General features: G+C 40.2%; 170 protein-coding genes, 1 tRNA gene, 6 pseudogenes and 1 other annotated feature. Of the genes and pseudogenes, 105 read left to right on the plus strand and 72 right to left on the minus strand.

Going from position 1 to position 183,283, the window contains the following annotated elements; all coding sequences use genetic code 11:
* Nucleotides 1-151: 151 nt before the first annotated feature.
* The 3 genes from MTN96_RS15625 to MTN96_RS15635 all read right to left on the minus strand — a co-directional run bounded on the left by MTN96_RS15625 (nucleotide 152) and on the right by MTN96_RS15635 (nucleotide 2,378).
* A complete protein-coding gene (locus MTN96_RS15625) occupies nucleotides 152-574 on the minus strand; it encodes a hypothetical protein (protein WP_248532185.1) in 423 nt (140 codons plus the stop codon).
* A 237-nt stretch (nucleotides 575-811) separates the two neighbouring features.
* Entirely contained in the window at nucleotides 812-1,114 is a 303-nt protein-coding gene (locus tag MTN96_RS15630) for a hypothetical protein (RefSeq protein ID WP_248532186.1), read from the minus strand.
* 310 nt (nucleotides 1,115-1,424) lie between these two features.
* On the minus strand, nucleotides 1,425-2,378 hold the full coding sequence (locus MTN96_RS15635; RefSeq protein WP_248532187.1) for a DUF2971 domain-containing protein: 954 nt from the start codon (nucleotides 2,376-2,378) through the stop codon (nucleotides 1,425-1,427).
* 446 nt (nucleotides 2,379-2,824) lie between these two features.
* On the opposite strand from MTN96_RS15635, the gene MTN96_RS15640 reads away from it, so the two are divergent.
* Genes MTN96_RS15640 through arsJ form a run of 5 tightly spaced genes read left to right on the plus strand, consistent with a single transcriptional unit; the run spans nucleotide 2,825 to nucleotide 7,378 of the window.
* The gene (locus tag MTN96_RS15640) at nucleotides 2,825-3,586 is read left to right on the plus strand and encodes a metalloregulator ArsR/SmtB family transcription factor (RefSeq protein ID WP_036983716.1); all 762 of its coding nucleotides are present in this window, start codon (nucleotides 2,825-2,827) and stop codon (nucleotides 3,584-3,586) included.
* Nucleotides 3,587-3,597: 11 nt separating this feature from the next.
* The gene (gene arsB / locus MTN96_RS15645; RefSeq protein WP_028835005.1) at nucleotides 3,598-4,620 is read left to right on the plus strand and encodes an ACR3 family arsenite efflux transporter; all 1,023 of its coding nucleotides are present in this window, start codon (nucleotides 3,598-3,600) and stop codon (nucleotides 4,618-4,620) included.
* A gap of 14 nt (nucleotides 4,621-4,634) precedes the next feature.
* Nucleotides 4,635-5,138: a cyclin-dependent kinase inhibitor 3 family protein gene (locus MTN96_RS15650; protein ID WP_016898911.1), complete on the plus strand. Its 504-nt coding sequence runs from the start codon at nucleotides 4,635-4,637 to the stop codon at nucleotides 5,136-5,138.
* Nucleotides 5,139-5,140: 2 nt separating this feature from the next.
* A complete protein-coding gene (locus MTN96_RS15655; RefSeq protein ID WP_016898910.1) occupies nucleotides 5,141-6,151 on the plus strand; it encodes an ArsJ-associated glyceraldehyde-3-phosphate dehydrogenase in 1,011 nt (336 codons plus the stop codon).
* Between the two features lie 9 nt (nucleotides 6,152-6,160).
* Nucleotides 6,161-7,378 carry an organoarsenical effux MFS transporter ArsJ gene (gene arsJ, locus MTN96_RS15660; RefSeq protein WP_096038704.1) on the plus strand — a complete coding sequence of 406 codons (1,218 nt, stop codon included), beginning with the start codon at nucleotides 6,161-6,163 and terminating at the stop codon, nucleotides 7,376-7,378.
* Between the two features lie 50 nt (nucleotides 7,379-7,428).
* On the opposite strand, the gene MTN96_RS15665 is transcribed toward arsJ, so the two are convergent.
* The gene (locus MTN96_RS15665; RefSeq protein WP_096038705.1) at nucleotides 7,429-7,647 is read right to left on the minus strand and encodes a GDCCVxC domain-containing (seleno)protein; all 219 of its coding nucleotides are present in this window, start codon (nucleotides 7,645-7,647) and stop codon (nucleotides 7,429-7,431) included.
* A gap of 904 nt (nucleotides 7,648-8,551) precedes the next feature.
* Here MTN96_RS15665 and MTN96_RS15670 point away from each other — a divergent pair.
* From MTN96_RS15670 to MTN96_RS37140, 5 genes and pseudogenes are all read left to right on the plus strand, one after another.
* Nucleotides 8,552-8,938 (plus strand): hypothetical protein, encoded by a 387-nt coding sequence (locus tag MTN96_RS15670; RefSeq protein ID WP_248532188.1) that lies wholly within the window; start codon nucleotides 8,552-8,554, stop codon nucleotides 8,936-8,938.
* A 384-nt stretch (nucleotides 8,939-9,322) separates the two neighbouring features.
* Nucleotides 9,323-9,739 carry a hypothetical protein gene (locus MTN96_RS15675; RefSeq protein ID WP_248532189.1) on the plus strand — a complete coding sequence of 139 codons (417 nt, stop codon included), beginning with the start codon at nucleotides 9,323-9,325 and terminating at the stop codon, nucleotides 9,737-9,739.
* A complete protein-coding gene (locus MTN96_RS15680) occupies nucleotides 9,732-10,427 on the plus strand; it encodes a hypothetical protein (protein WP_248532190.1) in 696 nt (231 codons plus the stop codon). Before MTN96_RS15675 ends, MTN96_RS15680 begins: the two co-directional genes overlap by 8 nt.
* Before the next feature lie 425 nt (nucleotides 10,428-10,852).
* The gene (locus tag MTN96_RS15685) at nucleotides 10,853-11,149 is read left to right on the plus strand and encodes a hypothetical protein (RefSeq protein ID WP_248532191.1); all 297 of its coding nucleotides are present in this window, start codon (nucleotides 10,853-10,855) and stop codon (nucleotides 11,147-11,149) included.
* A 77-nt stretch (nucleotides 11,150-11,226) separates the two neighbouring features.
* Nucleotides 11,227-12,238, plus strand: a pseudogene (locus MTN96_RS37140) (sensor histidine kinase).
* Here the strand turns inward: MTN96_RS37140 and MTN96_RS15700 are convergent.
* Nucleotides 12,138-12,359, minus strand: a complete 222-nt coding sequence (locus MTN96_RS15700) for a hypothetical protein (RefSeq protein WP_248532194.1) — start codon at nucleotides 12,357-12,359, stop codon at nucleotides 12,138-12,140. The pseudogene MTN96_RS37140 and the gene MTN96_RS15700 sit on opposite strands and share 101 nt — an antisense overlap.
* Nucleotides 12,360-12,531: 172 nt before the next feature.
* Between MTN96_RS15700 and MTN96_RS15705 the strand changes: the two are divergent.
* Both MTN96_RS15705 and MTN96_RS15710 read left to right on the plus strand, forming a co-directional pair.
* Nucleotides 12,532-12,864: pseudogene (locus MTN96_RS15705) on the plus strand (DUF1499 domain-containing protein); the annotation flags it as partial.
* 120 nt (nucleotides 12,865-12,984) lie between these two features.
* Nucleotides 12,985-14,031 carry an NAD(P)-dependent alcohol dehydrogenase gene (locus MTN96_RS15710; protein WP_248532195.1) on the plus strand — a complete coding sequence of 349 codons (1,047 nt, stop codon included), beginning with the start codon at nucleotides 12,985-12,987 and terminating at the stop codon, nucleotides 14,029-14,031.
* A 54-nt stretch (nucleotides 14,032-14,085) separates the two neighbouring features.
* Here MTN96_RS15710 and MTN96_RS15715 read toward each other — a convergent pair whose 3' ends face one another.
* Complete coding sequence (locus MTN96_RS15715) at nucleotides 14,086-15,291, minus strand: MFS transporter (RefSeq protein ID WP_036956818.1); 1,206 nt, start codon at nucleotides 15,289-15,291, stop codon at nucleotides 14,086-14,088.
* 340 nt (nucleotides 15,292-15,631) lie between these two features.
* On the opposite strand from MTN96_RS15715, the gene MTN96_RS15720 reads away from it, so the two are divergent.
* The 3 genes from MTN96_RS15720 to MTN96_RS15730 all read left to right on the plus strand — a co-directional run bounded on the left by MTN96_RS15720 (nucleotide 15,632) and on the right by MTN96_RS15730 (nucleotide 18,463).
* Nucleotides 15,632-16,054, plus strand: a complete 423-nt coding sequence (locus MTN96_RS15720) for a hypothetical protein (RefSeq protein WP_028835426.1) — start codon at nucleotides 15,632-15,634, stop codon at nucleotides 16,052-16,054.
* On the plus strand, nucleotides 16,051-16,248 hold the full coding sequence (locus MTN96_RS15725) for a helix-turn-helix transcriptional regulator (RefSeq protein WP_013464415.1): 198 nt from the start codon (nucleotides 16,051-16,053) through the stop codon (nucleotides 16,246-16,248). The genes MTN96_RS15720 and MTN96_RS15725 overlap by 4 nt, the downstream gene beginning before the upstream one ends.
* Before the next feature lie 88 nt (nucleotides 16,249-16,336).
* A complete protein-coding gene (locus tag MTN96_RS15730; protein WP_248532196.1) occupies nucleotides 16,337-18,463 on the plus strand; it encodes a TonB-dependent receptor in 2,127 nt (708 codons plus the stop codon).
* A gap of 463 nt (nucleotides 18,464-18,926) precedes the next feature.
* Here the strand turns inward: MTN96_RS15730 and MTN96_RS15735 are convergent, their stop codons facing one another.
* Entirely contained in the window at nucleotides 18,927-19,805 is an 879-nt protein-coding gene (locus tag MTN96_RS15735; protein WP_248532197.1) for a LysR family transcriptional regulator, read from the minus strand.
* 108 nt (nucleotides 19,806-19,913) lie between these two features.
* On the opposite strand from MTN96_RS15735, the gene MTN96_RS15740 reads away from it, so the two are divergent.
* Entirely contained in the window at nucleotides 19,914-20,894 is a 981-nt protein-coding gene (locus MTN96_RS15740) for a TDT family transporter (protein WP_248532198.1), read from the plus strand.
* Nucleotides 20,895-20,897: 3 nt separating this feature from the next.
* Here the strand turns inward: MTN96_RS15740 and MTN96_RS15745 are convergent, their stop codons facing one another.
* Nucleotides 20,898-21,080, minus strand: a complete 183-nt coding sequence (locus MTN96_RS15745; RefSeq protein ID WP_069440312.1) for a DUF2986 domain-containing protein — start codon at nucleotides 21,078-21,080, stop codon at nucleotides 20,898-20,900.
* 161 nt (nucleotides 21,081-21,241) lie between these two features.
* Here MTN96_RS15745 and MTN96_RS15750 point away from each other — a divergent pair, with 161 nt between their 5' ends.
* Entirely contained in the window at nucleotides 21,242-22,729 is a 1,488-nt protein-coding gene (locus MTN96_RS15750; protein WP_248532199.1) for a dipeptidase, read from the plus strand.
* 70 nt (nucleotides 22,730-22,799) lie between these two features.
* Here MTN96_RS15750 and MTN96_RS15755 read toward each other — a convergent pair whose 3' ends face one another.
* The 6 genes from MTN96_RS15755 to MTN96_RS15780 all read right to left on the minus strand — a co-directional run bounded on the left by MTN96_RS15755 (nucleotide 22,800) and on the right by MTN96_RS15780 (nucleotide 27,367).
* Complete coding sequence (locus tag MTN96_RS15755; RefSeq protein ID WP_248532200.1) at nucleotides 22,800-23,561, minus strand: EAL domain-containing protein; 762 nt, start codon at nucleotides 23,559-23,561, stop codon at nucleotides 22,800-22,802.
* Between the two features lie 254 nt (nucleotides 23,562-23,815).
* Complete coding sequence (locus tag MTN96_RS15760; protein ID WP_248532201.1) at nucleotides 23,816-24,244, minus strand: OsmC family protein; 429 nt, start codon at nucleotides 24,242-24,244, stop codon at nucleotides 23,816-23,818.
* 192 nt (nucleotides 24,245-24,436) lie between these two features.
* Nucleotides 24,437-24,922: a hypothetical protein gene (locus MTN96_RS15765; RefSeq protein ID WP_248532202.1), complete on the minus strand. Its 486-nt coding sequence runs from the start codon at nucleotides 24,920-24,922 to the stop codon at nucleotides 24,437-24,439.
* Between the two features lie 27 nt (nucleotides 24,923-24,949).
* Complete coding sequence (locus MTN96_RS15770) at nucleotides 24,950-25,414, minus strand: hypothetical protein (RefSeq protein WP_248532203.1); 465 nt, start codon at nucleotides 25,412-25,414, stop codon at nucleotides 24,950-24,952.
* A gap of 286 nt (nucleotides 25,415-25,700) precedes the next feature.
* Nucleotides 25,701-25,835 carry a DUF2256 domain-containing protein gene (locus MTN96_RS15775; protein WP_010391223.1) on the minus strand — a complete coding sequence of 45 codons (135 nt, stop codon included), beginning with the start codon at nucleotides 25,833-25,835 and terminating at the stop codon, nucleotides 25,701-25,703.
* Nucleotides 25,836-25,837: 2 nt separating this feature from the next.
* Complete coding sequence (locus MTN96_RS15780; protein WP_248532204.1) at nucleotides 25,838-27,367, minus strand: cryptochrome/deoxyribodipyrimidine photo-lyase family protein; 1,530 nt, start codon at nucleotides 27,365-27,367, stop codon at nucleotides 25,838-25,840.
* 101 nt (nucleotides 27,368-27,468) lie between these two features.
* Here MTN96_RS15780 and MTN96_RS15785 point away from each other — a divergent pair, with 101 nt between their 5' ends.
* A complete protein-coding gene (locus MTN96_RS15785) occupies nucleotides 27,469-28,077 on the plus strand; it encodes a flavin reductase family protein (RefSeq protein ID WP_036983276.1) in 609 nt (202 codons plus the stop codon).
* An 18-nt stretch (nucleotides 28,078-28,095) separates the two neighbouring features.
* On the opposite strand, the gene MTN96_RS15790 is transcribed toward MTN96_RS15785, so the two are convergent.
* The 6 genes from MTN96_RS15790 to MTN96_RS15815 all read right to left on the minus strand — a co-directional run bounded on the left by MTN96_RS15790 (nucleotide 28,096) and on the right by MTN96_RS15815 (nucleotide 33,488).
* A complete protein-coding gene (locus tag MTN96_RS15790) occupies nucleotides 28,096-29,397 on the minus strand; it encodes an MFS transporter (RefSeq protein ID WP_248532205.1) in 1,302 nt (433 codons plus the stop codon).
* Nucleotides 29,398-29,464: 67 nt separating this feature from the next.
* A complete protein-coding gene (locus MTN96_RS15795; RefSeq protein WP_248532206.1) occupies nucleotides 29,465-29,977 on the minus strand; it encodes a response regulator in 513 nt (170 codons plus the stop codon).
* A gap of 455 nt (nucleotides 29,978-30,432) precedes the next feature.
* Nucleotides 30,433-30,705, minus strand: coding sequence for a hypothetical protein (locus MTN96_RS15800; RefSeq protein ID WP_248532207.1), 273 nt, complete (start codon nucleotides 30,703-30,705; stop codon nucleotides 30,433-30,435).
* A 517-nt stretch (nucleotides 30,706-31,222) separates the two neighbouring features.
* Nucleotides 31,223-32,065 carry a glutathione-dependent disulfide-bond oxidoreductase gene (gene yghU / locus MTN96_RS15805; RefSeq protein ID WP_248532208.1) on the minus strand — a complete coding sequence of 281 codons (843 nt, stop codon included), beginning with the start codon at nucleotides 32,063-32,065 and terminating at the stop codon, nucleotides 31,223-31,225.
* An 18-nt stretch (nucleotides 32,066-32,083) separates the two neighbouring features.
* On the minus strand, nucleotides 32,084-32,689 hold the full coding sequence (locus tag MTN96_RS15810; RefSeq protein ID WP_069440305.1) for a rhomboid family intramembrane serine protease: 606 nt from the start codon (nucleotides 32,687-32,689) through the stop codon (nucleotides 32,084-32,086).
* A gap of 115 nt (nucleotides 32,690-32,804) precedes the next feature.
* A complete protein-coding gene (locus tag MTN96_RS15815; protein ID WP_248532209.1) occupies nucleotides 32,805-33,488 on the minus strand; it encodes a type 1 glutamine amidotransferase domain-containing protein in 684 nt (227 codons plus the stop codon).
* A gap of 156 nt (nucleotides 33,489-33,644) precedes the next feature.
* On the opposite strand from MTN96_RS15815, the gene MTN96_RS15820 reads away from it, so the two are divergent.
* Nucleotides 33,645-34,562, plus strand: coding sequence for a LysR family transcriptional regulator (locus MTN96_RS15820; RefSeq protein ID WP_248532210.1), 918 nt, complete (start codon nucleotides 33,645-33,647; stop codon nucleotides 34,560-34,562).
* Between the two features lie 6 nt (nucleotides 34,563-34,568).
* Here the strand turns inward: MTN96_RS15820 and MTN96_RS15825 are convergent, their stop codons facing one another.
* The 4 genes from MTN96_RS15825 to MTN96_RS15840 form a co-directional block, all read right to left on the minus strand.
* A complete protein-coding gene (locus tag MTN96_RS15825; RefSeq protein WP_028835409.1) occupies nucleotides 34,569-35,303 on the minus strand; it encodes a dienelactone hydrolase family protein in 735 nt (244 codons plus the stop codon).
* A gap of 71 nt (nucleotides 35,304-35,374) precedes the next feature.
* Nucleotides 35,375-36,700 carry a glycerophosphodiester phosphodiesterase family protein gene (locus tag MTN96_RS15830; RefSeq protein WP_248532211.1) on the minus strand — a complete coding sequence of 442 codons (1,326 nt, stop codon included), beginning with the start codon at nucleotides 36,698-36,700 and terminating at the stop codon, nucleotides 35,375-35,377.
* A 69-nt stretch (nucleotides 36,701-36,769) separates the two neighbouring features.
* Nucleotides 36,770-37,615: a carboxylate/amino acid/amine transporter gene (locus tag MTN96_RS15835; protein WP_200882089.1), complete on the minus strand. Its 846-nt coding sequence runs from the start codon at nucleotides 37,613-37,615 to the stop codon at nucleotides 36,770-36,772.
* Nucleotides 37,616-37,724: 109 nt separating this feature from the next.
* A complete protein-coding gene (locus MTN96_RS15840) occupies nucleotides 37,725-39,860 on the minus strand; it encodes a M3 family metallopeptidase (RefSeq protein WP_069440301.1) in 2,136 nt (711 codons plus the stop codon).
* A gap of 340 nt (nucleotides 39,861-40,200) precedes the next feature.
* Between MTN96_RS15840 and MTN96_RS15845 the strand changes: the two genes are divergently transcribed.
* The 7 genes and pseudogenes from MTN96_RS15845 (at nucleotide 40,201) to yegD (ending at nucleotide 47,488) form a co-directional block, all read left to right on the plus strand.
* On the plus strand, nucleotides 40,201-41,073 hold the full coding sequence (locus tag MTN96_RS15845) for a mechanosensitive ion channel family protein (RefSeq protein ID WP_069440300.1): 873 nt from the start codon (nucleotides 40,201-40,203) through the stop codon (nucleotides 41,071-41,073).
* A gap of 349 nt (nucleotides 41,074-41,422) precedes the next feature.
* Complete coding sequence (locus tag MTN96_RS15850) at nucleotides 41,423-43,702, plus strand: TonB-dependent receptor (RefSeq protein WP_248532212.1); 2,280 nt, start codon at nucleotides 41,423-41,425, stop codon at nucleotides 43,700-43,702.
* A 115-nt stretch (nucleotides 43,703-43,817) separates the two neighbouring features.
* Nucleotides 43,818-44,117 (plus strand): hypothetical protein, encoded by a 300-nt coding sequence (locus tag MTN96_RS15855; RefSeq protein ID WP_016899420.1) that lies wholly within the window; start codon nucleotides 43,818-43,820, stop codon nucleotides 44,115-44,117.
* 80 nt (nucleotides 44,118-44,197) lie between these two features.
* Entirely contained in the window at nucleotides 44,198-44,485 is a 288-nt protein-coding gene (locus MTN96_RS15860; protein WP_248532213.1) for an HAD hydrolase-like protein, read from the plus strand.
* Between the two features lie 268 nt (nucleotides 44,486-44,753).
* Nucleotides 44,754-45,167 (plus strand): annotated as a pseudogene (locus MTN96_RS15865) (HAD family hydrolase); the annotation flags it as partial.
* A gap of 34 nt (nucleotides 45,168-45,201) precedes the next feature.
* Complete coding sequence (locus MTN96_RS15870; RefSeq protein ID WP_069440298.1) at nucleotides 45,202-46,044, plus strand: DNA ligase; 843 nt, start codon at nucleotides 45,202-45,204, stop codon at nucleotides 46,042-46,044.
* A 79-nt stretch (nucleotides 46,045-46,123) separates the two neighbouring features.
* On the plus strand, nucleotides 46,124-47,488 hold the full coding sequence (yegD, locus tag MTN96_RS15875; RefSeq protein WP_069440297.1) for a molecular chaperone: 1,365 nt from the start codon (nucleotides 46,124-46,126) through the stop codon (nucleotides 47,486-47,488).
* 4 nt (nucleotides 47,489-47,492) lie between these two features.
* Here the strand turns inward: yegD and MTN96_RS15880 are convergent, their stop codons facing one another.
* From MTN96_RS15880 to MTN96_RS15890, 3 genes are all read right to left on the minus strand, one after another.
* Entirely contained in the window at nucleotides 47,493-47,957 is a 465-nt protein-coding gene (locus MTN96_RS15880; RefSeq protein WP_069440296.1) for a methylglyoxal synthase, read from the minus strand.
* 15 nt (nucleotides 47,958-47,972) lie between these two features.
* Nucleotides 47,973-48,605: a LysE family translocator gene (locus MTN96_RS15885; protein ID WP_036983259.1), complete on the minus strand. Its 633-nt coding sequence runs from the start codon at nucleotides 48,603-48,605 to the stop codon at nucleotides 47,973-47,975.
* Nucleotides 48,606-48,757: 152 nt separating this feature from the next.
* The gene (locus tag MTN96_RS15890; RefSeq protein WP_248532215.1) at nucleotides 48,758-49,933 is read right to left on the minus strand and encodes a multidrug effflux MFS transporter; all 1,176 of its coding nucleotides are present in this window, start codon (nucleotides 49,931-49,933) and stop codon (nucleotides 48,758-48,760) included.
* A 184-nt stretch (nucleotides 49,934-50,117) separates the two neighbouring features.
* On the opposite strand from MTN96_RS15890, the gene MTN96_RS15895 reads away from it, so the two are divergent.
* The gene (locus MTN96_RS15895) at nucleotides 50,118-50,591 is read left to right on the plus strand and encodes a hotdog fold domain-containing protein (RefSeq protein WP_248532216.1); all 474 of its coding nucleotides are present in this window, start codon (nucleotides 50,118-50,120) and stop codon (nucleotides 50,589-50,591) included.
* A 76-nt stretch (nucleotides 50,592-50,667) separates the two neighbouring features.
* On the opposite strand, the gene MTN96_RS15900 is transcribed toward MTN96_RS15895, so the two are convergent.
* The 5 genes from MTN96_RS15900 to MTN96_RS15920 form a co-directional block, all read right to left on the minus strand.
* Nucleotides 50,668-51,150, minus strand: a complete 483-nt coding sequence (locus tag MTN96_RS15900) for a polymer-forming cytoskeletal protein (RefSeq protein ID WP_138626839.1) — start codon at nucleotides 51,148-51,150, stop codon at nucleotides 50,668-50,670.
* Nucleotides 51,140-52,303, minus strand: a complete 1,164-nt coding sequence (locus MTN96_RS15905) for a M23 family metallopeptidase (RefSeq protein ID WP_248532217.1) — start codon at nucleotides 52,301-52,303, stop codon at nucleotides 51,140-51,142. Before MTN96_RS15905 ends, MTN96_RS15900 begins: the two co-directional genes overlap by 11 nt.
* Nucleotides 52,304-52,446: 143 nt before the next feature.
* A complete protein-coding gene (gene fahA, locus MTN96_RS15910; protein WP_248532218.1) occupies nucleotides 52,447-53,760 on the minus strand; it encodes a fumarylacetoacetase in 1,314 nt (437 codons plus the stop codon).
* A gap of 143 nt (nucleotides 53,761-53,903) precedes the next feature.
* Nucleotides 53,904-54,950 (minus strand): 4-hydroxyphenylpyruvate dioxygenase, encoded by a 1,047-nt coding sequence (hppD, locus tag MTN96_RS15915; protein WP_036983253.1) that lies wholly within the window; start codon nucleotides 54,948-54,950, stop codon nucleotides 53,904-53,906.
* A 538-nt stretch (nucleotides 54,951-55,488) separates the two neighbouring features.
* Nucleotides 55,489-56,988 (minus strand): peptide MFS transporter, encoded by a 1,500-nt coding sequence (locus MTN96_RS15920; RefSeq protein WP_013464455.1) that lies wholly within the window; start codon nucleotides 56,986-56,988, stop codon nucleotides 55,489-55,491.
* A gap of 742 nt (nucleotides 56,989-57,730) precedes the next feature.
* Between MTN96_RS15920 and tyrR the strand changes: the two genes are divergently transcribed.
* Nucleotides 57,731-59,287, plus strand: a complete 1,557-nt coding sequence (gene tyrR / locus MTN96_RS15925) for a transcriptional regulator TyrR (RefSeq protein WP_069440291.1) — start codon at nucleotides 57,731-57,733, stop codon at nucleotides 59,285-59,287.
* A gap of 112 nt (nucleotides 59,288-59,399) precedes the next feature.
* A complete protein-coding gene (locus tag MTN96_RS15930; protein ID WP_069440290.1) occupies nucleotides 59,400-59,960 on the plus strand; it encodes a thioesterase family protein in 561 nt (186 codons plus the stop codon).
* 29 nt (nucleotides 59,961-59,989) lie between these two features.
* Here the strand turns inward: MTN96_RS15930 and MTN96_RS15935 are convergent, their stop codons facing one another.
* Nucleotides 59,990-60,643 carry an OmpW family protein gene (locus MTN96_RS15935; RefSeq protein ID WP_013464458.1) on the minus strand — a complete coding sequence of 218 codons (654 nt, stop codon included), beginning with the start codon at nucleotides 60,641-60,643 and terminating at the stop codon, nucleotides 59,990-59,992.
* A gap of 273 nt (nucleotides 60,644-60,916) precedes the next feature.
* Between MTN96_RS15935 and MTN96_RS15940 the strand changes: the two genes are divergently transcribed.
* Both MTN96_RS15940 and dapE read left to right on the plus strand, forming a co-directional pair.
* On the plus strand, nucleotides 60,917-62,335 hold the full coding sequence (locus MTN96_RS15940; RefSeq protein ID WP_069440289.1) for an MATE family efflux transporter: 1,419 nt from the start codon (nucleotides 60,917-60,919) through the stop codon (nucleotides 62,333-62,335).
* A gap of 71 nt (nucleotides 62,336-62,406) precedes the next feature.
* Entirely contained in the window at nucleotides 62,407-63,615 is a 1,209-nt protein-coding gene (gene dapE, locus MTN96_RS15945; protein ID WP_069440288.1) for a succinyl-diaminopimelate desuccinylase, read from the plus strand.
* A gap of 80 nt (nucleotides 63,616-63,695) precedes the next feature.
* Here dapE and MTN96_RS15950 read toward each other — a convergent pair whose 3' ends face one another.
* Nucleotides 63,696-65,426, minus strand: a complete 1,731-nt coding sequence (locus tag MTN96_RS15950) for a lysophospholipid acyltransferase family protein (protein ID WP_069440287.1) — start codon at nucleotides 65,424-65,426, stop codon at nucleotides 63,696-63,698.
* Nucleotides 65,427-65,586: 160 nt separating this feature from the next.
* Here MTN96_RS15950 and MTN96_RS15955 point away from each other — a divergent pair, with 160 nt between their 5' ends.
* Nucleotides 65,587-66,507 carry a glyoxylate/hydroxypyruvate reductase A gene (locus tag MTN96_RS15955; protein ID WP_069440286.1) on the plus strand — a complete coding sequence of 307 codons (921 nt, stop codon included), beginning with the start codon at nucleotides 65,587-65,589 and terminating at the stop codon, nucleotides 66,505-66,507.
* Between the two features lie 257 nt (nucleotides 66,508-66,764).
* Here the strand turns inward: MTN96_RS15955 and smrA are convergent.
* The 3 genes and pseudogenes from smrA to MTN96_RS15970 all read right to left on the minus strand — a co-directional run bounded on the left by smrA (nucleotide 66,765) and on the right by MTN96_RS15970 (nucleotide 68,248).
* Nucleotides 66,765-67,347: pseudogene (smrA, locus tag MTN96_RS15960) on the minus strand (DNA endonuclease SmrA).
* A gap of 130 nt (nucleotides 67,348-67,477) precedes the next feature.
* The gene (locus MTN96_RS15965) at nucleotides 67,478-67,723 is read right to left on the minus strand and encodes a hypothetical protein (RefSeq protein ID WP_069440285.1); all 246 of its coding nucleotides are present in this window, start codon (nucleotides 67,721-67,723) and stop codon (nucleotides 67,478-67,480) included.
* Between the two features lie 222 nt (nucleotides 67,724-67,945).
* On the minus strand, nucleotides 67,946-68,248 hold the full coding sequence (locus tag MTN96_RS15970) for a hypothetical protein (RefSeq protein ID WP_248532219.1): 303 nt from the start codon (nucleotides 68,246-68,248) through the stop codon (nucleotides 67,946-67,948).
* Nucleotides 68,249-68,357: 109 nt separating this feature from the next.
* On the opposite strand from MTN96_RS15970, the gene MTN96_RS15975 reads away from it, so the two are divergent.
* A complete protein-coding gene (locus MTN96_RS15975; protein WP_008114419.1) occupies nucleotides 68,358-68,741 on the plus strand; it encodes a response regulator in 384 nt (127 codons plus the stop codon).
* A gap of 66 nt (nucleotides 68,742-68,807) precedes the next feature.
* On the opposite strand, the gene rpsT is transcribed toward MTN96_RS15975, so the two are convergent.
* On the minus strand, nucleotides 68,808-69,068 hold the full coding sequence (gene rpsT / locus MTN96_RS15980; RefSeq protein ID WP_008114420.1) for a 30S ribosomal protein S20: 261 nt from the start codon (nucleotides 69,066-69,068) through the stop codon (nucleotides 68,808-68,810).
* 295 nt (nucleotides 69,069-69,363) lie between these two features.
* Here rpsT and murJ point away from each other — a divergent pair, with 295 nt between their 5' ends.
* The 13 genes from murJ (at nucleotide 69,364) to MTN96_RS16045 (ending at nucleotide 84,277) form a co-directional block, all read left to right on the plus strand.
* Entirely contained in the window at nucleotides 69,364-70,902 is a 1,539-nt protein-coding gene (murJ, locus tag MTN96_RS15985) for a murein biosynthesis integral membrane protein MurJ (protein WP_036983507.1), read from the plus strand.
* 74 nt (nucleotides 70,903-70,976) lie between these two features.
* The gene (ribF, locus tag MTN96_RS15990) at nucleotides 70,977-71,903 is read left to right on the plus strand and encodes a bifunctional riboflavin kinase/FAD synthetase (RefSeq protein WP_024602833.1); all 927 of its coding nucleotides are present in this window, start codon (nucleotides 70,977-70,979) and stop codon (nucleotides 71,901-71,903) included.
* A 29-nt stretch (nucleotides 71,904-71,932) separates the two neighbouring features.
* Nucleotides 71,933-74,761 carry an isoleucine--tRNA ligase gene (ileS, locus tag MTN96_RS15995; RefSeq protein WP_069440284.1) on the plus strand — a complete coding sequence of 943 codons (2,829 nt, stop codon included), beginning with the start codon at nucleotides 71,933-71,935 and terminating at the stop codon, nucleotides 74,759-74,761.
* 12 nt (nucleotides 74,762-74,773) lie between these two features.
* Nucleotides 74,774-75,274: a signal peptidase II gene (gene lspA, locus MTN96_RS16000; RefSeq protein ID WP_069440283.1), complete on the plus strand. Its 501-nt coding sequence runs from the start codon at nucleotides 74,774-74,776 to the stop codon at nucleotides 75,272-75,274.
* Nucleotides 75,271-75,711 carry an FKBP-type peptidyl-prolyl cis-trans isomerase gene (gene fkpB / locus MTN96_RS16005; RefSeq protein WP_004588360.1) on the plus strand — a complete coding sequence of 147 codons (441 nt, stop codon included), beginning with the start codon at nucleotides 75,271-75,273 and terminating at the stop codon, nucleotides 75,709-75,711. Before lspA ends, fkpB begins: the two co-directional genes overlap by 4 nt.
* Nucleotides 75,711-76,640 carry a 4-hydroxy-3-methylbut-2-enyl diphosphate reductase gene (ispH, locus tag MTN96_RS16010; protein ID WP_036983242.1) on the plus strand — a complete coding sequence of 310 codons (930 nt, stop codon included), beginning with the start codon at nucleotides 75,711-75,713 and terminating at the stop codon, nucleotides 76,638-76,640. The genes fkpB and ispH overlap by 1 nt, the downstream gene beginning before the upstream one ends.
* A 31-nt stretch (nucleotides 76,641-76,671) precedes the next feature.
* A complete protein-coding gene (locus MTN96_RS16015) occupies nucleotides 76,672-77,706 on the plus strand; it encodes a sensor histidine kinase (RefSeq protein WP_069440282.1) in 1,035 nt (344 codons plus the stop codon).
* Entirely contained in the window at nucleotides 77,703-78,407 is a 705-nt protein-coding gene (locus tag MTN96_RS16020; protein WP_069440281.1) for a LytTR family DNA-binding domain-containing protein, read from the plus strand. Before MTN96_RS16015 ends, MTN96_RS16020 begins: the two co-directional genes overlap by 4 nt.
* A gap of 114 nt (nucleotides 78,408-78,521) precedes the next feature.
* Complete coding sequence (pilV, locus tag MTN96_RS16025; RefSeq protein ID WP_069440280.1) at nucleotides 78,522-79,085, plus strand: type IV pilus modification protein PilV; 564 nt, start codon at nucleotides 78,522-78,524, stop codon at nucleotides 79,083-79,085.
* 1 nt (nucleotide 79,086) lies between these two features.
* Entirely contained in the window at nucleotides 79,087-80,097 is a 1,011-nt protein-coding gene (locus MTN96_RS16030) for a PilW family protein (RefSeq protein ID WP_069440279.1), read from the plus strand.
* Entirely contained in the window at nucleotides 80,085-80,615 is a 531-nt protein-coding gene (locus MTN96_RS16035; protein ID WP_069440278.1) for a pilus assembly protein PilX, read from the plus strand. The genes MTN96_RS16030 and MTN96_RS16035 overlap by 13 nt, the downstream gene beginning before the upstream one ends.
* Nucleotide 80,616: 1 nt before the next feature.
* Nucleotides 80,617-83,835: a PilC/PilY family type IV pilus protein gene (locus tag MTN96_RS16040; RefSeq protein ID WP_069440277.1), complete on the plus strand. Its 3,219-nt coding sequence runs from the start codon at nucleotides 80,617-80,619 to the stop codon at nucleotides 83,833-83,835.
* Nucleotides 83,836-83,851: 16 nt separating this feature from the next.
* The gene (locus tag MTN96_RS16045) at nucleotides 83,852-84,277 is read left to right on the plus strand and encodes a type IV pilin protein (RefSeq protein WP_069440343.1); all 426 of its coding nucleotides are present in this window, start codon (nucleotides 83,852-83,854) and stop codon (nucleotides 84,275-84,277) included.
* 6 nt (nucleotides 84,278-84,283) lie between these two features.
* Here the strand turns inward: MTN96_RS16045 and MTN96_RS16050 are convergent, their stop codons facing one another.
* Nucleotides 84,284-84,814: a GspH/FimT family pseudopilin gene (locus MTN96_RS16050; protein ID WP_069440276.1), complete on the minus strand. Its 531-nt coding sequence runs from the start codon at nucleotides 84,812-84,814 to the stop codon at nucleotides 84,284-84,286.
* Between the two features lie 79 nt (nucleotides 84,815-84,893).
* Complete coding sequence (locus MTN96_RS16055) at nucleotides 84,894-85,463, minus strand: GspH/FimT family pseudopilin (protein ID WP_069440275.1); 570 nt, start codon at nucleotides 85,461-85,463, stop codon at nucleotides 84,894-84,896.
* Between the two features lie 160 nt (nucleotides 85,464-85,623).
* Between MTN96_RS16055 and MTN96_RS16060 the strand changes: the two genes are divergently transcribed.
* A complete protein-coding gene (locus tag MTN96_RS16060) occupies nucleotides 85,624-85,962 on the plus strand; it encodes a P-II family nitrogen regulator (protein ID WP_013464483.1) in 339 nt (112 codons plus the stop codon).
* 55 nt (nucleotides 85,963-86,017) lie between these two features.
* Here MTN96_RS16060 and MTN96_RS16065 read toward each other — a convergent pair whose 3' ends face one another.
* Nucleotides 86,018-86,782 carry an outer membrane protein assembly factor BamD gene (locus tag MTN96_RS16065; RefSeq protein WP_013464484.1) on the minus strand — a complete coding sequence of 255 codons (765 nt, stop codon included), beginning with the start codon at nucleotides 86,780-86,782 and terminating at the stop codon, nucleotides 86,018-86,020.
* Nucleotides 86,783-86,923: 141 nt separating this feature from the next.
* Here MTN96_RS16065 and rluD point away from each other — a divergent pair, with 141 nt between their 5' ends.
* From rluD to clpB, 3 genes are all read left to right on the plus strand, one after another.
* Nucleotides 86,924-87,901: a 23S rRNA pseudouridine(1911/1915/1917) synthase RluD gene (gene rluD, locus MTN96_RS16070; protein WP_013464485.1), complete on the plus strand. Its 978-nt coding sequence runs from the start codon at nucleotides 86,924-86,926 to the stop codon at nucleotides 87,899-87,901.
* Nucleotides 87,902-87,903: 2 nt separating this feature from the next.
* Nucleotides 87,904-88,635: a peptidoglycan editing factor PgeF gene (gene pgeF, locus MTN96_RS16075; protein ID WP_069440274.1), complete on the plus strand. Its 732-nt coding sequence runs from the start codon at nucleotides 87,904-87,906 to the stop codon at nucleotides 88,633-88,635.
* Between the two features lie 95 nt (nucleotides 88,636-88,730).
* Nucleotides 88,731-91,307, plus strand: a complete 2,577-nt coding sequence (gene clpB, locus MTN96_RS16080; protein ID WP_036983227.1) for an ATP-dependent chaperone ClpB — start codon at nucleotides 88,731-88,733, stop codon at nucleotides 91,305-91,307.
* Between the two features lie 62 nt (nucleotides 91,308-91,369).
* Here the strand turns inward: clpB and MTN96_RS16085 are convergent, their stop codons facing one another.
* Nucleotides 91,370-92,917 (minus strand): PAS domain-containing methyl-accepting chemotaxis protein, encoded by a 1,548-nt coding sequence (locus MTN96_RS16085; RefSeq protein ID WP_069440273.1) that lies wholly within the window; start codon nucleotides 92,915-92,917, stop codon nucleotides 91,370-91,372.
* 425 nt (nucleotides 92,918-93,342) lie between these two features.
* Here MTN96_RS16085 and gshA point away from each other — a divergent pair, with 425 nt between their 5' ends.
* Together gshA and MTN96_RS16095 are read left to right on the plus strand one after the other, a co-directional pair.
* Nucleotides 93,343-94,920, plus strand: coding sequence for a glutamate--cysteine ligase (gshA, locus tag MTN96_RS16090; protein WP_069440342.1), 1,578 nt, complete (start codon nucleotides 93,343-93,345; stop codon nucleotides 94,918-94,920).
* 435 nt (nucleotides 94,921-95,355) lie between these two features.
* Entirely contained in the window at nucleotides 95,356-95,964 is a 609-nt protein-coding gene (locus tag MTN96_RS16095; protein ID WP_013464490.1) for a transglycosylase SLT domain-containing protein, read from the plus strand.
* A gap of 41 nt (nucleotides 95,965-96,005) precedes the next feature.
* On the opposite strand, the gene MTN96_RS16100 is transcribed toward MTN96_RS16095, so the two are convergent.
* Both MTN96_RS16100 and MTN96_RS16105 read right to left on the minus strand, forming a co-directional pair.
* Nucleotides 96,006-97,274: an HlyC/CorC family transporter gene (locus tag MTN96_RS16100; RefSeq protein ID WP_013464491.1), complete on the minus strand. Its 1,269-nt coding sequence runs from the start codon at nucleotides 97,272-97,274 to the stop codon at nucleotides 96,006-96,008.
* A 61-nt stretch (nucleotides 97,275-97,335) separates the two neighbouring features.
* Entirely contained in the window at nucleotides 97,336-98,142 is an 807-nt protein-coding gene (locus MTN96_RS16105; RefSeq protein ID WP_069440272.1) for an inner membrane protein YpjD, read from the minus strand.
* A 223-nt stretch (nucleotides 98,143-98,365) separates the two neighbouring features.
* On the opposite strand from MTN96_RS16105, the gene ffh reads away from it, so the two are divergent.
* From ffh to tyrA, 7 genes are all read left to right on the plus strand, one after another.
* Nucleotides 98,366-99,745 carry a signal recognition particle protein gene (gene ffh, locus MTN96_RS16110; protein WP_008464738.1) on the plus strand — a complete coding sequence of 460 codons (1,380 nt, stop codon included), beginning with the start codon at nucleotides 98,366-98,368 and terminating at the stop codon, nucleotides 99,743-99,745.
* A 261-nt stretch (nucleotides 99,746-100,006) separates the two neighbouring features.
* On the plus strand, nucleotides 100,007-100,255 hold the full coding sequence (rpsP, locus tag MTN96_RS16115; protein ID WP_008114468.1) for a 30S ribosomal protein S16: 249 nt from the start codon (nucleotides 100,007-100,009) through the stop codon (nucleotides 100,253-100,255).
* 17 nt (nucleotides 100,256-100,272) lie between these two features.
* Nucleotides 100,273-100,809: a ribosome maturation factor RimM gene (gene rimM, locus MTN96_RS16120; protein WP_008114470.1), complete on the plus strand. Its 537-nt coding sequence runs from the start codon at nucleotides 100,273-100,275 to the stop codon at nucleotides 100,807-100,809.
* Nucleotides 100,809-101,576: a tRNA (guanosine(37)-N1)-methyltransferase TrmD gene (gene trmD, locus MTN96_RS16125; RefSeq protein WP_248532220.1), complete on the plus strand. Its 768-nt coding sequence runs from the start codon at nucleotides 100,809-100,811 to the stop codon at nucleotides 101,574-101,576. Before rimM ends, trmD begins: the two co-directional genes overlap by 1 nt.
* Before the next feature lie 33 nt (nucleotides 101,577-101,609).
* On the plus strand, nucleotides 101,610-101,969 hold the full coding sequence (gene rplS, locus MTN96_RS16130; protein WP_008114473.1) for a 50S ribosomal protein L19: 360 nt from the start codon (nucleotides 101,610-101,612) through the stop codon (nucleotides 101,967-101,969).
* A 192-nt stretch (nucleotides 101,970-102,161) separates the two neighbouring features.
* A complete protein-coding gene (locus MTN96_RS16135) occupies nucleotides 102,162-103,031 on the plus strand; it encodes an MYG1 family protein (RefSeq protein WP_248532221.1) in 870 nt (289 codons plus the stop codon).
* Nucleotides 103,032-103,346: 315 nt separating this feature from the next.
* Nucleotides 103,347-104,480 (plus strand): bifunctional chorismate mutase/prephenate dehydrogenase, encoded by a 1,134-nt coding sequence (gene tyrA / locus MTN96_RS16140; RefSeq protein WP_248532222.1) that lies wholly within the window; start codon nucleotides 103,347-103,349, stop codon nucleotides 104,478-104,480.
* Between the two features lie 49 nt (nucleotides 104,481-104,529).
* Here the strand turns inward: tyrA and MTN96_RS16145 are convergent, their stop codons facing one another.
* Both MTN96_RS16145 and MTN96_RS16150 read right to left on the minus strand, forming a co-directional pair.
* Nucleotides 104,530-105,603 (minus strand): hypothetical protein, encoded by a 1,074-nt coding sequence (locus tag MTN96_RS16145; RefSeq protein WP_248532223.1) that lies wholly within the window; start codon nucleotides 105,601-105,603, stop codon nucleotides 104,530-104,532.
* Between the two features lie 101 nt (nucleotides 105,604-105,704).
* The gene (locus tag MTN96_RS16150) at nucleotides 105,705-106,862 is read right to left on the minus strand and encodes a chorismate mutase (RefSeq protein ID WP_036983218.1); all 1,158 of its coding nucleotides are present in this window, start codon (nucleotides 106,860-106,862) and stop codon (nucleotides 105,705-105,707) included.
* Nucleotides 106,863-106,906: 44 nt separating this feature from the next.
* Nucleotides 106,907-107,026: a sequence feature (Phe leader region), on the minus strand.
* Between the two features lie 299 nt (nucleotides 107,027-107,325).
* Between MTN96_RS16150 and MTN96_RS16155 the strand changes: the two genes are divergently transcribed.
* A complete protein-coding gene (locus MTN96_RS16155; protein WP_282447282.1) occupies nucleotides 107,326-110,220 on the plus strand; it encodes an EAL domain-containing protein in 2,895 nt (964 codons plus the stop codon).
* A gap of 14 nt (nucleotides 110,221-110,234) precedes the next feature.
* Here MTN96_RS16155 and MTN96_RS16160 read toward each other — a convergent pair whose 3' ends face one another.
* Nucleotides 110,235-110,564 carry a translation initiation factor SUI1 gene (locus tag MTN96_RS16160; RefSeq protein WP_069440267.1) on the minus strand — a complete coding sequence of 110 codons (330 nt, stop codon included), beginning with the start codon at nucleotides 110,562-110,564 and terminating at the stop codon, nucleotides 110,235-110,237.
* A gap of 245 nt (nucleotides 110,565-110,809) precedes the next feature.
* Between MTN96_RS16160 and MTN96_RS16165 the strand changes: the two genes are divergently transcribed.
* Complete coding sequence (locus MTN96_RS16165) at nucleotides 110,810-111,469, plus strand: GAF domain-containing protein (protein WP_036983502.1); 660 nt, start codon at nucleotides 110,810-110,812, stop codon at nucleotides 111,467-111,469.
* A gap of 78 nt (nucleotides 111,470-111,547) precedes the next feature.
* Nucleotides 111,548-112,738 carry an amino acid aminotransferase gene (locus tag MTN96_RS16170; protein ID WP_248532224.1) on the plus strand — a complete coding sequence of 397 codons (1,191 nt, stop codon included), beginning with the start codon at nucleotides 111,548-111,550 and terminating at the stop codon, nucleotides 112,736-112,738.
* Between the two features lie 75 nt (nucleotides 112,739-112,813).
* On the opposite strand, the gene MTN96_RS16175 is transcribed toward MTN96_RS16170, so the two are convergent.
* Genes MTN96_RS16175 through MTN96_RS16210 form a run of 8 tightly spaced genes read right to left on the minus strand, consistent with a single transcriptional unit; the run spans nucleotide 112,814 to nucleotide 121,030 of the window.
* A complete protein-coding gene (locus MTN96_RS16175; RefSeq protein ID WP_010391327.1) occupies nucleotides 112,814-113,566 on the minus strand; it encodes a DUF3379 family protein in 753 nt (250 codons plus the stop codon).
* Nucleotides 113,566-114,123: a sigma-70 family RNA polymerase sigma factor gene (locus tag MTN96_RS16180; protein ID WP_069440265.1), complete on the minus strand. Its 558-nt coding sequence runs from the start codon at nucleotides 114,121-114,123 to the stop codon at nucleotides 113,566-113,568. The genes MTN96_RS16175 and MTN96_RS16180 overlap by 1 nt, the downstream gene beginning before the upstream one ends.
* Before the next feature lie 53 nt (nucleotides 114,124-114,176).
* A complete protein-coding gene (locus MTN96_RS16185; protein ID WP_069440264.1) occupies nucleotides 114,177-115,820 on the minus strand; it encodes a BatD family protein in 1,644 nt (547 codons plus the stop codon).
* Nucleotides 115,814-117,712 (minus strand): VWA domain-containing protein, encoded by a 1,899-nt coding sequence (locus tag MTN96_RS16190; protein WP_069440263.1) that lies wholly within the window; start codon nucleotides 117,710-117,712, stop codon nucleotides 115,814-115,816. The genes MTN96_RS16185 and MTN96_RS16190 overlap by 7 nt, the downstream gene beginning before the upstream one ends.
* Entirely contained in the window at nucleotides 117,712-118,695 is a 984-nt protein-coding gene (locus MTN96_RS16195) for a VWA domain-containing protein (RefSeq protein ID WP_069440262.1), read from the minus strand. The genes MTN96_RS16190 and MTN96_RS16195 overlap by 1 nt, the downstream gene beginning before the upstream one ends.
* Nucleotides 118,688-119,122 (minus strand): DUF4381 domain-containing protein, encoded by a 435-nt coding sequence (locus MTN96_RS16200; RefSeq protein ID WP_036983210.1) that lies wholly within the window; start codon nucleotides 119,120-119,122, stop codon nucleotides 118,688-118,690. Before MTN96_RS16200 ends, MTN96_RS16195 begins: the two co-directional genes overlap by 8 nt.
* Nucleotides 119,123-119,125: 3 nt before the next feature.
* Entirely contained in the window at nucleotides 119,126-120,070 is a 945-nt protein-coding gene (locus MTN96_RS16205) for a DUF58 domain-containing protein (RefSeq protein ID WP_248532226.1), read from the minus strand.
* A gap of 3 nt (nucleotides 120,071-120,073) precedes the next feature.
* Nucleotides 120,074-121,030: a MoxR family ATPase gene (locus tag MTN96_RS16210; protein ID WP_013464508.1), complete on the minus strand. Its 957-nt coding sequence runs from the start codon at nucleotides 121,028-121,030 to the stop codon at nucleotides 120,074-120,076.
* A 330-nt stretch (nucleotides 121,031-121,360) separates the two neighbouring features.
* Here MTN96_RS16210 and fadI point away from each other — a divergent pair, with 330 nt between their 5' ends.
* Complete coding sequence (gene fadI, locus MTN96_RS16215) at nucleotides 121,361-122,671, plus strand: acetyl-CoA C-acyltransferase FadI (protein ID WP_013464510.1); 1,311 nt, start codon at nucleotides 121,361-121,363, stop codon at nucleotides 122,669-122,671.
* Nucleotides 122,671-124,863 carry a fatty acid oxidation complex subunit alpha FadJ gene (gene fadJ / locus MTN96_RS16220; RefSeq protein WP_069440260.1) on the plus strand — a complete coding sequence of 731 codons (2,193 nt, stop codon included), beginning with the start codon at nucleotides 122,671-122,673 and terminating at the stop codon, nucleotides 124,861-124,863. Before fadI ends, fadJ begins: the two co-directional genes overlap by 1 nt.
* Nucleotides 124,864-124,949: 86 nt before the next feature.
* Here the strand turns inward: fadJ and MTN96_RS16225 are convergent, their stop codons facing one another.
* The gene (locus MTN96_RS16225) at nucleotides 124,950-125,336 is read right to left on the minus strand and encodes an MmcQ/YjbR family DNA-binding protein (protein ID WP_013464512.1); all 387 of its coding nucleotides are present in this window, start codon (nucleotides 125,334-125,336) and stop codon (nucleotides 124,950-124,952) included.
* A gap of 193 nt (nucleotides 125,337-125,529) precedes the next feature.
* Here MTN96_RS16225 and yeiP point away from each other — a divergent pair, with 193 nt between their 5' ends.
* Nucleotides 125,530-126,102, plus strand: coding sequence for an elongation factor P-like protein YeiP (yeiP, locus tag MTN96_RS16230; RefSeq protein WP_248532227.1), 573 nt, complete (start codon nucleotides 125,530-125,532; stop codon nucleotides 126,100-126,102).
* A 146-nt stretch (nucleotides 126,103-126,248) separates the two neighbouring features.
* Nucleotides 126,249-126,443: a hypothetical protein gene (locus MTN96_RS16235; RefSeq protein ID WP_069440259.1), complete on the plus strand. Its 195-nt coding sequence runs from the start codon at nucleotides 126,249-126,251 to the stop codon at nucleotides 126,441-126,443.
* Here MTN96_RS16235 and MTN96_RS16240 read toward each other — a convergent pair.
* Nucleotides 126,440-128,680 carry an EAL domain-containing protein gene (locus tag MTN96_RS16240; protein WP_069440258.1) on the minus strand — a complete coding sequence of 747 codons (2,241 nt, stop codon included), beginning with the start codon at nucleotides 128,678-128,680 and terminating at the stop codon, nucleotides 126,440-126,442. The genes MTN96_RS16235 and MTN96_RS16240 overlap by 4 nt on opposite strands.
* Before the next feature lie 51 nt (nucleotides 128,681-128,731).
* The gene (locus MTN96_RS16245; protein ID WP_069440257.1) at nucleotides 128,732-131,455 is read right to left on the minus strand and encodes an insulinase family protein; all 2,724 of its coding nucleotides are present in this window, start codon (nucleotides 131,453-131,455) and stop codon (nucleotides 128,732-128,734) included.
* Between the two features lie 184 nt (nucleotides 131,456-131,639).
* On the opposite strand from MTN96_RS16245, the gene sixA reads away from it, so the two are divergent.
* A complete protein-coding gene (sixA, locus tag MTN96_RS16250) occupies nucleotides 131,640-132,116 on the plus strand; it encodes a phosphohistidine phosphatase SixA (protein WP_024602806.1) in 477 nt (158 codons plus the stop codon).
* Between the two features lie 66 nt (nucleotides 132,117-132,182).
* On the opposite strand, the gene MTN96_RS16255 is transcribed toward sixA, so the two are convergent.
* On the minus strand, nucleotides 132,183-133,106 hold the full coding sequence (locus MTN96_RS16255) for an AEC family transporter (protein ID WP_248532228.1): 924 nt from the start codon (nucleotides 133,104-133,106) through the stop codon (nucleotides 132,183-132,185).
* 32 nt (nucleotides 133,107-133,138) lie between these two features.
* On the minus strand, nucleotides 133,139-133,696 hold the full coding sequence (smrB, locus tag MTN96_RS16260) for an endonuclease SmrB (RefSeq protein ID WP_016899440.1): 558 nt from the start codon (nucleotides 133,694-133,696) through the stop codon (nucleotides 133,139-133,141).
* A 296-nt stretch (nucleotides 133,697-133,992) separates the two neighbouring features.
* On the opposite strand from smrB, the gene prmB reads away from it, so the two are divergent.
* From prmB to MTN96_RS16275, 3 genes are all read left to right on the plus strand, one after another.
* Nucleotides 133,993-134,928, plus strand: a complete 936-nt coding sequence (gene prmB / locus MTN96_RS16265; RefSeq protein WP_013464520.1) for a 50S ribosomal protein L3 N(5)-glutamine methyltransferase — start codon at nucleotides 133,993-133,995, stop codon at nucleotides 134,926-134,928.
* Between the two features lie 91 nt (nucleotides 134,929-135,019).
* The gene (aroC, locus tag MTN96_RS16270) at nucleotides 135,020-136,117 is read left to right on the plus strand and encodes a chorismate synthase (RefSeq protein ID WP_069440254.1); all 1,098 of its coding nucleotides are present in this window, start codon (nucleotides 135,020-135,022) and stop codon (nucleotides 136,115-136,117) included.
* A gap of 127 nt (nucleotides 136,118-136,244) precedes the next feature.
* Complete coding sequence (locus tag MTN96_RS16275; protein WP_069440253.1) at nucleotides 136,245-136,631, plus strand: DUF4112 domain-containing protein; 387 nt, start codon at nucleotides 136,245-136,247, stop codon at nucleotides 136,629-136,631.
* Between the two features lie 45 nt (nucleotides 136,632-136,676).
* On the opposite strand, the gene MTN96_RS16280 is transcribed toward MTN96_RS16275, so the two are convergent.
* A complete protein-coding gene (locus MTN96_RS16280) occupies nucleotides 136,677-137,375 on the minus strand; it encodes a 2'-5' RNA ligase family protein (RefSeq protein ID WP_036983195.1) in 699 nt (232 codons plus the stop codon).
* 212 nt (nucleotides 137,376-137,587) lie between these two features.
* Between MTN96_RS16280 and MTN96_RS16285 the strand changes: the two genes are divergently transcribed.
* The 4 genes from MTN96_RS16285 (at nucleotide 137,588) to MTN96_RS16300 (ending at nucleotide 141,255) form a co-directional block, all read left to right on the plus strand.
* Nucleotides 137,588-138,142 (plus strand): elongation factor P hydroxylase, encoded by a 555-nt coding sequence (locus tag MTN96_RS16285; RefSeq protein WP_248532229.1) that lies wholly within the window; start codon nucleotides 137,588-137,590, stop codon nucleotides 138,140-138,142.
* On the plus strand, nucleotides 138,132-139,274 hold the full coding sequence (locus MTN96_RS16290; RefSeq protein ID WP_248532230.1) for an ATP-NAD kinase family protein: 1,143 nt from the start codon (nucleotides 138,132-138,134) through the stop codon (nucleotides 139,272-139,274). Before MTN96_RS16285 ends, MTN96_RS16290 begins: the two co-directional genes overlap by 11 nt.
* Nucleotides 139,275-139,277: 3 nt before the next feature.
* Nucleotides 139,278-139,553, plus strand: a complete 276-nt coding sequence (locus MTN96_RS16295; protein ID WP_213608633.1) for a YfcL family protein — start codon at nucleotides 139,278-139,280, stop codon at nucleotides 139,551-139,553.
* Between the two features lie 142 nt (nucleotides 139,554-139,695).
* The gene (locus MTN96_RS16300) at nucleotides 139,696-141,255 is read left to right on the plus strand and encodes an AbgT family transporter (RefSeq protein ID WP_248532231.1); all 1,560 of its coding nucleotides are present in this window, start codon (nucleotides 139,696-139,698) and stop codon (nucleotides 141,253-141,255) included.
* Nucleotides 141,256-142,303: 1,048 nt separating this feature from the next.
* Here the strand turns inward: MTN96_RS16300 and MTN96_RS16305 are convergent.
* Together MTN96_RS16305 and MTN96_RS16310 are read right to left on the minus strand one after the other, a co-directional pair.
* Nucleotides 142,304-144,127: a DEAD/DEAH box helicase gene (locus tag MTN96_RS16305; protein ID WP_214551815.1), complete on the minus strand. Its 1,824-nt coding sequence runs from the start codon at nucleotides 144,125-144,127 to the stop codon at nucleotides 142,304-142,306.
* A gap of 160 nt (nucleotides 144,128-144,287) precedes the next feature.
* The gene (locus MTN96_RS16310; RefSeq protein ID WP_008114535.1) at nucleotides 144,288-144,551 is read right to left on the minus strand and encodes a GrxA family glutaredoxin; all 264 of its coding nucleotides are present in this window, start codon (nucleotides 144,549-144,551) and stop codon (nucleotides 144,288-144,290) included.
* Nucleotides 144,552-144,840: 289 nt separating this feature from the next.
* On the opposite strand from MTN96_RS16310, the gene MTN96_RS16315 reads away from it, so the two are divergent.
* Nucleotides 144,841-145,287 (plus strand): Hsp20 family protein, encoded by a 447-nt coding sequence (locus tag MTN96_RS16315; protein WP_036983183.1) that lies wholly within the window; start codon nucleotides 144,841-144,843, stop codon nucleotides 145,285-145,287.
* Between the two features lie 59 nt (nucleotides 145,288-145,346).
* Here MTN96_RS16315 and MTN96_RS16320 read toward each other — a convergent pair whose 3' ends face one another.
* The 5 genes and pseudogenes from MTN96_RS16320 to MTN96_RS16340 all read right to left on the minus strand — a co-directional run bounded on the left by MTN96_RS16320 (nucleotide 145,347) and on the right by MTN96_RS16340 (nucleotide 149,734).
* The gene (locus MTN96_RS16320; RefSeq protein WP_248532232.1) at nucleotides 145,347-145,820 is read right to left on the minus strand and encodes a hypothetical protein; all 474 of its coding nucleotides are present in this window, start codon (nucleotides 145,818-145,820) and stop codon (nucleotides 145,347-145,349) included.
* A 42-nt stretch (nucleotides 145,821-145,862) separates the two neighbouring features.
* Nucleotides 145,863-146,564, minus strand: a complete 702-nt coding sequence (locus MTN96_RS16325) for a peptidyl-prolyl cis-trans isomerase (RefSeq protein WP_248532233.1) — start codon at nucleotides 146,562-146,564, stop codon at nucleotides 145,863-145,865.
* A 13-nt stretch (nucleotides 146,565-146,577) separates the two neighbouring features.
* A complete protein-coding gene (locus MTN96_RS16330) occupies nucleotides 146,578-147,006 on the minus strand; it encodes a hypothetical protein (protein ID WP_248532234.1) in 429 nt (142 codons plus the stop codon).
* A pseudogene (locus MTN96_RS16335) lies at nucleotides 147,006-148,020 on the minus strand (phospholipase). The gene MTN96_RS16330 and the pseudogene MTN96_RS16335 overlap by 1 nt, the downstream one beginning before the upstream one ends.
* Before the next feature lie 160 nt (nucleotides 148,021-148,180).
* On the minus strand, nucleotides 148,181-149,734 hold the full coding sequence (locus tag MTN96_RS16340) for a cryptochrome/photolyase family protein (RefSeq protein ID WP_248532235.1): 1,554 nt from the start codon (nucleotides 149,732-149,734) through the stop codon (nucleotides 148,181-148,183).
* A gap of 223 nt (nucleotides 149,735-149,957) precedes the next feature.
* Here MTN96_RS16340 and MTN96_RS16345 point away from each other — a divergent pair.
* From MTN96_RS16345 to MTN96_RS16465, 25 genes are all read left to right on the plus strand, one after another.
* Nucleotides 149,958-150,034, plus strand: a tRNA-Met gene (locus tag MTN96_RS16345).
* A 279-nt stretch (nucleotides 150,035-150,313) separates the two neighbouring features.
* Nucleotides 150,314-150,769, plus strand: coding sequence for a ribosome maturation factor RimP (gene rimP / locus MTN96_RS16350; protein ID WP_008114543.1), 456 nt, complete (start codon nucleotides 150,314-150,316; stop codon nucleotides 150,767-150,769).
* Between the two features lie 38 nt (nucleotides 150,770-150,807).
* Nucleotides 150,808-152,307, plus strand: coding sequence for a transcription termination factor NusA (gene nusA, locus MTN96_RS16355; RefSeq protein WP_013464535.1), 1,500 nt, complete (start codon nucleotides 150,808-150,810; stop codon nucleotides 152,305-152,307).
* A 25-nt stretch (nucleotides 152,308-152,332) separates the two neighbouring features.
* On the plus strand, nucleotides 152,333-154,990 hold the full coding sequence (gene infB, locus MTN96_RS16360) for a translation initiation factor IF-2 (RefSeq protein WP_036983180.1): 2,658 nt from the start codon (nucleotides 152,333-152,335) through the stop codon (nucleotides 154,988-154,990).
* Between the two features lie 157 nt (nucleotides 154,991-155,147).
* The gene (gene rbfA / locus MTN96_RS16365; protein WP_008467148.1) at nucleotides 155,148-155,555 is read left to right on the plus strand and encodes a 30S ribosome-binding factor RbfA; all 408 of its coding nucleotides are present in this window, start codon (nucleotides 155,148-155,150) and stop codon (nucleotides 155,553-155,555) included.
* Nucleotides 155,555-156,499, plus strand: coding sequence for a tRNA pseudouridine(55) synthase TruB (gene truB, locus MTN96_RS16370; protein ID WP_013464537.1), 945 nt, complete (start codon nucleotides 155,555-155,557; stop codon nucleotides 156,497-156,499). The genes rbfA and truB overlap by 1 nt, the downstream gene beginning before the upstream one ends.
* Nucleotides 156,500-156,608: 109 nt before the next feature.
* Nucleotides 156,609-156,878, plus strand: coding sequence for a 30S ribosomal protein S15 (gene rpsO, locus MTN96_RS16375; protein WP_006793376.1), 270 nt, complete (start codon nucleotides 156,609-156,611; stop codon nucleotides 156,876-156,878).
* 362 nt (nucleotides 156,879-157,240) lie between these two features.
* On the plus strand, nucleotides 157,241-159,367 hold the full coding sequence (gene pnp / locus MTN96_RS16380) for a polyribonucleotide nucleotidyltransferase (RefSeq protein ID WP_248532236.1): 2,127 nt from the start codon (nucleotides 157,241-157,243) through the stop codon (nucleotides 159,365-159,367).
* 185 nt (nucleotides 159,368-159,552) lie between these two features.
* Nucleotides 159,553-160,425 (plus strand): lipoprotein NlpI, encoded by an 873-nt coding sequence (gene nlpI / locus MTN96_RS16385; RefSeq protein WP_013464539.1) that lies wholly within the window; start codon nucleotides 159,553-159,555, stop codon nucleotides 160,423-160,425.
* The gene (locus MTN96_RS16390) at nucleotides 160,409-161,548 is read left to right on the plus strand and encodes a hypothetical protein (RefSeq protein WP_248532237.1); all 1,140 of its coding nucleotides are present in this window, start codon (nucleotides 160,409-160,411) and stop codon (nucleotides 161,546-161,548) included. The genes nlpI and MTN96_RS16390 overlap by 17 nt, the downstream gene beginning before the upstream one ends.
* Nucleotides 161,549-161,837: 289 nt before the next feature.
* Complete coding sequence (locus MTN96_RS16395; RefSeq protein ID WP_069440000.1) at nucleotides 161,838-164,630, plus strand: monovalent cation/H+ antiporter subunit A; 2,793 nt, start codon at nucleotides 161,838-161,840, stop codon at nucleotides 164,628-164,630.
* Entirely contained in the window at nucleotides 164,630-164,977 is a 348-nt protein-coding gene (locus MTN96_RS16400) for a Na+/H+ antiporter subunit C (protein ID WP_013464542.1), read from the plus strand. The genes MTN96_RS16395 and MTN96_RS16400 overlap by 1 nt, the downstream gene beginning before the upstream one ends.
* On the plus strand, nucleotides 164,974-166,491 hold the full coding sequence (locus tag MTN96_RS16405; protein ID WP_248532238.1) for a monovalent cation/H+ antiporter subunit D: 1,518 nt from the start codon (nucleotides 164,974-164,976) through the stop codon (nucleotides 166,489-166,491). Before MTN96_RS16400 ends, MTN96_RS16405 begins: the two co-directional genes overlap by 4 nt.
* Nucleotides 166,491-167,027, plus strand: a complete 537-nt coding sequence (locus tag MTN96_RS16410) for a Na+/H+ antiporter subunit E (RefSeq protein ID WP_036983168.1) — start codon at nucleotides 166,491-166,493, stop codon at nucleotides 167,025-167,027. Before MTN96_RS16405 ends, MTN96_RS16410 begins: the two co-directional genes overlap by 1 nt.
* Nucleotides 167,021-167,290: a K+/H+ antiporter subunit F gene (locus MTN96_RS16415; protein ID WP_008114565.1), complete on the plus strand. Its 270-nt coding sequence runs from the start codon at nucleotides 167,021-167,023 to the stop codon at nucleotides 167,288-167,290. The genes MTN96_RS16410 and MTN96_RS16415 overlap by 7 nt, the downstream gene beginning before the upstream one ends.
* Nucleotides 167,291-167,299: 9 nt before the next feature.
* Nucleotides 167,300-167,632 carry a Na+/H+ antiporter subunit G gene (locus MTN96_RS16420; protein ID WP_214551812.1) on the plus strand — a complete coding sequence of 111 codons (333 nt, stop codon included), beginning with the start codon at nucleotides 167,300-167,302 and terminating at the stop codon, nucleotides 167,630-167,632.
* A 128-nt stretch (nucleotides 167,633-167,760) separates the two neighbouring features.
* The gene (locus MTN96_RS16425) at nucleotides 167,761-168,258 is read left to right on the plus strand and encodes a DUF2059 domain-containing protein (protein WP_069439997.1); all 498 of its coding nucleotides are present in this window, start codon (nucleotides 167,761-167,763) and stop codon (nucleotides 168,256-168,258) included.
* A gap of 209 nt (nucleotides 168,259-168,467) precedes the next feature.
* A complete protein-coding gene (locus MTN96_RS16430) occupies nucleotides 168,468-168,905 on the plus strand; it encodes a MerR family transcriptional regulator (protein WP_248532239.1) in 438 nt (145 codons plus the stop codon).
* Nucleotides 168,902-171,145 carry a heavy metal translocating P-type ATPase gene (locus MTN96_RS16435; RefSeq protein ID WP_248532240.1) on the plus strand — a complete coding sequence of 748 codons (2,244 nt, stop codon included), beginning with the start codon at nucleotides 168,902-168,904 and terminating at the stop codon, nucleotides 171,143-171,145. Before MTN96_RS16430 ends, MTN96_RS16435 begins: the two co-directional genes overlap by 4 nt.
* 22 nt (nucleotides 171,146-171,167) lie before the next feature.
* Complete coding sequence (locus MTN96_RS16440) at nucleotides 171,168-171,521, plus strand: cupredoxin domain-containing protein (RefSeq protein ID WP_248532241.1); 354 nt, start codon at nucleotides 171,168-171,170, stop codon at nucleotides 171,519-171,521.
* A 382-nt stretch (nucleotides 171,522-171,903) separates the two neighbouring features.
* A complete protein-coding gene (locus MTN96_RS16445; RefSeq protein WP_036983160.1) occupies nucleotides 171,904-172,119 on the plus strand; it encodes a TIGR02450 family Trp-rich protein in 216 nt (71 codons plus the stop codon).
* A 576-nt stretch (nucleotides 172,120-172,695) separates the two neighbouring features.
* A complete protein-coding gene (locus MTN96_RS16450) occupies nucleotides 172,696-172,908 on the plus strand; it encodes a calmodulin (protein WP_248532242.1) in 213 nt (70 codons plus the stop codon).
* Between the two features lie 160 nt (nucleotides 172,909-173,068).
* Nucleotides 173,069-173,281 (plus strand): calmodulin, encoded by a 213-nt coding sequence (locus MTN96_RS16455; protein WP_008467121.1) that lies wholly within the window; start codon nucleotides 173,069-173,071, stop codon nucleotides 173,279-173,281.
* 69 nt (nucleotides 173,282-173,350) lie between these two features.
* Nucleotides 173,351-173,566: a calmodulin gene (locus MTN96_RS16460; RefSeq protein WP_013464551.1), complete on the plus strand. Its 216-nt coding sequence runs from the start codon at nucleotides 173,351-173,353 to the stop codon at nucleotides 173,564-173,566.
* Nucleotides 173,567-173,798: 232 nt separating this feature from the next.
* Complete coding sequence (locus MTN96_RS16465) at nucleotides 173,799-174,746, plus strand: general glycosylation pathway protein (RefSeq protein ID WP_248532243.1); 948 nt, start codon at nucleotides 173,799-173,801, stop codon at nucleotides 174,744-174,746.
* Between the two features lie 31 nt (nucleotides 174,747-174,777).
* On the opposite strand, the gene MTN96_RS16470 is transcribed toward MTN96_RS16465, so the two are convergent.
* Nucleotides 174,778-176,391, minus strand: coding sequence for a M28 family metallopeptidase (locus MTN96_RS16470; protein ID WP_036983158.1), 1,614 nt, complete (start codon nucleotides 176,389-176,391; stop codon nucleotides 174,778-174,780).
* A gap of 162 nt (nucleotides 176,392-176,553) precedes the next feature.
* Between MTN96_RS16470 and MTN96_RS16475 the strand changes: the two genes are divergently transcribed.
* Together MTN96_RS16475 and MTN96_RS16480 are read left to right on the plus strand one after the other, a co-directional pair.
* Nucleotides 176,554-176,727, plus strand: a complete 174-nt coding sequence (locus tag MTN96_RS16475) for a twin-arginine translocation signal domain-containing protein (protein ID WP_248532244.1) — start codon at nucleotides 176,554-176,556, stop codon at nucleotides 176,725-176,727.
* Nucleotides 176,658-177,197, plus strand: a pseudogene (locus MTN96_RS16480) (alpha-N-acetylgalactosaminidase); the annotation flags it as partial. The gene MTN96_RS16475 and the pseudogene MTN96_RS16480, both read left to right, overlap by 70 nt.
* A gap of 52 nt (nucleotides 177,198-177,249) precedes the next feature.
* Here MTN96_RS16480 and MTN96_RS16485 read toward each other — a convergent pair.
* Both MTN96_RS16485 and gloB read right to left on the minus strand, forming a co-directional pair.
* Nucleotides 177,250-178,827 carry a LysM peptidoglycan-binding domain-containing protein gene (locus MTN96_RS16485; RefSeq protein ID WP_076921584.1) on the minus strand — a complete coding sequence of 526 codons (1,578 nt, stop codon included), beginning with the start codon at nucleotides 178,825-178,827 and terminating at the stop codon, nucleotides 177,250-177,252.
* A gap of 187 nt (nucleotides 178,828-179,014) precedes the next feature.
* Nucleotides 179,015-179,788 (minus strand): hydroxyacylglutathione hydrolase, encoded by a 774-nt coding sequence (gene gloB, locus MTN96_RS16490; RefSeq protein ID WP_248532245.1) that lies wholly within the window; start codon nucleotides 179,786-179,788, stop codon nucleotides 179,015-179,017.
* 53 nt (nucleotides 179,789-179,841) lie between these two features.
* On the opposite strand from gloB, the gene MTN96_RS16495 reads away from it, so the two are divergent.
* The gene (locus MTN96_RS16495) at nucleotides 179,842-180,603 is read left to right on the plus strand and encodes a class I SAM-dependent methyltransferase (RefSeq protein WP_069439990.1); all 762 of its coding nucleotides are present in this window, start codon (nucleotides 179,842-179,844) and stop codon (nucleotides 180,601-180,603) included.
* Between the two features lie 14 nt (nucleotides 180,604-180,617).
* Here the strand turns inward: MTN96_RS16495 and rnhA are convergent, their stop codons facing one another.
* On the minus strand, nucleotides 180,618-181,082 hold the full coding sequence (rnhA, locus tag MTN96_RS16500) for a ribonuclease HI (RefSeq protein ID WP_013464557.1): 465 nt from the start codon (nucleotides 181,080-181,082) through the stop codon (nucleotides 180,618-180,620).
* Nucleotides 181,083-181,150: 68 nt separating this feature from the next.
* Here rnhA and dnaQ point away from each other — a divergent pair, with 68 nt between their 5' ends.
* Nucleotides 181,151-181,864, plus strand: a complete 714-nt coding sequence (gene dnaQ / locus MTN96_RS16505; protein ID WP_036983154.1) for a DNA polymerase III subunit epsilon — start codon at nucleotides 181,151-181,153, stop codon at nucleotides 181,862-181,864.
* A gap of 9 nt (nucleotides 181,865-181,873) precedes the next feature.
* Nucleotides 181,874-183,244: a TIGR03503 family protein gene (locus MTN96_RS16510; RefSeq protein WP_036983153.1), complete on the plus strand. Its 1,371-nt coding sequence runs from the start codon at nucleotides 181,874-181,876 to the stop codon at nucleotides 183,242-183,244.
* Nucleotides 183,245-183,283: the final 39 nt, after the last annotated feature.

The raw sequence follows: 183,283 nt of genomic DNA on the forward strand, positions 1-183,283 counted from the left end.
GTAAGGGAGCAAACATGCAACGTATGGCTAATTGCCGTCGTTGAAACGATTAACGGTCAATGTCTGCTTTTCGCTCACAGCCGAGCTTCGCAAAATTGCCATAAGCGTACTGTCGTAACCTAGGCACTTGTTTGGTGAATTTTATACCGAACTACGAATCGAATACTTTTACATTAAGCTTTTTTATGAAATCTTGATTTACGATAAACGATGTAGCAAAGAAGTTGCTAACTGGCTCAAATCCACTATTTTTACAAAACTCTCGAAGTCTCAAATTATCAACGTCTTCAATCGCCAACTTTTCCCACGGATTAATATCGACACAATAATTCAGAAAAGATTTAAACCAACCTTGGCTTTGTAATGAAGAATCTAACCTTACAGTTGCAATAACTAAGCAAAGTTCGTTTATGTCATTGGTCTGACAACGCATTAATAGTGAAATGCCTTTTGCACTCATTTCACATCTATCGTTATTTCTCACCTCTTGATTTAATTCATATTCATCGAGTACAGAACTAAGCCACTTTTGCATTTGTACTTTAATAGATGAATTATCTCCAAATCTTTTCAATACTATAACCTCTAATTATGAGCCAAACGATCGGTTTACCTAACGAGACTGTAAAATAACTCCAACAGCCAAACTTAATTAAAAAAAGAGTTCCTATAATTAACTCTAAGTGTTTTTAAAGCGATCCTTGCTTTAGGCATGTAACGCTTTGAATATAGGGCGAGTGCTTTGGCAGAAGGCCAGCGAGTATTTCTCCCAGTGAGTTTACGAACGATATTATTCACTTGTTATGTGCCTTCACCAATCTCTGCTAAAACCTGAGTTTCGGGATGCGATATTTGCATAATGGTCTAAATGACTTTTCGCTGCATGATGAAATTCTGGTTTGTAGATTGCCGTATAGTCTCCAGACGGTTCATTCATATGAATTGACTCATATTCATCATTTGTGTTTGTATAATTAGCCACAGAGTTTAAATGATCACAATACTTACCAACGTCGTCATGGACAACATGGAGTGAATGGTTTGGACCACAGTTGGTAATGAATCCATTTTGTTCAATTTCCCTTATATTTTGATTAGTAAAGTTTGTATTCATTTATTAACTTCCTTTTTCCTTCCTGTGATGCTAATTCAGCACATAACGCCACTATTCTTTGGCGCGGGATTTTTTCGCGTCCAAAGCAAAAGATTGTTATGTGATATTTTTAAGCCCAAAGCCATGTATAGCTATATTCCTACCAAGATCATTTATCCTATAGCCACTCCCAAACCGTGTTGCGACCCCTAGCGAAAAAAAGAAGACCTTCTTCTGGAATAGCACCATGTCCGTTCTTGGATAGACTAAAATTAATCGCCATTAAGAAAGAAGGAACTCCATTGCTACGTCCGGCGCCGAAGGCGCGTAGTTAAATTTGTTTAAATTCAATACTGTAATAATTAATGTTCTTTGTGGCTTTCCAGATATCTAAGTATCCTGTTGAAAGCGCATAACTACCTTGCACATCAGCTTTTTTTATTTCTGAACTTAAACCTATTAAACAATTATTTATTGAGCTTGATGACAATTTCATCTGATATATAACTCGAGGATTCTGGCTAAGTTTAGCCAATTCCATTGCCACAGTTATTCTCTCTACTTTATCAGCAATTTCGTAAAGATTTACAGTCCATGAACTATTTTCAGGGTTTATAACTGAGTATGACGAAGCTTTTATTGTGCTTTTTATACGTTCATTACAAACAGTATCAAGATTGGGAATTATTACTCTGTCAGATTGTTCTAGTCTGAGGACAACACGTTGTTCTTGTTCATAAATCCACTCATCACTCTTTTGTAAGAACACCTCATAAAGAATTCTATCAGCACCTTCTGCTGATATATTTGAATAGTCATAATCAAACTTGTCATTCCGGTATCGCAACCCTTTTCTATAAGAAACAGGCTTCGGTACACCATCAAACTGCGACCATTCTTCACCCCAAGCAGAGTTTATAAAAGAGTCAGCTCTAAATAAGTTTTCAAAAATTGAACCATGTGATGGGAAATGTGCAACACCTGCCACAACTCCCTTATGTTCATTTGCGTAGTGCGCCCACATAAGAAGGTTTTCTTTGTTTTCGGTAAAGCTTATAACGCCAATATGGTGAATTCTAAAGTCGACGTATTGAGAAAATGTCAACTGACCATACTCCGGATCCCAAGAAGAAGAATCATCAAAATAGCTAGCCAATTCATCCAAACTCTCTCGACAAAAAGCAGCCTCAAAAGGATCATTTAGAGCACTTGGTTGTGAAAGACGAACAAACCCTTCTTCGAAAAAGTTTCGGGGCTTGCTCATATATTTAAATAGCTGCTTCAAAAGTTGCCTTTTTTAGGATGAAAAAAAATAATGTTATCACAATACTAATCGCGCATATTTCTGCATTATATAGTTTTAACAAATAACCTAAGGTATTACTATCACTAAGTTTTCTAAATTTTTTAGGTAAAGTTAAATGAACCAATCAATTAACGACGATATTTAGCCAATCTCAATGACCGGTTTTCGCTCACTGCCGAACTTCGTAAAAGTGCCACTTTGAGTCGTTCAGTTTAATTCTTTGCTCAACTAATAAAAACTAATTAACAGACGTTTTACCTAATTCATTTAGGTCAGTGGCTTAGCTCTCCAATTGACCAACTGCGGTATTGTACTAGCAGTTATACTTCTAACTAACACTACTCATAACTCATTTTTTCGAAAATATCTGTTGTCACCACAACATAATAAATTTATTATATAATAAATTTATTATGGAGCATTTCATGAAAGTTCTCTTTTTATGCACTGAAAACTCAGCTAGGTCTATCATGGCTGAGGCGTTGCTAAAACATCATGGTAAAGGTGAGTACGAGGTTTATAGTGCTGGTACTGAGCCAAATAGTGTTGATAGTCGTACCTTGTCAGCTATCGAGCACTTTGGGTTACCTACCGATGGATTACACTCAAAACACCTTGATGAAGTTAGCAATATCCATTTCGATTTTGTTATTACCCTGTGTGATAAAGCGGCAAAAGAGTGTGATAGCCGAGTCAATGGTACTAACTGCCTTGCTTGGGATTTCCCTGAGCCTCGTTCTCGTAGAGATGCCAACCCGTTTGAAAAAACGCTACAAGAGCTAAATGAACGGATTAAAATGTTTTTGCTGATACAAGAAAAGCAAAAGCCAGCGCCAATAACGCCAACTACTTTTTACAAAGCTCTGGCTGATGATATTCGCTTGAAAACGCTTTTAATCATTGCGGTTGAGGGTGAAGCGTGTGTCTGTGAGTTGATGACTGCATTAGATGAAGAGAGCCAGCCCAAAGTGTCCCGTCACCTAGCACAGCTTCGAAAAACAGGCATTTTATCTGACAGAAAGCATCAGCAATGGGTGTTTTATTCGATCAATCCAACATTGCCAGCGTGGATGAAGCAAACCATCACCTCAACGGTAGTGAATGAGCCTATTTTTATCGAACAAGAGCTAGCCAGATTAAACTCGATGGGTGACCGTCCTACGCGTGTGGCAAGCTGCTGTAATTAAGGAATGTAACTATGGGGATTTTTGAACGTTATTTATCTGTTTGGGTGGCGATATCAATTGCTGCTGGTGTGGCGCTGGGGATTGTTTACCCACCTCTTTTTGAAGCTATTGCAAAGCTTGAAGTTGCCCATGTAAATGTAGTTGTTGCTGTTTTCATTTGGGTAATGATCTACCCAATGATGGTGCAAGTGGATTTTTCAACCATTAAGGAAGTAGGGAAGAATCCGCAAGGCTTGGTATTAACTTTGGTGGTCAACTGGCTTATTAAACCATTTTCAATGGCTGCTTTAGGTTGGTTGTTCTTCGAAGGCTTATTTGCCGATTTTGTATCACCAGAAACAGCGCAAGAATACATCGCTGGTATGATTTTACTGGGGGTTGCACCTTGTACGGCAATGGTGTTTGTCTGGTCGCAATTAACCAAAGGTGATGCGAACTATACCTTAGTTCAGGTGTCGGTGAACGACATCATCATGATTTTTGCATTCGCTCCCATTGCGGGGTTATTGCTTGGTGTAACAGACATTCATGTACCTTGGGGCACCTTGTTTATCTCGGTGATTTTGTATGTATTGCTCCCTTTAATCGCGGGAATCCTGACTAGAAAACACTTAAACAGCTCAGGTCGCGATGAAGCAGCTATCACAAGTTTGCTAGAGAAGTTAAAACCGTTTTCTGTTATCGGTTTACTGGCAACAGTCGTTTTGCTGTTTGGCTTTCAAGCTAACACCATTATTGAGCAACCACTTAATATCTTGCTAATCGCCATTCCGCTTATCCTGCAAACCTATGGCATTTTCATTATTGCCTATTTTATCGCGGTCAGACTCAAGCTTAAGCACAACATTGCTGCACCTTCTTGTTTGATTGGTACATCTAACTTCTTTGAATTGGCAGTGGCAGTAGCTATTTCCCTTTTCGGCTTACATTCAGGCGCTGCATTGGCGACCGTGGTTGGGGTTCTGGTTGAAGTTCCAGTTATGTTGTCTCTCGTATCGATTGTGAACAGAACAAAACATTGGTTTAACGAATAATTAAGAGGCTTTTTATGCACACTCATCCATATGACATACTAACACTTGATAATGGCGCAAGCTTTATCTTTACTCCTTGCCCCGGAACAAAAGACGTTGATTTAACAACATCGGTTACACAATTGAAAGATGCTGGAGCACAAGCGATTGTGACGCTGATGTACGATGCAGAAATGAACAAGAATGAAGCCGAAGACCTTCCTCAAGTGTGTGATGCACAAGGTATTAAATGGTTTCAGTTACCTATTTTAGATGACGATGCACCAAATGAAGATTTTGCAGCAGCGTTCAAATCAAACCTTGATGACATGCTATCTATCTTACGCAATCAAGGCACCATTGCCGTGCATTGTAAAGGCGGCTCTGGTCGCACAGGCTTAGTCATTGGACTACTGATGTTTGAACTAGGTTACGACAAGGCAGACATTATTAAACAAGTGCAGAAAATGCGCCCTAAAGCGCTCTCACACCCAGTACAACTTTCTTTTTTCAATGAGTTTCAAATAGTAGGAGCTTAACAATGGCAATTAAAATTGGTATTAACGGTTTTGGCCGCATGGGTCGCTTAACACTTAGAGCTGCTTTTGGTTGGCAAGACATTGAGTTTGTGCAAATCAACGATCCTGCTGGCAATGCAGAAACGCTAGCACATTTATTAAAGTACGATTCTGTGCATGGTACTTGGTCACATGATGTAACCCATGATGACAATAACGTGATAATTGATGGTCAAGCCATTCGTGTAACGCAAAACAAAGCAATTAATGATACGGATTGGTCTGAATGTGATTTGGTCATTGAAGCGTCAGGCAAGATGAAGAAAACTGAGTTGCTACAAGCCTACTTAGACCAAGGAGTAAAAAAAGTCGTTGTAACAGCACCCGTAAAAGAAGAAGGTGTACTTAATGTGGTTATGGGGGTTAACGACCATCTATATGATGTTGAACAGCACTCAATCGTAACGGCAGCGTCTTGCACCACAAACTGCTTAGCACCAGTGGTGAAAGTGTTACTGGATAAAATCGGCATCAAACATGGCTCAATGACGACTATCCACGACATTACCAACACTCAAACGATTCTAGATGCTCCGCATAAAGATTTACGTAGAGCGCGTGCCTGTGGCATGAGCTTAATCCCAACCACTACAGGTTCGGCAACGGCGATTACTCATATTTTCCCAGAGTTGAAAGGTAAGCTGAATGGTCATGCGGTACGTGTGCCTCTTGCGAATGCTTCAATTACTGATTGTGTATTTGAGGTTGAGCGTCCAACAACGGAAGCTGAAATTAACGCTTGGATGAAAGAAGCGGCTGAGGGCGAATTAAAAGGCATTCTTGGTTATGAAGAAAAGCCACTTGTGTCTATCGATTATAAAACCGACCCACGTTCTAGCGTTGTCGATGCATTATCAACAATGGTCGTTAATGGCACTCAGGTGAAGCTGTACACATGGTATGACAACGAGTGGGGTTACGCTAATAGAACGGCTGAACTTGCTCGTAAAGTCGGATCATCAATTAAAGGGTAATGTAACACTATGAAGCGCTTGGCATCATTATCTGACGATATTAAGCAATACCTTGTTGTAACAGGCAATTATTGGGCATTTACCTTAACCGATGGCGCACTACGCATGTTGGTAGTGCTTCATTTCCACGCGTTAGGCTATAGTCCGCTGAGCATTGCGATGTTGTTCTTGTTTTATGAAATCTTTGGTGTTGTCACTAATTTAGTTGGCGGCTTCTTAGGTGCCCGTTTAGGGCTAAATAAAACCATGAACATCGGTTTGGCGATTCAAATAATCGCCTTGCTGATGTTAGCCGTTCCCGCTGAATGGTTAACCGTTGTCTATGTGATGATTGCACAAGCGCTTTCAGGCATTGCCAAAGACTTAAACAAAATGAGCGCAAAAAGCTCAATTAAGATGTTGGTTGCCGCAGGACAAGAAGGCACCTTGTTTAAATGGGTCGCGGTATTAACAGGCTCTAAGAATGCCCTGAAAGGCGTTGGCTTTTTCTTAGGCGGCTTACTGTTAACTTTACTTTCCTTCAAAGGCGCAATGTTGTTAATGGCAGGTGTTTTGGCTCTTGTTTGGTGTTACAGCCTTTATGCTTTGAAAAACGACTTAGGTAAAGCCAAGAACAAACCTAAGTTTACCGACATCTTCTCAAAGAGTCGCTCTATCAATATCTTATCGGCTGCACGACTCTTCTTGTTTGGTGCCCGTGATGTCTGGTTTGTGGTTGCACTACCTGTGTTCTTGTCACAAGTGTTTGAATGGGATCATTGGACAGTAGGTGGCTTCTTAGCGCTTTGGGTGATTGGTTACGGTTTTGTCCAATCAATGACACCTAAGCTAATCAATTTCAAAGCTAGCGTTTCTCCTGCCACTGAAACCGTAAAATGGGCAAGCTTGTTGGCATTAGTGACATTAGGTATAGCTTTATCGTTACACTTTAACTGGGAAGTTAAAACGGCACTCATTGCTGGCTTAATGGTATTTGGCGTACTGTTTGCCATTAACTCATCTCTGCACAGTTACCTGATTGTTAGCATGGCTGATGCCGATGGCGTTTCGTTAGATGTTGGCTTTTACTACATGGCAAATGCAATGGGGCGTTTGATTGGTACAGTGCTGTCAGGCTGGGTTTTCCAGCTATACGGGTTAGCTGCTTGTTTAGCAATTTCATTTATCTTTATTAGTTTAGCTGCACTTATTTCTGCCAAGTTACCAGCCACAGCAAGTAACAAGTAAACAGTTTGCATTAAGGCTTTCCCCTGACACTTAGCAGTCAGGGGAATGAATTATTTACCAAAGCAACAACTGTTCCCTTCTTGGATGGGAGGACACTTTACTGTCCCATAAGAGCAATAGACGCAACAATCACCTTTTAATGGTTTAAGCAACTTTTTACAGCTTTCGCATTCGTAGTACCACTGGCAAGCATTTGTAGGCATAATCTCAACTTTACTAAACCCGCACTTTGGACAGGTTATCTTTGATTCTAACTCTATGCCTTGCATACTGGCTCCATAACAGGCCTAACCATATCTAATACTGACATAAATACCATCCATGTGATCAAAGAGACATCATTATACAATTAATGCAGATTGCCTAAACTCAATTTTAGGGCATGAACGGGTTCGCTAAGCGTCCGCTTTGTAGAATTAAGTCCAGATATCCAGATAACTCTGACTGTCTCTTATTCGCTCTAAGTTGCCTACCATGCAAACGCTAACTATTAGCTTGGACTTCCCATAGTTTGCTAGACGGTACCCGCTAACTTACTTTGGGGCAGAAACGAGTTTGGACTTCCAGCTTTCACTAGACACCGGCTTATAATCTTAAAGTACAAAACGGAAATAAACTTCCGGTTTTTAAGCCATGTTGCTATATTTCAGAAGCAAACTTCCGTTTCTAGGGCTTCAAAGGTAGTTATCGGAAACATACTTCTGTTTTTTATAGTGTTAACTTAGATAGCCTTATGAGCAACTTTTCGTGGTCTTATTTGAGCGAAAACCAATCATTGAGATTGGCTGTATATAAGAGTTAATTAATTTCCAAACTGTGTCGTTCGCGCATATATTCAAGTAGAAGAGGTACGCCCGTATATTGTTCCATTTAACTTTACTCAAAAGTTTTAGAAGACTTAGAGATAGTGATACTTCGGGTTATTTGCTAAAACTATTTAATGTAGAAGTGAGCGTGGCGTTGGCAGGAGTATATGTGATGAGCGAACTAATATTAAATTATCATTAGGTTTGAAACCGAAGCTAGAATGAGCATGGATAATAAAGTACTCGAAAATAAGCAGTTCATATGGGAAATGCTAAAATCAGATAAATGGACTAAAGAGCATCTTCTGTCGCTTAAATTTAAAGCTAATGACCAAAGTTGGAATGTAGCTCTAAGAGCAGCTCAAAAATGGGGGTATTCCAACGTCATTCAAAAATCATTCAAAAATCATTGAAAAATAATAAAGAAAAAATTAAGAAAAAAAGGAAGCAGGTTCCTGAAAGAGAAACACATGAAAAATACATCGCAGACGAAAAAATTATTGAATACGAAAAGAAAGAAAAGAAGTTTCTAGTTAGCCAAATAAAGGCCCACAAGAATTTTAAGAAAAATATGGCTTCAAGATTGCCCAATTTAGAACTTTACGAGCTAGAAAACTTGAACCGCATGCTAATCGCGAGCACTGATAGTATTGAGCCTGGCGGAACCCGATATAACAACATGCAACATCGCTTTGAAAGCGTAAAAGACTCAACAAAATGGCATTCTCGGGCTGGTAAATTTAGGCGAAAGTGATGAGTTTTTATTCTAACGTCAGCATCGGCTTGCAGGCTGGCCGCGCTGCTTAATGTGTTACCATCGTCCGCTTTGAATACTCAGGCATACTTTGGCAAAGAGCGAGATATAGTCATTTGGATTGGCTAAATATAATTGTTTATTGAGCTGGATTTAGGTGTAATAGGTACATAGTTAACGCTGAGCAATACAGGGAAAGCTTAAACTATAATAGGTAAGCAGGTTTAGCTAGAACCTAAAAAGCAAATTCCCACAGCATAAATAACACCAACGTTGACACATCGAGCAGGTAGGGCCTCAGCCAAACAAGCTCTTATGCAACACAAACAGCGTGTCGCATAAATACTAAAATGTTAGCTGTCTAACTTCACATTGGAGAAACAATTGAAAATATCAGAAATAAGCTCTCTGGATGATATTCAAGAGTACAAGAAGACATCAAATCTTAGAGACGATATACAAAAACTTATCTTCCCGCTTAAAACTGAAGCGAGTAGTGATGAAGAACTACTAAGTATCGTTGAGTTTCTCAAAGCAAAGTGGTTAGGTTTTAAAGAGGGTCCATTTGTTTCAAGGCAAGCTGAATTTATTTATTATTTATCACAGCTAGAAGGAAAACAAAGAAATAGAGCTATCGGTATTACAGATGAGCATTACGAAGATACTACTATTGCCAGAAAGTGGTACAAGGAAGTTTCGCAACTAGTTCATCCTGATAAAGGTGGGGATGCAACGGCCTTCAATGTTTTGAGGAAACTATATGAGGTAATGGTTGATGTGAAGGAAGATGAAGATGAGTGATGAAAAAAATCTTCCAGTCGTACATTCTGCTAAAGATCTAACTATTATCTTTCCTGAAAAAAATAAGCATATAAGTGATACAGAAGCGGAAAAGAATAGAAGCCTTATTACAGATAACGGTGCTTATACCAGTGATGGTAGAGCTTACATAAATAAAAATGCATTACCTCAATTATTGGCGACTGATAAAAAAGGTGCTAATCGTTTTTTCAACAATCTGGAAGATGATGATAAATTAGAATTAGGCAATCAAAATCTGGCTTCTATATCTTCTGTAAACAAAGAGTTATCTGAGCGGATTCAAGAGCCAAGAGATACCCTAAAGAAGGAACGTCTTCGAGATTCGGAAGCTTGTATTATTGCCTTCCGAGATGCACCTGAACTAGAAAAATATCGCGAAGTCGAAGAGTCAAAAAATAGAAAAGAGCAGTCTAATTTGAAAGCAAAAAAAATTAAGAGTGAAAACATAACTTCGTGTGAACTGACTGGAGAACAATTAGAACCTGATGCAGATGCGCATCATATCGAACGGCAGGCCGATAACCCAAGAAGAGCAAGAGATTTGAGTAATATTGTTGTAGCAAATAAATCTCCTCATCGCGAAATTCACGCGGCGGGCGCAGAATCGTTAGAAGAGCTTTCCGCACTTTGTGCTGAGAAAGGTTGGAATGATCCAACAAAAGGCTAATAAGGCGCTCGATTATGATGGCAATGTCTACGTCCAACCATTAATTCTGTATTGATACATTAAGGTTTTTACAGCCTTAATTTATCAATTTTTATCCATTCAACTATTTACCTAAATCTAAATCTAAACCTACTTAAATTAAAGGTGAGACTTTAGTTAATAAATCTCAATTTAAGTGGCACAGGCCAGGTTGTCAACAAGCCCCTGATTTTATCAATCTGACGTCAATCTTCACGAAAAAATAAAGTGTCAAAGCAAATTCATACGTTTATCGTTTATATAGTTAAAAATAAAGCATTAAATTGGTGTCAATTAATAATACTGTTTTACATTAATAAGAATTTTTGGCCAGACGATCCTGCCAATAGCGTTGCCACTAATAGAGTAAAAAGCAGAATGTGATCACGCTTTGTTAATTTTACTTAGTGTTAAATGTTGACCATGCAAATGATGTAGCAATTGCACTTTCTATGTTTATGCCAGAGGTATTGAAGGCCTTTGGAGAGTATTTATTTTCTCACTTAAAGGCACGTCATCCAAGCATTGTTGCTAACTTTAATTGTTTTGCTGATCTCATTATTGGTATTGATAAAGTAATTTATGTTGAAGTAGCTAAGCTTTTTCATGAGCCTAATTTACCTGAAATTGATGCCCAAATTATTGAAGACGGGTTTGTGCGCCGAAGGGCTTATTTTTGGTGCTGCGGCTCATTATGGGGTTGATGCTAAGCTTAATCATGGCCAGTGTATGCATGATGGGTTTGATTCGTGTTTAATTGAAATAAAATATGAGACTCCCCATGGCTGAAGACGACTACAATTATAAAAAAGCGTACCTGCGCGAAAAATCAGCCAGAGATCAATTAGAAACCCTACTAGAAGACAAAACACGGGCATTGTTTATTGTTAATCAAGAGCTAAAAGAAAAGCTTGAAACGGTCAAAAACCAACAATTAAGCTTAATGCAAAGTGAAAAAATGGCCACGCTAGGGACACTCTCAGCTGGGATGCCCACGAAATAAATAACCCGCTAGCTACATAACCAGTAATGTAGAAAGTATAAAATTTATAAAGCCCGTGCTGGTTTCGTTAATGACGGCGGCTCAACAATTTGTAGATAAATCAATTTCACTATCGCAGTTGGAGTCTATTTTAGTTCAGCTCAATCAAGAGAACGATTTAAGCTTTATTGTGGACGATATTGATGACTTAGTTGATGATACCCAAGAGGGATTAGAGCGCATAGCTCATATTGTTAGTAACCTTGTCGACTTTGCAAGCCTAAAAGACAACGTAACTGCAATGGCAGATATTACAGAATCACTCAATGGCACACTAAAACTACTCGACAACCAGCTAGGGACGTGTGCTATAGAGTTACACATTGAAAAGTTACCTCTAACACGGTGTAATATTTCATCTATGAAACAAGTGTTTGTAAACTTATTAATTAATGCGAAACACGCCTGCGACGATTTGCGCGATCATCAAGGAAAAATAAGGGTTAAGCTGTTTGCCAATGAAAATAATATTTACATTGAAGTCGCAGATAACGGCTGTGGAATGGACGCTGATACACTTAAACAAATGTTCGATCCCTTCTTTACCACTAAACCCGTAGGCCAAGGCACAGGTATGAGAATGGCCATTGTTTACAATGTAGGCATGGCTACAAAGTGTGTTGTGGCTATTGAGCGTAGGTATAAGTATCTTAACTCGATACTTCTTGTCCGCCGTGTTGCTCGGCTAAATCATCAAGTTCGGCAACGGTATAATCAAACCCGCTTTCATCGTATTCGTAGCTTATTTTAACGCTGTCGCCGCCATTAAAAAGACGTGTTTTTACGGTATTGACTGGCCAATCTTTTAATTCGTGTAAAAAGCGGTTTGCCACTTGCGATGACTCAAACCGGTAGCTAATCTCTGTTTTCATAAATAATAATACCCTGATAATTTTACCCCCGTAGTTTGTTGATTTTTACCAAGGAGTCAAGTTATCTACTTTAAAAGGGCAATAAATTATGACTTTATAGATACTTATCGGTCATAGTAATCTAAGTTGGAGTGTTAACAGTATAAAGCTGTTTAAAAAACAATAACCATAAACCGCAGCGCAGCAACGTGAATCGTACCCAGAACTAAAACCGCTCGAGTACAACTAAACCAAAACAGAGCTGGTGGCAGCAATTACTAAAGCCATGGAAAACTTAGGCTGGGAACTGGTTAATAGTGATGTTAATAATGGTATTGTTGAAGCAACAGGCACTACGACCTGGTTTGGCTTTAAAGACGATGTTGTGGTTCGTATTAACGATAAAGGCAGCAAGCGTGTGGTCGACATACGCAATAAATCACGCATTGGTAAAAGTCATTTAGGTAAAAATGCTCAGCGTATTAAAACACTGATTGAAGAGTTAAATGCTGTTGCTGTGGAATAATTGAATACTAATAAACAGCCCTTGCGTTTTGCAGGGCTATTTGCAGTTGCACATGATCAGCTTATGTTCATAGCTGACAATGCATACTGTTGATGATTTTTAATAAACTATGGAGTTATTATGAAAACAGTCGGATATGCAGCAAAAAGTCAAGGTTCTTTGCTTACAGAGTTTTCTTTTGAGCGCCGCGATTTACGAAATAACGATGTAGCAATAGAAATTTTATATTGTGGTGTGTGCCATTCAGACTTACACGCAGTGCGTAACGACTGGGGGGGTAGTAATTACCCATTAGTTCCTGGGCACGAAATTGTAGGTAAAGTAATATCAGTCGGTAGTGATGTAAAAAAATACAAACAAGGCGATACCGTTGCCGTAGGGTGTATGGTTGATTCGTGTCAAAGCTGTGACCAATGTGATAATCACCAAGAGCAATTTTGTCGTGAAGGCATGGTCGGTACTTACAGCGGGACCGATAGAGTTAACGGCGAAATGACTCAAGGTGGTTACTCTAAACACGTTGTAGTACGCGAAGAGTTTGTATTATCAGTGCCTGAAAACTTAGAATTATCGCGCGTGGCGCCGTTACTTTGCGCCGGTATTACTACTTATTCACCGTTACATAAATGGGGTGTAAAAACAGGTAGCCGTGTTGCTGTGGTAGGCCTTGGTGGATTAGGTCATATGGCGGTTAAAAATGCAGTAGCAATGGGTGCAACCGTTACTGTTATTGGTCGTACTGAGTCTAAAAAAGAAGATGCAATTAAGCTCGGCGCACAGCATTATTTAGTATCAAACAATGATGATGAAATGAAAAATGCGCAGTCAGCGTTTGATGTCATTATTGATACTGTGCCTGTAAAGCATGACTTATCAATTTACACACCACTACTTGATATTGATGGTACCTTGGTTATTGTTGGCCAAGTAGGCCCAATAGATGAGCTAAACACAGTTCCTCTTTTAATGGGGCGTCGTCGTGTAGCCGGTTCGTTAATTGGCGGCATTGCAGAAACACAGCAAATGCTTGATTTTTGTGGTGAACACAACGTACTGCCAGAGTGTGAAATGATCAACATAGACGAAATTAACACCGCTTATGAGCGTATGGAACGCTCTGATGTGCGATACCGTTTTGTTATTGATATGTCATCTATTAGCGTTTAATACGCTAAAGAGTAAAATGTAAAAAGAGCCGCTTAGCGGCTCTTTTTGTTTTTATTAACAAGGCTGTGCCTGTTTAGTTTTGTTGCCGCTAATTTGTATATAACTAAGCAGCCACATTAACAGCCCACCTAAAAATAAAGCCGCAGCAACATAGCCTGTTTGATTTGGCGCTGCCCCTTTTGCAATAGCAATGCCGCCAACCCAAGGGCCAATAGCATTTGCAATATTAAACGCACACTGCACTAATGCCCCAATCATGGCGTGGCCGTCAGGTGATACATCCATTAATAGCGTTTGCACTAAGGTTGATAGCCCTAAGCTGCAGCCAATAAAAAATATAACCGCATACAGCAGATAAATATTATAGCTGGCACTTACATATGCAAATGCAAAAACAATGGTAGAGGCAAGCGTAAATCCGGTGGTTTTTATCGCTGATTTATCGGCAGCTTTACCTAGTACGTAATTACCGAGCGTAGAGCCAATACCAAACATCACCATAGCAATTGAAATTGTATAGGGCGCGCTCTGAGTGACCTCTAAGATCGTATCGGCCACATAGGTATAAATACAAAATACGCCACCAAAGCCAATAATAACAATCCCTAATATTGACCAAACCAGTTTGTTTTTTAGCACCCCTAATTCGTTGAGTATATTAGAGGTATGGGTGTTTTTAACATTAGGCACCACGTTATACACAAAAATAAAGGCAATAAACGCCAACACCCCAGCCGCAGCGAGGCAATAACGCCAACTAAGATTTTGCCCAACCAATGTCACCACCGGCACACCAACGATAGTGGCTATGGTTAAGCCCATAAACACTTTTGACATAAAGCTAGCGCGTTTTCCTTGCGGTGCTATATCAGAGGCCAGTAATAACGCGGCACCAAAATAAGCGCCATGGGGAAGGCCACTTAAAAACCTAAACAGCACCAGTTGTTCTAACGAGGTCGCTAATGCACTTAAACTGTTTGAAATACACATTAAGCTTAAAAATAATAATAGCGCTCGTCGTTTTCGCATATTTGCCGTTGCCAACATTAAAATGGGTGCGCCAACCACCACCCCAAGAGCATAAGCACTAATAGCATAACCACTTTGTGACGGGGTACTGCCAAAAGCCTCACTAATTAATGGCAACATAGGCATCATAGAAAATTCAGATAACCCCAAAATAAAAGTACCCAACGCCAGCACAATTAAAATAGCGGTTCTATTGGGCTGACCCGACGGCGATGTAGTATCAACGGCCATATAAATCCTTGAAGATAATAAATAAAATTTAATAACAAACTAAACGCCAGTGCGCTTAAAAATAAAGCACACACGCTTATTTAGTTGAATGTGGAAATGAGGAGTAAAGAGGCGTGCATTTTAAATTAAAAGCTCTCTTTCGTCATGGACTAAACCATAATTTAAGATGAATAAAATTTAACTTAAGCCAACCAAAGGATGGTTAAGTAAGTTCAGTAAAGTATTAACGCAATCAAAAATAAGCAGTGTTAAATTTAAAATGTAATGTTAACTTGACTTCTTGTAATGCATGAATGATATTTGTAAAGTAAACATTACTTTTAAAAACAGGATAAAGGCAATGAAAGCAGAATTAAATTTAAAACAACGCCAAATTAAAAATACCAGTTACCTAGCTAAATGGACCTTAATATGGCTTTTTACTTTAGCTATTTGCAGCTTTGGCCCCACTTTAATCTGGGATCGTTCAGCGCTAATTAGTGGCTTTTTTATTATTATAAATTTGGCTGCTGGCGTAGGGATGATTTTAGCCAACAAGCGCTATTTGCAAGGCATGGATGAATTAATGCAAAAAATACATCTCAGTGCCATGGGGTTTACCTTAGGTGCAGTGTTAGTAGGCGGGCTGGCATACACCAATTTACAATTGAGTGGTTTAATTGATTTTAAAGCGCAAATACCCGACTTAATGTTTTTAATGGGGGCGGTGTATTTAATTAGTGTGTATGTGCTTAATAAACACTATTGCGCAGGTGATGAATGAAAAATAGATTAAAAGTGTTAAGAGCCGAGCATAATTTCACTCAAGCAAAGTTGGCCGAGCTGTTGGATGTATCGCGCCAAACGATTAATGCCATTGAAAAGGGCAAGTTCGATCCCAGCTTGCCACTGGCTTTTAAGGCCGCAAGGTTGTTTAAACTTAAAATAGAAGATATTTTTGATGACGAACAGGGTTAAAAATTAACAAAGTGCGACAATATGTCGCGCTTTTTAACTTGCCGCAGCACGTATAATTTACCCACAAAATTTTTGTGGTAAATCAATAATGACTGATAAAAAAAATCCTTTAACCTCCTATTTATTATCGCCTTTGGCACTCGTTATAAGTGGCGTACTATCGCCTGTTGCCTTTGCAGATGACGCCTCAATTGAAATTATTGAAGTACACGGTCAAGCACAAAACAAACACCTATCGTTAGGTTCATCTGAATCGTTATTAACTGATTTAGGTGTGGACTTTTCAGCCGCCGGTGGCATGGCTAACTTACCTGTTTTAAATGGTTTAATGGGCGATAGAGTGGCGGTACTGGTCGATGGTGCGCAAATCACCGCCGCCTGTGCCAATCAAATGAACCCGCCACTGTCGTATATTTCAGCCAATCAAATTAGTAGCTACAAAGTGGTTGCGGGTATTTCTCCGGTAAGCGCGGGAGGCGATAATATTGCAGGGGTGATCGCGGTTAATTCTATTTCGCCTCAGTACAGTGAAAGCAAGCAACTTGGCTGGCACTCTGGCTACGTATCAGCCCAATACAATACGCTAGATAACGGCAAAAAGGTAGGCGCGGGCATGCGCATTGCCAGCGACGTATTCAGTTTTAATTATCAAGGTGCGTTTAGCGATGCTAACAGTTATGAAGATGGTAACGGCGATTTAGTGCTTGACACCCTATACCGCGCGCAAAACCATAGTTTAAGTGCTGCCATGCGCGATGATAAGCAACAATTAGTGGTTAAGCTAAGCCATCAAAAAATACCCTATCAAGGCTTTGCTAACCAATATATGGATATGACAGATAACACCAGCTATGGCGCTGTTGCCCAGTATAAGCGTGCTTTTACAAACAGTGAGCTTGAAGCGCAGTTAAATTGGCATAGCGTAAAGCATGAAATGGGCTTTTTCAGCGCAGAAAAAACCGGAAAAATGCCAATGAAAACTGACGCCGAAGATATAAGCACTCAGTTAAAATGGCAATTAGCGCTTGATAACAACAGCCAGTTATTACTCGCCCAAGAGTACCATTATATGAATATTGATGATTGGTGGCCTGCGGTTGAAGGCTCAATGATGATGGGGCCAAATGACTACAACAATATTAATAACGGCCGGCGTCAGCGTATTGCCCTGCTTGCTGAATATGAAAGCCAATTAGATACTCGCTGGTGGTTAAATGCAGGCGTTCGATTTGAAAATGTAATAACCAATACCGACGATGTACAAGCATACAACGCAGGTATGGCCGCTATGAGTGCGATGGCCATGGCGATGCCAAGCGATGCAATGGCCGCTAAAGAGTTTAATGATCAGAACAAAAAACAAACAGATAACCTAGTCGATGCAAACGTGCTGATTAACTATCAACTAAGCAATAATGACGAGTTACAAATTGGTTTAGCTCGTAAAAATCGCGCACCTAATTTATACGAACGTTACAGTTGGGGGGTGGGCAATATGGCCACCACCATGATAGGTTGGTACGGCGATGGTAATGGCTATATTGGTAACATTGCTCTTAAACCTGAAACCGCGCACACGCTAAGTACCACTTACACCACTATGGCAAAAGACGATAGCTGGCGTATCAGTGCCAATGCGTGGGTGAGCGATGTAAATGATTATATTGATGCCAACAGAGTAAGAAGCTTTAACCGCACAGTGCTTGCTGCCAATACTCGTAATGTACTTATGTTTAATAACCTAGATGCCACGCTTTATGGCGTAAAGCTAGATGCGGTTACTACTCTGCACGAGTCTAAGCAGTATGGTAGTTGGTCGTTAAAAGCTAACATTACCAACACCCGTGGTAAGCGCGACGATACCAATCAGCCGCTTTATCAAATTAAGCCGCTGCAAACCCAATTTGCTATTAACCAGCAAATTGGCCGCTTTGAAAACGCACTCACGTGGCAGTGGGTCGATAGTAAAATCCGGGTAGATAGCAACCGCCTAGAAAACCAAACCGAGCAGTATCATTTACTAAACCTAAGCTCTAAAGCCAGTTGGGATGCATTGACCGTGAGTGTTGATATTACCAACCTGCTTGATGAGTATTATGAATTACCACTGGGCGGCGTAAGTATTGCTGAGTTTAAACAAGATTCAACGCAGGGATTCAATCAATTAGCAGGGCAGGGTCGCTCTATTAATTTAGCTATGAGTTACGCGTTTTAAAGTGAGAGAGTAAGTTAGTATCAGCCGTCAGATCCGATTTTAGGTTAATCGAGTCTGACGGTTTAAGTTGAGAAAGTTACTTTTTTATTAGAGCTTGAGGGACTCTCCATTTTAATAGACTTCAATGTAAATAATGTACTTTTTCATCTGTAGCGTCATATTTGTTAATGTATTTGCCTATTTTTTCGTAGTCTATATTCGAAAGTTCAAATTTGGGTGCTCTTTCACACTTGGTTTAGCCATTTTAACTCAAATATTTTTTTTGCGTTTTGTTTGTTTAATAATGACACTTAAAACGGAAAGTCAATTTATCCTTTTTGAAGTTAAGGAGGTGAAAAAGATAAATGTAGCCTTTATCTGAAAGGCACTATCCGATGATTTCAATCCCCATTATTAATAGACTTTCTCCCAGAAAGTGGTATTTGATTTGAGATAAAAACTATAACACACGCAAAAGAATAGATTAATTGTGAACGCAAAAATCAATAAACTGCGTTAACAGCGGATTTTTGTATTTGTCTTTATGCATCACTAACCAAAACTGTCTTTGCATGGGGTGGTTTAAGTTAAGCTGCGTAACGCGGCCATCGTTTAAAGCGTACTGTGCCGCGAGTGACGATAAGCATCCCAGCCCTAACCCTTCTGCAACGCTGTTGATCAATGCCTCTGTGGTATTGAGTTCAAAACTTTGGCTCCAATTATCGATATGCGTAGCAAGGTTTTGTAAAAAGAATGAGCGTGAACCAGAGCCAGCTTCCCTTAATACCCATTGACTGTTTGCCAAGTCATTAAAACTAAGCTGTGGTTTTGCAGCTAAAGTGTGGGATTGCGGCGCAATAATACACATAGTGTCTTGGCTAAACACGGTTGAGATTAAGTCGCTTTGCTGGGCGTGGCCTTCTATTAATGCAATGTCGAGTTCAAAGTCGCGCAGTTTTTGACAAATAAGCTCAGAATTTGAAATAAAAACCTGCTGAGAATAATGCTGCTGTTGTTGGCGAAACCCACTGAGTATTGAGGGCAAAACATGATTGCCAATGGTATCGCTAGCACCTATTTTTAACGTGCCACTGGCTTTTGCGTGGGACGAAAAAAGCGTATTAATATCATTTGCTCTGTGCAGTAATTCATCGGCCAAGGGCAGTAACTTTTGCCCTTCTTGATTTAAAATTAAGCGATGATTTACCCGGTCAAACAGTGGGTGGCCTAATTGTTTTTCAAGCTCGCTAAGCGCCATACTCACCGCCGCTTTAGATAGAAACAATGATTCAGACGCTGCTGTAAGGGTGTTGTGCTGGGTTATGCCTACAAATACTTTAAGTTGCTTAAGTGAGATATTCATTATGCTATGTTTAGTTTTTTTGAACTTGTGTTCTATATAATTAGATTTAACTTAACAAAATGCAAGCGTAAACTTCTCTGTAAGTTATAACCACAGGGTGGAATAGAGATGTTTAAACATATAAAAACAAAAGTATCAGGTGCACCAACACCAATGGGTGGTTTGGCATTAGGTATTGCCAGCCTAGGTTGGGCTTGGGAGAGTATGACTAACCTAAATGGCGTAGCACAATATACCGGTGCCGCTATTGCGAGCGTATTATTGCTATTGTTAACACTTAAGTTTTTATTACATCCTCAACTGCTTAAAGCCGATTTAGCCCACCCAGTTGTGGGAAGTGTGGTGCCTACTTTTGCTATGGCTACCTTAGTGGTGTCTAATTCTTTAGGGCAGTTTTACTCCCTTGCGGGAGATGTGCTTTGGGTAGGTGCATTTTTATTGCATGTAGTGTTTTTAATCAGCTTTATTGCTCATCGCATGATTGAATTTAAAATTGAGCATATGGTGCCAAGCTGGTTTGTACCGCCGGTTGGGATCATTGTTGCCGATGTCGCGTTTTCAGGGAATCCGGCACTGCTGTTTTTAGCGCAAGGGGCGCTTTATTTTGGCATGCTGATGTATGCAGTTATGTTGCCTATGATGATTTACCGGATCATTTTTGCAGCGCACATTCCTGATGCTGCACAGCCTACCTTGGCTATTTTAGCTGCGCCAGCAAGTTTATCGCTAGCTGGTTACTTTACAGTGAACAGCGAGCCGTCACCGGTTATTATTGGCTTGTTATTTGGAATTGCAGTACTGATGACCTTTATAATTTATGTCGCATTTTTTAAATTATTGCGCCGTCCATTTTGCCCAGGTTACGCTGCGTTTACTTTCCCTGTGGTCATTGGTGCTACCGCGTTATTTAAACTTGCCGCATGGATGCATACAGTGGGAATTGATTTGCAGTTTATTAAGCAAATACAGTATTTAGCAACGTTTGAATTGATTGTGGCCAGTGGGGTAGTTTGCTATGTGGCGGTTCGTTATTTGGCTCATTTTAAGTTTTTTAACACTCAATTTAAGCCTCTCACCCTATCAAAATAACGATTAAACGCTTGTTTGCACTACCTCGTTAGCCCCGTGCTCAATTGCTTGTTCGGCATCTTGCTCAGCAAGCTTGGCGCGCTCTGCTTTTGAAACATAAGCCGGTTTGTTGCTTTTATGCAGCTTGGCATTAGCACGCTTATCTTTGTTATTAAACTTTGTAATGATCTTTTTTCTGCGATTCATGATTAACCCCGTAATTTTAAGGTGCGCATTATACAGGCATCTTTAGTAAAGCTGTTAGATAAATATAGTGGCGGTTTTACGCTCTGTCGCAAAGCGTTGTTTGTTATTACACAAGGGCGTTATAATTATGGCTCTTGGTTGTTAATTAAATGGGATTTGTTTTGAAAAAGTTAGCTTTAGCTAGTATCGCTTTATTGGCCTTTAATACTCATGCACAATTAAATAAAATTAATGACAGCGTGGCTGATTACGCTGTAAATACCTACCAAAGTGCGCAAGTACATACACTCACAAATTTGGTGTCTTTTCCAACGGTCAATAAAAGTGATGTTAGCGCACCACAAAATCCCGACTTTATTGGCTTTAAAGCGCTACTAAAAATGAAAGCGGCTGAGCTTGGTTTTGATTATCAAGATTTAGGTTACACCGTACTTATTAGTATGGGGCAACAAACTGAAAAGGTAACCATAGTAACCCATGGCGATGTGCAACCCGCTAATGCCAGCAAATGGAAACAAAGCCCATTTATTATTGACACCTCAGAGCCGGATAAATTAATTGGCCGTGGTACCGAAGACGACAAAGGTGCTATTGCGACTGCAATGTACGCCATGAAGGCGATAAAAGATAAAGGCATAGCGCTTGATAACCGTATTGAATTAATGATTTACCTAGCGGAGGAGTCTGACTGGGGGCCGTTAACTGAGTTTATGAAAACTTATCAGCAACCAAAGTATGCGGTAACCATCGATGCCTCTTACCCTGTGGTGGTTGCTGAAAAAGGCTGGAGCTTAATTGCGCCAACATTTGATGCAACATCACCACAAACCGGTGTGTATGTCAGTGGTGTAACCGGCGGCGCATTTGCCAGTCAAATCCCTGAAGATGCCAGCCTATTACTACATAACGCCAACGAAACATTAATTAATCAATTAAAAGCAAAAGCTAACACACTTAAGCAAGTTGAATTTAATTTTACAGAGCAAAATAACGCGCTGGCCATAAGTGTTAAAGGCATGTCGGCTCACTCATCTGAACCGGAATCAGGCGTTAACGCCATTGCTTATTTAGCTGAAATATTTAAAGGCGTTGAGCTTGAAAACAACAGTGATGGCCAGCTCATTGATTTTGTTAATCAGCTTATTGGTTTAGATATTTACGGTAAACAGTTTGGCGAAATTGCTTATGAACATGACTTTATGGGGCCAATGAGCGTAGCGCCTACGGTTATTGAACGTGAGGGTAATGCGCTTACTTTAGCGGTCAATGCTCGCCGTCCGGTTGGTAAAGATGAGACGTTACTTAAACAACAAATTGATACTGCGCTTGCTAATTGGCAAACGGCTAATCAGGTTACGTTAGCTAACATTAAAATCACCATTGGTAAGCCCATGCTTTTAGATAGCGCACCCCATGCGCAAAAGCTACTTGATATTTTTAAGTATTATACGGGTGATAAAAACGCTGATTTTGTTTCAATAGGGGGCGGTACAAATGCCAAACTATTTGATAATGCCGTGTCGTTTGGCCCATCTATGCCGGGCAAACGCTACACCGGACACTCAGAACATGAGTTTATTACCCTTGAGCAATTAGCACTTAATTTACGTATGTACACCGCAATGATAATAGAGCTGGGGAATATGTAATTTTGGATATATAACCTATATCTAATACGAAAAAACCGCCGTAACGGCGGTTTTTTATAGCAACGGTGTGCTATTGAAAATCAATTTCTGGCAAGCATTCAAACCCAGGTTTTGCAAATAAGTAACCTTGCATTAGCTCAATACCTGCGTGTTTTAACCACTGATATTCTTCAACGGTTTCAATGCCTTCAGCCAGAGCTGTAACATTTAGCGCGCTAAACATGTTTAAACAGTGGGTAACGATTGCCTGGCGGTTTTTATCTTTGTCGATATCTCTGATCAGCGCCATATCAAGCTTGATAATATCAGTTTGAAAATCGGCTAATAGGTTTAATCCAGAATAGCCTGAACCAAAGTCATCGGTGGCTGTTTTAAAGCCTAATTCTTGGTAATAGCTCACAACACGTTTAACATGTGCGCTGTCTTCTATTTTTTCGACTTCTGTAAATTCAAACATAATATTTGTTGTAGGGAAGTTATACTTTTTAGCGGCTTCTAGGGTGGTACGAATACAACGCTCTGGCTTGTAGATAGCGTTTGGTAAAAAGTTAATACTGAGTATCGAATCTACACCTAGCTTTGATGCAAGTGCAATCGCTTTAATTCTGCATAACTGATCAAACGTATAGCGGTTAGTATCGTTAACACGAGAAATAATAGAGTAGGCCGATTCATTATTTAAACCACGGACAAGTGCTTCATATCCAAAAATAGTATTATTTTGACAATTTACAATAGGCTGAAATGCCATGGTAAAGTCAAAATCTAGTTCATTCGAATCAGCGCAATTGCTACAAGAGACTTTTTCGCAATTTAGTGATTTATCATTCATTCATCGTACCCTTTGTTTTAACCTACAAAATAAGGTGTGGTTAAGCCTGCCCTTAACCCTAACAAAGTATTGATATTTTACATAATCTATTTAACTGTTTTGTTTACCTTTTTGTAACTCACCGCGATTAAACAGTGCCTTTATTTCTATGATTAATGAAAAAGTAGCAATAAGGTTATGGCTTTTTTACATGCGTATAACCTTATTTTTCATGAGCTTTAAGCGCTTTGCGCCTAGCTTAATACACTCGGTATTTACTTAAGTGTGGCGTTAAGCGAAATCTCAGTATTTAATAATTTTGAGATAGGGCAGCCTTTTTTGGTTTGTTCGCACAATGCTTGAAATTGCTCATTTGAAATATCTGCAATGGTTGCATTTACTTCAAGGGCAATGTGCGTCACGGCAAAGCCATCATCCACTTCGTCTAAACTAACCACTGCTTCGGTGTTTATGTTCTCAGCGGTAAAGCCCGCTTCACCAAGTGCCAGCGATAAAGCCATACCAAAACAGGCACTATGTGCTGCACCCACTAATTCCTCAGGGTTTGATCCTGGCTTATCTTCAAAGCGGGTATTAAACCCATACGGCTGGTTATCTAATGCGCCACTTTGAGTTGATATAGTGCCTTTCCCTTTTTTAATATCACCAGACCATGTTGAACTTGCAGATTTTTTAATCGTCATTATGTTCTCCTTGTTGAGGGTGTAGGCTTTTTAGATTAATTAGTCATACCGTGTAGTGTTTGCAATACGTTGTAAACACTACACGGTAAAACTGCTAAAAAGCGTTATTTACATAGATAGTTGCAAAATAGAAGCCAAATAATTGAATAAACAAGGTTCACGTTATGTTTGGGATTATTTATTATCCCGAATTTAGGTTATGTCAGCTATTTGCAGGTGATAAGGCGGGGCGCTTTCACGGTTTTGAAACGCTAAAATAGCGTTGTTTTTAATTATTCCGTGTTCAATATTGATAGCGCGGCGAATGGTTTCGTCTTTTTGCCATTGCTCTGGGCCGGATAAAACAGTTGGCAAGTATACAATGAGCGCGGCAGAAATAGAGCGCGTTGCACTTTCCCATAAGTAGCTAGGGGTATGATCAACCGCGTAATAATCCGTGGTTTTATAGCTAAACATTGGGTGTTTAAATGTTGTTGGCTTTGCAAAAAAGAATCTCATTCCTTCATCACAACTTACATCTATTATAAGGCTATTGGGTTTTAAGCAATCGGCTTCAGATTCAATCACAAAATTGACGGGGTTTGCGGTTTCTTGGTAGGTGCCATTAACAATAATGTCAGCTTCGCTAATAAGCTCAGTAAGCGGGCGCTGCGACCCATCGTGCTCAACCACTATCATACGAGCTTCGCCTTCAATGCCTTTTAGTTACAGTGCATGTAACACCGCACAATAACCTGCCATTTCATTGTTTTTATAAAAAGTATGACGGCCCACATTTCCCTGTGGTGGCCATACAAACATGTCTTCAAAGGCAATAAGAGTGAGCTTTCTATCAAGGGCAGCTTGGGTAATTGCTTGTTGTTGTTGTACGCAATGTACATAGCCCGAAATTGTGCCGCCTTCTTTAAGTTCTTGTAAATCAGCAAGCACTGGTTTGGCAATAATGACGGTGCCTAATTGGGTTAAAATATCACTGCGGGTGGCAATGCCGCCTGTCAGTGCTGCAATTTCTTCGTCGTTCATATTAAATGCCGCGCTATAACCTTGCTCAAAAATCATTTTTTTTCTGAGTTTTTCAGGTATACGCATTAAATGCGCAGGATGAATAGGGTAGCGTTTTTCATCTGTTTTACGTGATGTTCCAATTACGCCAATAGTTAATTCTCTCATGCTATATCCTTGATTAAAGTATGCTGAGTTTATAAACGAATAATGCTACATCGCTAACAAATAAAGAGGGGTTTTACAGGCAAGCTCACGCCATGGTTGTAAAAATAAGGCTTGGTAAAGGGGGTTCTTTTAATTAGCTGTGCTAGGTGTAATGAATGTTGAGCAGGCAGAGGGTAGAGTGTTAACTTGCATTGAATAACAAGTTGAAACGTTAACCACTATAACAGCTATGTAAGATATAAAGTGAGATTAAAGCGAATGTGCGTGTATTGGTTTTTATAAGCGGCTATTTACTGCGTTTGCACCGCTCTGAGCAATAAATAACGTTATCCCAATCTCGTTGCCACTTTTTACGCCACGCAAACGGCTTATTGCATACTGGGCAAATTTTTTGCGGTAAGTTAAGTTTTTTGTGCGCCATAATTAGGTGTTCTCTTTATTGCTGTTACTGCGAGTTTTGCGTTTTACGCGGGTAACCTTTTGAGTTGGAGCCACGTGTTTTTTAAGAATTTTACCTATGGCGCGTTTTACATCGGGCCGTTCTCGGTATTGCCATAGCCGTTCGCGGGCTTCTTTTGAGGCGGTGGTTAAATCAAGCATTGGCTCAGGGTAGTCTTCACCTAGTTTAAAGTCGTTAAATAGCGCTTCCATGGGCGTTTGCTCCCAAGGTTGATGTAAATATTCAATGGGGAGCTTTTCAAGTTCGGGGCACCATTTTTTTATAAACGCACCGGTTGGGTCTTGATCTTCCGATTGCTTAATTGGGTTGTAATGACGAATGGTATTAATACCGGTGACAGAGGCTTGCATTTGAATTTGCGGGTAATGAATTCCCGGTTCAAAGTCTAAAAAGTAATTAGCCAACGGAAAACTTGCCTGTTGCCAGCTAATGTTTAAATGATGCGTTACAAAGCTAACCAGCATAGCGCGCATTCTAAAGTTAATATAACCGGTGGCTTTTAAACAGCGCATGCAGGCATCAATAATAGGAATACCGGTTTGCCCTTGTGCCCAGCGTTCAATATCGCTGGCAACCTGGGCGTCATCACGATACGGAAATGCATGATACCCTGGATTTAGCGCCTTAAATTCCATGGTACACTCGCTTTCAAACTTTTGCATAAAATGGCAATGCCAATGCAAGCGCGATACAAACGCGGCAAGCGGGCGCTTCCACCCTTTTTTATCAGCAGAAGTGCTATGGTATGCATCAATCGCCATTTGGTACACTTGCCTCAAGCTGATATTTCCCCACGCTAAATAGGGCGATAACCTAGAGCAATGCGCACGGCTTAAGCTTGGGCTGGATATTCCTTTTTGATAATCTTTACCGCGTTCAGCAAAAAAGCTTTGCATTACCTCACGGGCAAGTCGAGGGCCCCCTTGCTGAAAATGTTCATTATCTTGCGTGTAGGCGCTCGGCAGTATAGGTGTTTGATAATCAGTAAGGGTAAGTGGTTTTATTTGCTTCCAATTAGGTATAGCAATAGGTGCTTGCATGGTTTGTTGCCAGCGCTCGTTCCAATTACTGCGATTTCTTTTGCCACGTATCACAGCCCCCGTTGGCGACTCTAACCAGTTAATGTGATGGTGTTGGCACCAGGCTTTAATTGCTATGTCACGCTCAAAGGTATTGTTTAGCCCTATTTCTTGGTGGCTAAAGAGGTTTGTGATTTCAAACTGCGAGTGAAGCGATTCAAGCAGGGTTTGCATATCTTCATTAAATATATACACGCGGCTGTTAAAGCGAGCCAACTGAGTGTTTAAGTCGCAAATAGATTGATATACAAAGCGCCAATGCCGCTCGTTGTAATGCGCATCATTAAGCAGTAAAGGTTCGAAATTATAAACTAAAAGGGTAGGCAGGCCGTTACTAAACGCATTTTTTAAAGGCTGATGATCGCTTAGGCGTAAGTCACGTTTAAACCAGACTATGTTTATTTTTATGCGCATGGATTCAATGTATTATTTAAAAATGCTATGAAGTAATTATTTACTTGTACGCAGCGTAGCGATTTTCCGATTTAGTTTTTTAAGATTAAAAGTGAGAAACCATGTTTTTAGATTTAACCGATAATAGCAACCACTCTGTTTATAGCTACTTAGTAGGCGGTATAAGCCCAAGACCGATTGCGTGGGTAAGCACGTTAAGTGAGAAGGGGGTTGCTAATATTGCGCCTTATTCGTTTTTTACTGTTGCTAGTTGTAACCCGCCGGTTTTAAGCGTCACGCAAGTAAACCCTCGCGATAATGCAAATAAAGATACGTTAAATAATTTACTCGCTACCAAAGAGTGCGTGGTTAATATTGTTAGCCATTCGCTTGTTGATCAAATGAACCAAAGCTGCGCTAACTATCCACGTGACGTGAGTGAATTTGATGCTGCAAATATACAGCGTACCCCCAGCCAATTAGTCAGTGTACCAAGTGTTGCGGCGTCAAAAGCACGCTACGAATGTAAGTTGCGAGAGGTGATTACTATTTCAGATGAGCCAAGCGGTGGGCAAATGATGCTGTTAGATGTAGTGGGTATTTTTCTCGACGACACCGTTTTAGTGAACGGGTATATTGATCCAACGCGTTTGGATGCGGTGGGTAAAATGGGCGGCGATTATTTTAGTACCACGAAAGACAAATTTGCACTAAAGCGCCCACAGTTATAAAGCAATGTGGGTAACCTATTATTCGGTTTGTGGCAAAAAGAATGCACTTATAGCACCTAAAAAACCAAGGGTGCTGTAAAGTAAAATTAGCTCAGCGGTTGATAAAAAAGCCTCGAGTAAACCTATACTACCCAGAAGTAGTAATAACACCCCAATTACCGTGTTACTTACCGATACATAATCGGTGCGTTTATTGCCCTCAGCCATATCTACAAGGTAAGTTTTTCGCCCTAAACGCACGCCTTGGTGTGCAACTGAGAGTAAAAAATACAATATAGGCATAACCCACCAATTTAGCAGTAGTGCGCTATACCAAGTGGCAATAACAAATACGGCTAAGCCATTAAATGTGACTAATATAGCGCTAAGCACTAAAACACGCTGGCTGGATAAGTCACTGAGCCTGCCCCAAATAGGCGCCGAGACTAAACTAGCAAAGCCAGAAACGGCAATAAAAGTGGCAAGCAGAGAAAATTCAAAAGACTGTTTACTGGCTAAAACTATATAAAAAGGAGCACTCAGAGCTGAGCATAAAAGTAGCGCACGGGTAACAACAAAATGGGCAAATTGTTTATCTTTATAAAGCAGCTTAAGTTTAGAAAATGCATGCAGCAAGCCATTTTTACCGCCATCAGTTGCCCCTTTATATTCATTTATTTGGCTGTAAAAAAAAGCCGCGATCACCCACATTACTGCACCGAGTGCTAAGGCTATAATGACGGTGTTTTGATCTTTTTGTTGTGAAAAAAACCACATGAGTAAGCCAAACGTTAAGGTGGCAAAACCGGCAATACTGGCAGCTAAGCCACTAATATTACCGCGCTGTTGCTTAGGAATAACTTTTCCAAGCACATCTTTTGCGGCCACCGAGTTAAAACCTCTAGCTAAGCTAAATAAAATTAATAAACCAATAATGGCGTAACCCGCAAGCTTGCCCTCAAGTGTAAACGCGACACCAACCATAGCCAAAATACATAAAGACTGCACAATAGCGCCAATAACCCACACCCATTTACGAATAGGCAATTGGCGGATAAAGCCAGCAATGGCTAACTGTGGCAGCAGTGAACCTGACTCTCTAATAGGTACTAGCCAAGCAATAAAACTCGCTGGCACGTTTAAGCTTTGCATTAACCACGGCAGCGTTATTTTGGGATTGAGTAGCGCATCAGCAAACTTACTAAACAGTTGGCTTAGCAGTAAAGTAATAAAATTACCGGGGACTTCTTGGCATGCGTTATCGTCAATGGCCTTACACGCGCGAGCATCTTCTTCGTTATTTAAGCGTTTATAAATTTGCTCTTTTGTTAGTTTTTTCACTCTATTTTACCGCTGTATAAGTACAAATATTTATATATATTAAGATGATATGATTAACATATCTACTTTACTCATTATTTTTAAGCTCATATGGCAACCATTTTAGGAGTTCTTTAAATAATATATCTTGCGCAATGGACTTAGAAATATAGTCATTCATTCCAACCTGTAAGCACTTAGCTTTATCGCCCACCATAGCGTTTGCTGTCGTAGCAATAATAGTAATTGGGGGATTTTTACTCCCAGCTTCATTTACTCTTATATGGGTTGTGGCTTGGTAACCATCCATTACTGGCATTTGGCAATCCATTAAAATGAGTGAGTACGGGTTATGGGAAGTTGTTTGTTTTAAATATTCGAGCGCGTGCTGGCCATTTTCTGCAATATCAATGCTATTACTTTTAAAGCAGGTCGATAGCATCTTAAAAAGATTTTGTGTGATTATGGGCTTTGTAACAATGGCTGAAAACCGAGACGCTTGATATAAATCGCGCTGTTTATTTAGCTCATCCTTGGTCATTAAAACAACATGCGCAGCCATAAGATCTACCTCTTTATCAAGGGTTTTACTTAAAGCCATACTTACAATAATTGATATAGCAATATCGATTATGAAGCGAGTAGTTTTAGCAGCAATTAAATTGGCGGTAAATTATTAGCTGACCACACAGCAACAGGACGTTGGTATTGTTTTATTAATCCATTAACTGGCATGGTTAAGCTCTCAAGTGCATGTTTGATTTTTGCTCTGTTTTGCTCTGTATTATTGATTAAAGTTATTTGTGATATGCCCTGTAACAATAGTTTTGTTAAGTCGTAGGCATGAATAAATCCAGCCGGAGAAATTAACTCAGTGAGTGCTACAGGGATAAGCTTTGTGCTATAACATTTTTAGTTAAATCGGTTTGCGACGTTTTTAAAAATGAAAAACAGCTTTGTATAAAATGTAAGCTCAAGTTTGATTTTATGGCTTGCTCAACGTTGGCAAAAAAATCCCCACCCGTTATTCCCCAATGACTCACAATAGGAAGGCGTTCATATTTGGCAAAACTTGCCATCGCATTTATAAACAGCCCCCTCAATGGCATTTCCAACAAATAAAATACACTCTGCAGGTGTATTTTTTATTTTATGCAGTATTAATTTGGCGTTATTTATTTTTGTGTTCCAGTTAAACCATTTTACTTGTGGTTTTATATCACCAAAGGCCTTAAGCATGGTGTTGTTATTTGATTTTCCCCATGGCGTGTCTTCTAAAAGTAAGAGGGGATTTTTGCAATTTAGAGTTTGCGTTGCAAATTGGGCCATTCTATAGCCGGCTTTTGTATCATCTACCGAGAGCCTAAATACCCAGTTATCATCGCTAGGGTATCGGGTAATAGACCCTCCGGCAGCCCAAGGCAGTAATAGTAAAGGTTTGTTTTTATTGATGAACTCTCTGTTTTTATATACGGCGGGGAGTGCAATCCACCAATAAAAACCAGTGCATTGGGGTCTTTTAGAAACTGCTGCATGTGCAATAAGCTGCTATTCGCATTACCTCTGTTGTCTTTTTCAATCAGTGTGAGCTAATAATCTTGCACGTTATTATTAATCTCTGCTAAAGCAGTCAGCACCTTCATCTTCATTGCATAGGCCGATTCGTAATGGTTTGAATAGTCTAAGTCATGGTAGAGCGTTAATGTTTTTACACCTTCGCTGCGTGCACTTAAAGAAAATTATTTAATTTTTTATAAAATATGAAGCTGAAATATGATTCAATATTTTTTATTAATGGACATAAAAAAGCCAGCTAAGCAGCTGGCTTATTGAACTGTTTTGACTTTTATTTAAAGTCTTGGGCCGTGTGGCGCTCTGCCATTTGCTCTTTTTCCGGGCCCCACGTACGATTAACGCGACGACCTCGTTTTACGCCTGGACGTGCAGCCACTTGTTTAGCCCAACGAACCACATGCGTATAAGATGCAACATCTAAAAACTCTGCTGCGTCGTATAAGTCACCTAAAACCAGTGAGCCATACCACGGCCAAATAGCAATGTCGGCAATTGAATATTCACTGCCTGCCATGTATTCATTGTCACTTAAATGGCGGTTTAATACATCAAGCTGACGCTTAGTTTCCATGGTAAAGCGGTCAATCGGGTATTGCATTTTACTCGGTGCATAACTGTAAAAGTGGCCAAACCCACCGCCTAGGTAAGGTGCTGAGCCCATTTGCCAAAATAGCCAGTTACGACACTCTGTTTTTGCTTTGAGATCGTTAGGAATAAAGGCATCAAATTTTTCGCCTAAGTATTGTAAAATAGCACCTGACTCAAATATGCGTGTTGGCGGTGTGGTTGAATGATCCATCAGCGCGGGTATTTTTGAGTTCGGGTTTATATTAACAAAGTCAGAGCCAAACTGATCGCCTTCACCAATATTAATTAAATACGCATCGTATTCGGCATCGGTTAAGCCAAGCTCTAACAGCTCTTCAAACATAATACTAACTTTTTGGCCATTGGGTGTTGCCAGCGAATAAAGCTGAAATGGATGTTCGCCAATCGGTAGTGTTTTGTCATGAGTGGCGCCTGCAATGGGGCGATTTATACTAGCAAATTTACCACCACTCTCACTGTCCCATGTCCATACTTTAGGCGGGATGTATTCGTTGTTTTCACTCATAAATAACCTCTATCTTTATTAAACGCGTGTTTTAGTTGTTGCTTGCTGATTTTTTAATTTATCTGCTTTTGCTAGTTTATAACCTAAAAACAATCCACTTAATGCACCAAAAAAATGGCTCTCAAACGAGATATGAAAACGCTGCGGTAATACGCCCCAGATAAAGCTGCTGTATAAAAATGCTACGATAACAGCGATAAAAATCGATTTAAATGAACGCCTTACAATGCCATAGCATAAAATAAATCCCCACAAACCATAGATGACACCGCTTAGACCTACATGAATATTACTGCGGGCAAACATCCAAACTAATAAGCCACCTACTAAAGCGGTGAATATAAATACACTATAAAAGCGCTGTACGCTGTACTGGCAAATTAACCAACTTAATACAGCAAATGGCAACATATTACTGGCAAAATGCCACCAGCTACCGTGTAAAAAGGGAGCACAAAGAATACCAACCAGCCCTTGAATACTTCTGGGATAAATACCTAAACCGTTTAAATTAATGCCAGGTAGGCTATTAATAAGCTGCAATACAAAACAAATAATAATAATACTAAAAATAGCAAAACGGGTACTGGTAATAAGTGAAAGCGTGTTTGGTTTAGTGGCCATAGTGTGATCCTTATTTACCGAAAGTGTTGCCAGTATAGGAATTGTATAAGGTAATGAAAAGCAATTAAAAAAGCACAGCATAAAATGCTGTGCTGATTTGAGTTGTTGGCTGCTATTAACCTAGTTTAGTTAATAGCTTTTTAGCTGCAAGTTCTGAGCTTGCTGGGTTTTGACCGGTGATCAATAAACCATCTTCTAGAGCAAGTACGCCCCAGTCATCGGTTTTTTGGTAATCGCCACCTTTTTTGATAAGTTCGTCTTCAACTAAAAATGGAACAATTTCAGTAAGTTGTACCGCAGCTTCTTCGCTGTTAGTAAAGCCCGTTACTTTTTTACCGGCGACTAATGCATTGCCATCAGCGTCTTTAACATTTAAAAATACCGCACTTGCATGACACACGGCAGCGACTGGTTTTTGCTCTTTAATAAAGCTTTCAATGAGCGATACAGAATCGATGTTATCGACTAAATCCCATAAAGGGCCGTGACCACCAGGGTAAAATACGGCGTCGTAATCAGAAGAGTTTACTTCGCTTAAAACTTTGGTATTTGCCATCAGTGTTTGTGCACCACTGTCTGCATCGTAACGTTTGGTTGCCTCAGTTTGAAAATCAGCAAGTGTACTCGTTGGGTCAATCGGAGGCTGACCGCCGTTTGGAGAAGCCAATGTTACTTCAATACCTGCATCAATAAATGCGTAATAAGGGGCTGCAAATTCTTCTACCCAAAAACCAGTTTTTTCGCCAGTGTTACCAAGCTCTGCATGTGATGTAAGAACCATAAGTATTTTTTTAGCCATGTAAGGTATTCCTTAAGATGATTTAAATTAATTAATCTTGCTTGATAAAGACTATATGCACTAAGAGGGCTTTAAACAACGATGATAAATTTAACTTAATTGATTCAATAATTGATACAATTGGAGGGTTGAAGTTAAAACCGCACTGGAGCGCCCATGAAAGTCTCGTTTGAACAGTTAAAAAGTATGGTGGTATTTGCACAAATTGTAGAGCAGGGCAGCTTAACTGCAGCGGCAAAACAATTAGGGCTGACCCGTGCTGTAGCGAGTTATCACTTAAAAAAATTAGAAACACAGCTCGAAGTGACGCTACTTAACCGTTCTACCCGCACCATGGCGTTAACCGAAGCCGGAATGGCCTATTATGAGCGTTGCCGTGTTATTACAGAGCAAGCTAATGCCGCTAATCAGCAAATAGAAAATATAAAAAGTGAACCTCAAGGGCTATTAAAAATAAGTTGCCCAGTAAATGTAGGGATGCAGTTAATTGTACCGGCAATAAATACCTTTAAACGTCAGTACCCTAAAATTGATATAGATTTACAGCTCACGGATGACGTTGTGGATATTATTAAGCACGGGTTTGATTTTGCAATTAGAGGGGTTGCACTGCGCGATTCGAACTTACAAGCCACTAAGCTCACTACTATGAGTACCTGTATTTGTGGTGCGCCCGATTATTTTGCGCATTTTGGTAAACCCACTACAGCCGATGAGTTGGCAAAGCATCAATGGGTGGTTTATCAATTAGGCAGTAAAACGCTGACCTTACAAAAAGAAGGCAAAAAGGTCGAGATTACAATGCAAGGTAGTTTAAGCACCAATAACGCTGCTGCACGCACTGCGTTTGTAGAGGCGGGGCATGGTATTGGTCGTATTCCACTTTACGATGCATGGCCAAAAGTACAAGCGGGTTTGCTGCAAATTATACTCGATGATTATAAAAGCAAAGACATTGAACTTTATGGGGTGTTCCCGCCTGGGGCGGCGGGCTCTAAAAAACTGCGTTTGTTTATTGATTATTTAAAAGCGTATTTTGTAAAGCAACATACCGCATTAGGTATGCTTAAATAATAGCGCTTAAAGCACTCGGTTAAACAAAGCAACGGCTTGCTGATACATGGTGATAGCAAGTGCTGCATCGTACCGCTCGCCTTCATCACGCATAAAGGCATGTTGCGCGTTCACTTCTTGCCATTGGTAATTAATACCCGTACTAACCGCTTGTTGATAAATTTTGTCGCGACCTTGTTGTGGCACATGGGGGTCTTGCTTTCCCCAAATAAAGTGGATTTCACCTTGTATATCAGCCATACGTTCAAATGAATTATTCCCTTTTTGTGCGGGAAGTGTGTCGCTATGAATATCAGTGGCATATAAGCAAAAAGCGGCTTTTATTGCGGGGTTTAATGCGGCTCTATAAGCTAAATGCCCACCAATACAAACACCCATAGCACCTACAGAGCCAGTACAGTAATCGTGTGTTTGTACAAAGTCGATTAACGCTTGGGTATCGCTGTCGTGGGATTCAAGCGGTTTTGCCCATTTATCGTTATTGCCTTTATCTTTACCCGCATCGTCATAAGCAAGCACTGTCCCGATAGGGTTAAGTTCATGAAATACTTCTGGCACAAGTACGACAAAGCCATGGCTTGCTAAAATAGCAGCGCTGCGAGCAATAGGCGCGGTTTGCTGAAAAATCTCAGAGTAAAAAATAATGGCTGGGAATTGCCCGTGAGCGTGTGGGCGATAAACTGTAGTGCGCATTAACCCCGTTGGGGTAGGCAAGTCAGCATGGTGGTGTTGGATGATCATAAAAGCGCTCAATTAAATAATATATAAAATATATGGTAACTGAGCGCGATAAAATAAACACGCCTTAAAGTCTAAATACTTGCAGGCATGTTATTACAGCTAGCATAGTAGCTTACGGTTGCAGGCCAATCGGAAAAGATACCCATTACACCTACGTCTTGCGCTAACACATCAACCACAGTGAACATATCGCCATTGTTATCTATAACATCACTAATTGACTGATAATAATAACCGCCGCCTTGATTTAGAGGGCCAGAGCGCTCAAGACTCCATGCAATGATATTAAGCCCCGCGGCTTTAGCATCAATAGCGTACTGTGAGGGGACAATGTTACTGTCGTTATCTATGCTTAATAGCATCCAAATGGGTGGCGCAATAATTTTAACGCCGTCGTTTATGAGCTCTGCCATAGATGGCTGCCATGTTGCTGCGTTGTTTGGATCAAACCCTGTATTGCTGTCGCGTCCATCTAAATAGACACTCTGCGCTGCAAATTCAGGATTAGTGTTAATCCAATATTTTACGTCAGCTAAATTAAATGATTGCGGATACACTCGCGAAGCGGGTACTTCCATTTGCGTGTATTCATCCAGCATTTTTTGTGCGTATTGCGTTTGGGTCATACCGTTAAAGGGCATACTCACTTGAGGGGATTTAAGCTCTGGGGTCATTTTTACTCCCAGCTCTTTAAAGAGTGCAATACTTTGTTTGTGGGTCATGAGTGTACCAGAGGTGGCGTATAAGTCAGTGCGCCAACCGGGTGTACCTTTCATGTAATCGCTAACATTGGTGGCACTGGTGTTTGCGCCATCCATCTTACCCTCAAGAGTTAAAAATTCTGCCAAACTAATATCACTGGTACAACATTTAGCTGAAGCAGGCGAGTCACTGTTAGAGTTTGCTGGAGTAAATGGCTCACTACATTTAGCAGCCAATGTTGGAATGGCTAAAATATTGGTGGTGGTGTGCAAGTCGCACTGAGAATGACGACATACTAGCTCTTTATCATTGGTAAAGGTTACATCGCATTCGACAACACCTGCTCCCATGCGAGCGGCTGCAATATAAGATTCTTTAGTGTGTTCTGGGTATTGCATTGGAGCACCGCGGTGACCAATAGAAAAATCAGTACGATAAAAAGGACCTTCCTTGCACGATTCTAATTTTGTTTTTAGTGCGCTGCTAGCCATATCGTCAACTAGGTAGTCTGGGCGAGTACCTAGTTGAAAATTAGTGCCTTGAGCTACTTCAACAATAACCGGGGTAGGTACTTCAACAATTTCAACCTCAGTGTTGGTAACAACCACTTCTTTTTCGATTATTTTTACATCGTCATCACAGCCAGCGAGTGAGCTTAATAATAAAAAAGTTGTTAGAAAAGGTATGCGCTTCATTATTTGTCCTTAAAAATAAAAGTGAACGCTACCTTACTAATTATTAATGACAATTTCACTACAGAGTGATTAATTTGCTGATTTAGCCATTATTTGGTTTACCACTAATGCAACCAGCATCACTCCCGCGCCAATGCTTAATCTAAGTAGGTCTGCGTCTCTATTCCAAATAAGCACATTAACAATAATACCGGCAGGAATAAGCAAGTTGTTCATCACCGCCAGCGCGCCAACATTGACAAGCGTCGCGCCTTTATTCCACATAAAGTAGCCTAAACCAGAGGCCACAATACCTAAATAAATAAGTATGCCCCATTGAGTTGAGGTACTTGGTAATTTGTTAAGATCGCCAAATAGGGCGTAACAGGCGCTTGCAACAATTAATGCGCCAATAAAAAACCAACCAAATACGGTTTTATCATCGAGTTGTTTATTAAGCATTAATCGTTTGTAGGTTACTTGGCCGATGGCAAAACTAATATTAGCGCCTTGAACCAGTAATAATCCGACTAAAAAGTTACTGTCTAAGTTTTCATAACGAATGGTAATAGCGCCTAATACGGCAATAAACGCAACGATAAAAAACTGCGGATTAAACTGTTTATTTAGCGCATCGTTTAAAAGCGTAATGTAAAGCGGGGTCATTACAGTAAATAACAGCACCTCTGGCACACTTAAAAACAAAAATGAGTGGTAATAAAAGCCATACATAACCCCCAGTTGCAGTGCGCCTATCAGCATGAGTTTACACGCAAGCGGGGTGGGGATTTTCTTTAAAAAAGGCAAAAATACTAACGCTGCTAAAGCCACACGAATTAACACACTAAACCATGCATCAACTTGGCCTGCTAAGTACACACCAATTAAACTAAACGAAAACGCCCAAAGAAGGGTAACTGCAAATAAATAGCCCATAACACTCATCTTGTCTTAAGTAATGGTGTCAGTTTATCTGTTATATATTGTTCTATAAACAATAAAAGCCCGCAAGCGGGCTTTTATATCAGTTGCTTAAAAATATTAATTAATCAACTAAACCACGGCGCTTAAGCAGGGCGTCAGTGGTTGGTTTTTGGCCTCTAAACTCAATGTAGCTTTGCATTAAGTCACGGCTATTACCTTTTGATAGGATCTCTTTACGGAACTTATCGCCATTTTCGCGCGTTAAGCCACCGTTGTTTTCCATATGAGCAAAGGCATCGGCTGCAAATACTTCAGTCCACAGGTAGGCGTAGTAACCCGCTGAGTAACCACCTGCAAACGTATGGCTAAAGTAGTTTGATTTATAACGCGGTGGAACTGGGTAGTAATCAATACCATGTGCCTTTAATGCGTCACTTTCAAACTGCTGTACGTCAGTTATTTTCTTATCAGAACCAAATGAGTGCCATTCCATATCCAGTAGTGCTGCTGCTAAATATTCAGTGGTACCAAAACCTTGGTTGAACTTTTGCGACTCAAGTACTTTATCAAGTAATGCTTGAGGAATTGGCTCACCTGTTTTGTAATGTTTAGCGTAGTTGGCGAGTACCGTTGGTTCAATCATCCAATCTTCGTGTGCTTGTGATGGAAATTCAACAAAGTCACGCGCTGTTGCAGTACCTGCTAGGCTTGGGTATTTAACGTCAGAGAATAACCCGTGTGCCGCATGACCAAACTCATGGAACATAGTTGATACTTCATCAAACGTCATGAGCGTTGGCTCGCCTTCAGCCGGCTTTGGAATGTTTTGTGCGTTGTAAATAACAGGTTTAGTGCCTTTTAAGCCGCTTTGGCTTACGTATGCACTCATCCATGCACCGCCACGTTTACCTTCACGTGCATATGGGTCCATGTAAAATAAACCAATGGCGCTGCCATCGGCGTTAAATACTTCAAATGCCATTACATCATCGTGGTAAACCGGCAAGTCTTTACGCTCTTTAAAGGTAATGCCGTAAAGTTTTTCCATAGCGAAGAACAGGCCGTTATGGATAACCGACTGCATTTCAAAATAAGGCTTAACCAATGCTGGATCTAGGTCGTATTTTTCAGCGCGTACTTTTTCTGCGTAGAAAGACCAATCCCATGGTTTAAGTTCAAAGTTTTCACCCGAATCATTAATTACTTTTTGAATTGCTTGTGCTTCTGCTTTCGCTTTTTCAACTGCTTTTGGCGCTAAGTCATCTAAAATGCCGTACACGTTATCAGTAGTTTGCGCCATGCGTGAAGTCATTACATAAGAAGCCCAATCTTTAAAGCCTAACAGTTCTGCTTTTTGTGCGCGTAGGTTAGTTTCTTTAATAATGATAGGGCCATTTGTTTTAGCAGCACGATTGGTTGATGCTTTAAAAATTTGCTCACGTAGTTCGCGATTTTCAAGGCTTGCTAAAATAGGTTGTTGCGTGGTGTTCACTAAGGTGATCATGTAACCATCTTTACCTGCTTTTTCAGCAGCGGCTGCAAGACCGGCAATTTCACTTTCAGATAAACCCGCTAATTTGCTTTTATCTGTTACTAAAATGACATCTTCTTTAAACGATTTTAATACGTTTTGAGAAAACTCAGTTGATAGTTTTGCAAGCTCAGCGTTGATTTCACGCATTTTTGCTTTTTCAGCATCGTTTAATTTTGCACCGGCTTTAACAAACTGTTTGTAGTAAAAATCGACTAGGCGTTGATCTTCAGCGCTTAACTTATCTTTATTGTCGTATACCGTTTGTACACGTTTAAATAATGCACCATTTAAATAAATGTCATCAGAGTGAGCCGAGAAAACTGGCGCCATTTTTTTATCAATACGTTGGTATTCATCGTTTGAAATAAGACCTGATAGGTTATAAAACGCAGCTGATGCGCGGTTTAGTAGCTCGCCTGCCAGCTCCATTTCAACTAAGGTGTTTTCAAAAGTGGCTGGCGCTGGGTTGTTGGCAATTGCCAGTATTTCTGCATTGTGCTGTGCAATACCTGCATCAAATGCGGCTTCGTATTCAGTCGTACCAAACTTATCAAACTCAGGTGCCATGTATTGAAGTGGACTTGGTTTGAACAACACATTGCTTGCGTTAATGTCTTGAACTTGCGCTGCGGTTTCTTGTGTTGTTTCTTTAGTGCTCTCAGAAGAGCAGGCAGATAATAAAAGTGCACTAGCAATCGTAGTGGCAATCAGTGTTTTACGCATAATAACTCCATGGAAAAAATAGCCGAAACAGGCTTAGTGAGTCGAAAACCCAGTTAACTTACCAAATTTTGACTTATATACAACAAAGTTTATCGATTTAAAGCAGGATTTAAACGCAAATTAGATTGTAAAAACAGCTTTAGTAGATAAAAGTAGCAATAAACAGCCTAAATTAGCCCAAGGTCAATGCAAGCATGTCGACACGAGGCAATCACGGTTGTTTTACCGTCATTATTTTAAACAGACTGTTACTTATTTAATTTAACCACATGCTAGACTCACTCAATTATTAGCATTAACTGATTTACTAACTGCTAGCTTATTTTTATATGGAATAATCATGAATATAGAACAAATTAACGACATACTAGGTTTTGTGCTGTTTAGTTATAACGACGTACATATAACGGTTGCTAAAGTCATTCAAGTCCCACTGATTTTATTTACTATGTGGTTTGTGGTTACACGTATTGGTAAATTGATTAAAAAGTCATTACTTGCACGAAAAATGAGCCCAGATGCAGTGCATTTATTCACGCGTTTTTATTTCATTTTTAGTATTGCGATTTTACTTTTTACCTCCCTTGAGGTGCTCAACATTCCACTAACCGCATTTGCCTTTGTATCGGGTGCCATTGCCATTGGTGTGGGGTTCGGTGCACAAAATATTATTAATAACTTTATTAGCGGTTGGATATTAATGTGGGAGCGGCCAATCCGTATCGGCGATTTTCTAGAAGTTGGCACTGCAAAAGGGGTGGTTGAAACCATTAATACTCGCTCTACTCGTATTCGCAGGAACGACGGTGTTCATATGCTAATACCCAATAGCCAGTTATTAGAAAACACAGTTACCAACTGGACGCTTATTGACGGTAATGCGCGCTCATCTGTGAGCGTAGGCGTAGCTTATGGCTCTGATGTATTACTGGTAAAAAAGTTAATTCAGCAAGTATTAGATGAGCATGAGGCAATACTGGCAACGCCTCAATCAACCGTATTGTTTGATGACTTTGCCGACAGCTCGCTAGTTTTTAATGCTATTTTTTGGGTCTGCGCTGAATCAGAAACTCGATTAAGACAAGTGCGCAGTGATATTCGCTTTAGTATTTATGAAGTGTTTGAACAACACGATGTGGTTATTGCATTTCCGCAGCGAGATATTCATATTGACGGTGAAATTGCACTCACACGTTCTTTAGTGAAAAAGTAGTATTTAAAAAAGTGCCGCGTTATTTTTCTATATTTTTTAACAACTCATTGTAAGGACATATGTCCGCTTTTCGGTTGTTTGGTTGCTAAAAGTACACTAAAAGTCGGGATTGTGCGCTTAAGTGTTAAAAATAAGTTTATATTTTTAACACTCAGCATGCGGTAAATTAATTACAGCATGGTATAATCTCGCGCATTCAGTCAGCCTTATTTATGCCGTTTTTGTACTCTCGGTAATAAGGTCCGCGCCGCATAGAGCAAGTCGCGAAAAATTGACTGAATCCGTAATTATTTAATTGCGCAACACATCAACCGTTGAACAAGAGTGCACTAAAAAGGTTAACCCCGACATGAAAGCAATGAAAAGATCTACGTTAGCAACCCTTATTAATGCAACGTTGTTCTCTGCCGTAGCAGGTACTTCAATTTCAGCCCTAGCTGCTGAGCAAGAAACTACTGCTAAGAAGAACCAACTAGAAGTTATTCAAATTACCGCGCGTAAACGTGTAGAAAACGCTCAAGAAGTTCCTGTTGCTGCTTCTGCATTACAAGGTGATGGTTTAGAAGCCGCAAGTTCAGCTGGTATGGATATTCGTTTCTTAAATGCAAAAATTCCAAGTTTAACTGTTGAATCTTCATTTGGTCGTTCATTCCCACGCTTTTATGTTCGTGGTTTAGGTAACTCTGATTTCGATTTGAACTCATCTCAACCTGTATCACTTGTGGTTGATGATATTGTTCAAGAAAGCCCCATATTAAAAGGCTTTCCAGTTTTTGATACTGGTCGAGTTGAAGTGCTTCGTGGTCCTCAAGGTACCTTGTTTGGCCGAAACACACCGGCTGGTTTAGTTAAAATTGATTCTGCCCGTCCTTCACAAGATTTTGAAGGTTACGCAGCAGTATCATATGGTTCATTCAATTCTATTGATTTTGAAGGCGCTGTTAGTGGCGGGTTGACTGATAATTTATCTGCACGAGTGTCTTTGTTACGTCAAGAGCGTGATGATTATATTGATAATCGCTTAGAAGGTAATGAAATTGATGATGCAACGGGTGGTTACCAAGAAACGGCTGCACGTGTTCAATTTCTATATGAAAAAGATAATTTAAGTGCGCTGCTAAATTACCATACTCGTGACTTGAATGGTAAACCGATTGTATTCCACGCTAACGCTATTGAAGCCGGTACAAACAAGCCTATTGCCGGTTTTGACCCTGAAGTCATTTACCAAGATACAGTGCAGTTTGCAACTCAAAACGTTAACAGCCAGGGTGCTAATTTAAAGCTTGAATATAGTTTTAATGATTACACATTAACGTCAATTAGTGGTTGGGAAAGTGCAGAAATTTTCTCTCGCGCAGATGTTGACGGTGGTTATGGTTGTGGAAACAACTTTGTTCCAGGCTGTCCGACAGCAGAAATGGGTCCTGGCTTTATTTTCTTAGCTTCTGAAACAGCTGATGCGCTACCAGAGCATAATCAATATTCGCAAGAGTTGCGTATTTCAAGTGATTTTGCTGGCGACTTTAATTATCAAGTAGGTGCTTTTTATTATAATGAAGAGCAAGTTATTGAAACATATGGCTATGATGGCTTGGGTGCAAACTTTTTAACTGGGTATGTTCGTCAAGAACAAGACACAACAGCTTGGGCTGTATTTGCATCTAGTGAGTATCAATTAACAGAAAAACTAGAAATTACAGCTGGTTTGCGTTATTCAGATGATGAACGAGATTTTACAGCATCGCGTTATACTTCTCCTGAATCAAGTATCGCTAACTTAACTAAATCCGTTGCACCAAAAGATAGCCATGTATCTTGGGATTTAGCTGCCGCTTATAAATATTCTGATGATATTAACTTATTTGTGCGTGCGGCTAATGGTTTTCGTGCTCCAAGTGTTCAAGGCCGTATTTTGTTCAGCGATGATGTAACTGTTGCTGACTCTGAGACTATTAACTCTATCGAAGCGGGTATCAAATCTGATGTTTTAGATGGTAGTGGTCGTGTTAACGCAACTGTTTTCTATTATCAAATGAATGACCAACAGTTAACTGCGGTAGGTGGTGATTCAGGTAATACTGCACGCTTAATTAATGCAGATAAAACAGTTGGCTATGGTTTTGAAGTAGATACACAGTGGGTGCTATCTGAAAATTTTGACGCTACCTTTAACTTTAGTTATAACAATACTGAGTTACAAGACGATAATCTATTTTTAGCAGGTTGTTTCGCTTGTACAATTACGGATCCAAAAACAGATCAAGGCTATAGTTTAGATGGTAATAGCTTGCCACATGCACCAGAGTGGATTGCCAACTTTATCTTGCGTTATACTCGTGAGCTAGGTGATGGTGAATTTTATGCTTACACTGATTGGTCATACCGTAGCGAAATTGACTTTTTCTTATATGATTCGGTTGAATTCACAGGTGAGGCACTTCTTGAAGGTGGTTTACGTACTGGTTATAAGTGGTACTCAGGCGATACTGAATACGAAGTTGCCGCATTTGCTCGAAACATAACTGATAAGCAAGTATTTATTGGTGGTGTAGATTTCAGTAATAACGCAGGTATCGTAAATGAACCTCGCTTCATTGGTGCTGAATTTAAAGTTAACTTTTTCTAATCGAAAAATTTAACGTTAAATTGTAATTATTGATAAAAGCCTGCCTAGTGCAGGCTTTTTTATTTTTGTAGAGCTGCTAAAGTAGCGCTCATATGTTTATTAAAGAGAAAAAGTAATGGCTGGATTTTGGAATTACCGTGTAATTTTTTGTGAAGCAACCAAAGATGAAGCGGCGCAATATCAAATACATGAAGTGGAATATAACCTAAATGGTAAAGTAACTAACTGGTCAGAAACGGGGGCAGCGCCGTTTGGTACTTCGTTAGATGAACTAAAAGATGATGCTGAGCGCTTAAAAACAGCATTTGAAAAACCCGTACTTAAAGTGATGCGCAAAGCCCGTGGTTACGAGTTAGTTGATGTAAACACCGGTGAAGACGCTTATGCTGAGCCGCCAGCAGGCTTGACTGAGTAACACAAATTAATGAAAGGTGCTTAGGCACCTTTTTTAATATTCAGGGCATAGGCTAAACAGCTAAACAACAAGGAGAAAGTATGTCTATTGAAGCGGTATTATTTGATATGGATGGCACGTTAGTTGATTCTCAAAGTGTGCATTATATCTGTTGGAGCCAATTACTTGCGCCCTTTGGTGTGCGTTATGACGAAGATGATTTTTGCCAGCGCTTTTCTGGGCGCCCAACGATTGACGCTGCAAAGGAAATAAAACAAACCCATAACTTGTCTATGAGTAGTCGCTATTTAGCGGATGAAAAATACCGTTTGTTTAAGGGTCTGTTGACCTTTGCAGATTTAAATTTGTTCAAGCTAGGGGCGATTTAATCGCGGCGCGAGGTTTGTAACCTAGTGGGCTCGATAACTGCTCCTGCGTTATTCTACTGGCTTACATCCATGTAAGAATAAGTCAAAGCCGAGCAACAAAGAGTTAATCGCCCCTAGGCAGAACCCTTCGGGCAACGCCTATTTGGCATTGATGCTGCGTTATCGCCTATTTATGGGGAGTAACCACACCACATAGGCTCTGCCTTGCCTAAATACCAAATAGTCTGCTGCAAATTTAACCTTGAAAGATCAACAGACCCTAGCAAACGTTAAAACCAATTTACCGCCTTTAATGCCTTATGCTGCAGATATTTTATTCGCGGTTAAAGAGCAAGACTTAAAAATGGCGTTAGTAACAGGCAGCGCATGCCATGAAGCTGAGCCAATACTAAAAGGATTAGGGTTTTATGATTTATTTGATACGGTGGTTACAAAAGACGATGTAACCAATCCAAAGCCTGCCGGTGATCCCTATTTATTAGCACTTAAAAATATGCAGGTCGCTGCAAAAAATGCGATTGCCGTTGAAGATACCTTCACTGGCGTAACAGCAGCAAATAATGCAGCCTTAGCCGTTGTAGCGATTGCTAATAAGCACACCGAGCAGCACGACTTCAGTAAAGCAACACAGCAAATGCATAACCTTGAAGAATTTTGGCAATGGCTTCAATCTCAACTATAGTTTAAGCCATATTTAAATTTGCAAGGATGCAGTTATGGTTACTATTCAAAGATACCTATTTATTTTTTTAACGCTTTTTAGTGCGAGTTTATTAGCGCAATTGCCGCAGGTGCAACTCGCTGATGTTTATGATGAAACTAAGCATAACGATATTCGCCAATATTTGGTGAGTGAAAAGTTTGACGGCGTTAGAGCAATATGGACGGGGAAACAATTTGTTACCCGCCAAGGTAATCCAATTAATCCTCCTAAGTGGTTTACCGCCCCTTTGCCTGATGTTTGGTTAGACGGTGAGTTATGGACCAAGCGGGGTCAATTTTCTGTTCTCAGTGGTATTGTTAGAACAAAAATACCCAACGACTTACTCTGGCAAACAGTGACTTATCAAGTATTTGATATGCCAGATACAAACACGCCTTTTCATCGTCGCTATCAAAATTACCTGTCACTCATTACTAAGTTAAATAGCTCACATATTAAGGCGGTTAAGCAATATCAATTTAGCGACAATCAACAACTAAGTGATTACTTTAATGAGGTCACCAAACAAGGCGGGGAGGGCGTTATGCTTCATTTAGCAGAGGCTAAGCATTCGAGTGGTCGCTCTAGTGCATTGTTAAAACTCAAACCTTATTTGGATGCTGAAGCGCTAGTTATTGAACATTTACCAGGTAAAGGTAAATACACTGGTATGCTCGGGGCATTGCGAGTGCAAACCAAGCAAGGTGTAACCTTTTCTATTGGCACGGGCTTTAGTGATGAAGAACGCAAGCGTCCGCCAGCCATTGGTTCAACAATCACTTATCGATATCACGGATACACTAAAAATGGTTTACCGCGTTTTGCTAGCTTTTTGCGAGAAAGACCCGAAAAATAAAGAGTGTAGGCCAATTCAGTATATATTTTTTAGCAATTATGCTAAATTGCGCGGCCTTTTTGGTAATGTTTGGTGATCTATGTTTGTTGGTTTTGATTATGGTAGTTCTAATTGTGCTATGGGTGTTTTAAACGAAGAGCGTGTTCAGCTTATCCCTTTAGAGCAAGGCAAACATTATCTTCCATCAACTTTATATACTCATCATAGCGCCTTAGTCGTTGATTTTGTTGCGCAGCATTTGCAGGGCTCAGAGCATGAGCATGCCTATAAAACTGCGCGCCAACCCTTACTTAATACACTCCCGCGAATTAAATCAGACCTAGACTTACAAGCCGGCGACGACACCTTATTCATTGGCCGTGAGGCGATTAGTGAATATGTGCAATTTCCTGAAGAAGGTTATTTTGTAAAATCCCCTAAATCATTTTTTGGCGCAACGGGCTTAAAGCAAGGGCAAATCAATTTTTTTGAAGATATTGCCACAGCAATGATTTTAAAAATAAAACAACGTGCTGAATTATCATTAGGGTATACGCTGAGCCAAACTGTTATTGGGCGCCCAGTGAATTTTCAAGCGGTTGGTGGTCAGCAGTCAAACCAACAAGCCGTGGGTATTCTAACACGCGCAGCAAACCGAGCGGGCTTTAAAGATGTTGAGTTTTTATATGAGCCACTCGCCGCTGGTATTGATTATGAAAGTGATTTAACGCAAGACCAAAAAGTATTGGTGATTGATATTGGCGGTGGTACCAGTGACTGCTCATTTGTACAAATGGGGCCAAGTTTTAGGAATAAGCAACAACGAGATGCAGACTTTTTAGCGCATAGCGGAAAGCGAGTAGGCGGAAACGATTTAGATATTGCTTTGAGCTACCATGGTTTAATGCCGTTACTCGGGCTTGGCAGTACGTTTAAATCAGGTTTACCACTACCTAATCAAGCATTTTGGCAAGCTTGTAAAATTAACGATGTGAATTTACAGAGCCAGTTTTATAGTGCCCAGCATTATCGTGAACTCAGTGCGCAGTTACGCGATGTCAGTGTCCCTGAACTTTATAAACGACTTATTCACTTACAGCAAAATAAGCAAGGTCACCAATTAGTTCAACAAGCTGAAGCGGCTAAAATTGCATTAACATCCGCAAATAGTTTTAATTGTGATTTAGCCTTTTTAGATAACTCATTAAGCAAAGATATTTCAGTCGCTGATTTAGCGCTTGCTGTTGACGATAGCATTAGTCAGATTGTTACCTTGGCTAAACAGGCAATTACTGATGCGAATACCACTCCCGATGTGATTTACTTAACGGGAGGGAGTGCACAGTCTCCATTAATTAAAGCAGCGTTGAGTGAGCATTTAGGCAACATAAAAATGGTGAACGGTGATCACTTTGGTAGTGTAACTGCTGGCCTTACTAAATGGGCCAGCATGCTTTATAAGTAAGCTGCTATAGAGGTATTTGTCGGGTTGCGAGGTATTTTTCGTAATCTGGCAATGTTCGCTCAAGCTCTATATCCATTAATGGTGAGCTAAGTAGCATATCGGCACTCACTTCATTACACGCCACAGGAATATTCCACACAGCAGCTAAACGTAGCAATGCTTTTACATCGGGGTCGTGCGGCTGAGATGCCAGAGGATCCCAAAAAAAGACTAATACATGTATTTCATGCTCCGCTATTTTCGCCCCGAGTTGTTGATCGCCGCCCATAGGGCCACTTAATAATTGAATAACATCAAGCCCTGTTGTTTTCTCAATTAAATGCCCAGTAGTCCCTGTGCCATATAAAGTGTGTTTACTTAGAATGGTCTTATGTTTTTCGCACCATAACTTAAGCGCGGATTTTTTGCCGTCATGTGCTACTAAGGCTATATTTTTTTGCGCAGGTAGAGATTGTATTTTTTGATCCATGCTGATTCTTATTAGTTAGAGTAATAAATTGATAGCCAAGGCAATAAATACAATGCCTGTGAACCTATCAATCCAGAGCTGGCTATTTGGGTGATTTCTAAAAAATTGAGCTATTTTATCGCCGAAATAAATATACGTGCAGTCTATCGGAAAAGCAAAGATTGGATACAGTAGCCCAAAAAACGCCAGCTGAAAGGTTGCAGATGACAAGCTATGGTCAACAAATTGTGGGATAAAAGCAATAAAAAACAAAGCCACCTTAGGGTTAAGCACTTCTGTCATCATGGCATGAAACATGACATTTTTGTTTTTATTGGTTGTAACATGCGGTTTATCGCTTTGCTCACAAGATGGTGGCATAAACGTGCCTTTAAGCATCATAAAACCTAAGTAACATAAATAGGCTGCACCTGCATATTGTACGCTGGCATAGGCTGTTTCAGAGGCTTTTAAAATAGCACTTAAACCAATAACTGCAAAAAATGTATGTACTACGCCACCTAAGGCAAAGCCAAAAGCACTTTGCATACCTGCTTTTCGCCCGTTAGCAAATGTTTGTGCCATTAAGAACGCGTTTGATGGCCCAGGCGCGACGGCCATTAAAAAGCTGGCGAGTAAAAATGAAAGTAAAAAATCAGGATTGATCATTGCTCTGAATCAAAAAGGGTTTGGTGGTTAATGTTATCAAGCATATAGAAAAATAAAAAGCGAGCATATTGCCCGCTTGGTAAAGAGTGTTAACTACAGTACTAATTGCCTGTGATGATTATAATTCACAGGCTCAGTAAACGTGCATTTTATTAGGCATATTTAGCATAACGAAACAGTAAGTAAGAAAAGGGAATTAATAATAAAAAGTGTGTGCCTATAAGCTCTGGGGTTGATAAATTTAAATATTGAGTAATAAACACCAATAAACTTGCTCCACTCATTTGCATTGCTCCCAAAAGAGCAGAGGCGGTGCCTGCTTGTTTAGGAAATAAACTCAAAGCACGCCCGGCGGCAGAGCCAAGTGTTAAAGCAAAACCAAATGCTGCAATGAACATAGGATACATTAATGCCAATGGCGTTTTAAATTGGCTTAATAACAACATAAGTAAGCCGGCACTCACTAGCACTAAAAGGCCTATTTTTAAGGCTCTTTTAGGTTGACGTTTAATGTAAATAGGCATAATAAAACTAGCAAGAATACTAAGCACTGCATTGAGCGAGAACCAAAAGGTAAAGTCGGCTACGCTGCCACCTAATTCAGTAATGAGCCAACCGGGAGCCAGTGTTACAAACACCAATATAGCTGACATAGTGACCATACATAACAAGCTATTAAATAAAAATAATGGAGTTGAAATGATGGGGAGAAAGCGTCTTAAATCTAAAATATGCCCCTGGTAATGACTGTCTGCTGGTCGTGTTTCCCTAAACAAGAATAAGGTGACAATAAACCCCAGTAATGCAAAACCGGTTAAAAATAGAAAGTTCATTTGCCAACCAAACTGTACGGTTAGCCAAGCACCTAAAATGGGCGCTAATGCTGGAATAAAGCAAACTATACCGTTTAGATAGGTAATTACTTGGCCACTGCGTTCACTACCAAACTTATCTCTTACTATTGCAAAAGCGACAACAAAGGTAGCGCACGCGCCTAATCCTTGAATAGCACGAGCAAACATCAGTACTAAAAAGCTAGGAGTATAATATGCCCCCAATGCCGCCAGTCCATACAAAGCGACCCCAGTTAAGGCGATGGGCTTTCTGCCAAAACGATCAGCGAGTGGACCTGCAATTAATTGCCCCAAACCAACAGTAAGCATAAAAATAGCCACCGTTTGCTGTACTTGCTTTTCGCTCACTGAGAATTGCTCTGCGATAGTGGGAAAGGCAGGCAGGTAAATATCAATGCCCATCGGACAAAAAATGACGAGTAACGCTAAGATAAGTAATAAAGTAAAATTAGGTTTAGCGGGCTGTGTATGCATCAGGTCTCCTTTTGTTGGTATTTTAAGTGGCGACTGATGAAAAAGAAAGGGCTTATGGCCGATGTATCAGCCAAGTTACCTACTTTGAACCTTATTATGATTATTTTTGTTTAAGTATCACACTTCTTTAAACTGATCCGATGTGTTAATTTGCTTTTTAAGCAAAGACAATGGAAAAATAATAATGAGTAATGAGTCTGCATTAATAAAAACATGGCATAAATTTAAAAAGTGGCCATGCGGTAACTGGCTTTTCAGTAAAGCCGTGTGTTTCAAGGCACCATATTTTGGCTCTATGAAACCCACTATTTTAGATTTAAAAGCAGGGCACTGTAGTGCTGTGGTTAAAAACACACGCCGTGTACATAATCACATTGGAACAATTCATGCTATTGCTCAATGTAATTTGGCTGAGCTGTGTGCGGGAGTGATGGTGGATGCGACGGTACCGCATAAAACACACCGTTGGATACCTAAAGGTATGACAGTACAATACTTAGCTAAAGTAGACACAGACGTTACTGCGATTGCTGAAATTGAGTTACCTCATCAATGGACTGATAAAGAAGATTTAGTGGTGCCGGTAAAGCTTTACAATACCCGAAATGAGTTGGTGTTTACTGCAAATATAACCATGTACATCACAAAGAAGAAGTAATTGCTAAATTATATTTTTATATAAAGTATTAAAAACAATGGTTTAGTTTATTGACTAAACCATTTTTTGTTTAGGTTTAACCTTTTGCAGTAGACGACTTGTTTACAAACGAAAGGCCATTGTCTTCATTATCAATAATGGCTTTTACATCGTTAACCGGTTTTGGTTTATCTTTAGCATGCTCAATGACTTCTTTTTCAAAGCGCTGCTTTAAACTACCTTCAATAATCGCACCGGCTTCTATGCTCAGGGTGTCATGAAATATATCGCCAAGTACATGAGCATTATTTTCGATCTTTACTTCACTTGCATTTAAAGAGCCGATGATTTTACCTTTAACAACAACGCTGCTAGCCTCAACAACGCCTTCAACAACACCTGAAGTGCCAATCACTAAATGTTCGGCCTTTATATCACCGTCTATTCGTCCATCTAGTTGTACTTCACCTTGGCTTACCAAAGAGCCCGTTATACGCACATCGTTAGAAATGATTGAGGGAGTGTGACTTACTCGCTTGATTGATGAGTCTGTTTTTGCTTGTTTATTTTTACCAAACACGAGAAAGCGCCTTTGTTATTTTTAGTGGATTGACATGCTTGTCGTCTATTAATACTTCATAGTGTAAATGAGTACTTGTACTTCTTCCGGTACTGCCCATTAAGCCAATGACATCGTGCTTTGTGACTAATTGACCTTTTTTAACATTAATTTTGTTTAAGTGACCAAAGCGCGTTACAACACCGTTTTTATGCGCTAACTCTATAAAGTTACCATAACCGCCATTACGGCCCGCTCGACGAACCGTGCCATCGGCAGGGGCAAAAATTTCTGTTTTATGCCACCCAGCTAAATCAATGCCTTTATGAAAAGCGCGCCTTTTATTCATTGGGTCTTTTCTAAGTCCAAAATTACTGGAAATATAATACTTAGCAGCAGGTAAAGGTAGAGTATTAGGCAGTGCTGTTAAAAAGCTCTCAAGCTGGTTTAACAGTAGTAGCTTATCGGCAATAGCAAGAAAAGTACTTGGAATTTTACTTTCATCGAGTATATCTAGCGGGCCACCTTGCGCCGTTGTTTGTGCCGCTAATGCGAGGTGCTGTGCAAGTGCATTTTCGAGACCTGTGTCTTGCAATATCTCTAAAATAGCGTCGTGGCGTTGGTTAATTTGCGCAGCTAATAAGGTAAAATTAGTATCGTATTGCTGATTTAATAAAGTGTAGCGCTGCTCAAAACTGGTTAAACTGTTTTGTGCGTGTTTATTTTGTGTTTTATCTTCTTCGAGCGGCTCATGAAATTCGCTTTCGTTCTCATTAATAGGAGAAGATTCAAGCTCACCCTCTAATTTTATTACATCTTTGCTGATAGAAGCTGGGAGTGATTCAATCATACCTTGTAATAAAGCTTGTTTTTGTTCGAGTTCAGCTAACTGCTCTTGCTGCAATGCGTAGCGTTGTTGCTGTTGCTTTACTTTTTGTTGCCATTGTACTTGCTTATCAAGCTGAGTTTGCTCGATATGAGAAATTTGGTGTGTTTGCATATACACACGAATACTAGAGACACTCATCCACACAATAGCAATGAAAATAATAGCAATCACAGAAACCTGTAGCCAAGGCGTCAAAACAACATGCTTTACTTCACCATTTTGGCGAATGAGCAGCTGACGAGCTGGGAAATGTTTATTAAAAAAAGACTTTATAAATAAAGGCATGTCACATAAATACTGGCTATTAAGGGGGTCAAGATAGCAATTTGAACTAAAAAAGCCAGAAAAAAATTGTAACTTCGGCTTAATTAATAGAAAAGGGCGGCTAATTCAGCAACCCTTTTTTACTAGTTTATTGATTTTATATATTATTTTGCTGGTAGTACGGTGCTCTCTACAAAGCCAAAGCCAATACGTGCAAAGCCTTCTTTTTCACACCAGCCACGCATTATAACGTTGTCGCCATCTTCCAAGAAGCTACGCTGCTCGCCGTTACTTAAAGTGATCTTTTCTTTACCACCACGAGAAAGCTCAAGTAATGAACCCGCTTCTTCATGAGTAGGTCCTGATTGCGTGCCAGAGCCCAGCATGTCGCCTGGCATAAAGTTACACCCGTTTACGGTATGGTGAGTTACCATTTGCGCTACAGTCCAGTATGAGTGCTTAAAGCTAGACTTAGACACTTGAGTTGGGTTGTAGCCTTCATCACGCATTTTTTGTGTTTGAATTTTAACATCCATTTGAATATCAAATGCACCTTGATCACGGTTAGCCGTTGATTCTAAATATTCTAATGGTTGCGGATCATTTTCATCACGCGTCCAGCTTGTTCTGAATGGTGCAAGTGCTTCGGTAGTTACAATCCATGGTGACACGGTTGATGCGAAATTTTTCGCTAAAAATGGACCAAGCGGTTGGTATTCCCATGCTTGTAAATCACGTGCTGACCAATCGTTGAAAACACAAAAGCCGAATACATGCTTTTCAGCAGTTTCAATTGAGATTGCATCGCCCAGATCATTACCTTTACCTAGGTAAATACCTAGTTCCAGCTCATAGTCAAGGCGCTTACACGGACCAAATGAAGGAACTTCTGCATCTGGCGCTTTAGTTTGTCCTTTAGGGCGATGAAACTGCTGACCAGACACGCCAATAGATGACGAACGACCGTGATAACCAATCGGTACCCACTTGTAATTCGGTAGCAGTGGGTTATCAGGGCGGAATAAACTTCCTACGGCAGTCGCATGATAAATCGAGGTGTAAAAGTCAGTGTAATCGCCAATGCGACACGGCAGAGCAAACTCAATCTCGCTTTGCGCAATAAGTGCGTGTGTAAGTTGTTCTTGATGCTCAGAACCTTCACGTAATGCTTTCGATAATGCTAAACGTAGGGCTGACCAATATTGCTCACCCAGACCCATAAATTCATTTAATGTAGCTTGGCTTGCAGCTTTAACGGCAATCTGTGCATCATCAGAGAATAAACCGAGTTCATTTACTTTTGCTAAGTCGATAACTTGATCACCAATAGCTACAGCGCCACGGAACGCTTCATCTGAATTTTTACGACGTACTTCTGCAAAAGGAAGGTTTTGAATTGGGAAGTCACAGTTCGCTTCGTTAGCAGATGCAACCCAGCTTTTTAGATTAATATCGTGGGTTTCGTTAATTAGGCTCATACTCTTTCCTTATTGGTTCGCGCTGATTTATTAGTTATCTATATGGAGGCAATCAACGCAATTTAAACAGTTAGTTTAAAACAGAATTTAAAACGACAAAAAGCAGCGTGTTAAACGCTGCTTTTTAAGCGCAATATGGCGGTTTAGATTACACCACGACGCTCTTGATCACGTTCGATTGACTCGAAAAGGGCTTGGAAGTTACCTTCACCAAAGCCACCATCGTCAACACGTTGAATCATCTCAATGAAGATAGGGCCAAATAGGTTCTTCGAGAAAATTTGCAGTAGATAACAGTTTTCGCTTTGGCTATCTACAAGGATTTGATGCTCACGGATCTTCTCTTTGTCTTCTTTAACCCATGGTACACGGTCAAAAATAGTATCGTAGTACTCAGGGATAATATCTAAAGTGGCGATAGTTGATTTATCTAACTTATCAAGTGAGCTTACTAGGTCATTAGTTAGGAATGCTAAATGCTGTACACCCGGACCATTGTACTCATTTAAGTACTCATCGATTTGGTTGTTGTTGTTATCTTTACCTTCATTGATTGGAATCGAGAAAGTGCCGCACGGAGATTTAAGTGCATAAGATAATAACGCTGTTTTTTGGCCTTTAATATCAAAGTAGCGCACTTCGGTAAAACCAAACACGTCTTTATAAAAGTTAGCCCATGTTTCCATTGTGCCTTTATATACGTTATTGGTTAAATGGTCGATACGTAAGAACCCTTTATCATTAACGACGTTTTGCTCAGCTAAATCTTCAAAGTCGTTTGCGTAGATAGAGCCTTTGTCGCCAAACTGTTCAATAAAGTAAATTAAGCTGTCGCCGATACCGTAAATAGCAGGGTATGGTAAGTTTTTATGTGTTGAGTCTGTCGCAGGTTTTGCACCACGTTCAACAGCAACCTCGAATGCTTTTTGCGCATTCTCTACACGCCAACCCATTGAACAGATTGCTGGGCCGTGGCTTTTAGCAAATTCAGCAGAAAAACCTTCACGCTCATTATTTAGTAAAAAATGAATATCGTTTTGGTTGTAATAAACAATGTCTTTACCCTTGAATTTTTTTAGCTTAGAAAAGCCAAAATCAGTAAACACTTTGTCCATGTAATCTGCATCCGGTGTTGCATATTCAGTGAATTCAATGCCCATTAGGCCTAACGGATTATTTACTTCGCTCATTGTCATTACTCCCGCAATTAAGCACTGCGATTATTAGTTATCGTATTGCCTTCATGATTAACCAGATTGGTGTTTTGGGGAAGAGGGTGTTGTTATTTAGTAAATAGCGCGTGTGTAAATTTTACGAGACGGTTATCAAAGTATGTTGTTTATTTACATACGAGCAGGTGAAAGTAAAAATTAGGAAGCGAGACAGAAGTGCAGGCTTTATTATTAAGTTATTGATTATTAATATTTTAATTTAATTTATTTATATGTGTTTTTAGTTTTTTTTCGCTAAAAAAAGTGCGGTTTTTGTATTTTATTATTTACACTTTTAATGAGTTTGGTTAGCTGCGATATATATAAAAACAAAGAGTATTGATGCTTTGCTGCTATAAACTCGTTTATGCACAGTGATGAGGTATAAATAATATACGGCTGAATGTAAAAATTGTGTGGTTTAATAGCGGCCATAAAAATACCCCCTACAGTTAACTACAGGAGGTATTTGATATCATTTATCAAAGCTCATAATTATGCGTGTGATAAATTTAAATTATTGTGTTGGTGCGGTTTGTTCTAAACCTTGTTTTTCCCATATTTTAGCTTTAAAACTCATCAGTACTAAGATGATACCTACACCGATACTAAATAAGGCAATTTGTAGGTAAAGGTTCGGGATTTCTTCAACATTGTTAGGATCAAAGTTACCAGCAAGTAATCCTGAAATTACGTTACCGATAGAGTATGTAAGTACAAATACACCCATCATTTGACCAGTAAAGCGGCGAGGCGATAACTTACTTACAGCACTCAATGCAACTGGGCTTAAACAAAGCTCACCCACTGTGTGTAAGAAATACGTAGTAACAAGCCAATAAGGTGCTACTTTTAAGCCTTCAGCGGCATAGTGTGCTGCCATAAACATTACTAAAAAGCCTGAAGCCATAATAACGAGGCCCAATGCACATTTTACGCTGTAAGTAGGCGAGACCATTTTTTTAGATAAATTAATCCAAAAAGCGGCAAAAAATGGCGATAGCGCAATAATGAACAATGAATTTAGAGATTGGAACCAAGTCGTTGGAATTTCAAATGTGCCAACCAGACGGTCTGTGTAGTCACGAGCAAACAGATTTAATGAAGAACCGGCTTGTTCAAAGCCAGACCAAAAACAGGCTGAAGCGACACAGACTAAAAATAGCGCCCACATTCTTTGTTTTTCAGCATCGGTTAGTTTGCCTTTGAAGTATATAAGGCCAAAGTAAACGAAAAAGATAACAGTAAATATAACTGCGGTGTACCCTGCAACAATCGATGGGTTAATGACAATAGCACCTGTCATCGCAGCAGCGGTAACACCGGCGGTCGCGATAACAAATGCAGCAATACCACCCCATGCGCGCGAAGTGCCTTTAGGACTTAATGGGTTAGCAGGTAAGGCGCTGTGATCTGGTAAGTTTTTAAGTGTACGCTTGTATTGAATTAAACCAATACCCATACCGACAGCCGCGGCACCAAATGCCCAGTGCCAACCTACGTTTTCCATAAAGTAACCACACACGTAGTAACCAATTAAAGAACCTAAGTTAATACCCATGTAGTAAATAGCGAAACCACCATCACGGCGCTCATCTTCGTCAGTATAAAGCTGACCAACCATGGCACTGATATTAGGTTTAAGTAAACCAGTACCAGTTGCAACAAAGATCAAACCAATAAAAAATGAATATTCATGTGGCACGGCTAAAATAATATGGCCACACATGATAATAATACCGCCATACCATACTGCTTTTTGACCACCAAATAATCTATCTGCTAACCAACCACCAGGTAAACCTAAAAAGTATACTGAACCTGTATATAAGCCATAAATTGCAGCAGCAGAAGCAACGGTAAATCCTAGGCCTTCTTGTTGTAAACTTGCTGTCATAAATAATACGAGCATCGCTCGCATACCGTAGTAACTCATTCGTTCCCACATTTCTGTGAAAAACAGGGTTGAAAGTCCTTTAGGGTGACCAAACCAGCCACTGTCAGAATTTGAACTCATATTTACTTCCTAATTCATTATTGTTTTGATGACCTTGTGGTTTTTTATTTAGCTAAATTTTTACTTATAAAAAGTATAATAAATGCTCGATCATCAGTGTTTTTTATGCAGCTAAGGTAATGGTTTGCTAAACGCAGCTATACGTTTAGGTAAGAGTCACACCCTTATCCTAGTTACAATTGCGCCTAAGTATACATAGACCTTTGTGCTAGGGGAAGCGTTGAGCGCGCTATCATACATCGGTTATGTAATTGTTAAATACCAGTGTGTGAACCCCTATTTGCTGTAGTAAACACCTAAACTTATTAAAAAATATCTTTAACATCATAGGTAATATTGTCATACCAACGTTATCTTTAATACTGTTTGAATACCGCTTGAAAAATAAATAAAAGCTTTCTTTTACGGGTAGTTACAGCTACTAATTTTTCAATAATAGTTAACCTTTACTACTTTAATTTAATAATCACCACTTAGATTAAACATGAGCGAATATTGGCGTATGGACAGTAATGATTCGCTCATTGCAGCATATAATTTATACAATGCCAGCTTGACGAAATTGAGTTGCAACAACCCCAACTTTTAGTGAACAGCCAAGCTTGAATGCGTTAAGTGCTTGAAAAAGCCCTCTAGCTAGTAAAAAACATTTTTTCGTCCAAATTTCTTTACAATAAACTATGCTCGTAAACAGAGTTAGCGTATTATTCACGCCAACTAGTTTTTCCTTACCTGAGGGTGTATGCGTTTAGATATTCACTGTGCAGACCGAGTTGGTATTGCTCAAGAGATTCTTAATATTTTAGTTAGCTACAATGTTGACTTAAAGGGGATTGAAGTCGACTCAGTAAATTGTCGTATGTATGTGAGTTTTCCTGAGATTGAATTTGAACAATTTCAAAAAATTATGCCGTCTATTCGCTTAATCGATGGTGTACATGATGTACGAACAACCGCGTTTTTACCGTCTGAACGTGAGCACAACGAACTTAACACTTTATTAAGAGCACTTCCTGATGGCGTTATATCTATTGATGCTAAAGGATGGGTGCGCCTGTGTAACGACGCAGCCTGCAAAGATTTACAATTAACAGAAAAAGAAGTCACCGGTGCTAATATTAATAATTTGCTCAAAGGTTTTAACTTTACCCGTTGGTTAGAAGGCAAAGAAGTACTGGGGCAAACCACGCGTGTTGAAGTAGCTGGTGAAGATTTTATTGCTGATATTCTGCCTATTGCGGTCCCTCAAGGCAGCGAAGGCGATGTGTTAGCGGGCGCGGTAATTAATATAAAATCGCAAAGCCGTTTAGGCCAGCAAGTGAGTGCTTTTAGGCGTTATGGCCAAGAAAGCTTTGCGACTATTCATAACATTAGCACGGCGATGCGCCGTGTTGTTCGCGAAGCGCGAAAAATGGCGCAACTTGAAGCCCCCATTCTTATTACGGGTGAAACAGGGACGGGTAAAGAGTTACTAGCGCGAGCTTGTCACTATGCATCTAACCGCTCAGTAAAACCATTTATTGCTTTATCGTGCGCCTCGTTACCAGATGATGTTGCTGAGTCCGAACTATTCGGTTATGCCGGGTATGAAGAAAATGCAGCGCCTAAACGTGGTGTACTCGAACAAGCGGATGGTGGAACGGTATTTTTAGATGAAGTAGGTGAAATGTCGACGCAGCTACAAACTAAATTGCTACGTTTTTTACAAGACGGTACATTTAGAAAAGTTGGCGACGAAAACGAAGTTAAAGTGAACGTGCGTATTATTGCTGCCACGCAAAAAGATTTACCAGCAATGGTGCAAGAGGGCGTATTTAGAGAAGATTTATACTACCGAATTAATGTATTAACACTGGAAATTGCGCCGCTTAGAGATCGTAAAGCGGATGTTGGGCCACTTGCTGAACACTTTATTCAAAAATATGCGCAGCAAAATGGCCATACAGTCCCCGAGTTATCTGAAGAATGTTTAACGTTTTTACAAGATTACCCGTGGCCTGGCAATGTACGCCAATTAGAAAACGCGATTTACCGGGCGGTATCGTTGTTAGAAGACAGTGAACTGCGCGTTGAACATTTACAGTTACCCACGTTTACCCATGATTTAGGCTATTTAGAGTCTGATTTTGAGGGCTCGCTTGATCAAGCGGTTAAGCGTTTTGAAGCCACCTTACTGCGTAAGCTTTATCCTGCCTATCCTAGCTCTCGTCAGTTAGCTAAACGCTTGGGACTAAGTCATACTGCAGTGGCTAATAAATTGCGTGATTACGGAATTAACCGCAAAACGGTTAAAGTTTAAAGATAGATACCCAAATATCCTCATTTAATGATTGATTCCTTGGTTTAAAAACAACTAAAGGAGTCAATCGCTATGATACACTGATAAAAACTCAACTGGTAAGACCTCTACTGTGAACTTATATTTTAGACTGCTGCTGTTATTTTTTAAAATTAAACGTAATCGTGACTATCAATCGTTGTTAGATACGGTTGATATAGACTACAAAGCATTACCAAGTGACTGCGATATTAATTTGCATTTAACTAATTCACGCTATTTAGCGATGATGGACTTGTCGCGTACCTGGATGACTGAACGGGTTGGTTTGCTAAAGCAAATAATGAAACGTCGTTGGTTTCCTATTGTTAATGCGACAGCTATTACCTACATCCGCGATATTAAGCCAATGCAACGTTTTACTATTAGTACGCGTTTGGTTGGCTGGGATCATAAATACTTTTACATTGAACAAAAGTTTCATTCTGAGCGGGGCTTACATGCCATTGCTTATGTGCGCGGCGTGTTTAAAAGTAAAAAAGGGGTGGTAAGCGTTGAGCATATGCTCGAGGTTGCAGGCTTTGACGGGGTTGCCCCCATTTTACCGGCTGAAATAATTCACTGGAAAGAAATGCTTGAGCAAAAAAAAGTTAATAACTTACCTCGCTTAACACAGGCAAAAAAAAAGGCCTAACGGCCTTTTTAACACACACATAAACGTTATTAGAACGAGTATTTAAGACCAAACATAGCTACAACAGGGTCAAGTGACACGGTTGAAGTTAATGCTTTTGCACCATTAGCATAAACAGTCGCATCAGTATCAATATCCATGATAGATACCATAGCGTGTAGGCCCCATTTTTCATCAATCTTGTAGTTAGCACCTACTTGAGCAACAAAACCAAATGAATCATCTAGTTTTACTTCTACATCGTTAGTTCCTAACGTTGCTTTAAGTGCTGCAGAAGGCTGTTCGTCAAAGAACGTCGTATAGTTAATTCCCACACCTACAAACGGACGAAGTGCATAGCTGCTATCTAAAAAGTGGTATTGTGCAACCAGTGATGGTGGCAAATGTTTAATATCAGCAATTTTATTACCAGCTAAACCACCAGTACCTTCTACATCATGAGAAAACGGCGTTGCTGCAATAAGCTCTAATACCCATTGGTCGTTAAATGCGTAATCTACAGTAATACCTAACTGAGTATCTGAGTCGCCTTTTAAGCCTAGAGTGGGTGCTTCGTTAATTTTTGAACCATCGTTATCTGGATTAACATTAATTGCACCAACATTAACACTAAAGTTTGCGTGTGCTGCAGGAGAAAGAGCCAGTAAAGAAGTAAGTATTGCAATGCTTAGTTTAGTTTTCATGTTGTTCTCCGTGAACTACTGTGTGACTATTTGTTGATTGAGGCTATTATTGCTCGAGGTTAAAAATAAAAACCTGTTCTAGATCAAAGTTTCAAAAGCGGATGAGTAAAGAGCCTCTATTTATTGATTTAGATTAAACTTTTACTTAATTAGTGCTTAAAAATTATTGACTGATCACTTAAATACAAGCCGCAAAAGAAGTATTCATAATATAATCAGCTAGTTTTGTTAAACTAAGGCTATGTTCACGGTTTAATAAAAGTAAGCGACCTCATGACTCCCTCTGGTCAACTATTTCTTCAAGGCTCCATTGCTAAAGCGCTGTTGAAATTAGGTATTCCTATTATCCTCATTAATATATTGCAGTCGGCTTATCAGCTTACGGATGCATTTTGGGTTGGGCGATTAGGAGCAACCCAAGTCGCTGCAGTGTCTATTAGTACCCCGATCACTTTTTTAGTCATTGCTATAGGCTCTGGGCTTGCAATGGCCGGTGCTATATTATCGGCGCAATACATGGGCGCAGGTCAGCAAGATAAAGTGAACCATGTTGCAGCGCAAACGGTGTTAATGGTTGCATTTACCGCCTTAGTGTTAGGGCTTCTAGGTTATGTACTTTCCCCATACTTTTTAAAACTGCTAGGCGTTGAGCAGGCGGTTTACAGTGATGCGCTTAAGTTTATGCATGTGTCCTTTATTGGCGTTATTTTTGTGTTTATTTACGCCATGTTCCAATCGCTAATGCGGGGCATTGGGCAAACTAAAGTACCTTTAATCATAGTTAGCACCACCGTGTTACTTAATTTTATTCTCGATCCGCTATTTATTTTTGGTTATGGCCGCTTTGAAGGGCTTGGCGTTATGGGCGCTGCGCTGGCGACTTTGGTTACACAAAGTTTAGCGGCGCTGGCGGGCATTATTATATTTTTACGCGGTCGCCATGGCATTCAATTACAGCTAAAAAGCTTCTATCCCGATTGGCAATATATGAAACGGGCTTTTTTCTTAGGAGCGCCAGGCTCTATTGAATTATCAACACGTGCTTTTGGCTTGATCATCATGTCATTTTTAGTGGCAAGCTTTGGAACCGTTACTATTGCGGCTTATGGCGTGGGTTCTAATATTTTGCAAATGGTGATGATCCCTACCATGGGTTTATCAATGGCGGTATCAACTTTGGTGGGGCAAAATATGGGCGCCGGAAATATTAAACGGGCTGAGCAAATAACGAAGCTTGCCAGTATGTGGGGATTAATAGGTCTTTCTTTTGTTGGGGGCATTGCTTATTTGTATGCAGATACGCTGGTGGCATTTTTTATTCCCGAAGATAGCAGTGTAATAAATAAAGGCGCGCAGTTTGTTCAAGTGATGTGTTTAAGCTGGGGGGGAATTGGTGTTCAGCTTTGTATTGTTGCTGCTTTTCGTGCCTCTGGGAATATGCTTAATGCCATGATTATCGCGTTATTATCACAATGCGTGGTGCAGTTTCCTGCCGCTTATATTCTTTCAAATCACACTTTGCTTGGCGATCAGGGAATATGGTATTCGTTTGCAATTACGAACATAACCATCGCACTGATAGCGTTCGCTTGGTTTATGCGTGGCGCATGGAAAAAAACCAGATTAACCAAAGAAGATAAACACATTGTGCAGGTGACACGAGAAACATTAATAGAAGAGGGAACACGTTAGCCTGTATTTTCATAATGCGGTCATAAAAAGTCGTTGTAATAAATACACTGCTAAAACGAGGTGTGTTTTTTATGACAAAAGCTATCAACAAAAAAGTACCCGCGCCGTACTTAACTATTCCACAGTTAAAAACGCTCAGTCACTTACAAACGCTGGTCCGATTTAAGTCAATTACGCCTAATTCAGCAGGTTGTATCGAGTGGCTGGCACATCAGCTAACTGATTTAGGTTTTAGCATTGAGCAGTTTAGTACCCATAATGTCACTAATTTAATTGCTAAAATATCTTTTGGAGCAGGCCCTGTGGTGGCATTTTCTGGTCATATTGATGTGGTCCCTGCTGCGCAAGGTGGCTGGTTAGCTGATCCGTTTGATGGGAAAATAATTAATGATGCGATTTATGGGCGTGGTGCCGCCGATATGAAAGGGGGGATTGCAGCCATGCTCAGTGCAACGCAGTCGCTAATACATAGTGCGCGGCAAAAGCAGGGCACCTTGTATTGGTTGATCACCTCTGATGAAGAAGGTGAGGCAGAGCATGGCTCAGTGTTGATTGCGAAACGCCTAGCACAACAAGGTGTTGTACTTGATGGCTGTATTGTTGGTGAGCCAACAAGTCATTTGCAAGTGGGCGACACCATAAAAAATGGCCGACGTGGCGCGCTGTCAGCGCGTTTAACCATTCAAGGAAAAGCAGGACACGTGGCCTATCCTGAAAATACCATCAATGCTGCGCATATCAGCGCTGAAGTAGTGAATAGATTAACCCAAATTGATTGGCTTTTAGATGAGCCAAGCTCAAAAACAAGCTTGCAAGTAACCGGTATTAATATTGATAACGTGCTTGATAATTTAGTGCCTGCTCAATGTAATATTACGTTTAATATTCGCTACAGCCATGGGTATAAAAGTACAGATGTGAAACACCTGGTACTTACTGCACTGAATGATTTAAACGAATATTTAACGGTGCAATGGGAGCGTCCATGTGAACCTTATTATACAAGCCATAGGGCAGAGCGCTGCTTACTCGCCCAGCTAGAGCAGGCAATATTTAACGTGACCGGAAGCTATCCGGTACTTAGTACCAGTGGCGGGACTTCAGATGGGCGGTTTTTTGCAAGTAAAAACACGCAAGTGATAGAGTGCGGGGTTTTAAACCAGACCATTCATCAAGTTAATGAACATGTGCCCATTAGCGACTTGTTACAAATAGAGAAAATATACACCCAACTATTAGTACATATATTTAGCCAATCTAATAATGAGGAGATTAGATAAATATTAAATTGCCTAAGTTTAAGTATTTAAGTTTAAGCGCCCAAGCTTAGGCGCTTAAGTTAATATTTTAACGGCAAAGCTTAGTTTATTGAGGCGGTGTTTTGTGCTCCCAAATAGCGTTTTGCTTTACTCGGTTTTACTTTCTCAAGGTCGACCAATACCAATCCATCAATACAATTATTAAATTGCGGATCAATACTAAAACTTAAAAACGTTACCCCATTTGGCTCACATAGCTCGGTGTATTGTTTAAATAGTGTGGGTACATGGGTGCCCATATTAGCCAGTATGTGTTTAAGTTCTACAAAGTCTTCTTTGATGTTGTTACCCATAAACAAATTAGTGCATTGAATCTGCTGCTCACGGGTGTGACGAAATGCATTGTTAGGCGTTGCGAGTGACTTTTCAGAGCCATAATAGTGCTGATAATAATGCACCAGTAAGGATTTTGCTTGCTCTGGCAGTGCGTTTGAGACACTCACGGCACCAAATAAGTAACGATACTGAGGGTAGCGGTTAATAAATGCACCAATGCCATACCATAAGTAGTCGAGGCTTTTTCTGCCCCAGTATTTTGGTTGTACAAAACTACGGCCTAATTCTATGCCTTGCTTGAAGTATGGCGTCATCTCTTGGGTATAATTAAATAAGCTATCGGTATAAAGCCCACGTTGAGAGTGCTGTTCAATCACATCCTGCGCGCAGGCTAATCTGTAAGCGCCAACTAGTTCGAGTGATTGTGCATCCCATAAGACTAAGTGTTGATAATGCATATCGTATTTATCTATATCACGGCGATTGCCACTGCCTTCACCTACTGCACGAAAGGCAATTTCCCGCAGGCGACCCAGTTCACGAAATAACGGTGAGCTGCCTTGGTATTGGTATAAGTAAATAACCATGCCATCACTGGTTTTACCTAAATGTTCGCAGCTTTCGATGGCTTTTTTTAATTCTTTTTTACACTCTGGTGAGGCAATAGGAGCATGAGTTTTTAGTGGCAGTATTTTTTTAGTGGTTAAACGGTACAGCTGTTTTCGTATAAGCTCGACCACTTCCTTATCTTTTAAATCGGGTATTAAATAAGATTCAGGAGCAATGGAGGCGCCTATTTCAAATTCGAGCGATTTTTGGCGCTGTTTAAACATTTCTTTGACTAGTAATAAACTAGCAAGCGGTTTATATAGCATAGAGGCTCCGTAAAAAAGCGGGCTGTTTCTGGCTTTTATATGTATGGGTAAAATTGGGCTATTAGCTTTTTTAGCGATACGTAAAAACCCGCTGTTCCATTTACAGTCTTTGATCCCTGTTGGTCGAAGTCGAGAAACTTCACCCGCTGGGAAAATAAGTAATGCTCCTTCATTTTTTAAATGCTGGTGGATATTACTCAACTCTTGTTTTTTACTTTGCCCCGACAAATTATCAACGGGTAGTAATAATGAATGCATTGCATCAACGGTCATTAGCATTCGGTTAGCCACGACTTTTAAATCGGCACGCACCGTCGATAACACATTAATTAATGCAAGCGCATCTAAGGATCCAATTGGATGATTAGCAATAATGACAATTTTCCCTTCACTGGGAATATTTTCTATTTGTTTTGCTTTGTATCGAGTGTCAAAATCAAGTTCATCAAGTACTTGCTCGACAAATTCTATTCCTTGAAGATGGGGATAAGTTGTTGCAAAGTTTGTAAACTCTTGTTCATGTAATAAGTAGCTAAGGCTCTTTTTTACCAGTTTTTTTATTTTAAATGAGTTAGTTAACTGTGGTAAGTTAGTCGCAATTACTTTATCTACACTGATCATACGCACCTCTTTTTTATACTAGGCTAAAGCCAATATGTTTAGCTTAGAGTGCGGATATGACAATACGCGGTCAGTTGTGTGACTTTTTAAAACCGTTTACATACTATTGAATTGAACCATAACAGTACTATTATTTAGGGTTACTTTTTAAGGAATCATCATGTCAGTTTTGGTGGCTATAACAGGTCGAGACAACACAAAATTAATAGCAAAAATGAAATCACGATTGCCTAGTATTCGAATTGAAGAACTTGATGATTGCCAAAATTTAGAGAGTGTAGAGTTCGTTTTAGCGTGGAATGCGCCTGCATCACTGTGGCCCACGTTACCAAACTTAAAGGCTGTGTCATCGTTTGGCGCTGGCGTTGATAGCATTGATTTAAGTTTATTACCTGCGGATGTAGAGGTCGTGCGTATTGTTGATAAACAGTTAGCCAACGATATGGCTGAATACGTACTTACCCATGTATTAGCACAAAAATTGCGATTAAAAGAATATGCAATAAAGCAACAGCAAAGTATATGGAAACCTAAAAGAGCGCATAAACATAATCAAGTAAGCATTTTAGGGTTTGGCGAATTAGGTCAAGCATGTGCACATAGGCTGGTTAATAACGGTTTTAACGTAAATGCTTGGAGCCGAAGCCCTAAAAAATCAAACATTGCGACACTCTATCATGGTGATGACGGCTTAACACAGATGCTTGCGCAAACCGATTATTTAGTATGTTTATTACCGCTTACCAGCAGTACCCAAGGCATTATTAATAAACAGTTACTTGAGCAACTGCCTGAACATGCTGTGGTGATTAATGTGGCCAGAGGTGGGCATATAGTAGAAGCTGATTTACTTGATGCACTTAACAATACACGTATACGCGCAGCAACGCTTGATGTGTTTGCCAGTGAACCACTGCCAAGCGAACACCCTTATTGGTTGCATCCAGGTATTACTTTAACACCGCACTGTGCTGCGTTGTCAGATCTGGATAGTGTTATTGAACAAATAGCAGAAAATATTTTGCGTTTAAAAGCGAAACAGCCATTAATAAATTGCATTAATAAGCAGCAAGGTTATTAATTGGCAGTTGTTGGCCTTCAAGGATTAAAATTTGTTTAATTTTTAAAAGAAACAGCTTGTTAACATTTGTAATTTTTATTATTGTTGAAAACAGTTCTAACAATAATAAAAAAATAGGATGAATTATGAAACCCAATCAAGGGGGCGCAAAAATCAGCATCGTGGTTGTATCTATCATTATATTAGGAATATCTGCCTGGTTTAATCAAGCCAATGCGGCAGCGCTGCTGATCTGACCCTTATTTTCACAGCAAGATTTAGCTACGCTTGCTGTGTATTTCTCTGTTTTGATGCTTTTTTATCATCACTTTTCTTCAATAAAACATACGTCGCACCACTTCCCCCATGCTGCCTAAGTGCAGTATGAAACGCTAAAACGCATGGAATTGTTTGTAACCACTGATTTACGTAACTTTTTAATATCCCTGGCTTGGTTTTATTTTTAATACCTATGCCATGGCGAACGAGTACCATTCTTATATTGCGCTGATGGCAGTCTTGAACAAAGGCTAATAATGATGCGTGTGCATTTTTTAAAAGTTGCCCATGTAAATCAAGCGTCGCATCAAGCTGATATTTCGCTAATCTTACATTTTTAAAAACCGCGCTTTGTACGCCCTCTTTTTTAAAGCTTAATATGGCAAGTGGATCGAGTAATTCAAGTGGTTCATCCAACGGATTGAACTGTTCAGAAACTAAACCTGATTGTGCTGCTTTATTTTTTTCTTGCTGGGCGATGACCACTTTATGGTTTTTAGGTGGTAAGGTCACAGTGTCATGCGTTATGGGGGTAACATCTTCCATAGAAGATAAGAATAAATCGAAATCTGACAATGGCATGGGCTTATCTCAAATTAGGCTAATACGAGATAAATTTTAACTTAGTTCAAACCCAGACCCAAGATTTTTAACAGTGAGATATAAAAAAGCCCAGAAAAACTGGGCTATAAAATATTCTAAGGGGAAGTAATTAATGCTGAGATACGCTAAATTGCCCAAACGTATAAACTTTGAACAAGTAAAATGTGTTGATCAACACTAAACTCATATTTGAAATAATACTCGACGACATAAGATCTAAGCTAAATGTTAGGAATAACAAACCACACGCACTAATCGCAGCAACGCGAAGCAGTGTCAGCTGGTTGATAAAAAATGCACCTAAACCTAGTGCAAGTAGTAATGTATTTAAAAGCCAATCTAGCTCGTTTAGCATGGTCGTTTCAATAGTTCAGTTGTTGAAAAAAGGAGCGCCATTATGTTGATCTTTTGCACAGCTTTCAACCAAGTAATTTTAAATTTTCAGATTAGTTTTTTTAATGCTAAAAGTGGGTTATTAATACCGAAAATAATCCCTCTTCAACAAGAACATGATATTTTTGGCAGCTTTGTGGTTGCTGAAGATCTACACAGAGGTATAGTGTTCTGCGATGCTTATCTAATCTAGGGTGCAGCGTTGAATCCAGTAGCTTTGGTTTATTGGCAAATAGCCCTGGCCAATAAATACTTTTGCTAACCATGGCTGATTTTTATAGGTGAGTAAACTCGGCTTTGGCGCTAAAACAAATATAAGTAATAATATCGTGAAAATAAAAAATGCGGTTAGTTTGGCGCCACGTTTTACACTTACTGCGCGCGGGTTTAATTGTGAACCAAGGTTTGCAAGCTTATTACTGGATCTTTGTTTAACAGTAGCGGCTTTATTTTTTTTGCGACGACTCTTTTTTGTGTTTTTCGACATAAAGCAAATCTGGTCTTTTTGGCTTAGCTCTCTATAATAAAGTAAATATTTGTATTTTAAGCAAATCACCAATTTCGCAGACACGGCTTTTAGCCTATAAGGATTATATATGAATACGCAGCTATCTATTTTAATAGTTGATGATGTTAGCACGGTGCGCAGCTTTCTAAGTCAAACATTGATGCATTTAGGGATAGAGAATGTAAAAGAAGCGTCTACGGCCGCGCAGTGCATAAGTGAATGCCGTGCGGCAAACTTTAACATTATATTTTTAGATATAGAGCTACCTGACGGCGATGGTAAAGAGCTTATTGCGCAGATAAATGAGTTATCACCAGAGACAAACGTGGTGATGGTGTCGGCGCATTCAGGCGTTGAAAATGTGAAGGATGCAATAGATAGAGGGGCAAAAGGATTTGTGGTTAAGCCATTTTCTCCGAAGAAAATTGCGGCGATGCTGAAAAAGTTTTATCCAGAGCTCGATAACGTTTAAAAAGCGTATTTATTTTGGGCAAAAAAAAACCGGCAAAAGCCGGTTTTTTTAATCTTGCAAAAACAATTATAGCGCTTTGATTTTAGCAGCTAAACGGCTCTTATGACGAGCAGCTTTGTTTTTGTGGATTAGACCCTTAGTTGCGTAACGGTCTAGGATAGGTGTAGCAACAGAAAAAGCTTGCTGTGCAGCTTCTTTATCGCCAGCTTCAATAGCTACGATTACTTTTTTGAAGTAAGTACGCATCATTGAACGACGGCTTGCGTTGTGCTGACGATTTTTTTCGCTTGTGATAGCGCGTTTTTTTGCAGACTTGATGTTAGCCAAGGTTTGCTCCTAACAATCTTAAATAAAGCTTAAATTAAAGGCCGTGGAATATGCCTGTTTTTATCATGAATGTCAATTTAATTTTAACAATCCAAGAAAAACTGCTCCTTATAACGAACATCAATTTGCCGCTTTAGCAGTTAATGGCGCTATTGTAACAAAGCAAGGGGTTCCAGCCTAGTGCTTTAAAGCGATTTATAAAAAAGACTATGGCATAATTAACTTAATTGCTGATTTTTAATATGGATTTATAGTGTCAAAAGGTTTGTTTCGTTCCGGGATGATTGTAAGTGCAATGACAATGATCTCGCGTATTTTAGGGCTAGTGCGTGATGCTGTTGTTGCTAACTTGTTGGGGGCAGGGGCTGCTGCCGATGTGTTTTTATTTGCAAACCGTATTCCTAATTTTTTACGCCGTTTATTTGCTGAAGGGGCTTTTGCACAGGCGTTTGTACCTGTATTAAGTGAAATCAAAGAACAACAAGGCGATGATAAAGTCAGAATATTTGTTGCGCAGGCGGCAGGTACACTCGGCACAATTTTACTACTCGTTACGCTTTTTGGTGTTGTGGCATCCCCCGTTATCGCCGCTTTATTTGGTACTGGTTGGTTTATTGATTGGTGGCAAGGTGGCCCTGACGCAGAAAAGTTTGAGCTTGCCAGTTCACTATTAAAGCTGACCTTTCCTTATTTATTTTTTGTAAGCTTAGTGGCGCTTAGTGGCGCAGTAATGAATGTGTACAACCGTTTTGCAGTTGCCGCATTTACTCCTGTATTACTTAATGTTTCTATTATTGGTTGTGCCATTTTATTGCATGACCAATTTTCTGTTGGTGCATATGCATTAGCAATAGGCGTATTTTTAGGGGGCGTGGTACAGCTATTATTTCAACTGCCGTTTTTATACAAAGCAAAAATGTTGGCGCGCCCGCGTTGGGCGTGGCAAGACGAAAATGTTAAAAAAGTGCGTAAATTAATGCTCCCAGCGTTATTTGGTGTATCAATTAGTCAAATTAACTTATTACTCGATACGGTAATAGCTTCATTATTGATGACAGGCTCTATCGCTTGGCTGTATTACTCAGATAGACTGATTGAATTCCCACTTGGTTTATTTGGTATTGGTATTGCGACGGTTATTTTACCTGCGCTATCAAAATTACACAGCAGTAAAAAAAGTAGCGACTTTCAACATACCCTAGATTGGGGAGTGCGATTTGTGATTTTTTTAGGGCTCCCGGCCATGATAGGGTTGATGATTATTAGCCCGTTGATTATTACTGTGCTGTTTGATCACGGCGCATTTAAAGGGGCTGGCATTGATCACGTTAAGGCAGTGAGCTTAGGGGTGGTTGCCTACTCGGTGGGATTAGTCAGCTTTATGTTAATTAAAGTGTTGGCGCCTGGGTTTTATTCTCGCCAAGATACGAAAACACCGGTGCGCATTGGCATTGTCACTTTGGTGCTTAACATGGTGTTTAATATTATGCTGGCCCCCTTTATTGGCTATTTAGGCTTAGCACTGGCAACCTCTATGTCGGCTAGTTGTAATGCCTACTTACTGTACCGACAGCTTAAAAAAGAGAATGTTTACCAGTTCTCCAGCATGAGTGGCTACTTCACTTTGAAGTGTTTGCTGGCGAGTGTGACGATGGGCGCACTAGTGTGGTTTACCAGTAGACACTATGATTGGCCTAGCTGGCACTTTAGTGAACAAGTTATGTTGTTGGTTGTGTTATTAATTATTGCGGTTGTTAGTTACTTTTTTATGTTGTTTTTGATGGGCGTTAGACTAAATACGATAAAAAGTGTAGCAATTACTGAATCAAATTAAAAAAAAGATTATAATCGGACACTCTGCGACCCAAGGTCGCATTTTATCGCTCGCTGAAAAAGGCATTAGGTGGCATGGAGTTAATTAGAGGTATACACAATATACGCCCACAACATTTTGGTTGTGTGCTAACCATTGGTAATTTTGATGGTGTTCATTTGGGTCATGCTGCCGTATTAAAAGGGCTGTTAGCGGATGCCAAAGAAAATAATTTACCCAGCACTGTAATGTTATTTGAGCCTCAGCCACAAGAGTTTTTTGCAAAAAACAATGCCCCGGCTAGGCTTACTCGACTGCGTGATAAACTTCGTCTATTGAGTAACTTGGGGATTGAGCGCGTTATTTGTATTAGCTTTAATCAAGCGTTTGCAAATATGCATGCAGAGCAGTTTGTGAGCGATATTTTAATTAAAAAGCTGGGCGTTAAAGCATTAACGGTTGGCGATGATTTTAGATTTGGTAAACAGCGCCAAGGAAATTTTAGCCTATTGGCTAATATGGGTACTCAAGCGGGAATGAGTGTTAAAAGCACTGCCAGCTTTAGGCAATTAAATGCTAGAGTAAGCAGTACCTTAATACGAGAAGCGCTTGCTGAGGGTGACTTGGTTAGTGCAAAAGTCATGCTTGGGCATAATTATGCGATATCTGGGCGAGTTATTCACGGCTGGAAAAAAGGCCGGGAACTAGGTTTTAGAACGGCAAATATTGCGCTAAAGCGTCAAGTTTGTCCGGTTAATGGCGTATTTGCGGTTCAAGTAATGATCGCAGGAAAACACGTTTTTGGGGTAGCTAACATTGGAAACAAACCCACATTTAATGGAACTCGTGCCTTATTAGAAGTACACCTTTTTGATTTTGCACAAGATATTTATGGACAATTTATGCATGTGGAGTTGATTGAAAAACTCCGCAACGAGAAAAAATTCGAGACATTAACACAACTGACGGCACAAATAGCAACCGATGTTGCCGCCGCTAAGCAGTGTTTTGGTTTAAATTAGGTAGCCGATAGAGACGGAAAGTAGGATTAATGAGCGACTACAAACATACTTTGAATTTACCGGAAACAATGTTTCCAATGCGTGGCAATTTGGCACAACGTGAACCAAAAATGCTTAAAGCATGGTATGAAGACGACCTGTATGGTCAAATTCGCAGCGCAAAGAAAGGTAAAAAAACTTTCATTTTGCATGACGGCCCTCCGTATGCAAACGGCGATATCCATTTAGGCCATTCAGTAAATAAAATATTAAAAGATATTATTGTTAAGTCTAAAACCTTATCAGACTTCGATGCGCCATACGTACCGGGTTGGGACTGTCATGGTTTACCAATCGAGTTAATGGTTGAGAAAAAAGTCGGTAAACCCGGTGTTAAGGTAACTGCTGCAGAATTTCGCGAAAAATGTCGTGCCTATGCTAAAAAGCAAGTAGAAGGCCAAAAAGTAGACTTTAAACGTTTAGGCGTTTTTGGTGATTGGGATAAGCCTTACTTAACCATGAACTTTGACTTTGAAGCCAATGCAATTCGTGTATTAGGTCGCATTATAAAAAATGGCCATCTACATAAAGGCGCAAAACCTGTGCATTGGTGTACAGATTGTGGCTCTGCATTAGCAGAAGCAGAAGTTGAATACCAAGATAAACAATCGCCAGCTATCGATGTACGTTTTACTTTTGCTGATCAAGATGCAGTAGTAAATGCGTTTAACTTAGCTGATGGCCATCAAGGCACTGGCAGTGTAGGGACTGTTATTTGGACTACGACACCGTGGACCTTACCCGCGAACCGTGCGGTTGCTGTGCATGCTGATTTAGAATACGCGCTAGTACAAGTAGACGATGAAGGTGCTCAGCAGCGTCTGATTTTAGGTTCTGAGCTTGTTAAAGATGCGATGGATCGTTTTGGCTTTAACCACTTCCATATCCTTGGCTATGTTAAAGGTGCAGCACTTGAAAACTTAAACGTTGCACACCCATTTTACGACTTTAACGTACCGGTTATTGTAGCTGAACACGTAACCACAGATTCTGGTACGGGTGTTGTACATACTGCACCTGGTCATGGTCAAGAAGATTTCGTGGCAGGCCTTGAGTATAATCTTGAAGTAGCTAACCCTGTTGGCGCAAACGGAGTGTACTTACCTGACACTGAATTATTTGCCGGTCAACATGTGTTTAAAGCCAATGCGAGTGTAATTGAGGTGTTAAAAGAAAATAATGCCTTAATGCATCATCATGCATTAACTCATAGCTACCCACATTGTTGGCGCCATAAAACGCCTATTATCTTCCGTGCCACACCACAATGGTTTGTTAGCATGGATCAGGCTAACTTACGCAAAGATTCACTGGCTGAAATTAAAAATACTCAATGGTTACCTGAATGGGGCGAAAGCCGTATTGCCAACATGGTTGAAGGCCGCCCTGATTGGTGTATTTCGCGTCAACGTACGTGGGGTGTACCTATTGCATTGTTTGTTGATAAAGACACGGGTGCATTACACCCAAATACTCAAGAGCTGATTGAACAAGCTGCAGTACTTGTGGAAAAATCAGGTATTCAAGCATGGTATGACCTAGAGCCTGCTACTTTGCTAGGTGAAGAAGACGCTAAACAGTACATGAAAATACAAGACACGCTAGATGTGTGGTTTGACTCAGGTGTGACTCATGCCTGTGTTGTTGATGCGCGTGAAGATTTAGTTGGTCCTGCAGATTTATACCTTGAAGGTTCTGATCAACACCGTGGTTGGTTTATGTCATCAATGATGACTTCAGTGGCAATTAATGGTCATGCACCATACAAGCAAGTGCTTACGCATGGCTTTACGGTTGATGAAAACGGCCGCAAAATGTCTAAGTCATTAGGCAATGTTATTTCGCCACAAAATGTGATGAATAAATTGGGTGCTGATATTTTACGTTTATGGGTAGCATCAACTGATTACACGGCAGAAATGACCGTATCCGATGAAATATTCAAACGTTCGGCAGATCGTTACCGTCGAATTCGTAACACCAGCCGTTACTTACTTGCTAACCTAAGTGGTTTTGATCCAAAAACGGATCAAGTTGCTGTTGATGATATGGTTGAGCTTGATAAGTGGATTGTAGGGCGCGCAGCACAGTTACAAGATGATATTTTAGCGGCTTACGATAGCTACCAAATGCTATTAGTAACGCAAAAGCTAATGAACTTCTGTACCGGTGAGCTTGGTTCGTTCTACTTAGACGTTATAAAAGACCGTCAGTACACGGCAAAAAGCGACAGCCATGCACGTCGTTCTTGTCAAACAGCGCTTTATCATATTGCTGAAGCAATGACGCGTTGGATGGCGCCAATCATGAGCTTTACTGCTCAAGAAATTTGGGAGGCACTGCCGGGTGAGCGCAGTGACTATGTATTTACTTCAACATGGTATGAAGGCTTACAAGCACCAACTACGACCAAGTTTAGTAATGAAGACTGGCAAGCTATTTTAAATGTGCGTGACGAAGTGAACCGTCTGTTAGAAGCTGCACGTAAAGAAGAAGTGATTGGCGCAACATTACAAGCAACCGTAAACCTGTTTGCCAGCAAAGAGCTTGCAGCAAAACTTGCGGCGTTAGGCGATGAGCTACGTTTTGTGTTGTTAACCTCTGCGGTTAACGTTACCGAGGTAGATAGTCAACCTGCAGATTCACAAACTACTGAAATTGATGGTTTATACATTAGCGTATCAGCAACAGATGCTAAAAAGTGTGAGCGTTGTTGGCATTACAGTGAAGATGTAGGTGTTGAGCCAGCTCATCCTGAAATTTGTGGTCGCTGTGTAAGTAATGTTGACGGTGAAGGTGAGAAACGTCAATTCGCTTAGGAGTTGTTTTTAGTGAGCAAACTAGCCCAAAAAAGTGGTTTAGTGTGGCTTTGGTTAAGTCTATTACTGCTTGTAATAGACTTTGCCAGTAAAACACTGGTTGTTAACACCATGGCCTATGGCGAGTCAATTAATTTGCTGCCTATTTTTAGCATTACTTATGTGCATAACTACGGTGCAGCCTATAGCTTTTTAAGCGAAGCAGGAGGCTGGCAGCGTTGGTTTTTAAGTGCAATAGCAATCGCGATTAGTTGTTTGTTGGTGTGGTGGTTAAAACGTCTTCCAGCGTCTAATAAAGTATTATGTGGTGCTTACTCGTTAGTTTTAGCCGGTGCTATTGGTAACTTGTACGACCGCATTGCCTATGGTTACGTTATTGATTTTTTACATGTGTTTTACGAAGACTCACATTTTCCCGTATTTAATATTGCAGACTGCGCTATTTGTATTGGTGCTGCATTATTACTATTTGACGCCTTTACAGGCGAAAGTCCGAAGGAGTATAAAGCATGAGCCAAGCTGTAATTGGTGAAAACTCAGAGGTTATTTTTCACTTTTCTATTAAACTAGAAGATGGCTCTGCCGCAGACTCAACCAAGGTGCATAACAAGCCGGCTAAGCTCACTATGGGTGATGGCAGCTTAACGGCTAATTTTGAAAAGTGCTTACTAGGTTTAAGTGCAGGCGAAAGCAAAACGTTTGAGCTTGAGCCAGAAGACGCCTTTGGCCAACCTAATCCAGATAATATTTACTATGTAGAACGCAGTAAATTTGGTGCAGAAACACCCGCTAAAGTCGGCGCTATTATTGCCTTTACTCAGCCAGATGGTACTGAGCTGCCAGGATTGGTTCGTGAAGTGCAAGGCGAGTCAGTTACTATCGATTTTAATCATCCGTTAGCAGGGCAACGTTTAACGTTTGAAGTAGACATTATTGAGGTGCAAGGCTAATGGATATTTTATTAGCTAATCCACGAGGCTTTTGTGCAGGGGTAGATCGCGCAATTAGCATTGTTGAGCGCGCTTTAGATATTTTTGAAAAGCCAATTTACGTACGCCACGAGGTCGTTCATAACCGCTATGTAGTAGATGGTTTAAAAAATCGTGGTGCCGTATTTGTTGAAGAGCTAGACCAAGTACCTGATGACAGCATTGTTATTTTTAGCGCCCATGGAGTATCGCAAGCAGTTCGTTCTGAAGCGAAGCGTCGTGATTTAAAAGTATTTGACGCAACATGCCCATTAGTGACTAAAGTGCATATGGAAGTAACGCGCGCAAGCCGTAAAGGCATTGAATGTATTTTAATTGGTCACCATGGTCACCCAGAAGTAGAGGGGACTATGGGCCAGTATGACAATAACGACGGTGGTATTTACCTTGTAGAGACCGCAGAAGATGTTGCCAAACTTAACGTTAAAAATGCTAATAACCTATTTTATTGTAGCCAAACCACGCTTTCGGTTGATGACACTGCAGATGTAATTGATGCGTTGCGCGAAAAATTCCCCGCAATTGATGGCCCGCGCAAAGATGATATTTGTTATGCCACACAAAACCGCCAAGATGCTGTACGTGATTTAGCAGATAAAGTTGATGTGCTATTAGTTGTGGGGGCAAAAAACAGCTCTAACTCCAATCGTTTACGAGAACTAGCTGATAAAATGGGCACGCGTGCGTACTTAATTGATGATGCCAGCAATGTTGAAGCGCCATGGTTTGATGGTATCAATAGTGTGGGGGTTACCGCAGGCGCGTCAGCACCTGAAGTGCTAGTTCAGCAAGTGATTACCCGCTTAAAAGAGCTCGGTGGTAACCAAGTAACAGAAAACCCTGGTGAAGAAGAAAACATTGTTTTTGCTGTACCAGTAGAGCTGCGTTAATTTAGAGATAAATCATAAAAGGAGGGTTGGAATGGGTAAGCAACTGTCACCAGATGCGTTACTTTTTTCGGCCCTTTTTAATGAGCGTGGCGTGCTTGCATCCCTCGTAGTAACACAGGTTATGGCTATTATATTAGCTTTTGCTCCTAATGCTGGCGGTGATATATGGCTGCATTTGGGGGAGATTAGTTTGTTTCTTCATGTAACTGTGCTGGTCAGTACCTCTTTTTTATATCTTTGCCGTCGATTTCTTGCAAAACAGACTCAGTTTATTCAGATCAGTTTTTTTATTGCTTCATATAGTCTCAGTACTGCTGTATTTAGTCTGGTGTTTTCTCATATTGCTTTTGATATTGAAAACGAAAAACAACTGACGTTATTTGTGCTGCGTAATTGCATTATTGTATTTTTGCTTACCTTACTGTTTGTACAATTTTTGCTTATTCATTTTGAAAAAGAGCAGCAAACCAAAGCACTTTCTCGTGCAGAACTTGATGCTTTGCAGGCACGGATCCGACCCCACTTTTTATATAATAGTTTGAATACGGCGGCAGAATTAATGCATCATGACGTTGAAGCTGCAGAGCATGCAATTTTAGCACTGGCAGCGCTGTCTCAAGCTGCAATGCGTTCAGGTCAAAGTGTATTGCTCAGTGATGAAATAACATTAACTAAACAGTATATTGCGCTTGAATCATGGCGATTTGCAGAGCGCTTAAAGGTTGAGTGGTTATTACCAGAACATCTCCCTGCGCTATATATTCCATATCTAACATTACAACCTTTGGTAGAGAACGCAGTATGTCATGGCATTGAGCCAAGCCAAAGTGGTGCTACTATAAGTATTGAACTGCATGTGACAACACATTATTTAACCTTAATTGTAACTAATCCTGTACCCACTGAAACTGAAAATACTAGAGAGCATAACGGTATGGCTCTTGATAATATTCGTTCTCGTTTAAGTATTTATTATAAAGGTCGGGCGCAACTTACAATAACCAACAAAGATAATCAATTTAGAGTTAAAGTGGTTATCCCAAAACAAACAGAGAACATGTTATGAATGCCCTGATTGTAGATGATGAACCTTTAGCAAGAGCACGCTTGAAGCGTTTACTTGCTGAGAATCATACATCCATTCATGTGCAAGGAGAGGCCAGTAATGGCAATGATGCTTTAACACAAATGAAAAAGCAGCAGCCTGACTTAGTGTTTTTAGATATTGATATGCCAGGTTTAAATGGCATCGAAGTGGCGAATCAACTCAATGATCTTGCGGTACCTCCAGCGATTATTTTTATAACCGCTCATCCTGAGCATGCACTTGATGCGATGCAGTTAAATGCAGCCGGATATTTGGTAAAACCTATATCAGAAAAAAGTTTGCAACATGCATTACAACAGCTAGGACGTTTAAACAGAGTACACCTGCAACAACAACAAACAGAAAAAATAACCTATCAATTAGCAGGCACCGTAAGAAGTATAAAAATAGAAAATGTTTTTTATTTTTATGCACAGGAAAAGCACACCAAAGTCGTGTTCGATGGTGGGGAGGCTCTAATCGAAGACAGTTTAAAGCAACTTGAAGTGCAATATCCTCGTCACTTATTGCGAATTCATCGAAATACCTTAGTGAATAAAAATAAAATTTTGGCACTCCATACACTTAAAAACCATCAACATGTTATTGAACTCAAAGGGTGTACACCTTTTTTAGCTGTTAGTCGTCGAGCGCTCAAAAGCGTAAAAAGCGTACTTTAGCACACCAACCTATTAACCGCTTATCAAGATAATTAACCGTTGGTCGTGGTCTTAGTTGAATCTATTTTTTTATTGCATACACTTAGTATCAGATAATTATTATTTGGTTTTACTATGTCTTTGAGCACGTTTAAATTGCAAAAAGGTTTTACCCTTATTGAAGTCCTGATTGCGTTTATTATATTAAGCTTTGGTTTGTTAGGCGCCGTTGCACTGCAAGCAAAAGCAAAACAAGCCAGTTTTGACTCTATGCAGCGCGCCGCCGCTGTGGCTTTAGGTAACGACATTATTCAGCGCATTCGAGCAAATGATACCATTGATATAATAAAAGATTACAAAGGCGTTATAAAAAGCTCAGCGAATAGTAATACTTACTCGAGTTGCTTTGGTGCAATATGTAGCTCTTCTGATATTGCCAAATTAGATATAACGCAATGGAAGCGTGCCATACGAGCCAGTGAAAATACAGGGACTTTAGATGATGCGACAATATGTATAAATCCAACTTCAGTGGCAGATACTGGAGGCAAAGGATTCAACATTGAAGTAATTATATCATGGCAAGGCCGCCAAGAGTTTAATGCGAATGCAGTTACAGGAAAAGTTACCTGTGGTGATGATCCTAGCAATAAACGCCGTTTAGTGGTTCTAACAAGTTATATATATGTGAGGAGCTAACATGAAGCAAAAAGGGTTTACTCTTGTAGAAGTTATGATTTCACTATTTATTGGTGGTTTGATTTTAGGTGGTGTCATGTTTACTTTTATTAGCATGAAAATAAGCACAAAAGACACGATGAGCATCGGTGAACTCCAAGAGTCTGGCCGCTTAGCCATTAATATTATGCAACGCGATATAGAGCAAGTAGGCTTTTGGGGAACTTATTATGATGATTCATTTACTACAGCAAACACAACTGTTACCGCGACAGGGGTCGCCGGTGATTGCTCAGAGGGAGCTAATAACGGCAGCTTCCCAGATTTAACCAGTAGTAGTAATTTTCGTACTATTTATGCAAAAACGACTACCAGTAAAGATAACCTAAATTGCATTAACGATGGCATTATTCCTGCTAATGATAAAGAGACCGATATTCTTCAGCTCAAGTTTTTACAAGGTGATCCTCAATATGATGCTGTTGCAGGCACTAATACAACAAGCGATAAAATAAATTATTTTATCGCAGAACAAGAACAAGCAAGTTTTGTAACCGGTAAACATACCCCAACAAATATCAATGCAACTATTTGGCCATACAGTCATCATGTTTATTACATTAAAGAAGAAGAGTATTTAGTAAATAATCAAAAAATAAAAGTTCCCGCATTAAGACGAAAACGATTAGTTAATGGAAAAATGACCTCTGAAACGATAATGGAAGGAGTCGAAAATATGCGTTTTTTGTTTGGATTAGACACGAACAGTGACAGTCGAGTTGATACTTACAAAAGCCCCAGCACAATTACTGCTGCTGAATGGGAAAACCGCAGAGGTATATTAACGGTGCAAGTTTTTTTATTAATCCGTGCACTTCAACCAGACCCAGGAATAAAACTCAAAAACCAAAAATATACTTTAGGTGAGGGAGCTGGAAAGCGAGAATTAAATTTTAATGATAACTATAGAAGAACAGTTTTTACTACAACTATTCGTTTAAGTAATGTTGGAGGTAATTTATGGAAAATCTAAAGTCTTTACCAACTAAGCAGCAAGGTGTCGTGCTTATCACAGCATTAATAATGGTAATAGCCGTAACCGGTATTGCCGTTACATTAATGAGTAGCAGTACGATTGATATTAAAATTACCAACGCAGCCCAAGAGCGCGAGGTTGCAGAGAATCAACTAATTGGTGAAGTGCTAAGAGTGATTGCGTCAGAAGCTAAAAAGGGTGCTGGTAGTAACTTTTTTCTTACTCGAGATGAGACAAAAACAGATACCGGTAAGTTTGATAGTGACGGCAAAAAAAAATATAAATTCGAGAAAGATATTACAGAGGCAGGAAACGATATGAAAAGCATAATGACGAACATGAATCATGGTTCCTTAGAGCTTAACTGCCCTCGTAGCTATAGTTATACTGCCGGGGTTTCGTGCAATATGGTTCAAGTATCTACTACGATAGAATATGGCTCTAAAAGCAAACATCAACTAACCATAGTTACTGGTATAGCTCAAGAGATGGCCAGTACGGGTAAGGGGATTTAAGATGAAATTTAAACTTTATATAGCACTAGTTTTATTATTTACATCAGTAATTAATATGCATGCATACGCTGAGGATATTGAGATTTACGTAAATAAAGATGTAAAATTCGATGAAAAACCAAGAGTTCTTTTTATTTTTGATACGTCAGGAAGTATGGACGAGGAAGTTACATCAGCAGGCACAAGAGAGCGATGTTATATAAAGGAAAGAGAAAGTTACTTCTTTGGGCTTTTATGGCGTGATGTATATGTGGAACTAGGGCAGTGCTATGAAAGTAAAAGCAGCTATAGTGAATATAATCAACAATGTTACATAAACATTGGAGGTAGTTACAACCCCAATTATCAACCAAGTTGTGTTGATGAAGTTGAAGGTGGGACAAGGCTTGAGGTTGCAAAAAGAGCTGTAAAAGGTTTAATAAATGACAACAGTGATATTGACTTTGGTTTAATGCGTTTTAATTATAACGCAGGTAATGAACCCGGTGGCGGCTATGTGCTTGCTAGAATAGGTGCAAATGAAAATATACTGATTAATAAAATCAATGAGCTACCTGCGTATGGTTCAACTCCATTAACAGAAACTTTGTGGGAGGCATATTTATACATCACAGGACAAAATCTTAAGTTTGCGAGAAGGGTTAACGGCAGAGATAAAAGCATTGATGAAAATAGCAAGTACATATCACCTTTTAAACAAGATCAAGGAACTCCACTGCGCTGTGATAACTCTATTAATATTATTCTTATAACAGACGGTGAACCTCAAAATGATGATGAAGCTGATGGAAGTATAAATAAAGAATATAAAGGTATATTTGGAGCTAATTCGAGTTCATTTGGGAGCTATAAAAGTTATTTAGTAGCGTTAGCCAAAATTTTATATGGTACAGAGACTATATCTGTTGATTTATATCCTCAGACCTCTGAGGTGATTGATACGGGTAGGCTTTTTACTATAGGTTTTGGTGATGGAATGGGTGAAAATGCGCTCAAACTTTTAGAAGAAGCAGCTAAGGTTGGTGGTGGGGGTTATTTTGAAGCTAAATCAGCAGCAGCCCTTTCTTCTGCACTTAAAAATACAATTTCACAAATTAGAGAAGAAAATAGTACTTTCATTTCTCCATCAGTGGCCAGTAATAACGTAGATCAAACTCGAAGTCGAGATGCAATCTATTTTGCTATGTTTTATCCAGATAAAAGTACACGTTGGCGAGGTAATTTAAAAAAATTAAAAGTATCAGACGGAAAAATTATTGATTCATCGTTAAAGTTAGCACTCAATGAAGATGGATTAATTAGTAAGGATGCAAAAACCTTTTGGTCTGTTAATAATTCTGCAGATGGTAATTCGGTAAAAAATGGTGGCGTTAATGCAATGCTGGCAACTATAAAGGATAAAGATCGTAAAGTGCTAACGGATATCGGCTTTTTTAAGGCCGACAGTATTATTGATGCTATGGGTGAAAGCCAGGCAGCTAGTGCTTTCTTAATTGATAAGTCTGAGCTTGAAAATACGATTAATTGGGCGCGTGGGGTTGATGTTGATAATAAGAATCCTGAAAGCGAACAGCGTAATGATATCTTTGGTGATCCCTTACACTCTAGGCCTGTAGCAATAGATTATGGTAATAATGATATACGTATACTGATTGGTACTAATGCTGGCTTTTTACATATGTTTAAAGATGACGATGTAAATAATGAAGTTAAAGAAAGTTGGGCGTTTATACCGTCTGTACTTTTTAAAATAATTAAATCATTAAGAAAAGCAGAATCTGGTAAGCAATATGGCATGGATGGGCCTATTAGCGTGTATTCCAAAAATGAAAGTCTCAATAGTGATAACGTTAACGATGGTATTGTAGATGCGACAAAAGGAGATAATGTATGGGCTTTTGCTGGCATGCGACGTGGTGGAAGAAACTATTACGGCTTTAATATTACTGACCCAGATAACCCTAAGTTAAAATGGACAATTCAAGGCGGTGAAGGAGACTTCACAAAACTGGGTCAAACTTGGTCAAAGCCGCAAGTGGCATTTATAAAAGCTTTTGGTGATAAACCAGTACTGGTTTTTGGTGGTGGTTATGACACAAATAAAGATACTAGCTCAGAGGCTGACTCTGTAGGTAATAATATTTATATTGTTGACGCAAATACAGGTACTAAGCTTTGGTCATTACTAGATAATAATAATTTTAAAGGAAAACATAGTATTGCTGCAGATATAACTCTACTAGATTCTGATTATGATGGTTATATCGACAGAATATATGCTGCAGATACAGGAGGTGATATCTGGCGTATAGATATGCCGGGCGATAAGAAAGGAGCTTTTAATCACCATAAATTGGCTGAGCTAGGCGGGAGTGTTGATAGGCGTTTTTTTTACAAACCAATGGTTGCACGAACGCTATTTAGTAAAGTGACAATAAAGGGAGGTGTTACCACTAGACTAGACACCCCATTTGATGCAATTGTTATCGGCAGTGGGAAAAGAACAAACCCTAATGATGCTGAAACAGCAGATCAGTTGTTTATGATAAGAGATGAAAATACAGTTACACAATTATTTTCAGATAAAAAACCAGACGTAATAAAACCAGATAATTTAATGGTAATGAATGATGATCCATTTGGTAAGGCGTTAAATAACGTAACTGGCTTTATTGAATTAGAAGCAAAGCTTGGGGCAGAGTTTAAAGGGTGGCGATATAGATTAGCTGCAGGGGAAAAATCATTAGCGGCTGCAACAGTAATTGGTGGCGTTGCATATTTTACATCTTTCACACCTGCTTCAGAGTCATCGACTAAAAACCAATGCTCGCTCAGTGGCGGCGGCGGCTCACTTTATGCTTTTCATTTACATTACGGTACTAAAGTTTATGATGATTTAAAGTTTGCAACTAGTACTGAAGTACCTGATACACCACAGCTTTATTTTGGTTCTACTTGCGCCGATAGCGATGGTAATGGAAAGTGCGATGATGATTCTTCAAAAGTACCTAAAAGCCAATTCTATTTAATTGGACCGGGCATAAAAGGTGATAATGCTAAAAACCCGCTGGAACCACTTGAAATTACAGGGCCAGGATTAAAAGTTGTAGACGATAAAATACAACTTGTAAAAGATGAAACATTAGGGTTTGGTTTTAAAACACAGCAAACGTATATATATAAACGCGAAGAAAATAATGAAAATATACAGAACGAATAAGATTAAGGCGGCCGAAATGATAAAAAAACAACGTGGTTTTACCTTGATTGAGCTAATGATAGCTGTAGCTATTGTAGGGATTTTAGCCTCAATAGCACTGCCTAATTATACAGAATATGTAAAACGTGCCTCACGTGCAGAGGCAGTTGCAGCATTGTTAGATGCTGCAAACAAGGAGGAGCAGTATTTTGTGGATAATAGGGAATATACAGAGACATTTACTGATTTAGGGTTGCAAGACAAAACCGAGAATAAACATTTTGAATTAACGATTAAAGTGACGAATAAGAATGCTTTTACAATCATTGCAAAACCTGTGGCAGGGCCAGTAAAAGGAGATGGTGATTGCACTGAGCTTTTCATAACTGATACAGGTCTTAAAGGTGCTAAAGGCGCTAAAACAAACGACGGGGAAGATATTGACTACTGCTGGGGAAGGTAATTAAGGTTATTCTTCTTGGCATTTATCAGTTGATTTGATGCGAATTCTACCCGTTTGACTTACAGATAAAGCCAATCCTTCGAGATTGGCTTTATTGCTATTGGGGCAATATATAAAAGTCCCATTTTGAAAACCATTTAAAGAACCATCTGGACGAAATGTAATGGCGTTGCGCGGATACTCTAAAGTATCAGCATCATGAACATCCTCGAAAGTGCTTAAGAGTAGTTCATCATCATCTAGAGTCGTTGATTTATCTTTGTCGATAAACAGTGACATTTGACCATCCCATTCGTCTTTTGTGCATTGGCTGTTTTTTAGTGCGCAAAGCGTGACGTAAGTAGCATTTTCAATTGCGTAAAGGCGGCCGTAATTTATATTTCGGTGTAGCAGATTCACATGGTTATCTAATCGGTTTTTAGCCAAGAAGTCTGGATAAAACCACATCGATAATTGACTGATTACACTGACAACAGCAATTGATACCATTAATTCGAGAAGTGTCACTCCCTTGTTTTTTGATATTGATAATCTCATCCTTGAAGACCTGAGTTAATAAATGATTAACTCAGTCTAGTAAATGATACAAATATGACAAGATAAGTTTGTATGTTTTTTAGTCGCACGTTTCGTCAGTATCACCAAGATAAAAAGCTGTACCAGAGACAGATACGCTAAGTGCTTTATTGCTTTTGTTATCACTATTAGGACAATAAATAAAACCGGTCAACTCATCAACTTCTGGGTCGATAAGATTTGTTGTAATTCGTCCGCTAGTATCAAAACGAAGATAGCTATCACCCGTGAATTTTATTTTGTCATTAGAAGACACATCCGACATTACGCGTAGTAGGCTATCATTCTCAGTATCATAGCTACCATTATTATTAGCATCTATAAATAAGATCACAGTATTAGTTGAACCCCACCCACTTTTACATGTGAGATTGGAAGTGCCAAGATTTTTTGCACTGGGAACAGGACACACAATGACTATTTCATCTGTACTTGCTGCTTGAGAGCGTGCATAGCTAATATTTCTTTTTAACTCCAACAAAAAGTTCTCAGCTCTATTTTCTTCTAGCATATCGCTGCTATTCCAAAGTGCAATTGTGGCAATAATGCCTACAATAGCCACAGTCACCATCAGCTCTAGTAAAGTGAATCCGTATTGTATTTTTTTCATATTGATCCCGTAGGTTACTTATTGTTTTAGTATAGCTATTTTTATTAGCATAATCATAGCATGACAGATTGTTTTATCACCGTAATTCAATCGCTTTGTTTGCTATGAACCTCATGATTGTCTAAAATCGAGGCAACTGAAGCTTTCAAAAGTAATTACTATGAAAAAAATAGAAGCAATCATTAAACCGTTTAAGCTCGATGATGTGCGTGAAGCATTATCTGATGTAGGCATTACGGGTATGACAGTAAGTGAAGTAAAAGGGTTTGGGCGTCAAAAAGGCCACACAGAGCTATACCGTGGTGCTGAGTACATGGTTGACTTTTTACCTAAAGTAAAACTAGATATTGTGCTCGGTGATGAAGACGTAGAACGTGCTATTGATGTTATTGTTAAAACAGCACAAACAGGCAAAATTGGTGATGGTAAAATATTTGTCACTGACGTAGAACGTGTGGTTCGAATTCGTACTGCAGAAGAGGATGAAGAGGCTATATAGTCGAGTAAACCTCGTAAAAAAAGGCGCTAATTTTATAACTAGCGCCTTTTTCGTGTTATTTATTTCTGCTATTAAATTTACGCGTTTGCTCTGCATGCTGACTTAGTTCAGTCAAGCCAAGCTTCTCGTAACTTTTTTCCATCATGGCGAGTGCCGCATCAAGATAACTACTTTGTGAGTAGTGCTCTACCACATATTTACCGCGATTTGCGGCTGCTAAATAGGCTTCACGTTCGTAATAGTAAGTTGCCACTTTTAGCTCATAACGTGCCATGCGGTTTAATAACCAAACTAAACGACGCTTTGCTTCTGGCGCATAATCACTTTCTGGAAAACGTTTAACTAGAGTTGATAAGTCGGTATAAGCAACACGGGTGCGTTTAGCATCTCTGTCGGCTCTGTCTACACCAAAGTATTCTTGGAAAGCATTTTTATCCGCCTTAATATTAACCAAGCCACGCATGTAGTACATGTAATCTAAATCTTTGTGGTTTGGGTTTAAGCGAATAAAACGGTCGATTGTAGCAAGTGCTTGCTCTGTATTACCTGATTGGTAATGTGCATACACTAAATCCATTTGGACTTGTTTTGAAAACGGACCAAACGGATAGCGAGAGTCAATTGCCGTTAATAATTCAATTGCACGAGCGTATAAACCAGAATCAAGCGTTTGTTTTGCATCTTCGTATAGTGCTTGTGCCGATCTGTTGGGTACGCGTTGAATATCTTCTTGGTCAGGTGCAGACGAGCAGGCCCCTAAACTAAGCACTGAAACTGAAAAAACAATGGCGAATGCACGTTTCCCTATTTTATTTATCATTTTATTTGTTACCTTCGATGTCTTCGGCTAGGCCAAGTGGGTAAAACCGAGTAAACTATGCGTATTATGTTATGCTTTTATTAAAAGCGATTCTAACCCAGTCAAGCAAAGCTTGCACTGGTAAATTGGGTAAAGTTACTAATGTCAGAGCAAATATCTCTCCAAGCCGAGGTCCCAACAGACTTAGGTGGTAAACGTCTAGACCAAGTATTAGCACAATTGTTCCCTGATTATTCACGATCACGGATAAAAACGTGGATTTTAGATGATAAAATCACCGTTGATGGTGAAATTTTCAACACCCCGCGTGAAAAACTACTCGGTGGTGAAGTTGTAGCTGTTGAAACAACAATAGAAGCACCTCGTGAATACGAAGCACAAGATATCAAATTAAACATCGTTTATGAAGACGATGATATTTTAGTGATCAACAAACCAATGGGATTAGTGGTTCATCCTGGCGCAGGTAACCCTGACGGTACGGTGTTAAATGCTTTATTACACTACTACCCAGAAATTATTAATGTGCCACGAGCGGGTATTGTGCATCGTTTAGACAAAGATACAACAGGTTTAATGGTTGTCGCTAAAACGATTCAGGCACAAACACATTTAGTTAAAGCACTGCAAAAGCGCGAAAACTTCACACGTGAATATGAAGCGTTATGTAATGGCACTATGACAGCCGGTGGTATGGTTGAAAAACCAATTGGTCGTCATGCTACGCAGCGTACGCATATGGCAGTTCATGAAATGGGTAAACCAGCTATTACGCATTACCGTGTTGCCGAAAAATTCCGCGCCCATACACGTTTGCGTTTACGTCTTGAAACAGGGCGTACACACCAAATTCGTGTGCATATGGCGTACTTAAACCATCCATTAATTGGCGATCAATCTTATGGCGGTCGTCCTCGTCCACCAAAAGGGGCAACGCCTGAGTTATTTGAGTTACTGCGTAGCTTTAAACGCCAAGCGCTTCATGCCGTTAAATTAAGTATTGCGCATCCAATCACCGGTGAAATGATGACCTGGCAAGCGCCTATCCCTGATGATATGGTCCAAATGACTCAAGCATTGCGCGAAGACACAAAAGCAAACCCTGATATAGCGAGTTAACAATGTTTGGCTTATCAGCTACATGGCAATCTCTTCATGGTGTAGATACATTGAGTACTACACGTGAAGGGGGCGTATCTCAGCCTCCATTCGGTAGTTTGAATTTAGGGTTGCATGTAGGTGATAACAGCCAAGATGTATTAAATAACAGAGCACGTGTAAATGCTCATTTGCCTAAACCGGCAATTTGGTTAAATCAGGTTCATAGCGCTGATGTAATTACAGTGGATGAGCGATTTGACCCCAATCAAATATTCACAGGCGATGCGTTATATACGCAATTACGCAATCAACCTTTAGCCATAATGACCGCTGATTGTTTACCTATTTTACTCTCATCGAGTGACGGGCAAGAAGTGGCCGCAATTCATGCCGGTTGGCGAGGGTTAGAGCAAGGGGTGATAAACAATGCGCTGGCTTGTTTTAAAAATGCCTCGGCGAATATACATGCTTGGTTAGGTCCTGCAATAGGGGCTAATCAATTTCATGTCGGTCAAGAGGTAGTCGAGTTATTTACAGCAAATAACCCCCTAATGCACAGCGCGTTCAAAGCTCAAAATAATGAAAAGTATTTAGCTGATATTTATCTAATAGCAACTATTTTACTTAATCAACAGGGCGTTATAAACATTAGCGGGGGTGAGCATTGCACGGTTTCTCAAGCTAACTTGTTTTTTTCTTATCGGCGCGATGGCCAAACCGGTCGTATGGCAAGTTTGATCTGGCGCAAGTAAATAATCATTAGGTGATTATTTTTCCCTTAATACCTTGAACAAACCCGCTAATATACCCATCTATTAAGTAATTCTTTTTTTATAGGTAAACCCCCATGCGTTTAGATAGATTTACAAGTAAATTTCAGTCTGCGCTTTCAGATGCGCAATCATTAGCCCTAGGTCGCGATCATCAATTTATTGAACCTGTGCATCTAATGTACGCTTTGTTAAAACAAAGCGGCTCAAGTGTGCGTGCACTATTTGCACAAATGAGCATCAGCGTTGATGAACTCAACACTAAGTTATCACAAGAGATAGAAAAGTTATTTAAAGTGGAAGGTGTTGGTGGCGATGTACAGTTGTCAAATAACATGGTTTCACTGATAAACTTATGTGATAAGTACGCCCAAAAACGTAAAGATAAATACATTTCAAGTGAGTTGTTTGTATTAGTTGCGTGTGAAGATAAAGGCCCGCTTGGCAGTGTTTTTAAAGCACTTAACATTACTGCGAGTAAGGTTGAAACGGCAATTGAAGCGATTCGTGGTGGTCAAAAAGTTGACGATCCTAATGCGGAAGAAACACGTCAAGCACTTGAAAAGTACACCATCGATTTAACTGAGCGTGCAGAGCAAGGTAAGCTTGACCCTGTAATCGGTCGTGATGATGAAATTCGCCGCACTATACAAGTATTACAACGCCGTTCCAAAAATAACCCTGTGTTAATTGGTGAGCCAGGGGTGGGTAAAACAGCCATAGCTGAAGGGCTTGCACAGCGTATTATTAATGGTGAAGTGCCTGAGGGCTTAAAAAACAAGCGCGTATTATCACTTGATTTAGGCGCATTAGTTGCTGGTGCAAAATACCGAGGTGAATTTGAAGAGCGTTTAAAATCAGTACTTAATGAGTTGGCTAAAGAAGAAGGCCAAGTTATTTTATTTATTGATGAAATTCATACCATTGTTGGTGCTGGTAAAAGTGATGGCGCTATGGATGCGGGTAACATGTTAAAACCTGCCTTAGCACGCGGTGAACTCCATTGCGTAGGCGCAACCACTTTAGATGAATACCGTAAATACATTGAAAAAGATGCTGCGCTTGAGCGCCGGTTCCAAAAGGTATTAATAGAAGAACCTTCAGTAGAAGACACCATTGCTATTCTGCGTGGCTTGAAAGAGCGTTACGAGTTACACCATTCAGTGGAGATCACCGACCCTGCAATCGTTGCCGCAGCGCAGTTATCGCATCGTTATATTAGTGATCGCCAATTACCCGATAAAGCAATCGATTTAATTGACGAAGCGGGCTCTTCTATTCGCTTGCAAATTGATTCAAAGCCAGAAGCTTTAGATAAATTAGAGCGTCGCATTATCCAATTAAAAATTGAAGATAACGCATTGGCCAAAGAGAAAGATGAAGCAAGTCAAAAGCGCCGTACAGAAATGCTCGAGCTGATCACTGAGCTTGAAGGGCAATACCGTGAACTAGATGAAGTATGGAATGCAGAAAAAGCGTCTTTACAAGGCACGCAGGTTATTAAAGCTGAGCTAGAGCAGGCACGACTTGATTTAGAAGTGGCTCGCAGAGCAAGTGACTTGCAGCGTATGTCTGAACTGCAATATGGACGTATACCTGAGCTTGAGCGCAAACTCGATTTAGCATCACAAGCAGAAATGCAAGAAATGAGCTTGCTTAAAAATCAGGTGGGCGAAGATGAAATTGCAGAAATTTTATCACGTTGGACCGGGATCCCAGTGGCGCGTATGCTCCAAGGTGAACGTGAAAAACTATTACAAATGGAAGAGCAGTTACATAACAAAGTCATTGGTCAAGATGAGGCCGTCGTTGCGGTGGCTAATGCCATTCGTCGTTCGCGTGCAGGGCTTGCTGATCCCAATCGTCCAATTGGCTCGTTCTTATTTTTAGGGCCTACAGGGGTTGGTAAAACAGAACTGACCAAGGCACTAGCGGGCTATATGTTTGATACCGAAAGTGCCATGGTGCGTATAGATATGTCTGAGTTTATGGAAAAACACTCAGTCGCACGTCTAGTCGGTGCGCCTCCAGGGTACGTCGGTTACGAAGAAGGTGGTTATTTAACCGAAGCTGTTCGTCGTAAACCTTATTCGGTTATTTTGCTTGATGAAATAGAAAAAGCGCATCCAGATGTGTTTAATATTTTATTACAAGTCCTTGATGACGGTCGTTTAACGGATGGCCAAGGGCGTACGGTTGATTTTAAAAACACGGTTATCATTATGACCTCCAACTTGGGCTCAGATATCATTCAAGAGCAAGCGGGAAGTAATGATTATGACGAGCTTAAAGCAAAAGTTATGGGTGTTTTACATAATGAATTTAGACCCGAGTTCATTAACCGTATTGATGAAACTGTGGTATTTCACTCACTTTCACATAGTCATATTAAAGAAATTGCAGATATTCAGTTAAGCAAATTACGTCAACGATTGACAGAGATGGGGTATTTACTTGAGTTGACAGATGCTGCTCTTGAGCGAATTGCTGCCAGTGGCTTTGATCCTGTCTATGGCGCTCGTCCACTTAAACGGGCAATACAGCAAACCATTGAAAATCCATTAGCACAAAAACTGCTTAATAATGAATTTCAACCAGGTTGTATCATTGTCATTGATGCTAACGAAGACGGCTTAGTGTTTACGAGTCGATAATCTGAGCACAGCAAAAAGCCGCTGTTCACAGCGGCTTTTTTGTTTCTATTTTAGGGCGTTTGTTAAACTTTAAAAGTCAGTAATAAATCATTCACTTTTCTTGAGCCTTCCACTAGTTCAGCCGCACCACGTGCTACGCTAAAACTCAATTGTAAATTGTCATCCCCTAAGCCTTTAATCTTTTCAACATTGCTACCAATGTCTTTACTTACAACCTGTTGCTGTTCTGCTGCGGCTGAAATATCCGTGGCGAGCTGTGAAATTTCACTAATTTGAATAAAAATACTATCAAGCTCTTGTTGTGTTTGTCCTGTTGTATTAACACAGTCATCGGCTTGTTGTTTTGTGCTCTGCATGATTTTAGACCAGCTAAACAAGGTATCTTGAATTTCTTTAATTGAGCTGTGAATTTGTGCCGTGGCGTTTTGAGTTCGTGACGACAGCGCTCTTACTTCATCGGCAACGACTGCAAAACCACGCCCATGCTCACCGGCGCGTGCCGCTTCAATAGCCGCATTGAGTGCCAATAAGTTAGTTTGTTCAGCAATCCCTTCTATTTCACTCATGACTTGGCCAATTTTATCCGCTTCAGAGGCAAGCCCCGTTGCTGTGGCGGCCGCTTGCTCAACTTGTACAGCTAAGTCAGACACCATTTTACTGTTATCTGCAATATGATTCTTGATATCAGAGCAGCTTTGATAAGTAATGCCCACTTTATCAGCCGTGTTATTGGTATTATTAGAGATTTCACCAATCGTGGTACTCATTTGTGACATGGCTGAAGCAATTTGTTCTAGCTGAGTGCCTTGAGAAGAAATACCTTGCTCGGTCAACGTCGATTGTTGATCTAACCCTTGGGCAATGGTATTAAAACTCAAGGTTGAATCTTTTACCCGCCCTAGTACCGTTCTTAATTTAGCACTGAGCATCTGCTCTCTATAATCACTAATGCTGTGTGGGTGCGAGCCACTATACACATAACGAGATACAGAGTCTGCTTGGTTTTTTTGTTGTTTGAGGGTTGCAGGTGTGATTACCAGCTCATCATAATTTAAAACTAAAATAACAATACATACTAATAAGTTAATCGCGGCAAGCGAAAGAGAGCCCCACATTGCGACACTGGCTAACCAAATTAAAATACCCGCAATGCTCAAACCTTGTCTTAATGATGTGCGTTCGCGCCAGCTGAATAATGATTTATTAGCGTTAATTTTGGCATAGAGCTTTTGTGCTCTGCGTTTTGCGCGTTGCTCTAGTTTTATTCGCACAGACTGATAACCAATAAGTTGGCCATGCTCAAAAATAGGCGTTACAAATGCATCAACCCAATAATAGCGGCCGTCTTTACATAAGTTTTTTACTGCGCCACGCCACGAATGGCCTTGTTTTAAGGTGTCCCACATTTCTTTAAATGCAGCTTTTGGCATATCAGGGTGGCGAACGATATTGTGATTTTTATTTATCAGTTCATCCATCTCGTAGCCTGCGATACTACAAAACTCATGATTGGCATAAGTAATAACACCGCGTAAGTCAGTGGTTGAAACCAACTCTTGGTGTTCTTCGAAGTTAACTTCTTCATCTATTAAGCTTTGATTACGACGCATAGTGACTCTTTATCATTCTTTATTGTGGCGGCTATTGTAATTACTAAAACTAATGTACGTTAGTGATATGTGTAAAATAGCAGGAATAAGACATTTTTTTGATATTTATATGATCTTTATCAATATTAAGGGTAATTGAATTTTTCAGTTATGACAAACTTTTAGGGTTTAATTCTATCTTGTCAAAGCGTTTTAAAACGCCATGTTGTCAGCGGCGGATTATGGCAAATAATATGTAAAAGAAATTGTATATTCGTGGTGGCAATGGCAAGATTATCTTTTATAGCGTGAAACAAAGCGTGTTTAAAATCCAGTAAAAACTATATCTAATAAATTCATATAGTTTTTTCATCGTTTAATCTTGAGTAAAGGTAAAAAGACCCCATAACCTTATGATTAAGCCACTTGGCTCGAGGAAACTTTTTTTGACAACTTATAATTTAAAGAACACGCTCAACGCGCTATCTAATGCAGATAATCAACAGGCTATTAAAGGCATTATGCGCGGTATTGAGAGAGAATCATTAAGAATTAATCACGATGGTTCCATTTCAAAACAGGCTCATCCTCAAGGGGTGGGCTGTGCGCTCACCAATGGGCATATTACCACTGATTTTTCTGAATCTTTACTTGAGTTCATTACACCGGTTAGCGAGTCATCAACGCAAACCTTACAGCAGCTAAAAGATTTACAAAAGTTCACCCTAGAACATATGGGCGATGAATTGTTGTGGCCAATTAGTATGCCGTGCTTTATAAATCATCAAGACGATATTGTATTGGCACAATTTGGCGACTCTAATGTCGGTAAAATGAAAACCCTATATCGCGAAGGCTTGAAGAACCGCTACGGCAGTATGATGCAAGCGATTGCTGGCGTACATTTCAATATTTCTTTTCCACAAACGCTATGGCAGTCACTGCATTCATTAAAGCAAAGTAATGCGAAACTTGAAGATTTTATATCGGATAGTTACTTGGCGTTAATTCGTAACTTTAAACGTGAACTGTGGTTAATTAGTTACATGTTTGGCGCATCGCCGGCATTATGTAGCTCTTTTTTACAAGGGCGTAAAAGCGATTTACCGTTTAAAAAACTCGGTAAAGGCACTTTATATTTGGAAGTGGGTACCGCATTGCGTTTAGGCAACTTAGGCTATACCAATAGCGCACAATCGTCATTACGAGTAATGTATAACTCATTAGATGAATATGTCGCAGGACTTAAAAAAGCCATAAATACGCCTTCAGATATTTACGGCAGTATTGACGATTACACTAGTGCTACGCCAAAGCAATTAAATAAAAACATTTTGCAAATAGAGAACGAGTTTTACTCGCCAATTCGTCCTAAACGTAATGCAAAAAATGGTGAAACGCCCACCGATGCATTGCTAAGAGCGGGTATAGAATATATTGAAATTCGTGCATTGGATGTTAACCCGTTTAGTGAAGTTGGCATTGACTTAGAGCAAATACACTTTTTAGATGTGTTTTTAACTTATTGTTTATTAAAAGATTCAGCGCCTATGGATTGGAAAGAGCAAACTCGTAGCACTGAAAATCTTGATACTGTGGTTAACCAAGGTCGAGAACAAGGCTTGATGCTTAATTTTAATAATGAGCAGCGCAGCCTAGAATCTTGGGGTGATGAAATATTTAGTCAGTTGAGTGATGTTGCTCAGTGGATGGATACGGCTTACGATGTTGACTACTACTCAAACACCATTAAGCGCATGGCGACTTGGATTCATGATCCGGCATTAACGTATTCTGGTCGTTATGTTGAGCAGTTAAAAGCATCAGGGTTAGATAATGGCCACTTTGCACTCTCACTTGCTCAGAAGTACAAACAAAGCCATGAAACAGCAAGTTATACTGAATTTTCAAAATCGTGGCTAGAGCAACAAGCTGCAGAGTCGTACCAAGCTCAAAAGGCAATTGAACAAGCTGATAAACAATCATTTACTGCATTTTTAGATACATACTTCAGGGTCTGTTGACCTTTTCAAATTACAATTTGTTCAAACTAGGAGCGGTTTAATCGCGGCGCGAGGTTTGTAACCTAGTGGGCTAAGTAAAAACCGAGCAAAGCTTCCGCGTCCTGCTCACGCCCCTTACCTACATCCATGTAGGCAACAAAGAGTGAATCGCTCCTAGGCAGAACCCGAAGGGTAGCACCTGTTTGGCATTGATGCTGCGTTATCGCCTGTTTATGGGGAATAACCACACCACATAGGCTTTGCCTTGCCTAAATACCAAACAAGCTGCTGAAAATTTAACCTTGAAAGGTCAACAGACCCAAGTAAGTAGCAGGCAAAAAAAACGCAGCTCATAGTAGCTGCGTAAATATTCTTTAGGGATGAAACAATGCTGTACTGCTGCATTCATAGATTCAGACCCACACTTTTTTAAAAAGTTCAGTGAGATCTTAAAAAATGAAAAAAAATATTATTACCTTATCTTTGTTGCTCACTATAGCTGGGTGTGCAACAGCTCCCCCAAAGCAACCAGAAGATATTTGTAAAATTTTCGAAGAGAAATCTGACTGGTATTTTGATGCCAAAGACGCGCAGGAAAAGTGGGGCTCCCCAAAACATGTGTTAATGAGTATGATGTATCAAGAAAGTTCTTTTCGCCACGATGCAGCACCGCCTATGGAATACTTCTTATGGATAATTCCTACTGGTCGTGCAAGCGATGCCTATGGCTATTCTCAAGCTAAAACACCTACTTGGTCTGATTATATTCGTGAAACAGGTAACAGTGGCGCCGACAGAGACGAATTTGAAGATGCGATTGATTTTATGGCGTGGTTTGTTTATAAAACCCATAAAGTTAATGGTGTGTCTAAGTGGGACGCCTACGCACAGTATTTAAATTATCATGAGGGATGGGGCGGTTATAAACGAGGCACCTATCGTAAGAAAAAATGGCTAATGAGCGTTGCCAATAAAGTAAAACATCGGGCAAGCCGTTATGGCGCACAGCTAAGACGCTGCGAAGATGATTTAGATAAAGGTTGGTTAGAGCGATTGTTCTTTTAGATTAGATTAAAAAGGAGCCAGTAGGCTCCTTTTTTATTGGTTTATTTTTTACGTTTGTTTGGTTGAATTTTGACTTGTTTAATCATGTTTTCTTTTACCTCAAGTACTTCAACCGGATAGCCTGCAATACGAATACTTAAATTAGCATCAGGGATATCTTCTAAGTACTCCACAATCAAGCCACTTAATGTTTTAGGGCCGTCTAATGGGAATTCCCAGCCCATTTCTTTATTTAAGTCGCGAACGTTAGCACCGCCGTCGACAATATAAGAGCCATCGTTTTGTGTGGTTACTTCTTCACTCGGTGTCCGAGTTTGAGTGGTAGTAAAATCACCCACAACTTCTTCAAGAATATCTTCAAGAGTGACTAAGCCCTGAATGTCGCCATATTCATCAACAACAATACCAATACGTTCTTTTGATAACTGAAATTTTAGTAGCTGAGTGTTAAGCGAGGTGCCCTCAGGGATAAAGTAAATTTCACGTACCGCACGCAATAGCGAAGGCTTATCAAATTGCTCTTTAGTTAAAAGGCGAAGTGCATCACGAGAGTGAATAAAGCCAACAGCATCATCAATATTGTCGCGGTATAAAAGCACTCGAGTATGTTGAGCGTGAGTAAGTTGTTTACTGATTATTTTCCAATCGTCATTAATATCAATCGCCACAATTTCATTGCGAGGGATCATAATATCTTCGACGGTAACTTGTTCTAAATCTAAAATAGAGGTCAACATACTTTGATGACGAGCGGGGATCAGCGCCCCCGACTCATTTAGCACGGTTTTTAATTCTTCTTTACTCATGCTGTGCTCATCTATTTGTGCAGCGCTAATACCAAATAAGCGCAATATACCATTGGTCATCCAGTTAACAACGACAACAAATGGGAAGAGAATTTTTAGTAACCCTTTGAGTATCACCGAACTTGGAAAAGCGACTCGCTCAGGATAGAGGGCGGCCAGTGTTTTTGGCGTTACCTCAGCAAAAATCAGCACCACAAGTGTTAATGCACCTGTTGCTATAGCAATACCTAAATCACCATACAAACGAATACCAATAATGGTGGCAACTTGGGCAGCCGCAATATTGACAAGGTTATTGCCAATGAGGATAAGACCTATCAACCTGTCAGGTCGACTGAGTAATTTACTAACGCGTTTCGCAGCACGATGATTCTCTTTAGCGAGGTGTCGTAAACGAATACGGTTGATTGACATGATTCCGGTTTCTGACCCGGAGAAGTAAGCAGAAAAAAGTACTAATAAACCTAAAATGATAAACAGCGTACTTGTCGATATGTCGTCCAACGATGGATCCTTTTTTTATAAACCAATGCGTATTAAGCTAGAGTGAGCTTTCAGAGTCAAGTTAAAACTTATTTAGAATCACTTCTTGTATAAAACGGCTGCCAAAATAAGCGAGTGTGAGTGTAAATGCGGCCATCATAATACTCACTACCACCATTTTCCCTCGCCAACCTCGTTTTATATGGCCAACGGCAATCGTAGCAAAAATAGCCCAAGCAACTAAAGATAAGATTGTTTTATGAATAAACTCTTTGGCAAACATGCCATCAAGAAATACAAACCCTGTAATCAGCGCCACGCTTAATAATACTGTGCCTAAATTTAATAGTTGATAAAGTTGACGCTCTACCACCATTAGTGGCGGTAAATGGCTATGTACTATTGCTAAATCTTTACGTTTCAAACGTTTATCAATAAAGTAAAATTGTACGCCGTAAAGGGTGGCAATAATTAAGGTACAGTAGGCTAATAACGACAGTGAAATATGCGCAACTAACGCAAGCTCTACATTAATGCTATTAAGTAAAATGTGATGAGGAATAAACAGGCTAGCAATAGTTAACAGGGCAGCAAAGCCGTATACAACAGGTAATAGCAGTGTTGCAGGGAACTTTAAAGAGACGGTGGTGACACAAAGCACTATTACCCAACAAGTCAGTAATGCAACATTAACAATACTTAAATCTTGGCCATCGACTCTAAACACCGAGTTTACTAAAAGCAGCATATGCGCCAAAATAGCGACAGTGCTCAGTATTATGGTAATTTTTTGGCTTGGTCCCTGACGATGAAACAATCGCGAAAGCACGTGAGACGTTGCTAACACATAAAATAAACTGGCAATAATAGTTAAACTAATAATCAGCATTTTGCTTTGGCCACTTAATTGAAGTCAAATAATTCGTGTTCGTTATCTGGGCATTGTATTTTATAGCAACGCAAATGCATAGACCTTGTAAAAAGAAACTCAATAAGCAGCATTTCAGCACTGTATTGTATGCCACCATTTACGGTATACTATTTTCAATTGAATTTTAATAACATCGACCTTATTAATAGAGTTGATATAAACGTCTTTTCGGAACCGTTACATGTTTGAGAACCTCCAAGAACGATTAGGTAAAACCCTAAAAAATATTAGTGGCCGTGGTCGCTTAACTGAAGACAACATTAAAGATACACTTCGTGAAGTGCGAATGGCATTTTTAGAAGCCGATGTGGCGTTGCCTGTTGTTCGCGAGTTTGTAAAGCAAGTTAAAGAGCGTGCGGTTGGTGTTGAAGTCACCAAAAGCTTGAGCCCTGGCCAAGTATTTATAAAAATTGTTCGTGAAGAACTTGAAAAAGCCATGGGTGAAGCCAACGAAGAGCTAAGCCTTAACGCACAGCCCCCGGCGGTAGTGATGATGGCTGGTCTTCAAGGTGCGGGTAAAACCACCAGTGTAGGTAAGCTGGCTAAGTTTTTAAAAGAGCGCAAGAAGAAGTCTGTGCTAGTGGTGAGTGCCGATGTGTATCGTCCAGCAGCAATTAAGCAATTAGAAACCTTAGCAACAGAAGTTGATGTAGAATTTTTCCCAAGTGATATTTCGCAAAAACCAGTTGATATTGCAACTGCCGCCATTTCTCATGCGAAAAAGAAATTTATTGATGTTGTATTAGTCGATACTGCGGGTCGTTTGCATGTTGATAGCGACATGATGGATGAAATTAAAGCCTTGCATCATGCAATTAATCCAATCGAAACGCTATTCGTTGTTGATGCAATGACAGGTCAAGATGCGGCAAATACAGCAAAAGCATTTGACGAAGCTTTACCGCTGACCGGTGTGATACTGACTAAAACAGATGGTGATGCCCGAGGTGGTGCTGCTTTATCTATTCGTCATATTACTGGTAAGCCAATTAAGTTTATGGGTGTGGGTGAGCGTACTGATGCCCTTGAGCCTTTCCACCCAGACCGAATTGCTTCACGTATTTTAGGCATGGGTGATGTACTTTCATTAATCGAAGAAGTCGAGATGAAAGTAGACAAAGAACAAGCGGCAAAAGTAGCACAAAAAGTATTTAAAGGTGATGGCTTTACGCTGGATGACTTTGCTGATCAACTAAAGCAAATGAAAAACATGGGTGGCATGATGTCGATGCTCGATAAACTGCCTGGCATGCAAAACATCCCAGATGCGGTTAAAGGGCAAATGGGTGATAAAACCTTTATTCAAATGGAAGCGATTATTAGCTCTATGACCAAAAAAGAGCGTGCACGCCCAGAAATCATCAAAGGTTCGCGTAAAAAGCGTATTGCTGCGGGCTCTGGTACTCAAGTACAAGAGATCAATAAACTGCTTAAGCAATTTACGCAAATGCAAAAAATGATGAAGAAGATGAAAGGTAAAGGTGGCATGCAAAAAATGATGCGTGGCATGAAAGGGATGCTACCACCTGGCATGATGGGTGGCGGTGGTCCAAAATTTTAATAATTTAACCTTCAATACCTCCAATACGAGATAAAAAGTAATCAATAAAGAGGCAAAATGCCTCTTTATTGTTGGATAAACTATGCACAGAATAGCTTATTCATATACTTTTTCATCTTGGATCACGGTTTAATCTACTAAACTGGCTTTTTGCATCACTTCTTACTTGCATTGTTGCTAAAAACTCGTACAATTCACCGGCTCCCCATACTGGGGAGTAAATCTTATTAATGAAAACAGTCAATCTATTTAGAGGACGGTATGGTAACTATTCGTTTGCAACGTGGTGGCGCTAAAAAACGCCCTTTCTATCAAATTGTGGTTGCGGATAGCCGTTTCTCGCGTGACGGTCGCTTCATCGAGAAAGTAGGTTTCTTTAACCCAATTGCTTCAGGTCAAGAAGAAAAACTTCGTTTAGATTTACCACGTGTTGAACACTGGTTAGGTCAAGGCGCAGGTCTTTCAGATCGTGTAGCTAAATTAGTTAAAGACGCTCGTAAAGCGGCTTAATAGGCGTAAGTGTAACCATGAGTCAAGAGAACACCTCATCAATAATTGTCGTAGGAAAGCTCGGCGCCCCATATGGTATAAAGGGCTGGCTTAAGGTGCATTCATTTACTGATGATCCCCAAGGGATCTTCGATTTCAGCCCGTGGTTGATAGGGCAGCAAGGTAAATGGCAATCCTTAGAAGTGGTCGACTGGCGTCGCCACAACAAAGGCTTTATCGCTAAGTTTGCGCAAGTAAATGACAGAGACCAAGCAATGGCTTATACCAATGTAGAAATTTCTGTTGATTCAGCGCAGCTACCAGAATTACCGCAAGGTGAATTCTATTGGCGAGATCTCATCGGCATGTCGGTTGTAACTGATAAAGGTTATAACTTAGGTATTGTTGATGACCTTATGGAGACAGGCTCAAATGATGTACTAGTTGTGAAAGCAAACAGTAAAGATGCATTTGGCCAAGCAGAACGTTTAATTCCTTTTTTAACTGATTCAGTTATTCAAGAAGTTAAATATGATGCGAAAGAAATTACTGTAGATTGGGATCCAAGCTTTTAATGAGTCAAACAAGTTCGTTGTGGGTAGGGGTTATCAGCCTTTTCCCGGATATGTTTGATGCCATTACAACGCAAGGTGTAACCGGTCGTGCTGTTAAAAATGGCTTAATCGATTTTAACTGCTGGAATCCACGAGACTATGCAACTGATAAGCATAGAACCGTAGATGATCGTCCTTACGGGGGCGGGCCAGGCATGTTAATGATGGTTGAACCATTAAAACAAGCCATTCTTGCTGCCAAACAGGCTGCAGGTGATGGTGCAAAAGTAATTTATATGTCGCCACAAGGGCGCAAATTAGATCAGCAAGGGGCTAGCGAACTCGCAAACTCTGAAAAACTGATTTTAATTGCCGGTCGCTATGAAGGTATAGACGAGAGAATAATAGAATCGTACGTTGACGAAGAATGGTCAATTGGTGATTTTATTTTGAGTGGGGGTGAACTACCTGCCATGACATTAATTGACGCAGTAGCGCGATTAGTGCCAGGGGTTTTAGGACACAACCAGTCAGCAGAGCAAGATTCATTTTCGGATGGCTTGCTAGATTGTCCTCACTATACACGGCCAGAAACATTGGACGACAAACAGGTGCCTGCTGTATTACTCAGCGGAAACCACCAAGAGATAGCAAAATGGCGGCTTATGCAGTCATTAGGTAGAACTTGGCTTCGCCGTCCTGACTTGTTGCATAACCTAGCTCTGACTGAGGAGCAAGCGGTATTACTCGCGAAATTTCAGCAAGAGTACCAAAAAGCTTGTGGCTAGAAGACAGTTACACCTAGGAAAGTGAGAAACATAATGGCAAAAGTAAACCAAAATATTATTAAAGCGCTTGAAGAAGAGCAGCTTAAAACAGACGTACCTGCATTCGGCGCTGGTGATACAGTAGTTGTACAGGTAAAAGTAAAAGAAGGTGCTAAAGAGCGTCTACAGGCCTTTGAAGGTGTTGTAATCGCTAAGCGTAATCGTGGTCTTCACTCAGCATTCACAGTTCGTAAAATCTCGAACGGTGAAGGTGTTGAGCGTGTATTCCAAACGCACAGCCCTCTTATTGATAGCGTAACAGTTAAGCGTCGCGGTGCGGTTCGTCGTGCTAAGCTTTACTATCTACGTGAGCGTTCTGGTAAATCTGCACGTATTAGAGAAAAACTTAACTAATACGCGCTGTTTATCAACGCAAAAAAACGGGTTGCAACCTTTGGGTTGCAACCCGTTTTGGTTTTAATGCTATTGCGGTTTTTTATATCGCTACATTCAAAAACCAATACACACCTTAACCTGCATGCGTTAAAGTGTGGTTCACTTCAAATCACAATATCTTCTCACTTCTTGCAAAAATGATGTACAAAAATGAATGATAAAACGATAGTTACACACAACGGCAATTTTCACGCAGATGATGTTTTTAGTATCGCTGCACTTAAAATTATTTTCCCTTCTTTTACCCTGATCCGCACACGCGATAATGCGATTATTAATGACGCCGATGTGGTTATTGATGTTGGTGGTCAATATGACCCAGAAACTAACCGGTTTGATCATCATCAGCGTGGCGGTGCTGGCGCTCGTGAAAATGGTATTCCTTTTTCGTCATTTGGCTTGGTGTGGAAAAAATATGGCTTAGCAATATGTGATGATAACCAAGATGTGGCGAATGCGGTGGATGCAGGGCTTGTATCAACTATTGATGCCATTGATTGTGGTCATGTTGAAGGGGTTGCTACAGGCATTAGCTTAAGCCAAACAATTTCTATGTTTAACCCAACATGGGAAGAGGAAAGTGATTTTGATGCTGCTTTTTATCAAGCGGTTGAATTTGCACACACTTTACTGATTCGTTTTGTAGCTTCTGCCCGAGGTGGTTTAAACGCTAAAAAGATTGTTGCTCAAGCAATAAAACAAGCTGATGATCCTCGATTAATCGTGTTAGAGCGCTATACTCCGTGGAAAAAAACCGTACATAGTTTATCTGATGAGGCATTATTTGTCGTTTACCCATCTCATTCAGGCAAGTGGATAGTGCAAACGGTGCCTGCAGAATTAGGCTCTTTTGAAGACAGAAAGTCATTACCTGCACCATGGGCAGGATTATCAGATGAAGAATTTCAAGCGGTAACCGGTATCGATGATGCTATGTTTTGTCACAATGGCTTATTTATCGCTGGCGCAGAATCATTCGACAGTGTTATGTCGCTTGCGGCTATGGCATTAGAATACTAATAGTTCTCCTTAACCGCTCGCCGGTTACTTAATAAAAGTGGCTTTAGCCACTTTTTAAGATTCTCTACTTAACCTGAACCTACGTAAATTCAATGTAGTTAGCGCTGAAATAGCTGCTTGAAATAGATTTATTATCTAGCGTTTAGGTTACTTACTACCGTTTCCACCTTGGTTTTAGTTGAACAACTGATAGTGATCTTTTCAATAATTTGCCTTTTAACCCCTAACGTATCCTGTTAGTATTTATCGTATTGATTAGTTTACTTTTTTGTAAGTTTTAATTTACGATTTTGCTTTTTTGGATGGAATGAGAACGTGGCAGAGATAAGTGATTTAGCGCAGCTAAGAACAAGTATAGATGAATGCGATGCGCAACTGGTTGCCTTACTTGCAAAACGCAATGGTATTACCCAACAAATAGGCGCAATAAAACAACAAACTGGCGCGCCATTACATGCACCCGATAGAGAAGCTGATTTATTAGCTGCACGACGTCAAGAGGCTATTAATCAAGGTGTAAATCCTGATTTAGTCGAAGACATTCTCAGACGCATGATGCGTGAAGCTTATCAAAATCAACAAGCCAAATTAGCCTGTGCCGACCCACAATTATCGCCAATTGTTATTGTTGGTGGTGAAGGGGCAATGGGGCAGTTATTTGCAAAACAATTTCAGCGTTCGGGTTACGAAGTCAAAATTTTAGATAAAGCGCAGCAATCACAGGCAGCGGATATTCTAAAAGGTGCAAAACTGGTGATGATCAGTGTACCAATAAATGCTCTTGAAACAGTTGTTAACACGCTTCCAAAGCTTGATGATGATTGTTTGCTGGTTGATATTACATCAGTTAAACAAGCACCATTAGCTGTGCTTAAAAAAGTACATAGTGGGCCAGTTGTTGGTTTACATCCCATGTTTGGACCTGATATTTCCCATTGGGTGAAACAAACCGTGGTGGTGTGTGAAGGGCGTAGTCATGAGGTGGCACAAGGGTTATTAAAACAGCTACAAATATGGGGTTGTCAGTTGGTTGAACTTGAGGCCAAAAAGCATGACGAAGCAATGCAAATTATTCAGGTTATGCGTCATTTAACCACCTTTGTGTACGGTCAGTTTTTAGCAAAACAGGGGCATACACTTGCCGAGTTAAGAAGTTGCTCATCACCTATTTATCAATTAGAGCTAATGATGGTTGGCCGTTTATTTGCGCAATCGCCAGAGCTATACACCGATATTATGTTAGCGCAGTTTGACAATGTCGAAAGCTTATTGGCGCAGTATCAGTCTTTGTTTTCGCAAACGCTTGAAAAGCTAAAAGCAGGGGATAAGCCCGCATTAATTGATGCTTTTGCTGATGCAAAATCTTATTTCTCAGATTCAACGGCGCACTTTTTAACCCAAAGCCGTAGTTTATTAAATAAAGCGAACGACGCTAAGGTTCTAGATTAATAATAAATGAAGGCTGGAGGTTTATGTCCAGCCTTGCAAAGTTTCATACTTAGCACTGATTAAATACTACAAATTCATTAACTAGCTTATAAATATTTATATGACGCTCCGTTCCATCGGGTTTTTTGATTATTATTGTATTTACTAATTTTGCGGTGACGTCATTATCAAATCGCGTTGGTGCACAGCCAAAACCACTATTATACTTTGAATTAGCCATAGATTTTGCTTCACCATATGAGGTGGCTTTATTGGTGTTACCTTCTATAAATTGTAAAAAAGTTAGCCCTTTAGATGTACGCGATGCGTCTTTATTTAATTTAATTTCTATCGCCCCTTCTTTGAACTCGACATTAATAGCTAATTTAGAACCGTCATCGTAATACAAAATAACAATAAACTGATTCAACTTTTGTAAATCAGAATAATCAATGCTGCCAACAGTCACAACATTTATTAACCCTTGGGCTTTTTGTAAAGCTGAAATAAAGGAATTAAATACCGCATTATCTTGAACTGATAAATCAATATCTTTGTTTAAATCACCCATGCAATTAACGTCATTGTTAAGGTAGTTGAGTGCTGTTTTGCAAGATAGTAATGAACTTGTCAGTATATCAGTGGTTACTCCTGAGGCATCAGTTGCATAACTTCCTTGCACAGTAAGTGTTAATTGTTTTGCTAGTTTCTGTTTAGAGTTTACTGCTAAGAATAATTCATTGGTGAACTGTTTTTCTTGTGGGGTAGGAGCAATCTCAGAAATGATTTTTCGGCCCTGTTGTAAGGTGCTGCGGCCAAGAGAATCGAGTAACGTTGGGGTAATAGTTACTTGTATTTTTTTTGTTTGGTTATTATCAATATCATAAATAGTATTAAGTTCACGAAAGTCATTGTATGGATAACCTTCACCAATACATAAAGCTTCGCCATTGTCGCAAGCATGGTAAATAGGAATACCAGTATTGTTATTGATATAGTCGTGAATATTTTCAGGGCAAGCCTTAACTTTACCACCAATATATGAAGAACAAATAAGTCCATCAGATTTCCCTGTTGGTATAGGAGCGGCAGGCGTAAGCTGGGGAGTAAGTAGTAAAAGAAGAGCTATAAATTTTGTTTGCATTGTTTTATTTCCTTATAATAGATGTTAACTTAAAGTGCAAATTTCGACCGCTTGGCAAGTTAGTATCTGAGTGTGAATCCATTTACACTCAGACGTAATACTTAACTATCTACACTTACAGCTTGTAAAGACTCGCTTTGATAACAACCTAATACGCGCACATATTGAGTATGCTCTTTAAGCTCTTCTAACGCATGTTTCACTTGGCTATCAGCAAGGTTCGCTTCTAAATCTACATAGAATACTTCTTCCCATGGATTTCCTGGTACAGGGCGAGACTCTAATTTTACTAGATTTATATTATGCTGTTTAAAAATCATCAGCGCATCGGCGAGTGAGCCTGCTTGTTGCTTAGTTGCCATAATTAAACTGGTTTTAGTGGGGATTTGTTTAGATACATGTAGCGGTTTACGTGCAACCACAATGAAGCGACTATGGTTTTCTTTTTGATTAGCAAGATTCGCCTTGATCACTTCAAGCCCTACATTTTTACCTGCTTGTGCAGAGCCAATAGCCGCACTGTTAGGTGTTTCAAGAGCTGATTTTAATGCACTCGATGTTGAATCGCAGGTTTCATGCTGAAGTTCGCCAAGGCCCTGTAAAAAGCGGCTACACTGGGCAAAGGGTTGCGGATGCGCAAAGACTTTAGTTAATTGGTACAGCTCAGTTCCTGGGGCGGCTAATAAACAATGCTCAACGCTATGAGTAACTTCACCTACAATAGAGACTTGTGCATGCTGCAGCAAATCAAATACTTCATTAATACTACCTGAGCTGGTATTTTCAATCGGTAACAAGCCAAAGTCGGCTTGACCATTTTCTACTTTACCGGTGATCTCATCAAAAGAACTACAGCCAATTTCAATTAATTTGCCTGGTCGGCGACTAAAGTACTTATGACACGCAAGTTGACTGTAAGATCCTTGTCCGCCTAAATAGGTTACGCGATGGGTTTCGCTCAGTGCATCGGGGTTTAAATTCTTTTGAAGCATGGCTTGTTGATGTAATACAGAGTCTTCCAATATGGTTTGAAAAACATTATTTACATAGTAGGCATCTAAACCAAGAGATTTACCATAACCGATTAATTTTTCGAGTAATGCTAATTCACGTGCTTCATCACGAATTGGTTTATTATTCGCTATCTTATATTCAACAACACCATGGCTAATACGGCGTCGCTTCGCTAATAACACAAGTAGGTCAGAATCGATTTCATTTATATCGTGCCTAAGCGTGTCTAAAACATCATTGCTCATTTGGTTTTCCTCATTCCAAAAACGTCACTGTATTTAACAGCGTAAACAAAAAAGCCTCCCAGTTGGGAGGCTTTACTATTCGATTGATTTTATCTCACAAACAGGGAAGCCTCTTCTATATAAAGAAGCTAAAAAAAGATAAGAAAGTAAGTGCGTATTTTATATTCATGCCCTTAATGTATGAAGAGTAACCTCTAATGTCAACAAGCACTTATCTGATGTGGCTTTTTTACCTAATATGTGTACAAAAGGTGTTGTTTTTTAAACGTTTATAAATAATTTATAATTCTGATTTAAGTTCTGGTATATTTCTACTACTCGCAAAAATAATAATTATAAATAAGGTTGGCCTTTTGTGTATCGACGCCCTCCATCTCGATTCGGAATAAACTCACTCAGTGTCAAGTTATCACTGTTGATCTCTGGCATTTGTTTAGTTGCAGGTATTTGTGCGGCTGCATTAATGCTCAAATCAGAAGAGAAACAGCTTGTATTTGAAGAGCATGAGGTATTAAAGCAATCAAATGAATTATTAATAAACCAGTTTAATAATTTGATAGCGACCAAAGTTAAAATAGCTGAGCAAGCTAATATTGTTGTTAGCGAGCAGTTATTTGAGGGGCAATTATCATTTAAGAATAACAATGCCCCGACTATGCAAGTCACCAATGATGGTTCTGTGCGCAGCGCATCTGCCGATGGCTTATCTGCGGCGTTCATTCCCGAAAATGCTTATTCTCCTTTTTATAAACAGTTAATTGCAGATTCTGAATCGCTTTGGAAAGTGATTTCCCCCACGTTAATTCAAGATTTTTATAATTTTTACCTGATCACCAAAGATAATTTTATCCGTGTTGCGCCACCAAATTGGGCACTCAATGTCCCCGGAGATTACACCTTTAATCAAAGCAAAAGTTTTAATTACGCAAAATCGTTAACAAACCCACAACGCGAGCCGCTGTGGTCACGAGTGTATTACGATGGCGTTTGGAATAAGTGGGTCGTTAGTTTAATTGTACCTATTTATAAAAATGATGAGTTTTTAGGAGTTACGGGTAGTGATATTTCTCTCGACTCTCTCATATCGCAATTGCCCGTTGGCGGAAAAGAAAAACAGTTAGTGGTGTTCGATAAGCAAGGGCAGCTATTGGCGCACCCAAATTTAGGAGCCGATAGTTATACCCAATACGGAGAGGCGGGTAAAAAGTTGCTATCTGGCGATTTTATTTCTCCTGAGCTAAAGCGAGTTATTGATAATGCAAGGCAAATACAATTGCCGGAATATGCCGACTCGTTTTCATTAAATGGTGAAGACTACATTATAAATATCCATAAAGTTGAAGGTGTAAACTGGTACGTGGGCGTATATAAAAAGCGCTCTTCTACACTATCGGCACTGAAAGACTTAAAACTGAAGTTTTTTGGCTTGTTTATTCTGTATGCCATTTTAGTTGCTTTGTTATTACACCAAGCACTTTATCAACTAGTTTTAAGACGCCTGCATTCATTGGTTTATGCGGTTACTAACTTTGGTAAAGGCCAGTTAGAAATTGATTTTCCAAAAGAAAATAAAGATGAAATCGGTACGCTTAATGGTTCATTCAAAGATATGACCATTGAAATCCGCAAACTCATCGATGGCTTAAACCAGCGCATAATAGAAAAAGAAATTGCAGAAAAGGCTGCAATTCGCTTGTCTAAAGCGGTTGCCTTCTCGGGCACGGGTGTGGTGATCACCGATGAAAACTTTGTGATTGAATATGTTAATCCAAAAATGCTGGAAATGACCGACTTTGCAGAAAGTGATTTCCTGCGCCAGCCACTTCTGACTATTATTGCTAATGAAATGACCATGTTGGTAGAGGACATTGACATTGATTTGCGCAACCGTAATTACTGGCGAGGGGATACCCTTATTGAAGCGCAAAACAAGCCACCGATATGGGTATCGCTGAGTGTGTCACCTATTCGTGAAGATGGTGGAAAAATCACCAGTTACGTTGCTTCAGCGCAAGATATTTCATTTGTAAAAGAAAGCCAACGCAAAATGGAACAGCTCGCTTACTTCGACACATTAACCGGGCTTGCTAATCGTACATTCTTTAGAATGCAGCTTAGAAAGTCGATGGCGCTTGCTGAAAGAGGGCGTTACTCGTTTGCTTTATTTTACTTTGATTTGGATGAATTTAAGCGTATTAACGATACTTTAGGTCACGATGCAGGCGATCAACTATTGGTTGAAGTGGCAACGCGCTTAAAGCAGCGCTTACGAGCAGAAGATACTATAGCTCGTTTAGGCGGTGATGAGTTTGCGGTATTACTCAGTGGTATTGAGCATCAAAAAGAAGCATCGGAAGTCGCTGACACCATTCAAAAAACGTTAAATCAGCCAATAAAATTAGGTAGTAACGAAGTGATTGTTACTGCCAGTATTGGTATTACCTTGGCGCCATTTGATAGCCTAGAAGAAGATCAGTTATTAAAACATGCCGATTTAGCCATGTATGAAGCAAAAGCGAAAGGGCGTAATACGTTCCACTTTTACAGCCAAGATCTAAATGCAGCCGCCAATGAGCGATTATTCCTCGAAAATGAGTTGCGCCATGCAATTAAAGAAAAACAACTCACACTGCATTATCAGCCACAAGTTGATTGTCGCGATAATAGTGTAGTAGGGTATGAAGCATTGCTTCGCTGGTTCCATCCTACGCAGGGATTCATTCCACCCACCAAATTTATTCCTATTGCTGAGGCAACGGGTTTAATTGTGGAACTAGGTAAGTGGGTGTTACAACAAGCATGTGAGTTTACTAAACGACTAGAGCAACAAGGTAGAGCGAGCAACATGTCGATAAACCTGTCAGCAAGGCAGTTTAAAGACGCAAGCTTAGTACCTATGCTGAAAAAAATAATCATAGAGACGCAAATTAAAGCTAAAAGCCTGCACCTTGAGCTGACTGAGAGCATGCTAATGGGTAATGTTGAGGCGGCTATTGATCAGTTACATCAATTGAAAAAGCTGGGTATTTCAATTTCTATTGACGATTTTGGTACGGGCTATTCTTCGTTGAGTTACCTTAAACGTTTTCCTGTCGATATTCTTAAAATTGACCGCTCGTTTGTTAAAGATATCCCTGAAGATGATAATGATATGGAGATCACCGCTGCGATTATTGCGATGGCACAAAAGCTTAAGCTTGATGTGGTTGCTGAAGGGGTTGAAACAATAGAGCAAGTTGAATTTTTACAAAATAATAATTGTTTTATTGTGCAAGGCTATTACTTTAGTAAGCCCGTTGCCGAAGCCGATATCCCAATGTTGTTTGATCAATTAGCTGTGTTAAAAGTCTCTGAATAAAACAAAATTGCGGGTTAACCACCCGCAATTTTTACCTTAAACTTTAATCCTTCTAAAATCGCCTTTAACTTATCGCGATCATCACCTTGTACTTCAATAACTCCTTCTTTTACTGCGCCACCTTGGCCCATTTTACTTTTTATTGTTTTTGCTAACTTTTTTAAATCGTGCTGTTGGGGATCTAATCCTACAACTAGCATTACGCCTTTACCTTTTCGACCTTTGCTTTGACGCTCTATGCGAATAGACCCGTCTTTAAATAGTTTTACATCCAGTTCTTTTTCTGGCTTTGGCTGATCAATTCGCCCTGTTGCTGTTGAATACACTAAGTGATTATCACTCATAATTAACCTATCTAAGATTGAATCTAATATTGGAGTAAATAATAACAAATTTGTGACGCAAAGGCGTAATTTTTGCGCCTAAGCTGAACACCTTTTAATGCCCAAAGATAAAGCGACCAGTTTAAATACCGCAATTATATCTATGAATAAAAGTGCTTAAGGATTTTAAAAAGCGCTTTAAATTGGCTCGCGCTATAAAAATATCCATGCTACTATTTCGGCATTATAGATGTATGGATGGCCAAATGATAAATTTTTATTTAGAGCAAGCTCAGCTTAATGTAGAGCAACAGTTAATTAACGCTGAGCTAGAAAAGCTTGAGCAGTACTTAAATAGCAATGCTGCACCGGCCGTGCGTTGGCAGTATCAAATTCCAGAACTCGGTGAAGGTGGCGCATGTAGTTTGTTCGGCTACTTGCAAGATGAGCCGTTTAATTTAAACGATTACGTTAGCCAAAATGCGCAAACAACAGCAAAGTTAGCGCAACTTCAGTTGATTGTTGACTATGTAATCGAAAACACCCAGTTAGATTGGTATGGCATCTATCAAAATACAGCCACACCTGAAGGCGAGCAGTTATTAAAGCTCGCTTATTTTGGTGCACCGAGCCGCCCTTTATTTCCGATCACAGCTGAATTTGCAACCGGCAGTAATAATGTGCAAGTGGCACTCAGTGGTAAAGGACGTGTTATTAATAATGTTGAGCAATATTTAGCCGCGGGTGGTGAGTATTACACCTGCGATCCGAAAGTAAAAGCAGAGGCCTGTTTACCACTATTTAATGCGCAAAAGCAGTGCATTGGCATTGTCGATGGCGAAGCCTTTAGCACGGATTTTTTTGATAATACGACACTCGCCTTATTAATTGCATGCTGTATTAAAATTCCTCACTTTTTAGTGTAAATAACACTGGTCAATCGAGTGACTTTTTATGTTAAGCTTAGCGCAACAGCTAACCCCTAAATAACGAAGAGATAGTCAATGTTCTCAGTATTAAAACCATTACCAACAGACCCTATTCTTGGCCTTATGGCGGCCTATAAGCAAGATACTAACCCAAATAAGATTGACTTAGGGGTTGGTGTATATAAAGACGAGCAGGGGAATACCCCGGTATTAAAGTCAGTAAAAAAAGCAGAAGCGTTTCGTTTAGAAAATGAAATGAGCAAATCTTACATTGGTCTTGCTGGTAACTTAGATTACTGTCAACAAATGGAAAATCTTCTTCTTGGTGAGCACCCGGCATTATTAGTTAATCGCGTACGCACAGCACAAGCACCTGGTGGTACAGGCGCACTTCGTGTTGCAGCAGAATTTATTGTACGTTGTAACCCAAACGCTACTGTATGGGTTACTAACCCAACGTGGGCTAACCACATTAGCTTATTTGAAGCTGCAGGCTTAACGGTTAAAGAATACCCATACTACGACTACGAAAACAAAGATTTATTGTTTGATGAAATGGTTGAAACATTAACACAGGTGCCTAAGGGCGATGTTGTGTTATTACATGCATGTTGTCACAACCCAAGTGGTATGGATTTAAACGAAACACAATGGAATACCATTGCTGAACTTGCAAAAGATGTGGGCTTTACGCCATTAATTGATATTGCATACCAAGGTTTTGGTTCTTCTTTAGAAGAAGATGCGAATGGTTTACGTATTTTAGCCAATGCGGTTGAAGAGTTGATCATTTGTTCGTCATGTTCTAAAAACTTTGGCTTATACCGTGAGCGTATTGGTGCGTGTTCAATTATTGCAAAAGACAGTGCAACCGCTGATATTTCAAACTCGGTATTATTAAGTGTGGTACGTAGCATTTATTCTATGCCGCCAGCGCACGGTGCAGACATTGTAAACACCATTTTAAGCAGCACAGAGTTAACGCAGTTATGGCACAGTGAACTTGATGAAATGCGTAACCGTATTAATGGTTTACGTAGTTTAATTAAAGACAGCCTTGCAGCCAAAGACATTGCTCAAGACTTCTCATTTATAGACCGCCAACACGGTATGTTCTCTTTCTTAGGTATTAATAAAGAGCAAATCGAGCGTCTACAAAAAGACTACGGTATTTATATTGTAGGCTCTAGCCGTGTAAACGTAGCGGGAATTAGTCAAGCAAATATCAACTACTTTGCTAACGCAGTTGCTGATGTTTGTAAGTAATCAGTAAGCAGCTTTGGCTTTTAAATAATAAAAAACCGCACACTCGTTGCGGTTTTTTATTGTTTCTATAATGGCTTAAAGCCAGCGAATAGCACCTGAAATACGTTCATTATACATATCAACTGGTGAGCCAAGGCTTGCAATTAGCACGGTATCGGCCTGTTTGCCACGATTTATATGGCCAGCATAGCGAGAGTCATTAAAATCATCAGAGCCAATTTCAAAGATTTGATTATCGCTTGGCACAATAAACACGGTCATAGGCCCAAAGTCAGACTCAAACACTAAATGAATACCTTTCTCACCTTGAAAATCGCAAAAGTTAACATAAGTCACTTTGCCAGGTAAATCACTAATATGGCCGCCAAGTAAAGCCAGCTTTTCATTGACAGTTTGGATGCTAATTTGTTGAGTTTTATTTAACGCATAAATTTCATGGTAAACATGGGCTAGTGCATGCTCACCAGCCGTTTGATTAATACTTTGTTCTTCGCTAAACATAAACGCACTAACTGCAATCACAAACGAAGCTGCCAAAGCCAAATGCATTCGGTCGAACTTAAACCATGAGCGTGCACTAACCACGTTATCCTTTTGCTCAAGTTCATCTGTTCTAGCTTTTTCTTTTAACGAGGTGTTTAAAATAATTCGTTCAGCAAGATTGTCAGGCACAGTAATATCAAGCGCGTCGTCGAGTTGTTTATCGAATGCTTTGCTTTCATTTAAAAATTGTTGTCTGTCGGCACTGCTGTTTGCAAATTCCTGAAGCTCTTTGTCCAGCTCATTTGGCTGCGCAATTGTGCGGCGACGAAACTCAAGTTCATCCATTATTTTGATGCTCCTTTAAGTTGTTCATCATCACGGCTTAATGCCTCTTTAAGTTGATTTTTTGCTCGGAATAAACGTGTCATAACAGTATTTTTATTTAGATTTAGTATATCTGCAATTTCATCTCCGGTGCAGCCCATTACCACCTGTAGCAACAGCGGCTCCTTGTAGTCTTCAGCCAATAAAGAAATTTGTCGCTGAATAACGGTTTGTTCCATTGCTGTATCTAAACTATGGCTGGTTTGATCCACCAATGTGTCGTTATCTACATCACTGTAATCAAATTGCTTGCGCTCAAAGCGTCTGGCATTCTCACGCCTTAAAATGGTCAGCAACCATGGCTTAGCTGCTTTTTGGTCGAGTAACGAATCAAGCGAGCGCCATGCACGCAAAAAGGTTTCTTGCACTAAGTCATCAGCAATAGTCGGATCGTTACATAACCAGTAAGCAAAGCGATAGAGTTCCTTATGATAAACATGAACCAAGGCTTCATAACGTTGTTGTTTTTCAGCCATATTAATTAAGACCCGATCATTCGATTTTTTATTTCCAAACATAAGCACTTTTTAATTAAAATTATTATAGGCCAAAAAAGTAACTAAGATTCTTATTAAGAATATAGCTCTTTTAACGCAGATGATGACTTAGCTGTGTGCGATTGATGTTTTTTTAATAAACTAACAATCGCTTCTAAATCAGTGCTAGCCGATTGGTTACCGTACAACTGTGCTTGTAAATTATTTACCTGCGCAGTGAACTGCGAGTTGTTTATCATAGCGCATAAATGGGTGAGAGCTCCTACCTTTTTATCTGTTCGAGTTAGCGCGTATAGCTTAAGTGCATCGTAAAATGCTTTATTATCATGGCTTTTAGCAAGTATTTGCAGTGTTTTTAAATCTGCTTGCTGATTGCCTCTATGATTTGCTTGCGTCGTTTGTTGCACTTCTTTAGCTGAGCGTTTCATAAAGTAAAGAACCAGGGTCACAATCCATAATATGTAACCTAATACGGCTACAATAATAAGCCATAGAGGCGTACTAGTGTGGCGTTGCACGCTGAGCGCTTGCTGCGTTGGCTCTGCATCCGTGTTGTTTAAAGTACTTTCAACGGGTGTATTTAGTGAGTTTGCTGGCGCTGTGGTACTTGGTGTTACCGTAATTGTACGCTCTGGTAAAGTTGCGTAACTAATTCGGTTCATTTTGGTGTTATACCAAGGCAGGGTAATTTCAGGCAATGTATAAGTGCCTGGTGTTTGTGGTAGTAGCGCAAATGAGGCGCTTTGCTGTGATACCACTCGACCATCGCGTACTGCATTATTAGTCTCTTTTTCATCTGGGTAGCTGCGAATACCATCTATAGTAGGCATATCAATTTCGGGTAGTTGCTCCTTAGTAACCCCTAATGCGGTAAGCATAATAGTGCGTGTTATTGGCGTGCCGGCCTCAACAGTATTATCGTCTGGTTGCCATTGCTCGGTTAGACTTACTAATTCACTGGGTAACCAATCACCTTGATAATTCTCAGGGATGGGTTTGATTTCAATCTGTTGTTCATCGCCAAGTGCCGACACCTCTAGTTGGCGATAGTTTTGTTGAACACGCCCTTGAAAAACCGGTGCTTCAATGGTGTATGCACCACTTTTTTGCGGCTGAATCAAATAATTACGGGTGATCACTAAATAACGTTTACCGTTAACCAGTTCATAATCTTCACTTTGCTTACCTAGCTGGGTGAGTTGAGCATCTTCCATGCTTGGCGTGCTTAAGCTGCCATCAAGTAGCTCTTTAGCTAAGTAAAGTTTAATGGTGTAAACGCCAGCCTCTTGCACAAATAAGCTGTTATTTGTAAGCGAGCTTTTTAAAAATATATCATCATTTTTGCCCGCATCGCTGCTTCGCTCTTTAACCGACAAGTTTATCGGTTGAGAGCTGAGCCCTGCAACACTAAAAGAAGGAATTGTGTATTCGCCGGCTTTGCGAGTCATTAACTTAACAGACCACGATGTTTGTTTTTTAATGCTGCCGTTAATAATGTTGGTGCGGCTACTTAAGCTCATAGGGCCGACTACGAAATCCTTTAACAGCGCTGAAGTATCGGGTTGTTGCCCTTTGATTGAATCATCAACGCTAATATTGAGCATAAAAAACTCACCTGCCAGTACCGGGTTTTTATCTACGCTTGCCTCTAATGAAGTGGCGGCCATTAATGGCATGGCAGTTAATAGCAATAAACAGCAAAATAATCGCATTACCATGATTTTTCTACTCCTGTTGGACGGCGTTGATATTGTCTTTTTTGGGCTTCTAATTGCATTTTGTTTCTTAATAAAATAGCGGGATCGTCGGGCACTTTTCTTAGTAACTGATTTAGTTGTTGTGCTTTCTCTTTTTCTTCATTAGTGAGTTCAGCCGCCTGTGCTTGCATAGCTTGTTGTTGTGCTTGCTGCTTCTGCTCATCTGATGGCGGTTGCTCATTCATTTGATTGGGTTGACTCTGTTGCTCGTCTTGCTGAGGCTTACTATCGTCGTCTTTGTTCTCGTCTTGTTGGTTTTGTGATTGAGCTTGCATGTCAGGCTGATTTTGTTCATCTGACTGCTCGCCAGATTGGCTTTGTTGATCTTTTGATTGCTCCGAGGGCTCACCCGATTGCTGCTCTTCACTGTTTTGACTGTTATCTTCGCTTTTATCTGCGTTATTTTTATCGCCATTTTTTTGCTGATCTTGTTTTGATTTATCTGCATCATCTTGACTTTGATCATCTTGATTTTGCGAATCATTACCTTGTTGGTTTTCTTGGTCTTGCTGTTGCTTAAGTAACTGCTCAACTAACGCTTGGTTATCGGCTGCTTGGGTAAAATCAGACTGCAGTGATTGCGCTTGTTTGTAAGCGTTTATAGCAGCCTCTAATTGTCCGGCTTTAGCCAGTGCATTACCGTAATTGTAATAACCAGTAGCTGATTTATCTTGACTAAATTCGTTCAGAGCGCCTTCAAACTGACCTTGCTGATAAAGTGCAGCGCCTTTGAGAGCGTTGGACTTCGCTTGCGCTGCTTGTTGGTACTCTTGGTTGTTGTAAGCTTCTAATGCACGCTGATCGGTATTTTTAAATAGCGTTGGTAACTCTACTGCATGGGCATTTTGCTGAGGTAAAAAGCTTAGCAATAGCACCGCACCAATAAACGCAGAGCGCCTAAATAAGTATAGAGCTAAGGGGAGCAAAATAAGCAAGCCATAAATGCCAGCATCGATTCGCCACAAGGCTAAATTTGGTTTTTCACTTTTTAGTATTTCACTGTTTGCTTGCGGTGAAAAAATGGCAATATCGCTATTACTTGGTTGATAATTAGCGTATTGGCCGCCACTATTCTTTGCTATTCCTTTGAGTAAAGAACCATTGAGTGTCGGCACTACAATTTGGCCGTAATTATCTTTTAAAAATCCGCCTTCAGGTAACTTTATTGGTGCACCTTGCTCAGTGCCAATACCGTAAATATTAAGTCGATACTGGCTACTGTTAGTAAAACCACTTATATCACTTTGCTGTTGTTGTTCAATACCATCGGTGATCAAAATAATATCACCATCTAGGTAGCCTGCTTGAGTGAGCAGCTCTTGCGCCATGTCTAAACCTGCCAGCACGTTGGAGCCTTTATCAGGCATAATTTCAGGGCTCAAACTAGGAATAAGATTAGCAAGGGTGGTTGCATCATTGGTCAGTGGAGAAATGGCATAGGCAGTGCCTGCGTAGGCTACTAATGCAGTATCACCTTCTTTAAATAACTCAATCATATCGAGGGCTTTAAAGCGAGATTGCATTAATCGATTAGGAGCAATGTCGGTGCTATACATAGAGTACGACATATCCATTACAATAACGCGGGCACTTTTGCTTTGAAATACAGGGACTTGCTTTTCCTCAAAACTCGGGCCTGCACTAAATATAATGGCTAAACTGCAAAATAACGCAACTAGCCACAGCGGCTGACGAGCCTGATTATTTGATTCACTCATAACAAATTGTGCTAAATGTGGCGCAATGAGTGGCGCCGATTGGGCTTTTTTCTTTTTAAGCATGGCAATAAAAAACAGCCCTAGGGCAGGGAGTAGCAGCCATAAAATAGCGGGGCGAATAAACTCAAAATCCATTAGCTTGGCTCCTTCAATGCACGTACTGTTTTTAAAAATGCCATTGCACTTATTAATAGAATGGCCAGTAATAACGGATAATAGAACAAGGCTGTTTGTGGGCGAAAGGTTTGCTCATCGGCACTAATTGGTTCAAGCTTATCAAGCTCAGCGTAAATCTGTTGCAGGCCAGCGACATCTTTTGCTCTAAAATACAGACCGCCTGTTTGCTCAGCAATTTTTTTCAATAAGCCCTCATCTAGGTTACTGCCCCCAGAGCCCATATTAAATAAACTAAAGCCGCGCGGGTTATCTGAACCGACTCCGATGGTGTAAACTTTTATACCTTCTTCACGGGCAAGTAACAGCGCATCTTCTGGGTCAAGGTTACCTGCAGTGTTTTGTCCATCTGTAAGCAACACCACAATACGGTTACTTTCTTTTTTACTGGCAAAGCGTTTTACCGATAAACCTAAAGCGTCACCAATCGCCGTGGCGCGTCCTACTAAGCCAATTTGCGCCTCAGAGAGCATTTTACTGACGGTTTTCACATCGCGCGTCAATGGGGTTTGTAAAAAAGCGGTATCACCAAACAATATAAGGCCGAGTCTGTCGCCTTGGCGCTGCTCTATAAAGTCACTTAGCACTGCTTTGACCATGGTTAAACGGTCAACATATTGGCCATTGTAAGCCATGTCTTGTTCGGTCATTGACCCTGACAAATCCACAGCGAGCATTATATCGCGGCCTTCGTTGGGTAGCGATATGGGCTCATCTAACCACGTTGGATTTGCTGATGCGGTCACTAATAATAACCACAGCAACCACTCGATAATATTCAATTTACGCGCACTTGGCTCTATGCTTTGATTGCTTAAATTATGTGATGCAAAACTTGGAATGCGCAGACGCGTGTTGGCATTATTGGCGGCGGGTTTTAATAGTAACAATATTAAAGGTAGCGGCAGTAATAAAAACAGCCATGGCCAGCTAAATTCAAACATGCAGCGGCTCCTTTAGTTTAAATTGTTTAATGGCTTGGCGAAATTTATCACTAAGTGCTGCCTGTGTTTGATTAGCGTTATATAGGCTTAAAATTTCTTCTTCTTTAAAGCCAATCGCTGAAAGTTGGTTCAATGTGTTGCACCAATGCGTTGTTGACTGCGCGGCTAAACGCGGATCGTAATAGGTGATCACTAAACGCTTTAAAATGACATGTAATTGCTGCGCTGACTGTTGTTGATTAGCTAATGCAATGGCATCACGTTTTGGCTTTTTAAAGCGATAATTTTTATAAATTATGACAATTAAGCTACACAATAAACACACAGCAATTGCAATAACAACCCACCAAGCAGGAGCGAGTGGCCACCAGTCGACTTGGGTGGGAGCAATAATATCGTGTAGACCATCAAGTGGAGAGGTTTGCATGATTTATTTTCTCACTAATTGCAGTTCCAGCGCAGTGGCTGCATTAAATGATAATAGGGTGAGTCCAGACTTTGTTAAGCGATTAATACGCGCGTTAAATGCGTGCTCGGCATTTTTAGCAAATCGTTGTCTAAAGCTCTTGTCCATTAAGGGCAGGGCAAATTGCTGATTATTAGCACTGACGGTTAGCGTTTGTTTAAAAGCAGGTAATTGATGTTCAAAGGGGTCGCTAATATGACACCCAATCAGTTCGCAATGACGCGCCAAAAGTTCCAGTTGCTTGAAGCTGGCGTCATCCAAGGCGTTAAAATCAGACACGATATAAACCAAACTACCAGGCTTAGCTAAGTGATTTAAACGTTTGAGGTTATCACTAAAGTTATTGCTGGCGGGTTTATCAATATTTTCAAGTGCCTGCTGATGAGCGTCGCATAAATTATGGCATAGTTTTAATACCGCTTTTTCACGAGCGCTGGGTTTTAGCTCTAAATGCGAGTGCTGATTAAACACAATACCGCCAATTCTGTCGCCACGCTGACACGCTGACCACGCAACTAAGGCGCTAATATGTGCTGCTTGCACCGATTTTAACAGTAATTGCGAGCCAAATAGCATTGAGTTTGAAAAGTCAGTAAACACAAATACCGGGCGCTCTTTTTCCTCTTGAAAAAGTTTGGTGTGGGTTTCGCCTGTGCGCGCGGTAACGCGCCAATCAATAGAGCGTATATCGTCACCGTTTTGATAATGACGCACTTCGGCAAACTCCATACCCCGGCCTTTGTGGGGCGCAAGGTATTGCCCTGCTAAGGAATTTTTTATTCTAACTTTAGGTGCCAGCTCAAGCAGTTGTGCCTTAGCTTTATAATACATCAGCTCTTTAAGCGATAAATTAACACCATGGCTATGACTTAATTTAAGCCATGCCTGAGAATCAAAGTGTGTTTGCATAACTTAAGGTACTGCGACTAGTTCAACAATACGGCTAATGACCTGATCTTTTGTAATACCATCGGCCTGTGCTTCGTAACTTAAAATAATACGATGGCGCAATACATTATGTACAACAGCTTGTATATCGTCAGGTGATACAAAATCACGGCCACTTAGCCACGCATGAGCGCGGGCACACTTATCAAGAGCGATAGTAGCGCGAGGGCTTGCGCCGTATTCAATCCAGCGGCCAAGTTGCTCATCTAAGTTTGCGCCTTCTCGAGTAGCAATAATCAACTGAACTAAGTACTGCTCTAATGGCTCGGCCAAATACAGACCTAAAATTGCTTTTCGCGCAGCAAACAAATCGGGTTGTGAAATTTGCTCAAGCACTGGGGCTTCATCATTAAGTGCTTCACCACGGGTCAAACGTAAAATATCAAGCTCATGCTCAGCACCTGGGTAATTAATACTTAGGTGCATTAAAAAACGGTCTAATTGCGCTTCTGGTAGCGGGTAAGTACCTTCTTGCTCAAGCGGATTTTGTGTTGCCATCACTAAAAACAGGTCACTGAGTGGATAGGTGTTTTTGCCTACCGTGACTTGGCGCTCGGCCATCGCTTCTAATAATGCCGATTGTACTTTTGCTGGTGCTCGGTTTATTTCGTCCGCTAAAATAAGGTTATGAAATAAAGGGCCTTTTTCAAACACAAACTCACTGGTTTGTTGGCGATAAATATCGGTGCCGGTCACATCGGCTGGTAATAAATCTGGGGTAAACTGAACACGCTGAAACGACCCTTCAATACCTTTTGCAAGCGCATTTACGGCACGTGTTTTTGCAAGCCCTGGAGGGCCTTCAACAAGTAAGTGGCCATCGGCTAATATAGCAATTAAAAGAGCTTGAGTAAGCGCTGGCTGGCCAATGATTTGTGTATCTAAGTACGTTTTTAATTGTGAAAATGCGTTAGCTGCCATAATAAGTGGACTGTCCTCGTCAGCTTAAATAATACCTAAATTGGTTAGGTAACAAATACTGAGCTAGTTATAAGGTTTATAAGTGGATAACTCAAGAGTTAGACTGATTTTTTAGAAATAGTTCGTTATTTTTTAACGATTTTTTAGCCTAACATAAAACTTTGTAAAACCAGCTAAAAAAGCCTATTGTATTACCCTCATACAATGTATGTAGTGATATACAATGGCGCTTTTGTATTTATTTACCTTTATCTATTGGCTTTATCACACGGGTTGTTTAGAATCGGAGAAAACATACAGGTCTGACCTGTCAGCGGGAGAGAATAATAAATGTCTGAGCAAAACATACTTAAAACACCAAAAGGCGACCGTATTGCCATCGTAAGCGGCTTACGTACTCCTTTTGCTAAGCAAGCGACTGCGTTCCACCATGTACCAGCATTGGATATGGGTAAGCTAGTGGTTAATGAAATGCTTGAGCGATTAAATTTCGACAAGTCAGAAATCGATCAATTGGTTTTTGGGCAAGTAGTACAAATGCCAGAAGCGCCAAATATTGCGCGTGAAATTGTATTGGGTACTGGGATGCCAGTATCGGTTGATGCATACTCTGTATCGCGTGCGTGTGCGACGAGTTTTCAAGCGATAGCAAACGTTGCCGAATCAATTATGGCAGGCTCTGTAAGCGTAGGAATTGCCGGTGGTGCCGATTCATCGTCTGTATTGCCAATTGGTGTAAGTAAAAAATTAGCGGGTAGCTTAGTTGATTTAAACAAAGCACGTACGCTTGGTCAGCGTTTAAAAATATTCTCAAAACTACGTTTAAAAGATTTATTGCCAGTGCCGCCAGCGGTTGCTGAGTACTCAACGGGTTTATCAATGGGACAAACAGCCGAGCAAATGGCTAAAACCCATAACATTAGCCGTGAAGATCAAGATGCTTTAGCGCATCGTTCTCACTCTCTGGCAACGCAAGCTTGGGCTGATGGCAAGCTTAAAGATGAAGTAATGACGGCTCATTTACCGCCTTATAAAAGCTTTATTGAAGAAGATAATAATATCCGTAAAAACTCAACGGTTGAAGGTTACGCCAAGCTTAAGCCAGTATTTGACCGTCAACACGGCTCAGTCACTGCTGCCAATGCAACCCCACTAACTGATGGCGCAGCAGCAGTGTTAATGATGAGCGAAAGCAAAGCCAAAGCTTTGGGTTATGAAATTTTAGGTTATGTGCGTAGTTTTGCGTTCTCAGCCATTGGCGTAGAAAAAGACATGCTAATGGGGCCGGCTCACTCAACGCCTATCGCACTTGATAGAGCGGGTATTACGTTAGCTGATTTAGACCTTATTGAAATGCATGAAGCGTTTGCATCGCAAACCTTAGCGAATATGAAAATGTTTGCTTCAGATAAATTTGCACAAGAGCACTTAGGGCGTAATAAAGCCATAGGTGAAATTAACATGGATAAGTTTAACGTGAACGGCGGCTCGCTTGCATATGGTCATCCATTTGCGGCAACCGGCGCGCGTTTAATTACACAAAGTTTATACGAGCTTAAGCGTCGTGGCGGTGGTTTAGCGTTAACGACTGCCTGTGCTGCGGGTGGTTTAGGTGCAGCCTTTGTATTGGAGAGTGCGTAATGACAGATTCAGTATTTAATTTAACGGTTGATGATAACAAAATAGCCGTAGTGACAATTGATGTACCGGGTGAAAAAATGAACACCCTGCGAGATAGCTTTGCTGATGATTTAAAAGCATTATTAGCACAAGCTAAAGAGCACGCAGTTAAAGGTATGGTATTTATTAGCGGTAAAAGCGATAACTTTATTGCTGGTGCCGATGTTAAAATGCTAGACAACGTGCAAAAGCGTGAAGATGCATTAGCTATTAGCGAATTATGCCATCAAGCATTTTTTGATATGAAAAAGCTTCCGTACACCACAGTTAGTGCTATACATGGCGCAGCACTTGGTGGCGGTTTAGAATTTGCTTTAGCCTGTGATTACCGCGTAGGTACAGATAGCGATTTAACAAAAATTGGTTTACCAGAAGTACAACTAGGTTTATTACCTGGCGGTGGTGGTACACAGCGCTTAACTAAAATCGTGGGCATTCAAAAAGCCCTCGAGTGGATGCTAACCGGTAAACAAATTCGTCCTAAACAAGCTAAAAAAGCCGGTGTATTGGATGATTGTGTACCACAAAGCGTACTGTTAAAAGTGGCTAAAGAGTTTGCGGCGAAGAAAAAGCCACAAGCTAAAGAGCCTAAACTTGATAAGATCAGTAAGTTATTAGAATCAAACCCGTTTGGCCGTAACTTTATCTTTAAAAAAGCTAAAGAAAACGTTCTTAAAAAAACCGGTGGTCATTACCCTGCGCCGCTTGCAATTATTAAAGCGGTACGTGCAAGCGTAGAGCTTGACGAAATGAAAGCGTATAAAACTGAAGCAGAAGGTTTTGCCACATTGGTAATGAGTGATGAGTCTAAAGCACTGCGCGGCATTTTCTTTGCAACCACTGAAATGAAAAAAGAATGGCGCAATGATGATGCTCCCGCGATTAGTAAAACTGCCGTGTTAGGTGGTGGCTTAATGGGCGCAGGTATTGCCCATGTGAGTGCGGTTAAAGCTAAATTGCCGGTGCGTATTAAAGATGTGGCAGAGCAGGGCATAAGTAATGCCATGAACTACACATACAAAATTTTAGATAAGCGTCTTAAACGCCGTATTATGTCTAAAGCCGATATGCAGTTAACGATGAACCGCATTACCGGCACTACCGATTACAGCGGTTTTAAACACATAGATTTAGTGATAGAAGCCGTATTTGAAGATTTAGAACTGAAGCAAGGTATGGTTGCTGATGTAGAGCAGCATTGCCAAGCGAATACTATTTTCGCAAGTAATACTTCGTCATTACCTATTTCGCAAATTGCAGCAAAAGCAGAACGCCCTGAAAATGTAATTGGTTTACATTATTTCTCACCAGTAGAGAAAATGCCACTGGTAGAAATTATTCCTCACGAAGGCACCTCAAAAGAAACGATTGCTCGTGTAGTTAACTTTGCGCGTAAGCAAGGTAAAACGCCAATTGTGGTAAAAGACATGGCCGGTTTTTACGTAAACCGTATTTTAGCGCCATACCTGAATGAGGCGGCAAACTTAATGCTTGCCGGTGAGCCAATTGAAAAAATTGACGCAGCCTTAGTTGAGTTTGGTTTTCCAGTAGGGCCGTTGGCACTGCTTGATGAAGTCGGTATTGATATTGGTTCTAAAATCGCGCCAATTCTTGAAAAAGAATTGGGTGAGCGTTTTAAAGGCCCAGATGCTTTCTCGCGCATGATTGATTCAAAGCGCTTAGGCCGTAAAACGGGTCGTGGTTTTTATGAATACGACAAGAAAGGCAAAAAGGTTGATGAGTCAGTCTATGAGCTACTAGGTGTAACCCCAGCTCCACGTCTAAATAAAAACGAAATTGCTAAGCGTTGTATCTCACAAATGCTTAATGAGGCCGTTCGCTGTTTAGATGACGATATTATTGCCAGCCCACGTGATGGTGATATTGGTGCTATTTTTGGTATTGGTTTCCCACCGTTCTTAGGTGGCCCGTTTAGCTATATGGATAAATTAGGCGCAGGTAAAATTAGCTCTGATATGTCTACTCTGGCTAACAGCAATGCGATTTTTGCACCCTGTGAATCACTGGTTGCAATGGCTGATAAAGGCGATAAGTTTTACATTACAGCCGCTAAAACAGCTGAAGTTGAGTTAGAACAGGCAGATGATAAATCGACTGATACTCAAAATGAGAAAACTGAGCACAAAGATTAATGTTTTAAGTTAACGTAAAAAAGCCGCAAATTATGCGGCTTTTTTTATGTTTGATTATCAGTAAATATAGAGATATAGACGCTTATTTACAGTAACGCTTCAATGGCCTTTTTATCTTTATCTGGCATATTGTCGACCACCAAATTAAACGAGTTATCAATCATACGCTCAATTTCACCCTGTGGTACTGAGCCATCTAAAATCACGGTATTCCAAAGGCGTTTATTCATATGATAACCAGGAATAACGGCAGGGAAAATATCTCGTAATGATTGCGCTTCATCAGGGTCGCACTTTAAATTTAGCCACCAAATAGGTTCGCCGTTTTCATCGGTTTCACCTTCATTGCTCAGTGCAAGGGTGGCGAACATCTTATGGTTTACTTTATACACATCAACATCTTTAGCAAAAGGCTGGGTTAGTTTAACTAACGGCTTGTTCATTAAATAGGTATGTACAGTTTGTTGGTTCATGAGCCATTCCTTGAGGTCATAATCGATAACTTTACCATAGCAGCTTTTTGCTACTAAATAACACGAGTTTAAGTCTAAATTACAGATTTATGAGTCAGTACGAAGTAAGAAGCTAATCATATCACTTTATTGTTGAACAAAATCAGTTTCGTGGTATGTTTCTCGCAATCAAAAAAACAATAGGAATTCACCCATGCCAAAGGCAAGTGATGTTAAAAAAGGGACGGCTATTGACTTTAATGGCCGTGTATTAGTAGTAAAAGATATCGTACGTTCTGTACCACAAGGTCGTGCCGGTGGTAGTTTATACCGTATGCGTTTATACGATGTAGTAACGGGTACCAAAGTTGACGAAACATTCAAAGACAGCGACATGCTTAACCTTGCAGATTTAACCCGTCGTGAAGCGATGCTGTCGTACATTGATGGCGATGAGTATGTCTTTATGGATAACGAAGATTATACGCCTTACAACTTGGCTAAAGACGCGATAGCTGAAGAGATTCAGTTTGTTAACGAAGAGACCCAGGGCGTGCATGTTATTGTGATTGATGGTGCGCCAGTTGGGCTTGATCTTCCTTCAAGTGTTGAGCTTGTAGTTGAGGAAACCGACCCTTCAATTAAAGGTGCTTCAGCCAGCGCGCGTTCAAAGCCTGCTCGTTTATCAACCGGCTTAACTATTCAAGTGCCAGAGCATATTTCTACGGGCGATCGCATCCGTATTAATACTGCAGAGCATAAGTTTATGGGCCGTGCTGACAAGTAAGCCGCTATAAATCTATATTGATTAGCCGAGTATTTAAGTTGCTCGGCTTTTTTGTGTCTGAGTAACGGTCAAATAATGTGTTGCTTTAATTTTCGCCAGTTTAACGCTATTATACGCGCCTTATTTTTGAACTGGTTGAGGTGGTGGTGTTATTTGTTTTGCTTAGCGGTGTATTTATAGCGCTTATGTATTTAGAAACCATTAAAAAGGGCATGCCTGTTAAACGCTGGTTATTTTTAGGTGGCGTGTTTGGTCCTGTTGCTTGGTGCTTGTTTAATATGCATTATCGACGTGCATTGATACGCAATATAGGTGTAAATGCGTGTCTATGGCGTGCTTAACTGGTCGCTCTAATTAAACTGAGTTTTGATTGGCTTTTTTGTTGTTTTAAAAACGCAGTAAATTCATCTTTTGACAGTGGCTTAGAGTAGTAATAACCCTGCAGTGTTTCACAGTTTAGCTCTTCAAGTATGCTTATTTGCGACGCTTGCTCCACCCCTTCGGCAACTACATGCAAATCAAGGTTATGCGCAATAGTGACGATAGAGTCCACCATATTGCGGCCACGTTCAGTCTTCATATCATCGATAAAGGCTTTATCTACCTTAAGCGTATTGAGTGGAAACTGCTTTAAATACGCAAGTGATGAATAGCCGGTACCAAAGTCATCCATTGCTAAGTGAATTCCACGGGCACTTAAAGAGCGCATAATCGCAATGGCTTCTTGTGGATCGTCCATTACGGTGCCTTCAGTTATCTCAAGCTCTAAGAAGTACGAGGGTAGTTCATTTTTTTGTAAAATCACATCTATGCGCGAGGTTAAGTCGGGTAGGCTAAATTGTTTTGCTGATAAGTTAACAGCAACACGGGCATTAAATAAACCTGCATCTAACCACTGTTTTACATCGCGACAAGCTTTGTTTAAAACTACTTCACCAATTTCAATAATTTGCCCTGTTTCTTCGGCAATTGGAATAAATACTCCTGGGCTGATAACCCCCTTTTTCGGGGTAATAAAACGCACCAACGCTTCCATTCCAGCAAGCTTACCAGTACGAATATTCATTTTAGGCTGGTAATACACCTCAAAATGATCTTCTTTTAAGCCAAAGCGCATTAGGTTTTCTATTTGCAGTCGTTTTACTGCTTGGCGGTTCATGGTGTTATTAAAGAACAGGTAGCTATTGCCTTTCTTTTTAGCATGATACATCGCAGTATCGGCGTTCTTTAATAGTATTTCGGGGGTGTTACCATCTTCGGGGAACAACACTATACCAACGCTTGAGGTGATAGCAAGTTCATGGCCTGCCATTTTAAATGGTGTAGCTATGGCCCCCAAAAACTGTTTAGCCATGCGAGTGATAGTGAGAATATCGTTGGTGTTTGACATAACTAGCGCAAATTCATCGCCGCCAAGGCGATAAAATACGTCATTTTCACGGGTGAGCTTATTTAAACGCATAGCAAGCTTTGCTAGTAAGCTATCACCTAACTGATGGCCTAATGAGTCGTTTATCTTTTTAAAGTTATCTAAATCAAATACTAACAAGGCATGGTGAGAATGCTGCTTTGCGAGTTTTTGTAAGTCAGAAAAAAACAAATTACGGTTAGGTAAGCTGGTGGTGCGATCTCGATTAGATAAATTATTGAGCTCAGACTCGGTTTTTTTACGCTCGGTTAAATCAGAATACACTACGACATAATTGGTAATTTGATTTTGCGCGTTTTTAATTTCATCTATTGAAATTTCAAATGGCAGCAGAGCATGATCGCTATTGCGAAGCTTTACTTCTTCTTGAATATGTTCGTGCTTTCTAACGGTGTTTTTTATGGATTCTATATAGCTTTTGTCGTAACCGGCTAAATGAAACTCTTTCTTTAGGTATTGCTCGCGTACGCCGCCAAACAAAGTTAAAAAGCTTGGGTTAATATCCACCAGCCTAAAGTCTTTATCATAAATGGCCAGCGCATCAGTGAGTGACTCAACACATTTTGCAAATAAGTTAAGTCGATCTTCCGTTGATTTTAACTGCGAGATATCTCTGACTGTGCCAGTCATTCGCAGTGGGCTTAGGTTAGCGTCTTTTTCAATGATTTTTCCGCGGTCGAGCACCCAGTGCCATTTACCAAAGCTGTCTTTAATGCGATAAGTTGCTTCAAAAAAAGTACTTTCTTCGGCAAAGTGTTTTTTTAGTAGGTAATCAACATGGGTTAAATCGCGGGGATGGATCAAGCTTTTATTCGGTGGAAATTCTACTAGGTTATTACTATTCATCACGTATTTGTCATTGATACGAATAACTTTACCGGTTTTGATATTCCAATCCCATAGAGTGTCACCACTGCCTTCTACGGTACTTTTTAATCGTTTTTCAGAAAGCTGTAATTGAGAGTGTGAACGCTTGAGTGAGTGAACAATCGTTAACAAATAAACTACAACTAACAACATTATTGCGCACACGCTCACGACCAACGCATTTAAATTCAAGTTAAACGATGACTCGAATGCACTCGCAGAGTAGGCTGTTGCCAAAGAGGCCAACAATAGAATATATTTTATTATTTTTATTTTTTTCATTGTCTTACTTCTTATTAACAAAAGACAATCTAAATCAAGCGCGAGCAAGAGTCAAAGAGAATGCGAATGAAGTGGTAGTTTCTCAGACGAATTCACAGATTTGGCACTTAAAAGCTCATATCTTGGGCGATCTGCATTAAAAATTTCAGCGGCGTAGGCTTTTAAATCTTCAAGCGTTAATGCGTTTAAAGAATCCAGCAGGCGTTGCTGCATATTAAACCGATGATCGCCATTACCTATAGCAAGCCATAAACGTTGTGAACGTAAACGCAAATTTTTGTCTTTTTCAGCAATATGGGTTGTTAATCCATGTTTTTGTTGCAGCCAGTCTTGTTCTGTTAGTTCATTAATTATTGCTAAATACTGGCTAATAAATAAATTATGCCTGTGCAGTAACGTGGTGGGCTCAAATTTTGGTGATTGTATATAAAAGGCAATACCAGCACGGGTATTAAAAGGAGCGTATCCTGCGCCTACTAAATAACCGAGTTGTTGCGTGGTTCTGAGTTCATTAAAGTAATCTTGATTAATTAAATGATTTAGCGCCATCATTTTCACTTTTTCAATAACGTCATCGCTTTGTGCTTGGTAGTAAATCACCATGGCATTATCGCTGCAGGCAAGTTCAAGCTCGTAGCGAGTCACTTTAGTAATTTCATAAAGTGGGCGCTTTAAATCGTTGATAACGGCTGATTTTTTAAGGTGCTGAGCGACCTTCTTTTGAAACTCAAGCGCATCATTTTGCTGCCAATTACCATGTAAAAAAGACTCAACATGAAGGGCATTAAAAAACGCTTGTCTAAATTCATTAAACTGATGGAAACAGGTGTCTTTGAGTGCATTTGCTAACTCGTCAGGCTTAGGATTCCACGGCATTATTTTAGCGCCTAAAATACTAAATAGCTCACTAACGGGTTTGTTTTGATTGCTATTACGCCAATGTCTAACTAATTGCTTTTTATATTCTGCAAAGCGTTTGGCACAAATTTTTACGTTAAATAGTGCATCAATCAGCTGATCGACTAATTCGAGTTGGCTTGAAGAAAGCCCCGCAGTGTGAAGCGTTAAGCCACCTTGATGAGAGGTTAAGTGATAACTTAAGCCCGCAAGTTCCGCTGGGTAAAACTGTTCGCCAACACTGTCCATGAATAAATCTGAGAATAACCGCGTCAGCGCCATATGTTTCACGTCTTTTACTGCAAAGTCAGAGTCCATGGCTAAATAAAAATGCCCTTTGGCGACTCTAAAGGTGGCGTCTTGTTTAAACCAAAAGTCAAAGCCTGCTTCTTTTACCAGTAATGTTGGATGTCGTTGCTGTGATTCAACCGGATATAAAATGACATCTTTAGCTAAATAAGGATTAGCCGTGGGCAATAGCATTTCACTTTGTGGCTGGCTAATCTGTGCAAGTGCTTTGAGCCAATGTAGCGACAATTTTTCAATTTTATAGGGGGTGTTATACCAAGCAGCTGTGTGTTCAGGCTCTACATCAGGATGAATAAGCACTAAACGCATGTTGTGCGGAGTTAACCACTGCATAGCCATTTCATGCGCGCTGGCTTTAAAGCCCTCCATTAAATAGTCACCCTGTAAGTAATTAACTTCATCGTAGTGTTGCATGTTAATACTTAAATTACTGACCCAATCAATTAGGCGAGACTTTTCTTGGTTATCAAATGCGATTTGTAATAGTTTTTGCTTATCTTGATATAGGCGAGGTAATTTGCTGGTGTTGTTATTAATTAAACAAATGTATTCAAACACCATCTCAATAATATCTTCGTAGTATTCAATGCCTTCATCGGTCAGCGCCATACTAATATTAAAGTCTTTAAAATTACTGCCATTAATTCCGCCACCTGCAGAGAGGGCATTGATCCAACCTTGCTCTTTAAGCACAGAATATAACGAGCCTTGCCCCTCATAACCTAGTAAGTGCGCAATAAAGCTGACCGTTTTATGACGATAAAAATCGTCAATGTTTGGCATGGCAAAGCTAATAATCAACTTTTGTACATGTTTGTGTGGTTCAATATGAAGCAACTTACCCAAGTCTTGGCTGCGATAAAGCGGCGCTTCTATAGGTGGCTTTAATTGGTGTTTATCTCCCTTTATCTGGGAGAAATACTGGGTTGCCCATGCCTCAAGTGTATCTAATGACTCATTGGCACAAATCACTAAAGTCATCCACTGAGCTTGGTAATGCTGATTAAAAAAGTCACGTAATTCATCACTAATACAGCGCTTTCTATCTGCTAATGTTTGCAAGTTTCCCACTGAGAACTTGGCAAAAGGATGTTCTGGGTTAACCGTTTCTTTATGCACTTGATAAATTCGACGGCCATCGTCTTTAATTTTTAATTTAAACTCAGCCTCAATAGCATTACGTTCTTTTTCTGTTTCAGCGGGGTTTAGTTTGGGCGCTATAAAAAACCGACTAAATTGCGCTAATGCTGTTTCAATATGATGGTTATTAATATCAAAGAAATAGCAGGTATGCTCTGTGCCAGTCCACGCGTTGGTATTGCCACCAGACTGCGAGACAAAATTATTAAAACTTCCTGATTCAGGATAAAGGTCAGTGCCTAAAAACAACATATGCTCTAAAAAATGCGCTAGGCCTTGTCTATCAAGCGGATCATCAAAGTGACCAGCGTTAACAGCCATGGATGCGGCAGCTTTTGCTGAGTCTTGATCGTGCACTAAAAGTACTTTTAGACCATTGTCCAGTGTTAGTGTGCGGTAAGCTCTGTTATCATTAGTGCTGATTTTCAAATGATGCTCCTGAAACTAAACGTATAATTGTTAACAACAGATGATAACTTCAGGAATGCAATGCTATTTACCTGAACATCATGAAAGAACTATTTTAAGAAAATAAATAGGTTTGAGTTATTAATATAGCGGAAATTCGAGCAAACTGGCTACTGTTTTATATTCTTTAATTGGTTGATTTTTTATGAAAACAATCTTGATAATGCGTCATGGTGAAGCAATACCGATGCACTCTGATGATGTCAGTAGAAATTTGACTCCTTTGGGCCATCAGCAGGTAGAAAAAATGGGGCTGTGGTTACAAAAAAAGCATGCTCCAACGGGGTTATTAGTGAGTCCTTATGTAAGAGCGCAGCAAACAGCTGAGGGTGTTAAAAAAAATAATACCTTTTTATTTGAAGAGACCTGCCAAGATATTATTCCTGAAGGTAACCCGCAGGTTGCTGCAGATTATTTAGAAACGTTAATCGCGCTTCATCCAGAATGCGATACCTGGCTTGTGGTTGCCCATATGCCTATGGTGAGCTATTTGGTTGATCAGTTGTGTGCTGGGCATATGCCTATTTTTAATACCGGCGCTGTTGCACAAATTAGTTATGATGAAACTCGCCATAAAAGTGATTATATCACCATCAATGCACCAGCGAATGTAGATGCATAGCGTGTAAATTAGCATTTAGCTAAGCCACTTTCTGTTAGGTAAATGCCACTACTTTTAGGTATTTGTCTACAGTAGAATTGTTAACCACATACTAAAACTCACTACACTCAAAACTGTCGATAAAACAACCGCACTGGCTAACGTATCTTGATGTTGTTTTATTTGGCATGCAATTAAGTACGCATTAACTCCCAAGGGCGATGCGCTCAATAATACGAGTACTTTTAACAGCGACTCATTAATAGCAAATACATGTGAGCCTAACACTAATACTAAGGCGGGCAATATAACTAGCTTTAACAGGCTGGCAATAGCTGCCGCTTGCCAGTTATCGCTAATTTTATAAAAAGCTAAGTTTGCGCCTAAAACAAATAATGCACAGGCAATGGCAGGTTTAGCTAAAAGCGCTAAGCCATTACTTAAATCAGCAAATAAAGTAATCCCTGCTAAATTTACCAATAAACCCATGCTAATACTCAATACGACAGGATTGAGTAACATATTTTTGGCAAATGTTGACCACGAAAACACATGACTGGCACTGTTTGCACTAATTAAAAAGGTAAGGGTGAACAATAGCGCGCTATGAAAGGTAATGATCATAAAAATAATGCCCATCATTTGCTCACCCATGGCGGCAATAATAATGGGCAAGCCCACCAATACGGTATTTGAATAACTACTGCCAAGGGCAAATACACTGTGACGTTCATATTGAGGATGTTTGGAGAGAGTGTAGCGGTCAATAATGAGCGCAAAAAAATAAATTAAAATAACGGGAATATAAAAGCTTAAAAACCCATTTAAGCTCACGCTGGTTTTTAAGTCTGCCTGGGCCATATTTAAAAATAAAAAACTCGGTACACTAATGTAAAAAGTAAATTTACTGAGCCCCGTTATATGAATGCGTTCTAAAAACTGACTTCGGCTTGCTATGTAGCCGCATAACACAATAAAAATAAGCGGAAATATAATCGAAAATATATGCACTAAAAAAGGCTCTTATTGATTGGCTCTAGTGCTCAGCGCCTAAACTCATCACTTTGCGGTAAGTTAATTAATATGAGTACCGCCCCTTTACCGCCATACTCAAGCGGAGCTTGGTGCATAGCAATTACATCGGGGTGTTGCACTAAATATTGCGGTACTTTATGCCTGAGGATATGGCCGCCAATTCCGTGTACAACACAAGCGCAATAGTAATGCTTTTTTTTGCACTCATGAATAAGCCCTGCGAGTTCATCTTTGGCTATCTCTTTATTTAAGCCATGCAGGTCGAGGGTTAAATCAGGAATAAAATCCCCTCGACGAAGTTGTTTGGCTAAAAAACGATCCTGACCCTGTTGTACATAATTAACGGTACCATGCGTGTCTATATCGGGCACATATTCATCAGAAAAGAAAAATTCTGACTGTTGTTGCTTTTTTTGCTGGGCAAATTGCTTCGCTTGTGACACTTTAGGTTTATTGCTAAAACGGTGAGTGTCTTGTTTAAATACACGCGCACCACTGATACTTTGACGAAACAAGTCAATGTCGTCAGGACTAATTAGGCTGTTTGAGTGGGGATCTTTTTTCATAGCGGCAGTTTAAACAAAAAAGCGGTAAAAATCGAGTAAAAAGGTGTGATACCCAAGCAGCTTTGAGGTACATAGTACAGCGCCATTAAGGTTAGTTTAAAAGCGATTTATACTGCGTTATTGATTTGCACAATAGAGTGACTATTATTTGCAATCAAAGCCTTACCTAAATCGCTTTTAACACTAACTGCGCTCGCACCTAAAGGTGGCTTGGGTATACAATAGGGTAATCATGGGGCCAATGATGCGCCCCGATTGAGTTTATTTTTTTTGAAAGTAGCAGGCAGATAACACTGATGAGTGAATTACTAATAGAAGAAGCAACCCTAGATGAAGCTGTTGCAGAACTTTCAACCTTACACGATTGGCTTCGTTGGACAACTAGTCAATTTGCAAGTAGCGGTATTTTCTTTGGTCATGGCACCGATAACGCATGGGATGAAGCGGTAAGTTTGTTATTACCGGCGCTTAGTTTGCCTATCGATGCACCCAAAGAGCTGATGCATGCGCGTTTAACCAGTACTGAAAAAAATCGTTTAGCGGGCTTAATTGCCGAGCGCATTAACGATTTTACCCCAGTACCTTACCTTACCAACATTGCATGGTTTGCTAACATGCCATTTTATGTGGATGAACGCGTATTAATTCCTCGCTCGCCTTTTGCTGAGCTTATTAATAATCGCTTCACCCCTTGGTTAGAAAAACCAGAGTCAGTAGGGCGTATTTTAGATTTATGTACAGGCTCAGGTTGTATTGCTATTGCCTTGGCACAAGCGTTCGAGAATGCGCAAGTTGATGCGGTTGATATATCCTATGAAGCGCTTGAAGTGGCTGATATTAACATCACTGACTATCAACTAAGTGATCGCGTACTGCCTATTCAGTCTGACGTATTCAGTGGTGTACCTGGGCAAAAATACGACCTAATCGTAGCAAATCCACCGTACGTTGACGCTGAAGATATGGCTGATTTACCACGTGAATTCCACCATGAACCAGAGCTTGGATTAGCATCGGGACACGATGGCCTTGATGTAACACGTACTATTTTAGATCAAGCTAGTGAGCATCTAACAGATAACGGTTTGTTATTTGTCGAAGTAGGTAACTCTATGGTACATATGGATGCACTGTATCCAGGCGCACCATTTGAATGGATTGAGTTTGAACAAGGCGGATTAGGGGTGTTTGTTATTAGCAAACAACAACTAGATGCCTACTTTGCACAGTAATAATTAGTACTAGCCATTCATCCGAAATGGCTGGGCAAAACAATAGCCGAGTTAATTCTCGGCTATAAGTCATTAGGAATGAGGAAAGTTAATGGCAGGTAATAGCATAGGGCAGTTATTTAAAGTGTCCACCTTTGGCGAAAGCCACGGCGTTGCATTAGGCGGCGTAGTGGATGGCACGCCCGCAGGCCTTGAAATCACTGAGGCCGACATACAACACGATTTAGACAGACGCAAACCTGGGCAAAGTCGCTATACCACGCAGCGTCGTGAGAGCGACCAAATCAAAATTTTAGCGGGCGTTTTTGAAGGTAAAACCACTGGTACCAGCATTGGTTTATTAATTGAAAATACCGATCAACGTTCACAAGATTATGGCAAAATTAAAGATGTATTTCGCCCAGGCCACGGTGACTATACCTACTGGCACAAATATGGCCTTCGCGATTACCGTGGTGGTGGCCGTTCATCTGCGCGCGAAACCGCTATTCGGGTTGCCGCAGGCGCTATTGCTAAAAAGTATTTAAAGCAATTTCATGGTATTGAAGTACGTGCGTGTTTGAGTCAACTAGGGCCAATTAAAGCCGAAAATTACGATTGGGATGAAGTGGAAAATAACTTATTCTTTTTCCCAGACGTTAGCAAGCTTGAAGCACTCGATGAATATATGCGTGACCTTAAAAAACAAGGTGACTCAGTTGGCGCTAAAGTAAAAGTAGTAGCTAAAAATGTGCCTGTTGGCTTAGGTGAGCCGGTATTTGATAGGCTAGATGCCGAACTTGCCCATTCATTAATGAGTATTAACGCTGTAAAAGGCGTTGAAATTGGCGATGGCTTTGATGTGGTTGAGCAAAAAGGCTCAGAGCATCGTGATGAGTTAACTCCTGATGGTTTTACCTCAAATCATGCCGGCGGCGTATTGGCAGGTATTTCTACAGGGCAAGATATAATCGCATCCATTGCGCTTAAGCCAACATCAAGTATTACCATTCCCGGTAATAGTATTAACACGAGTAATGAAGCGGTTGAGATGATCACTAAAGGTCGTCACGATCCTTGTGTAGGCATTCGTGCTATTCCGATTGCTGAGGCAATGATGGCCATTACTTTAATGGATCATTTACTACGTCAACGCGGTCAAAACCCGCATGTAAATCACGAACATGGGCCAATTAAAGGCGCTATCTAAGCGCGATTTACTATAAATTAATAATAAACGCGCACCAGCGCGTTTATTATGTACAAGCTATACATCTTTATTGCCGCTCAATAATTTAAATGTGCTCAGCGCATCTAAAAATAAGAGAGCTGTTAGTATGCAAAAAAACAATCAATCTCACGTTACACAAGCTGAATATAAAGCCACCATAAAACGACTCGAAGAGTTTAGCCGCTTTACCGATAGCAGTATTGGTATTCCGTTTACTAAATTTAAATTTGGTGTTGAGTCGCTGATTGGGCTTTTACCTGTAATAGGTGATTTAGCGGGACTTATTTTGTCTGGCTATGTACTAATTGAAGCGCAGCGCTTAGATGTTAGCAAGCGAGTAAAAAGCCGTATTATTATAAATATGTTGATTGATTTTGTTGGCGGGCTCATTCCATTTTTTGGAGATATTTTTGATGCCATGTTCAAAGCAAATACGCGTAACACCCGCATACTTAAAAAACATTTAACAGATAAGCTAACCACAAACCCATAAATATTATTAGTCATAAAGTGTGTAATTAGCCCTGTTATTAACTATTTATTTGGCATCAAAAAAGTACTTAGCGAGTATTTCTTTTTGTTGACCAAACTGATCAGACACTCCAATTCCAATCCCAATTATTTCACCTTGTGCCTGGGGCGGCTCAGCGTGCAGTGCTTTTTGTACTATCGCTAATGCTGGGTTTTGCTCATTCGCGAGTAGGGTTAAATGCGGCTGAAAATTCTGAAATACATTAGGGCTGCCATAGCGTTCAAAAGCCACAAGTTTATTAGGGTAATGCTTTACCCAACTTGGCACTAGCGCTTGATGATCGCGAAGCGGTTCAAGCTTAAGGGTAACCTCGTCGGCTAAGCGTTGTAACTGATATGATTTTTCTAATTTTATAAATGCCCAATTACTTGGTGACACATTAAACCCATTGGCTTTTATTTCAAACGACTGATGTTCTTTTACAATGCGCTCTACCACTTTCTTAATTTCGTTTTGTGCGTCAACGGGATAATCCGTTAAATACAAGGTGGCGTGTACGGGTAACCCTTGTTGGTAAAACGTAATAATTTGGTGCGTAGCCAATTCATCGCTGGTGTTAGCGACTAACTCAACAATAGGCTTAGAAGGAATAGCAAATACGTTAATACTTATACTTTTTGCATAACTGCTGGCAGAAGCAGCCAAGAGTGTTAAAAAAGTAAAAGAGATAAATAGCCACGATAAAAAGCTGTGTTGTTTAACCATAAGAGTGAGTCAATTCAGGTTTTTTGTTGGTGTATGGTAAGCGTAATTAAGCGTTCAGTAAATAAAGTATGGTAAGGAAGCCTTAATTAATGCATCGCTAATTTTTTACTTTGTAGATAAAAGTACGTACAATTCGCTTCGTTTTTAGTGTGCTTTATACTAATTTCATCTGTCTTTAAAGCATCGGGTTCAAACGAGTATACGAAGTATTTATGCACCAAGTAGCTGATCTAATTTCTATTTTCGAACACACTTTTTACCAAAGCTATAACACGCGTTTGGTAAAAGGTGAGCATGAGCCTATTTATATTCCCGCAAATGATACAACCCCGTATCATCAAATTGTGTTTGCCCATGGTTTTTATGCCAGTGCATTGCATGAAATAGCCCATTGGTTAGTGGCAGGTGCGCAACGCCGTTTAAGTGAAGATTATGGTTATTGGTATTGCCCTGATGGGCGCGATGTTACACAGCAAGCAGAGTTTGAGTCAGTAGAGGTAAAACCTCAAGCAATAGAGTGGGCATTGAGTGTGGCTGCTGGGTTCGATTTTAACGTATCGATAGATAATTTAAATGGTGAGCAAACTTGTCGATTTGCGTTTCAATCGCGTGTTCATGCAAAGTTATTAGAGTTGTTGCAAAACGGGTTTAACCCGCGAACAACCTTATTATTAAAAGCACTGTGTAAATTTTATAACACCATGTGGCCTTTAAATGCTGCGCAGTTTTCATGGCATTCACCCGAGGAGCTAAAAGATGCAGTTTAAGTTAGGGCTGATTGTAAACCCGGTTGCAGGATTGGGCGGTAGCGTGGCGTTAAAAGGCAGCGACGGTGAAGACACCGCCGCTAAAGCCATTGCATTAGGCGCTGAGCCTAAATCAAATAGCCGCACTAAAGCTGCACTTGAAGTGCTGGTACCTTATCAGTCAAATATTACTATTTATACTGTTAATGATGAAATGGGGGAGCACACAGCAAAATCGCTCGGCTTTAATACGCAAGTGGTTTATCAAAGTAGCTCACCCACAACCAGTGACGATACTGAAGCGGCAGCTCGTTTATTACAGCAGCAAGGTGTAGATTTAATCTTATTTGCTGGTGGCGACGGAACGGCGCGCAACATTTGCCATGCTGTAGAAGACTCCGTACCTGTTTTGGGTATTCCTGCGGGGTGTAAAATTCACTCTGGAGTATATGCCATAACGCCAAAAGCTGCAGGTCGCGTAGTTGAAATGCTGGTAAAAGGTGAGCTGGTAACGCTAAGCGATGCTGATGTGATGGACATTGATGAAGTCGCCTTTCGCCAAGGAACAGTAAAAGCAAAACGTTATGGCGAAATGCAAGTACCCAGTGAAGTGCGCTATGTACAAGCGGTTAAAAATGGCGGTAAAGAAACCGATGAATTGGTACTTGCTGATATTGCCGCTTATGTGGTCAGTGAAATGGATGCCGATACCCTCTATGTAATGGGCAGTGGCTCTACCGTTGGCGCGGTGATGGAAGAAATGGGGCTTGAGAATACACTGCTCGGTGTTGATTTAGTTGAAGATCAAGCTTTAATAGGCCAAGACTTAACAGCTCAACAATTACTTGAACTTACGACAGGACGTGAGACAAAATTAGTGATCACCTTGATTGGCGGTCAAGGGCATATTTTTGGTCGAGGTAATCAACAACTCAGTCCTGCGTTAATTAAAGCGATAGGCCGCGACAATATTATTGTAGTGGCAACAAAAACTAAATTACAGGCTTTAAATGGCCGACCGCTAATTTGTGACACCGGCGATAGCGAGTTAGATGATGAATTAAGCGGTTATATACGTGTAACCAGTGGGTTTAACGACCATATTATGTATGCAGTAGGTCATCAAGATGGGCTGCACCTTGAGGAGAAGTAACACATGAGTTTAGTAAATTACATAGATGCTGCGCAGCAATATTTTGATGATTTAGTGATAAAAGCCACTGATGATGAGCTATTTGCTGGCGGTTATTTACGTGGCCACTTTGACCTAGCGGTAGGGTATGCACAGGTTGAAGAGTTAAATTTAGAAATTGCAGAGCTAAACGACACCGTTGAAAAAAGCTTAGTAAAAGCCTACCGCAATGGCGAATTAAATGAAGATGATAAAGCACTGGTAGTAAGATTATGGGATGAAGTAAAAGCACTCGCATAAGCTTTTTGTGTTTGTATATAAGCGCGCGGTTAATTAACCGCGTTTTTTGTGCCTAAAAACAAGCTTGTTTATTCAGTTAAAATTTACCTCATTCCTTAGATACGCTAAAGTAGCGTAGTCTAAATTCTAGGGAACAAGTGAAATGAATAACAATAATAATGCGACAATGCCAACGGGCATAGTTGCGCGATTTTTAAATTTTGTTGAACGGGTAGGTAATAAGCTGCCTGATCCAGCAATTATCTTTTTGTTTGCCATGTTATTAATCTGGTTTTTGTCTTGGTGGTTTTCAAGCGTCACATTTGATGCAATAGACCCTCGTACTGGCGAAGCCATTATCATTAATAACATGCTTGCCAGCGATTCGTTGGCCACTTTTTTATCTTCTATGGTAAAAACATTCACCGGTTTTGCGCCACTGGGTGTAGTGCTAGTTGCAATGCTAGGTGTGGGCGTTGCAGAGCATTCGGGCTTTATTAATACCGGCCTTAAATTAATGCTCAAAGTAACGCCTAGAAAATTACTAACACCCTCAATTATTTTGGTGGCTATTGTGAGCCATACGGCTACCGATGCAGGGTATGTGTTAGTTATACCTCTTGCTGGGGTAATATTTTTTGCCGCCGGTCGTCATCCGCTTGCCGGTATTGCAGCGGCATTTGCTGGGGTGAGTGGTGGCTTTGGTGCTAACTTTATTCCATCTGGAATTGACCCACTATTGCAAAGCTTTACCCAAAGTGCAGCACAAATTATTAATCCGACAATGAGCATTAACCCGCTTAATAACTGGGGCTTTGCTTCAGCATCAAGTTTATTTATTGTGCTGTTAGGTTGGTATATCACCGATAAAATTATTGAACCACGTTTAAAAAATTCACCAGTAGATGGCGAAACTCAAGACCTACCAGCATTTGAAGATGCGCGTAGCGACGAAAAGCGCGCCTTTCTTATTGCAAGTAGTGTAATGATTGCAGGTATTGCATTATTAGCGTATGTATCTGCACCGGCTGATTCAGCGATGCGCAGCAGCGATGGCTCGTTAACAAATTTTAGTTCACCACTAATGCAATCAATAGTGCCACTGATATTTTTGTTATTTTGGATCCCAGGCGCAGTATATGGTTTTACTGTAGGGACCTTTAAAACCTCTAAAGACATGATAGATGCGATGAGCAAAGCCATGAATGGTATGGCGTATTACATTGTTATGGCATTCTTTTGTTCATTATTTATTGCTGCATTTAGTAAATCAAACCTAGGTGCTTTACTGGCAATTGAAGGGGCTCAAGTATTAAAAGCAATGGAGTTACCGAGCTCAGTAACGGTAGTAGGGATTATTTTCCTAACTGGTTTTGTAAACTTATTTGTTGGTTCAAGCTCGGCTAAGTGGGCACTGTTAGGCCCGGTATTTGTACCTATGCTAATGCAACTCGGTATTTCGCCAGACTTAACGCAAGCGGCGTACCGCGTGGGAGATTCTAGCTCTAATATTATCACTCCGCTCATGCCATACTTCCCACTAGTTGTGGTGTACTGTCAAAAATACGTTAAAGGTACAGGCATAGGTACGCTTATTGCCATGATGCTACCGTATTCAATCGCCTTTTTAATCGGTTGGAGTTTATTTCTACTCGGCTACTGGGCACTTGGTATACCGCTAGGTTTAGATGCAAGTTACGTCTACCCAGCAGTAGCGCCTTAACTTAATTTTGATTCATAAACCTCACTCACTCGAGTGAGGTTTATATAAAAGTGCTGTAATATTCAAAGTAAGTCTAAGTTACCTTTCTAAATCTCTCACTATATAGCCAAACAAACTGGCCTCACCAAGAATATAAACATAATCGTTTTTGTTATTCATTATTGTAGACTTATCGTCGTACCATCTAAAATCATGAGTTTCGTTTGTTTTAGGATCTTTAAAATATAAATGAGTACAACTATCTTCATAATCAGAACCACACTTTTGTACATCAGTTAGGATATATTCCTTATACCAATAGTCGCCTTGCGTGTAGTAAGCCCATAACTTTATGGGCTCAGAGATAAAAATATAGAATGTTCCATAGATTAAAAAAGGGATTAATGGATACGTGAATATTAATGATAATTTCGTTTTTGTATCTGAGAAACTAGATTTAAGATGCTCTTTGTATTTACTGCAGCGTCTATATTTATTGAATACAAGTATATTTAAATAGATGAATGATGCGCCACAAATAATAGGGAGTGTTATAAAGAAAATAACGTCGTATATTTCATTTGTGATAAATGGTGGATCTGTAAAGTCCATTAAGATAGGAATAATGATACATAATAAAATAGGGAACATTATTGCTACAAAGAGTAAGTTGTCGTAATTTCTTTTCAATTTTTAATTCGTCCATGAATTATAGCCTTTGCTTAGTTTACATAAATTTAATTGTTTTAAAAATTAAAGAAAACATATTTATACACATTAAGTAATCTGAGTTATTGGGTAATAAAGCTATCTCAAGCAGCTTTTTCAACGGTAATTGCGTTGAATTTACTTACAATAGGCTAGTAATTGACGTGTAATTTAGCCTTGTTTTCACTGCAATCTCTGGTTAGAGAAAGCAAACAAAATATATTTTAATTCAATATGTTAGTTAAGTACCTAATACTGGCTTGTGGCTTCGAGTTAGGGAAATTAAGCTGATACCTGAATTCCAGACACAAAAAAGCCTTGGCACTTTCATGCCAAGGCTTTTTTTCTAAAGAGTCGTTGCTTACTTAGCGGTAAAGCTAACTGGGCGACGTTCTTTACGAGGGCCGCTACGCTTATCAGGGCGTTGACCATCTTTATTAAAGCTACGCTTCTTGTCACCAGCAGGGCGTTCAGAACGCTCGCCGCGTGGCTCAGAAGGGCCTTGATCTTGTGTTAATGTCATACCCATTGGGCGTTTACAAATAAACACTTTTTGGAAGTGATCAAGTACATCTTTAGGCATGTTTTGCGGTAATTGTACCGTACTGTGATTATCGTGAAGACGAATGTCACCAATAAACTTGCTTGAAATGTCTGCTTCGTTAGCAATTGCGCCAACAATGTTCTTAACTTGAACACCATGTTCACGACCTACTTCGATACGGTATGTATCCATAGGGCCTGCATCACGGCTGTTACGCTCGCGAGGTTTACGCTCAGCACGCTCACCACCGCGTTCGTTACGACGACCACGGTCATTGCTACGAGGATTACGATCATTACGTTCGTTACGCTCACGCGGTTGAATCTTAACTTCTTCAACTTTAATTGGTGATTGTTGCTGTGCTAAACACAGTAACGCACCCGCTAAGTCTTCAGGAGCAAGCTCAAGTTTTTGTGCCATGTTGGCAGCCACTTCATTGAAGAAAGTAATATCTTTGTTTTCAAGAGCAAGCGTAAGCTTTTCTTGTAAGGCATTGATACGTTTTTCTTCAACAACTTTAGCTGTAGGTAATTCAACTTGTGCGATTTCAGATTTAGTATGACGAATGATATTTTTAAGTAAATAACGCTCGTTATGCTTAACGAAAAGAATCGCTTTACCAGTACGACCAGCACGACCTGTACGGCCGATACGGTGAACGTAGGCTTCAGAGTCTTGTGGAATGTCGTAGTTGATAACTAAGCTTAAACGGTCTACATCAAGACCACGTGCCGCTACGTCTGTTGCAATAACAACGTTTAGCATGCCGCTTTTTAAACGATCAACCGTGCGCTCACGCGCTTGCTGGTTCATGTCACCGTTAAGTGGCGCTGCAGAGAAACCTTCGCGCTCTAATAACTCAGCAAGTTGCACTGTGTCGTTACGCGTACGTACGAAAACAATAGCACCTTCATATTGTTCAGCTTCTAAGAAACGAACAATCGCTTTATTTTTATGAACATGGGCATTCCAAAACACTTGCTCAACTGATGATACAGTTGAGTTGCGCGCAGAAATATGAATCTGTTCAGGGTTATTCATATATTTGCTGCTGATGTTTTGAATTTGCTTAGGCATAGTCGCAGAGAAAAGACATGTTTGCTTCTCACGCGGTGTTTTTTCCATGATGCTTTCTACATCATCGATAAAGCCCATACGTAGCATTTCATCGGCTTCATCAAGTACAAGTGCTTGTAAAGCATCAAACTTGATAGTGCCACGGTTTATGTGATCGATTAAGCGACCTGGTGTAGCAACGATAATCTGTGCGCCACGACGAAGTGCGCTCAGCTGGATGCTGTAGCTCTGGCCACCATATAGTGCCAGTACTTCAACACCACGAGTGTGTTTTGCATATTGTTCAAATGCCTCAGCTACTTGGATCGCAAGCTCACGGGTTGGTGTGAGTACAAGGATCTGTGGCTGTTTCACAGACGGGTCAATATTATTTAGTAATGGCAGTGCAAATGCTGCTGTTTTACCTGTACCCGTTTGTGCTAGTCCCAGTACGTCCTTTCTTTCTAGCAATAACGGTATACATTGAGCTTGGATTTCAGATGGTGTCTTGTAACCCAACTCTTCAACTGCCTTTAAAATTGCAGGAGAAAGATTTAGAGATTCAAACGTGACTGGTTCTGACATTAATACGCCTCAACGAATTTAAAGAGGCGCGCATTGTATAGGAAATGCGAGGCAAATGCTTGTATAAATTACAACTAATTTATATGTGTTTGATGTTGGTCGAAATTTAACCAGCTTCAATTGTGCGTTAATTGAGCTGGTTAACACTCTGTCTACAAAATTACTGGTAAAGGCCTAGGTTTTCTTTAGCATAGGCTTCAAATTCAGTGAATCCACCAATATGAGTTTGGTCTACAAAAATCTGCGGTACGGTTGGGCATGGTTTGCCTGCAGACTTCTCTAAATCTTCTTTACTGATACCTTCTTTGATGATGTCGATGTAGCGGTATTTAAAATCATCGCGATCATTAGCAAGTTGCTCTGCAACATCTTTAGCGCGAACACAAAAAGGGCAGCCTTCACGGCCAAAAATTACTGTTAACATAACGCTCTCCTCAGATTAGTTGACCCTAGTGTAACTAATTTCATTTTTTATTACAGTGCAAAAAAACGATTATTGCGTTCGCTTTTTTTAGGGTCTGTAAAAAAATAAAAATATTTTATAAAAAAATCTTGAAATAAAATTACCCGCCCATAGATAGTTATTTGAGGACGCCTTATGGGTCTTCAGTAAATCAGAACTATTTGAAAATTATATTATTAATTAACTTTTGCCGTTACTTGTTCAAACGAAAAGTAGCAGCAATATATCGCTTAAATATGAGGATATTATTATGCGTACAGTAGATTTATCACCCCTATACCGTTCATTCATTGGTTTCGATCATTTAGCATCATTAATGGATGCTGCTGCGCAAACTGACAAGCAGCCAAGTTTTCCTCCTTATAACATCGAAGCGCTTGATAAAGACAAGTACCGTATCACTATGGCTGTGGCCGGATTTAGTGAAGACGAGTTAACCTTGCAATCTGAAAACAACACTTTGGTTGTATCAGGCACTAAAGCGGGTAAAGAGCAAAATGATGAGCGTAAATTTATTCATCAAGGGATTGCCGAGCGTAACTTTGAGCGTAAGTTCCAGTTAGGCGACCACGTTAAAGTACTTGGTGCAGACTTAGCCAATGGCTTACTAAGCATCGACCTTGAACGTGAGATCCCAGAAGCGCTTAAGCCACGTAAAATCGAGATTGGCTCAGGCAATATGCTAGAAAGCAAATAGTTAAGCTAGCACACGTATTTTCCCTGTGAAAAGCCGCCATTTGGCGGCTTTTTGCGTTGTTAGTCTTTTAAGTTTATTTGTAGTTGTTCTTGTGAAAGCTTTTTTTGTCGGTCTTTAGCCTGTAATTCTTCAAGTTTTACTATTTTGGCTTGTGCAGCAATAACAAAACGTTGCTCTAGCTGTCTTTGCTGTTCAAGGTGGAAATCTTGATATGCCTGGTGATTATTTAAACCACCACCGTACTGAGCAATTGGCTGAGTATTTTTTACTATGTTGGGTAAATAGGCAGGAGAGGTTATTGGTAGCAAAGGCTGAGGGCTCGTATTATTAGTTGTAACCGTGTTTAATTGCGTGCTTTTCAGCTCTTGGGTCATGTCAGCAGTAGTCAGCTCAAGTGACGTTATTTGCTTGACACTTTTAGCTTGGTTAAGGGAATCAATATTCTTTATCGTTGGTTTACTAGTATATTGAGTAAAAAGTGCGTACATACCAACACAAGCTACAACAACAGAAACGAAAACTTTTTTACTCATAAAATTACTCCTGTCTTATTTTGCCACTTGAGCCAAGTATCCTCATACTGTTGTACCGCTTTTTGTTTTGCGATGGCCTTTTTGCTTGGTATCGTACGGTTCATCTTCTGGCGAAAAGTACTCAAACTGATGCTCATAACTGTGTATCACCACCCATTCACCACTGGGTGTACGTATAATAGGAGAAATGGTGTTTTCTTTAGTTGTGAACGCAAGTTGTACAACCCAGCTACTTTTGTTTTTACGGTTTAATTCACTGTTGTATTGAGCATATATATCTTGTTTTCCTAATATTACTAATGCTTGTTTGAGCGTTTTGTTACCGGCCAAGGTGCGAAAACTTACAGCATTGGCTCGATGAGCAAATTGAGCTCCATGGGCTTTTACGTGGCTTAAAAATTTAAACTGCGATTTATTGGCTTGATAAAATGCTTTAATTTCGCTTTTGTTTACTTGTTTCTCTAGTTTTTCAAGAACGGGGCTTTGCATATGCATCATTGTATTTATGCCTAGCCAGCTTTGAATGGAGGGGCGCAAAATATCTCCTTGAGCTATTTCATACAGATGTTCAATATCAATATTCTGTTTTGCCAAAATCGGTTTGGCTTTTGAAAACGTTATATTGAATTGCCGTTTTTTTATTAATCCACTTTTGGATAGTTCACTATCTCCTTTGTGGAGTTTAAAGCGTACCTGCATTGATAATGCATCGACAAATTCATATAAATTAATAGCGTTATACAAAAAAGGGGTTAAATCAAACTGCTGCATTTTTTTTGATGGCGCTTTGCACATACTGGCCATTTTTAGGGTAGGGCCCTAATATGTGTTTAAGCCATTGGTTATCATAAATCTCAAGCTTTATTGGGCTTGACTGTGCGCTTATAGCTAATTGTGAATCGAACAGATTTTTTAAGTAACGTTCAACATGGTATTGAGTCCTAAAACCAACAGCAGATTGTCGTTTTATTATCGCAGGCGTTTTTAGCGCAGCTTGTTGTAATAAAAACTGATTTTCATACAGACGAGTTCTAACTTCATTGATTGTAATATCAGGGTTGTGCTTTAAATAAGCACGATGCATAAAGTTAATTTCATCATTGCTGTATTGTGTAAATGATGCCATTACTAGGGAGTGGTAAAACACACCTAGTAATGTAATCACTAAAATAGCCATTTTTTTCATTAGCGAGCAACCATGGCGTGGTTTAATAAGTGCACCACCATTGCTATTGCATGGGGCACGACCTGCTTAGCTATATTAAGGCGATCAAAATGCTCTTCTGAGTTGAGTACAATCCCACCTTGTGCATAAGAAAATGAACCGCCTTGAGTTAATAATGGGCGAACATCTTGGCTATTTTTATCTAAAGGCGAGAACGTTTGCATTGCTTGAGTAACGAGTGATAAATTGTTGAGCTGCTCTTGGTCATAGTAATCGTTTACCCAACTTTCCCAGCTAGAATGAATTAGATCTGATGTGGTCCACGTGTGGTGAGGCTGTAATAAATCAGTAGTATGGAACACAAACCCTAATACTTGCGGATTGCCGCTCTGTAAGTAACTTTGATACCAATATTGCCCTAAATTATCGATAGGTTGAAATGGCATTTCTTCAAAGTCGTCGTACATAGAATAGGTTGAGTTACTATCGATTCTATAGTGAGATTCTGTTACACCATAACTGTTTTATTTTGAAGAATCGGCATTAAACCAACCTGTTTCACCCCCTTTACCATCATCAAGATAGTCACCTTTAAGCCAAGCAGACGCAAGATTATCAATCGTGCCCCAAACAGTGAGCTTGTCATAATTATAACCACCAAAATCGTTACCATGTTGGTTTGCACCTTGGGTATGATTTTGAAAATGCCAATAGCTTGTATATTTAACTATGCTTTGCGCTGCTCCCCATACAGGCGCTTGAACACACGAACCTGTGATTGCACCACAGAAAAAAGTGTCTTCAAAGTCATCTGCATCATAAGCAGCTTGTCCAAGCAGCTCGGCTAATTCAGAGATTGTCAGATTGTTTTGTGCAGCGTACTGCCCGTAGGGCTGCATATTCAGTACTAGTTGGGTGCTGCTGCATATAGTTAACAGCATCAAGAACAATACGTTTGTGAGTTTCTTGACTAAAAGCTTGAGCTTGGCTTGTACTCAGTAGTAAAAGTGTCGCTGCAATTAATTGTTTTTTCATTTTATTCTCATCATAGTCTGGAGTAAGAGATGCAATTAAAAAATAAGCTCATTACACTGACACGATAAACAGATTAAACATTTAAGTAACAACATTACCTGTATTTGGTACTTTAATATTAACTATCAAGGGTGTTGCCGCCAATTGACGGCATTTGTATTTATAGCTCTTCAATACTATTTAAATAGTGGCTAGCTTGATCTAAAGTTTCTTGGCGTAATGATTCATCTTGTTTATCCCAATTGCGATAAATCATGCCTATTCGTGGATTTTTTTCAAGCCGCTCTCGGTGTGTTTGCATAAATTGCCAATAGAGGCTATTTAACGGGCAAGCGTCTTTTCCTACTTTTTCTTTCACCTTATATTGGCAGCTTTTACAGTAGTCGCTCATTTTATTTATATAGTTGCCGCTAGCCGCATAAGGCTTGGTAGCAATGATGCCATCGTCAGCAAATTGGCTCATCCCTCGTGCGTTAGGCATTTCTACCCATTCAATAGCATCGATATAAACACCCAAATACCACTCATCCACTTCATCAGGGTTAATAGCGGTTAGTAAACAAAAATTACCTATTACCATTAAACGTTGAATATGATGGGCATACGCGCTGTCTAAGCTTTGTGTTAATGAGTGGCTTAAGCAGTTCATTTTTGTTTTACCATTCCAAAAATAACGTGGCAGTGCACGGGTTGCATTAAGCTGGTTTTTGTTAGCGTAATCGGGCATGTTTTTCCAATACACGCCACGCACATATTCGCGCCAACCCAGTACTTGACGAATAAAGCCTTCAACCTGAGAAATAGATATTTCATCTTGGCGTTGTTGGTATTCTTTGACCACACGGTCGATAACATAGCGAGGATGTAAAATTTTGGCATTTAACGCAAATGATAACCGGCTGTGATAAAAGGTATCTTTATCAGGGCATTGATCTGTCATTGCATCTTGAAATTGACCAAAACGGGGAAGTAAATGTGCACAAAAGTGATCAAGTGCGCTTATTGCTTGTTTACGGGTTGTTGGCCAGCTTAATTGGGTTTCTATTTGCCCAAAGTATTTTATTTTATGTTTATCTAAACGCTCAATGATGGTGCTAACATCATTTTTAAATAATTTGGGTTTGGGGATATCGGCTAAATCGCTTTTTGAAAACTTATTACGGTTATTAGCATCAAAATTCCATTGACCGCCATGAGGTTTGTCATCATCCATTAAAATATCAAACTGCTTACGCATTGCCCGATAAAAATGCTCCATAGTGACGTGTTTATCTTTTTTAAAGCGTTTGTCTATATCGTTAAATGCCAATAAAAAATGCTCGCTGTCACAGGCAGTCACAGCTAATTCGCTGTTAGTGGCAAAGTCGTGCAGTTGTGTTTTTAAACGGTACTCATCTGGGTATTGATATTCAATTGAGGTGCATTCATGCTGCTTAGCTAATCGAGTTAAAAGAGCGGGTAAGTTATCATCGACTTTGGTGTCATCTAACGTTAAATGCAAAACGTTAAAGCCAGCATCTTTTAAGGCGTTAGCGAAGTTTTCCATGGCTTTAAAAAAGGCTGATATTTTTTGTACGTGATGCTTTACGTACTGCGCTTCTTGCATGAGCTCGGCAATAACAAACACGGTGTCATCGGATTTATCTTTAAACCAAGAATGAGCGGGGTTTAGCTGGTCACCTAAAATTAGTTTTAAGGTTTTGAATTTTTTCATAATGAGCCAAAATTATTTTTATACGCAGTATTTTAAAAAGCGATCGATTTCTACATGTCGTTTTAATCATAGAGCAAAGCAATAAACAGCATTGCTTTTTTTATCAACTTATTACTTATTATGGTTGCTAATTTAGTGGCACATCCTTATAATAGTGGCATTGTTTAGTAGATTATAAAATTTACTAACAGCGATATTAAGTTATTAACTTTTTATCTATTGGCGCGGGATGGAGCAGTCTGGTAGCTCGTCGGGCTCATAACCCGAAGGTCGTTGGTTCAAATCCGGCTCCCGCAACCAATCTTAATAGTAGGTTTAAACTTACTACTTTATATCGCGCATTCTAAGTAATGCGCGTTTTGCGTTTAAGCTAATGAAGTTTAATTTGGTCAGGGTACTGACTCGCAACCAAGCTTGGCCCTAGGCCACACAGTTTTGCGTTTTTTGGTGTGACGCCCCGCTTGGTTCGGGGCGTTGTTGTATCTGCACCGTTTGATTTAATGTTTATCGATTAAATCAAAATTTAAACTCAGTATTTTAGGGCTATAAGCCCTTTTTTTGTTTGTATGGAGGATTTTCGTGACAAAACTTGAACAAGATTTAGTAACCATGTTAACGCCTGCAGTAGAAATGCTAGGCTTTGAATTACATGGTCTTGAGTTTGTACAAGCGGGTCGCCATTCTACCTTAAGAGTATACATTGCTCATGAGGATGGAATTTCAGTTGACAACTGCGCAGATGCAAGTCGTCAAATTAGTGCGATTTTAGACGTCGAAGACCCGATTACAAACGAATATGATTTGGAAGTGTCGTCTCCTGGTGTTGATCGTCCATTATTCAAACAAGATCACTACGAGCAGGCGCAAGGAGAGGAAGTACGCGTGCGTACTAAGCTTCCACAAGACGGTCGCCGTAATTTTAAAGGCGATTTAATAGCAGTTAGCAGCGATATGATCACACTATCTAGCGATGGTGCAGAGCATTTAATCATGCTTAGTAACATTGAACGTGCGAACATAATCGCAAAGTTTTAATTCGAGTGCGAAGGAATAGGGCAAGCGAGGCATTACCCATGGCAAAAGAGATATTATTGGTTGCTGAAGCCGTTTCCAATGAGAAAGCGGTTCCAAAAGAAAAGATTTTTGAAGCTCTAGAGTTCGCATTAGCGACAGCGACAAAGAAAAAGCATGATGGTGAGATTGATGTACGTGTTGCAATTGACCGTAAAACCGGCGATTACGATACATTCCGTCGCTGGCAAATAGCTGAAGTTTTAGAAGATGGTTCTTTAGAGAATCCATACAGCGAAATCACGTTAGAAGCTGCTCAAGTTGAAGAACCTGACTTGAAAATGGGCGACTACGTAGAAGAGCAGATTGAATCAATTAAATTTGACCGCATAACAACACAGATGGCTAAGCAAGTGATCGTACAAAAAGTACGTGAAGCAGAGCGCGCCTTAGTCGTTGAAGCATATAAAGATCAAGAAGGCGAGCTGGTAACGGGTGTTGTTAAAAAAGCAACCCGTGATGCAATCGTACTTGATTTAGGTAACAACGCAGAAGCGGTTATTTATCGTGACGACATGCTGCCACGTGAAAACTTCCGCCCGGGTGATCGTATCCGCGGTCTTTTATATGAAGTGAAGCCTGAAGCACGCGGTGCACAATTATTTGTAACCCGTTCTAAACCAGAAATGCTGATGGAATTATTCCGCATTGAGGTGCCAGAAATTGGCGAAGAAATGATTGAATTACGCGCTGCAGCACGTGATCCAGGTTCACGCGCTAAAATCGCGGTTAAATCTAACGACAAGCGTATTGACCCTGTTGGTGCGTGTGTTGGTATGCGTGGCGCACGTGTTCAAGCGGTATCGTCAGAACTTGGCGGTGAGCGTGTTGATATCGTGCTTTACGATGACAACCCTGCACAGTTTGTTATTAACGCAATGGCACCAGCAGAAGTGGCTTCAATCGTAATGGATGAAGATACACACTCAATGGATATTGCTGTTGAAGCTGATAACTTAGCACAAGCTATTGGTCGTAATGGTCAAAACGTACGTTTAGCAAGCCAATTAACTGGCTGGGAATTAAACGTAATGACCGTTGATGAAATGCGCGCTAAGAACGAAGCTGAGTCAGATAAGTTAATTAACTTATTTACTGAAAACTTAGATATTGATGACGAATTTGCATCATTACTTATCAACGAAGGTTTCTCAACACTTGAAGAAGTTGCTTATGTTCCGGCTTCAGAGTTTTTAGAAATCGACGGCTTAGATGAAGAAACAGTGGACGTATTACGTTCACGTGCAAAAGATGCATTAACAACGAAAGCGCTTAAAACGGAAGAAAGCTTAGAAGGCGCTGAGCCTGCTGAAGACTTACTTGCGCTTGAAGGCTTAGAGCGTCATTTAGCATTTGTTATGGCAAGTAAGGGTGTAGTAACACTTGAAGACTTAGCTGAGCAAGGCATTGATGAGCTTGTAGATATTACAGAGCTATCTTCAGAGAAAGCGGGCGAGCTAATTATGGCTGCACGTAATATTTGTTGGTTTGCAGACGAGTAATTTATTAACGGAGGTATTAGAGACTATGGCAGAAGTAAATGTTGAAAAACTAGCCGGTGATATAGGTACAACTGTTGATAAATTACTACAGCAGTTTTCACAAGCCGGTATTACTAAACAAGCAGGCGACAATGTAACTGAAGCTGAAAAAGCGACGTTACTTGATCACCTAAGCAAGCAACATGGTGGCACGGGCTCTGAAGGCCCTGCTCGCATGACATTGCAACGTAAGAGCAAAAGCACATTAAGTGTGACGGGCTCTACGGGTAAAGCAAAAGCTGTGCAAGTTGAAGTTCGTAAAACACGCACTTATGTGAAAAAAAGTGCTGTTGAGCAAGAACAAGAACAGCAACGTCTAGCCGCTGAAGAAAAAGCACGTCTTGAAGAGCAACAAAAAGCTGAACAAGCCGCTGCTGAATTAAAGGCAAAACAAGAGGCAGAACGTAAAGCAAAAGAAGACGCTGATCGTAAAGCCAAAGAAGAAGCTAAACGCAAAGCAGATGCTGAGCGTAAAGCGAAACAACAGCAGATGACCCCTGAGCAAAGTGCTAAGTCTGAGAAAGATCGCATCGAAGCTGAGCGTCTGCAAAAAGAAGCAGAAGAGGCCGCATTGAAGAAAGCTGAAGAAGAAGCGAAACGTCAAGCAGAAGAGGCAAGAAAGCTAGCTGAAGAGAACTCAGCACGCTGGAAGAAAGAAGAAGAAGAACGTAAGAAACGCGAAGAAACCGCGGATCACCACCTTACGACTTCAACGTACGCACGTGAAGCAGAAGATGTAGCTGATGCTCGCGAAGAGCAAGGCTCTCGCCGTGCGAAGAAAAAGAAAAAAGCGCCAGCAAAGGATAAATTTGCAGCGTCTAAAGGTAAAAAAGGTAAGCTAAAAGCGCCAGCGTCATTACAGCACGGTTTCCAAAAACCAACGGCTGATGTTAAAAATGAAGTGCGTATTAGTGAAACAATTACAGTTGCTGAGCTTGCATCACGCATGGCGGTTAAAGGCGCTGAAGTTGTAAAAACTATGATGAAAATGGGTGACATGGTTACTATTAACCAAGTTATTGACCAAGAAACTGCGCAACTTGTAGCAGAAGAAATGGGCCATAAAGTTATCATCGTAAAAGAAAACGAATTAGAGCAAACAGTACTTAATGACCGCCATGAAGATGGTAAGTCAGAGCCACGTGCGCCAGTAGTAACTGTTATGGGTCACGTTGACCACGGTAAAACATCGACGCTTGATTACATTCGTTCAGCTAAAGTTGCATCAGGCGAAGCCGGTGGTATTACACAGCACATTGGTGCATACCACGTTGAAACTAACGGCAATATGATCACTTTCTTAGATACTCCGGGTCACGCCGCATTTACATCAATGCGTGCTCGTGGTGCAAAAGCGACTGATATCGTAATCCTAGTGGTTGCAGCTGATGATGGCGTAATGCCACAAACTAAAGAAGCGGTACAGCATGCTCGCGCAGCTGGCGTTCCTTTAATTATTGCTGTAAACAAAATGGATAAAGAAGGCGCAGATCCAGATCGCGTTAAAAACGAACTAGCTCAGCTAGACGTTATCCCAGAAGAGTGGGGCGGCGATACACAGTATGTTCATATTTCGGCTAAAACTGGTTTAGGTATTGATGACCTGCTAGAAGCTGTACTAATGCAATCAGAGCTATTAGAACTAAGTGCGCCGACCGAAGGTATGGCAGCAGGTGTTGTTATTGAATCACGTCTTGATAAAGGCCGTGGTCCTGTTGCGTCTATTCTTGTTCAGTCAGGTACGCTTAATCAAGGTGACATTGTATTATGTGGTCTTGAATATGGTCGTGTTCGTGCAATGCGCGATGAAAACGGTAAAGACATTAAGTCTGCCGGTCCTTCTATTCCAGTTGAGATTTTAGGCCTTTCTGGTATTCCAGCTGCAGGTGATGAAGCCACAGTAGTTAAAGATGAGCGTAAAGCACGTGAAGTTGCACTTTACCGTCAAGGTAAGTTCCGCGATGTTAAACTTGCTCGTCAGCAAAAAGCGAAACTTGAAAACATGTTCTCTAACATGGCTGAAGGTGATGTGTCTGAAGTTAACATCGTACTTAAAGCCGATGTTCAAGGTTCAATTGAAGCTATTTCAGACTCACTAACTAAACTTTCTACTGATGAAGTAAAAGTGAAGATTGTTGGTTCAGGTGTAGGTGGTATCACCGAAACAGACGCAACACTTGCTGCGGCATCAAATGCAATCGTAGTTGGCTTTAACGTACGTGCTGATGCATCTGCGCGTAAAGTAATTGATGCTGAAAACTTAGACCTTCGTTACTACAGCGTAATCTACAGCTTAATCGAGGAAGTTAAGCAAGCTATGTCAGGTATGCTTGCTCCTGAGTTTAAACAAGAGATCATTGGTCTTGCTGAAGTACGTGATGTATTTAAATCACCAAAAATTGGCGCAATTGCTGGTTGTATGGTTACTGAAGGTACTATCAAGCGTAGCGCACCAATTCGTGTACTTCGTGATAACGTGGTTATTTACGAAGGTGAGCTTGAGTCACTACGTCGCTTTAAAGATGACGTTGCTGATGTTCGTAACGGCATGGAATGTGGTATCGGCGTTAAGAACTACAATGACGTTCGCGTTGGTGACCAAATCGAAGTATTTGAAACAGTTGAAGTACAACGTAGTCTTTAATTGTTATTAGGTGGTGTTGGACATTCAAGGTTGTACCTCGATAGCCCAACATAACCTATGCTAAGATTTTAAATGGGGGCTCAGCCCCCATTTGTGTATCCATTATTTAGTTAGCTTATTATTATTTTTCAATAAGTTATAATTTTAGGAAAGTGAAATGAGAGAATTTTCTCGCACTGATCGTGTTGCTCAGCAAATTCAAAAAGAAATTGCGGTGATTTTACAACGCGAAATTAAAGATCCGCGCTTGGGCATGGTGACAGTGTCTGCTGTAGAAGTATCGCGCGATTTATCTTATGCCAAAGTTTTCATTACCGTGTTTAACACCGAAGATGAAAATGCAGCCAAGCAAAGTGCCAAAGTACTTAACGAAGCAACCGGTTATATCCGTTCGTTGCTAGGTAAACGTATTCGTGCGCGAATCATGCCTGAGCTTAAGTTTGTGGTTGATAATTCATTAATGGAAGGGATGCGCATCTCTAACTTAGTGGACTCTATCATTCGTGAAGATAACGCTAAGCATGTTGATGATGAAACAGATAGCGAAGAAGGCACTAAAGACTAATGGCAAGACGCAGTAAAGGCCGTCCAGTTGATGGTATTTTGTTGTTAAACAAACCAGAAGGTATTTCATCAAACAAAGCACTGCAGCAAGCGAAAGGTATTTATTTTGCGCAAAAAGCGGGGCACACAGGTGCGCTTGATCCGCTTGCGACCGGTATGCTGCCTATTTGTTTTGGTGAAGCCACAAAGTTTACCCAGTTTTTACTCGATACAGATAAAACCTATGTTGTTCGAGCAAAACTGGGTGAACGTACTACCACGTCAGACTCTGATGGCGAAGTGGTCGAAACGCGTGATGTTAATGTTACTGCTGAACTGCTTACACAGGAAATTGCTAAATTTTTAGGTGAGTCAGACCAATATCCATCAATGTATTCAGCGCTTAAATATGAAGGCAAGCCTTTATATAAATATGCGCGTGAAGGCATAGAAGTTCCTCGCAAATGTCGAAAAATTAACGTATTTAGCTTAACGCTTGATGAGTTTGATGAGCAAGCTAACGAAATACAAATGACTGCCCATGTATCTAAAGGCACGTATATTCGTACTATTGTTGATGACTTAGGTGAAAACCTTGGCTGTGGCGCGCATGTGATTATGCTGCATCGTAGTGCTGTAGGGCATTACCCAGCAGATAAAATGGTCACACTTGAGCAGTTAGAAACGTTATTAAATCAAGCGAAAGAACAAGACGTTGCGCCTTCTACTTACCTTGACGAACTATTATTGCCAATGGATACCGCGTTAGTTGATTTACCTGTTGTGGAAATTACTAAAGAGCAGGGAATAGCATTTAGCCATGGTCAGGCTGTGGTGCTAGGTAAAGAATTACCTGAAGGTGCAATAAAAGTTCTGGCTGACGGAATTTTTATTGGTACTGGTGAACGTAATCCTGATGGCCACCTAAAATCAAAACGTGGCTTGTCTAATCAGCAACCAGAGTAAAGTTTAACTTGTAGTTATGCTGATAATTGGTAGAATACGCCCGCTTAATCGTTTTGGCTGAATTAGTGATCGGCTAAAGCACCTATTAAATTTAACTTTTGGAGTTATTATGTCACTAAGCAATCAAGAAAAAATCGATATCATTGCTAAATTCGCACGCGCTGAAGGCGACACTGGTTCACCTGAAGTACAAGTAGCATTACTTACTTTTGATATCAACAAGCTTCAAGGTCACTTTGCTGATCACAAGCATGACTTCCACTCACGTCGTGGTCTGCTTCGTAAAGTAAGCACTCGCCGTAAACTGCTTGATTACCTTAAAGGTAAAGATATCTCGCGTTACACTGCGTTAATCAAAGAGCTTGGCCTACGTCGCTAAGAACTTGATTATCAAAAAGGGAGCTTTTTAGCTCCTTTTTTTGTGCTCACATTTTCTCGTCTTCACCAGTACTTCTCAGTAAACCCCTTGAAATATCGAATAAAAGCCATACTGTTATCATTCACAAAGCGAATGTTTTTGGTATTGCTGTAAGCACTATTTTATCTCGGTGCTAAGCTCGCAATTTCACCTGACTTTGTTATATACTATGGCTCGTAGATAAAAAGGTTTATTTACGGTTATTTACATCATTGCCAATTGTAGTACTTAATTGATTTCCAACTGAATACAATTATGTACTGTAATTGGTACTTTGATGAAAACTTAATTAATACTAAAAATACATTTAAGGAATATTTTAAGTGCAAGCAATTATAAAAGAATTTCAACTAGGTCAACACACAGTGACGCTAGAAACAGGTGCTATCGCTCGTCAAGCAGACGGCGCAGTACTAGCAAGCATTGGCGACACGTCAGTACTAGTAACGGTTGTTGGTAAGCGTGAAGCTCAACCAGGTCAAGATTTCTTCCCACTAACAGTTAACTACCAAGAGCGTATGTACGCTGCTGGTCGTATCCCAGGTGGTTTCCTTAAGCGTGAAGGTCGTCCTAACGATGGCGAAACGCTAATTGCACGTCTTATTGACCGTCCAATTCGTCCACTTTTCCCTAATGGTTTTGTAAACGAAGTACAAGTTATCGCGACAGTTGTTTCTGTTAACCCTGAAATCCAACCTGATATGGTTGCGATGATTGGTACATCAGCAGCACTTGCTATCTCTGGTATCCCGTTCAGCGGTCCAATTGGTGCATCACGTGTTGGTTACATCAACGGTGAATACGTACTTAACCCGACACTAAAAGAGCTTGAAGAAAGCCAACTTGATTTAGTTGTTGCGGGTACTGATAACGCTGTACTTATGGTTGAATCAGAAGCAGACGTTCTTGCTGAAGACGTAATGCTAGGTGCGGTTGTATACGGCCATGAGCAATCACAAGCTATTATCAACGCAATCAATGAATTTAAAGCAGAAGCAGGCAAACCTACTTGGGATTGGACTGCACCTGAGAAAAACGTTGCATTAGAAGAGAAAGTAGCAACACTTGCTGCTGATAAAGTAGGCGAAGCTTACCGTATTACTGATAAAGTAGCGCGTAAAGAAGCATTAACTGCTGCAAAAGATGCGGTTGTTGAAGCACTAACAAGCGAGCTTGCTGAAGGCGAAACGCTTGATAAGCAAGAAGTAGGTAAAGTATTTGGTTCACTTGAGAAGAAAATCGTTCGTGGCCGTATCGCTGCTGGCGAAAAACGTATCGATGGTCGTGAACCAGATATGATCCGTGCACTAGATGTAATGACGGGCGTACTTCCACGTACTCACGGCTCTGCAATCTTCACTCGTGGTGAAACACAAGCATTAGTAACAGCAACACTTGGTACAGAACGTGATTCACAGTTAATCGACGATTTAACTGGCACGCATAAAAACCACTTTATGCTTAACTACAACTTTCCTCCATTCTGTGTAGGTGAAACGGGTTTTGTAGGTTCTCCTAAGCGTCGTGAAATCGGCCACGGTAACCTAGCTAAACGTGGTATCCAAGCTGTAATGCCAACATTGACTGAGTTCCCTTACTCAATTCGTGTTGTATCTGAGATCACTGAATCAAATGGTTCATCTTCAATGGCATCGGTTTGTGGTACGTCTCTAGCGCTTATGAACGCGGGTGTACCAATTAAAGCTTCTGTTGCCGGTATCGCGATGGGCCTAGTTAAAGAAGAAGAAAACTTTGTAGTACTTTCAGATATCTTAGGTGATGAAGATCACTTAGGTGACATGGACTTTAAAGTAGCGGGTACAACTAGCGGTATCACTGCACTACAAATGGATATCAAGATTGAAGGTATCACGCAAGAAATCATGCAAATCGCGCTGAAGCAAGCTAAAGCAGCTCGTTTACACATTCTAGGTGTGATGGACGAAGCGATTTCTGCCCCTTCTGAAGAGTTATCTATGTTTGCACCGCGTATTTACACGATGCAAATTCCACAGAAGAAAATTGCTGATGTAATCGGTAAAGGTGGCGCAACTATCCGTCAACTTACTGAAGAAACAGGTACTACGATTGAAATCGGTGATGATGGCACAATTAAGATTGCTGCTACAGATGGTGAAAGTGCTGCAAATGCAATTAGCCGTATTGAGCAATTAACTGCTGAGCTTGAAGTTGGGACTATCTACGAAGGTAAAGTTGTACGTATCGTTGATTTTGGTGCGTTTGTAAACATTCTTCCTGGTAAAGATGGCCTAGTGCATATCTCACAAATCAGCACAGAGCGTGTTAACAACGTTGCTGATCACCTTAGTGAAGGTCAAGAAGTTAAAGTTAAAGTACTAGAAGTAGACCGCCAAGGCCGTGTACGTCTAAGTATTAAAGAAGCAATGGAATCAGCAGCACCTGCAGCTGACGAGTCTAAAGACGCGTAATTGCTAATCTTTCATCCAGATAATTACTGGATAGTATAAAAAGGGGCTGTTTAGCCCCTTTTTTTATGCTTTAATGTTAGCAACCTATTATGTTCAAGACGTTAAGTAACATATAACAAGAATGAACCTTACAAGACAGCTTATGTCTTATCTATTTGCTACTTACCTCGGTATTAAGGATTTTAATGAGACTTAAACATTTAGCCTTGGCATCTTTTGCTATTTTGTCTTTAAGCGCTTGTCAGGCTACTACTAAACCTGCTGCTATTATTAATGTGCCATTTACTGCGCCACTTGCATCAGACTTTAGAAATGAAATTGCCATTGCTCGTTTTTCAGAGCTATTAAATAGAGCAGACTTAAGTACAGAGCAACAAGCAAAGCTCTATTATGACCGTGGTGTGCTGTTTGATAGCTTAGGCATGACCACTTTATCGCGAATTGATTTTAACCGAGCTGTTAAACTGAAACCTGATTTGGCTGAAGTGTATAACTTTTTGGGGATTCAACATACCTTGATGCAGCAATACGAAAAAGCATACGAGTATTTTGATTCAGCCATAGAGTTAGACCAAGAACATGAATATGCGTATTTAAATCGTGGTATTGCTTTGTACTATGGTGATAGAGCCACGCTTGCAAAGGATGACTTTAAAACGTTTTTGGAGCGCTCTCCTAACGATCCTTATCGTGTGCTGTGGCTTTATTTAGCGCAGGCCGCACAAGATAAAACTCAGGCACTCGCTTCGTTAAAAGCTAATGCGGCGGCCCTTGATGAAAACGAATGGGCATATCAGCTTATTGCTTTGTATGTAGGTGATATGAGTGAAAAAGCATTTTTTTCAGGGATAGCCGATGGTGTGAGTTCACAACAAGAATATGCTCAACGTTTATGTGAAGCTTATTTTTACTTAGCTAAACAGCACCAAGCCGCAGGTGAGCTTTCAATTGCAACAGATTACTTTAAGTTGGCGCTAGCAACGAACGTTCATGAATTTATAGAATATAAATATGCACGTTTAGAGCTTGAGTTGATGGCTAGTGAAAGCGCGGGCTAACTTTTTTAAATTAAGTATTTTATTACTGTGCGCTAGCTTAATTAGTGGCTCCAGTAATAAACAAAATAGCATTGGCTTTTGGCAAGTATTGCACGCCAAAGCCAATGTGATTGATAGTTATTGGCAATTCCCTGGTTACTTTGCATCGCATATTTTACAACTCCCCCCGATCTCATTAGCTACCTTAGCACGCAATAAAATAGCCCATGCACAATACGGATATGGGTTATCATTAATAGCCAATAATCAAACTGAAACCGCCAAGCTCTTTTGGCAAGCAAGCCTCGATGAGATAACAATTAAACAACAAAAACATCTCGCAGCTTCATTGCTTGCTCAACAGCGTTGGCAAGATTTAGCGTTATTAAAAGCTCACAATAAGTTACCTAAAGGGGATGCCTTTTATCATTTACAGTTACAACAGCGTGCTCCTTTCGATGCATTAAACCACTCATTTATGAATAAATTAGGGTTTTTGGTAGCGAGCGAGCAAATTGAGATACAAAAGCAATGCACATTTAATGTGCTAATGCTGAGCGATCACCGTGATGGTTTATATAGGCTCAACCACTTTGTGAAAAAATACGCACAACACCCAGAGCCTAGTAGTAATGCATTTTGTTTTTCAAAGCCTATATATGTTGGTAATGCAATTGCTTGTAACAGCACTAAAGCAACGCTTGCGCAGTGCGATTGGCAACAGTCATCACTTAAGCAGCGGCTTCCTAAAGGATTCGATTTTGCGATTATGATGCCAAAGCAAGGTACTGCCAATGTACATCAGGGCTTAATGCATATTAACTCGCAGGCCAATTATGCGGTCTTTTTACATGAATTAATGCACTTTAATGGTTTTGAAGATGAATACGCTTTACCAGCAAAAAAACAAGCTTGGCTTTGTCAGCTTGAGGGGTTGGTTGCCCCTAACTTGTTTATTGCTCATAACACTGATGCGCCAAAAGGATGGCACAAAAGCAAAAGCTGTCAGCAAGGAGGTGTTGCTTATAAGCCAAGCGCACAGTGGTCTATTATGCAATATCAACAGGTTGGACTTTCAGATCAATATCGGGTTTTGTGGCAAACTCATATAGAGCAACATGCAGATTTATTCCCGCGCTTTTAATCATTAAATAGAGTACTTTTAGGTTGTTTAACCAATGATTATACGATCCTATTAAAACGGCTTAAAAGCTGAGCCGGTTTTATCTCAGTTCATTAATTTATAGACTTTTTTGCTTGATTGTTGCCCCGCTAGAAGCGCTTTCTATAGACAAAAACCATGTTTATCAGTATAACTGTACGTATTAATGTTGTTAAAAAACAGATATAAAACGTATACCCAAGTCACTTTGGTATTTAATAATAACAAGTAGCGAATTGATAAACTTTATGATTCAAAAAGGCCCTTCATTATGACTTTGCTCTGGATACCCCTGTTATCCTTATTAGGCAGTGTTATTTCTGCATGCACCGGCAAACTTTCTCGAAATCAGGCAACGAGCCTAACGGCTATTGCGCCTTTAGCCGCGCTTGCAATTACACTTTATCATGCGCCTGCGGTTCTCGCGGGAGAAACCATTCGTTTTAGCGCGCAGTGGATACCTGCTTTAGGGCTGGATATTTCCTTACGCTTAGATGGCTTGAGTTTACTGTTTTTATTTATGATTTTAGGAATAGGGCTGCTGGTTATTTTGTATGCCCGTTATTACCTAAGTCAAAACGATTCACTGCCAAAGCTATTTAGTTACTTAATGTTATTTATGACCGCCATGCTGGGCATTGTTATGTCAAACAATGTGATTCAGTTATGGGTGTTTTGGGAGCTAACCAGTATTAGCTCGTTCTTGTTGATTAGTTACTGGTGGCATAAATCAGAGGCGCGCAAGGGGGCGCGTATGGCACTGGCGGTAACTGGTGCGGGTGGGTTAGCATTACTGGGCGGCTTAATGCTGCTAGGTGATATTGTTGGAAGCTACGACCTAGACACTATTTTAGCTAGCAAAGCGATTATTCAATCACATGATTTATACGAATTAGCGCTGGTGCTAGTATTACTAGGCGCCTTTACTAAGTCTGCACAATTTCCGTTTCATTTTTGGTTACCCCATGCCATGGCAGCACCTACACCGGTTAGTGCCTATTTACACTCTGCCACTATGGTAAAAGCGGGTATCTTTTTACTTGCGCGTTTTTATCCAGCACTGGCGGGAACCGACACTTGGTTTTTATTAGTCGGTTTGACGGGTTTAACTACACTTTTATTTGGCGCTTACATCGCGCTATTCAAACATGATTTAAAAGGCTTATTAGCCTATTCAACAATTAGTCATTTAGGCCTAATTACTCTATTACTCGGCCTAGACACACAACTTGCAACTGTAGCCGCTATTTTTCATATTATTAACCATGCTACGTTTAAAGCGTCGTTATTTATGGCCGCGGGTATTATTGACCATGAAACCGGCACGCGTGATATGCGCAAACTCAATGGCATGTGGCGCTACTTACCTTATACAGCTACATTGGCGATGGTGGCCGCAGCTGCAATGGCCGGTGTACCGCTATTAAATGGTTTCTTATCTAAAGAAATGTTTTTTGCTGAAACACTGCATCAGCAAGTACTGGGCTCTATGTCGTGGTTAATTCCTGTGCTGGCAACCGTTGCAGGTGCGCTGTCGGTAGCGTACTCATCTCGCTTTATACATGACGTGTTCTTTAATGGTGAACCGATAGACTTACCACGCACCCCTCATGAGGCGCCACGTTATATGCGTGTGCCTATCGAAATCTTAGTGGTGCTGTGTATTTTAGTGGGTATTTTTCCGCACTTTGCAGTAGATGGTATTTTATCGGCTGCCTCATTGGCGGTGCTTGGCCAAGCTATGCCTGAGTACAAGCTAACTATTTGGCACGGTTTTAATTTACCTCTACTTATGAGTGGTATGGCGGTAATTGGTGGTTTATTTATTTACGTCAATCGTAAGTACTTATTTCAGTTCCAAGCGTCGTTACCCCCTTTTAATGCTAAAAAAATATTCGAGCGTTTTTTAGCGGTTGTGGTTAATTGGTGTCAAAACAAAATCCAATCAACAGAAAATGGCTCATTACAACGCTATGTATTTATTATGTTAGGCGTTGTATTACTTGCCTCAGGTTGGCCATTATTTGAAATGAAACAGCTAGCTGGCAGTGTGCCTAATACCCCAATTGATATTCAAAATGCTATAGGTACAGGGCTACTGATTATTGGTGCTATTGCTACCGTTATTTGGCATCGAATTCGGATGGTGTCGTTATTAATGCTGTCGATTGTGGGATTAATGGTGTCGGTGGCGTTTACACGTTTTTCAGCGCCTGACTTGGCCTTAACGCAACTTACAGTAGAAGTTGCAACTATCATATTATTAATGTTGGCACTGTTTTTCTTACCGCAAAGTACACCAAGAGAGTCAAGCTCGTTGCGTATTTTACGTGATGTGGTTATTTCCTCTACGGTGGGGGTAATTATTGCTAGTATTTGTTATGCATTACTGACCCGTCCTCTTAATTCAATTTCTGAATTCTTTGTCGCTAATGCTAAAACAGGCGGTGGGGGTACTAACGTTGTTAACGTTATTTTAGTTGATTTTAGGGGCTTTGATACCTTAGGTGAAATCACCGTGTTAGGGATTGCAGCACTGGGTATATTTAAACTGTTATCAAGAATTCCGCTTTATATGCCAGCAAGCGACAGTGAAGGGCGCCCATGGTCTAAAGACCGTCACCCTATTTTATTGGCTTGTATTTCACAAAGCTTATTACCATTGGCGCTATTAGTATCCGCTTATATTTTCTTACGTGGTCATAACTTACCGGGCGGTGGATTTATTGCCGGCCTCGTGACCTCTATTGCCTTTATTTTACAATATATGGCCCATGGTACTGCGTGGATTAATGAACGTTTTGATGTTAACTATCGAAAAATTATTGCATCAGGTATCGCTATCGCCATGTTTACGGGTGTAGGAAGTTGGTTCTTCGATAAACCATTCTTAACTACCTGGTTTGATTACTTTGATATTCCGTTTGTTGGTAAAACAGAGCTTGCCAGCGCCATTGTATTTGACTTGGGCGTGTACTTAACCGTTGTTGGCGCGACGCTAATGATCCTTGCGAGCTTAGGTAATATGACAGCGAACGCAGAGAAAGAAGAGGTAAATATTTAATGGAACTGTTATACGCATCTTGCGTTGGCGTGCTAGTCACCTGTGGTGTGTTCTTATTATTAAGAGCGCGCACATTCCCAGTGGTACTGGGGCTGACAATGATTTCTTACGCGGTTAATTTGTTTTTATTCTCATCAGGGCGCTTAACTATCAATAAAGCGGTGGTACTTGGAACTGGCGCTGATTACGCCGATCCGCTGCCACAAGCCTTAGTATTAACAGCTATTGTAATAGGATTTGCCATGACTGCGTTTGTGGTTATTTTATCGATACGAGGGCGAGCAGATTTAGGGAATGATCATGTTGATGGCACCCTAACCAGAAGTAAACGCAAGGAGAGAAAATGATTCAGCATTTAGCATCTTTGCCTGTTTTAATGCCTATGCTAGCGGCAATCATTCTGCTACTGCCACCGTGTGGCAAAAGTTTATTTGCACGGCGATTAACTTCAAGCCTAATGGCTATTTTAACCTTTGTAATTACAGTATTACTGCTGGTTCAGGTTAAAGATAACGGGGTTATTGTTTATGCAATCGGTAACTGGTCAGCGCCGTTTGGTATTGTACTGGTAGCAGATATGCTCTCAACTTTACTGGTTACTTTAACCGCCTTTTTAGGTCTTGGTGTGGTTTTATATGGGTGTGCCGGCGATGACGAGCAAGGCAGCTTTTTCCATCCCTTGGTTCATTTTTTAATATTAGGGGTAAATGGTGCGTTTTTAACGGGCGATTTATTTAACGTCTTTGTCTTTTTTGAAGTGTTACTAATTGCTTCTTATGCGCTATTAATGCACGGCGGCGGTAAACCAAAAACACGTGCAGCACTGCATTACGTTATTTTAAACTTAGTTGGCTCAAGTGTATTTTTAATCGGCTTAGGTATTTTATATGGGGTATTGGGTACCCTAAACATTGCTGATATGGCTAATAAAGTACCGCAGTTAATCGGTGATGATGTTTATTTAGCTAAAGCGGGCGGGTTACTATTGCTTGTGGTATTTGCCCTTAAAAGTGCACTATTACCACTGCATTTATGGCTCCCAAATGCCTATTCAAGTGCGACACCTGTGGTTGCTGCATTATTCGCGATTATGACCAAAGTAGGTGTTTACGCCACTTTACGCGTATATACAGTGGTATTTGGTGAGCAAGCCGGTGAACTTGAGCATATGGCGCAGTCTTGGTTATGGGCGTTGGCCATTGCTACCATAGTGATTGGGGCAATTGGGGTGTTGGCAGCACAAGATTTACGTAAGCTTACCGCAAACTTAGTACTGGTTTCTGTGGGTACTTTAGTGGCACTGGTTGCACTTCAAAATATAAACGCCACAGCTGCACTATTGTATTATTTAGTACACTCAACGTTAGTGACTGCAGCACTATTTTTACTCGCTGATTTAATTGCAACTCAGCGAGGTAAGGTCGGCGACAGATTAGTTGGCGGACGCGCAGTTAAGCAACCATTCTTGTTGGGAGCGTGTTTTATTATCGCTGGACTAACCGTCATAGGTATGCCGCCACTTTCAGGTTTTGTAGGTAAAATTTGGATTTTAAAAACCACCTTAAACAGTGAGCAAGCACTGGTATTTTGGCCTGTTTACTTAATTATGAGCTTAGCGTTAATTGTTGCTATATCACGTGCAGGCACGAGTTTGTTTTGGGAGCATAAAGACAAAGGCGGTGATGCTGGTGATGTTGCTAATGCACATCCGTTGCAAGTTATCGTACTTGTTGGCCTGCTCACAAGCTCAATACTGTTGGTTGTTTTTGGTGATTTTGCAACGCAATATGCACTTGAAACAGCAACACAACTTCACGATATTAGTGGTGGTATTAATGCGGTACTCAAGGGAGGTCTGTAATGCGCTTAGAAGCTCGTTTTCGTTGGTTACCCACACCGTTTCGTAGTCTATTTTTATTTATAGTATGGCTATTATTAAATAACAGTGTGTCTGTAGGGCATATTATATTGGGTGCATTGTTAGCACTGCTTATTCCTTTATTTAGTATGTCATTTAGAGATCCACAACCACTCATATTAAAGCCTGGCTTGGCGTTTAAGCAGTTACTTATTGTGCTTTACGATATTATTGTGGCTAATTTACAAGTGGCCTTATTAATAATGGGCCCTTCAAAAAATTTACGTCCAGGTTTTGTTAAAGTGCCTATCGATTTAATGCATGAAATGCCAATTACTATTTTAGCTAGTTGTGTGTCTTTAACGCCGGGTACAGTAAGTGCTGAGGTTTATCCTCTCATTAAGTCACTTAATGAAGACGATGAACCTGCGCAGCGATATTTATTAATTCACGTGTTGGATTTAGATGATGAGCAAGCACTTATCAAACAAATTAAAGCACGCTACGAAGCTCCCCTAAAGGAGATATTTCAATGTTAGATACAGTATTACTGATTGTTTTTTCAATGGTTGGATTGTCATTACTACTAAATCTATGGCGACTTATTATTGGTCCATCTGTACCAGATCGTATTTTGGCGCTCGATACAATGTACATTAACGTTATTGCATTGATTATTTTATATAGCATCAGTATGGGAACAGGTTTATATTTTGAAGCCGCTTTGCTTATCGCAATGTTAGGTTTTATAAGTACTGTGGCAGTATGTAAGTATTTACTTCGTGGCGATATAATTGAGTAAGGTATTAAAATGATAAGTGAATGGATCGTATCAATATTGCTGTTGTTTGGTGGGCTCTTTATTTTAATTGGCTCTATTGGCTTAATTAAACTGCCGGACTTTTTTATGCGTTTACATGGGCCAACTAAAGCAACCACTTTAGGGATGGCAAGTATACTCACGGCTGCGATGGTATTTTTTGCCAATTCAGCTAGTGGCTTAAGCTTAAAAGAAATATTAATCACTATATTTTTATTAATCACGGCGCCCATTAGTGGTTATATGCTAATTAAAACCGCTATTCATCATAAGTTAAAAGCCAAAGATGGAACGAAAGGACTCGATAATATCGAAAAAGATTAACCCTAAAAAACGACAAAAAGCCGAATAATGGTAGTTATTCGGCTTTTTGTTTTTTTGGTTGTTCCCATTTACAACACTTATTGAACATGTGAGTATGGCGTAAATTCAAATACAAAAAGGATATTAATATGGGTAAGGTATTACTTTTATCACTACTTATTTTTTCAACTAACTTATATGCAGCGCAAACTACTAAGCAACAAAAAATTGATGAGCTGGTAGAGGTGATGAATATGGACGCTATGGTTGACTCTATGTATTCTCAAGTTGAGGGCATGATGCAAAATATGTCGGTGCAAATGGGTGTAAAGCCAGATGAAAAGCCAATATTTGATAAATATTATGCCGATATGACTGAGGTGCTAAAAACTAAAATGAGCTGGCAAAAAATGCAGCCTATGATGGTTAACCTTTATGATAAGCAATTTAGTGAGCAAGAGATTAGCGATATGCTCGATTTTTATAAAACAGAGTCAGGGCAAGCTATTTTGAAAAAAATGCCACAGGTGATGCAAGCATCTATGCAAATGTCACAATCTTTAGTGCAAGAGGCTATGCCTGAGATCCAAGCAATTGCTGGGCAGCTAGGTGAAGCACTTAAACAATCGCGTAGCGAAGCGAATTAAACTATAGTTAACCTAACTCGCAGCAAAATAACGTCTACATTTTCTAGCAGTCACTATTTTGTGACTGCTATATTCTTCCTCTTCTTTAAGCAAGCGTAATCACTTATTTAATGTGCCGATAACGCATTCCCTGAGTTTTAAAATAGCGGTTGACCTGTGTGTTGCACATAGGTTTATTATGTCACTACTAAAAGCCGATGGAGTGAGTTATGTATGTTAAACAGCTAGCTGAAATCATGGAAGTGACCCAAGATACAGTGCGGCACTACACGCGTATAAAGCTACTTAACCCCATTCGTAGCCAAAGCAATGGCTATCAAGTGTATACCGCTGCCGATCAACAGCGTTTAAAGTTTATTATTAGTGCACGGCAACTTGGTTTTTCTATTAAAGATATTCAGCAAATAGTTGCTCAGTCGGAGCTAGGGAATTGCCCATGCCCACTGACACGACAATTAATAGCAAAGCGACTTGAAGAAACAGAGCGGTTATTTCAAGAAACACTCAAACTAAGAACGCGTATGCAAGCAGCGGTAAAACAGTGGGAAAACTCAAGCGATGGTGCTGTAAGTGCCGATATATGTAGTTTAATTGAGTCCTTTGTAGATCCCCTTAACGAACAAGTGAGTTCCGAGGAAGCAAAATGAGCAACAATAAAGACACAGTGCAAAATTTTATAATTGAAGGTGCCAATTGCGGCAGCTGCGTCGCAAAAATAGAAAAAGCGTTAAAAAGCGTATCAGGTGCGCAGCGTGTTGAAATGAACTTTGCTGATCGCAGTGTGCAAGTTGAAGGCAATGCGCCATCAGCTGAGCTGATTGAAGCAGTCGAAAATATTGGTTACAAGGCTAAGCCAATGAATAGCGAGTCGGAGCAAGACGCGCTAGATGAAAAAGCCAAAGCCGATAACGCGCACTATAAAAAGCTAATGCGTAATATGGTATTGGCGCTAGGCGTTGGCGCTCCGCTTATGTTGTATGGGCTTATTTTTGATATGAGTGTTACCACCAATGCGCAGCGCATTGGCTGGTTTATTGTTGGTATAGTCACTTTAGTGGTTATGGCCATTGCGGGTGAACAGTTTTATAACGGCGCATGGCAGTCATTTAAAAACCACACCGCCAATATGGATACACTGATTGCGTTGGGCACAGGTACCGCGTGGTTGTATTCTATGGTGGTAGTCATTGCGCCAGGCGTGCTACCCGAGGTGGCCAGGCATGTTTATTTTGAAGCCTCAGCGATGATCATCGGTTTAATTAGCCTAGGCCTTGCCTTTGAAGTAAAAGCCCGCGGTCGCACATCTGAGGCGATAAAACGCTTAATCGGTTTGCAGCCAAAAACTGCTCGAGTAGTGCGTGATAACAAAGAGCAAGATATAGCTATTAGTGAGGTACTAAAAAACGAGACTGTGCGTGTACGCCCCGGTGAAAAAATCCCCGTGGATGGTGAAGTCATTGAAGGTAGCAGCTCAGTGGATGAGTCAATGCTCACGGGTGAGCCTATGCCAGTGAACAAAAGTGAGGGCGATACCGTTGTTGCAGGCAGCATTAATAAAAGTGGCACGTTGCTATTTAAAGCCACTCATATTGGCAGTGAAACCACACTTGCCAGTATTATTAATATGGTTAAACGAGCACAAAATTCTAAACCCTCCATAGGGCGTTTAGCCGATGTAATATCCGGCGTATTTGTTCCTACGGTAATGATTATTGCAGTGCTCGCGGGCCTTGCATGGCTTAATTTTGGCCCCGAGCCGAGCGTTGCTTATGCGGTAGTGGCCGTGACCACGGTGCTTATCATTGCCTGTCCGTGTGCGCTGGGTTTAGCAACCCCTATGTCAATTATGGTTGGGATAGGTAAAGCCGCTGAATCGGGAATACTTATTCGTAATGGAGAAGCGCTGCAAACCACCTCTAAAATTACCACCATGATTTTAGATAAAACCGGCACGATCACAGAAGGAAAACCCACCGTTACCGATATCATTAATTTTAATGACAGCGATAAAGTACAGGTGCTAAAGCTTGCCGCTAGTCTTGAAAGCGGCTCTGAACATCCTTTAGCGCAAGCCATTGTAAGTTATGCTGAAAATGAAGATATCACGATTGAAAAAGTCAGCGATTTTAACGCTGTGACGGGGCAAGGTGTTACAGGCATATTAAATGGGCAAACTTTATTGTTTGGCAATGAAGCGCTTATGAGCCAACACAATATCAGTATTGCAGAGGCAAAAGAGCAAGCTGAGCAATTAGCCAGCGCCGCTAAAACGCCAATGTATTTTGCAATTGATACCCAACTACAAGCCATTATAGCGGTGGCAGATCCGATAAAAGACGATTCAGCAGAGGCCATTAAACGTCTACAAAAAAAAGGTATCCATGTTGTTATGCTGACCGGTGATAACCAAGCTACCGCCAGAGCCGTCGCTAACAAAGTAGGTATTAAGGACTTTATTGCCCAAGTAATGCCTGATGACAAAGCCAGTGAAGTAACTAAGCGCCAAGCTAAAGGTGAAATAGTCGGTATGACGGGTGATGGTATAAACGATGCGCCGGCACTGGCACAGGCCGATGTTGGGTTTGCTATTGGCACTGGCACCGATGTGGCGATTGAGAGCGCTGATATCACCTTAATGCGTGGTTCATTACAGAGTCTTGGCGATGCCATTGCGGTTAGTAGCGCCACTATAGTCAATATTAAGCAAAATTTATTTGGTGCATTTATTTACAATGTGGCAGGTATTCCAATTGCTGCGGGGCTGTTATATCCATTCTTTGGTATATTACTCAACCCAATTGTTGCAGGTGCTGCTATGGCGCTGTCATCACTAACTGTGGTCACAAACGCCAATCGCCTGCGCTTTTTTAAACCCAGTAAATCGTAATTTTATAAATAGGAGTAGCATTATGTTGATGTTCAATATACTCGGCGCATTGTTAATTGCGGTTATTATTTACTGGTTTTGGCTATATAAACCTAAGCAAGTGCAGAGTAATAACAACAAAATAACGATAGTGGTTAATAACGGCGTTTATTATCCTGCCCGTATTAAAGTGGCTGCTGATAAAAAAGTAACGCTAACGTTTAATCGACAAGACAGCGCTCCATGCGCCGAAACGGTGGTGTTTCCTTCACTCGATATCAGTAAAACGCTCGCTATGGGTGAGAATAACACTGTTGAGCTGCCGGCACTTAAAGTGGGTGAATATGCTTTTCATTGCCAAATGCAAATGTATAAAGGCACGTTATTAGTGTCTTGAATATTAGGGTCTGTTGACCTTTGCGGATTACAATTTGTTCAAACTAGGAGCGGTTTAATCGCGGCGCGAGGTTTGTAACCTAGTGGACTAAGTAAGAACCGAGCAAAGCTTCCGCGTCCTGCTCACGCCCCTTACCTACATCCATGTAGGCAACAAAGAGTAAATCGCCCCTAGGCAGAATCCGAAGGGCAGCGCCTGTTTGGCATTGATGCTGCGTTATCGCCTTTTTATGGGGAATAACCACACCACATAGGCTCTGCCTTGCCTAAATACCAAACAGACTGCTGCAAATTTAACCTTGAAAGGTCAACAGACCCTAGATTAATAAAACTAAAAATGGATCCGATGCGTTTGTTCAAGCAGAAAACTGAGAAGGCGTAGTATGAATAAATTAAACCCTAAAAAACTGTTTAATAGTAAATGGACAGCGATCCCAGCAATTAATAAGGAAAAACATTTTATTATTGTTGAGGTTGAGTTTGATGAAGACGGCAACGTCGTTGAATGTATCACTGAAGCGGTAATGTCAAAAAACCAATACCCAATCCAGTGGCGCGATTTAAAAGATCAGCAAAAATGGCTGCAAGGTTGGAAATAAAGCAGGCTGTTTAAAACACATTGCTCACGCTCATAGCCCTTATGAGCATGAGCGACTAGTTTATTGTTTTTTAGAACAACACATTGCTAGCGACTCTCCTCTATTACAGCTTGTTTTCATCCCAATTCGCCATTTGGCAACAAAACGAGAGTTTTTAAATCGTTCTTCAAACGTTTTTATAAAAATAATCTAAATATTATTTTAGTTATTATATTTCAATGCGTTATGCGTATTATTTTATACCGTTAAAGTAAGTATGTCGGATGTGTTCAGAGTCGGTTTATTCTCATAACTGCTCTAAACATGATTTTTCCGGTTTTTTCATTCCCATGTCTCTTTTTATTATGATTTAACTTATTGATTTTAAATGTTTATTTATTTCAGCCTCAGTGGTTGTTGCTAAAAAGCAACAAAATCATGGTTTATTTTTATTAAAATGCTTCAAAATAATTCTAACTGCATGTTTTTAAATAACTTTAAAAACATGGCATCGAAGTTGTAATACCTAAGCTGTATTTAGCAAAAACGTGATAAAGCACATCGCTTCATCGCACAAACTAATGAAGGAATTACATTATGAAAACACTTAAATCAACACTGGTATTAATGGCTTTAGCTTCTTCATCAGCGGCTTTAGCAGCAACCGATTTTGACACACTCGATGTGGATGGCAACGGCGCTATTAGCCAAGCTGAAGCATCAGTTGACGCCTCACTTATGAGCCAGTTTACTGAGCTTGATACTGACCAAAACGGTGAGTTATCTAAAGCAGAGTTTTCTAAGGCGTAACCAGCTTTAGTACTCAATACTATTACTGATTCTGAGTTGCCCAAGACAACCTAAATAGGCAAGGGAGCCTATGACAAAGAATCGCAAGGATATGAGGTTGATAGTTTTGAGCCAATTATTTTTTATTTGACGAACATTGCACACTTTGAAGGATTATATTATGAAAAAGTTACAATCAACACTGGTATTAATGGCGCTTGCTTCTTCATCTGCCGTATTTGCAAGCACAGACTTTGAAACGCTTGATGTAGATGGCAGTGGCACCATCAGCCAAGCAGAGGCATCGGTTGCTGCTGAGCTTATGGAGCAGTTTGCAGAGCTAGATGTAGATGGTAATGGTGAACTTTCTAAAGACGAATTTTCAGCGTATTAGTTTCCCTTAAGGATCTTTGAAAAGGACTTCTTACCATTTTAATTAAGGCATTTAGCCTAAGGATTAATTATGAAAACATTTACTAAAACACTCGCTTTAATTGCACTTGCTTCATCTTCAGCGGCTTTTGCTGCGGTTGACTTTGATTCTTTCGATACTGATGGCGACGGCGTTATTAGCCAGTCTGAAGCACAAGCTAACTCACAACTAGCCCAATTATTTGATGATTTAGATGTTGATAGCAACGGTGAGCTTTCAAAAGAAGAGTTCGCAAAAATTCAGTAGTTATATTACGGATGAAAGCGTTTATGTAATTTGTAAACGAGACATAAAAAGCAGCTAAGTAGTAAATACTCAGCTGCTTTTTTTGTGCGTGGCGGGAAATAGTGTATGCAGTTGTCACTAAAATAGTGCAATGGCGTCAATGAATTTAAATTAAGCTATTGATTTTTAATCTTTTTAATTTTTGGTTTTAAACTTGCTTAGCTGTTGATTAGGGTATTTAAGGAGCCTAATTATGGCGAGAATGAGTTATATAAGTAGTGTTGAGCGCTATAACGAATATGAGCAGATAATACATAGCTTATTAGAATCAATTTTAATGAGTATAGATGACGGCATCGCTAATAATCGTGATATGCGCTATTTAACAAAGCATTATCCTTTTTTAGAATTACAATACTGTTTAGACGAGAAGGGCTCACAACAGGGCAATAACGTTTGCTTTAAACGTGCCTACAATAAAAAATTGGCACAGAGAGGCAATAATCAGGATTTAAGTGAGCGGCCTTATTTTTTAAATGTAAAAGCCTGTAATGCTATTTGTTTTACTGCGCCTTATATTTCTATTGCGACCAACCATTTATGTATATCTGCGATTAAAGAATTAAACAAACCTATCAATAATCAACATTATTCAGTTGTTGATGTAAGTTTAACGCAGCTTATTGAGTTTGTGATGGGTGATACCGCACGTGCGACTATGTCACCTTATTTTAAAGCAGGTTATGGGATTATTGTGGCGTGCTTATTTAGTTTGGTGCTTTTTTTACTCAACATCGTATTTATCGACATCTATGAATTAATAACTCACGTAAATAGTTCGTCCGATCCCCTAGAACCCTTTAGCATCATTATTTATATCACGTTAGCATTGGCTGTTTTTGATCTTGGCAAAACAATTCTTGAGGAAGAAATCCTCATGCATAAAGATATTTTTAGACACTCATCAACACGACGAACCATTACCCGGTTTATCTCTACCGTGTTAATTGCTATATCAATTGAAGCACTACTCACTATGTTTAAAGCCGCATTAGGGCAATCAGAGTATTTAATGCCAGCTATAGCGATGATGCTTGCAGTGGTGGGACTTTTAATTGCTTTAGCGATATATGTGTATTTAGGGGCAAAAGCTGAAACATTGCTTACACAGGCACGGGTAAAACTAAAATCCTCCGAGTAGGAGGATTTTAAGTAGTGATGTTTAATTGTATTTATTGTTTGTCAGCGGTGCGTTTAGCTTTAAAGTCAGACTCGCTTGTCCATTTTGGCCAATCACCGTTATTCGCCAGTTGTGAGGCTATATCAACAATCAGTTCTACATCTTGTTTTACCCCACCTAATGACCAATCAGCTGAGTAATCGTCAGCTTCTTTATGGTATTTATGAGTGATGTAGTCAGGATCGGTATCACCTAAGCTCATAAACAGTAAGCTTGGCACACCTTGTTTGGCGAGTGAAAAATGATCCGATCTAAAAAATAAGCCATTTTGCGCACGAGGATCCAGTTTAACTTGACGTCCTTGCGCGTTTGCGGCTTTAGCTAAATAGTGTTCCATAGTCGAGAGGTCTTTACCGTACTGTAAAATATAGTCGGTGCTATCGAGTACGTTCATCCCATCAATATTTAGTAGGGCAACCATATTCTTTGTTGGGATCACGTCACCAGAGGCAAACTGGGCTGAACCAATTAAACCGGTTTCTTCGGCGGTGAAGTTGGCAAAAATAATCGAGCGTTTAAACGGTGTTTGCTGATGCATTTTTTGCATTATACGAGCAATCTCAAGGGTGGCCGCTGTGCCTGATGCGTTATCAACGGCGCCATTATAAATTTTAGGACCGCTGTCGGTTTGTTTAGTGCCAAAGTGATCCCAATGGGCACTAATAACGATGTATTCATCTGGGCTTTCACTGCCTGTGATTTTTGCGACCACATTATGTGATTTTGCATGTGACACTTCGTTTTTAAATGCAAGGGTCGCTTTTAAATTCAACGCTTTAGCTTGAAATTGCTCACCGAGTGCTTGTTGTTTTAATTGTTGGTAGTTTAAGTGTGCTGATGCAAATATTTGCTCGGTGGCATCGAGTGTTAGCCAGCCCATAACGGGCAATTCAGATGCATTGAGGTTGTTATCTATTAGACTGTATTTAGTGCCGGTATTTGAGCTTTCAACTACCCCCCAAGGGTATGCGGCAGGAGCTGTTTCGTGAACAATAAATACCGCTTTAGCGCCTTGGCGCGCGGCTTCTTCATATTTATAAGTCCAACGACCATAATAAGTCATGGCATTACCAGTAAATAACGTATCGTCTTGAGTGGCAAAGCCCGGATCGTTTACCAGCACAATAACGGTTTTACCGGTTACATCAATATTGGCGTAGTCGTTCCAGTTATATTCAGGGGCATTTATACCATAACCGACAAAGACCACATCAGAATTGCGAACATCAATAACAGGCTGTAATTGTTTAGTACGAGCAGTAAAGTCTTTACCCGCTTTAAAGCTTAAATCACCCATGGTCAATTGCATGTTTTGATCTGCGGTGATCATGGCCATTTTAACCGGATGTAAAAAATCACCGTTATAGGCACCAGTTAACCCTATGGCTTTGTATTGTTCACTCAAATAGCCAACGGTTTTTACTTCACCCAATGTTAATGGACCGCGGCCTTCAAAGTCATCAGAGGCAAGGGTTTTAATATGCTGTTTTATATTATTTAAACTAACGCCCGGACTGTTTTCGAGCGAGGAAGTGGGGGTTGCAGACTCTGAGCAACCCGTTAGTACAATAACTAAAAAAAATGTGATGGTTTTTATATAAGACATAATAAGTTAGGAAATAATATTTTTTTCGACTATAACCCCAAACAATAACACAATGCGAATTTTTATCCCTTTTAAACCTATTTTTATTCAGCTTACCTCTTTGGCCCTTTACCCATTAACCGCCATTAAGTAAGTTAAAAATAATAACAAAAGGGATAAGTAATGAAGCAATTTACTCGTCGGGATTTTTTAAAGGCAGTCAGTGTAGCTGCCGCTGCTGGTGTGGTTAGTAGCTGTGCATCTAGTGGCAGTGTTCATACTGGCGCGCCTATGCGCAACGTGAGTTTGCTGCCGATCACCCCCGTAACCAGCTCAATTATATTGCCGGTGACATGAACACGACGCTGATTAAAACTCTCAAAGGGCGCAGTATTATGGTGTAGCACGATACGACAACCCCTCGGCCGTACTCACGACATAACTTAATACAAGGCACGAATGGCGTGTTTGCAGGTTTCCCTAATCGTATTGCCCTTGAAACTGGTGGCTAAAAAAGTTTTCATGAGTGGAGTTATGATATGAGCGCATGGTATGAGCAGTACGACCATCCCTTATGGACAAAAATGGGTGAAGAGGCGCAGCGCAATGGTGGCCACGGTGACATGGACTTTTTAATGTTTTGGCGGATGATTTACTGCTTAAAAAATGGCGAACCGCTAGATCAAGACGTTTATGACGGGGCGGCATGGTCGGTTATTTCGCCGTTATCAGCCCAGTCTGTGAGTGAGCGTAGCCGCTCAATAGATATTCCCGATTTTATTCGCGGGGCATGGCAAACCGCACAGCCTTTGGGCATTGTAAGCTAAGCCAAATAAAAAAAAGCGCATGCGCTCTTTTTTTATTTATTGGTTATGTTTATTAGCTACTTCTCACATTAACCTTGAGTTTAAGCTTTTGACCTGGCTGTAAGTATTTTTGCCCAGCCAAGTCATTCCATTTAATTATCTCGCTCACGGTTAAATTAAACTTAGAGGCTATTCGCGCTAATGAATCACCTCGACGCACTTTATAAGTAATAGTGCGGTTGGTGTTATTAGCTGCCTCTTTAGGCTGATTTGCTGATTTATAAACAACCAATTTTTGATTTAAACGCAGCACTGCATTTTTCTTCAGCTTATTCCACTTAGCTAATTCACCCATAGTGACATCGTATTCGCGGCTTATGTCCCACAATGTGTCGCCACTTTTTACCGTGTGTGAGAGCTTAGTACGCAAACTTTTATTAGCGGCCGCTCGTACTTGCTGAGGTAAATGTTCACTGTTAATTTTACCATCTGTTAGCGGCACTAAAATTTGTTGGCCAACACGAATTACGTTTGAATTAAGCTTATTTAATGACTTTATTGCATTGGTGCTAGTGGCAAATTTACTGGCAATTACCGACAGGCTATCACCTTTTTTAACTTTGTATTGTTGCCAGCGAAGACGACTTTTAATGTCAGTTGCAGCCAATTTTTCTGTAAATTGCTCTACTTTATCGGTGGGTATTAATAAAAAGTGTGGACCATCAGGGTCTGTTGCCCAGCGGTTAAATCCAGGGTTTAGTCTGTATAGCTCGGTGAGGGTCATGTCAGCCATGTCGGCTGCCAGCGCTAAATCAATTTGTGACTCAATATTGACCACTTCAACCACTTGCGCGTTAATAATAGGCTTCCATGACACATTAAAATCATCAGCGCGCTTTAATAAATCGGCTAATGCTAATAATTTAGGCACGTAGGCAGTGGTTTCACGAGGTAAATCAAGTGACCAAAAATCGGTAGGTAAATGCTTTTTACGATTCTTTTTAATCGCACGCAGTAAGCGGCCTTCACCTGAGTTATAAGCTGCAATTGCGTTCAGCCAGTCACCCTCAAGGGTTTTGTGTAAGTATGAGAGATAATCAAGCGCTGCGCGAGTTGATTGCACAATGTCGCGACGCCCGTCATACCACCAGTTTTGTTTTAAATCAAAACGCTCGCCGGTTGCTGGCATAAATTGCCAAATACCCGATGCGGTGCGATGCGAGTAGCCATAAGGGTCAAAAGCACTTTCTACTATAGGTAAAAGTGCAATTTCGATTGGCATTTCACGCTTTTCAATTTCTTCAACAATAAAGTGCAAATACGGCTCAGCACGTTTAGAGATACGATCTAAGTATGCTTGATGGCGCGCATAATAGTTACGTTCAGCGACCACTGGGCGATTTTGGGGAATATCGATAGATAATTGGTAACGAATACGCTCCCAAACATCGTCAAACACAGGGGCTTCCTCTTCGATATCGTTCACTTGTTGATATTGCGCGTTCATCATCAGCGCCGTGTTAATATCGTTTGGGCTTGCGCCTTCAAGTTGGTCTTGTGCCTGATTTTGTGAATCTGTGTTTAACGTTGTCAGAGTTTGACAGCCGCTTAGCGCCATCGCTAAGACCAATAAAAGAGGAGATTTATTCATAAATACCAATACATAGGGTAAAAAAACTCGGCGAATACTACCCATAATGAGTCAACATTGCCACTTATGACCGTTAAAAGTTCCAAACAAATGTGATTAGAAAATGTTAACTTGTTGTTTATTAACTAATCGTTTTTTATTCTTGTTATTAAGACACATTTAACCTTAACAGAGCAACAGGCCCTAATTAAAAATGATCTTTGAATTTTCTCAGACTAGCAAAGTTTTCCCAAGGTTCATTGCTTTTTGTAACTAAACAATATTTTTTTGGTATTAATTCTGTAATGTTTGGCAAATTGCTACGCATAAAAGGATTAATTTTCAGCTCATGGCCTATGGTACTTGGCAACGTTATTTCATCTTTATTACGCAATTCATCCACTTGCTGGCTGTAAGCGAGTAACTCGGGGTTTCGTGGCTCAACCGCTTTTGCAAACGCCAAATTCGCCTGGGTGTATTCATGAGTGCAATACACTTTGCAATCACTCGGTAGTGCACTAAGTTTATTAAATGAATGCCACATTTGTTCTGGAGTGCCTTCAAATAAGCGCCCACAACCACCGCTAAATAATGTGTCGCCAGTAAAGGCAAGTGCATCATTAACATAACAAATATGATCGAGTGTGTGGCCAGGCGTGGTGATAATATTAAATGAGGTGCCTAAAACGGTAATCGTTTGGTCTTCATTTAAAGGGCGTGTAATTCCTTTAAATGGACTGTTACTTGGGCCGTAAACCTCAACGTTTGGATACTGTTTTACTAATTGGGCAACGCCATCAGTGTGATCATAATGATGATGCGTTATTAAAATACCGCCTAGGGTTAAATTATACTGTGCTAAATGCTCAGTGACCGGCTCTGATTGGCCAGGGTCAACCACCCACGCTTGGTTATTATGCTCGGTGGTTAAGCACCAAATGTAGTTATCAGAAAAGGCTTTAATTGCTTTGACTTGCACCATGTATCGTTGCTCTATAAAGTGGTATTTAATTAATATTATAACGAGCTTATATAATGAAACCAGCCTTTAGTTTTCAAGAAGGACCCAAACCGTTGTCATGGCAGCAGTTTCCGCATGGTGATCATTTACGTTGTGATATAGAACGCAAATTGTCGCCGTGGCTACCGCGTATGTTTGGCTATCATATGCTTAAATTGGGTAATTTAAGTGGTGAGTTAGATACCAGCAAAAGTTCCATTAAGCATCAAGTATGCGTTGCAGAGCCTGGCCCTTATACCGGAGTGGTGGCTGACATAGACGAACTGCCTTTTTATGAGCACAGTATAGATGCGTGCATTATGAGCCATTGTTTAGAGTATCACTCAGATCCGCATCATATATTACGTGAGGCTCATCGTACGCTTATTCCCGGCGGTTATATCGCCATTACGGGGTTTAATCCGTTTAGCTTTTGTGGCTTGGCGCAGTTACTGCCATTTAGTGGTCAAAAACTACCGTGGACAGGGCGCTTTTTTACCCCTGCACGGGTAAAAGACTGGCTTAATTTACTTGGATTTGAAATTGTGGCCGATGAGCGTTTTATTTATTCATCGTTGGCACGCGGTAACCGGTTGTCGCGGTTTGCGTTTTGGCGCAGCTTTACCAAGCAATATTTAAAACCTATGGGCAGTGTATATTTGCTGGTGGCACGAAAGCGTGTTGCGCCACTTACGCCAATAAAACCTAAGTGGCATGCACGGCCACAATTTGCGCCAATAAAAGGGGTAGGGCTTAGGCAGACCTCAAAGCAACATTATCAGCAAAATAAAAAATAGAGCGATATTGAGGGTTACGGTTGGTAACCTTCATCATCAATTAAGTTGTTGCCGCTGGCCGCATCACGGGCAAGGTCGTCAACAATTTCATTATATTTATGGCCACTGTGACCTTTTACCCATTTCCAAGTAACATCGTGCTCGGCGCAGGCTTTATCGAGACGTTTCCATAAGTCGACATTTTTAACCGGCTTTTTAGCAGAGGTTTGCCAACCGCGTTTTTTCCAATTGGTGATCCACGACTCAATGCCTTGTTTCACGTATTGGCTATCGGTAGTCAGGGTAACAGGGCATGAACGATTAAGTGATTCTAGCGCAACAATGGCAGCTAGCATTTCCATGCGGTTGTTTGTTGTGAGTTTGTAACCTTGACTTAATTTTTTTTCATGGGCTTCATAAATCATAAAAATACCATAACCACCGGGGCCTGGATTACCTAAACACGAACCATCGGTGTAAATCTCTACGGTTTTTTGCACTGTTTTACCTTGATATTATGTACAATAAAGTGATTATAGAAAGATACCAGAGTCAGGCTTAATTCGATATGGCACGCAGACAAATAGTTTTAGATACAGAAACCACCGGCATCGACCCTAAACAAGGGCATCGTATTATTGAGATAGGCTGTGTGGAGCTAATGAATCGTCGGTTAACCGGCAATAATTTTCACGTTTACATAAATCCACAACGCAGCATTGAAGAAGAAGCAATCGATGTTCACGGTATTACCAACGAATTTTTACGTGACAAACCGCTTTTTCGAGATATTGCCCAAGAGTTTTTTGACTATATTAAAGGCGCAGAACTCGTTATTCATAACGCACCGTTCGATATTGGCCATATGGATAATGAATTTGCGTTATTAAATCAAGGTTATCAAAACACCCATAGTTTTTGTGGGGTACTTGATACCCTTAAAATGGCGCGTGACTTGCATCCAGGACAAAAGAACAACCTGGATGCGCTTTGCCGTCGCTACGATGTTGATAACACTAAGCGGACGTTACACGGCGCCTTACTGGATTCTGAGATTTTAGCCGATGTTTACCTGGCAATGACCGGGGGACAAGTAAAGCTAAATCTAAATCAAAATAAAGATGACTCAAGTGAAGATCAAAAGGGCGGCATTAGGCGCTTAAACAGCGATAGAGCCCCATTGGTTGTTGTAGCAGCAAGCGAAGCAGAGCAAAGCGCACATCAATCACGTTTAGACATTGTACAAAAGGAGGGCGGCCATTGTTTATGGCGCGCTGAATAAGGCACTATTATGAAAACGCTATTAGTAGTTTCACTGTGTTTAATCGCCGCGTGCTTCATTCCCGATGCACACAGCGTTAAACAAGTTGAAGAGTTAAAAGGCAGCGGTAAACAAAATGAAATACCGTTACTGGATAACCGTTTTCGTATAGATGACAAAATTGATGAAATAAAATTAATATTTTTTAGACGTCCTGGGTCGCCTGCCGTTATTTTAGTTAGACCCGATGGTACTAAATACTTTGCAACCAATGCGGTAGGAAACACCAGCCTAGATTGGTACGACGAATTAAATTACGATCTAGTGGTTATTCGCAACCCTATGCCTGGGCCATGGCAAGTTATTGGCCAAATAATGCCACAGAGCCGTATTGTTGTAATTGGTGAGCTATTTCTTAAGGTTGATCCACTCCCTAAGATTCTTTTTCAGGGTGAAACTGTAAAGGTAACCGGTGAGATTTTAAATGATGGCGAGCCCATTCGCGCTAATCTTTTCAAAGATGCGGTATCGCTCAATGTGAGTTTTGTGAGTACTAATAATGAAAATTTTGAAAATTTTGGAGCGGGCATACAGCAAGTTACTGAATTTAAAGACGATGGCTACGGATTTGATGAAAGTGCAAAAGACGGTGTGTTTACGGGTGAGTTTACCTTAAATTTCACACCTGGCGAGTGGCGCCCTGAGCTTTATATTACCACTGATGTATTAGAGAGGCGGGTGGTTCAAGATCCTATTGTTGTGCATGAGCCGCCTTTTAGTTTTACCTCAGTTGAAGCAACCGATGAGGGGGACGATCACCGTATTACTATAAATATTGATGAAAAGTTATTAAAGCCTGAAACCGTGATCATGCAAGGGAAAATTTATTATCCCAATAATGAAGAGCAAGTATTTTACTTAGACACTAATAACACCGCAGTAAGAGAACTGGCTTTACAAGATTACGGATGGGGACGTTACAACATTGAAATTTCTGTGTTTGGCTCAACAGTAAATGACAGAGAGTTTATGGCTACGTTGCCAACCTATTTATTTGAAATAGAAAGACCGATAGAAGTTATCCCAGAAATTCCAAAAGCGAGCATCATTAAGGAAGAAAATATTCCAGAGCCTGTTATAAAACCAAAAGTAATGGCCACGGGATTAATAGCTAGTTTAATTATTGGTGGGAATTTGGTCATATTATTTATTGGTTGGTTATGTATTCGTGTTTTTGTGCAGAATAAACCAATAAAACTTAAATTGAATTTTGCTTTTTTAAAGAAAAAGAAAGCAACCGAGGCAAAAAAATCAGATCAGCAAAAAACAACTGATGCAAAAAATGGCTCAAAAAATGACAAAACAGGTGAAATTTTAAACCTTTCGATGTCAGATGACTAAAAAACCTGTAAAAAAACAAAAAAGCCCTTGACGAAGTAG

This window comes from Pseudoalteromonas sp. 2CM28B (genome assembly GCF_023161935.1).

Bases quoted from the DNA above. Each gene is read 5' to 3' on its own strand.
- MTN96_RS15630 (WP_248532186.1), bottom strand. From the start codon at position 1,114: ATGAATACAAACTTTACTAATCAAAATATAAGGGAAATTGAACAAAAT.
- MTN96_RS15640 (WP_036983716.1), top strand. From the start codon at position 2,825: ATGAAAGTTCTCTTTTTATGCACTGAAAACTCAGCTAGGTCTATCATG.
- arsB (WP_028835005.1), top strand. From the start codon at position 3,598: ATGGGGATTTTTGAACGTTATTTATCTGTTTGGGTGGCGATATCAATT.
- MTN96_RS15650 (WP_016898911.1), top strand. From the start codon at position 4,635: ATGCACACTCATCCATATGACATACTAACACTTGATAATGGCGCAAGC.
- MTN96_RS15655 (WP_016898910.1), top strand. From the start codon at position 5,141: ATGGCAATTAAAATTGGTATTAACGGTTTTGGCCGCATGGGTCGCTTA.
- arsJ (WP_096038704.1), top strand. From the start codon at position 6,161: ATGAAGCGCTTGGCATCATTATCTGACGATATTAAGCAATACCTTGTT.
- MTN96_RS15665 (WP_096038705.1), bottom strand. From the start codon at position 7,647: ATGCAAGGCATAGAGTTAGAATCAAAGATAACCTGTCCAAAGTGCGGG.
- MTN96_RS15670 (WP_248532188.1), top strand. From the start codon at position 8,552: ATGGGGGTATTCCAACGTCATTCAAAAATCATTCAAAAATCATTGAAA.
- MTN96_RS15680 (WP_248532190.1), top strand. From the start codon at position 9,732: ATGAGTGATGAAAAAAATCTTCCAGTCGTACATTCTGCTAAAGATCTA.
- MTN96_RS15700 (WP_248532194.1), bottom strand. From the start codon at position 12,359: ATGAAAACAGAGATTAGCTACCGGTTTGAGTCATCGCAAGTGGCAAAC.
- MTN96_RS15710 (WP_248532195.1), top strand. From the start codon at position 12,985: ATGAAAACAGTCGGATATGCAGCAAAAAGTCAAGGTTCTTTGCTTACA.
- MTN96_RS15715 (WP_036956818.1), bottom strand. From the start codon at position 15,291: ATGGCCGTTGATACTACATCGCCGTCGGGTCAGCCCAATAGAACCGCT.
- MTN96_RS15720 (WP_028835426.1), top strand. From the start codon at position 15,632: ATGAAAGCAGAATTAAATTTAAAACAACGCCAAATTAAAAATACCAGT.
- MTN96_RS15725 (WP_013464415.1), top strand. From the start codon at position 16,051: ATGAAAAATAGATTAAAAGTGTTAAGAGCCGAGCATAATTTCACTCAA.
- MTN96_RS15730 (WP_248532196.1), top strand. From the start codon at position 16,337: ATGACTGATAAAAAAAATCCTTTAACCTCCTATTTATTATCGCCTTTG.
- MTN96_RS15735 (WP_248532197.1), bottom strand. From the start codon at position 19,805: ATGAATATCTCACTTAAGCAACTTAAAGTATTTGTAGGCATAACCCAG.
- MTN96_RS15740 (WP_248532198.1), top strand. From the start codon at position 19,914: ATGTTTAAACATATAAAAACAAAAGTATCAGGTGCACCAACACCAATG.
- MTN96_RS15745 (WP_069440312.1), bottom strand. From the start codon at position 21,080: ATGAATCGCAGAAAAAAGATCATTACAAAGTTTAATAACAAAGATAAG.
- MTN96_RS15755 (WP_248532200.1), bottom strand. From the start codon at position 23,561: ATGAATGATAAATCACTAAATTGCGAAAAAGTCTCTTGTAGCAATTGC.
- MTN96_RS15760 (WP_248532201.1), bottom strand. From the start codon at position 24,244: ATGACGATTAAAAAATCTGCAAGTTCAACATGGTCTGGTGATATTAAA.
- MTN96_RS15765 (WP_248532202.1), bottom strand. From the start codon at position 24,922: ATGATAGTGGTTGAGCACGATGGGTCGCAGCGCCCGCTTACTGAGCTT.
- MTN96_RS15770 (WP_248532203.1), bottom strand. From the start codon at position 25,414: ATGAGAGAATTAACTATTGGCGTAATTGGAACATCACGTAAAACAGAT.
- MTN96_RS15775 (WP_010391223.1), bottom strand. From the start codon at position 25,835: ATGGCGCACAAAAAACTTAACTTACCGCAAAAAATTTGCCCAGTATGC.
- MTN96_RS15780 (WP_248532204.1), bottom strand. From the start codon at position 27,367: ATGCGCATAAAAATAAACATAGTCTGGTTTAAACGTGACTTACGCCTA.
- MTN96_RS15785 (WP_036983276.1), top strand. From the start codon at position 27,469: ATGTTTTTAGATTTAACCGATAATAGCAACCACTCTGTTTATAGCTAC.
- MTN96_RS15795 (WP_248532206.1), bottom strand. From the start codon at position 29,977: ATGGCTTTAAGTAAAACCCTTGATAAAGAGGTAGATCTTATGGCTGCG.
- MTN96_RS15800 (WP_248532207.1), bottom strand. From the start codon at position 30,705: ATGGCCCAATTTGCAACGCAAACTCTAAATTGCAAAAATCCCCTCTTA.
- yghU (WP_248532208.1), bottom strand. From the start codon at position 32,065: ATGAGTGAAAACAACGAATACATCCCGCCTAAAGTATGGACATGGGAC.
- MTN96_RS15810 (WP_069440305.1), bottom strand. From the start codon at position 32,689: ATGGCCACTAAACCAAACACGCTTTCACTTATTACCAGTACCCGTTTT.
- MTN96_RS15815 (WP_248532209.1), bottom strand. From the start codon at position 33,488: ATGGCTAAAAAAATACTTATGGTTCTTACATCACATGCAGAGCTTGGT.
- MTN96_RS15820 (WP_248532210.1), top strand. From the start codon at position 33,645: ATGAAAGTCTCGTTTGAACAGTTAAAAAGTATGGTGGTATTTGCACAA.
- MTN96_RS15825 (WP_028835409.1), bottom strand. From the start codon at position 35,303: ATGATCATCCAACACCACCATGCTGACTTGCCTACCCCAACGGGGTTA.
- MTN96_RS15830 (WP_248532211.1), bottom strand. From the start codon at position 36,700: ATGAAGCGCATACCTTTTCTAACAACTTTTTTATTATTAAGCTCACTC.
- MTN96_RS15835 (WP_200882089.1), bottom strand. From the start codon at position 37,615: ATGGGCTATTTATTTGCAGTTACCCTTCTTTGGGCGTTTTCGTTTAGT.
- MTN96_RS15840 (WP_069440301.1), bottom strand. From the start codon at position 39,860: ATGCGTAAAACACTGATTGCCACTACGATTGCTAGTGCACTTTTATTA.
- MTN96_RS15845 (WP_069440300.1), top strand. From the start codon at position 40,201: ATGAATATAGAACAAATTAACGACATACTAGGTTTTGTGCTGTTTAGT.
- MTN96_RS15850 (WP_248532212.1), top strand. From the start codon at position 41,423: ATGAAAGCAATGAAAAGATCTACGTTAGCAACCCTTATTAATGCAACG.
- MTN96_RS15855 (WP_016899420.1), top strand. From the start codon at position 43,818: ATGGCTGGATTTTGGAATTACCGTGTAATTTTTTGTGAAGCAACCAAA.
- MTN96_RS15860 (WP_248532213.1), top strand. From the start codon at position 44,198: ATGTCTATTGAAGCGGTATTATTTGATATGGATGGCACGTTAGTTGAT.
- MTN96_RS15870 (WP_069440298.1), top strand. From the start codon at position 45,202: ATGGTTACTATTCAAAGATACCTATTTATTTTTTTAACGCTTTTTAGT.
- yegD (WP_069440297.1), top strand. From the start codon at position 46,124: ATGTTTGTTGGTTTTGATTATGGTAGTTCTAATTGTGCTATGGGTGTT.
- MTN96_RS15880 (WP_069440296.1), bottom strand. From the start codon at position 47,957: ATGGATCAAAAAATACAATCTCTACCTGCGCAAAAAAATATAGCCTTA.
- MTN96_RS15885 (WP_036983259.1), bottom strand. From the start codon at position 48,605: ATGATCAATCCTGATTTTTTACTTTCATTTTTACTCGCCAGCTTTTTA.
- MTN96_RS15890 (WP_248532215.1), bottom strand. From the start codon at position 49,933: ATGCATACACAGCCCGCTAAACCTAATTTTACTTTATTACTTATCTTA.
- MTN96_RS15895 (WP_248532216.1), top strand. From the start codon at position 50,118: ATGAGTAATGAGTCTGCATTAATAAAAACATGGCATAAATTTAAAAAG.
- MTN96_RS15905 (WP_248532217.1), bottom strand. From the start codon at position 52,303: ATGCCTTTATTTATAAAGTCTTTTTTTAATAAACATTTCCCAGCTCGT.
- fahA (WP_248532218.1), bottom strand. From the start codon at position 53,760: ATGAGCCTAATTAACGAAACCCACGATATTAATCTAAAAAGCTGGGTT.
- hppD (WP_036983253.1), bottom strand. From the start codon at position 54,950: ATGAGCGAAGTAAATAATCCGTTAGGCCTAATGGGCATTGAATTCACT.
- MTN96_RS15920 (WP_013464455.1), bottom strand. From the start codon at position 56,988: ATGAGTTCAAATTCTGACAGTGGCTGGTTTGGTCACCCTAAAGGACTT.
- tyrR (WP_069440291.1), top strand. From the start codon at position 57,731: ATGCGTTTAGATATTCACTGTGCAGACCGAGTTGGTATTGCTCAAGAG.
- MTN96_RS15935 (WP_013464458.1), bottom strand. From the start codon at position 60,643: ATGAAAACTAAACTAAGCATTGCAATACTTACTTCTTTACTGGCTCTT.
- MTN96_RS15940 (WP_069440289.1), top strand. From the start codon at position 60,917: ATGACTCCCTCTGGTCAACTATTTCTTCAAGGCTCCATTGCTAAAGCG.
- dapE (WP_069440288.1), top strand. From the start codon at position 62,407: ATGACAAAAGCTATCAACAAAAAAGTACCCGCGCCGTACTTAACTATT.
- MTN96_RS15950 (WP_069440287.1), bottom strand. From the start codon at position 65,426: ATGATCAGTGTAGATAAAGTAATTGCGACTAACTTACCACAGTTAACT.
- MTN96_RS15955 (WP_069440286.1), top strand. From the start codon at position 65,587: ATGTCAGTTTTGGTGGCTATAACAGGTCGAGACAACACAAAATTAATA.
- MTN96_RS15965 (WP_069440285.1), bottom strand. From the start codon at position 67,723: ATGCTAAACGAGCTAGATTGGCTTTTAAATACATTACTACTTGCACTA.
- MTN96_RS15970 (WP_248532219.1), bottom strand. From the start codon at position 68,248: ATGTCGAAAAACACAAAAAAGAGTCGTCGCAAAAAAAATAAAGCCGCT.
- MTN96_RS15975 (WP_008114419.1), top strand. From the start codon at position 68,358: ATGAATACGCAGCTATCTATTTTAATAGTTGATGATGTTAGCACGGTG.
- murJ (WP_036983507.1), top strand. From the start codon at position 69,364: ATGACAATGATCTCGCGTATTTTAGGGCTAGTGCGTGATGCTGTTGTT.
- ribF (WP_024602833.1), top strand. From the start codon at position 70,977: ATGGAGTTAATTAGAGGTATACACAATATACGCCCACAACATTTTGGT.
- ileS (WP_069440284.1), top strand. From the start codon at position 71,933: ATGAGCGACTACAAACATACTTTGAATTTACCGGAAACAATGTTTCCA.
- fkpB (WP_004588360.1), top strand. From the start codon at position 75,271: ATGAGCCAAGCTGTAATTGGTGAAAACTCAGAGGTTATTTTTCACTTT.
- ispH (WP_036983242.1), top strand. From the start codon at position 75,711: ATGGATATTTTATTAGCTAATCCACGAGGCTTTTGTGCAGGGGTAGAT.
- MTN96_RS16015 (WP_069440282.1), top strand. From the start codon at position 76,672: ATGGGTAAGCAACTGTCACCAGATGCGTTACTTTTTTCGGCCCTTTTT.
- MTN96_RS16020 (WP_069440281.1), top strand. From the start codon at position 77,703: ATGAATGCCCTGATTGTAGATGATGAACCTTTAGCAAGAGCACGCTTG.
- pilV (WP_069440280.1), top strand. From the start codon at position 78,522: ATGTCTTTGAGCACGTTTAAATTGCAAAAAGGTTTTACCCTTATTGAA.
- MTN96_RS16030 (WP_069440279.1), top strand. From the start codon at position 79,087: ATGAAGCAAAAAGGGTTTACTCTTGTAGAAGTTATGATTTCACTATTT.
- MTN96_RS16035 (WP_069440278.1), top strand. From the start codon at position 80,085: ATGGAAAATCTAAAGTCTTTACCAACTAAGCAGCAAGGTGTCGTGCTT.
- MTN96_RS16040 (WP_069440277.1), top strand. From the start codon at position 80,617: ATGAAATTTAAACTTTATATAGCACTAGTTTTATTATTTACATCAGTA.
- MTN96_RS16045 (WP_069440343.1), top strand. From the start codon at position 83,852: ATGATAAAAAAACAACGTGGTTTTACCTTGATTGAGCTAATGATAGCT.
- MTN96_RS16050 (WP_069440276.1), bottom strand. From the start codon at position 84,814: ATGAGATTATCAATATCAAAAAACAAGGGAGTGACACTTCTCGAATTA.
- MTN96_RS16055 (WP_069440275.1), bottom strand. From the start codon at position 85,463: ATGAAAAAAATACAATACGGATTCACTTTACTAGAGCTGATGGTGACT.
- MTN96_RS16060 (WP_013464483.1), top strand. From the start codon at position 85,624: ATGAAAAAAATAGAAGCAATCATTAAACCGTTTAAGCTCGATGATGTG.
- MTN96_RS16065 (WP_013464484.1), bottom strand. From the start codon at position 86,782: ATGATAAATAAAATAGGGAAACGTGCATTCGCCATTGTTTTTTCAGTT.
- rluD (WP_013464485.1), top strand. From the start codon at position 86,924: ATGTCAGAGCAAATATCTCTCCAAGCCGAGGTCCCAACAGACTTAGGT.
- pgeF (WP_069440274.1), top strand. From the start codon at position 87,904: ATGTTTGGCTTATCAGCTACATGGCAATCTCTTCATGGTGTAGATACA.
- clpB (WP_036983227.1), top strand. From the start codon at position 88,731: ATGCGTTTAGATAGATTTACAAGTAAATTTCAGTCTGCGCTTTCAGAT.
- MTN96_RS16085 (WP_069440273.1), bottom strand. From the start codon at position 92,917: ATGCGTCGTAATCAAAGCTTAATAGATGAAGAAGTTAACTTCGAAGAA.
- MTN96_RS16095 (WP_013464490.1), top strand. From the start codon at position 95,356: ATGAAAAAAAATATTATTACCTTATCTTTGTTGCTCACTATAGCTGGG.
- MTN96_RS16105 (WP_069440272.1), bottom strand. From the start codon at position 98,142: ATGCTGATTATTAGTTTAACTATTATTGCCAGTTTATTTTATGTGTTA.
- ffh (WP_008464738.1), top strand. From the start codon at position 98,366: ATGTTTGAGAACCTCCAAGAACGATTAGGTAAAACCCTAAAAAATATT.
- rpsP (WP_008114468.1), top strand. From the start codon at position 100,007: ATGGTAACTATTCGTTTGCAACGTGGTGGCGCTAAAAAACGCCCTTTC.
- rimM (WP_008114470.1), top strand. From the start codon at position 100,273: ATGAGTCAAGAGAACACCTCATCAATAATTGTCGTAGGAAAGCTCGGC.
- trmD (WP_248532220.1), top strand. From the start codon at position 100,809: ATGAGTCAAACAAGTTCGTTGTGGGTAGGGGTTATCAGCCTTTTCCCG.
- rplS (WP_008114473.1), top strand. From the start codon at position 101,610: ATGGCAAAAGTAAACCAAAATATTATTAAAGCGCTTGAAGAAGAGCAG.
- MTN96_RS16135 (WP_248532221.1), top strand. From the start codon at position 102,162: ATGAATGATAAAACGATAGTTACACACAACGGCAATTTTCACGCAGAT.
- MTN96_RS16145 (WP_248532223.1), bottom strand. From the start codon at position 105,603: ATGCAAACAAAATTTATAGCTCTTCTTTTACTACTTACTCCCCAGCTT.
- MTN96_RS16150 (WP_036983218.1), bottom strand. From the start codon at position 106,862: ATGAGCAATGATGTTTTAGACACGCTTAGGCACGATATAAATGAAATC.
- MTN96_RS16155 (WP_282447282.1), top strand. From the start codon at position 107,326: ATGCTCAAATCAGAAGAGAAACAGCTTGTATTTGAAGAGCATGAGGTA.
- MTN96_RS16160 (WP_069440267.1), bottom strand. From the start codon at position 110,564: ATGAGTGATAATCACTTAGTGTATTCAACAGCAACAGGGCGAATTGAT.
- MTN96_RS16165 (WP_036983502.1), top strand. From the start codon at position 110,810: ATGATAAATTTTTATTTAGAGCAAGCTCAGCTTAATGTAGAGCAACAG.
- MTN96_RS16170 (WP_248532224.1), top strand. From the start codon at position 111,548: ATGTTCTCAGTATTAAAACCATTACCAACAGACCCTATTCTTGGCCTT.
- MTN96_RS16175 (WP_010391327.1), bottom strand. From the start codon at position 113,566: ATGGATGAACTTGAGTTTCGTCGCCGCACAATTGCGCAGCCAAATGAG.
- MTN96_RS16180 (WP_069440265.1), bottom strand. From the start codon at position 114,123: ATGTTTGGAAATAAAAAATCGAATGATCGGGTCTTAATTAATATGGCT.
- MTN96_RS16185 (WP_069440264.1), bottom strand. From the start codon at position 115,820: ATGGTAATGCGATTATTTTGCTGTTTATTGCTATTAACTGCCATGCCA.
- MTN96_RS16190 (WP_069440263.1), bottom strand. From the start codon at position 117,712: ATGGATTTTGAGTTTATTCGCCCCGCTATTTTATGGCTGCTACTCCCT.
- MTN96_RS16195 (WP_069440262.1), bottom strand. From the start codon at position 118,695: ATGTTTGAATTTAGCTGGCCATGGCTGTTTTTATTACTGCCGCTACCT.
- MTN96_RS16200 (WP_036983210.1), bottom strand. From the start codon at position 119,122: ATGCAAACCTCTCCACTTGATGGTCTACACGATATTATTGCTCCCACC.
- MTN96_RS16205 (WP_248532226.1), bottom strand. From the start codon at position 120,070: ATGCAAACACACTTTGATTCTCAGGCATGGCTTAAATTAAGTCATAGC.
- MTN96_RS16210 (WP_013464508.1), bottom strand. From the start codon at position 121,030: ATGGCAGCTAACGCATTTTCACAATTAAAAACGTACTTAGATACACAA.
- fadI (WP_013464510.1), top strand. From the start codon at position 121,361: ATGTCTGAGCAAAACATACTTAAAACACCAAAAGGCGACCGTATTGCC.
- fadJ (WP_069440260.1), top strand. From the start codon at position 122,671: ATGACAGATTCAGTATTTAATTTAACGGTTGATGATAACAAAATAGCC.
- MTN96_RS16225 (WP_013464512.1), bottom strand. From the start codon at position 125,336: ATGAACCAACAAACTGTACATACCTATTTAATGAACAAGCCGTTAGTT.
- yeiP (WP_248532227.1), top strand. From the start codon at position 125,530: ATGCCAAAGGCAAGTGATGTTAAAAAAGGGACGGCTATTGACTTTAAT.
- MTN96_RS16240 (WP_069440258.1), bottom strand. From the start codon at position 128,680: ATGAAAAAAATAAAAATAATAAAATATATTCTATTGTTGGCCTCTTTG.
- sixA (WP_024602806.1), top strand. From the start codon at position 131,640: ATGAAAACAATCTTGATAATGCGTCATGGTGAAGCAATACCGATGCAC.
- smrB (WP_016899440.1), bottom strand. From the start codon at position 133,696: ATGAAAAAAGATCCCCACTCAAACAGCCTAATTAGTCCTGACGACATT.
- prmB (WP_013464520.1), top strand. From the start codon at position 133,993: ATGAGTGAATTACTAATAGAAGAAGCAACCCTAGATGAAGCTGTTGCA.
- aroC (WP_069440254.1), top strand. From the start codon at position 135,020: ATGGCAGGTAATAGCATAGGGCAGTTATTTAAAGTGTCCACCTTTGGC.
- MTN96_RS16275 (WP_069440253.1), top strand. From the start codon at position 136,245: ATGCAAAAAAACAATCAATCTCACGTTACACAAGCTGAATATAAAGCC.
- MTN96_RS16280 (WP_036983195.1), bottom strand. From the start codon at position 137,375: ATGGTTAAACAACACAGCTTTTTATCGTGGCTATTTATCTCTTTTACT.
- MTN96_RS16285 (WP_248532229.1), top strand. From the start codon at position 137,588: ATGCACCAAGTAGCTGATCTAATTTCTATTTTCGAACACACTTTTTAC.
- MTN96_RS16290 (WP_248532230.1), top strand. From the start codon at position 138,132: ATGCAGTTTAAGTTAGGGCTGATTGTAAACCCGGTTGCAGGATTGGGC.
- MTN96_RS16295 (WP_213608633.1), top strand. From the start codon at position 139,278: ATGAGTTTAGTAAATTACATAGATGCTGCGCAGCAATATTTTGATGAT.
- MTN96_RS16300 (WP_248532231.1), top strand. From the start codon at position 139,696: ATGAATAACAATAATAATGCGACAATGCCAACGGGCATAGTTGCGCGA.
- MTN96_RS16305 (WP_214551815.1), bottom strand. From the start codon at position 144,127: ATGTCAGAACCAGTCACGTTTGAATCTCTAAATCTTTCTCCTGCAATT.
- MTN96_RS16310 (WP_008114535.1), bottom strand. From the start codon at position 144,551: ATGTTAACAGTAATTTTTGGCCGTGAAGGCTGCCCTTTTTGTGTTCGC.
- MTN96_RS16315 (WP_036983183.1), top strand. From the start codon at position 144,841: ATGCGTACAGTAGATTTATCACCCCTATACCGTTCATTCATTGGTTTC.
- MTN96_RS16320 (WP_248532232.1), bottom strand. From the start codon at position 145,820: ATGAGTAAAAAAGTTTTCGTTTCTGTTGTTGTAGCTTGTGTTGGTATG.
- MTN96_RS16330 (WP_248532234.1), bottom strand. From the start codon at position 147,006: ATGAAAAAAATGGCTATTTTAGTGATTACATTACTAGGTGTGTTTTAC.
- MTN96_RS16340 (WP_248532235.1), bottom strand. From the start codon at position 149,734: ATGAAAAAATTCAAAACCTTAAAACTAATTTTAGGTGACCAGCTAAAC.
- nusA (WP_013464535.1), top strand. From the start codon at position 150,808: ATGGCAAAAGAGATATTATTGGTTGCTGAAGCCGTTTCCAATGAGAAA.
- infB (WP_036983180.1), top strand. From the start codon at position 152,333: ATGGCAGAAGTAAATGTTGAAAAACTAGCCGGTGATATAGGTACAACT.
- rbfA (WP_008467148.1), top strand. From the start codon at position 155,148: ATGAGAGAATTTTCTCGCACTGATCGTGTTGCTCAGCAAATTCAAAAA.
- truB (WP_013464537.1), top strand. From the start codon at position 155,555: ATGGCAAGACGCAGTAAAGGCCGTCCAGTTGATGGTATTTTGTTGTTA.
- rpsO (WP_006793376.1), top strand. From the start codon at position 156,609: ATGTCACTAAGCAATCAAGAAAAAATCGATATCATTGCTAAATTCGCA.
- nlpI (WP_013464539.1), top strand. From the start codon at position 159,553: ATGAGACTTAAACATTTAGCCTTGGCATCTTTTGCTATTTTGTCTTTA.
- MTN96_RS16395 (WP_069440000.1), top strand. From the start codon at position 161,838: ATGACTTTGCTCTGGATACCCCTGTTATCCTTATTAGGCAGTGTTATT.
- MTN96_RS16400 (WP_013464542.1), top strand. From the start codon at position 164,630: ATGGAACTGTTATACGCATCTTGCGTTGGCGTGCTAGTCACCTGTGGT.
- MTN96_RS16405 (WP_248532238.1), top strand. From the start codon at position 164,974: ATGATTCAGCATTTAGCATCTTTGCCTGTTTTAATGCCTATGCTAGCG.
- MTN96_RS16410 (WP_036983168.1), top strand. From the start codon at position 166,491: ATGCGCTTAGAAGCTCGTTTTCGTTGGTTACCCACACCGTTTCGTAGT.
- MTN96_RS16415 (WP_008114565.1), top strand. From the start codon at position 167,021: ATGTTAGATACAGTATTACTGATTGTTTTTTCAATGGTTGGATTGTCA.
- MTN96_RS16420 (WP_214551812.1), top strand. From the start codon at position 167,300: ATGATAAGTGAATGGATCGTATCAATATTGCTGTTGTTTGGTGGGCTC.
- MTN96_RS16425 (WP_069439997.1), top strand. From the start codon at position 167,761: ATGGGTAAGGTATTACTTTTATCACTACTTATTTTTTCAACTAACTTA.
- MTN96_RS16430 (WP_248532239.1), top strand. From the start codon at position 168,468: ATGTATGTTAAACAGCTAGCTGAAATCATGGAAGTGACCCAAGATACA.
- MTN96_RS16435 (WP_248532240.1), top strand. From the start codon at position 168,902: ATGAGCAACAATAAAGACACAGTGCAAAATTTTATAATTGAAGGTGCC.
- MTN96_RS16440 (WP_248532241.1), top strand. From the start codon at position 171,168: ATGTTGATGTTCAATATACTCGGCGCATTGTTAATTGCGGTTATTATT.
- MTN96_RS16445 (WP_036983160.1), top strand. From the start codon at position 171,904: ATGAATAAATTAAACCCTAAAAAACTGTTTAATAGTAAATGGACAGCG.
- MTN96_RS16450 (WP_248532242.1), top strand. From the start codon at position 172,696: ATGAAAACACTTAAATCAACACTGGTATTAATGGCTTTAGCTTCTTCA.
- MTN96_RS16455 (WP_008467121.1), top strand. From the start codon at position 173,069: ATGAAAAAGTTACAATCAACACTGGTATTAATGGCGCTTGCTTCTTCA.
- MTN96_RS16460 (WP_013464551.1), top strand. From the start codon at position 173,351: ATGAAAACATTTACTAAAACACTCGCTTTAATTGCACTTGCTTCATCT.
- MTN96_RS16465 (WP_248532243.1), top strand. From the start codon at position 173,799: ATGGCGAGAATGAGTTATATAAGTAGTGTTGAGCGCTATAACGAATAT.
- MTN96_RS16470 (WP_036983158.1), bottom strand. From the start codon at position 176,391: ATGTCTTATATAAAAACCATCACATTTTTTTTAGTTATTGTACTAACG.
- MTN96_RS16475 (WP_248532244.1), top strand. From the start codon at position 176,554: ATGAAGCAATTTACTCGTCGGGATTTTTTAAAGGCAGTCAGTGTAGCT.
- MTN96_RS16485 (WP_076921584.1), bottom strand. From the start codon at position 178,827: ATGAATAAATCTCCTCTTTTATTGGTCTTAGCGATGGCGCTAAGCGGC.
- gloB (WP_248532245.1), bottom strand. From the start codon at position 179,788: ATGGTGCAAGTCAAAGCAATTAAAGCCTTTTCTGATAACTACATTTGG.
- MTN96_RS16495 (WP_069439990.1), top strand. From the start codon at position 179,842: ATGAAACCAGCCTTTAGTTTTCAAGAAGGACCCAAACCGTTGTCATGG.
- dnaQ (WP_036983154.1), top strand. From the start codon at position 181,151: ATGGCACGCAGACAAATAGTTTTAGATACAGAAACCACCGGCATCGAC.
- MTN96_RS16510 (WP_036983153.1), top strand. From the start codon at position 181,874: ATGAAAACGCTATTAGTAGTTTCACTGTGTTTAATCGCCGCGTGCTTC.